This is a genomic window from Aminobacter anthyllidis (genome assembly GCF_018555685.1).
GTDB classification, from domain to species: Bacteria; Pseudomonadota; Alphaproteobacteria; order Rhizobiales; family Rhizobiaceae; genus Aminobacter; species Aminobacter anthyllidis.
Map to the genome: position 1 here is coordinate 280804 of NZ_JAFLWW010000003.1, position 225932 is coordinate 506735.

Consider the following 225932-nt stretch of genomic DNA (forward strand, 5'->3'; position numbering starts at 1 on the left):
AGTCCTGCAGCAGCAGCGATTTGGCGGCTTGTGCGAGAGCGGACATTAGGCGGCTCCGGTAAGCTTGAGGACGGCGGCGGTGATCACGACCATTGCCAGCGAGATCGGCAGGAACACCTTCCAGCCCAGGCGCATCAGCTGATCGTAGCGGTAGCGCGGCACGAAGGACTTCACCATGGCGAACATGAAGAACACCATGCAGACCTTGAGCACGAACCAGATCACGCCGGGAACCCAGGTGAAGGGTGCGAAGTCGAACGGCGGCAGCCATCCGCCGAGGAACAGGATCGTCGTCAGCGCGCACATCAAAACGATCGCGACATACTCGCCGAGGAAGAACAGCAGGAACGGCGTCGACGAATATTCGATCATGTGACCGGCGACGAGTTCCGACTCGGCTTCGACCAGATCGAAGGGCGGACGGTTGGTCTCGGCAAGCGCCGAGATGAAGAAGATCACGAACATCGGGAACAGGACGAGCCAGTTCCAGTCGAGGAAGGTGTTCGGCAGGCCGAGGCGCGTGCCGATGCCGTCGCCCTGCGACAGCACGATGTCGGTGAGGTTGAGCGAGCCGACGGTGAGCAGCACGCAGACGATGACGAAGCCGATCGAGACCTCATAAGACACCATCTGGGCCGCCGAACGCAGCGCGCCGAGGAACGGATATTTCGAGTTCGAGGCCCAGCCGCCCATGATCACGCCATAGACCTCGAGCGAGGAGATGGCGAATACGTAGAGAATGCCGACATTGACGTTGGCGATCGCCCAGCCTTCGCTGACCGGGATCACCGCCCAGGCCGAGATCGCCAGTACCGCCGAGACGACAGGAGCGAGCAGGAACACGCCCTTGTTGGAGCCGGACGGGATGATCGGTTCCTTGAAGACGAACTTCAACAGATCGGCGAATGCCTGCAGCAGGCCCCAGGGGCCCACGACGTTCGGGCCGCGGCGCAGCTGCACCGCCGCCCAGATCTTGCGGTCGGCGTAGAGGATATAGGCGACGAAGATCAGCAGGACGACGATCAGGACGACCGACTTCAAGAGGATGATCAACGCCGGCAGGACGTAGAAGGAGAAAAAGGTATCCATGACAGCCCTTACTCCGCCGCCTGCTTGAAGCCGTTCTTGGCCAAGGCCGAACATTCGGCCATCACCGCCGACGCGCGCGCGATCGGGTTGGTGAGATAGAAGTCCTTCACGGCAGAGGTGAAGGCACCCTTGTTCAGCCGGCCGCCGAGCTTGGCGACCTTGGCGATGTCGTCATTGTCGCCGGCGTCGATCTCGTCGATGCGGCGCAGATGCGGGAATTCCGCATAGAGCTTGGCGCGCAGCTGCGGCAGCGAATCGAAGGGCAGCTTGTGGCCGAGCACGTCGGACAGCGCCCTGAGGATCGCCCAGTCTTCCTTGGCCTCGCCCGGCGCGAAGCCGGCGCGGCCGGTCTGCTGCACCCGGCCCTCGGTGTTCACATAGGTGCCCGACTTTTCGGTGTAGGCGGCAGCCGGCAGGATGACGTCTGCGCGGTGCGCACCTGTATCACCATGCGTACCGATGTAGACGACGAACGCGCTTGCGGCCTTGGCCATGTCGAGCTCATCGGCGCCGAGCAGGAACAGCACGTCGGTCTCGCCGAGCATGCCGGCAACATTCTTGCCACCCTCGCCCGGCACGAAGCCGACGTCGAGGCCACCAACGCGGGCAGCCGCGGTGTGCAGCACGGCAAAGCCGTTCCAGTCGGGGCGGCTGGCCTTGACTGCAGTCGCGAGCTTGGCGGCCTGGCCGAGCACGGCAGCACCATCAGAGCGCGCGATGGCGCCCTGGCCGACGATGATCAGCGGGTGCGAGGCCTTCTTGAGCACCGAGAAGAACTTGCCATTGCCTTCGGCCAGATCCTTGAGCGTATCCGGGCCCGAGCCGAGCTGCTCGTAGTCGTAGCGCGTGTCGCCGATCTCGCCGATGACGGCAACCGGCACATTGGCTGCGCGCCAGTGCTTGCGGATGCGGGCGTTGAGCACCGAAGCCTCGAAGCGCGGGTTGGCGCCGATGATCAGGATGGCGTCGGCCTGCTCGATGCCTTCGATGGTCGGGTTGAAGATATAGCTGGCGCGGCCGAGCGAAGGATCGAGCGCTGCGCCGTCCTGGCGGCAATCGATGTTCTTCGAGCCGAGCGAGGAGATCAGCTGCTTGAGCGCGTACATCTCCTCTACGGTCGCCAGATCGCCGGCAATGGCGCCGATGCGGTCAGCCGAAGTCTTGGCGACGGCGTCCTTGATCGCCGAAAACGCCTCGGGCCACGTCGCCGGAGCGAGCTTGCCATCCTTGCGGACGTAAGGCCGGTCGAGCCGCTGCGTGCGCAGGCCGTCCCAGATGAAGCGGGTCTTGTCGGAGATCCACTCCTCGTTCACCTGCTCGTTGATGCGCGGCATGATGCGCATCACTTCGCGGCCACGCGTGTCGACGCGGATCGCCGAACCGACGGCGTCCATCACGTCGATGGATTCGGTCTTGGTCAGCTCCCACGGACGCGCCTGGAAGGCATAGGGCTTCGAGGTCAGCGCACCGACCGGGCACAGGTCGATGACGTTGCCCTGCAGCTCGGAGGTCATTGCCTGCTCGAGATAGGTGGTGATCTCGGCGTCCTCGCCGCGGCCGATCAGGCCAAGCTCGGAGATGCCGGCCACTTCGGTGGTGAAACGGACGCAGCGCGTGCAGTGGATGCAGCGCGTCATGATCGTCTTGACCAGCGGGCCGATGTACTTGTCTTCGACCGCGCGCTTGTTTTCATTGTAGCGCGAACCGTCGAGGCCGAAGGCCATCGCCTGGTCCTGCAGGTCGCATTCGCCGCCCTGGTCGCAGATCGGGCAGTCGAGCGGATGGTTGATGAGCAGGAACTCCATCACGCCTTCGCGGGCCTTCTTGACCATCGGCGTGTTGGTGAAGATCTCCGGCGTCTCGCCGTTCGGGCCGGGACGCAGGTCGCGCACGCCCATGGCGCAGGACGCCGCCGGCTTGGGCGGTCCGCCCTTCACCTCGACAAGGCACATGCGGCAGTTGCCGGCGATTGACAGCCGCTCATGGAAGCAGAAGCGCGGCACTTCCGCGCCTGCCTCTTCCGCAGCCTGCAGCAGCGTATAGTGGTCGGGTACCGAAATCTCTTTCCCGTCGACCTTAAGCTTTGCCATAGCGCCTCAAATCCCGCGGATGATCCGCATTCCGTCCTGCAAGGGGCGCGGCCTGCGCTGCGCCCCGAATTCCACAATTCAAGCGGCTGACTTGCCGCCGCCGGCAAGTGTCGCCGCCTGCCCTATCCAGTCGTCACGACCGATCCGGCCCTTGAAGCCGAGATAGTCGTCGGCCCATGCCACCTCTTCCGCCGTCCAGCCGGCGATCTGGCCAAAGGTCCAGATGCCGAGACCGTTCAGCACCTGCTCCAGCTTCGGACCGATGCCCGAAATGGCCTTGAGATCGTCATGCGTTTCCGGCCTTTCGATCGATGCAGGCTGCCTGAAATCCTCAGGCTGAAGCCCCACCGGGGCTTCATCAACGACAGCGGCCTCGACAACCACCGCATCGGTCGCCGCAGCAACCACCGGCTTCGCCTCGGCCTGCTCCAGCTTGCGCGCCAGGGTTTTCACCTCGGCGATCAGCGAGGCGGTCTCTGCCTCCGCCCGCTTGGCCGCCACACCGGCCGACTTGATATGCGTCGCGCCGGTAAAATCGCCGAAGTCAGGCGAAAACAGGCGCTGCGCGGCTTCGGATGCGCCTGACACGGCACCGATCCAGACACCAAGAGCGTGACTGGCGATACCGACACCGAGCGCCGAAGCAGCAGCGAAGCCCGCGGCGGGATGCACCATGAGGTTCGCCCCGCCGGCAAACTCCTTGGGCAGCATGGCCGCGAAGTCCCTGTTCATCTGCTCCAAACGTTCCATCTCAGGCACTGCACTTTCGGGAATGGGAAATGTCGACATTGGTAGCTCCTTGTCGCCTTCGCCGTTCGCCTCTGCCTCGTCGTTTCCTATTTCGGACCTTTGGCCCGCACTTTCTGACTTAAACCCTTATTCAGCCGCCACCAGCACCGGCTCGGCGCGGTGCGAATTGCGCGAGAACTCGTCGATGCGCCGTTCGATCTCCGGACGGAAATTGCGGATCAGGCCCTGGATCGGCCATGCGGCCGCATCGCCAAGCGCGCAGATCGTGTGGCCTTCCACCTGCTTGGTGACGTCGAGCAGCATGTCGATCTCGCGCTTGTGCGCCTCGCCCCGCACCAGGCGCTCCATGACGCGCCACATCCAGCCCGTGCCTTCGCGGCACGGCGTGCACTGGCCGCAGCTCTCGTGCTTGAAGAAGTAGCTGAGCCGCGCGATCGCCTTCACGATGTCGGTCGACTTGTCCATGACGATCACGGCAGCCGTGCCGAAGGACGACTTGCGCTCGCGCAGGCCGTCGAAATCCATCGGGCAGTCGATGATGTCCTCGGCCTTGACCAACGGGCACGACGCACCGCCGGGGATGACCGCCAGAAGATTGTCCCAGCCGCCGCGAATACCGCCGCCGTGCTTTTCGACCAGCTCGCGGAAGCTGATGCCCATGGCCTCTTCGACCGTGCAGGGCGTGTTGACGTGGCCGACAAGCATGAACAGCTTGGTGCCAACGTTGTTCGGGCGGCCGATGCCGGAGAACCAGGCAGCGCCACGGCGCAGGATGGTTGGCGCGACAGCGATCGACTCGACGTTGTTGACCGTCGTCGGGCAGCCATAGAGGCCGACATTGGCCGGAAACGGCGGCTTGAGACGCGGCTGGCCCTTCTTGCCTTCGAGGCTTTCGAGCAGCGCGGTTTCTTCGCCGCAGATATAGGCGCCGGCGCCGTGATGGACGTAGATTTCGAAGTCGTAGCCGTTCTTGTTGTTCTTGCCGATCAGCTTGGCGTCATAGGCTTCGTCGATGGCGCGCTGCAGCGCTTCGCGCTCGCGGATGAACTCGCCACGCACATAGATGTAGGCGGCAACGGCACCCATGGCGAAACCGGCGAGCAGGCAGCCTTCGACCAGCGTATGCGGGTCATGGCGCAGGATGTCGCGGTCCTTGCAGGTGCCCGGCTCGGATTCGTCGGCATTGATGACGAGATAGGACGGACGCCCGTCGGGGTTGCTCTTGGGCATGAACGACCACTTGAGACCCGTCGGGAAACCGGCGCCGCCGCGGCCGCGCAGTCCCGACGCCTTCATCTCGTTGATGATCCACTCACGGCCCTTCTCGATGATGCCGGCGGTGCCATCCCAATGGCCACGCGACATCGCGCCGGCCAGCGACTGGTCGAAGCGGCCGTAGATGTTGGTGAAGATGCGATCCTTGTCTTCAAGCATGTTCTTGCCCCTCAGACCGGCTTCTTGCCGAAGACGCGGATGTATTCGGCCACGCCACCCTTGGCGAGCGCCTTGGCCTGCTTGACCCAGTCGTCACGCTCGATGCGGCCCTTGAAATTCAGGTAACCGTCGACCCACTCGCGCTCGGCCTTCTTCCAGGACGCGACCTGGCCGAAGGTGAAGATGCCGAGCTCGTGCAGCGTGCCCTCGATCTTCGGACCGACGCCCGAGATCAGCTTGAGGTCGTCGACGGCAGCCGGCTTGGCGATGCCCGCCGGGCGGTTCTTGTCTTCGAGCGACGGCTTGGCCACCGCTGCGGCCTTGGGCGCTGCAACACTTGCGGCCTTCTCGGCTGCGGGTGCTGCCTTGACCTTTGACGGCGACTTCACGGCCGGGCTGGTCTCGATCGCGTCGGTCTTCGGCTTGGCCGCATTGGACGGCGGCACGACGGCCTCGACGGAAGCTGCCTTGGCAGCCTTGGAAGCGGCCTTGGCCTCCTTGTCGCGGGTCGTCTTGAGAACGCCTTTCTCTTCCTTGAGCGAGGTAAAACCGGTCAGCGGCGCGGAGAACACGCGGCCAGTCTGTGGACCGGTCTTGACCTGCTTGCCCTTGCCCGCCTCGAACTGGTCGATGATATCGGCCAGCCGTTCCGGCGTCAGGTCCTCGTAGGTGTCCTTGAAGATCATGACCATCGGCGCATTCACGCAGGCGCCAAGGCACTCGACCTCTTCCCACGACAGCGTACCCGCTTCGTTGGTGTGGAACTGGTCGTGATGGATCTTCGAGCGGCACACGTCCATCAGCTCTTCCGAGCCGCGCAGCATGCACGGCGTGGTGCCGCAAACCTGGATATGGGCGCGCGTGCCCACCGGCTTGAGCTGGAACTGGGTGTAGAACGTCGCGACTTCAAGCGCGCGGATGTAGGGCATGGCAAGCATGTCGGCGACATGCTCGATGGCGGCTTTCGTCACCCAGCCGTCTTGTTCCTGCGCCAGCATTAGCAGCGGGATGACGGCCGACTGTTCGCGGCCCTTGGGGTACTTCTTGATCCAGGTTTTCGCCTGCGCGGTCATCGCCTTGTTGAAGGCGAATGACGCTGGCTGGACGCTGGCTTCTGCGAGACGGCGGACTGACATTTAGCGGTCGACCTCACCAAACACGATGTCGAGGGAGCCGAGAACGGCTGAGATATCCGCAAGCATGTGACCGCGGCACAGAAAATCCATCGCCTGGAGATGGGCGAAACCTGGCGCGCGCAGCTTGCAGCGGTAGGGCTTGTTGGTGCCGTCGGAGACGAGGAAGACGCCGAATTCGCCCTTGGGCGCTTCGACGGCTGCGTAAACCTCGCCGGCCGGCACGCGGTAGCCTTCGGTGTAGAGCTTGAAGTGATGGATCAGCGATTCCATCGAACGCTTCATCGCCTGGCGCTTCGGTGGAACCACCTTGCCATCCATGTTCGACACAGGACCGGTGCTCTCCTTGCCAAGCAGCAGGTCGACGCACTGGCGCATGATGCTCGCCGACTGGCGCATTTCTTCCATGCGGATCAGGTAGCGGTCGTAGCAGTCGCCGTTCTTGCCGATCGGAATGTCGAATTCCATCTCGGAATAGCACTCGTAGGGCTGGCTCTTGCGCAGGTCCCAGGCAGCGCCCGAACCGCGCACCATCACGCCCGAAAAGCCCCAGGCCCAGGCGTCGTCAAGCGACACCACGCCGATGTCGACGTTGCGCTGCTTGAAGATGCGGTTGGGGGTGAGCAGGTCGTCGAGGTTCTTCACCGTCTGCAGGAACGGATCGATCCACTTGCCAATGTCTTCGACCAGCTTCTGCGGCAGGTCCTGGTGGACGCCGCCCGGGCGGAAATAGGCCGCGTGCATGCGCGCGCCGCAGGCACGCTCATAAAACACCATCAGCTTTTCGCGCTCTTCAAAACCCCATAGCGGCGGGGTCAGCGCGCCGACGTCCATCGCCTGCGTGGTGACATTGAGCAGGTGCGACAGGATGCGGCCGATTTCGGAGAACAGCACGCGGATGATCTGGCCGCGCTTCGGCACGTCGATGCCGAGCAGACGCTCGACAGCCAGCGAAAACGCATGTTCCTGGTTCATCGGCGCGACATAGTCGAGCCGGTCGAAATAGGGGATCGCCTGCAGGTAGGTCTTCTGCTCGATCAGCTTTTCAGTGCCGCGGTGCAGCAGACCGATATGCGGATCGACACGGTCGACGACTTCGCCATCGAGCTCGAGTACCAGGCGCAAAACGCCGTGCGCCGCCGGATGCTGCGGGCCGAAGTTGATGTTGAAATTGCGGACGGAGGTTTCAGCCATTTCGGCGCCTCAATTCGTCTTGGCTTTTTCGTCGCCCGGAAGCACGTAGTCGGTGCCTTCCCAGGGAGACAAAAAGTCGAAATTGCGGAATTCCTGCTTGAGCTCGACCGGCTCGTAGACGACGCGCTTCTGCTCGTCATCGTAGCGAACCTCGACGAAGCCGGTGAGCGGGAAGTCCTTGCGCAGCGGGTGGCCTTCGAAGCCGTAGTCGGTCAACAGACGACGCAGGTCCGGATGGCCGGAGAACAGGATGCCGTACATGTCGTAGGCTTCGCGCTCGAACCAGTCGGCGCCCGGATACACCGAGGTGACCGACGGCACCGGCGTGTCTTCGTCGGTACTGATCTTGACGCGGATGCGCAGGTTCTGGCGTGGCGACAGCAGGTGATAGACAACGTCGAAGCGCTTGCGGCGCTGCGGATAGTCGACACCGGCCGCATCGATGAACGATATGAACTGGCACTGCACGTCGCTGCGCAGGAAAGTCAGCACATCGACGATGTCGGCGGCCTTCACCGTCAGCGTCAGTTCGCCATAGGCGACGGCGCTTTCTTCGATGTCCGCATCGAGCTTTTCCGCAATGTAAGCGGCAAGGTCGTTCAGGGCTTCACTCATCTGGGATCACCGCTCGATCGTGCCGGTGCGGCGGATCTTCTTCTGGAGAAGAAGGATGCCGTAGAGAAGTGCTTCGGCGGTCGGAGGACAGCCGGGCACGTAGATGTCGACAGGCACGACGCGATCGCAGCCGCGCACCACCGAGTACGAATAGTGATAGTAGCCGCCGCCATTGGCGCACGAGCCCATCGAGATGACGTAGCGCGGCTCCGGCATCTGGTCATAGACCTTGCGCAAAGCGGGCGCCATCTTGTTGGTCAGCGTGCCGGCGACGATCATCACGTCCGACTGGCGCGGCGAAGCGCGCGGCGCGATGCCGAAGCGCTCGGCGTCATAGCGCGGCATCGAGATGTGCATCATCTCGACGGCGCAGCAGGCCAGACCGAAGGTCATCCACATCAGCGAACCGGTGCGCGCCCAGGTGATCAGCGCTTCGGACGAGGTGACGAGGAACCCCTTGTCGGAAAGCTCGCTGTTGAGGTCGCCGAAGAAGGCGTCGTCAGAACCGATGAGCTTACCGGTGTTCGGATCGATGATGCCTTTCGGCTTCGGTGCGACCAGGGTGCCGGAGGCGTCGTTCAATCCCATTCCAGCGCTCCCTTTTTCCACTCATAGATAAAGCCGATGGTCAGCACGCCCAGGAAGATCATCATCGACCAGAAGCCGAGCATTCCGATCTCGCCAAAGGACACTGCCCAGGGGAACAGGAACGCCACTTCGAGGTCGAAGATGATGAACAGGATGGAGACCAGATAGAAGCGGATGTCGAACTTCATGCGGGCGTCGTCAAACGAGTTGAAGCCGCACTCGTAGGCTGAAAGCTTTTCCGGATCCGGATTGCGGTAGGCGACAAGGAAAGGCGCCACGATAAGCGCAATGCCGACGATAAGCGCCACACCGATAAAAATGACGATGGGCAGATACGAACTCAGGAGAGCGTTCATGCTGCGAATTCCGTTGGTGGCCTATCCACCCAGATTTACAGCACGGGGTCCGTTTCCGGAAGCGCGACAGATTCTCGCCGAGCCGGACGAAACGGTCGTGCTGCAATGCGGCGACGGTTAGCGCAGCCGGTCGGTCGAAGCAAGTCCAACCTTGGCCAAAACGTGGCAAAGCCCACTGCTGGACCAAAATCCTGCGCGTGTGGCTCGTGTTTGATTTCCTTCGTCTTTTACTCAAGTTTACGCTCCTGACAAGACCGGAACCGCGCTTCTGCTAGCATTTGCAGCAAAGACCGATTCTCGTGCCCTTGCGTCACCCCTCCGGAGACTGCGATAGCTTGCCGCAATGAAGGAAAAACTCTCGCTCGCCACCGCCCGCCGCGTCGCATTGGCGGCCCAGGGATTTGCCGACCCGCGGCCTGCGGGCGCTATAACGCGACGTCACTTGCAGCGTGTGCTCGGCCGCATCGGCCTGCTGCAGATCGACTCGGTCAGCGCGGTCGTGCGCGCCCACTACATGCCGCTCTATTCGCGACTCGGCCCCTACCCCATGGCGCTGCTCGACGATGCCATGCAGTCGAAGAAGCGGATGCTTTTCGAGTACTGGGCGCACGAGGCCTCGCTGTTGCCGCTGGAGACCTTTCCGCTGATGCGCTGGCGCATGGCACGAGCCGAGGACGGGATGTATGGCGGGCTTGCCAAGTTCGGCCGTGCGAACAGACCCTATATAGAAGAGATATTCCGCCAGGTTGTCGACCGTGGCCCGATCGCCGCTTCCGACATCGAGGGCGCCAAGGGCTCCGGTGGCTGGTGGGGCTGGAGCCAGGAGAAGCACGCCTTCGAATGGCTGTTCTGGGCTGGCCGCATCACCACCCATTCGCGCCGCGGCTTCGAGCGTCTTTATGATCTGCCCGAACGCGTGCTCCCGGCCGACATTTACGCCCGCCCTGCCCTGCAAGCCGAGGATGCGCATCGCGATCTGTTGCGAATCTCCGCCCGCGCCCATGGCGTGGCCACCGGCAATTGCCTGCGCGACTATTTCCGCCTGTCTCCGGCCGACATGAAGGGCCGGCTCGAAGAGCTGGTCGAGATGGGCGAACTGATTCCCGTGCGCGTCGAGGGCTGGGACCGGCCGGCCTATCTTCATGCCGAGGCCCGCATCCCGCGCAAGATCCACGCACGCGCCCTGCTCGCGCCCTTCGACCCGCTTGTATTCGAGCGCACCCGCGCCGAGCAGCTGTTCGACTTCCGCTACCGCATCGAGATCTACACCCCGGCGGAGAAGCGCCAGTACGGCTATTACGTCCTGCCGTTCCTGCTCGGCGAGCGTATCGTCGCCCGCATCGACCTGAAAGCCGACCGGCCCGCGGGTGTTTTGCGTGTCCACGCCGCCTATTCCGAGCCCTGCGCCCCGCCCGACACTGCAGCCGAACTTTATGAAGAGTTGAAGCAGATGCGCGACTGGCTTGGCCTCGAACGCATCGAGGTCACACCCGCCGGCGACCTCGGGCCGGCGCTGAGCGACATTGCGGGTCGCTCCATCACGTTGACTCCACCCCTCGCGAAAGCCTAAATCGCCCACAGACGGTCCTTCGCCCGCAACGGCGGAGGCTAAGAGGGAATGCGGTGCGCGCCGTTGGCGTCAAATCCGCGGCTGTCCCCGCAACTGTAAGCGACGAGCTTAGGCCGAAGACCACTGGGAAGTCCTCCCGGGAAGGCGGCACGAAGGCGACGACTCGCGAGCCAGGAGACCTGCCGTCTGCAACATTGATCCGATCGCCTGGCGGGTGTCCCAGGCAAGGAGCCTGGTATTTTGGAACTCGACGACAATCTCTCTGTCGAAATTTTGGACGCATCCAGCGATAGCGCCGACGCGCGCCTCGCCGCGGAGGTGACAATTCTCGTCTGCTCGTCCTGCCGCGACGAGACCGGATCGGACGCCCCCCCCCGCGCAGGCGCCAAACTCGCCGAATCTGCGCGTCTCGCCGCGGCCAGCGAAGGCATCACTGTCCGCAGCGTCGAATGCCTCGGCAACTGCAAGCGCCGCCTGAGCGCTGCGATCCTGCGCGACGGCTCGTGGAGCTACGTCTTCGGCGATCTCAATATTGCCTCCGGCGACGATCTCGTCACCGGCGCGAAGCTTTTCGCCACCTCGACCGACGGCCTGATCCCCTGGCGTGGCCGTCCCGACAGTCTCAAGCGCGGCCTCGTCGCGCGCATCCCACCACTTGCTCTCATCAAGGAAGACAAATGACCGCCTCCGTCGAACGCGTTCCCTGCACCGTCGTCACCGGGTTTCTCGGCGCCGGCAAGACCACCTTGCTGCGCAACATCCTCGAAAACTCCAAGGGCAAGCGCCTCGCCATCATCGTCAACGAGTTCGGCGATGTCGGCATTGACGGCGAGATCCTCAAGGGCTGTGGCGTCGAAGCCTGTCCCGAAGAAAACATCGTCGAATTGGCCAATGGCTGCATCTGCTGCACCGTTGCCGACGACTTCGTGCCGGCCCTGGACAAGATCCTGTCGCTCACGCCGAAGGTCGACCACATCCTGATCGAAACCTCGGGCCTGGCGCTGCCCAAGCCGCTGGTTCAGGCCTTCCAGTGGCCGAGCGTGAAAAGCCGCGTCACCGTCGACGGCGTCATTGCGGTGGTCGATGGTCCAGCGCTGGCCGCAGGCAAGGTCGCGTCCGACATGCAAGCGCTCGCCGCCCAGCGGCTGGCCGATGATTCGCTCGACCATGACGATCCGGTCGAAGAGGTGTTCGAGGATCAGGTCGCCTGTGCCGACCTCATCATCCTGTCCAAGAGCGACCTGCTCGACGAAGCCGGTCACGCCCGCGCCACCGCCATCGTGCGAGAGCACCTGGCACGCGCGGTCAAGATCGTGCCGTCGGCGCACGGCAAGGTCGACCCGTCGGTGCTGCTCGGCCTCGGCCTCGCCGTCGAGGACGACATCGAAAACCGCAAGACCCACCACGACGGCGCTTTCGACCACGAGCACGACGATTTCGACACCTTCGTCATCGAGATCCCCTCGATCACGAGCCCTGACGAACTGGCCAAGCGCGTCGCCACCGCCGCCGAGGAAGAAAACGTGCTGCGCGTGAAGGGTTTCGTCGACGTCGGCGGCAAGCCGATGCGCCTGCTCGTCCAGGCCGTCGGCCCGCGCGTCAACCACTATTACGACCGCGCCTGGACGCCCCAGGACGACCGCCGCTCGCGCCTCGTCGTCATCGGCCTCAAGGGCCTCGACCGCCCGGCCATCGAGCGCATCCTGGTCGGCTGAACCGGACACCGGGATGCACATCCTCACCACCACATCCGCCTCGCTCGACGACCTGATCGAGCCGGTCGACCTCGGGCAGAAGCCTGCGGATGTGGTGGCGCTGTCCTTCACCGACAGCGACCTCGCCGGCCTCGCCAATGCCTGGAAGGCCGATGCTGCCAACCTGCCCTCGATGCGGCTCGCCAACCTGCGCGACCTCCGGCACCCGATGTCGGTCGATCTTTGGATCGACAGGGTCGCCGCCCACGCCAGGGTCATCCTCGTCCGCATCCTCGGCGGCCACGATTGGTGGCGCTATGGCTGCGATCGGCTCGCGTCGCTGGCTCGCGAAAAAGGCATCGCGCTGGCGCTGTTGCCGGGCGAAAGCCACGATGAGGATTTGCGGCTGATCGAAGCCTCGACGCTGCCGCGCGCCGAACTCGATGCGCTGCTCGGCTATTTCCGCGAGGGCGGCCCCGAGAATATGAAGGCGCTGGTGGCGCGGCTGGCCGGACTGGCGGGGGCCAAAAGCACAACCGTCGCGCCTGTTACTGTGCCGAAGGCGGGATTCTATGACCCGGCACGGGGCGTGATGACAGCCCCCTTCTCCCCGTTCACGGGGAGAAGGTCCCGGCAGGGGGATGAGGGGCAGGAGCCCACTCTTGATCCCCTCGCGCAGCCTCTCGAACGCCCCTTCGGGGCACCTTCTCCCCGTGAACGGGGAGAAGGAAGTGTCATCCCCATCCTCTTCTACCGGTCGATGCTGCTCGCTGCCGATGTCGCCCCCATCGACGCGCTGGTCGAGGCACTGCGCGCACAAGGCCTCCACCCTGCCCCGATCTTCGTCTCAAGCCTGAAAGACAAGGACTCCCTCGCCTTCGTCGAGACGGCGCTGGCACAACTAGACCCCGCTGCTATCGTAACGGCGACCGCCTTTGCCGCCGGCGCCGAACCGGGCACCGAAACCTTGTTCGACCGCGCCGGCGTGCCGGTGTTCCAGGTCATCGTCGCCACCACCCGCCGCGAAGCATGGGAAGGCAGCCCGCGTGGCCTGGCGCCCGCCGACCTTGCCATGCATGTGGTGATGCCTGAGCTCGACGGTCGCATCCTCGCCGGCGCCATTTCCTTCAAGGCGGAGAGCGACGTCGACCCGGCCCTCGGCTTCCGAGCCTTCGCCAACCGGCCCGAGCCCGACCGCGTCGAGCAGGTCGCCCGCCGCATCGCCGCCCATCTCAGGCTGCGCGAGACGCCGCCCGAAAAGCGCAAGCTGGTGATCCTGCTCCCCGACTACCCCAGTGCCCCCGGCCGCACCGGTTATGCCGTCGGCCTCGACGTGCCATCAAGCGTGCTCGCCATGCTTCACGACCTGAAGGACGCTGGCTACGAGGTTGAATCGATTCCCGAATCGCCACGTGAATTGCTCGAGCTGATCGAGACAGGCGGGCATGGGCTGGCGCTTGAGGACTACGTGGCGATGGCTGCGGACTTGCCGGGGGAAGCCAGGGATGCGGTCGAGGCTGCCTGGGGTGGACCTGCGGAAGAAGCTGAATTCAGTAGTCGGCGCTCGACGTTGCCCCCCTCTGTCCTGCCGGACATCTCCCCCACAAGGGGGGAGATCATGCCTTCATTGCTGACTTCGCCTTTCGCCGACGTTGCAGGAAGTGCGACGTCGCCGAAGCTGCCAATCTCCCCCCTTGTGGGGGAGATGTCCGGCAGGACAGAGGGGGGCAACGTCGAGCACGAGTCTTCATCTCCTGCAGGCACCTTCCCTTTCCGCGCCGCAACCTTCGGCAACATCACCGTCGCCCTTGCCCCCGATCGCGGCCGCTCGGCCGATCGCCGCGCCGACTATCACGACCCGACGCTGCCGCCGCGCCACACGCTGCTTGCGTTCGGGCTTTGGCTGCAGAAATCCCTCGGCATCCACGCCATCGTCCATGTCGGCGCCCATGGCACGCTCGAATGGCTGCCCGGCAAGGCGGTGGCACTGAGTTCGACCTGCTTCCCGGAGATCGTCACCGGCTCGCTGCCGGTGGTCTATCCCTTCATCGTCTCCAATCCAGGCGAGGCCGCCCAGGCCAAGCGTCGCATCGCAGCGATCACGCTTGGCCACCTGCCGCCGCCGCTCGCTGCTGCCGGCCTGGACGAGCACCAGCAGAAGCTCGAGCGCCTGGTTGACGAATATGCCCAGGCCGACGGCCTCGACCGCCGCCGCCGCGACCGCCTGGCCAAGCTGATCGTCGAGACGGCTGCCCAGACCGGCCTGGCGAGCGAAGCCGGCGTTGCCAACACCGACGCCCCCGATGAAGCGCTGCGCCGCATCGACGCCTGGCTCTGCGACCTCAAGGATTTCGCCATCAAGGACGGCCTGCATGTCTATGGCCGCATCGAAGCCGATGAGCCTGACGCAGCCCGCCGCGCCAGCGCCATCAGCGAGCGGAAAAACCTGATCGCCGCGCTCGACGGCCGTCACGTCAAGGCCGGCCCTTCGGGCGCGCCGGCGCGTGGCCGCACCGATGTCCTGCCTACCGGGCGCAACCTGTTCACCTCAGATCCGCGCACCATGCCGACGCCGACGGCCTTCGACCTAGGCAAGGCAGCCAGCGACGAGATCATGCGCAGCTACCTGCAAGGCCACGGCGAATGGCCGCGCGCGCTGGTCATCGACCTTTGGGGAAGTGCTTCGCTGCGCACCGGCGGCGAGGAGATCGCCCAAGGGCTTGCGCTGATGGGCTGCCGGCCGCAATGGGACGCCGCCACCGGCCGCGTCACCGGCATCGAGGTGCTGCCGCCGGCGGCGCTCGGCCGCCCGCGTGTCGATGTCACCTGGCGCATATCGGGCCTGTTTCGCGACATGTTCCCGACCCAGATCGCGCTGATCGACGCCGCCGCACGCGCCGTCGCCACCCGCGACGAGGACGATTCGGAGAACCCGCTCGCCGCCAGCACCCGCGCCTCGGGCAAGGTCGAGCCGCGCATCTTCGGCTCGTCGCCGGGTACCTATGGCGCGGGCCTTGAAGACCTTCTTTCCAGCGGCGACTGGCAGGCGCGCGAGGAACTCGGCCGCGCTTATCTTGACGCCGCCTCGCACGCCTATGGCGGCAGCGATGGCGAAGGAATTTCCGCGCCCGGCGCCTTTGCCGATCGCATCGCCGACGCCGACCTTCTGGTCCACACCGGCGACGATCCCGGCCGCGACATCCTCGAGGGCTCCGCCGACGTCGCCTTCATCGGCGGCTTCACCGCAGCACTCGCGGCACTGGGCAGGAATGCCGACGTCATCGTGCTCGACACGTCGGACCCGCATAAGCCACGTCCACGCTCGGTCACCGAAGCCGTCGGCCGCGTCGTCCGGGCGCGCGCCACCAACGCCCGCTTCATCGCCGGCCAGATGCGCCATGGTCCGCGCGGCGCCTCGGAATTCGCCGAAACCGTCGACCGGCTGATCGGCTTCGCCGAGACCACCAACGCCATTCCGGGTGCGCTCATCGAGGCCGTGCACGATGCCTATGTCGGCAATGACGACGTGCGCGCCTTCATGCTGCGCGAAAACCCGGCGGCAGCGAAATTCATCGCCGAACGCTTCGCGACCGCCCGCCGGCGCGGCCTCTGGCATCCCTTGCGCAACTCCATCGACGACGACCTCGCCGCCCTCATCGCCGAGGCACAGGCGCGCGAGGTTGCGGCATGACCGGCTTCTCCCGCCGCGGCGCCTGCCCGGCACTGTCGGCACCGATGCAGACGGGCGACGGCATGCTCGTGCGGCTCAACCCGGTTGCTGGAGAAATCACGCCCAAAACCTTGATCGGACTCTGCGAATCCGCAGCTGGACATGGCAACGGCATCGTCGAGGTCACCGCGCGCGGCAGCATCCAGATCAGGGGCCTGACAGCGGAAAGCGCTTGCTTGCTGGCCGGGGAAGTCGACGCGCTCGGTATCGCAGTGCGAACTGGCGTACCCGTCGACACGAGCCCGCTCGCCGGCATCGACCCGACTGAGATTGCCGACCCTGCACCGCTCGCCGCAGCCATCCGCGCCGGCATCGAAGTTGCCGGCCTCGCATCGCGGCTTGGGCCGAAGGTCTCGGTCGTCGTCGATGGTCGCGGGCGGATCGGGCTGGGTTCGATCATGGGCGATATCAGGCTGGTGGCGTTCAGTGTCTCGCGCTGGCGTTTGTCGGTTGGTGGCGACGAGTCGGCGGCAAGGTTTGTCGGCGAGTTCGAGACGGATGAGGCGTGTGCAGCGACGCTGGGCATTGTTCACGCTGTCGCCGCGCTGGGTCGCGGCGGCCGAGGTCGCGATCTTGATCTGGAGGCAGTGTCCGCCGCTATCGAAGGGTCAGAGAGGTCGCGATCCTTCGCACCCCCCTCTGTCCTGCCGGACATCTCCCCCCCAAGGGGGGAGATTGGCAGCTTGGCCATCTCCGCTTGTCTCGCGACATTAGCGATGGGCGAAGGCACCGATGAAGTCGTGATCTCCCCCCTTGCGGGGGAGATGTCCGGCAGGACAGAGGGGGGTGCGAAGGATCGCGATTTGCCCGCAGCGTCTTTCACTGCCCCTGCCCAAGCACCTGACTCATATTCTGAACCAACCGCGCCAACCGATTCATCGCCCATCGGAATCCTCCCCCTCACAGGCTCCCGAATCGCTCTCGGCATAGCCCTTCCCTTCGGCAGCATCGACGCCTCAACGCTCATCCAGTTCTGCCACGACGCAGCAACCGCCGGTGCCACCGGCATTCGCCCGGCTCCCGGCCGAACCCTTCTCGTCATGGGGCTCGACCCCGCCTCCGCCGACACCCTGGCCGCCAACGCCAAGTCCCTCGGTCTCGTCACCTCGCCTGCCGATCCTCGCATCCGCATCGCGGCCTGCCCCGGCGCGCCGGCTTGCGCTTCGGGCATGATCGCCGCGCGGGACGTCGCCACCGACATTGCGACAGGCCTCGGCGAAAGCCTCGACCCGACGCTGACGCTCCACGTCTCCGGCTGCGCCAAGGGCTGCGCCCATCCCGGCCCGGCGACGCTGACCATCGTCGGTGACGAAAAAGGCGCGGCATTTGTCGTCGGCGGAACGGCGACGGGCCTTCCGGCCGCCTACACCGCAGGATATGAAGCCGCGCGCGGCATGGGCCGCCTCACGAAATTGCTCGCCCAGGAGCGCAAGCCGGACGAGAATGCCGCCGCTTGCCTCGCAAGGTTGGGCGCAAAGCGTCTCGCGCAAGCTCTGGCACAGGAATGAACATGGCCGCCTACGACTACATCCATGATGGCACGGCCATCTACGAGCGCTCCTTCGCCATCATCCGCTCGGAGGCCGACCTCACGCGCTTCTCCGAGGCCGAAGCCGACGTCGCCGTGCGCATGATCCATGCCTGCGGCCTCGTCGAAGCGGCCGAACACTTCGTCTTCTCCGAAGGATTCGTCTCTGCCGCGCGCGGTGCGCTGCAGGCCGGCGCGCCGATCTTCTGTGACGCCGAGATGGTCGCGCGCGGCGTCACCCGCGCCCGCCTGCCAGCCGACAACGAAGTGATCTGTACGTTGCGCGACCCGCGCACGTCGGAAATCGCCAAGAAAATCGGCAACACCCGCTCGGCGGCCGCGATCGACCTGTGGGTGGATAGGTTGGCCGGCTCGGTCGTCGCCATCGGCAATGCGCCGACCGCCCTGTTTTACCTGCTCGAAAAGCTGCGCGACGGCGCGCCCAAGCCTGCGGCCATCATCGGCATGCCGGTCGGCTTCGTCGGCGCTGCCGAATCCAAGGACGCGCTGGCCGAGAATTCCTATGGCGTGCCCTATGCCATCGTGCGCGGCCGCCTCGGCGGCAGCGCCATGACGGCGGCCGCCCTCAATTCGCTGGCGAGGCCGGGCGTATGAGCACTGCTGCAGCACAGGGCCGCCTCATCGGCGTCGGCACTGGCCCGGGCGACCCCGAGCTGCTGACCGTCAAGGCGGTGCGCGCGCTGGCCGAGGCCGACGTGATCGCGCATTTCTCCAAGCGTGGCGCCAACGGCAACGCCCGCACCATCACAGACGCGCATTTCCGCGACGGCGTGATCGAGCTGCCGCTCGTCTATCCGGTCACGATAGAGATCGACAAGGATCACGACGACTACCGTTCGGCCATCACAGGCTTCTACGAAGAGTCGGCGCAAGCGGTGGCCGCCCATCTCGACCAGGGCCGCACCGTCGCCATCCTGTCTGAAGGCGACCCGCTGTTCTACGGCTCCTACATGCACCTGCATGTGCGCCTGTCGCATCTCTACCCGACCGAGGTCATCCCCGGCGTCACAGCCATGTCCGGCTGCTGGTCGCAGACGGGCGTACCGATCGTCCAGGGCGACGACGTGCTGTCGGTGCTGCCCGGCACCATGAGCGAGTTCGAGCTCACGCGCCGCCTCGCCGACACCGACGCCGCCGTCATCATGAAGGTCGGGCGCAACCTGCCGAAAATCCGCAAGGCGCTTGAAGTGACCGGCAAGCTCGGCCGCGCCATCTATGTCGAGCGCGGCACCATGCCGACGACACAGCATATGCGGCTCGTCGACAAGGCAGACGACAAGGCGCCCTATTTCGCCATCGTGCTGGTGCCCGGCTGGGCCGGCAAGCCGGGAGCCGACAAGTGAGCGGCCGCCTCGTCGTCATCGGCCTTGGCCCCGGCAATCCGGACCAGATCACGCCGGAAGCAAGCCGTGCAGTCGCCGAGGCGAGCCACTTCTACGGCTACAAGCCCTATCTCGACCGGCTGGAACTGCGCCCCGACCAGACCCGCGTCGCCTCCGACAACCGCGAGGAAATCTCGCGCTCCAACGCGGCACTCGAAATGGCGGCAAGCGGCCACAATGTTGCCGTCGTCTCCGGCGGCGATCCCGGCGTCTTCGCCATGGCCGCAGCCGTCTGCGAGGCCATCGAGGCCGGCCCCAGGGAATGGCGCGACATCGATCTCGCGGTCGTGCCCGGCGTCACTGCCATGCTGGCCGTCGCCGCCCGCACCGGCGCCCCGCTTGGCCACGACTTCTGCGCCATCAACCTGTCGGACAATCTCAAGCCCTGGGATCTGGTCGAGCGCCGTCTCGTCGCCGTCGCCCAGGCAGGCTTCGTCATCTCGCTCTACAATCCGATCAGCAAGGCCCGCCCCTGGCAACTCGGTAGCGCGCTTGAGACGCTGCGCGCCCATTTGCCCGCATCGACGCCCGTCATCTTCGGCCGCGCCGCCGGCCGGCCCGATGAGCGCATCGAGATATTCACGCTCGCCGAGGCCGACGCGCAAAAGGCGGACATGGCCACCTGTGTCGTCATCGGCTCGCCGGAAACGCGCCTGATCGAGCGCGACGGCAAGCGCCCGCTGGTCTACACGCCGCGCTTTTCAGCCGGAGCGGCGAAATGATCGACCATCTCGGCAAGGGCAGCGACGCTTGGAGCCGACGGCACGTCGGGAAGCTGCGGCCGGCGCAACAGGATCACCTCGATGCCGAGCTCCCGCGCCGCCGCGATCTTGCCGTAGGTCGCCTGCCCGCCGCTGTTCTTGGCGACGATGACTTCGATTCTCTCCGCCTCGAGCAGCGCCCGCTCGTCCGCTTCGGCGAACGGGCCGCGCGCCAGAATGTAGGTGGCGTCCGGCACGCCGAGCGGCGGGGCGATCGGGTCGACGCTGCGGATGACGTAGGCATGCTGGAGTGCTGCCTCGAACGCCGCCACCTCCTGCCGGCCGAGTGCCAGGAACACACGGCGCGGCTTGTCGCCCAGCGCGGCGACGGCCTCTTCGCTATCGTCAACCAGCGTCCAGCAATCGCCTTCGACCGGCTCCCAGCCGGGTCGGCGCAAGGCGAAGATCGCCACGCCGGCAATCCGCGCCGCCTCCGCGGCATTGGCCGAGATGCGTGCGGCGTAAGGATGCGTGGCGTCGATCAGAAGATCGCTCTTGTGCTCGACCAGCCAGTCGGCCAGCCCCTGCGCGCCGCCAAAGCCGCCTGTCCGCACCGGCACAGGCTGCTCGACCGGGTTTTCGGTCCGGCCGGCCAGCGACAGCGTGATATCGAGATCGCCGCGCGTGGCCAGCCTAGCCGCAAGTTGGCGCGCTTCGGTGGTGCCGCCCAGGATCAAAACCGTCTTCATGATCATCCGCGTTCGAAGGAAACTGCCCCTCACCCTTACCCTCTCCCCGTAAGAACGGGGAGAGGGGTTCGTCAACGTAGCCGCTTGTCCTTGTCTCTAGTCGGAAACGCCGTCGTGAATTTCGCGCCTATCGCCGGGAGTTCCCTGACGCTTGTCGGGAGGTTCCTTTCTCCTGTGTGGAAGAAGGAAGCACCGGCGACGACGCTTCTCCCTTCTCCCCGCCTGCGGGGAGAAGGTGCCGGCAGGCGGATGAGGGGCAGCGCGAGATGACAAAATCATCCAATCCAGAGCAAAATTGGCTGACAGTCGTCGGCATCGGTGAGGATGGCATCGCCGGTCTCGGCGACGAGGCCAAGCGCGTGATTTCAACCGCAAGCCACGTCTTCGGTGGCAAGCGTCATCTGGCGCTGGCCGCCGAATTGATCCGTGGCGAAGCCCGCCCTTGGCCGACCCCCTTCGACAGCGAGATGCGCGACGTGGTCGCCTTGCGCGGCAAAAATGTCTGCGTGCTGGCTTCGGGCGACCCGTTCCTGCACGGCGTCGGCGTCACCCTCGCCCGTGTCGTGCCATCATCCGAAATGCGCGTCCTGCCTGCTCCTTCCGCCTTTTCGCTGGCAGCATCCCGGCTCGGCTGGGCGCTGCAGGACGTCGAGACGATCTCGCTGCACGGCCACGCCATCGACATGATCCGCCCGCTGCTGCAGCCGGGCGCCCGCATCATCGCGCTCACCTCCGACGGCGAAGCGCCCGCAGCCATCGCAAGGCTGGTTGCCGCCAGCGGTTTTGGTGCCTCGCGCCTGACCGTGCTCGAAGCGCTCGGCGGCGAGAACGAGCAGATCAAGCGTGCCCAGGCTGACGGCTTCAACCTCGAAAACATCAATCCGCTCAACGTCCTGGCACTCGAGATTGAATCAAGCCCTCAGGCCCGCATCCTGCCTCTGGCCTCCGGTTTAGCCGACGAGCTCTTCGAGCATGACGGCCAGATCACCAAGCGCGAGATCCGCGCCGTTACGCTGTCGACCCTCGCGCCCCGTCGCGGTGAGCTGCTGTGGGACATCGGCGCAGGTTCCGGCTCGATCTCCATCGAATGGATGCTTTGCCACCCTTCGCTGCGCGCCATCGCTATCGAGCACAATGCCGACCGCGCCGAGCGCATCGAACGCAATGCCAGCGCCTGCGGCGTGCCGGGCCTCACGATTGTCAGGGGCGCAGCGCCTGAAGCACTTGCCGGCCTGCCTGTGCCAGACGTCATCTTCATCGGCGGCGGCGGTTCGGAAACCGGCGTCTTCGACGCGGCCATCGCAGCGCTACGATCTGGCGGTCGCCTCGTCGCCAACGCCGTCACGCTCGAAATGGAAACGCTGCTGCTGTCGCGCCATGCCGCGCATGGCGGCGAACTGCTGCGCCTTCAAGTTTCCCGCGCCGCCCCAGTTGGCTCGATGACCGGCTGGCGGCCGGCAATGCCGGTCACGCGGTGGAGCTGGGTCAAGCCATGATGATCGCAGGCATTGGCTGCCGCAAAGGCGCAGCGCACGAAGACATTCTGTCCGCAATCGAAACCGCGCTCGAGGCGCATGGCCTCGCGGTCACCGCACTTTCAGCGCTCGCAACCGCAAACCTGAAGCGCGACGAGCCAGGCATCGTCGCAGCCGCCCGCCGCCTCGACCTGCCGCTGCTCGTCGTCGACGACACGGCGCTGGCCGCTGTTGCATCCCGTACACTGAGCCACTCGCGGGCCTCGCAGGAAGCCGCCAACACGCCCTCGGTGTCCGAGGCGTCAGCGCTCGCCGCCGCCGGCACCGACGCCGCCCTGCTCGGTCCGCGCACTGTCGTCGGCCCCGCCACCTGCGCCATCGCCACCTCTGGAGCCACAGCTTGACCGTTCATTTCATCGGCGCCGGCCCGGGCGCGGCAGACCTCATCACCGTGCGCGGCAGCCGCCTGCTCGGCTCCTGCCCGGTCTGCCTCTATGCCGGCTCCATCGTCTCGCCGGAGCTTTTGACCTACTGCCCGGCGGATGCGCGACTGGTCGACACGGCACCGATGTCGCTCGACGAGATCGAGGCGGAATATGTCGCCGCCAATGCAGCTGGCTACGACGTCGCGCGCCTGCATTCGGGCGATCTCTCGGTGTGGAGCGCGGTTGCCGAGCAGATGCGCCGGCTGGACAAGCACGGCATCCCCTACACGCTGACCCCCGGGGTGCCATCCTTTGCAGCAGCCGCAGCAGCATTGAAGCGCGAACTGACGATTCCCGAGGTCGCTCAGAGCCTGGTGCTGACCCGCACCTCCGGCCGTGCCTCGAAGATGCCGCCGGGCGAAACGCTGGCAGCCTTTGGCCGCACCGGCGCCACGCTTGCCGTCCACCTGTCGATCCACGCCATCGATCAGGTCGTCACCGAACTGACACCGCATTACGGTCCGGATTGCCCCGTGGCGGTGGTCTTCCGCGCCTCCTGGCCGGACGAGCGCATAGTCAGGGCCACGCTGTCGACTATTGCCACTGAATTGGCCAAGGATCCGATCGAGCGCACCGCCATCATCTTTGTCGGGCAGTCGCTGGCGGCAGAGGATTTCCGCGAAAGCTCGCTCTACGACGCCTATTATCAGCGCCGCTTCAGGGGCCGCGACGGGTTATGAGAGGCGGCGAAGGGCGCATGCCCCATCAGCTCTCCGTCGCGGTTGAAGACCAGAATCTCGACCGCCAAGTCGGGGTTATCGAACACATCTGCCGCCGTGCGCCAGGCCGCAGCGGCAACCGCGTCGCCAATGGCGATGCCGGCCTTGTTGGCCTCGATGAAGGCCTCGGCCACCGTGTTGGCGCCCTTGATGCGGCCCTCGAGTTCGGTATCCGCCCCGGCCTCGACAGCAACCGCGGCCAATCCGTCGAGGTCGGCCGAACCGCGGCTCGAATGCAGGTCGAGCAACCCTTGCGCCAGCTTGGTCATCTTGGCGACGCCGCCTGCGATCGTTACCTTCGCCACCGGATGGGCGCGGATGTATTTCAGCATGCCGCCGACGAAGTCGCCCATGTCGATCAGCTGCACCTCGTGCAAACCGTGGAATTTCTGGACCGCCAGTTCGGAAGCGTTGCCGGTGGAGCCTGCGACATGGTCGAAGCCCATGGCGCGCGCCACGTCGACACCGCGATGGATGGAGTGGATCCAGGCCGAGCAGGAATAGGGAATGACGATGCCCGTCGTCCCCAGGATCGAGATGCCGCCCAAAATGCCGAGGCGCGGGTTGAGCGTCTTGAGTGCCATCTCCTCGCCGCCGGCGACGGAAATCTCGACCTCTACATCGGCGCCCTCGCCCAGCACCTCGGCCACGACGCCGGCGATCATCTTGCGCGGCACCGGGTTGATCGAGGCTTCACCCGGCGGGATCGGCAGGCCCGGCCGAGTCACCGTTCCGACACCCTTGCCCGCCTTGTAAACAAGACCGCTGCCGGCAGCGCCCGGCCGCACCGTGCTCATCACCAGCGCGCCATGCGTGACGTCAGGGTCGTCGCCGGCGTCCTTGACGATGCCGGCCATCGCCCAGCCGTCGCCGCGTTCGTTTCTCGCCAGCACAAAGGCCACGTTCTGCCCACCTGGCAGCACTATCTCCACCGGATCGGGAAACTGCCCCGCCTTCAATGCCACGCACGCCGCCTTGGTGGCGGCGGTGGCGCAGGCACCCGTGGTCCAGCCGCGCTTGAGCGGACGATCTTCTTCATTCATGACGCGATCTATAGGCTGGCCAGCCCGGCGCGTCATCGGCGAAAGCGACACGCATGAGTCTCGAAAAAGCCATCTCGCGCCTGAACCACAGGCAGCACCAGCTTCAGCCCGGCCATGTCTGGCTCGCAGGTGCCGGTCCCGGCGATCCCGGCCTGCTGACGCTCGACGTCCTGTCTGCGCTCGATCAGGCCGACGCCCTTGTCCATGACGCGCTGGTATCGCCGGAAATCATCGCCGTTGCCGAGCAGGCGGAAAAATTCTTCGTCGGCAAGCGCGGCGGCAGGCTGTCGATCCCGCAAGGCGACATCAACGCTCTTCTGGTCAAGCTGGCGCGCGACGGCCGCAAGGTCGTGCGGCTCAAGGGCGGGCATCCCTTCGTCTTCGGACGCGGTGCCGAGGAAGCGCTGGTGCTCACCCGCGAAAACATTCCCTGGCGCGTGCTGTCGGGCGTAACCTCCGCCTTCGGAGGCCTCTCCTCCGCAGGCATTCCGGCCACCATGCGCGGCGTCAACGGCGCCATCATCCTCGCTACGGGCTTTGCGGCTGTCAGTGACGACCGCCCCGACTGGGCAGCGCTGGCCCGCACCGGCCAGCCCATCGTCATCTATATGGGCCTGACCCACATGGCCGAGACGGTGGCCGAACTTCTGCGCGGCGGCCTGTCAGTCGACACACCCGCCGCCTTCGTCGAGAACGCATCGACGCCCGAGGAGCGCACGGTCACTGCCACGCTCGGTACCCTGGTTGCCACCGCCGAGCGCGAAAAGGTCGTCTCGCCGTCGCTCATCGTCGTCGGCGGCATCGTTTCCCTGCGCGCCGAACTTTTGGGGCAAAAATGACGGCGCGCGGGCTCATCATCGGCGCTCCGCGCTCCGGCTCGGGCAAGACCAGCGTCACCATCGGCCTGCTGCGCGCGCTTGCCCGACGCGGCCTGCGGGTGCGCGGCGCCAAATCCGGCCCGGATTACATCGATCCCGGCTTCCACAAGGCCGCCACCGGGCTCCCCGGCGTCAATCTCGACAGCTGGGCGATGCCGCCCTCGCTGCTCAACGCACTGGCCGCCAATGCAGCTTCAGATACCGATTTCGTCATCGTCGAAAGCGCCATGGGCCTGTTCGACGGCATCCCGGCTCCCGATGGCCGCTCCGGTGCCGCGGCCGATCTTGCCCGGCTCTATGGCCTGCCCGTGCTGTTGGTGCTCGACGTTTCCGGCCAATCGCAAACCGCTGCCGCCATCGCCAAAGGGTTTGCCACCTACGACCCGGATGTCCGTATCGCGGGCGTCGTGCTCAACCGCCTGGGCAGCGAGCGCCATCGCAAGCTCGCCGGCGACGCCATCGAAGCGCTCGGCCTGCCCGTCGTCGGCGCCATCCTGCGCGACCCCACCCTGTCCATCCCCGAACGCCATCTCGGCCTCGTCCAGGCCGAGGAACACGCCGACCTGATCGCCCATATCGACAGGCTCGCCGACATGGTCGAGCGCTCGCTCGACCTCGACGCCATCATCGAGCTGGCGACGCCGCTGGCACCGGCCCCCGGCGACCAATCCTTCGCCTTGCCGCCGCCCGGCCAGCGCATCGCGCTCGCCCAGGACGCTGCCTTCACCTTCCTCTACCCGCATGTCGCCGGCCACTGGCGCACCATGGGGGCGGAACTCCTGCCGTTCTCGCCGCTCGCCGACCAGGCGCCGGACGCCTCCTGCGACGTCTGCTGGCTGCCGGGCGGTTATCCCGAATTGCATCCCGGCCGCCTTGCCGCCGCTTCCAACTTCTTGTCGGGCACCCGCCGTTTCGCCGAAACCAGGCCAGTCCATGGCGAGTGCGGCGGCTTCATGGTGCTGGGCGAGACCATCGAAGACGCCAATGGCGTGACGCACCCGATGCTCGGGCTGCTCGGCCACGCCACCAGCTTCGCCAAGCGCAAGATGAACCTCGGCTACCGCCAGGCGCGCCTTGGGGCGGCCTGCCCGCTGGGCGAAGCCGGCGGCGCCATCCGCGGCCACGAATTCCACTATGCCCAGACGGTCAAGAAGGGCGAGGATATCCCGCTCGGCGAGATCGCCGACGGCCAAGGCAATCCGCTCGGCGGCTTTGGCGGCCGGCGCGGCCACGTTACCGGCACCTTCTTCCACGCAATAGCGAAGGCTTGAGATGATCTCGCTGGCAACCACCTTCGACGACCTGCGCATCGGTCTGGTGTTTTTCACCCGCCTGCCGCTGCCGCATTTCGAGGCCAAGGACCGCTCGCTCGCCGACGCCATCTGGACCGCGCCGCTGATCGGCCTCCTCATCGCCGTCATCGCCTGGCTTACCTATGCCGTGGCCACTCTGCTCGGCCTCGTGCCCAGCCTCGCCGCTGCCCTCGCCTTGACCGCTGGCATGCTTGTGTCGGGCTGCCTTCATGAAGACGGCCTGTCAGACACGGCGGACGGCTTCGGCGGTGGCCGTACGCGCGAACGCAAGCTCGAGATCATGCGCGACAGCCGCATCGGCACCTACGGTGCCTGCGCACTGGGACTGTCAATCCTCGCGCGTTGGAGCGCCATTGGCGAACTGGCCACACCCGGCCATGTCTTTATCGGCCTCGTCGTCGCCCATGCAGCCTCGCGCGCACTGATCCCCATATTCATGCAGATGTTGCCCCAGGCGCGCCTCGACGGGCTGTCGGCTGGCGTCGGCACCTTGTCCGACAGCGTTGTCCTGACAGCGCTTGCCATCGGCGTGCTAGCCCTGTTGCTGCTCGGCCTCAAGGGCGCCGTGGTCGCCGCCATCTGTCTTGCGCTGCTGTTTGTCGCTTTCCGAAAACTCTGCCTCGCCCAGATCGGCGGCCAGAGCGGCGACACCATCGGCGCTCTGCAGCAGTTCGCCGAGATCGCTTTGCTTTTCACCGCTTCCGCCATCCTGGCTTGATTCAATCTTGGAGTTTTCGCAGCCATGGCCTTCAAATCATCAAATGAATTGCGCGCCGCCTGCCTCGACCTGCCGGCCGGCAGCGACGCCGCGGCGGACGCCGTCGCCCGCCGCCAGGACACGTTGACCAAGCCGCGCGGCAGCCTCGGCAAGCTCGAATCCATCGCCGCCTGGCTGGCGCGCTGGCAGGGCCGCGACATGCCCCGGCTCGACAAGGTCAAGGTCATCGTCTTTGCCGGCAACCATGGCGTCACAGCCCAGGGCGTATCGGCCTACCCGTCCGAAGTGACGGTGCAGATGGTCGCCAACTTCGCCGGTGGCGGTGCCGCCATCAACCAGCTCGCCCGCCTTGCCGGTGCTGAGCTTTCGGTGATCCCGCTCGACCTCAACCACCCCACCGGCGACTTCACGCAAGACGTTGCGATGAACGAGGCGGAATTCCTCGCCGCCGTCTCCACCGGCTACGAAGCGGTCGACGAGGACCTCGACCTGATCTGCTTCGGCGAAATGGGCATCGGCAACACGACGCCCGCAGCAGCCATCGCCGCCGGCCTGTTCGGCGGCACGGGGCGGCAATGGGCCGGTCGCGGCACCGGCGTTGACGATTCCGGCCTGGCCCGCAAGTTCGCGGCAATCGATGCCGGCCTCGCCCGTCACGCCGCCACCCTCGCCGACCCGCTGGCCGTCGCCGCCAAGCTCGGCGGCCGCGAACTCGCCGCCATCCTCGGCGCCACGCTCGCCGCGCGCCACCGCAACGTACCCGTCCTGCTCGACGGCTTCGTCGTCACGGCCGCAGCCGCCCCGCTGGCCAAGCTCCATCCCGAGGGCCTTGCGCATACGCTGTCGGCTCACGTCTCCGCCGAGGCCGGCCATCGCCAGCTTCTCGAAGCTTTGCAGCTTGCACCACTGCTCGACATGGGCATGCGCCTTGGCGAGGGCTCGGGCGCCTGCCTTGCCATCAACATCGTGCGTTCGGCGCTCGAATGCCACGCCCGCATGGCAAGCTTCGCCGAGGCCGGGGTCACCGACAAATAGTCGTACATTCCTCTAGTGGGGATCCAAAAACTTCACTTCGGAAAACGATTTCTTCGATCAAGGAAAAGATAGAAGAAAATTCTTCATACATGTGCAGAGGCAACCTGCCTCTGCCTCCACCTGACGGAGCCTCCCGATTATCTTGCGGTAAAGTTTAGCCATTTGCCGCTTGTCTCAGGAGAATGCCCCCATGAAACGTTTCCTTCTCGTTGGCGTAGCCCTCGCCGCGATCCTCGCCGGTCCGCTGCAGGCATCCGCCGCCGACAAGCTGCTCAACGCCTCCTACGACGTCGCCCGCGAGCTGTTCGCCGCCGAGAACGCTGCCTTCATCGCCAAGAACCCGGGCGTATCAGTCGACCAGTCGCATGCCGGCACCTCCAAGCAGGCACGCGCCATCGTCGAGGGCCTCGAGGCCGACGTCGTCACCTTCAACCAGGTCACCGACATCGAATTCCTGGTCAAGAACGGCTTCGTATCCGACGACTGGAAGAAGGATTTCGCCAACCAGGCCTCGCCCTTCTATTCGCTGCCGTCCTTCCTCGTCCGCGCCGGCAACCCCAAGGGCATCAAGGACTGGTCCGATCTCGTCCGCGACGACGTCAAGGTGATCTTCCCCAACCCCAAGACCTCGGGCAATGCGCGCTACACCTATCTCGCGGCCACCGCCTACGCCAAGGAAGCCTTCAAGGGCGACGATGCCAAGGTGAAGGAGTTCGTGACCAAGCTGTTCAACAACGTGCCGGTGTTCGACACCGGCGGCCGCGCCGCCACCACCACCTTCGTCGAGCGCAATATCGGTGACGTCCTCATCACCTTCGAGGCCGAGACCCGCTCGATCGCCAAGGAATACGGTTCCGACAAGGTCGAGAGCGTCATCCCATCGGTCAGCCTGCTCGCCGAATTCCCTGTTGCCATCGTCGACAAGGTCGTCGACAAGCACGGCTCGCGCGATCTGGCAAAGTCCTACCTCGACTTCCTCTACACGCCTGAAGGCCAGCGCATCGCCGCCCAGCACGGCAACCGCGTCCACGAGCCTGCGGTCGCAGCCGAATTCAAGGACCAGTTCCCCGAGGTTCGCCTGGTCACCGTGGAAGATGTCTTCGGCGGCTGGGACAAGGTCCAGAAGGAACATTTCGGTTCCGGCGGCCTGCTTGAAGAGATTTACGGCGAGCGTTGACCTCAGTGCATGACCCGAAAATCGGTATCGATTTTCGGAAAAGGATCATGCACAACTCAAAGTGCTACAGCGCCGCGCGTCCGAAAAGGACGCGCGGCGCTGTAGCCAATACTGGTGAGAATTGGAAAGCCGGCCATGCCGGCTTTCCGCATTGATGTATCCAGGAAGGCATTTCAGTGGCGCGCCGCATTCTGCCGGGGTTTCCCCTGGCACTGGGGATAACCCTCGTCTACGTCTCGATCATCGTCGTGCTGCCGCTCGGCGCACTGGTGTTCAAGGCGGCCAGCCTCGGCTTCGAGGATTACTGGCGCATCGTTTCCTCGCCGCGCGCCGTTGCCAGCTACCGCGTCACCGCGCTTTCCGCACTTGCCGCCACCGCCTTCAATCTCGTCTTCGGCATGGCGCTCGCCTGGGTACTGGTGCGCTATCGTTTTCCCGGCCGTCGCTTCATCGACGCGCTTGTCGACCTGCCCTTCGCCCTGCCGACGGCGGTCGCCGGCATAGCGCTGACGACATTGTTCGCCGAAAACGGCTGGTTCGGCTCGGTGCCGGCGCATGCCGGCATCAAGGTTGCCTACACCCCGCTCGGCATCATGGTCGCCATGGCCTTCACCAGCCTGCCCTTCATCGTGCGCACGGTGCAGCCGGTGCTCGAAGACCTCGACCCGGCACTTGAGGAAGCCGCCCAGACGCTCGGTGGCAGCGACCGTTCGATCTTCCTGCGCGTGATCCTGCCGCTGCTCACGCCTGCCCTTCTTGCCGGCCTGTCGCTTTCCTTCGCCCGCAGCCTCGGCGAGTTCGGTGCCATCATCTTCATCGCCGGCAACCAGCCGATGTCGACCGAAATCACAGCATTGCTCGCCTTCATCCGGCTCGAGGAATACGACTACCAGGCCGCCGCGGCGATCGCCTCCGTGCTGCTCATCACCGCCTTCCTGATGCTTGCCATCACCAACATCCTGCAGGCCCGAGCCCTGCGCTACATGGCGAGGGGCTGAGATGAGCAATCCCGTCAAGGGCCGCCCGCCCCGCGTCGGCGACGCTCCCGCCTTCCGCCGCACCCTGATCGGCATCGTGCTGGCCCTGGTCGCCATCGTCATCATTGCGCCATTGGCCGTCATCGGCTACCAGGCATTTTCGCAAGGCCTCCAGGTCTATGCGGCGGCGATCGCCCATCCCGACACGCTGCACGCCATCGGCCTGACCGTCGTCACCGCGCTGATCGCCGTTCCGATCAACACCGCCTTCGGTGTTGCCGCCGCCTGGGCGATCACAAAATTCGACTTCTGGGGCCGTCGCTTCCTGCTGGTCGTCATCGAAATCCCCTTCTCGATCTCGCCCATCGTCGCCGGCGTCGCCTACCTCTTCGTCTACGGCCTGCAGGGCCTGTTCGGGCCGGCTCTTGACTCGGCCGACATCAAGATCCTGTTCGCCCTGCCCGGTATCGTGCTGGCCTCGATGTTCGTCACCGCTCCCTTCGTCGCCCGCGAGCTGATCCCGCTGATGCAGGCACAAGGGCGCGACCTGGAGGAAGCCGCGACATCGCTCGGCGCCTCGGGCTGGCGCACCTTCTTCTCGGTCACGCTGCCCAACATCCGCTGGGCGCTGCTCTATGGCGTGGTGCTGTGCAACGCGCGTGTCATGGGCGAGTTCGGCGCGGTGTCTGTGGTGTCAGGCAACATTCGCGGCCAGACCAACACGCTGCCGCTCCATATCGAACTGCTCTACCACGACTACCAGACCGCAGGCGCCTTCGCCGCGGCCTCGATCCTGGCGCTGCTTGCCGTCGTCACGCTGATCGCAAAGGTGCTGCTCGAGCGCCAGGGTGCGGGGCGTGCCCGCCGCCGCCCTGGTCTCGCCGCACCGGCCGTCGCTCCAAAAACCGCTTCCGCAGAGGTTTCGTCATGAAAATCCGCCTCGACAACGTCGTGAAGACCTTCGAGACCTTCCGCGCCGTGCGCGACGTCTCGCTCGAAATCGAAAGCGGCGAACTGGTAGCGCTGCTTGGGCCCTCCGGCTCGGGCAAGACCACCATCCTGCGCATGGTCGCCGGCCTCGAATATGCCGATGCCGGCCACATCTATTTCGGCACGGAAGACGCCACCGACATTCCGGTGCGCGACCGTGGCGTCGGCTTCGTGTTCCAGCATTATGCGCTGTTCCCGCACATGACGGTCACCGAAAACATCGCCTTCGGCATGAAGGTTTCAAAGGTGCGCCGCGACAAGGCAGCCATCGATGCGCGCGTCACCGAGCTTCTGCGTCTGGTCCAGCTCGACGGCCTCGGCGAACGTTTCCCCGGCCAGATATCGGGTGGCCAGCGCCAGCGTGTCGCCCTTGCCCGCGCGCTTGCCGTCGACCCCAAGGTGCTGCTGCTCGACGAACCCTTCGGCGCGCTCGACGCCAATGTGCGGCGCGATCTGCGCCGCTGGCTGCGCGAGATCCACCAGGAGCTCGGCATCACCACCTTGTTCGTCACCCACGACCAGGAAGAGGCCCTCGACCTCGCCGACCGCGTCGTCATCCTCGACAAGGGCCAGATCGTCCAGCAAGGCACGCCCGAAGACGTCTGCCGCAACCCGGCCTCCGCCTTCGTCATGAATTTTTTGGGCGACACCAACCGCTTCACGGCGGCAGTATCCGGCGGTGTGGCGCGGCTCGGCAACGCCACGATTCCCGCCCCCGGCTTCTCCGACGGCCCGGTCGAAATCTTCCTGCGCCCCAGCGATCTCGGCTGGAATGTTTCAGGCGAAGGTATCCCCGCGACGGTGGCGCGGGTCATCGATCGGCCGGCCGGCCGGCGCATTCTGGCGGTCACCGCGTCGGGCGAAGCGGTCGAGCTCGACGTCGCCCCCGAGACCCAGGTCAGCGCCCAAGACAAGGGCATCATCATCATCGAACGTGCCAGGGTCTACGCCGCGGCCTGATTCTGGCCAAAAACCCGCAAAACTTACGGAAAATCAACGCGTTTCAGCTTGTATATCAAGTCTGTGGAATTTATCTCTGGTGAAGGCCGGAATGCGATGGGGACGAATCGTTATCCTCGGCAAGCAACCTCACGCTGCGACAAGCAGCCGAAGCCGATGACACGCGTTCACCATGCTGACTAAAAAAGGCAAATACGGCCTCAAGGCCCTCGTCCACCTATCCCAGCTTCCCGCCGGCCAGCTCGCCTTCGTCGGCGACATCGCGACCGCCAACAAGATTCCGAAGAAGTTCCTCGACGCGATCCTTGGCGAGCTGCGCAATGCCGGCTTTGTCCAGAGCCGCAAGGGCAAGGATGGCGGCTATCGCCTCGCCAAGCCGGCGACCGAGATCAAGATAGGCCATGTCGTGCGCGTGCTCGACGGGCCGCTGGCGCCGATTCCTTGCGCCAGCCGCACCCAGTATCAGCCATGCGACGACTGCGACGAGGCCACCTGCCAGATCAGGCACATGATGCTCGAGGTCCGCCAGGCGATTGCCGGCGTGCTCGACAATCGCAGCCTCGCCCAGGTCCGCGACGCCGCCAATGACGACATCCTGAGCGACGCGCTGCATCACGCCTGAAGCGGATCAGTCAGACGACCCGGCGCAGCACCACCGGCCGCTTGCGCTGCTGCGTCGGCGTCGGCTCATGTCGGCGAAACGCCTTGCGCAGCGACGGTATGACCTGACGTCCGAATGCCTCGACCGCCTCGGCACCGTCGAGGCCGTGAACGATGAAATCGCTCACCCCGAGTTCGACGAAGCCTGCAAGGGCCGAAACCATGTGCTCTGGCGCGCCGGCCAGCTGCCAGGCCTGCTGACCGCCTTGGCCGACATGTACCGGCAACGAGAAGCGAATGCGCCCCGCCCGGCCGAACGGCTCAGCCGCAACCCTCACCCGCCCGATCAGCCGCAGCGTGTCGTCAAAGTCGCCCACTGGCAGCTCGAACCGGTCGGCGTGGCGGCCTGCGATCTTGAGTGCCGTGCCCGACAATCCGCCGAGCTGCAGCGGGATGGCGGCGCCGTCGACCGCCTTCATCGGCACGAAGCCGCCATGGATGCGGTAGAACAGGCCTTCATGGTCGAAGGGCTGCGCATTGCTCCACAGCCGCTTGAGCAGCATCAGATACTCGTCCGTGCGCCCCAGCGTGGCGACGAGGCCGCTGTCGTCATTGGTTTCGCGCAGGTCGCGGCTTGGCGGCACCCGCAACGCCAGCCGGCCGGAACCGATCTGGTCGAAGGCCGCAAACTGCCGGGCCGCCACCACTGGCGCAACAACACCCGGCCAATGAGAGACCAGCACACCGATCGACTGCGTGCTGCGCAGCGCAAGCGATGCGAGGTCCATATTGGCAAGCAGGCCGCCCATGTCGTCGATAAGGACGCGGCTGAAACCTGCCCTTTCGAGTTGGCGCAGCCTCTGCACGGCAACCGCCGTGTCGGAAAAGAAGGAAGAGTGAAGTTCGTCCTTGTCGGCAACGCCGCCCGGGCAATGGGTGAAGTCGATCTGCATCGCAAACTCCTTCATCTTGTCAGGAACAGTTATTGGCGCCGCCCGCGCCAGTTCACGCGCTACTGGGTAAAACCTTCTTCAGTTGGGTTGGGAAAACTCTGGGCGCCCGCCTCCGGGCACCGGTGGTCCTAGTGGACCAGGCCGACAACGACGGCCGCGGTGAAGCCGAACGACACCGTGAAGAACAGGTAGGATGCAAGCTGCGCAATGCTGGCAGGCTTGCCCGCCACAGCTGCCGTCTCGGCGACGCGGCTGTTTGTGAGATACTGGGTCTGTGCCATCGCAATCTCCATCATGCCCTTAGTCTATAAAACTAATAGACTTTGTCGATTGCTAATTTTGGCGAGATTGTGGAACGGCTTTGCCCGAGCCTGCCCGGTGGGAGCAATTTTTCCCTTGCGAGGACTATCTGCCGACGACGGAGCGAGCACTCCAGCGTCGCCGCGCCAGGGCGCACGAACTCATGAAAACCATTGTAGAACAAATAGATAAGCGAAAGCCAACCTCCAAAGGACCACCAGTTTAGGCAGGCATCCGCGAGATACGAAGGCAAAAAAATGTCCCGAAGGCACTGGTGGCGCCTTCGGGACTGCATGAAATACGGCTAGCCGGCTCAGTAGTAACCGCGCGGGCATTCTGCCAGATAGGTGCGGCCATAGCGGTCGCGATAACGGCAGCGGTTCGGCTCGTTGGCCCGGCCGATCAGTGCGCCGGCAACGGCACCGACCGCACCGCCAACGAGCGCGCCTTCGGCGCGGTTTCCAGGGGCAGCAACGGCGCTGCCGATCGCCGCGCCACCGAGACCGCCAATGGCCGCACCTTGTTCGGTCTGCGAGCAGGCTGCCAGCGGCACCAGTAGTGCAAGACTCAAGACGAGTTTCATCATCACCAATAACTCCCGAAAATGTGTCCCCACCGCCCTACAATGCGTGGCGGCGAAAAACGATCCATCGCGCCAATCCAGCGCGTGGACCATAAGGTCCCTTCAACCCAAGGGATGCCTCGGCAATCAGGCAGCATTCAGGCAACGCATGGCTGCAGTGCTCTACGACTCAAGGTGACGCAACCGCACCTCGAAACAAACAGCTGATCTCCAGCGGCGCAGGAACCTCGCTTGCCCCTGCCCGGCTGTCTCGCGTGTTCGAGCGGACGTTTGCGCATTGGAAATGCCGGTTTTGCTGCGCTAGGCAAGGGTGCAGTCCGATTCGCAATCACGGGATCCGCCATGAACAAGGCCGCCGCTTCATTTGCCCTCGTCGCCGTGTTGACGGCGTTGCTGATGGCGATCAGCCTCGCCGTCGCCCGGCATGGCTATCCGTTCGGCGTCATCGGCGTGAAGCGCCTCGACGGCATCGCCAGCGCCGATAACTTCATGCCTCTGGCCGCAATCTACTTCTTCGCCGCGATGCTGATGATGATCCTGCCGCTCAAGGCCGCAAGTATCGTCTTGCTCAACGCCGCAGACACGATCCACTGGGTGGTCATCGCACTGCTTGCCACCATTGTCGGCTGTCTCGCGGCGCGCTGGGCCTTCGGCCAGACGAGTGCGCCCTGGGCCCTGCTCGACTGGCGCTTCCTGTTCGTCGCCGCGATCGTCGGCTGCCACCTCACCATGAACGAACTCCGCCGCAACGTCCTCCTGCGCAGCCTGTTCTTCGCCCTCTTCGGCCTGGCCACCCTCGCCTGCCTGTTCTGGTCGTTTAGGATCTGACGGGCTGAGCAGTCTGCCGGACATGAAGATGGCGGCCCAAGGAGCGCCTCATTGTCACCGCACCCAGCAAACCAAAATGCCTCAACCAAGTTGAAGCAGCGGCACGGCGAATTGCAATTCAAGGGAAAGAATGGTGGGTGCGACAGGGATCGAACCTGTGACCCGCTGATTAAGAGTCAGCTGCTCTACCAACTGAGCTACGCACCCACGCGACCGGTAAACCGACCGTGGCCGCATATAGCCATACCATCTGACGCTGTCCACCCCATGATCGGGAAGAAAGAGCCGGCAAGCGAAACAGACATGCGAAAGCCTGTGTAAACAGCCGCTCCAGCCGCAAGTCCGGAAGAGGAACCGCGGGCATCCGCGCGGAGCACGATATACAAGGCCAAGGATATTGAACAAGGACAAGGGAAGAAATGGTGGGTGCGACAGGGATCGAACCTGTGACCCGCTGATTAAGAGTCAGCTGCTCTACCAACTGAGCTACGCACCCACACCGACCGGCGAACCGACCGTGGCCGGCATATAGCCAAGCCATTTTGCGCTGTCCACCCCACCGGCCGCTTTTTCTTTCAGTCGGCAAAAATAGCTGGCTTCAAACCAGCAGAACGCCTTCGGCCACCCTCACCGCATGTCCGCCGATACGCGCCGAAACCAGGCTGCCACCCGAAACCTCGAGCTCCAGCCTGATTCTGGATGGCCGGCCCATCTCAATGCCCTGTTCGATCCAGAATCGCTGCGCTCCATCCATCGGCCTGTCGAACTCCATGATCGCGCCCGCAAAGGCGGCTGCCGCCGAACCTGTCGCCGGATCTTCGTAGGACGGGCTGCCGGGAACGATCATGCGGGCATGGAAGGCATTGTCGTGCCCCACCGTCTCGCGGCAATAGACATAGGCGCTGGCGACCGCCGAGTCGTTCTTGCGCGGCGAGAATGTGAACCACGCCTCGTTGTCGAAGCGGATCCTGGCCGCAGCCTTGGTGTCGGCCACCGGCACTGTGATGTAGGGCACGCCGGCCGACCACAGCGACACACGATGGTTTTCAAAGCCGATCTCGTGTGGTGCAAGCCCAAGGGCCGCGGCAACCGCATCGGTGCTGGCGGCCAGCGGCATCGGTTCCGGCAGCTTCGGCAGGTCGAATTCGGCAAACAGGCTGTCGCCGACCTTGTTCACCGCGCAGCGCACAAGGCCGATATTCTCCTCCAGCACGAAGATGCCGGCGAGATCGTCACCTTGCGCCATCTCGGTCAGCGCGATCGCCGTGCCAACTGTCGGATGCCCGGCGAATGGCATCTCGTAGTCAGGCGTGAAAATACGCACCCGTGCCTTGTGCTTGGGGTTTTCCGGCGGCAGCACGAAGGACGTTTCAGACAGGTTGAATTCGCGTGCGATGGCCTGCATCGCGGCTGAACTCAGCCCCTGGGCATCGACAACCACGGCGAGTGGATTGCCGGCTAGCCTCTTTTCGGTGAAGACGTCATAGATAAAATACTTGCGTCCGCTCGTCATGTTTGCTCCTTCTGCGGCCGGCAACATGAGCGAAATTTAATTTGAATTTCGGGACCACTCAGCCGATCTGTGATTTTAAAGCATGATCGTCAAACTGGCATCCCGGTTTCAGACAAGATCGTGCTTGATCAAACCAGCTTAGAGCAGGCTCTGAGCGGATTGTGGGACCATTGAAAGGGTCTGGCTTGGACCAGCTAACAAATCGCCAGCAGCAGGCGAGCACACCCTCGATAGAGGTGGCACTCGGCCTCGACGGCAAAGGCCGCGCCACGCGCCGGCGCAAGGGCTGGCTCTGGCTGTTGGCGGCGCTGGTCGCCGCGGCTGGCGCCTATGCCGCCTATTTCTGGTTCGCAACGCCCTCCGAGAAACTGATCTACACCACGCAAGCCGCCGAGATCGGCGACCTGACCGTCGAGGTGTCGGCGACAGGCAATTTGCAGCCCCTCACCCAGGTCGACATTTCGAGCGAGCTTTCGGGCGTCGTCCGTTCGGTCGCGGTGGTCGAAAACCAGCAGGTCAAGAAAGGCGACGTGCTCGCCGCTCTCGACACCACTCGGCTTTCGGCCCAGATCGAGCGCGCCCAGGCTTCCGCCAAGGCCGCCGCCGCCAAGGTCGAGGATACGCGCACCACGCTGTCCCAGAATGCCCAAGCGCTGACCCGCGCCCAGGAGCTGACGAAACGCGGCATGGCCACCACCCAGGCGCTCGAAGCCGCCACCGCCGAGCGCGACCGGGCCCAGAGCGCCCTCGACATGGCCGAGGCCAACCTGGCGATCGCCGAGGCGGACCTCAAGCTGCAGCAGGCCGACCTTGCCAAGAGCACGATCTACGCCCCGATCGACGGCGTTGTGCTGACGCGTTCGGTCAATCCGGGCCAGACGGTTGCGTCGTCCATGCAGGCGCCGGTCCTGTTCGTGCTCGCCGCCGATTTGTCCCAGATGGAGCTCAAGGCGGCCGTCGATGAAGCCGACATCGGCTCGGTGGCGAAAGGCCAGGACGCCCGCTTCACCGTCGATGCCTTTCCCGACCGCAGCTTCAAGGCAACCATCCGCGACATTGCCTATGCCGCGGTCACGACCGACGGCGTGGTCACCTACAATGCCTGGCTCGACGTCGCCAATGACGAGCTTCTGCTGCGCCCGGGCATGACGGCGACGGTGTCGATCGTCACCCGCGAAGCCAAGGGCGTGCTGACAGTGCCGGCCACCGCCTTCCGCTACCGTCCGGTACCTGTCGCCCGCGGCGGTGGCTTCAGCCTGCAGAACCTGTTCCTCGGTCGCCCCAACCGCGGCCCGACCGACCGCAGTCGCCCGGCCTCGACGCCGACCGACGGCTTGCGCACGCTCTATGTGCTCAAGAACGGCGCGCCGGTCGCGGTCAGGGTCAAGACCGGCTCTACCGACGGCGACCGCACCGAGATCGTCTCCGGCCTTGCGGCCGGCGATGCGGTCATCACCGCCTCGTCCTCCGCCAGGGCCAATTGAGCACGGTCATGGACACCGCGCCGCTCATCGTCTTCGACAAGGTCTGGAAGACCTATGGCCAGGGTGAGGCCGAGGTGCGGGCGCTCGCCGGCATCGATCTTGCGATCGGCCAGGGCGAGTTCGTCGCCATCATGGGTCCGTCGGGTTCGGGCAAGTCGACGGCAATGAACATTGTCGGTTGCCTCGATACGCCGACGTCTGGCCGATACGGCTTCATGGGCACCGACGCCGGCCGGCTCGACCGCAACCGTCGCGCGGTCCTGCGCAATCTCTACATCGGCTTCGTTTTCCAGGGCTACAACCTGCTGCCGCGCACCACGGCGGCGGAGAATGTCGAGCTGCCGCTGATTTATCGCGGCGTCGCCGCCCATGAAAGGCGCGCGCTTGCCATGAAGGCGCTCGCCGAAGTCGGCCTCGAAGGCCGCGAGCACCACACGCCGGCCGAACTGTCCGGCGGCCAGCAGCAGCGCGTGGCGATCGCACGCGCCATCGTCACCCGCCCCACCCTTCTTGTCGCCGACGAACCGACCGGTAATCTCGATACCGCCCGCAGCCACGAAATCATGCAATTGCTGACCAGCCTCAATCAGGATGCTGGCCTCACCATCGTCATGGTCACCCACGAAGCCGACATCGCCGCCTATGCCGGCCGCACCATCGCCTTCCGCGACGGCCACATCGCTTCCGACACCAAGAAGCGCGAGGCGGCATAGCGATGATCTGGGAAACCGTCCGCCTCGCCCTTCGATCGGTCCGCCGCAACGCGCTGCGCTCGTTCCTGACGCTTCTCGGCATCGTCATCGGCGTTGCCGCCGTCATCGCCATGCTGACGATCGGCAGCGGCACCACCGAGAAGGTCAAGGCCGACATTTCGCAGCTCGGCAGCAACCTGCTGATTGTCCGCGCCGGCCGCCCCGCCGCGCCCGGCTCGGGCCCGCAGCAGACCATCCGCCAGTTCGGCGACAAGGAGGTCGCGGCCCTGACCGCCCATCTCGAAGGCGTGCGCGCTGTTTCGCCGGCCTCGCAGAAGCAGGTGCGCGTGGTCTTTGGCACCGAGAGCCTGACCTCGTCCATCACCGGCACCGACAACGCCTATCTCGATGCCCGCGACTGGAAGGTCGCTTCAGGAAGGTCGTTCAGCGAGTCCGAGGTGCGCGGCGGCGTCAATGTCTGCCTGATCGGCGAAACCGTGCGCCAGCAGTTCTTTGGCTCAGGCGACCCCGACGGTGCCGCGATCCGCATCGGCCGCGTCAGCTGCAAGGTCATCGGCCTGCTTGAGCCAAAGGGTTATTCCGGCTTCGGCCAGGACCAGGACAATGTCGTGCTGATGCCGCTTCAGGCGTTCCAGCGCCGCATCGCCGGCAACCGCGACATCGACAACATCTATGTCGCCGCCGACGATGCCACGCCCACGCAGGTCGTCCAGACACGCATCGAAGACATCATGCGCGACGTCAGGCGCGTCACCGCCGACCGCGAGGACGATTTTGCGGTCCGCGACATGACCCAGATCGCCGACGCCATGGCCAGCGCCACGGCCACCATGACCGGCATGTTGGGTGCGGTCGCCGGCGTCAGCCTGCTCGTCGGCGGCATCGGCATCATGAACATCATGCTGGTGTCGGTTACCGAGCGCACGCGCGAGATCGGCATTCGCCTTGCCATCGGCGCGCATGAAAAGCACATCCTGATCCAGTTCCTGGTCGAGGCGACGGTGCTGTCGCTGCTCGGCGGGTTGATCGGTATCGCCATCGGCCTGGCGTTGGCGGGAGCCGCCTCGCTCGCGCTATCGATCCCGTTCGCGCCAAGCCTCGCCGTGGTGCTGCTTGCCGTCGGCTTTTCGGCGCTGATCGGCATGGTGTTCGGCTTCTTCCCCGCCCTGCGCGGCGCGCGCCTCGACCCGATCGAAGCGCTCAGGCACGAATAGCCTATTTCTTCAGCAGCGTGTTTGCCGTGCCTTCCTCGACCTGGTCGATGACCAGCAGCTTGACCGGCTCGGCACCGACATTGGCGCCCTGGTGCCACGCGCCGATCATCTCGACGATGAAGTCGCCCTTCTTGTAGCTGGTGCTCTTGCCGGTTTCGGCGTTGGTCACCTGCAGCTGGCCTTCGAGCACATAGGCGTAGCGCGCCGACGGGTGCATATGCACCGGCAGCGACGCCCCGGGCGGAATCTCGAAGGAAGAAACCAGCACCTGCACGTTCTTCTGCGGCAGTGTGATCGGCTGTCCGTTCGCGGTCACCGTCGTCGACGCCAGCGGCGTCACCACAACCTTGGCGGCAGGCGTGCTGTCGAGGGCACCGGCAGCGCTGCTCTGGAACAGGGCCAGTGCTATGGCACCGGACAGAATACTCGCACGTCTAAGAAACATGGCCATCGAATCCCCCCGAGATGCCGCAAGAAACTACGGCAACTTGTGACGCAGCGGCATCGGGCAAGCAAGGACTTCCAGCAATACTTCCCGGGCGCCAGACAGCGACCTCAGCCTTTGGAAAAATGCCATTCCACCAGCGGGCGCATATGCGGCATCAGGTTATCGGGCAGATCGCCCATGCCGCGAATGATCACCGGCCCTTCGATCTCCGGGTCCGGATCGCCCGCCACGAAGCGCTCGATGCGAGCCGCCACCTCGTCGGCAGTCTCGGCCAGATGGTAGCAGCGCACGATCGCCGTGCCGGTGTCCCCCGACAACGCATAACAGCGCTCTTCGCCGCGGGCCTCGCCAAGCTCGAGCCCGGTCTCCTCGCGCACCTCGCGCGCCATGTTGTAGTCGAGGTCGACGAGCCCATCGCGAAAGTCTTCCGGCTCGAATGAGCCGGCGGCGAAGTAGACCTTGCCGGCATTGACCGTATGCGCGCCCATGCGGATCGCCACCAGCGCGTTGTCGCTGGAGATCAGCATGGCATGCGCGAAGGAATGTTCGGCGCTGCTGATGGGCTTCAACTTGCGCCAGAGCATGAAGGTCGAGAAGCGGACGGCGTGGCAGTGTCCGGTCAGCCGGTTCTCGGCATAGGCAAGCTCCGACAGCAGCACCACCGTGCCGTCGAACATCGCCGGCTTCAGTGCCTTCTCAGCTGCCCAGTTGGCGGCGATCGCCTCGGCATTGTCGCGCTCGAACGGATGCGGCTCGGGGTCGAGGCGCACGTCGACGACGTCGACCGGCAGGATCTGGTTGCGCGGAATGTCGAATGCCAATGAAATCTCTCAGGTGATGCCAAGCGTCACGGCCACCGGGCAGTGATCGGAGGCCTTCGGCCTGTCCCAGCCAGCGCGCGGATAACGTTCTACTTCTTGCCCGGGCGGGAAGATGGTGCGCCAGGGCTGGCCGCGACGCACGATGTCAGGCACCGCCTGCGCATTTGTCCGCGCCAGTGCCGGCGACAACAGGATGTAGTCGAGCTGGCACAAGTGCCGCTCCAGCGGCCCGCGTGTGTGATAAAGCGTCCAGCGCTCCATCTCGGGGCTTCTTTCGACGATGTTTTCGGCAAAGCCGTCGCCCAGGAAGACATCGAGACAAGAGGCGGTCTCGTTGACGACTGTGAAATTGTAGCCCTGGTAGGCGTCGCCGCCGATCACCAGCCGCTGGCGATAGTCGTTCATGTCGCCGCAGATGACCCAGCGCTTCTCGCCGGTATGGTCCTTGCCGAAGCGGTCCTCGATGATCCGCCTGACAGCCTTGGCCTCGGCGACGCGGACCGGCATCGTCGCGTCGCGTCCGTTCAGCCCGTTGCGCGGCGAGCCCATCGACTTGAAGTGCACCGAATAGATGGTCAACGGCTTGCCGCCGATCTTGACGTCGATCTCCAGGCAGTCGCGCCGGAAAATACGTTCGAACGGCTCCTGGCCGAGGCCGGCGAGTTCGGGCGTGTGCAGCCCGAATTGCTCGAAGGTGACATGCGCGTGGCTGGTCATGCGCAGGAACTCGATCGGCTCGCCGTGCGAAGTTTCCGCCCGCATCATCACCGCGACGTCGATGCCGCGCGAATCATTGCCGGAGGTCGTATATTTGTGCTGGTAGCCCTGCCCCACCATCTTGAACAGATAGCCGTATTCGAAGGCTTTCAGCGCCTCGATGTTGTCGACCTCCTGCAGGCAGATGATGTCGGCGCGGGTCTCGGCGATCGCCAGTGCCGTCAGCTGGCGCATGTCGTCGGCATGCGCGATCGCGCGCGCCTGCTCGAGCAACCGGTACTCGGCCTCGCTGTGGATCTCGAACAGAGCGAGCGTTCGATCCTCGTTGAGCTGATTGCGGTAGCCGGAATAATCGAACCTGTTCATCAGGTTCTCGACATTGAAGGTGGCAAGGCGCAGCGACATGTCGCGAGCATTGCCTTCATGTCGGGTCAAACACAAGAGCCCAAACACAAGTCCGCAGGGAAGCGCGTGCGTTCATTCTCCGTTCAGGCTGAAAGGCGGAATATGCCCTATCTCCATCGAAATTTGGGGGCATGGAGCCTTTGGGATTCGGACATCAGGAGACGATCATGAACCTCTCATCCCTTGCACGTTCCGGGCTCGTCGCGCTCGGTCTTGTCACCGGCCTGCCGCTGGCTGCATCGGCTTCGCCAGCCGGCATCGGCCAGATGCCGTCGCATGTTCCACAGGCAGCGCAGAACGTCATTCCCGCCCAGAGCCATTTCTGCCCTCCGGGCAGCCGTTGCTCCGTTCGCCGCGACGGCTGGCGGGGGGACGGTTGGCGCCATAACAACTGGCGTGGCGACCGCTGGCGTGACGACTGGCGCTGGCGCCATCGCCCGCACCGGCGCCATTTCAGGAGCGGCATCTATCTGAATTTCGGCATTCCGGCCTACCGCTACTACGAGCCGCGCTACTACCAGCCGCGCTATGTCCAGCCGCGCCGCATCTATCGCGGCGGCGGGTCGGCGCACGTCCAGTGGTGCTACGACCGCTATCGCTCGTACCGGGCCTGGGACAACACCTTCCAGCCCTACAACGGTCCGCGCCGGCAGTGCTGGTCGCCCTATAGCTGAGACGGATCGAAAATAACGGAAACGGCGTCGCGCGAGCGGCGCCGTTTTTCTGTCAAATGTGATGAACAGCTAAACAACGGCTTTCCGCTGCAACAAGCTGTTGTTTACACATGATGTGTAGAACGAAGAATACCGGGAGGATTTTCTATTCTGGGTTGAGAACTTATGACGGTCGACAACGCCGAGATCGCCGAAAACGAACTGCGCCGCGAGCGTCGTAACCGCGTCCTCAAGGGCGCGGCGATCCTGACTGGGATCACCAATTCGGAGATCCGTTGCACCATTCGCAACATGCATCTGAACGGCGCTGAGATCAAAATCCCGCTCGAAAGCCGCGTTCCCGATCAATTCCTGCTCTATGTGCCTGTCGATGGCATCGCCTATCGATGCATCGTGCGCTGGCGCAAGACCGACCGCATCGGCGTCCAGTTCGAAGGCACCGAGCCCAAGCCGCACTGGCATTACGGCTGACCAGCCACCTCCATTTTCAGTCACGAAGAAGGCCGGCGGATTGCTCCGCCGGCCTTCTTGATTCTGACGCTTAGTGCCAATTTCCCCTGCCGAACCAAGCCGGTCGGCAGGGCAGAATGGAGGCGGAGCCTTAGTTCTTGGTCTTGTCGACCAGCTGGTCCCTGGCGATCTCCCGCGCGCCCGCAGGGCAAAGCCCGAGGACGCGCAAAAGAAGAACTGTGGATCGCTCTTAGTTCTTGGTCTTGTCGACCAGCTGGTTCTTGGCGATCCACGGCATCATCGCGCGCAGCTTGGCGCCGACTTCTTCGATCTGGTGGGCGTCGTTCATGCGGCGGATGCCCTTGAAGCGCGCAGCTCCCGAACGATACTCCTGCATCCAGTCGGAGGTGAACTTGCCGGTCTGGATGTCCTTCAGCACGCGCTTCATCTCGGCCTTGGTCTCGGCGGTGATGATGCGCGGACCCGAGACGTATTCGCCCCACTCGGCGGTGTTCGAGATCGAGTAGTTCATGTTGGCGATGCCGCCTTCATAGATCAGGTCGACGATCAGCTTCACCTCGTGCAGGCATTCGAAATAGGCCATCTCAGGGGCATAGCCGCCTTCGACCAGCGTCTCGAAGCCGGCGCGGATCAGCTCGACCAGACCGCCGCAGAGAACGACCTGCTCGCCGAACAGATCGGTTTCGCACTCTTCCTTGAAGTTGGTCTCGATGATGCCCGAGCGGCCGCCGCCGACGCCGCATGCATAGGACAGGCCGAGGTCGAGCGCGTTGCCCGAAGCGTCCTGGTGAACGGCGACCAGGCACGGCACGCCGCCGCCCTTCTGGTACTCGCCGCGCACGGTGTGGCCCGGGCCCTTCGGCGCGACCATCAGCACGTCGACGGTTGCCTTCGGCTCGATCAGGCCGAAATGCACGTTGAGACCGTGCGCAAACGCGATCGCTGCGCCGTCGCGGATGTGCGGAGCGATCTCGTCGCGATAGATGTCGGCCTGCAGTTCGTCCGGCGTCGCCATCATCATCAGGTCGGCCCACTTGGCGGCTTCGGCCACGGTCATGACCTTGAGGCCGTCGGCCTCGACCTTCTTGGCGGTCGCCGAGCCGGCCTTGAGGCCGATCACCAGTTCCTTGGCGCCCGAATCCTTGAGGTTCAGCGCATGCGCGCGGCCCTGGCTGCCGTAGCCGATGATGGCGACCTTCTTGCCCTTGATCAGGTTGAGATCGGCATCACGATCGTAATAGACACGCATTGGTGGGTTCCTTCCCGGTTTGTGATTCAGAGGGCCTTGGGCCCGGTTTTCGCTCCATGAAGAGCAAGAAACTGCTGCGTTGCGCGCACGGCATCGCCGTCGATCCCCGCCTCAGTCAATTCCAGCCGGTCGCCGAGCAGCAGACGGATCTGCACGTCCCGGGCAACCAGCCCGAAAAAGGTCCGGAACGCCGTTTCGGCGTCGTCGAATTCGAGTAGTCCCGCCTCGCGGCCGGCTTCCAGCACCGGCTTCAGCCGCCGTCCCAGCGCGAAGCGGCCGCGCTCGAGCACAATGGCGCCGAGATCGCGCTTGTCGGAACCGGCATGCACCACGCCAACCCGGTTGAGCGCGATCGAGGTGTCGCTCGAAATCACCCGCAGCCAGTCGGATGCAAAGCGTTCGAGGCTGGAGGTCAACGACGCCAGGTTCAGGCCCTTGCGGTCGACCGGCGGCACCCGCACCTTCGATGCCTGCCACTGCACGGTTGCGGTCAAAAGCCCGTCGCGGTCGCCGAACCACTTGTACAGCGTTTCCTTGGAGCAGCTGGCGCGGCGCGCAACGGCCGTCATCGTCAGCCTGTCGCCTTCCTCGACGAGCAGGCGCAGTACGGCGTCGAGCACGTCCTGCTGACGCGCCGTCGGCCCCTCGCCTTCCATCATCTCGGTGGTTGTCTGCAACATCGTTCCCGGCCTGCCACGTCACCGGCTCGCCTCAAATGAGACCGTACCGTACGTTACGGTTCGGCTTATGCCGCAAAATTATTGACCTCGCAATGGGTAACTTCGCTGCATCCGACGATTGTCCTCCAGTCGCGCAACTTGGCGCGAATGGACGTGGTGCGTGTCCGTCAAGCTGCCGTGCGCGGACCGACGTGCAGCAGTGCGCTCAGCCTTGTCCGGAACCAGCGAGATCAACTGTCTCCACCAGGAAATCGAGCAGGGCCCTCACCCGCGCCGGCACTGGGCCGCCGCTGCCCAGAAAGACCGCGTGGACATCTTCGAGGTCGCCGGGATTGGCCTCTTCGAGCACCGTGACCAATCTGCCGGCCACAAGATCGTCGCGCACCTGGAACGCTGCCATCCGGGCAAGTCCGAGCCCGGCCAGCGCCAGCGCGCGCAAGGCCTCGCCGTCGCTGGCCTGGGCATTGCCGGTTGGCATGACCTCGACAACGATGCCGTCCTGCAGGAGCGGCCATCCCGGCATGCTGCGGACATAGGACGGCCCGAGCAGATTGTGCCCCTTCAACTCGTCGGCGTTGCGCGGCATTGACCGCGTCGCAAAATGGGCTGGCGCGCCGACGATCGTCATGCGGGTTGCGCCGAGTTTGCGCGCGACGAGGCTGGAGCTCCTCATCGGCCCCGCGCGGATCGCCACGTCGGCGCGTGCATCCAGCAGGTCGACAACTGTGTCGGACAAGGCGACATCCACCGAGATATCGGGGTACCGGGCCAGGAACTGCGGCAGCAGCGGCAGCAGGAAATGCGTGCCGAACGGCACATTGGTATTGACGCGCAGGCGCCCGCGTGGCGCCTCGCCGGCTGCCGCGCATTGCTCCGCTTCCCTGAGGTCGGCGAGGATGACGACGCTGCGCTCATAAAAGGCGCAGCCTTCCGGCGTCAGCTGCAGGCGGCGGGTCGAACGGTTGACCAGCCGCGTGCCGAGCCGGTTCTCCAGCCGCGAAACCAGCTTGCTGACAGCCGAAGGCGACATCGCCAGGGCGCGTGCCGCAGCCGAAAACCCGCCGCTCTCCACGGCCCGGACAAACACTTCCATTTCGCCGAAGCGGTTGACGTCCACGCGCATCATTGTGAATTCACGTCATAAATCCTTCGCCAGCTCGACGCCTACTTCATCCTGCTCGCCGCGTCCATATCAACGGTTCACGGAGATATGGATGATGAAACAGAACACTGCACTGATCGTCGGCGCCCATGGTGTCATCGGCAGCAATCTCGCCAGCCATCTGGCAGCACTCGGCGACTGGAACATTGTCGGGCTATCCAGGCGCGGCGGCCCAAGCCAGGGACAAATCCGCCACATCGCGGTGGATTTGCTTGATTTCAGGGACACCAGGGAAAAACTCGGTGGCCTCAAGGAGGTCACCCACATCTTCTATGCCGCCTACCAGGACCGGCCAAGCTGGGCGGAACTCGTCGAGCCCAATGTCGCCATGCTGCGGAACGTCGTCGACACCGTCGAGCTGATCGCCAGCAACCTGCGCCACATCAGCCTGATGCAGGGCTACAAGGTCTATGGCGCGCATCTCGGGCCGTTCAAGACGCCGGCGCGCGAGACCGACGCCAACCACATGCCGCCGGAATTCAACATCGACCAGCAGGACCTGCTGCAAGATCGGCAGAAAGGCAAGAACTGGAGCTGGTCGGCGCTGCGTCCTTCAGTGGTCATCGGCCAGGCACTGGGCAATCCGATGAACCTCGCCATCGCCATCGCCGTCTATGCCTCGATGTCCAGGGAGCTTGGCCTGCCGCTGCGTTTTCCCGGCAAAGCAGGCGCCTATGACAAGATCATCGAGATGACCGATGCCGGATTGCTGGCGCGGGCGACCGTCTGGGCCGCGACCGACGAACGCTGCGCCAACCAGGCCTTCAACATCACCAATGGCGACCTGTTCCGCTGGAACGAGATGTGGCCGAAGATCGCCGCGAGCTTCGGCCTCGACACGGCACCGCCTTTGCCGATGTCGCTCGACACCATCATGGCCGACAAGCAGCCGCTGTGGGACAAGATGAAAGCCCGGCACGGCCTCGCCGACACGCCCTACGCCGACGTGTCTTCATGGCGTTTCGCCGACTTCGTCTTCGGCTGGGACTATGATTTCTTCGCCGACGGCACCAAGGCGCGCCGCTTCGGCTTTCACGAATTCGTCGACACCGAAGAGATGTTCATGCGCACTTTCCGCGAGCTGCGCCAGCGCCGGATCATTCCCTGATCCAGCTGGCCTGCCTCGGCCAGATCGGAACATCGGGCGCGGGAAACGTGCGTGGAAACACGCTGCCCCGCCCGCAGGATCAGTTCAGCTTGACCAGTGCCACGCGGCGGTTCTTGGCCCTGCCCTCGTCATTGTCGTTGCTGGCGACCGGCGCCATCATGCCGGCACCCGCTGCGGTCAACCGCCCGCCATCGATGCCGAACTGCGAAACGAGAACCGCTTTCACCGCAGTCGCGCGGCGATTGGACAGGTCGATGTTGTAGTCAAACTTGCCCTGGTTGTCGGTGTGCCCCACCACCGCCACCGCAAGCCCCGGATTGTCGCCCAACAGCTTGGCGATCTCCTTCAGCGTCGGCTCCGATTCAGGCTTGATGTCGGCGTTGTCGGTGTCGAAAAAGATGCCGTAGAGCGCAATTCCGCCGCTGGTCGACAATGAGTCCGCCATCTTGGCCGCCTCCACCAGCACCATCTTCTTGTCGCGCGCCTTGGGCTCCAGCACGTGCACGATGGCGATGGTGCGCGCATTCAGCTCCTTGCAGTAGAGGTCGTCGAGCAACTGGAAGGTCTGCACCGTGACATAGGCGTCGCCGCCGTCGCGTGGAACCTTGGCGGTGAAATAGCGCTGGTCGGCCACGCCAGACGACGCCACGCAGGCAGCGTTGGAGAACGCCTCGACGCCGAGGTCGCTGTCGTAGAAGAAGTTCATCATCAGGCTCATGTCGCCGCCGCCGCTTGAAGCCGAGCGCGAGGCGTCGCCGCCGCATTCCTCCTTCTTGCATTCGAACACCACCTCGCCGCCGGCCGCCTGCACCACGTCCTGGTAGTTGCGCAGCACCTCGAGCGGCGAACGCCCGTCCGGCAGCACATAGAACAGGCGGGTGAGCGAACCTTCGACCTCTTCCGCCTTCTCCGGCTTGAACACCCGGTTGTTGTTCTTGTCGCGCTTTTCCGGATCGGGATCAGCCTTCAGCGGCGCCAGCGGCACGCTGAAATCGGTGTAGTCGAGCTTCTGGTGGTAGACGATGAACGAGCCTTCGTAGCGCTTGGCAAGCGCATTGTCGGCGCCACCTTCGATATCGGCGGTGGGAACCGTCGCATCCGCCAGCGCCGGCATGCAGCTGAGCGCAAGCAGGGCCATCGCCGCAACCGCCTTTCGAATTCCACGCAGCATAAGTCCCCGCATCGCACGCTCCTCGGTTGAATGTGACGCAACGTAGCCACAACCGCAGCATGGCTCAAGCAGGGATCCGGGCAGACCTTTCTTCGCCGCGCTCGGTCCAATCGGCCTCCTTGAGGCCGGCCGGCGCGAACGGATCGATCAGAGTTCCCGCAACGATCGCTGCAAGAAGCTGCGGCGCCGGCGGCAGTTTGGCGACCGTCGCGACCAGCCGGTCGCGCAGGAACGGCAGCAGCACCGAATCCGATTGGTAAAACGGCGTGAAGGCCAGCGACAGCGCCTGGAACAGCCTGATGTGCCAGCGCCGCGCGCGGACATAAGCCACAAGCGCCGCATCCACGTCACTCGACTGCCGCAAGGCATGGGCGAGCGCTGCAGCATCGAGCAAGGCCATGTTGGCGCCCTGCCCCAGCTGCGGGCTGGTCGAATGCGCGGCGTCGCCGATGACGGCAAAGCCCCTTGCTGCCGGTTGCGCCAGTGTGTGGTGGCCATAACGGGCCAGCGTCAGCTGCTCGAAATCGTCGATCTGGTCGAGATAAGGCTGGCATTCGGGCCAAAGCCCTGCCACCTGGGCCTTCCAGCCAGCCAGCCCCTCCGCCTGCACGCGCGCTGCATCGGCCGGCTTCAGGCTCCAGAAGAAGGCCGCCATCTTGCGCCCGTCCGCTTCGGCGCGGCCAATCGGCAGCACCCCGATCATCACGCTGGCGCGGCGATAGCGCTGCGTCAGCGCGCGCTCGTCGAATCCGGCCCCACGCCAGTCGAGCGAGGCCCAGAACGCGCCATAGGCAAGCGGCTTTGATTCCGTGGGGAAACCCGCGCTGCGGCGCAGCTTCGAGCGCGCCCCGCTGGCATCGATGACGAGATCGAACGACCCAAGGCTACGTCCCGTGGCATCGACCAGCCGTGCTTGCTCACCAAGCTCGACCACGTCAAGTTGGGCTCCGGTGACGATTTCGATGCCTTCGCGCTGAGCCGCCCGATAGAGCACGCCGAACAGTGCCGCACGATGCACAGCGATACCGAAGCGTCCGCCCGGCCGCGCATCGTAACGCACGTCGAGCACCGTGCGCCCGCTTTCGGCGTCAATGCCGTGCAGCCGGTCGATCCGACTTCCAAGCTTTGAGATTTCGCCTAACAGGCCGAGATCGGCGAGCACCGAAAGTCCGGTTGGCTGCAGGATCAGCCCTGAGCCCAGCGGCTTCGGCTCGGCGAAGCGCTCATAGACGGTGACCCGGTGCCCGTCGCGCTTGAGATACAGCGCCGCTGCCAGCCCGGCCGGTCCGGCACCGGCGATGGCGATATGAAGTTTTCGACCGGTCATCTGCCCATCCATCAGCGACACAGGTTCACGGATGGGCAGCGCATTGGCAATGCTTCACTTCGTCCCTGAAACCGTCGCAGGCTTCAGATCGACACCTGCGTGCCGACCTCGACGACGCGTCCGGTCGGGATCTGGAAGTACTCGGTCGCATCCGCCGCGGTGCGCGCCAGGCCGATGAACAGCCTGTCCTGCCACACCGGCATGCCGGAATTGGGCGACGCCTTGAGCGAGCGCCGCGACAGGAAGAACGACGTCGTCATGATGTCGAACTTCCAGCCCTGCTTGCGGCATATGGCCAGCGCCTTGGGGATGTTGGGCTGTTCCATGTAGCCGAACTTCAGCTTCACCCGCATGAACAGCTCATTGACCTGCTCCATCTTCACCCGCTCGCTGTCGGGCACGATCGGCTGCTGCGCCGTCACAACCGACAGGATGACGTTCTGCTCGTGCAGCACCTTGTAGTGCTTGAGGCTGTGCATCAGCGCGGTTGGTGCGCTGTCGGGGTCGCTGGTCAGGAACACCGCCGTGCCGGGCACCAGATGCGGCTTTTTCTTGATCAGGTTGCCAGCCAGGAAGTCGAGCGGGATCTCGTTCTTGCGTGTCTTGTCGAACAGGTAGCGGCTGCCGCGCACCCAGGTCCACATGATCAGTATGATCGCAAAGGCAACCGCCAGCGATGCCCAACCGCCATCGAACACCTTGACGATGTTGGAGGCGAAGAAGCCGATGTCGATCAGGCCAAAGACCAGGGTCGCCACCACAACGGCGGCAACCCGCCAGCGCCAGATGCGCAGCATCACGACCGAAAGCAGCAGCGTCGTCACCAGCATGTTGCCGGTGACCGAGATGCCATAGGCGGCGGCCAGGCTGCTCGACTCGCCGAAACCGACGACCAGAAGCATCACCACCAGGGCGAGCAGCATGTTGACGCGCGGCATGTAGATCTGGCCCAGCGTCGTCTCCGAGGTGTGCTGGATGACCAGCCGCGGCAGCATGTTGAGCTGCACGGCCTGGCGCGTCAGCGAATAGGCCCCGGTGATCACCGCCTGGCTGGCGATGACGGTCGCTGCGGTCGCCAGCACCACCATGGGCACCAGCATCCAGCCCTCGTTCATCTCGAAGAACGGGTGGCCGACGACGCCGCCATGGGCGAGCACGAACGCGCCCTGGCCGACATAATTGAGCAGCAGGCACGGAAATACGATGCACAGCCAGGCAAGCACGATCGGCCGGCGGCCGAAATGGCCGAGATCGGCATAAAGCGCCTCGGCACCGGTTACCGCGAGGAAGATGGCACCGATGGTGACGAACGACACTTCCGGCTGGTTGACGAGGAACTCGACGATGTAGATCGGATTGACCGCCAGAAGGATTTCCGGATCGTCGGCGATGTGCAGGATGCCGGAGTAGCCGATGGCCAGGAACCAGATCAGCGTAATCGGTCCAAACACGATTGCCACGCCGCCCGTCCCGAAGCGCTGCACCGAAAACAGCGCTGCCAGGATCACCAGCGTCAACGGCACGACATAAGGTTCGAAGGCTGGCGTCACCACTTTCATGCCTTCGACCGCCGACAGCACCGAGATCGCCGGCGTGATCACCGCGTCGCCGTAAAACAGCGCCGCGCCAACCATGCCGAGCGCCAGGATGATGCCCGAGCGCTTGGGCAAGCTGCGCCGCGCCAGCGCCATCAGCGACAGCGTGCCGCCCTCGCCGCGATTGTGCGCCCTGAGTACGAACATGACGTATTTGATGGTGACGATGATCGTCAGCGCCCAGATGATGAGCGACAGAACGCCGAGAATGTCCTCGCGCGATGCGACCTCACCACCGGCCGACGCCACCAGCGCCTCGCGGAACGCGTAGATCGGACTCGTGCCGATGTCGCCGAAGACGACTCCGAGCGCTCCCAGAACGAGTATCCTGATGTCGTGGGAATGGCCGTCCGTCTGGACCGCCTGCCCACTTGTTCCCGCCTTGTCGGCGCCGGCATCGGTCATGAACGACTCTCCGTGAAGCCGCGGGGCTCTACGCTTGCCCTGCCGCAAAAGCAACAGCTGTTTTGCGGCAGCTAATGTTCAGCCCATGCTTGAGACGCATGGCTTGCCGATGTTACCACCCGCAAGCCTTGATATAGCGCCTAATTGTGCCGGCCATGCCATGCTCGAGCGCGTCGGCCGTCAGCCCATGGCCGATCGAAACTTCCGCCAGTTTCGGAATGCGCTTCATCAACAGCGGCAGGTTATCTACGACGAGGTCATGCCCGGCATTGACGGCAAGGCCTGCGGCCAGTGCCGCCTCGGCGGTTTTTGCCAGCTTTTCCAGTTCCTTGGCAGCCTTTGCCGAATCATCGAAGCAAGCACCGTAGGGCCCTGTGAACAGCTCGATCCGGTCAGCGCCGGTATCGCGCGCGGCACTCATTGCCGCGGGATCGGCATCGGAAAACAGCGAAACGCGGAAGCCGCCCTTCTTCAGCCGTGCCACCACCGGCTTGAGCAGGCTCGCCTGCCCGGCGAAGTCCCAACCATGGTCGGAGGTTGCCTGCGACGGATCGTCCGGCACCAGCGTCACCTGCTCCGGCTGGTGCTTTTCCACCAGCTGGAGGAAATCCTCGCTCGGATAACCCTCGATGTTGAATTCGGCCTTGGGAAACTCATCGTCGATCAGTGCCCGTATCTCGGGCACGTCCGAGAAGCGAATATGCCGTTGGTCGGGGCGCGGATGCACGGTCAAGCCGTGCGCGCCGGCGGCAAGCGCGATGCGCCCCAGGCCGGTGACGCTCGGCCACGGCAGATCGCGCCGGTTGCGCAGCATGGCGATGGCATTGACGTTCACGGACAGCTTGGCAGGCATCGGCAACTCTCAGCAAAAGCGACACCCACGCCACCTATCACGGCTTGGGCGGGAACACAGAGCGCTTTTATGTGTTCCAGTGTCGACGTCGCGACTTGCCGCAACCAACGAGGACACGCCAATGACATCCATGGATGCCCTGCCGCCGTTCCGGCGCATCGACACCGACAACGACGAGGTCTTTGCCTTCGAGATCGTCGGCCATTTCACCCAGGCCGACATCGAAAATGCCTATGGCCTGCTCGACGCCGCCTATGAAGGCCACGACAAGATCGACGTCCTGCTGCGCGCCAGCGGTTATGACGGATTCGACTGGTCGGCTTTGTTCGATCCCTTGACCTTCAAGGGCAAATGGAAGGCATTGCATCATATCAGGCGCTACGCACTCGTTGGCGGCCCGGCCTGGATGGGACCTGTGGTCGGCCTGTTTGCGCCGCTCACCTCGATCGAAACAAAACACTTTGCCGACGCCGACGAGGCCAAGGCCTGGGAATGGCTTGGCGCAAGGCAGGTCGAGTAGTCTGCGGTCACACTCCGGTCACCGGCGCCCGCCAGACAGCTGTCATCATGCCCAGTATCCGCATCATCGATTCGATCACCGCCCCCGGCTCCGCCTCGCGCCCGAATGAAGACAGCGCCGGCGGCAACGCAACTTGCGCCTTCGTCATCGACGGCGCCACCGGCCTCGGCGGCACCAGTATCGTTGGCCTGCATGGCTCGGACGCCGCCTGGCTCGCACGTTTTGCCCAAAGCACCTTCGAAGAGCTGGTCCGCAACGGCCGCTCCGTCGCCGATGTCGTGCGCGAACTCAACCAGCGTGCCGCCAATGTCGTGCACGAGGCCGCCAGCGCCTTGCCGATCGAAGCATGGAACCTGCCCATCGCCAGCTTCCAGATGGTTCGGATCGAAGGCGACGCGCTCGTCACGCATGGTCTGGGCGACTGCCGGCTGTTCCTTGTCGATGCGGACGGTGCTGTGATCGAGACCAGCGCTATCAAGGCCGCCTACGCCAACGAGCGCGACGGCGCCCGCAAGGCCATCGCCCTTTCAGGCGGCTTCGCCACGCATCAGGCACTCGCCGACGCGCCTGTGGTGCGCGAAGAGCTGCGCCGGCGCCGCGCCGCCTATAATCAGGCAGGCGGTTCCGTCTGGACGCTCGGCACCGAGCCCGCCGCCGCCGATCATCTCGCCACCGAGCAACTCACCGCAACCCTGCCCGCAAGGGGCCTGCTATGCTCCGACGGCTTCGCCGCTCTTGTCGACCAGTATCGTCGCTATGGAATTGCGGACCTCGTCCGCGCGGCTGGCGACACGGGCCTTGCCCCGCTTCTCCAGGAACTGCGGCACATCGAGCGGATCGAAGACCCCGATGGCCAGCAATTTCCGCGCTTCAAGGTTTCGGATGACGCGACAGCGGTGCTTTTCGAGATCGTTGCCTGACTTACTTCAGGTCAGGCCGAGCCAACAATGCAGGCCGGTCTCGCCTGGATTTCCCTAGCGCACGATGGTCAGCCGCTCGGCAGCACGCGTGATCGCCGTGTAGAGCCAGCGCTGGCGCGTCTCCTTGAACGCCCAGCTCTCGTCGAACAGCACGACATTGTTCCACTGCGAGCCCTGCGCCTTGTGCACCGTCAGCGCGTAGCCATAGTCGAAATCGTCGTAGCGCTTCTTGGTGCCCCACGGGATTTCTTCGTCGGGGTTCTCGAACACTTGCTTCAACAGCTTGATCTTGGCGACGCCGCGATCTGGGTCGTCCTCCTCCGGCGCGACCAGAAGGTTGATGCCGGGCTTCACCGTCTCGCGCGACGAGGTCATCACCTTCCACAACGAGCCGTTGAGCAGCCCCTTGGCCGGATCGTTGCGCAGGCAGACAAGCTTGTCGCCGGCCTGCGGATAGCCCGCCGTGAACCCCTTGAGTTCGCGCAGCCGCTGGTTGTAGCGCTTGCGTGTCCTGTTGGTGCCGACGAGCACCTGGTCGGCATCGAGCACCAGGTCCTGGGTCACGTCTTCCTTGCCGATCACCTGGGCGGTGCCATAGTCGCCGCGCATGAATTCGCGGCCCTCGCGCACGTCGAGCGCAAGCCTCAGGATCGGGTTGTCGCGCGCCTGGCGGTGGATTTCGGTCAACAGGAAGTCCGGCTCGTGCTCGGTGAAGAAGCCGCCACCCGAAATCGGCGGCAACTGCGCCGGATCGCCCAGCACCAGCACCGGCGTTCCAAATGTCAGCAGGTCGCGTCCAAGCTGCTCGTCGACCATCGAGCATTCGTCGATGACCACCAGCTTGGCCTTGGAGATCGGGCTCTGGCGGTTGAGCGAAAAGGTCGGCGACATCGAAGTCTTGCCGGTCTGCTCGTCGGCGATCGCCTCCTCGCCCTTCGGCCGGTAGATCAGCGAATGGATGGTGCGCGCATTGGTGGCGCCCTTCGAGCGCAGCACCTGCGCAGCCTTGCCGGTAAAGGCGGCGAACTGCACCTGCCCGTCGACATGCTCGGCGAAATAGCGCGCAAGCGTCGTCTTGCCGGTGCCAGCATAACCGAACAACCGGAATATCTGCGGCCTTCCAGTCTTGAGCCAGCGCGCCACGGCCTGCAGCGCATCGTCTTGCTGAGGTGAAAAATCCATTGTTTTGACTGACAGGATTCGTGCTGCGAGGGCAAGGGATTGCGTCTCGAAGCCCCACATAAGCTGACAAGCTGGCCTAACATCGAACCAGTTGCCGTCTTCCTCGGAAGGAAACCCTTGTTCATCAGCCGACTGCGAGGAAGCGGAAGAAGTATGGTATCTTGGCGAGAATGTATCTGGGAAGGCGACTGCATTGACCAGAAGCCTGCAAGACGAAGAAGCCGGAACCTGGCCCGCCCTGCTGGTGGCGGCAGAGAGTGGCGACGTGGACGCGGCCAAAGCGGAGCTTGCGGCAGGCGCGGATGTCAATCAGTCGGACGACGACGGCTGGTCGGCACTTCACCTGTCAGCCCTCAATGCCCATGCCTCGATGGTCGACGTCCTCGTCGGGCACCCGGGAATCGATGTGAATTGCAGGAACAGATGGAAGAGCACGCCGCTGAGCCTGGCTTCCGCCAAGGGCCACCACGCATGTATTCTCGCCATCGTCGGGCACCCGCAAACGGACATCAATGCAAGGGCGGAATATTACGGCAGGACGGCCCTCATCGAAGCCGCGAAGAACGGCCATCTTGATGTCGTCAGCTTGCTCGTGGAGCACGGCGCAGATGTCAACGCCACCGACAAGAGCGGGCGAAACAACGCCCTCATCGAGGCGATCAAGGGCCGTCACTACGCGATCGCGGAATATCTGCTGGCCACAGGCAAACTGAACTTCCTCAACAAGGACATCAGGCTGAACGCCCTGATCTGGGCAGGCAACAGCCACGATCAGCCGTTCATAGAACGGCTGGAAACGGCGATCCGCAAGTTCTTCGACGGCAATTGAGCGCTGTCAGCGACACCTGCTCGCCTCGCGCCAGCCAGGCGCATCAACGACACCCAAATGAGCTTCCCCCTGAGATGGCTCGTATTGAGCCACCCCTGTCAGTTTGCTCGGTCTTGCCATTGAGTTTGCATCAGGCTGCCAGTACGCCGTTCAGGATCGAAGAAAGCACCCGCATTGACGACGAATCCTGAAACCCTTCGAATCCGACCGCTGATCCCAGCCGACACTTCAGCCGTCCGCGACCTCTACGATCGCGCCGCCGATTTCGTCATGCTGGAATCCGGCACCGCGCCTTCGGACACGATGGTGGCGGAGTTCCTCACCGACTGCCCGCCAGGCAGCGATCTCGCCGCGTCCTGCAAGCTCGGCATGTTCACGCCCGGCGGAGCGCTTGTCGCGATCGCTGACATGGCCTTTGGCTACCCTGAAACCGACGACGCCTATATCGGGCTGCTGCTGATCGACGAAAACTGCCGCGGCATGGGCCTCGGCCGCACTTTCCTCGACCACTTGATCGCCACGGCACGGGCCCGCAACGCGGCACGGCTGCTGATCGCCGCGCTCGACGAAAACAGCCGGGGCCGCGCCTTCTGGGAGCGCGAGGGCTTTCGCCTGCTCCAAAGCATCGCGGGTTTCAAAGCCGGCCTGAAAACCCACATCGTGCACCGTATGTGGCGACCGCTCTAAGCAAAGCGGCACTCAGAGGATGCCTGGCTAAAGCACACTTTCCGGATCATTCTCCAGCAGGATCGGCCGGCCGTGCGGCGTGGCATGCGCGGCTCGCTCCCACGCGGCGGCGACCGCATCTACCTCGTCATGGCCGGCAAACCCTTTCTCCGCCATCAGCCGTTCGAGCGCCGCAAGCCAGCACCCGTAATAGTCGCTGCCGTCGCTTGCAGCATCGGGCTTCTTCACCTCGGCCGACAGCCGCTCGGCCCATTCCGCCCAGGTGAACAGCCCACGTTCGTGCAGGGCCACCACCATGGCGAAGGCCTCGGCCTGCCACGGCTCGGAAAACACCGGCTCCTCCATTCCGGCAGGCAACTCATGCCGGCTCAAGATAGCTCTCCCAGGCATCGATGCTGACTTCCAGGCTGGGGTCGGCGCCCTCGCCCCACAATTCGCCGGCGGTGAACACCACCGTGTAGACCCGTTGCGGGTCTTCACCCTGGCCGGGTGCGTTGCTGTCGGGGAATACAAAACCTTCGCGCACCGCGTCGATCACGCCTTGCTTGCCGCGAGCATAGCGCGGCAGCCGGGTGTGGCCGGTCGGATGGAAATTCCTCGTGCGCACCCGCTGGCCCAAGGCAAACAGTGGAACGCCCTCAACTGGCCGGTCGCACGGCCCGCCCTTGGCCAGCACTGCCGGCACGTTCTCCGCCTTCAGCACCCGCTTGGGCGTTGCTGCCGGATCGACGGCATCGCCCGCCGCCAGATCATTCGCTGTCACGAAATCGTGCCGCTTGAGCAGCGTCTCCAGCGCCTTGATCCAGATTTCGTAATAGCTCGACGCATAGTAGTCGGCCGGGTGCAGGCACTCCCGCGCATGCCGGCTTTCGTCGATGTTCCAGGCGCCCATGGCGCCCGCCGTCAGCGTCACGCCAAGCGCCCGCTTTTCCCATTCGGCGTGGAAATAGGGTTCGTCCTTTTCGGGTGCGACCGGGCCGAATCCCATCTGCCCGCCGAGATCGTGGGGCCCGTTCATGCGGCCTCCCGCGCCAGGCCCGTGCCGATCATGGAGTCGCGCGTCACCAGATCGGCGAGCTTTTCCGCGCTCCAGCCGTCAGTGCCTCCGGGGCGCTGCGGCACAACGAGATAGCGCAGCTCGGCGGTCGAATCCCAGACCCGGATCTTCTTGTCCTTGGGCAGCGTGACCCCAAACTCTTCCAGCACGCCGCGCGGATCGATCACCGCCCTGCTGCGATAAGGCGGTGCCTTGTACCACACCGGCGGCAGCCCCAACACCGACCACGGGTAACAGGAGCACAAGGTGCAGACGACGAGATTGTGGGTTTCGTCGGTGTTGAACACCGCCTGCATGTGCTCGCCCTGCCGCCCCGTGTAGCCGAGCGAGGCGATCGCGGCGGTGGCGTCGCGTTTCAGCCAGTCGGCGAAGCCGGGATCGCTCCATGCCCTGGCGACGACGCGGGCGCCGTTGCGCGGGCCGATCTTGGTCTCGTAGGTGTCGACGATGACGTCAATCGCCGCCGGGTCGATCAGGCCCTTGCGGGTCAGGATCGTCTCCAGCGCCCGCACCCGGGCAGCCATCGGGTCCAGTTCGTTGTCGTGATCGTGGTGATGATGGTCGTGCGACATGGGCAAAGGCTAAGCCCGGCCGTGCGTACGCGCAAGCGTCGGCCTTGGTCCAGCATCGCCCGGCCCAAGAGCCCACGCCTTGCGAAAATTCTCGGCGCACCCCCACTGCCCGCCTCCCAATGCGCTACGGCGCTGTATCGTGTGGGCATGCGTATACTGATTCTCGGGGCAAACGGCTTCATCGGCGCGGCGGTGGCGAGACGTCTCGTTGCCCGCGGCCATCAGGTGATCGGTCTCGCACGCAGCATCGGGGCCGTATCGCGCCGCCTTCCCGAAGTCGAGTGGCGACAGGCGGACATCGCCACACTGTCCAAGCCCGAAGACTGGCATCCGCTGTTGTCGGGCATCGACGCCGTGATCAACTGCGCCGGAGCGCTTCAGGACGGCGCGCGTGACGACGTCGTGGCGGTGCAGCATGTCGCCATGGTCGCGCTCTATCAGGCGGCGAGCCCCTCATTGCGCCTGCTCGTCCAGATATCGGCGCGCACCGAAGGTGCTGCCACCCAAAATCCGTTCCTCGCCACCAAGCGCCAGGCAGACGACGCGCTCAGATCGTCGGGCCTGCCTTTCGTCATCCTGCGGCCTGCCATTGTCATCGGTGCGGCCGCGCATGGCGGCTCAGCACTGCTGCGGGCGCTCGCGGCATTCCCTGTTGTCACGCCATTGGTCCATGGCCAGAGCCGCATGCAGTTCGTCGCGCTCGACGATGTTGCCGCTGCAGTGTCCGACGCACTGGACGGAAACATCCCTGCCGGCAGCGATCTCGACCTTGCCGCGCCGGAAACACTGACCCTCACCGAGGCCGTGGCGATCCATCGCCGCTGGCTCGGCCTGCCTCCATCGAGGGCGCTCCATTTGCCCGGCGTCTGCGCTCGGCTCACGTCCAAGGCAGCCGATCTGCTCGGCCATCTCGGCTGGCGCTCGCCGTTGCGTTCCACGGCACTCGAAGTCGCCGCAGGCGGTGTTTCAGGGCATTCAAGCGGCAGCGCTCCGAAGCCCCTGCGGAACATCCTGTCCAGCCATCCCGCCGGCGTGCAGGAATTGTGGTTTGCCCGGCTCTATCTGCTAAAGCCACTGATATTCGCGAGCTTGAGCCTGTTCTGGCTGCTGTCCGGCATCCTCGCTCTGCTGCGCTTCGACGCTTCAACGGCGCATCTGGAGCAAGCCGGCGCGACCACTGCCGTCGCCGCGGGGATGTCACCAGCCTCGCCGACATTGCACTCGGCATCGGCGTCGCTGTCCGTCGCCATGCGGCTGCGGCGCTCAAAGGCATGGTCGCTCTGTCTCTGGCCTATCTCGCATCGGCCACGGTGCTAGCGCCCGGCCTCTGGGTCGATCCGCTTGGCCCGCTGGTCAAGGTGCTGCCGTCGATTGTGCTGACGCTGGTGGCGCTTGCCATACTGGACGAGCGTTGAATGATGGAAGAGCTTCTCCGCCTCGCCCATGTCCTTGGCGCCGCCGTGCTGTTCGGCACGGGCGCCGGCATCGCCTTCTTCATGGTCATGGCCCATCGCACCCGCGACCCGGCGACAATCGCCCATGTCGCCGGCACGGTGGTGATCGCCGACACCGTCTTCACCGCCACCGCGGTCATCCTGCAGCCGATATCAGGCGCCTGGCTGGCATACGAGGTCGGTTGGCCGCTCACCGAGCGCTGGATCGTTTTGTCGCTCGCGCTCTACGTGCTGACAGGCCTGTTCTGGCTGCCGGTCGTGTTCATCCAGGTCGAATTGCGCAATCTCGCCCGTTCCGCCGCGGCCACAGGCAAGGCCCTGCCGGCACGATATTTCAGGCTCTACCGCATCTGGTTCATCTGCGGTTTCCCGGCTTTCTTCAGCGTCGTTGCCATCTTCTGGCTGATGCTGACAAGGCCGGCGATCGAGCTGTTCTGACTATTTCAGCATCGGCCACAGCGTCGCCGCCAGCAGCACGCCCATGGCGATGTTGAACCATTTCAGCCGCACCGGATCAGCGAGGAAACCGCGCAGCGCCATGCCGAAGCCGGCCCAGCACGACACGCTCGGCACGTTCACCACGGCAAAGGCGCCCGAGATGATCAGCACCGACAGGAACGGCGCTTCGGTGCTGGTGTAGAGCGCCATCGCGGTGACGGCCATCACCCAGGCCTTCGGATTGATCCACTGGAAGGCGGACGCTTCGAGGAAGGTCATTGGCTGGCCCTTGCTCTCGCCGTCCTTGCCGAGCGAGCGCGACATCGCGATGCGCCAGGCGAGGTAGAGCAGATAGGCACCGCCCGCGATCTTGAGCACCAGATGCAGCGCCGGAAACGCCGTCAGCACGGCGCCGAGCCCGAAGCCGACGCCGAGCAGCAGCGACAGGAAGCCGAAGCCGATGCCGAGCATGTGCGGGATGGTTTTGACGAAGCCGAAGTTCACGCCCGAAGCCAGCAGCATGAAGTTGTTCGGCCCCGGCGTGATCGAGGTCACGAAGGCATAGACCAGCAGTGCGAGGAATGCGTCGTATGACATGTGTCCCTCCCTTGGGTAATTTTATGTCAGTATTACTGACCTTATTTGAAAGATTCGACAACGATCCAGCGACGCTCAAGCGCTAAGCCAGATATGCGCTGAACCCCTCGATGGCAGTAGCTCAATCACCTCCGCCGCAGCCGCCACCGTCGCCGCTATCGCCGCTGCTGCCACCACCGCAGCCGCTGCCGTCGCCAGCCCTGGATCTGCGCCGGCGCCTGATCGGCAGAAGGGACATCGCGGCGATGAGGCAGGCCACGCACAGGCCCACCCCCATCACTTTTCCGATCACTCCGCGGCTCCAGAGCAAAGAAACCCCGATGACGATCAGGACCAAGGCGATCCCGAAGGTGATTTCTGCCGCATACAGGACGATGGATCTTTGGCCGAACATACCGGCCTCAAGGTGTCGCCCCTTGGCGTCCTCACCCGGCCACACGGCGGCCGGCGGCTGCTCGCCAAACTCCTCGGACAACAGTTCAAGGGTCCTGGCGTAGGCATCGCGCAGAGCCCCCTGGCTCTCGCTCGCCCCACGGCTCGGATAATGATGGACCTCCTGCCCCAACGTCTCGTCGCAGAAGCGCTTCCAGTAGTCCTTCGTGTAGGTCAGATGCAGGTGCCAGACCTTGTCGACGTCGGGCGACGGGCTGAGCATGTCATCCGAAACACAGACCAGGTAGATGAAGCGCCTGTATTGATCGATCGCCGCCTTCGCACGTCCCGGCGTCCAGCCATTCCCCCGGGACAGCCGCACTGAGAACGGAGCTTCGGCTTGCGGATCGTCGAAGTCGTAACTGGCGATCTTGTTCCAGAGGTCCGGGTCGGTCAGGTCATTCATCTTGAGGCCGGGGAATTGAGCTTGAACGCCCGGAAACTACATCGCCCGGACGTTCTTGCAATGACCTCCAGGCAATCTCAGGCTGCCGACGACTGCTCCGCCACAACGACGACGAGGTCGCGCGCGCGACCTCACATCCCCTGCGGGCCGCGGTTCATCGCCGCCACGCCGGTGCGGCAGACTTCGACCAGGCCGAGCGGCTTCATGATCGCGATGAACTGCTCGATCTTCGACACCTTGCCGGTCAGCTCGAAGATGAAGTGTTCGGTGTTGGCGTCGATCACCTTGGCGCGGAACGCGTCGGCGAGGCGCAGCGCCTCGACGCGGGCGTCGCCCGTACCCGAAACCTTGACCAGCGCCAGTTCGCGCTCCAGCGCGCCACCAGTACCCAGTTCCTGCGCCATGACGGTCAGGTCGACGACGCGGTGCACCGGCACGATGCGCTCGAGCTGGTGCTTGATCTGCTCGAGCACATGCGGTGTGCCGCGCGTCACGATGGTGATGCGCGACAGATGCTTTTCATGCTCGGTTTCCGAGACGGTCAGGCTTTCAATGTTGTAGCCGCGGCCGGAAAACAGGCCGATGACACGGGCAAGCACGCCCGGTTCGTTGTCGACAAGCACCGATAGCGTGTGGTTTTCCGGCTTCTCGGTTTCCTTGGCGATAAAATAGGCCGAACCGGTGGGTTGTAGCTGTGCGTTCATAAGATGATTCTCGATCTCAGGCGGTTGCGCCAACTCGTTGATTGTGCGGCCTTGCATGAAGGCCGCACGCGATCCGTCACACCAGTTCGCGGCCCCTGGCGTCGATGGCGTTGGCCACCGCCTCGTCGGTCGCCTCGTCCGGCAGCAGCATCTCGTTATGCGCCTTGCCCGAGGGGATCATCGGGAAGCAGTTGGCGAGCGTTGCCACGCGGCAATCGAAGATCACCGGCTTCTTCACCGAGATCATCTCCTTGATCGCATCGTCGAGCTCGTCGGGCTTGTCGCAGCGGATGCCATGGCCGCCATAGGCCTCCGCCAGCTTGACGAAGTCGGGCATCGCCTCGGTGTAGGAATGCGACAGCCGGTTGCCGTGCAGCAGCTGCTGCCACTGGCGCACCATGCCCATGTACTGGTTGTTCAGGATGAAGACCTTGATCGGCGCATCATATTGCACGGCACAGCTCATCTCCTGGATGCACATCTGCACCGAGGCGTCGCCGGCAATGTCGATGACCAGAGATTCAGGATGCGCGATCTGCACGCCGAGTGCTGCCGGCAGCCCGTAGCCCATGGTGCCGAGGCCACCCGAGGTCATCCAGCGGTTCGGCTTTTCGAAGCCGTAATGCTGTGCCGCCCACATCTGGTGCTGGCCGACCTCGGTCGTGATGTAGGTGTCGAGGTGCCTGGTCAGTTCATAGAGACGCTGCACCGCATATTGCGGCATGATCACGTCGCTGTTGTGCTTGTAGGCGAAGCTGTCGCGGGCACGCCACTTGGCGATCTGCTCCCACCACGGATACAGCGTCTTCTTGTCGGCCTTGGCGGTCGCCCGCCACAGCCGCACCATGTCCTCGAGCACGCGGCCGACATCGCCCAGGATCGGCACGTCGGCACGCACGTTCTTGTTGATCGACGACGGATCGATGTCGATGTGGATCTTCTTCGAGTTCGGCGAGAACGCGTTCAGGCGGCCGGTGATGCGGTCGTCGAAGCGCGCGCCGATGCAGACCATGACGTCACAGTCATGCATCGCCATGTTGGCTTCGTAGCTGCCGTGCATGCCCAGCATGCCGAGCCAGTTCTTGCCCGACTTGGGATAGGCACCCAGGCCCATCAGCGTCGAAGTGATCGGAAAGCCGGTCAGGTCGACGAGTTCGCGCAGCAGCTGGCTCGCCTCTGGACCGGAATTCACCACGCCACCGCCGGAATAGAGGACAGGGCGCTTGGCGCTCGCCATCAGCGCCACCGCTTCCTTGATCTTGTCCAGGTCGCCCTGGATCTTCGGCTGGTAGGAGGTGCGCGGCGCGGTCTGCGGCGGCGTGTAGGTGCCCCTGGCGAACTGCACGTCCTTGGGAATGTCGACGACCACGGGACCGGGACGGCCGGTGGTCGCGACATGGAACGCCTCATGCAGGATGCGGGAGAGATCGTTGACGTCCTTCACCAGCCAGTTGTGCTTGGTGCATGGCCGGGTGATGCCAATGGTGTCGCATTCCTGGAAGGCGTCGGAGCCGATCAGCGAGGTCGGAACCTGGCCGGTGATGCACACCAGCGGGATCGAATCCATCAGCGCGTCCTGCAGCGGCGTCACCGCATTGGTGGCACCGGGACCCGAGGTCACCAGCATCACGCCGGGCTTGCCAGTCGAGCGCGCATAACCTTCGGCGGCATGACCCGCGCCCTGCTCGTGGCGCACCAGTATGTGCTGGACGTCGTCCTGCTGGAACAGCTCGTCATAGATCGGAAGGACGGCGCCGCCGGGATAGCCGAAGAGATGCTTGACGCCATTGTCCTTCAGCGCCTGCACCACCATCTCGGCGCCGGTCATTTCGCGTCGTCCGCTATCACTATGTCCGCTCATCGGTCCGTCCCGTCTTTCCTTCGCCGTTCTCGGCGGTTGCTGCTCGTTTAGTCCTGTTTCGGGCAATAAAAAAGGCCCCCGAGGGAGCCTTCACATTTGCGCATGGGGGATTTCGCCCGACGGTTACACCGCCTTGCCCATGCGCAATCCTACTACGAGAATGAGTGTCGTGTTCATGGGCGCGGACGTTAGTGCGCGAGACGGCGCGCTGTCAACCGGGCCGCCGCAAATTTTCCGCAGCGTCAGGCGGCGGGTCAAAAAGCTCCAATTCGAGCGTTGCGCTTAACCAACGCTACACCATCCGCCATCACCCGACCTTAACGGCATCGCGCTATTTTGTTGGTCGGAACTGGGGGATTACTGCGATGTACTCGGAACGTCAGGCTCAGGGCGGTGAAACCACCTCGCAGGAGCGGCGCGACCCCAAGCAGGACGATGCCCGCATCCTGGGCCACGTCGTGCAGTGCGATGGCGCTCGCGCGGTCATCAGCGCCTATGCCGAAAGTGGCATCGCGGAAGCGAGCGGCCTGTGGACCGTAGGCCGCATGATCTGCATCAATCTCGGCGAAACCCGCACCATTGGCCTCGTTTATTCCATCGCCAAGTCGGACCGCTCATGGAGCAGCGAAGGCGACAACCCCATCGAGGTCAATGTCGAGCTGATCGGCGAGGTCCGTGACGTCGGCGCCGACAAGCACCCTGTCTTCGACCGTGGCATCACCGCCTATCCCTATATCGGCGCCATCGCCCACCGTATCCGCAGCCGCGACCTCCAGGCGGTCTACGACCTTGCCGGCCGCCGCACCGTCACCATCGGCCAGCTGTCGCAGGACGACACCATCGACGCCTGCATCGCCATCGACGAAACCCTTGCCCGCCACTTCGCCGTCGTCGGCACCACCGGCGTCGGCAAGTCGACCGCCGTATCGCTTCTGCTGCGCAAGGCGATCGCCGCGCGGCCCGACCTGCGCGTGCTGATCATGGATCCGCACAACGAGTTCGCGGCATCGCTGCCGGAACATTGCGTCAAGGTCGACAGCAATTCGCTCGACCTGCCGTTCTGGCTGTTCCGCCTTGAGGAATTCTCCGAAGTGCTGTTTCGCGGCCGCGAGACCGATGCCGACGAGATCGACGTGCTGCGCGATCTCATCCCGGCCGCCAAGAACCTCTACCGCAGCCCGCAAGGTGGCACCTTCCTGCGCCGCGGTGTCGACGCGCTGACCGCGGATACGCCTGTGCCCTACCGCATGGCCGACCTGATCAAGCAGATCGACGAACGCATGGGCCTGCTCGAATCGAAGAACGAGCGGCCGATCCTGAAATCGCTGCGCACCCGCATCGAGTCCGCGCTGGCCGATCCGCGCTACCGCTTCATGTTCCATTCGCGCCTGATCGAGGACACCATCCACGAAACCATCGGCAACATCTTCCGCGTGCCGACGCATGGCCGCCCGGTCACCTGTTTCGAGATGGCCGGCATGCCCTCGGAGGTCGTCAATTCGGTCTGCTCGGTGCTCGCCCGCCTTGCCTTTGATCTGGCGCTGTGGAGCGAAGGCCGCCTCAAGCTGCTTCTGCTGTGCGAGGAAGCGCACCGCTACATGCCCGCCGACCACCGCCTCGGCTTCGCGCCGACCCGCCACGCGCTGTCGCGCATCGCCAAGGAAGGCCGCAAATATGGCTGCTACCTCGGCGTCGTCACCCAGCGCCCGGGTGAGCTCGACCCGACAATCCTGTCGCAATGCTCGACGGTCTTCGCCATGCGCCTCGCCAACGAGCAGGACCAGGCGATCATCCGCTCGGCCATCGCCGATTCCTCCGCTTCGACCTTGTCGTTCCTGTCATCCATGGGCCAGCGTGAAGCAATCGCCTTCGGCGAGGGCGTCGCCACCACCATGCGGCTGAAGTTCGAAAAGCTCTCGGACGAGCTCATCCCCGGCACCGGCAAGCGCGCCGCGGAGGCACCGACAGGCAGTGGCGACGACGTCGATCTGGTCGCCATCGTCGAGCGCCTGCGCAACGTTCCCAAGCCGCAGGCCGCAGCCCTCGGCTTTGCCGAAGTCGTCGATGTCCAGCGCCAGGCCGGCGACACCGACTATCGCAAGCCGGCGACAGCTCCAAGGCCGCAGCCCGACGACGATTTCGACACCCGCTTCGGCCTGCGCCCCTCGACCTTCGGTGGCCGCCCGCCGCAGGGCTGAACAGGCCAGCGGCAAGAGCTGTTCACGTCAGATCGAGCCGAAGACGCGAGTTGCCAGGCGTAAAGATCAGGACCGGCATGCGGACGCGCAATCGGCGCACCGCCTGCACGCAGTGTCTTCAGATGCCGGATCCGTCCAGCTGTTCTTCGTCCTCGCCTTCCCAGGGTGTCGGCATCTCGGGCGAGTTCTTGCTCAGATTGGCTTTCGGCAGCGGCATCCAGCACTTCAGCTCCGGGTCGGCATAACCGATGATGCAACCCGGATAGGAATCCCCGGCGCGCCAGCCTTCGATGCCGAACGCGTCTGGCCGGGCCCAATAAGCCACGTCGACCTCCGCCGGCCCCTGTTCGGACGGCCGCACGGTGACCAGGATCCGGCTTCCGTCCCTTGGCGCACTCGCCATGTTTCGCCACCGGTCTGCATCGTCCATTCGTCATCCTCCTCTGCACTGATCTGGCCGCCGCCACAGCCGGCAGCAGCCAGATCAGTGTTGCTTCGTTCGAAGGGGACGTCCAGCGGCAAGTTCGGGTGTTGGGCCGCGTGCCGCTTCTAGACAATTCCTGTCGGGGAATTCGTCAAGCCGCGTCAGGCGGCCGGCATCACGAACTCAGCGACGGGAATTCACGCGCAGACGCGGTTGCGGCCCTGGCGTTTGGCTTCGTACAGCTGCTTGTCGGCGCGGCGATAAAACTCTTCGGCGGTTTCTTCGCGGTCCCACAAGGCAAGGCCGAAGCTCGAGGTGACGTTGAGCTGGGCTCCGCCCGTCTCGATCGCCATGCCGGCAATCGCCTTGCGCATGCGTTCGGCAAAGCGCTGCAAAAGCTCGATGTCCATGTTGGGCGCAACGATGGCGAATTCCTCGCCGCCGAGCCGCGCCACCACGTCGTGATAGCGGGTCATGCTCTTCAGGCATCTGGCAACCGAGCGCAAAACCTCGTCGCCGGCGTCATGGCCGTAGGTGTCGTTGACCTGCTTGAAATGATCGAGGTCGAGGATCATCAGCCCGACCGGCCTGTCGATGCGGCGGAATTCGCCGAGATATTCCCTGAGCGCATCGTCGAAATAGCGCCGGTTCTGCATTCCGGTCAGGCCGTCGGTGAGTGCCGCCTGCTCGAGGCTGCGCGACCGCTCGCTCAGCGACGCCGTCATCTCGCGCAGTTCGCCGCCTTCCTTCACCTGGGTGCGGATCTGGGGGAAAATGAAGAATGCGCCGTAGACAAGCGTTCCGCTCAAAAGCAGCGCGATCATGAACAGCAGCCGCTCCACCGCCTCGACGCTCTGGAGCCAGCCGGGCGTGTAAAGGGCCTCGGCCGCCCCCTGAATCTGGCTCCAGGCATAGAAAATCCCCAGCGCCGCCGACATGATCAGCGCACTGAAGATGAAAAACGCCGCTTCAGCCCGGTGAAAGCGCATGGCAATCCTAGTGGAACCCCAATCGCACTTATGCCATGCCGCGCCTTACGGAGGGTTAATCCTTAACGGCACTTCCTATGCATCGGCTGCGCCCGGCTGGCGTCCGGCCTCGCCGCCGATCCGTTGCCATTCCGGCCCGAATTGGTTGCGGAACCACGTCGATTGCCGTTTGGAATATTGCCGTGTCGCGATCTTGGCGCGCTCGATCGCCTCCTCGAAGCTCATTTCGCCGGCCATCGCCGCCGCCAGTTCGCGCACGCCGATCGCCTTCATCGCCGGCAGTTCCGCCCCGATGCGCATCGCCGTGATCTCCTTGACCTCGTCCAGCGCGCCGGCCTCGATCATCCTGTCGAAGCGCTGGTCGATGCGCTTTATCAGCAGTTCGCGCTCCGGCTCGATGACGATGAAACGGGCTGTGGCCAGGTCGATCATCGGATGACCCTTGTCGGCCTGCCATTTCAGGATCGAGCGGCCCGATGCCTCCAGCACCTCCAGCGCGCGCACGATGCGCTGCCCGTCACTGGCCTTGAGCCGCATCGCAACCGCGCTGTCGACGCTCATCAGCACGCGATGCAGCCTGGGCGCTCCCTCCTCGTTGAGGCGCCAGCGCCAGCGCTCGCGGATTTCAGTCGGAATTTCGGGCATTTCCGAAATGCCCTCAGCCAGCGCCCGGAAATAGAGCCCGGTGCCACCGACGAAGATCGGCGGCTTTTCGGTAAACAGCCCGCTATCGGCCAGCACCGCGACGTCGCGCAGCCAGCTGCCGGTCGAATAGGCCATCGCCGGCGAGACATGGCCGTAGAGGAAGTGGCGCACGCGCGTCAGCTCATCAGCGCTTGGCCGCGCCGTCAGCACGTCGAGCACGCCATAGACCTGCATCGAATCGGCGTTGACGATGACGCCGCCGTCGCGCTCGGCGAGCTTGAGCGCCAGCGCCGACTTGCCGCTGGCGGTCGGCCCGGCTATCAGGGTCGCGTTCTTGATGCGCCCCTCGCTAGTTCCGGAATTTTCGATGCCGCTGATCGCCACGCTGATTTCCCATCCGGACCGCGCTCTGCTGGCTCCGTCCCTTGCCGATAAGGCCTCTCGCGCCCTCGGCGCAAGCGCCATTGTTTGGCTGGCGGAGGCCGTTGCCTGCGACATCGCCCTGCCGTCAGGACTTTCGGCCGAGGACGCGCATGTGGCACTCGCCGCCGTCCTTGCCGGCGAAGCCATCGATTTCGCCATCCAGGACAACGCGACACGTAGGAAAAAGATCCTCATCGCCGACATGGATTCGACCATGATCGATCAGGAATGCATCGACGAACTCGCCGACGAGATCGGCGTCAAGGACCGCGTCGCCGACATCACCGCGCGCTCGATGAATGGCGAGATCGCCTTCGAGCCGGCCCTGCGCGAGCGCGTCGCCCTGCTCGCCGGCCTCGACGCTTCGGTCATCGACAGCATCATCGACAGCCGTTTGACGCTCGCCTCCGGCGGCAAGAGGCTGGTCGCCACCATGAAGGCGCACGGCGCATACACCGCACTTGTCTCCGGCGGCTTCGACGTCTTCACCTCGCGCATCGCCGCCAAGCTCGGCTTCGACGAAAACCGCGCCAACCATCTGGTCGAAGTCGATGGCCGCCTCACCGGCAAGGTTTCCGAGCCGATCCTCGGCCGCGCCGCCAAGGCGGATGCGCTCAACGAGATTGCCGCCCGCCTCGGCCTCACCGCGGCTGACGCCATCGCCGTCGGCGACGGCGCCAACGATCTCGACATGATCCGCCTCGCCGGCTCGGGCGTCGCCCTTCACGCCAAGCCGTCGGTGGCTGCCCAGGCCAGGATTCGCATCGACAATTCCGACCTCACCGCCCTGCTCTACCTCCAGGGCTACAGCAGCGCCGACTTGACAAGATGAAACCGATCCGCACCGAACGTTTGATCCTGCGCAATTGGCAAGAGCGCGACCGCGACCTCTTCCACCGCATCAATTCGGACGAGCAGGTGATGGAATTCTTCGGCATGCGGCGCAGCCGCGCGGAGAGTGATGAGTTGTTCGATCGCCTGGCCGCCGGCGTCGAGCGCGACGGCTTCGGCTTCGCTGCCGCCGAGATTGCCGTGTCAGGCGAATGCATCGGCTTCGTCGGCATCCTGCGCACGGACCTCGCGCCCTTCATCCCCAAAGGCACAATGGAAATCGGCTGGCGTCTCGCGCCCGAATTCTGGGGCAAGGGTTTTGTCACTGAAGCGGCCGAGGCCTGGCTCGCTCATGCCTTCGAGGTGATCGGCGACGACGAAGTCGTTTCCTTTGCCGTGTCGAACAACAACCGCTCGACGGCGGTCATGCAGCGGCTCGGCATGCAGCCCGATCCGTCGCGTGATTTCGACCACCCGCGCGTTCCCGACACCCATCCGGAACTCAAGCGCCACGTTTTCTACAGCCTCACCAAAGACCAGTGGCAAGAACGGAAAAAGGCGGCAATCTAGCCGCCTTTTTCTTTTCTTTCAGGGACTTGGCCGGATTTCCGGACTCAATCCATGCGGATCGTCACGAACCGCAACTCGCCAGTCTTCGACGCGAGCATCAAAAGCGCATTCTTGCGGCCCTGTTCCTTGAGCGCGGCGATGCGGTCCATCACCTCTTTCGGCGTAGACACCGATTCCTGGGCGATCTCGGTGATCACCTCACCGGCGACGATGCCGCGCTCGGCGGCGGCCGAATCCTTGGCAACGGCGGTCACGACCGCACCTGACACCTCGGCTGCGATGCCAAACTTGGCGCGGGTGTCGGCATTGAGTTCGCCGATGGTCATGCCGAGCACGCTTGCGGCGGCAACCTCGGCACCCTTGTCGGCGTCTTCTTCCGGCTTGGCGGCTTCGCCTTCAGCCAGCTTCTCGCCGTCTTCGAGCCGCCCGAGCGTCACCTTGACGGTCTGCTCGACGCCCTTGCGCACGATCACCACGTCGACAGCCTTGCCCACCGGGCTTTCGGCGACGACCCGCGGCAGGTCACGCATCTCGACGACGTCCCTGCCGTCGAACTTGATCACCACGTCGCCGGGCAGGATCTGGCCCTTGTCGACCGGTCCGCCCTTGATGATGCCGGCGATCAGCGCGCCCTTGGCGGTGGCCATGCCTAAGCTCTCGGCGATGTCATCGGTCACCGGCTGGATGCGCACGCCGAGCCAGCCGCGGCGGGTTTCGCCGAACTCGGCCAGCTGGTTGACCACGCCAACCGCGATCTCCGCGGGGATCGAGAAGCCGATGCCGATCGAGCCGCCCGACGGCGAAATGATCGCCGTGTTGATGCCGATGACCTGGCCTTCCATGTTGAACAGCGGCCCGCCCGAATTGCCGCGGTTGATCGCGGCGTCGGTCTGGATGAAGTCGTCATAGGGGCCGGAATTGATGTCGCGGTTGCGCGCCGAGATGATGCCGACGGTCACCGTGCCGCCGAGGCCGAACGGGTTGCCGATCGCCATCACCCAGTCGCCGATGCGCATCTTGTCGGAATCGCCGAACTTCACCGCAGTCAGCTTCTTGGCCTTGGGGTCGACCTTCAAAACGGCAATGTCGGTCTTGGTGTCGGTGCCGACCAGTTCGGCCTTCAGCTTCGAGCCGTCGGAGAAATTCACCTCGATCTCGTCGGCGTCGGCAATGACATGGTTGTTGGTGACGACGATGCCCTTTTCGGCATCGACGACGAAGCCGGAGCCGAGCGACTGCACCTTCTGCGAGCCGCCATTGTCCTGGCCTTCGCGGTTCTTTTTGAAGAACTCGTCGAAGAAATCCTGGAACGGCGATCCCTCTGGAAGCTGCGGCATCGGGACAGCGTTCTCGTCCTCTCCGCCCCCACTGCCTTTGACGGTCTGCGATGTCGAGATATTGACGACGGCGCCGAGCAGGCCCTCGGCGAGGTTGGCGACCGACTCCGGTCCCTGCGCCAGGGCAGGCGTGACGAAGGACGGTGCGACCGCAGCGCCGATCATCAGCGCGGTGGTAGCGGCCAGAGAGGCCTTTCGCATGGCGCGCAAAAGGGGCGTGGAAATCATCAGGGAAGCCTCCCGGGGCTGTCATGGCATTGATCGCGCCGGGCCGTCCGAACGCGAAGCGTCATGATGGAAACAAATAAGGCCTGTTTGCGACCATTGCTACCGGCACGGAATAAATCGTCCGTTATCCCCGGATGAGCCAAACGATGCCGACACCGACGACGATGGCGGCGAGACCGACGGTCCGGAGCAGCGCCTCGGGCATTTCGGCCGCCTGCGCAGCCATCTTCTTGGCCGCGGAAGGAAAGCCGCCATAGACCAGGCCCTCGATGACGAGGACCAGGCCCATGGCGACGATGAAGTCCCGCACTGCTTAGTTGCTGGCGGCGGGAGCAGCAGCGCCGGCGGCAGGCGCCGGCGTTGCCTTGTTGGCGTCGGGGCTGCGGAAGTAGCGGAAGAATTCCGATTCCGGCGACAGCACCATTGTCGTGCCGTCGGCATTCAGCGCGGTGCCGTAGGCGCTCATCGACCGATAGAAGTCGAAGAACTCGGGATCGCGGTTGAACGCGTCGGCAAACACCGCGGAGCGCTGGGCTTCGCCTTCACCGCGCAGAATTTCCGATTCCTTCTGCGCCTCGGCGACGGTCTCGACCACTTCGCGATCGGCACGGGCGCGGATGCGCTGTGCCGCTTCGCGGCCGCGTGCCCTTAGCCTTTCGGCCTCGGCCAGACGTTCGGCCTTCATGCGGTCGAAGGTCTGCTGCGAAACCTCCTGGGTGAGATCCGTACGGCGGATGCGGACATCCTGGATCTCGAGGCCAAGCGATGTCGCGTCAGGCTGCAGCTGGTCGCGAACCTCGCGCATCATCGCCGCACGCTCTTCCGAGAGCGCCGATTCGAAGCCACGCACGCCGTAGACCCGGCGCAGGGCCGCGTCGAAGCGGGTGCGCAGGCGCTGTTCGGCCAGTTCCACGCTACCCGACACCGTCGAGCGGAACTTGCGCGCATCGTTGATGCGATAGGCGATGAAGGCGTCGACGTCGTAGAACTTGCCGCCCGAGACCTGGACGCGGATGTCGTCGAGGTCGAGCCGCATGACGCGGTCCTCGATGACCTGCACGTTGTCGGCCTCGAACATCGAGAACGGCGCCTTGAAGTAGATGCCGGGATCGGTCTTGACGTCGACGATCTCGCCGAAGCGCAGCACGATGGCCTGCTGGCGCTCGTTGACCACGAAGATCGACGACCAGATCAGAAACAGAATGATAGCGGCGAAGACGCCGATGATGGGAAGACGATTCGACATCAGTTGCCTCCCGCCGCCGGAGCGCGCTTCTGCAATTCAGGCAGCGGCAGATAGGGCACCACGCCCTGGCCGTTGCCCTGCTCGACGATCACCTTGCCGGAGCCCTGAAGCACCTTTTCCATCGTTTCGAGATAGAGGCGCTTGCGGGTCACTTCGGGCGCCTTGGCATACTCGTCGTAGACCGAAATGAAGCGCTGGGCCTCACCTTCGGCTTCCTGGACGACGCGGTTCTTGTAGGCTGCCGCGTCTTCGCGGACCTGGGCCGCTTCACCGCGCGCCTGGCCGAGCTTCTGGTTGGAATACTGGTTGGATTCCTCCACGAAGCGGTCTTCGTCCTGTTCGGCACGCTGCACTTCGTCGAACGCGTCGGCCACTTCACGTGGCGGGGCCGCGTCCTCGATCGAAATCGCGTTGACCGAAAGGCCCGCGCCATATTCGTCGAGCGTCACCTGGATGATATCGCGCACGCCGGCGGCAATGCCCTGGCGGTCATCGCGGAAGATGTCCTGCGCCGGCCGGCGTCCGACCACTTCGCGCATCGCGCTTTCGGCGATCTGGCGAACCATGATGTCGGGTTCGGAGACGTTGAACAGATAGGCCTGCGGGTTCGAGACCTGGTAGGCGACGGAGAATTTCACGTCGACGATGTTCTGGTCGCCCGAAAGCATCAGGCCCGACGACGTGTTGCCGCGCACTTCGCCGATGTCGACGAGCTTTTCAGCCGTGTTGACCTTCTCGACGGTTTCGATCGGCCACCAATGGAAATGCAGGCCCGGCTGCGACAATTCCTGCTTCGGCTTGCCGAAACGCAGTTCGACAGCGAGTTCGTCAGGCTGCACGGTATAGATCGCCTGGAACGCCCAGAATGCGATCAGGCCGGCACCGATAAGGCCGAACAGCATGGCACTCGAGCCGCCACCACCCGGAAGCGCGCGCTTGAGCTTGTCCTGGCCCCGGCGAATGATGTCCTCGAGATCGGGAGGCGAACCCTGCGGCCCGCTTGGACGCGGTCCCTGCCCCCAGGGGCCACCGCCGCCGCCATTGCCGCCGCCGCCGCCCCATGGGCCACCGCCGCCGCCTCCACTTTGATTGTTCCAGGGCATGAATGTCCTTTCAACTACGAAACTATGGCGGCCGCGCCTGAGACGGCCGCGCAATTACTGACACCATCTATAGGGATGCGAGCAAGCGCTTTCAACGCGATGGCCCGTAAGTGCCTCGGAATTCACTACATATGTATGAAAACCACACCCTCAAAGCACGGCGCGGCGCTTCTCGTAAACCACATAGCGTGTCGCATGGCTGTCTTTTTCGCCCGCGGGGAATTCGTCTGAGCGTGCGACGGCCCAGATATCCGGATCGATCGCGGGAAAGCGCGTGTCACCTTCGGGCGATGTCAGCACATGGGTGACATGCAGTCGGTCGGCCAGCGGCAGCGCCTGACGATAGATCTCGCCACCGCCGATCACGCAGATTTCACTGACGCCGGGCATGCAGCGGCCCTTGGCGGTGGCCAGAATGATGGCGTCTTCGACCGATTGCACCGTCTCGGCACCATCGATCCGGTAGTTTGGATCGCGGCTTACGACGATGTTGAGCCGGCCTGGCAGAGGTTTGCCAATGCTTTCATAGGTCTTGCGCCCCATGATGATCGGCTTGCCCATGGTGTCAGCCTTGAAGCGCTTGAGATCGCTCGACAGCTTCCATGGCAAGCCGTTGTCGCGCCCGATGACGCCGTTTTCGGCAATCGCCACGTAGATCGAAACATCCATCAGCCGCCGCTTCCTTTTCCCTCAACCTTCACCGTGGACGGTCCGGCCGCGTCACGTCCCTTCCGCGCTCCTCACACCGCGATCGGTGCGCGGATCGTGGCTTCGGCGACGTAGTTCTCAAGCCGGAAATCCTCGAAGCGGAAGGCAAACAGGTCCTTCACATCAGGATTGATCCACATCGTCGGCAGCGTCTTGGGCGTGCGCGTCAGCTGCTCGCCCGCCTGGTCGAAATGGTTGTGGTAGATATGCGCATCGCCGAGCGTATGAATGAAGTCGCCGGGCTTGAGGCCTGTCACCTGCGCCACCATCATCGTCAGCAACGCGTAGGAGGCGATGTTGAACGGCACGCCCAGGAAGATGTCAGCCGAGCGCTGGTAGAGCTGGCACGACAGTCTGCCGTCCGAGACATAAAACTGGAACAGGCAGTGGCATGGCGGCAGCGCCATGGCGTCCACTTCCTCGGGGTTCCATGCCGAGACGATCAGCCGGCGCGAATTCGGGTTCTTGCGGATCTGGTTCAACAGAATCGCGATCTGGTCGATCTCGCCGCCGTCGCGCGTCGGCCACGAGCGCCACTGCTTGCCATAGACCGGGCCAAGATCGCCGTTCTCGTCAGCCCACTCGTCCCATATCGTCACCCCATTGTCGTTGAGGTACTTGATGTTGGTGTCGCCGGCGAGAAACCACAAAAGCTCGTAGATGATCGACTTGAGGTGCAGCTTCTTGGTGGTGACAACAGGAAAGCCGTGCGCCAGGTCGAAGCGCAGCTGATGGCCAAACACCGAGCGCGTACCCGTGCCGGTGCGGTCGCCGCGATCGGTACCGTTTTCGAGGACGTGGCTGAGAAGGTCGAGATACTGGCGCATCGGTCGGGCTCGATTCGGGAGTTGCCCGATCATAGCTGACCAGTGCCGCCCGAGGCAACGAAGGCGCCCGTGCGTATCCAGTTCGGCGGACAAAAGACCCTCGCCAAACGGTCAACGCCGGGCTTTGAGGCCCGGCGCCGGCAAAATTGACAGCTATGAGGGCGCTGCTTAGAGCGCGCCCAGCTTTCCAAGCTCCTTGGCCACCAGATAATAGAAGGTGACGCGGTTCTTGGTATTGTCGGCCGACATCGCCTTGCAGACCTTCTCAATCGCACCGTCCGCCTTCTTCGCATCCTCGACGCCGAGCTTCTTGGCAATCCAGCCGGCTTTGACGCGGTCGAGTTCCTTGGGGTCGGTGCAAGAGACCAGTGAAGAATCGCGGTTCCTGAGCGCAATGCCCAGGTGCTTGACGATCTTGGTCACCACCTCTTCCTTGGCGCCGGCATCGTACTTCTTCACGTCTGCAAGATAGTCGGTCATGTGAAATTCCCCTCGTCGACGAATTGATCTCATCCCGTGGGGATTGCCGGCCTTGACCGGTTCTCGCGCAATGCAGGCACCCCAGCGGCCGAAGCTTCGGTTCGCGCAACGCGCGAGTCAACCCTGCGAGTTCGCGTGGTCTCATAAATCTGTTGCGAATGGCGGCTAAGACTTGCTGTTCCGACCTTTCCTTTTGCTCCCGGCCTCCTTATATCTGGAGCGTCAGCTTGTCTGACTATGGCGATAAACTGCCGATGAAATAAGCCATTCGGACCCGGGGGCGGTACCCGGCGCCTCCACCAAAAGCTGCCGTGCAGTCGAGCGACGGTTTTTGCTGGGGGCGAAATAGGATCGACGAGGGTGTAAAGATCGGACTTTTGCCCGGCATAGTACCACCGTTATCGGGCTAAACTTGTAGTTGCAAACGACAACTATGCGGAAGCACGTCTCGCAGCGTAAGCTGTGCGATAGCTTCAAATTAAGCCCTAGGGGTTCGCACTTCTAGGCGGGGTTCGGAGGTACCTGGCAACAGAAACCTCCACTTCTCTCCCAAATCCCCTTCACATTGTCATTGCCGGCCAACGCCGGTTTGCCGTTGCCAGGCTTCATCCCGGCACCGTCGGCTTGCCCATGGCCGGTCCCGTTCATTCGGAGACTTTCATGTCCAGAGATTCCAACCGCTTCTTCGTGCTCACCGGTGGTCCCGGTTCGGGCAAGACCACATTGATCGATAGGCTCGCCGCGGCCGGCTTCGCCACCTCCGTCGAGGCAGGCCGCGGCATCATCAGGGACCAGGTGGCGATTTCGGGCACCGCCCTGCCCTGGCACGACCGCGCGCTGTTCGCCGAATTGATGCTGGCATGGGAGATGCGCTCGCACGCGATCGCCGCGACAACGCCCGGCCCCGTATTCTTCGACCGGGGTGTTCCAGACGTCATCGGCTATCTCAGGCTCGTCGGCCTGCAGGTAGCAGCGCATGCAGAAAAGGCCGCCGAGGAATTCCGCTACAACTCCAAGGTGTTCGTGCTGCCGCATTGGCCCGAAATCTTCGCACGGGACAGCGAGCGCAAGCAGGACGATGACGAAGCGCGGCGCACCCATGCCAGCATGGTCGAAACCTACGCCGCCTGCGGCTATGAGCTTGTGGAGGTCCCCAAGGCCCCAGTCGAGGAACGGCTGGCCTTCGTGCTCGACAACGCCACCAGCGCCTGACCCGGCGAATCAGGCCGCGTTCGGCAGTTGCACCCCTTCGGCAAAGGTGCGGTTGCGGCCGGCGCGCTTGGCGGCATAGAGGATCTTGTCGGCGCGGCCGATGGCATCCCAAAGCCCTTCGCCGTCATGGAGTTCGGCAATGCCGAAGCTGCAGGTGACAGCGAAATCCGCCGGCAGCCCGTCAAAGCGCACGTCGACGATCGCGCGGCGCAGTCGTTCGGCCAACAAGAAGGCATCGCCCACCGGCGCGTCCTTCATCACGATGACGAATTCTTCGCCGCCGGTGCGTGCCACAATGTCACCCGCCCGCAGCTTTGACTTGATGATGCCGGCAAAGGTCTGAAGCACGGCATCGCCGGCAGCGTGGCCGAAGCGGTCGTTGATGCCCTTGAAGCGGTCGATGTCGCAGGCAACGATGGCGATCGGCTTGCGCTTGACCAGGGCAAGCAGGCGCGGCACCCGCATCTGCAGGCCACGACGGTTGAGCAGGCCCGTCAGCGGATCGCTGTCGCGTTCCGCCTTCAGCGCCAGGATCACGTCGGCGCTTGCCACCACCACCAGCGCAAGCCCCATCGCCACGCCCACAACCGACATGGTGAACTGTGCCCAGACCCAGAATTGGGATTCGAAGAACGCTTCGATATTGTCGGTGGGAACCGAACCGCCCGTGAGCATGGTCCGGGCAAAGAAGGTCAGCGCCAGACCAGACAGCAACCATAGCATCGCCCGGTCGATGACGCTGCCGCGCACCAGATGCCTGATCTTCCAGACGCCGCTCAGGAAGATGCAGCCCATGCCGAAATTAAGCACATAGACACGGACCTGCAGGTCGTTTTGAACGTAGTAGAAGGAGGCCAGCACCCCAACGATGCCGGCAAACCAGGCGGCATGCTCGACCAGCGGCATCGACTTGCCGGAGCGCGCAAGCACGCCCTCGACGAGAAGCAGCGGCCCGGCCGAATAGAGCGATGCCGTCACGATGGTGTTGTAGCCGATATCGGCCGGCCATAGCGTCAGCTGTGCGACGGTCGCCACACTGATCGTCAGGAAGGCCAGCGAAAACAGCAGCAAATGCTGACGCTGGCGCTCGAGCAGCCAGATGCAGAAAAACGTCGCTGCAAACAAAAGCAGCAAGGCAGAAGGGATGAACTGCAATTTCTTCGTTGGCCTCGGGCGTTGTCGCTCTACTTCAGGTGGTCCTGGGGAGACTTACCGGCCCATAGGTAAATAAGCCGATATCAAGACTATGCGAAAGCAGGCGAGGCATTGCACGCGAGGGGCACGATGGGGTGAACGCCTTATGAAACGGGGCCGGATAAAATGCCCGGCCCCGCCAGATTTCATTCCGCCGGCGCTTCGACGGCCACTTCACGCCTGCGGCCGAGCGTCACCTGCGCCAGCACGAAGGCGATGACGGCGGAAATGGTGATGCCGAAGACCATCGGCATCGGGGTGCCGTCGAAGAACAGGCCAGCCACCGCCATGGCTACAGCTCCGGTGGCGAAGTGCAGCGTGCCCATCAGCGCGGACGCAGTGCCAGCAATCTCGCCATGTTCTTCCATCGCCAGCACCGAGGTCGTCGGGATGACCAGGCCAAGGAAGCCGTAGCCGATGAACAGCAGCACCGCGAGCACGTCGAGCCTGTCGACGCCCGTGGCGAACACCGCCAGCAGAATGACCATCATCGTGGCGTAACCGACAACGGCGACCCGCACCACGCGCTGCAGCCCGAAGCGCTCGGTCAAAAGCCCCGTCAGCTGCGACATGCCGATGAAGGCCACCGCATTGATCGAGAAGAACACGCTGTAGACCGACGGCGACAAGCCGTAATGGTCGATCAGGATGAAGGACGAGTTGGCGAGGTAGACGAAGAAGCTGGCGATGCCGAAGCCGCCGATGAAGGTAAGGCCAAGGAAGTTGCGATCGCCGAGCAGGAAACGATAGCCGCTGAGCGCACTGCGCACCGAGCTTTCGGCGCGATGTTCGACGGGGCGGGTTTCCTTCAGCGACGTCGACAACAGCACTAGCGCAAGCACCGCGGCAGCGGTGACGACCCAGAACACGGCGCGCCAGCCAAAGCCCTCGATGACAAGCGAGCCGGTCAGCGGCGCCAGGATCGGAGAAACCGAAAACACCAGCATCAACAGCGACATCAGGCGCGCGGCCTCGGTGCCCGTATGCAGGTCACGCACGATGGCGCGCGGCACGACCATGCCCGCCGAAGCACCCAGGCCCTGGACGACGCGGAAGAAGATGAGCCATTCGATGTTGGGCGCGAGTGCCGCCCCCACGCCGCCGATGGCAAACAGCACAAGGCCGATATAGAGCGGCGCCTTGCGGCCGATCATGTCGGAGATCGGGCCGACGACGATCTGCGCCAGGCCCATGGCCAGGAAGAAGACGAGCAGGCTCATCTGCACGGCGGCAGTGCTGGCATTGAGGTCGGCACCGATCGTCGGCAGCGCGGGAAGATACATGTCGATCGCAAACGGGCCGATGGCCGACAAAAGGCCGAGCACGACCGCTACGCGGAGAAATTGGGGTGTCATGGCGTGATTCTTTCGGATCTGGTTTCCGCCGCGAAAACACGGCGACGTGTAATCCAAGGACGTTCGGCAAACCGAGATTCCGACTCCTCCCGAACCGGCTTCTCAGTGCAACGTCCATATTTTTAGACATACTTGTCCAAATCGTCAATCACCTGTATATAAAAATTCCATGACACCTGCCATCGCTCCTGACATCGCGGTTACCCGCAGCCACACTGCCAAGCGCCACTCGATCCTCGACGCCGCGGCTGGCGTTTTCTGTCGTGAAGGCTTCGCCGGCGCCAACATCGACCTCATCGCCGCGGAAGCCGGCGTGTCGCGCCAGACCGTCTACAATCATCACGGCGATAAGGAGAATCTGCTCGTCGCAGTGGTCCGGGAAATCACCGAACGCATCAACGCGGGCGTTTTCGAGACCCTTGCCACCTTCCCCGACAAGCCGGTCGACCTCGAGGCGGAGCTGGTCGAATTCGCCGTGCGGCTCAACCAGAACTGCATGTGCAACCGCGACGGCAAGTTCCTGCGCAAGCTGCTGCAGACCGAAGGCGAGCGCTATCCCGATTTGTTTGCCGGCTGGCGCGAACATGGCCCGGCCAAGACCTGGGCAGCCCTTGCCGCGCGTTTTGCCCGCCTCGCCCTTTCAGGCTGGCTCGACCTCGACGATCCCGACGTCGCCGCGCGCCAGTTCCTGGCACTCGTCAATGCCGACCTGCAGATGGCGATGATCTTCGGCGACACCGTCTCGGAAGAGCAGTTGCGTGCTGCCGCAACAAACGCCGTCCGCTGCTTCCTGCGCGCCTACGGCAAGCCCCGCCCGGCATAATTTCGCGCTGCATCGACATAGGTTTCCGCCTGCGACTGAAAGGCGAGTGTCGGTTGGAATCCCAATCCTCAAATACGGCATTATATCCGGTTTACGCCGGCCTCAAGCTTGATTACAGGTAGGAGGACGATTCAATCGGACCCGCATCTACATATGGCCGAAGACCAGATCCGCTACGACATTCTCGCCCAGGAGGCACTGCGTGGCGTCATGCGCAAGGTCCTGGCGGAAGTCGCGCGCACAGGCCTGCCGGGCAACCACCATTTCTTCATCACCTTCATGACCGGCGCGCCGGGCGTGCGTATCTCGTCGCGCCTGCATGAGCGTTATCCCGAGCAGATGACGATCGTCATCCAGTTCCAGTATTGGGACCTCAAGGTCACCGACACCGGCTTCGAGGTTGGCCTGTCCTTCTCGGACGTTCCCGAAAAGCTCGAAATCCCCTTCTCCGCCGTGCGCGGCTTCTATGACCCTTCGGTCAACTTCGAACTCGAATTCGAGGTCAAGGCCGAGGCCGTCGCCGCCCCCGAGGAGGTCTCCGCCAAGCCTGAGCCCATCGCGGTCGTCAAGCCTGCCGAGCGCAAGCCCGCACCGAAGAAAAAGGCCGGCACGACCGAGAAGGAAACCGTCGAAGAGCCCGCTCACGGCAAGGGCGCCGACGTCGTCTCGCTCGACGCTTTCCGCAAGAAGTAGCTCCGGGCGAGGTCGCATGGCCGACATCGTCAATCTCCGCCAGTTCAAGAAGCAGAAGGCGCGGACCGAGCGCGAAACGCTTGCCGATAGCAATCGCGCTTTACACGGCCGCACCAAGGCCGAGAAGCAGCGCGACCAGCTGACATCGGAGCGCGCCGACAAATTCGTCGATGGCCATCGCCTCGAGCGCGATCCCGAGAAATCCGACCGGTGAGCCTCGTCGAAAAGCGCTCGGTGACCATTCGCGGCCACCGCACCAGCTATTCGCTTGAAAAACCGTTCTACGACGACCTCGTCGCCATATCGGCTGCGCGTAACATCCCCCTTGCCGCTCTCGTCGCCGAAGTCGACGCGCAGCGCCCGCGCGAGGCAAACCTCTCCTCGGCGCTCAGGCTGTTCGTGCTGGAGCAGGCCAAGCGCGGCGCTTCAGCCAGCCCTCTCTGACGCCAACTCACACCCGTTGCCGGCAACGTTCCCGGCGTTGCAGCCTGCATTTTTCGTAATACACTTGTCGTTGACCGGGGTCATTAAACGTAATACATTTAATGAAGATCGTCTGGGACGAACCAAAGCGGCTGGCCAATCTTGCAAAGCACGGCTTCGACTTTGCCTTGCTTGATGACGATTTCTTCATGAGTGCAGTCGTGCAACCGGCAAAATCCAATCGGTTCAAGGCCATAGGCCGTTTTGCCGACGGTTCGATCGCCGTGATTTTTGCCAGGCTGGGAAACGAAGGCGTGTCGGTCATATCGATGCGCACAGCCAGCCCTGAGGAAAGGAAATCGCTCAAATGACTGGAAAGACGTTGCAGAAGAAATTTGAGCCCGGCCATGGCTACACCAAGAAAGATTGGGACGAAGTGTCCGACAATCCGGAATGGACGGCGGAAGAACTCCAGAGCGCAAAGCCATTCGCCGAGGTGTTTCCCGAGCTGGCCGAAAGCATTCGCCGTGCCCGCGGCCGCCCTGCGGTCGAAGCCCCGAAGCAGGTCGTCTCCATCCGCCTCGATCCCGATGTCATCGCCAAGTTCAAGGCCACCGGCAAAGGCTGGCAGAGCCGCATCAACGACATTCTGAAAAACGCCAAGGTCGGCTGAAACGACGAAGGCAGGCGTCGCGGCCCGAGGCCGCCCGCCTATTGGCTCTGCAGCGACTTGAAGAAATCGTCGAGGCTGAGCGGCTCCAGCTTCTTCTTCACCGGAGCGGCGGCAGGCGGCGGCGCGGGTGATGCCGGCACGGCTTCGACAGGCGCATCCATAGGCCGGACCTCCGGCAACGGCGCCCGCTCGACCTCCGCCGCAGGCTTGGCGGCTTCAGCCTCCAGCTTGGCTTTCCGTTCGGCTTCGAGCCGCACCTTCTCTTCCGTGGCCCGGCGTGCCTTCTCGGCTTGCAGCCGCGCTTTTTCTCTGTCCGCTTCGGCTTTGGCCTTTTCGGCAGCCTCGGCGCCGCGCCGCTCTTCTTCTGCACGCAACCGTTCAGCTTCCGCCTTTGCCTTGGCCTCCAGCTCGGCTTTCAGCCTCTCCGCCTCTGCTTTCGCCTTGGCCTCTTCCTCGGCCCTTATCCGCGCTTCCTCAGCCAGTCGCGCCTCTTCGGCGATGCGCTCGCGTTCCGCCTTGAGGGCCACGAAATAACGCGTCTCGCGCCGCAGCCGCTGCTTTTCCAGCAGCACCGCCTGCATCGCCTCGACGCGCGCCTGTTCCTTTTCCAGCGCGCGCTGGGTCAGGAACTGCGCCATAGGCGCGCTGTCGAACAGCTGGACCGTCGCTCCCGGCTCGCCTTCGAGCTCGAAGTTCATCATCGGCTCCGATCCGACCAGCTGTTCCTTGCCGGGCGCATAGGTGATCGAGCCGCTGGCAGCGACGACACCGGCATTGAGGTCGGCGCGAAGATCAGCACTCAGCGTCGCCGCCGGGTTTTTCAGCGTCAGCGGCGGCGCGCGCAGGATGCCGCCGGCAATGGTGAAGGCGACGTCGGCCTTGTCGGCGACGAAGCTGCCCTCGCCCGCGATCCCGGGGGCGAACTCGGCGACGCGTGCCGCATTGATGTCGCGGCCCAGCGCGTCCGCCTTGGCGATCAGCGGCGCGAAGGCATCGGGGTTGAAGCCGGGCAAGGATAGTCCAGCGACATCGGCCGTGCCCGAACCGGACAGCGACGCGACGAGGCCCTCGACCGATTTGCCGCTGCCCGACAGCGTCGCCGAGAAATTGCCCTTGCCGCTGGCCTCGCCTGCCCAAGGCATCGCGGCGACATCGATGCCGTCGAGCTTCAGCTGGCCAGAAATGAACGCCGTGCCATCATTGTTCTTGAGTTCGACGAGGCCGCCAAGATCGCCGCCAAACAGCTTGGCCTTGATGTTGGAAAGCCTGAGCGCCTGGCTGTCGATCTGCAGCGCCAGCACCGCATCATTGGCGGTTGCCAGCGGTTCGGCCAGAAGCGTGCCTGCGACGATTTCGAGGTCGGCGCTGAACGGCGCGACCGGCTTCGGCGCAAAGGCAGCCGTCGGCCAAGCCCCATCGCCGCTTTCCAGTGCCGTAGCACCCAGCGTCATTTCGGCAAACGGCCTGAGGTCCAGTTCGTCGAGGGTGAGCGAACCACTGAGATGCGGCAGGCCCTTGTTCAGCTCGGCCTTGAGATGGCCGACCACCGCCCCTTCATTGACGGTGCCGTCGAGCCTGTCGAGCGCCAGAACCCCGCCGCCAAGGCTGGCATCGGTGGCAAGTTCCACCTGCATGCCCGTTCCCATGCCCGGCAGCGTGACCGTCGAGGTCATCAGCCATGGCTCGAGGTCGGCGGCCTGCAGCGTCGCCCGTCCCTTCAGGCTCGGAATGCCGTCGCGCAGCGCCACAGTGCCGGCAAAGCCTGCCGAGGCATCGTCGCCCTTGAGGCTCGCAACCACTTCAAGGCCATTTTGCACGGCACCTTTCGCGCTAAGCGCAAGCTCCCCAGGCCCGGTGACGCCGAGCGGCAGCACCGGCAAGCCCGCCAGCGCCAGCAGGCTGGTGGCGTCTTCGTTGCGGGCGGAAAATTCGAGCTTCAGCTGCGAGCTTGCAAGCGCGCCCGGAATCGCCTGCGCCGACAGTGTAGCAAGCAGATCCGACCCGCCGGCCTCGCCCTGCCCGCTGAGCGCGATCCCCGTCGTCTTGTCGCCATTGTCGACGGCACTTGCGACGAAGTCGATCCGCGCGTCGGCCAGCAGGCCGGGATAGGCTGCGGCGCGGGCAGCCAACCCGTTCAGCAATTTGTTGTCGGGCGCCTGCTTGGCGGCAAGGGCGACCAATGGCGCGAGATCGACGGCCACCACCGATGCATCCAGGTTGCCTGTCGGTGCCTCGGGGAAATCCTTGATCCGCCCGGTGGCGCTCAGCGACGCCCCGGCCAGTCCGCCAACGGAGAGCTTGTCGATCTCCAGCACGCCCTCGCGCAGCCTGAGCGCGGTGTCGACTGTGTCGGCGCTGAGACCGGCAAAATTCAGCGGCCCCGCCTTCACCGCAAGGTCGAGATCGGCGTCACTGAAGCGGTTGGCGCCCTGGTCGGTGACGAACAACGAGGCAAAGGCACGCAATCCGTCGAGATCGAGTTCGCCGCCATCGAGTTTCATCATCACCGACGCCCTGGAATCATCGGGCAGCATGCTGTCCAGTTCGCCGGTGAACCTGGCCTTGCCGAGGATCAATTCGATGCCGTCGAACGTCTGCTGCTCGCGCGTCAGCCTGACCTTGGCCTTGAAGCCCGCTGCCGGAAGCTTGCGCACCGCCTCGTCGACGTCCTTGGCCACCCAGGCGGCAAAACCCGAGGGCTGGCCGACGGCCAGCAGCATCTGCCCGTCGAAACCCAGATTGTCTTCGGTGCGCAGGAAACCATCGGCCTCCAGGCGCGTGCGCCCGGGCAGCGTCGCGGCCATCGACTTCAGCTTCCAGCCGCCCTCGCCCGGTTCCGCCGAAAGCTTAACGTCGCGCACGGTGGTGTCGCCGGCGACAACCGCCGGCAGGTCGACTTCGACGGTGCCCGGGATCGAAGGCCGCGGCAGCTCGACCAGTACCTTTTCGAGTGCCGTCAGGCGTTGCGGGATCGAAAAGCCTGGGCCGCCCGCCTTTTCGCCGCCCACGGCCTCATCGAAACGCACCTGCGCGCCGTTGGCGGTAATCGCAAAATGCGGCTCGGTGCCGAGATCGACCTCGGCCGTGCCGTCGGCGGTATAGGGATCATCCAGCGGACCGCTTTCGAAGCGGAACTCCTCGACGCCGAGCTTGGCGTGGTCGAGCGCGAACTTGCCTTTCAGCCGAAAGCCCGGCTCGACTGGCTTCGCCGGCGGTTTGGGCTTTTCGCCATCGGCGGCTGCCGCGGGCTCCGGCTGGGCCTCGACGACACTGAACCCGCCCGAATAGAGCGCCCTGCCCTTGTCCATCGAGGCGTTGCCGTCGCTTTCGACCACGAAGCCGTAGCGTTCCGGCGCGGCCCGCACCCTGAGCCGCATCTGGCCTGTCGGATCGACCGAGCCGGTCGAAGCCGACAGCTGGGTCTTCATACCGTCGATGCGCAGCGAGCCGTCGACCCGCCACGGACCGGACAGAGCCCTTGCCGACACCGAGGTGTTGATCTCCGACAGCAGGTGCTCGCGCCCGCTCGCCGCGTGGCGCAGCCGCACCTGTCCTTCGGTGATGGTCAGCTTCTCGATCGAGATCTGCTTGGCGTCGAACGGCGCCGACGGACGAATCGCCCAGTCGACAACCCCGTCGGCGGCAAGGTCGATGATCGCCTTCGGCCGCACCAGCCGCATGTCGTAGATCAGGAACTCGCCACTCAAAAGCGGCGCAAGCTCCGCATCCATCGAAAATGTCTCGACGGTCATCGCATTGTTGCCGCCTGTGCCGCCACCGACGATCACATCGGAGAACGTGACCGAGGGAAACGGCAGGATCCGCGCCGTCACCTCGCCCTGCACCACAACCTTGCGGCCGAGTATGGCGCTGGCCTCGCGCTCGAATTCGGCCTTGTAGCCCGACCAGTCGATAAAGTACGGCCCCACCAGCCCCGCACACAGCGCCAGTACGAACAGTCCTCCGAATATGACAAACAGGCGAGCGAGCATTACCTCGGGGCAAATCTTTCATGCGTCCCAGGCGACTAAGCGCAGGAGCGTGGTCATTTGGTGGCATGTTGGGCTGTGCGCTGCAGCACGTCAACGCCGCGCGACGCCCTGTCCCGCGAAAAGCGGTCACGTCGCATCAGGCCGACCATCGTGGCCGGACCCTGCAAGCGGCCCAAATGGATGCGCCGCGATTCAGATCAGCTGAATTTCTCTATTTTGCGTCGCGCTTGGCTTGTGAAACCGCCGCCGCCTTGCGCAGGCGCCCGCGCTCCATCGGCCTGGCAAGGCTTTTGGCCTTGGCGTTTTCGACAGCCCGCATGCCGAGATGGGCTTGCCGCGTGTTGAAATCGGCGGCACGGGCCGGCTTCTTTTCCTTGCTCAGCGCCAAGGCGTGGCGCGCGTTCTCGACGAGATCGATGCGCGCGGCGAGCTGGCGCCGTCGCTCATGTTCGCCATTGAGCCTGCGCATGCTCATCGCCAGCACGCCGAGCTTTGCCTTGGTGCCGTGGTCCTTGGTCGCCGGCTGCGCACCCTTGGCCGCTGCCTTGCCACGCATTTCGCGGCGTTTGCGATTGGCCTCGCCCTGCGCCCGGTCACGCCGCTCGCGCACCGCCTTCAACAGGTCGCGCAGCTCGGCATCCGACAGCTCCTGCACCACCGGATGGTGCGAATTCTGCACCAGCTTCCACTCGTCTTCGCTGAGGGCTCGTTCTTCCTGCTTCCTGGAAACCGCCATGTTCTGGTCCTCGCCTTTCACAGTCCGGTTGCCCCAAAAAGCGCGGGGCAACCGGACTGTCCGCCCGAACCAGGGCGGGGTCAAGCCGACCTTAGCGGCGGCGCATCCGGATCACCTTGAGCGGCCGCCCCTCGTCGTCCTGGTCGTGCCTGAGCGTTTCCGCAAAGCCGATGCGGTTGTAGAAGGCCACCGCCGCTTCGTTGTCGGCATAGACCTCGACGTCGAGCGAACCCTTCAGTTTCGCCGCATGCAGCACCAACGCCTTGCCGAGGCCGTGGCCATGGGTTGCCGGGTCGACGAACAGCCCGCCGATGAAGCTGTCGATCAGGCCGATGAAGCCGGCCGGCCGGCCGTCGATCTCGGCCACCCAGTTCTCCGCCTGCGGCAGGTAGATGTCCCGCACCTTGGCCAGTTGTCCGGTCAGATCCGTCTCTGTCAGGAATGGATGACCGATCCGCGAAGCCTCAAGCCAGATGTCGGCCAGGCAGTCGCGATCGGCCGTGTCGGAATAGGCGCGTATCGTCGCGCCGTGAGCGTGTGTCATGGAATTATCCTAGGAATTTGCGTATCAGAGAAAGGCGCGCAAGCGCCCGCTTTGGCCTCTCGGCCCATCAGCACTTGGCCGACGCTTCAGCGATGGAAGTCTCTGCGCATAAAATCCCTTGTTGGACGGCGCCGAACTAGCAGCACCGCCTCAGCCAGTCAACGCCTACTCTGCCGCAGGCAAGACCTTGCCCGGGTTGAGAATATTCAGCGGATCGAGTGCGGCCTTGATCGCCCGCATCACCGAAACGCCATGGCCGTGCTCGCGCTGCATAAGCCCCATCTTGCCCTGGCCGATGCCATGCTCGCCGGTCGAGGTGCCATCCATCGATATCGCCCGTTCGGCCAGCCGCTTCACGAACTCCTCGGCACGGCCGATGTCTGCCGGATCGTTCGGATCCATAAGCACCAGCGTGTGGAAATTGCCGTCGCCGACATGTCCGACGATCGGCGCGACCAGCCCCAGCCGAGCGATGTCGGCCTCGGTCTCGGCGATGCACTCGGCGAGCCTGGAGATCGGCACGCAGGCGTCCGTCGACAGCGCGCGTGAGCCCGGCCTCAGCGTCTGCGACGCCCAATAGGCGTCGTGGCGTGCCTTCCACAGCTTCGCCCGTTCCTCGGCGACAGTGGTCCAAAGGAACGGCCCGCCGCCATATTCGGCCGCGATCTCGCCAAAGCTCTCCGCCTGTTCGGCAACGCTGGCGTCGGAACCGTGGAATTCGAGGAACAGGCACGGGCTTTCAGGGTAATCGAGCTTCGAATAGTTCTTCATCGCCCGCATCTGCAGCGCGTTGACCAGTTCGATCCGCGCCACCGGAATGCCCATCTGGATCGTGGTGATGACCGCCTGGCACGCCGCCTCCACGGTCGGGAACGGGCAGACACCGCCCGAAATCGCCTGCGGAATGCCCTGCAGCTTGAGCGTCACCTCGGTGATGATGCCAAGCGTGCCTTCCGAACCGACCAGAAGCCTGGTCAAATCGTAGCCGGCAGAACTTTTGCGCGCGCGGTGCGAAGTAACCACCTCGCTGCCGTCGGCCATCACCGCCCGAAGCGACAGCACGTTCTCGCGCATCGTGCCGTAGCGCACCGCATTGGTGCCCGAGGCCCGCGTCGCCGCCATGCCGCCGAGGCTGGCATTGGCGCCGGGATCGATCGGGAAAAACAGGCCGGTGTCGCGCAGATAGCTGTTCAGCGCCTCGCGCGTCACGCCCGCCTGAACCGTGCAGTCAAGGTCGTCGGCATTGACCGAAATCACCTTGTCCATGCGCGAGGTGTCGACCGAAATGCCGCCCGCCGGCGCGTTGACATGGCCTTCGAGCGAGGTGCCGGTGCCGAAGGCGATGACCGGCACGCGGTGTTCGGCGCAAACCCGCACCACCTCCTGCACGTCGGCCGTGCTTTCGGCGAACACCACGCCATCGGGCGCCTGGTTGGGCAGATAGGTCGTGGTGTGGCCATGCTGCTCGCGGATCGACTGGCCGGTCTGGAAGCGCTCGCCGAACTGCTGCTTGAGGATGCCCAGCGCAGCCGCGATGCCCTCCTCGTTCCGCGCCATCGCCTTCAGGTCGCTCAGAGCCATCTTTTCCTCCGCGTTTGGAACAGCCTGGCGCCTTGCCGGCACCTTATGCTGCGGTAATCTGCCAGCCCCGGCAGTTTGTCCAGCGCCGCCGTGCATGACCCCGAAAATCGGGATTTTCGGAAAGGATCATGCACAAACTTAAAGTGTGACAGCGTCCTTTGCACGTCCTGCCGGACGCGCGGCGCTGCCAAGTCGAAGAGGATCGTCCATGCCAGTCCCGTTCGTCTCGAGCCTCATGGAGGTCGACCAAGCCTGGCTCGACTACAACGGCCACATGAACATGGCCTATTACAACGTGCTGTTCGACCGCGGCGGCGAGGAGGCGCTCGACCTGCTCGGCATGGGCGCGGCCTACGCCCGCGACCGCAAGCTCACCACCTACACCGCCGAGATCCATGTCTGCTACGTCAGGGAACTGCACCTTGGCGACAAGGTCACCGCCACTTTCCACCTGCTCGACCACGACGAGAAGCGTTTCCGGGTCTACCAGGAACTGCATCATGTCGACGGCTGGCTGTCGGCGACGTCGGAGACCCTGTCGCTCCATGTCGACATGAACGGCCCGAAGGTCGCGCCTTTCCCTCAAGACATCATGGCCGCCCTCGATGCCATGCGCGCGGCGCACGCCGCATTGCCGATGCCCGAGCGCGCCGGCCGCTCGATCGGCATCAGGCGCAAGCCCGCATAGTGGCTTCCGGGCGGGCGGAAGCCCGCATAGTGGCCCCAGAGCCACAGGCGGTTAACCTTACCTGTTCATAACCTGCGCCACAGCCTGAGGTTCGTTGATCGCCCCTCGCTGCCCTCCGACAATCCCACGCAAGCGAAGTTGAGTCGCGGCGGCGGGCACCGGACGGCTTGAGGCAAGGCATGCACACTGACATCGAAGCAACGGCCAACAAGCTCGCCTGCGACCCCCGCATCAGCGACTACGACTTCTGGCGTTCGCTTCGCAACATCAACAACGAGCTGTTCGAGATCGCCAACAACAACCGGCCGATCCCGATCGAGATGCTGCGCTGGCGCGTCATCCTGCGCCAGGCCCGCTCCAAGCGCGGCGTGGCCTGAAGCGGCCGAAAGGCGCGCCAGCCGCGCCTTCGCCGCTTGCCTGATCAGGCAAGCTTTTCCTTGAAGAACGCCACGGTACGCCCCCAGGCCAGCTCAGCCGCTTCCTTGTTGTAGCGGGCCTCCGAGGTGTCGTTGTTGAAGGCGTGCTGGGCGCCGTCATAGACGAATACCTGGAAGTCCTTGCCTGCCTTTTCCAGCGCCGCCTTGTAGGCGTCGATGCCGGCATTGATGCGATCGTCCTTGCCGGCATAGTGCAGCAAAAGTGCCGCTTTGATGTTGGCGATCGCTGCCTCGTCCTTGGGCTGCGCACCATAATAGGCGACGCCGGCGCCGAGGTCCGGCGCGTTGACGGCGAGCAGGTTGACCGTGCCGCCGCCCCAGCAGAAGCCGACAGCGCCGACCTTGCCGTTGCCGCGCTCATGGCCTTTCAGAAAGGCCACCGTCGCCACGCCGTTGGCCACCGTCTGAGCGGCATCCAGCTGGCCGAACATTTCGCGCGCCTTCTCCTCGTCCGGCGGCGTGCCGCCCAGCGGCGACAGGTAGTCTGGCGCCAGTGCGACGAAGCCTTCGAGCGCGATGCGCCGCGCCACGTCGCGGATATGCGGGTTGAGGCCCCTGTTCTCGTGGATGACGATGACGGCCGGCAGCTTGCCGGCGTTCTCGGCCGGCTGGACGAGATAGCCCTTCATCTCGCCCGAGCCGCCGGGATAGGCGATGTCCTCGGCCTTGAGCCGCTTGTCGTCGTCGGCAACGATCGCGGCACGTGCCTGGCTGGCCGAGAGCAGCGGCGCGATCGCCGCCGCGGCGGCGCCCGAGCCGGCAAGCTTGGTCAGCTTCTCCATGAAGCCGCGCCGGTCGAGCGTCAGGTGGGTGTATTCGTCATAGGCATCGATCATCGCCTGGGTGATGGCGGGTCTTGTCATGGCTCGCTCCCATTTTTGCCTGTCATTCCAGCGAGCTTAACGTATGCAGATGTAGTTGGGTTCACGGTTGCTGTAGTTGTCTTCACGCTTGCGTGAAGAGCGCCTGACAATGGCAAATCAGAAGCATCCCCGCGCCGTGCGGCGCAAGGATGCCCTCGAAAGCCGTCGTTGGCTCAGTCCTGGCTTTCCATGAAGCGGATGCGATTGCCGAACGGGTCGATCACCTCGCACTCCAGCCCCCAGTCCTGATGCTGCAGGCCCGGGCGGTTGTATTTGTAGTTCTTGGCGATCAGCCCCTTCTGGAACGCTTCCACGCCCTTCATGTAGCAGACCGCTGTCGCGCCCGGGCTGGCGTCGCCGGAATGCTCCGACAGATGCAGCTTCAGGCCACCGCGCGACACCTGGCAGTACAGCGGCGCGCCGGGATGGAAGCGATGCTCCCAGTCGACGGCGCAGTCGAGGAAGCCTGCGTAGAAGCCCCTCGCCTTGTCCTCGTCGAAGATGCGGAAGATCGGCACCGGCTGGGTGAAGCTGACCCCGCCAGCGGCAACATCCTCCGGTTTTTCCAGCTTGCTCGCCAAGATGTTCCAGGTCTCGACGCCGAATTGCCTGGCGACGATCTCCAGTGCCTCGCTATGGCTGACATCGAGGTTTTTTAGGGCAAGCGCTTCGCGCATGGCTTTCGCCATCGCCTTGGCGTCACGATAGGTTCGCATGATCTTCCGACCCTCGGGTTGTGGCGAGAAATACCATCAGTGCCCGCATTGCCGATGCTCTCACCATCCCTATGGATCAGGTGACGGAAGCGTCCGATGTGTTCGCCATACCCCTTGTCGGGGCGCGGGCTGCAGGCCGCATCAAGCCGTCAGCCACGCTAGCAAAGCGGCGGCGGCAGGGTCAAGACCGTCACTTTCCCCGCCACAAACCAGAACAAAACGGAGACGCTTCTGGCCTTTCCGCCCCGAATCACTACATTCGGGACAAATGTCAGACTTTCCGGACGACATGCCCTTTTTCGACGAGCCCGGCGCAATGCCGTCCCGGCCCGCCAGCACGCCTGCGCCCAGCGGTATCGCCGCGCGCGCCATGGCCGCGCGCCAGGCGCCTGTCGCGCCCGACTATCTCAAGGGCCTGAACCCCGAGCAGCGCCTCGCCGTCGAGACCACCGAGGGCCCTGTCCTGGTGCTCGCAGGTGCCGGCACCGGCAAGACGCGCGTGCTCACCACCCGCATCGCCCATATCCTCAGCCAGGGCCGCGCCTACCCCAGCCAGATCCTCGCCGTCACCTTCACCAACAAGGCCGCGCGCGAGATGAAGCAGCGCATCGGCCTGCTGGTCGGCGAAGCCGTCGAGGGCATGCCCTGGCTCGGCACCTTCCACTCCATCGGCGTCAAGATGCTGCGCCGCCATGCCGAACTGGCCAACCTGCGCTCCGATTTCACCATTTTGGACACCGACGACGTCATCCGCCTGATCAAGCAGCTGATCCAGGCCGAGGGCCTCGACGACAAGCGCTGGCCGGCGCGCCAGTTCGCCATGATGATCGACGGCTGGAAGAACAAGGGCCTCGGCCCGGCGGAAATCCCCGAGGGCGACGCCCGCGCCTTCGCCAACGGCAAGGGCCGCGAGCTCTACAAGGCCTATCAGGACCGGCTGCAGACGCTGAACGCCTGCGACTTCGGCGATCTGTTGTGCCATCCGATCCGCATCTTCCGCGCCTATCCTGACGTGCTGAAGGAATACCAGAAGCGCTTCAAATACATACTCGTCGACGAGTACCAGGACACCAACACCGCGCAGTACATGTGGCTGCGGCTGCTCGCCCAGGAAACCGGCGCGCCAGGCCAGAAAAATGTCTGCTGCGTCGGCGACGACGACCAGTCGATCTATGGCTGGCGTGGTGCCGAGGTCGACAACATCCTGCGCTTCGACAAGGATTTTCCGGGCGCCGTCGTCATAAGGCTCGAGCGTAACTATCGCTCCACCGCCCATATCCTCGGTGCCGCATCCCATCTCATCGCCCACAATGAGGGCCGCTTCGGCAAGACGCTGTTCACCGATCGCAACGACCCCGAAGACGGCAAGGTCAATGTCCACGCCGCCTGGGATTCCGAGGAGGAAGCCCGCGCCGTCGGCGAGACCATCGAGCAGCTGCAGCGCCAGAAGCACAACCTCAACGACATGGCGATCCTCGTCCGCGCCTCGTTCCAGATGCGCGAGTTCGAAGACCGCTTCGTCACCCTTGGCGTCAACTACCGCGTCGTCGGCGGCCCGCGCTTTTACGAGCGCCAGGAAATCCGCGACGCCATGGCCTATTTCCGCGTCGTCGCCCAGGGTGCCGACGACCTCGCCTTCGAGCGCATCGTCAACATACCCAAGCGCGGCCTCGGCGAGGCAGCCATCCGCCAGATCCACGACACCGCGCGCGCCCTTGGCGTGCCGATGCTCGAAGCCGCCCGCAACCTCGCCGAAAGCGACGAACTCAAGCCCAAGCCGCGTGCCGCGCTTCGCGAGGTCGCCGCCAATTTCGAACGCTGGCAAAAGGCGCTCGACAATACGCCCCACAACGAACTCGCCGAGACCATTCTCGAAGAGAGCGGCTACACCGACATGTGGAAGAACGACCGCTCGGCCGAAGCGCCGGGCCGGCTCGAAAACCTCAAGGAACTCATCCGCTCGATGGAGGAATACGAGTCCTTGCGCTCGTTCCTCGAGCATGTCGCGCTCGTCATGGACGCCGACAAGAACGAGGAGCTCGACGCCGTCAACATCATGACGCTGCACTCGGCCAAGGGCCTGGAATTCGAAACCGTGTTCCTGCCCGGCTGGGAGGAAGGCCTGTTCCCGCACCAGCGCGCGCTCGACGAAGGCGGCCGCTCGGGCCTGGAGGAAGAGCGCCGCCTCGCTTATGTCGGCCTGACCCGCGCCAAGAAGAACCTGCATCTGTGGTTCGTCTCCAACCGCCGCATCCACGGCCTGTGGCAGACGACAATCCCCTCGCGCTTCCTCGACGAGCTGCCAGAGGCGCATGTCGAGGTGGCGGATGCCGGCAATTCCTATGGCGGTTATGGTGGTGGCCGGCAGAATCCCTACGGAGCTTCGCGTTTCGACAGCGTCGGCGAAAAGTCCTTCTCCAACACTTATGCGACGCCGGGCTGGCAGCGCGCGCAGGCAAACCGCACCGAAGCCACCGACCGCAACTGGGGCTCGCGCTCCGGCCATTCGGTCGAGCGCATCGGCTATGGCGAGACCGATTCCGGCTTTGGCGCCGGCCGCGGCTCGGTCAAGGGCCGCATGATCGAGGGCGAGCTGGTGGCAAAATCGGTCGCCACGGAGCCTTCGCGTTTCAATGTCGGTGACCGGGTGTTCCACCAGAAATTCGGCAACGGCAACGTTTCGGTCGTCGACGGCAACAAGCTGACAATCGACTTCGACAAGGCCGGCCAGAAGAAGGTGCTGGATGGGTTTGTGAACCCGGTGTGAGGTTTCACATCTCCGATCCGAGTGCCCCCGCGCCCGCCAAGCTTTCCAACCAACCCGCCCTCTGCACGAAATCTGCAAGAAACTGCCGAGCATCTCCTCGTTCACGCTGCGCACGCGATGCCAGGACACAGCAGTCGCATGAAAACGACAACTAGCGCTGCTGTCCCACACGCCCGCCAACTGCCCTGAAGGTTGCTCACCGGGTGGCTGACCGCCCCGCCCAAACGCCAGCTCCGGTCCTGCCTTTTGCAGCTTGCCGGCATGAACGTCGGCAAGGGGCATGCTGGCGCGCGCCACTTGCTGCCTCGCATGTGCAGGAATAACATTAGGTTGCGCTAATTCAAAATCGCAGGGAGGCGAAGACGATGCGCAGATATATCGATTGCCGAGAATTCCCGAGCGAAATGAAATGCACGGTCGCGATCGCGGCCGACAGCGAGGACGAACTTATCAACGCAGCCGTCCAGCATGCGGTTGCCGTGCATGGCGAGCACGACACGCCCGATTTCCGCGCCGAGGTCAGGAAAGCCATTCACGTCGGCTCGCCACCGGCCTGATTTTGCTGGCGCTTTGGCACGGTGCCGGGGCTCTGCAACGCAAAGTCCCGGGGTGGCTGCTGCTTCGCGGCCACCCCGGCCAGCTTTTGAGGGTTTCGCGCGCGGCAGAGCCGACGTGGCCAAACGCTGTGCCGCTTGGGCCCTTTGCGCTTGTCGTTTGAGATACGCATTACCGCTTGGGCCCATCCCGCCTGTCGTTTGAGAGTGGTGAGGCGGGTGTCCCTACTATTGCCGGTGCGCCGGCCCGTCGGCGCGGCGCATCGCCTTCAGCCGTTCGGCTGCCGATGCTGCGAGTTCAGCATAACGATCCTCTAGCTTTTCGGCCGCCACCAGCACCTCGGGCTCGAAGTCATTGGCCTCGAGCACCCGCCGCAATTTCTCGACGAACTCGGCCTGCTGCTCGAGCGCTGCAAACAGCTTCTTCACCTGGTCGCGGCTGATGTCGGGATTGGCGAGCGTCGCCGGAACCTCTCGCGCCATCTCGGCGCCGGTCTCGGCCTGCTCTCTGAGGATGTCCAGCCAATCAGTCACGCTACTCGATACCCAACCCGCCACAATCTTGTTCCCGACAGGGGAAATCGTCAACCGGTCAGGACAGCCGAAAGCTCCTGCGTGGAAAGTGCATCCACACCTGGAGCAGGAATGGTTCCGCGCATGGTTTGTTCCCAAACCTCGCGCCGCCAACGAATGCGGTTGCGGACGCGAAGGCGGGCGTGGCGGTGAAGAAACTTGGCTCCCCCTCATCCTGAGCCTGTCGAAGGATGGGAAGACGAACTCGGCAGCGATAGTCGCCATCACCAACGCCGTCATCCCGGGTCTCGCTGCGCTCGCCCGGGATGACGCCCGCGACCTGCCTCGGAAGCGCTCACGCCTTCGCTCGTTTGTCCTGCCTCTTCGCCGCGTCTTCGCATTTGCGCCGGATTTCCTCGACCTCGGTCTCGGTCAGGTGCTCGATGCCGATGAAATGATTGTGGCCGGTGCTGACCCTGATCAACTCGTCGAGCTTGGCCTGGATCGCGGCACCATCGCGGTTCTGCGTGTTCTGGATCAGGAACACCATCAGGAAGGTGACGATGGTCGTGCCGGTGTTGATGACCAGCTGCCAGGTATCGGAGAAGCCGAACAGCGGGCCGGACACCGCCCAGACGACAACGATGAGGCAACAAGCGGCGAAGGTCGGTGGCAAGCCGGCCGCATAGGCCACCTTGTTGGCGATCCTGGTGAAAACCTTCTCGAACATCGAAAATTCCTTCAATTGGCGAAGGAAAACAATCGACATCCACTCGCGGTTCCGTGCCGAGTGGCTTGGATTCGTCAAGAAGCGGTATTCTCCCAGCGCTCCAAGAACGCCTCGATCGGCAGGCCCTGCATGTCGGGGATCGCCTCGAACAGCCTTTCGCGCGGCCAGTCCCACCAGGCCAGCGCCTCGATGCGGGCAATGATCTCCTCGGGAAACCGCATCTTCAGCCGCTTGGCCGGCACGCCGGCGAAGATTTCGAACGGCGCGACATCCCTGGTCACCACCGCATTCGCCCCGATCACAGCACCATTGCCGATGGCCACGCCGGGCATGATCACCGCGCCGTGGCCGATCCACACATCGTGGCCGATCGTCACCGGCTTGGCCCTGCGGCGCTCGCGAAACTCGTTGTCGACGCCGAGATAGCGGAAATATTCGTTGGGCCGGTAGCTCACCTTGTGCGTGGTCAGCCGCTCCATCGGGTGTTCGAGGGCATTGATGCGGCTGTTGGCGGCGATCGAGCAGAACTTGCCGATGCTAGTGTAGATCGCCTCGGCGTGGCGCTCGAAATAGGAATAGTCGCCGACCACGACCTCGCGCAGCACGACGCGCTCGCCCACAGACACATGACGGCCGAGCCGGCAGCCCTTCAGCTCGGATGTCGGGTGGATGCGCGGCTCGTCATCCTTGAAGCGCAGGTCGGCGGGAGTGTCCATCAGCGGGATTTACGCCCGCGCCATCGACCTCGCAAGCTATTGCGGCTTGCCCTTGGTCCAGACGACGTTCTGGCCATAGAGCGGCACCGTCGTCATCGACATCTTGGCCGAACCGTCCTGCACCTGGCGCGAATGGGCGAGATAGATCAGCGTCTCGTTCTTCTTGTCGTAGATGCGGTTCACCACCTGCTCTTTCCAGATCAGGCTGATGCCCTGCTTGAACACCTCCTCGCCTTCCTGGCTCAGGTCGATCTCGCCAATGCTGATCGGCCCCGTCTGCTGGCACGAAATGGCGGAATCAGACGGGTTCTCGAACCAGTTGCCCTTTTGCAGCCGGTCGATCACGCCGCGGTCGAAATAAGAGACGTGGCAGGTGACGCCCTCGACCTTCGGGTCCTTGATCGCCTCGACGATGATGTCGTTGCCGAGCCAGTCGACGCCAACCTCGCCGACCTGCTGGGCGATCGCGGGTGAACCCAGCACAACTGTCGTGGCAAGTATGGAAAGGGCACGCCGCATGAAAGCCTCCTGGAATGGTGCAGTCGCCAACACTTGGGTCAGCCGATCGCCCGATGCAAGGCAACAGCCAGGCATCTCACTCGCGAAATGGTGTTTTGTGGACGAATGAGAGCGTCAACATGTCTCTTTTGGCAAATCACGCGCCGCGCTATGTAGGGTAGATGAAACAGCCCTTGCCCAAGTCGCTCAAGACGGTCGCGTGGATCGCGCTCGGCCTGGCGGCGTTCGCGGCATCCAGCGGCCTCGCCTTCGCCTCCTGGCTGGACAAGGACGCCGGAATCTTCATGTCACTGGTCGAAGCAGGCATGTCCTGGTGCTTCTGAGCCGGTCGCCAATCACCCCATGATGGAATCACAAGCGATGATGCGCACCATTCTTGCCGGCATTCTGATCCTGATGGCCGCCGGCGTCGGCTGGCTGACCTTCGACTGGTACAGCTCCAGGAACAGCGCCCAGGCCTTTGGCGCGCCCTTCGTGCTCGTCGACCAGAAGGGCGCCGAGATCACCGACGCTGCCTTCCGCGGCCAGCCGAGCGCCGTGTTCTTCGGCTTCACCCATTGCCCCGAGGTCTGCCCGACGACTCTGTTCGAGCTCGACGGCCTGCTCAAGCAGATGGGCGACGAAGGCAAGAACCTGCGCGCCTATTTCGTTTCGGTCGATCCCGAACGCGACACGCCCGAGGTGATGAACAGCTACGTCAGCAACGTCTCCGACCGCATCACCGGCATCACCGGCGACCCGGCCAAGATCGCCGCCATGGCCAAGGCCTTCGGCATCTACTCCAAGAAGGTCCCGACCGAGGGCGGCGACTACACCATGGACCACACCGCATCTGTGCTGCTGCTCGACAGCAAGGGTGATTTCTTCGGCACGATCGCCTATGAGGAGAACCCTGAGACCGCGCTTGCCAAGCTGAAACGGCTTGCAAACGAAGGCTGACCTTCTCCACCGGACCTGACATGACCCAGACACGGCTGCACATCACCACTGGCCGCGAAGCTGCAAATCGCATCTTCGCTGCCCTCGAAACCGCATTCGAGGACGACGGCTGGCCGATCGCCATCATCGAGATCGACGAGGACCGCGACATCCACGAAGTGTCGCTTTATGCCGATGGCGAGGTCGTGGACATCGAACGCCGCATGGCCGAGGTCCTGGCTTCGGAAGGCCATGCCGGCGGCATCGAACGGGAAATCCTGCCCGACATCGACTGGGTGGCAAAGTCGCTCGAAGGTCTGAAGCCGGTCGAAGCGGGCCGCTTCATCGTCCACGGCGGCCATGACCGCAAGGATGTGCGCCCCGGCCAGATCGCCATCGAGATCGAAGCCGGCCTCGCCTTCGGCACCGGCCACCACGGCACGACGGCAGGCTGCCTGGAGATGATCGAAAAGGTCGTCGCCGAGGAAAAGCCCACCAACGCGCTCGACCTCGGCACCGGCAGCGCCGTGCTCGCCATTGCCGTTGCCAAGCTGGCGCCGATCCCGGTGCTCGCCACCGACATCGACCCGGTCGCAACCGAAGTCGCCGCCGCCAATGTCCGTCTCAACGGCGCTTCCAACCACGTCGAGACGGCGACGGCGGAAGGCTTCGACGACCCGATCTTCGCCGCGCGTGGCCCGTTCGACCTGATCGTCGCCAACATCCTGGCACAGCCGCTGATGCAGCTCGCGCCCGAGATGGCAGCACATCTGGCCGCCGATGGCTCGCTCGTGCTCTCGGGTATCCTCGACCGCCAGCACGACGCCGTGGTCGAAGCCTATGTCGCGGCCAAATTCCGCCACGTCGAAACCTTCCATAGGGAAGGCTGGGTGACGATCCACCTCAAGAACTGACGTTGTGGCACATACCGGCGGCGTTGCCAGCAAGGACGCGCGACGGTAGGTTCGCCGGAAATCCAGTTTCCGGGAAAACACCATGTTTCAGTCCTTCGATTCAGCCGGCGACCCCACCGTCGGCAAGCCGCGCGTGGCGCTGCTCCGGCAATGGCTCAAGGAGAACGGGCTCGACGGCTTCGTGGTGCCCCGGGCAGACGAGCACCAGGGCGAATACGTCCCGCCACGCTCGAATCGCCTGAGATGGCTGACCGGCTTCAGCGGCTCCGCCGGCGTGGCGATCGTGCTCGCCAGGAGCGCCTACATCTTCGTCGACGGCCGCTACACGCTGCAGGTGCGCGACGAGGTCGATCTCGACATCTTCACTGTCGAAAGCCTGATCGACAATCCCCCGGCAAGCTGGATCAGGGAAAACCTGCCCAAGGGCGCGCGGCTTGGCATCGACCCGTGGCTGCACACCATGGGCGAGGTCAAGGCGCTGACCGCGGCAGCCGAGAAGGTTGGCGCCGTGCTCGTCCCCCTCGCCCGCAACCCCATCGACGCGATCTGGGAGGACCAGCCCGACGCGCCACTGGCTCCGGTCGAGATCCACCCCGAGGCCTTTGCCGGCGAGCTGGCCAAGGACAAGCTCAAGCGGCTTGCTGCGGCGATCGAGAATGACGGCGCCACCCATGCGATCCTGACCGACCCGTCGTCGCTCGCTTGGGCGTTCAACATCCGCGGCGGCGACGTGCCCCACACGCCCCTCGCGCTTGGCTTCGCCATCCTGGCCGCCGACGGCAGCCATGCCGTGTTCATGGACAAGCGCAAGCTTGGCCGCACGGAGGAGGCCTATCTCACGCAGCTCGCCGACATCAAGGCGCCAGGCAAGCTCGATGACGCGGTCGCCGCCCTTGCCAAATCAGGCGCGAAGATCGCGCTCGACCCGGTGCTTGCCGCCGACAGGCTGCGCGCCCTGATCGAGGACAATGGCGGCACGGTGGTGCAGGCGCCGGACCCGGCGCGCCTGCCACGCGCGACCAAGAATGCTGCCGAGATCGCTGGAACGCGCGCCGCCCATCGCCGCGACGGCGCTGCGGTCGCCAAGCTGCTCTGTTGGCTGGATCGGCAGGAGCCCGGCAAGCTCGACGAGATCGCGGTGGTAACGAAGCTGGAGGAATGCCGCCGCCAGACCGGCGAGGAAACGCAGATGCCGCTGCGCGACGTCTCGTTCGACACCATCTCGGGTGCCGGCCCCAACGGCGCGATCATGCACTACCGCGTGTCGAAGGCGACGAGCCGCGTGCTCGCCACCGGCGAGCTGTTCCTGCTCGATTCGGGCGCGCAGTATCAGGACGGCACCACCGACATCACCCGCACCATGCCGGTCGGCAAGCCGACCGAGGAAATGCGCGAGCGCTTCACGCTGGTGCTCAAGGGCATGATCGCGATTTCGCTCGCGCGCTTCCCGGCCGGCACGCGCGGCGCCGACATCGATGCCCTTGCCCGCATCGCCTTGTGGAAGCACGGACTCGACTACGCCCATGGCACCGGCCACGGCGTCGGCTCCTACCTCGCCGTGCATGAGGGTCCGCAGCGCATCGCCAAGACGGGTATGGAAAAGCTGCTTGCCGGCATGATCCTGTCCAACGAGCCCGGCTACTACAAGGAAGGCCATTACGGCATCCGGCTGGAAAACCTGATCCTGGTGACACAGGCTGGCGAGCTGCCCGGCGGCGACATCGCCATGCATGGCTTCGAGACGTTGACTCTGGCGCCCTTCGACCAGCGCCTGCTGCGCGCCGACCTGCTGACCCGCGAGGAACTGGATTGGCTCAACGCCTACCACGCCCGCGTTCTGGCCGAGATCGGTCCGATGCTCGACGGCGAAACGCTGGCCTGGCTGGAAAAGGCGACCGCACAGATCGCCTGAGGATCTTGCGACACAGTTCCCTCAGGAGCTGGATATTGCCGCTAGTGGTGGCTCGGTCGTGCGTCCTTCGACAAGCTCAGGATGAGGAACGTCAGCGTTAGCGCGCCTAGATAGCGTTGGCGCTGGTATCGATCATAAGCTGGAGCAATGGCGTCAGTGGTCCTCATCCTGAGCCTGTCGAAGGACGCACGACGCACCGACAGCGGGACCACCACTGCCGCCGCCCTACTCAGCCGATGAAATGCCGGAGCGCGATCAGCACGGCAGCACCGGCCAAAAACATCGTCATCAACCCGCCGCGCAGCGAAACGATCGCCGCGACCGCAAGGGCGGCCAGTTCAGCAGGGCCCGCCGACAGCGCGGCGGGCGCCACCAGCGTGGTCAGGACCGCCGCCGGCACGGCGTTCAGGCCCGCCTCGACGCGCGGATGGATGCGCTCGAAGCGCGAGATGACAAGATGCCCGCCGATGCGCGTCAGATAGGTGGCGACCGCGCCGGCGAGGATGATCCAAAGCGTCGTGCTCACGAAACCACCTCCACCGTTTCATCTGATGCAGCCGTTTCTTCGGGGCGAACCGGCATCGCCGCGGCAAACAGCACCCCGGCCAGTGCACCGATCGAGACGTGCCAGGGCGAGCCGACAGTCTTGTAGGCGATCATCGAGGCAACGGCGCTGGCAACGACGATCGGCAGCCAGCGCGGGCGCTTGCGGAAGCTCATCACCAGTCCGAGGAAATAGATCGGCAGCAGGAAATCGAGGCCGATGGCATGCGGATTGGGGATCAGCCGCCCGAACATTGCCCCCAGCGCGCTTTCGGCGACCCAGAAGACGTAGATCGGCAAAGCCATGCCCATGTACCAGGCAAAGGTCACCTCCTCGCCGTTCTCGCCCTTGCGCTCGGCCTCGGCATATTGCGGGTCAACGAGGAAAAAGTAGCCGATAGCCTGCTTCAGAAACGGCCAGTGGTCGATGCGCTTGCCGACCGCCGCTGAATAGAGCACGTGGCGGAAGTTGACGGCGAAGATCGACAGCACCACCAGCCACGGCGCGACATGCTGGCCGAACAGCTCGATACCGACAAGCTGGCTGGCGCCGCCATAGATGCTGGCGCTCATCAGCGTCGCCTCGGCGACGGAGAAGCCATTGTCTATGGCCAGCGCCCCGAACAGGATGGCAAAGGGCGCCGAGGCGACCACCACCGGTACGCTCAAGCGCACGCCTTGCCAGAATTCACCTCGACGATCAGACATTTGGCCTCCGTGGCGCATCGGCCCCAGATCGAACTTTGAGTGTTGGAATGCACGATGCAGGTCGAAATTGAAAACGCAGAGCGGCTCGACCAATGCTCCCATAGCCTGCGCGGAGGTCTGAATAAGTCAGCCGGCTTGGCGTGTCACATCAATTCGGTTGAGCCAACGATCAGCGGTTCTCAGTTTTTGCCGGCCGCTTGACCGAGCATGGCGAATAGCCGCCCGGATGGAGGCGGCCCATCGTCATGTCGAGCTTGATCGGCAGGTCACGCAGCGCATTGACGTTCAGCTTGCGCGCAGCCGCCAGCGCCACCTCGCCGCAGGCATGCGCGTCCTCGGCCGCGTTGTGATGCTTGAACGAGAAGTCGATGTGGCGCGACACCTCGTTGAGCCGGTGCGAGGCGAGCTCCTGCCACACCATCTTCGCCATCTTGAGCGTGCAGATGTAATCGATATCAGGACAGGCGATGCCGTACAGCTGATAGCTCGCCCGCATCACGCTCATGTCGAACGAAGCGTTGTGGGCGATGACCAGCGTATCGCCGAGATCGTCTTCGAATTCCTCCATCACCTCGGGGAATTCGGCAGCATCCTCGACATCAGCCGGGCGGATGCCGTGGACGGCAATGTTGAAACGGGAAAAGCGCATGTCCTTGGGGCGGATGAGCCGCTCCTCGACTCGGATGACCGCGCCGTCCTCGATCCAGGCGAGGCCCACGGAGCATGGGCTGCTGCGCTGCTCGTTGGCAGTTTCAAAGTCGATGGCAATTGCACGCATGAAGTCTGTCAGCCCGCCTTGACCAGTGCGAACCAGCCGTCTTCGTCGATCACCTCGATGCCGAGTTCGCTGGCGAGCTTGAGCTTGGAACCGGCTCCCGGCCCGGCCACCACGAGGTCGGTCTTCTTGGAAACCGACCCCGCCACCTTGGCGCCGAGCTTTTCGGCCATCGCCTTGGCCTCGTCGCGCGACATTTTTTCAAGCGAACCGGTGAAGACGACTGTCTTGCCCGACACCGGCGAGGACACGTCGCCGATGCGTTCCTCGTCGAGCGGCGTAACTTCAGCCAAAAGCGCGTCGAGCACCTGGCGGTTGTGCTCCTCGGCGAAGAACTCGACAACCGCTTCGGCGACGATGCCGCCGATGCCGTTGACGCCGGTCAGTTCCTGCCAGGCAGCGTTGCCCTTGTCGCCCTTGCCCTCGGGCATCACGGCAGCAGTTCCGGCGGCGCGGAACGCGTCGAAATTGATGTAATGGCGGGCCAGCCGCTTGGCATTGGTCTCACCGATGTGGCGGATGCCAAGCGCAAACAGGAAACGCGAGAACTCGACCTGACGGCGATCGTCGATGGCGGCGAACAGCTTGCGCGCCGAAGTGGCACCGAAGCCGTCGATGTTCTCGAGCTTGGTGAGCGATGCCTCCTGCCGCCGCTTCAGCGTGAAGATGTCGGCGGGCGAGCCGACATGCAGCGCAGGATCCTGCGACTGGAAGAAGAACTCGATCTGCTTTTCGCCAAGCCCCTCGATGTCGAAGGCGTTGCGCGAGACGAAATGGCGAAGCCGCTCGACAGCCTGCGCCGGGCAGATCAGGCCGCCGGTGCAGCGCCGCACAACCTCGCCCTCCTCGCGCACCGCATGGCTGTCGCAAGCCGGGCAGCGCGTCGGGAACAGATAAGGTTGGGCATCCGCCGGGCGCTTTTCCATGATGACGTCGAGGATCTGCGGGATGACATCGCCGGCGCGCTGGACGATGACGGTGTCGCCCACTCGAATGTCACGGCCTTCGCGGATCGGCTGACCGCTGTTGCCGATGCCCTTGATGTAATCCTCGTTGTGCAGTGTGGCGTTTGTCACCACCACGCCGCCTACGGTCACCGGCTGCAGACGTGCCACCGGCGTCAGCGAGCCGGTGCGTCCGACCTGGATGTCGATGCCGGTGAGGAGTGTCGTCGCCTTTTCGGCGGGAAATTTGTGGGCGATCGCCCAGCGCGGGCTGCGCGAGACGAAGCCCAGCCGCTGCTGCAGGTCGAGCCGGTCGACCTTGTAGACGACGCCATCAATGTCGTAGCCGAGCGTCGCGCGATTTGCCTCGATCATCCGGTACTGGGAAAGAAGCCCTTCGACGCTGTCGAAAACCTTCATCAGCGGATTGGTCTTGAAGCCATAGCTGCGGAACGCGTCGACCATGCCCATCTGGGTGTCGGCTGGCATCTCGCTCACCTCGCCCCAGGCATAGGCAAAGAAGCGAAGCGGCCGGCTGGCGGTGATCGAGGTATCGAGCTGGCGCAGCGAGCCTGCCGCCGCATTGCGCGGATTGGCGAAGATCGGCTTGCCCGCCTTCTCGTTGCGGCGATTGAGCTCGGCAAAGTCGGCGTGGCTCATATAGACCTCGCCACGCACCTCGACCACGTCAGGGAAATCGCCCTTCAGCACGTTCGGAATGTCGGCGATGGTGCGGGCATTGGCGGTGACGTTCTCGCCGACCTGGCCGTCGCCGCGCGTCGCCGCCGTCACCAGACGGCCATTCTCGTAGCGGATCGACAGCGACAGCCCGTCGATCTTCGGTTCGGCCGTGATCACCACCGGCTCGTTCGCGCCAAGGCGCAGAAAGCGCCTGATGCGGCCGACGAACTCGCTGACGTCCTCGTCGGCGAAAGCGTTGTCGAGCGACAGCATCGGCACGACATGGGTGACCTTGCCGAACTTTTCCGAGACGGCGGCACCCACCGATCTAGATGGCGAATCCTCGCGCACCAGTTGGGGAAAGCGCTGTTCGATGGCGAGGTTGCGCCGGCGCAATGCGTCATAGTCGGCATCCGAGATCGTCGGCGCGTCTTCGGCGTGATAGCGCAGGTCATGGCCCGCGATTTCTTCGGCCAGCCGCGCCAATTCGGACGCGGCTTCGGCCTCGCTCAGCGAATCGACTGGTTTCTCGGACATTGTGCGACTCCGGCTGACGTGCGGCGCCACCATAAATCAGGATGCGGTCCGGCGGGAGCCGCCCGGCTCGAATTCCACGTCAAATCAGCAGGATCGCGCAAGCTCCTGACATGTCGCCGTCAATGCTGCCGCTCAGGATGCCGTAACATTCTCGCGCAGCAGCCGCTCGGCCGCGGCACGCGCCTCCTCGGTAATCGTCGCACCCGAGAGCATGCGTGCAATCTCCTCCTGGCGCGCCGGACGGTCCATTTCGTGGATGCCGGTCGCCACCTTGTCTGTGTTGCCCTTCTTGGAGATCAGGAAATGTGTCGCGGCGCGCGCGGCAACTTGCGGCGCATGGGTTACCGACAGTACCTGGACACGGTTGGCAAGCCGCGCCAGGCGCTGGCCGATGGCGTCGGCCACGGCCCCGCCGACTCCGGTGTCGATTTCGTCGAAGACGAGCGTCGGCGCCGAGCCGCGGTCGGCAAGCGCGACCTTGAGCGCCAGCAGGAAGCGCGACAGCTCGCCGCCCGACGCCACCTTCATCATCGGCCCCGGCCGGGTGCCCGGATTGGTGCGGACCCAGAACTCGACCTGATCGATGCCTTCGAGCATGCGGTTGTCGGTTTCGCTCGATAGCTCGACCAGGAACTCGGCGCGCTCGAGCTTGAGCGCCGGCAACTCGGCCATGACGGTCTTGCGCAGGCCTTCGGCAGCCGTCTTGCGCAGCTCGGACAGGCTGGATGCAATGCGATCATAGGCCTCGCGCGTCAGCTTCGCCTGCTGTTCGAGCGATTGCAGCCGCTCTTCGCCCGCATCGAGGTCGGCCAGATCGGCGACCATCGTGTCGCGCAGCTTGGCAAGGTCGTCGACAGCGACATTGTGCTTGCGCGCGGCGGCACGCAGCGCAAACAGCCGCTCTTCGGCCTTCTCCAACCGCTGGGGATCGTATTCGGTGGCCCGAAGCGCCGCGTCCACGCCTGATTGCGCCGCATCAAGCGAAATCATCGCCTCGTCGAGCGATTTCACCACCTCGTCGAGCAAGCCCGGCACTTCGGACGCCTTGCGCTGCAGACGGCGCAACAGGCTGGCGAGTTGAGGCAGCGGCGACGACGAGCCTGAGAGCACGTCCTGCGCATCCTGGATTTCCGAGGCGATCTTTTCGACACGCATCATCGCGGCGCGCAGTTCGGCAAGCTCGCTCTCCTCGCCCGGTTGCGGGTCGAGCTTGGTCAGTTCCGTCACCGCGGCGCGCAGATATTCGGCCTCGCGGGCAGCCGCATCGACACGGGCGCGATGGCGCGACAGCTCCTGCTCGGCGGCACGCCACAGCTTCCAGGCCTCGGCCGTCGCCCTCGCCTCGCCGACATGGCCGCCAAACGAATCGAGCACCTCGCGATGCGCCCCGCCGTCGACAAGCGCGCGGTCGTCATGCTGGCCGTGGATTTCAACGAGCGCGCGGCCGACGTCGCGCATCAATGTCACGCTCGAAGGCTGGTCATTGACGAAAACACGGGTGCGGCCATCGGCTGTCTGCACGCGCCTGAGGATGATGTCGCCATCGTCGTCGATGGCATTGTCGGCCAGCAGTGTGCGTGCAGGATGGTTGCGCGGCACGTCGAAGACGGCCGTCACCTGCCCCTGGCTCGCACCATGGCGGACAAGCGAAGCATCGCCGCGCGCGCCAAGCGCGAGCGACAATGCGTCGAGAAGGATGGATTTGCCCGCGCCGGTCTCACCTGTCAGCACGGAAAGGCCGGGCGTGAAATCGATGTCCAGCCGTTCGATCAGGACGATATCGCGGATCGACAGGCGCGAGAGCATCTAATGTTGATCAGGCGCCGGAGAACATCTTTCCGGCCTTGGAAATCCATGAGCCGGCATTTTCGCGAGGCTCAAGGCCGCCGGACTGCAGCAGCTTGTACGAATCCTTGTACCACTGGCTGTCGGGATAGTTCTGGCCGAGCACGGCTGCCGCCGTCTGGGCTTCCGAGGTCAGGCCCATCGCGTAGTAGGTCTCGACCAGGCGCGCGAGCGCTTCTTCGATGTGGCGCGTGTTCGAGTAATTCTCGACCACGTTGCGGAAGCGCTTGGCGGAAGCGATGAACTCGCGGCGCTCGAGATAATAGCGGCCGATCTGCATCTCCTTGCCGGCGAGCTGGTCGCGGGCAAAGCGGATCTTGGCATTGGCGTCGTCGACATATTCCGACGCAGGCCAGCGCTGGACCACTTCGGTCATCGCCTCGATGGTGCGGCGAGCTTCCTTCTGATCCTGCGTCACGTCGCGAATCTGGCGGAAGTAGCTCAGGCCGATGATGTACTGGGCGTAGGCAGCGTCGTCGGTCGAAGGATAGAGCGCGAGATAGCGCTTGGCCGAGTTGATGGCCTCTTCATAAGCGCCCTGGCGGTAGCTGGCGAAGGCGCCCATCACCATCGACTTGCGGGCGAACTCCGAATAGGGGTGCTGGCGGTCGACAGCCTCGAACTTGCGGCTGGCCTCCTTGAGGCGGCCGGCATTGAGGTTGGCGAGGCCCTGATTGTATAGAACGTCGGCCGGTTCGGTCTGCTCGACATAGGTCGCGAGATCGACATCGGCTTCGCCGGACATGCAACCAGACAGTGCAAGCGCCGGAGCGATGAGCGAAAGCGCCACAACCAGAGGCTTCACGCGCAATTTCGATCGATCGGCTCGTATCAATGACATCACAGAGTTCCGCCCCTTTGGCGCTGTTTCGCTTTTAGGCAATGGCCATAGATCACAACTGGCTTTGCCCGGCAACGCTATCAGCCGCCAATCGCGCAATTTTGTGGCACGCGATGACGCATGCCATTTCGCCGGCCAAGTGGTGCAACAAGGTCACACCACCTTTCCGGCGATTGCCAGCCGTCAGAGAGTCCAGGGCGCGTGGACTGCGGCGCTGACAGCAATAAGTTCGGCCGAACGCCCACGCTCGCGGCGCGACGTCTCGACGACCTCGAAGGCCGAACGGTCCGAAAGCAGGCGGCGCAGGGCGGCGGCATTCAACCTGTGGCCGCCGCGATAGGAGCGGAAGCAGCCGATGAAGCGGGCGCCGGCAAGGGCCAGATCCCCCATCGCGTCGAGCGTCTTGTGGCGCACGAACTCGTTGGAAAAGCGCAGGCCTTCCATGTTGATGATGTGGTTGTCGTCGCCGATGACCACGGAATTCTCCAGCGACGAGCCGAGCGCGTAGCCGGCTGCCCACAGGCGTTCGACATCCTTCATGAAGCCGAAAGTGCGAGCGCGCGCGATCTCGCGGCGGAAAATATCGTCGTTGATGTCGGAGGCGAAGGACTGGCGGCCGATCGCCGGGCTTTCGAAATCGATCTCGACCTCGAATCGCGTGCCGCCATAGGGGCGGAACTCGGCCCACGAGGCGCCGCTTTCGATTCGCACGGGCTTGATGACGCGGATGTAGCGGCGCTTGACGCCCTGCACTTCGATGCCGGCCTGGTCGATGGCTTCGACGAACTGCCCGGCACTGCCGTCGAGAATCGGCACTTCGGCGCCTTCGACCTCAATCAGCAGATTGTCGATACCGAGGCCGAACAGTGCGGCCATCAGGTGTTCGATCGTGGCGACGTGGAGACCGGCGGGGTCCCCCAACAAGGTGCAAAGGTCGGTTGCACCCACTTCCGACACAATTCCACGAAACTCTCGGTCAGCAACCTGAAACACCACGCCCGTATCCGCGTCTGCCGGCGCGAAATGGATAGCCACAGGCTTGCCGCTGTGAACGCCAATGCCCGACAGCGTGACACGCGATTTGAGTGTTGTCTGATAGTCCTGCAAGTCGATCCCCATATGCCCGTACTCACTAGGTCCGCTTCGCCACAATGGAGCGCACGGCTCTTATGCTCGTTGGACGGGACCTCATCCCCACAATACCCGCCCAAGCGACCTTAGTTGGCGCGAAGATAGTCTTCCGGATGATAGACTCCAAATCACGGTTTCTTACTCTGTGTAACTGCCGAGACGCTTCGACTCGTCCCGTCAAGCCAATGATTTGACTGATCTTTTCAGATCAAAAGGCGGGCGTCGAGACGCCCGCCTTTCAAACAGTGTTACTGGCCGTTCACAGATCAGTTGGCTTGCCGGCGAAGGAACGCCGGAATCTCCAGCTGGTCGTCTTCCTGAGTCCGTGCCTGCGGTGCCAGGCGGCCGTGCTCGTCGAGCTGTCCGCGGCGCGGCGCGTAGAGCTGCGATTCCTGGCTGGCCATGCGGCGCTGCTCGGGTGCCGGCTGGCGCAGCTTGGGCTCGCGCGGCTGCGCGGGCTGCAGGCGTGCCGGCTCTTCCTCACGGCGGGTCAGGCCGCTGGTCAGGCGCTTGAGCAGGCCCATCGGACCGCGGTCCTCATGATGCTCGGCCGGCTGTGCCTTGGCTTCCACCTCGGCCTTCACCATCGGCGGAAAGTCCTCGACGCGCGGCATGCGCGGCTGAACCTGCGCCGGCTGCATCATCTCGCGCTGGGGTGCCACCTGCGGCTGGGCCACCGGCTGCGGGGTGGGCTGCTGGAACTGCTGCGGCTGGTACTGCTGTGCCTGCGGCTGGGCAGGCGGAGCCGAAAACAGCTTGCTCTGCGGACGGAACTCTTCGCCCTGCGGAGCGGCGGCACGCGGCTGAGCCATGGCTGCAGCATTGGTTTCGGCAAGGCGGATCGCCTCGGCGACCGGGTCGTTGGTGCGCACTTCCATGCGCGGCTGTTCGACCGGAGCAGCCTGCACGGCAGGACGGGCCTCGACGGCGCGCGGCGCCGGCTTCGGCGCCTGACGGATGGTCAGCGGTGCCGCAGCCATGTCGGCTGCCGACTTGTCGATGCCAGTGGCAACCACCGACACGCGAATGACGCCTTCGAGATCTTCGTCGAAGGTGGCGCCCAGGATGATGTTGGCGTCCTGGTCGACTTCTTCGCGGATGCGGGTCGCGGCTTCGTCAACTTCGAACAGCGTCAGGTCGCGACCGCCAGTGATGGAGATCAGCAGGCCCTTGGCACCCTTCATCGAGGTCTCGTCGAGCAGCGGGTTGGCGATCGCTGCTTCGGCAGCAGCCATCGCACGGCCCTCGCCCGAAGCTTCGCCGGTGCCCATCATGGCCTTGCCCATCTCGCGCATCACCGAACGGACGTCGGCGAAGTCGAGGTTGATCAGGCCTTCCTTGACCATCAGGTCGGTGATGCAGGCGACGCCCGAATAGAGCACCTGGTCGGCCATGGCGAAGGCGTCCGCGAAGGTCGTCTTGTCATTGGCCAGACGGAACAGGTTCTGGTTGGGGATGACGATCAGCGTGTCGACGCACTTCTGCAGCTCTTCGATGCCGTAGTCGGCCGTCTTCATGCGGCGCTGGCCTTCGAAGTGGAACGGCTTGGTGACGACACCAACGGTCAGGATGCCCTTTTCGCGTGCCGCGCGAGCAACGACGGGAGCAGCACCGGTGCCGGTGCCGCCGCCCATGCCGGCGGTGACGAAGCACATGTGGGTGTTCGACAGGTGGTCGATGATCTCATCGATGCACTCTTCGGCAGCGGCGCGGCCGACTTCCGGCTGCGAACCAGCGCCAAGGCCCTCGGTGACATGCGCGCCGAGCTGGATGAGACGCTCGGCCTTCGACATGGTGAGTGCCTGGGCATCGGTGTTGGCCACGACGAACTCGACGCCGCGCAGACCAGCAGTGATCATGTTGTTGACGGCATTGCCGCCACCACCGCCAACACCGAACACGGTGATGCGGGGCTTGAGCTCGGTGATGTCCGGCTTCTGCAGATTGATCGTCATAGTCCTCGTCCTTTTTGCCTTTCGAACCGCTTCGCCGTGCGGCCGTTTATGGGGCTGCCCCCGTCAATTCCTAAAAACTGTCTCTCAACCACTGACTCATGCGATGCAGTTTTCCGCCAGTTCCCGTTGCCCTGTAACGGGAAATCCCTTTCGCAGACTGGCTCTCGATGCCAGCCATCTGCGGGTAGATGAGAAGCCCGACGGCGGTCGCGAAAGCCGGCCCCTTGGCCGCCTCCGGCAGACCTGCCACGCCGAGCGGGCGGCCGATGCGCACATTGCGGCCGAGAATGCGACGTGCTGCCTCGGGCAGCCCGACGAGCTGGCTGGCGCCGCCGGTCAGAACGACGCGCTTGCCAACGGCGTTGCCATAACCCGACTTGTTGAGCCGGTCGCGCAGCAGTTCCAGCGTCTCGTCGATGCGGGCTCGGATGATGCGGGTCATCACCGAGCGCGGGATCTGCAGCGGCACTTCATTGTCGTCGACGCCGATCGGCTGGATGCTGATCAGGTCGCGGTCGTCGGTGCTGCCTGGCAGCGCCGAACCGTGCATGACCTTGAGCCGCTCGGCATCGTCGAGACACGTCGACAGGCCCTTGGCCATGTCCATGGTGACGTGGTTGCCGCCAACGGGAATCGCGTCGGCGTGAACGAAGCGGCCCTCGGAGAAGACCGAAAGCGTCGTGGTGCCGCCGCCCATGTCGATGCAGGCAGCCCCCATTTCGAGCTCGTCGTCGACGAGCGCGGCGAGGCCACTGGCGTACGGCGTTGCAACCATGTGCTCGACCGACAAATGCGAGCGGTTGATGCAGAGCTCGAGATTGCGCATCGGCGCCGAATCGCCGGTCAGCACATGCATGTCGACGCCAAGCGTGTCGCCGACCATGCGGCGCGGATCGCGCACGCCACGCTCGGCGTCGAGCGAAAAGGCAACTGGCAGCGAGTGGATGACGTCGCGTTCGGCCCTGAGCGCCTGCTTGGCGCCGGCGGCCAGAACGCGTTGGACATCTGCTTCCTCGACCTCATGGCCGCCGAGATTGATCGTCGCCGAGAACGACTCGCTCTTGATGCGCCCAGCAGACAGGTTGACGATCAGTGAGTCTGCGGTCAGTCCGGCCATGCGCTCAGCCGCATCGACGGCGAGCCGGATGGCGTGCTCGGCGCGGTCGAGATCGACAACCACGCCCGACTTCACACCCTGAGATTTCTGATGGCCGATGCCGATGACCTGCGCCTGATGGGTGCGGCCCTTGAGCAGCTGGCTGCCTTCGGCCGGCTTCATCTTGGCGACGACGCAGCAGACCTTGTTCGAACCGACATCGAGCACCGTGAGGATGCCCGAGCGACGCGAGACCGGATCTTTTTGACCGCCAAGCCAGCTCATATTCTCTTCTCCACCTTCGCCTTGACGGCCTTCGGCTTGGTGTTCAGCGCAGCCGCGCGACGCTCGACCGCTTCCGGCGTGAGCTGCACCACCAGCCGGTCGCCGAAGCGCATGTCCACGGCGGAGATGTCGCGCGTCAAAAGCGCATTCTCGCGGTCGAGATCAGCAAGGTCGGCAAGCGCTGCATCGACCTGATTCTCGGGCAGCTTGACGGTGATTCCATTGTCGAGGCGCAGATCCCAGCGCCGCTCACCGACGCGGATATAGCCTTTCACGCGCGACGCCAGCTCGGGGAACGCCTGGACCCTGGCGACGAAGTCGGCAGCGCGGTCGGCGGCACCAAAACCGATGACCAGCGGCAACCCGACCTGGCGCCCGCCAGTGTAAGGCGCAATGATCTTGCCATCCTTTTCAACGACGCTGAGCTGGCTGCCATGCTGCCAGATGGCGAATGCATCGCGCTCGTCGACGCGAACCTCGATCGTGTCGGGATAGACCTTGCGCACGGCTGCATCGCGAACCCAGGGCAGGCTGACGATGCGCTCGCGCGCTTCTTCCGGATTGAAGCCGACAAGCGAAGTCCAGCCGTCGAGTTCGAGCTTGTCGAGAATGTCGATCTCGGAGGTTTCGCGGTTGCCCGAGACCTTGATCTGGTCGACGGCAAAACCGCTGCGGGCAGTCACGCCCTGGACAAGCGCCGGGAAATGACCACCGAGATAAGCGCCATAGAGCGAGCTTGCGGCAAGGAACGACGCCGTCAGCATCGACGCAGCATAGGGCGGAGGAGTGAACTCCCCACGCCCGAAGCGCGACAACATGCGAACCGGCTTGCGCAGCAGCCGCGGCAGCACGAAATGCTCCGCGGACAAGGACAGCCCGAAGACGCGCGGCGCAGCGCCACCCATCCTTCTGTTCTGTCCCGATCTCAACGCAAACACGAAGCGTCCTCCACCATCCAACTCAACAACTCACCAAACGAATGCCCGGCTTGGGCAGCAATCTCAGGCACCAGCGACGTCGGCGTCATGCCGGGTTGCGTGTTGACCTCCAGCCAGACGACCTCTCCATTTTCGGAATGGCGGTCGTCGTACCGGAAGTCAGACCGGGAGACGCCCCGGCACCCGATCGCTTGGTGAGCCTTAAGCGCCAGTGTTTGTATTTTTTGGTAAATATTCGGTGAAACTTTCGCGGGGCATTCGTGCTTTGATCCGCCAGCGACATATTTTGAATCATAATCGTAGAAGGCATGCCCGGTCGGGATGATCTCGCAGACTCCAAGCGCGACATCGCCCATGACGGCGCAGGTCAGTTCGCGTCCGTGAATGAAGCGCTCGACCATCACTGTGTTGCCGTAGCGCCACTCCGACGAGGAGATGACCTGCGGCGGATGGGACTGGTCTTCCTTGACGATGACCACACCGAAGCTCGAACCTTCAGACACCGGCTTGACCACGTAAGGCGGCTTCATCGGGTGCTGGTTGCCGATCGCGAAACGGTCGAGAACGCGCGATTCCGCAATCGGGATACCGGCGGCCTTCGCCACCTTCTTCGACTGCTCCTTGTTCATCGCCAGCGCCGAAGCCAGCACACCCGAATGCGTGTAGGGGATGCCGAGATATTCGAGGATGCCCTGGATGGTGCCGTCTTCGCCAAAGGGGCCATGAAGCGCATTGAATGCGACATCCGGCTTGAGCGCCGAAAGCACAGCGCCGACATCGCGATCGACATCGACGCGGGTGACCTGGTAGCCGACCTGCTCGAGCGCCTCGGCGCAGGCATTGCCAGACGACAGGGACACAGGCCGCTCGGACGAAAACCCGCCCAACAGTACAGCGACGTGCTTTGACTTCATCCCCTGCTATCCCCTCTCGACTCGGACACAACGCCTTGTTTCCAAAGACTAAATAAGATCGCCCCGGAAGTTGGACCTCCGGTTGGAAACGCGGGCTACGCGTCACGCGACTCAAATCAGGAAACGCTTTAGGTCAGAGAATCAGAGACTTGATTCCGTGGCAAGAGCCGATTGGAATTCGTTGCGATTTCATGACCAATGCGGCTTCCGATGACCTGCAGGATGACCACAGGAAACGGCGGAATTCAGGTCGCAAAAAGGCCCCGGCGAGGATGCGCCGAGGCCTTGATAAGATCGCCGCAAACATGGTTTTGATACGTCGCGGCTGGTCTGCTGGAACCGCCAGTTCTAGAGCAATTGCCCAAGGAACTCCTGCACTTCGTGGCCGGGCTTGAAGTGTCCGATGCGCTTGATTTCCCAGTGCAGGCGGATGCCGGAATTTTCCAGCACGCGGCTGCGCACCGTCTCGCCGAGATACTCCAGGTCGTAGCCGGTGGCATTGCCGGTGTTGATCATGAAGTTGCAATGCAGCGGCGACATCTGAGCACCGCCGATCATCAGCCCGCGGCAGCCGGCATTGTCGATTTCCTTCCAGGCCGAAGTGCCTTCGGGATTCTTGAAGGTCGAGCCGCCAGTTTTTTCGCGGATCGGCTGCACCGTTTCGCGATGATGCTGGACCGCATCCATCGCCGCCTTGATGGCATCCTTGTCCTCGGCATACCCCTCGAAGGTCGCCGAGGTGAAGATCAGGTCCGCATCGGCGGATGAGTGGCGATAGGCATAGCCCATGTCGGCGTTGGACAGCACATGCAGGTTGCCCTGGCGGTCGAGGGCACGAACCTCGACGACCCGCTCCCGCGTCTCGACGCCGTTGGCGCCCGCATTCATGCGCAGCGCCCCGCCGATTGCACCGGGAATGCCGTGATAGAAATGGAAGCCGCCAATGCCACAGTCATGGGCAAGCGCTGCCACACGCTTGTCTGGCGTTGCCGCACCCGCCTTGATTCCGGTTGGCGAGATGGCCTCGGCCTCGCCGAAGCCTTTTGCCGACAGCCGCACGACAAAGCCAGGAATACCGCCCTCGCGCACCAGAAGATTGGAGCCGATACCGACGACCATCACCGGGATTTCTTCCGGCACGGCCTTCAGGAAAGCAGCAAGATCTTCCTCGTCGGCCGGCTGGAACAGCGCCTGGGCCAGGCCACCGGCGCGGAACCAGGTGATCTTTTCCATCTCGGCACTGGGCGTGATCCGCCCGCGCAGGCCGGAAAGGCGATCGCCGAGCTTTGCTATGAGCGCCTCGCCTCCGATCACGATCCGCCCCCGGCAAGTTCTCCCGGCAATGCGTAAGCCCATTGGGTGATGTTGCCGGCGCCAAGGAAGACGACGAAGTCGCCCGGCTTGGCGAGTTCGCGCACGATCGGCGCGATCGCTGCCGGTCCTTCGATATGGCGAGCATCGCGATGGCCGCCGGCGCGGATGCGCGCGGTCAGAGCCTCGGAATTGACACCCTCGATCTGATCTTCGCCGGCCGTATAGACCGGTGCGACCATAACCGTATCGGCGTCGTTGAAGCAGGCCGAGAAATCGTCGAACAGGTCGCGCAGGCGGGTGAAGCGGTGCGGCTGGGCAATGGCGATGACGCGGCCCTTGGTGGCCTCGCGCGCGGCACTGAGCACCGCCTTGATCTCGACCGGATGGTGGCCGTAGTCGTCGAACACCTCGACGCCGTTCCACGAACCGGTGTGGGTGAAGCGGCGCTTGACGCCGCCGAAGGCCGACAGGCCGCGCTTGACCGCTTCGGGCGTAATACCGAGTTCGGTGGCGACTGCGATGGCCGCGGTGGCATTCGAGACGTTGTGGCGGCCTGGCATCGGCAGGCGCAGGCCCTCAATGGTGGTCGACGATGCCGACTTGCGGTTGCGGATGACCACGTCGAAGACCGACACGGCCCCGTCCATGTGGTGGTTGGTGAAGCGCACGTCGGCCTGGGCGTTTTCGCCATAGGTGATGACGCGGCGGTCCTCGATGTGGCTGACCAGCGCCTGCACTTCGGGATGGTCGGTGCACATCACGCCGAAGCCGTAGAACGGCACGTTCTCGACAAACTGGCGGAACGCCTCGCGCACCTTGTCGAAGGTGCCGTAGTGGTCGAGGTGTTCGGGATCGATGTTGGTGACGACAGCGACATCGGCCGGCAGCTTGAGGAAGGTGCCGTCGCTCTCGTCGGCTTCGACCACCATCCACTCGCCCTCGCCCATGCGCGCGTTGGTGCCGTAGGCATTGATGATGCCGCCATTGATGACGGTCGGGTCGAGCCCGCCGGCGTCGAGCAGCGTCGCCACCATCGAGGTGGTCGTCGTCTTGCCGTGCGTGCCGCCGATCGCGACCGCATTGCGGAAGCGCATGAGCTCGGCCAGCATCTCTGCGCGGCGCACGACCGGCAGCAATTTTTCGCGCGCGGCCATGAGCTCGGGATTGGTTTTCTTGATCGCGGTCGAAACGACGATGACTTCGGCATCGCCCAGGTTCTCGGCCTTGTGGCCGACGAAGCACTCGATGCCCTTGTCGCGCAGGCGCTGCACATTGGCGCTCTCGGCCTGGTCGGAGCCCTGCACCTTGTAGCCGAGATTGTGCAGCACCTCGGCGATGCCGCTCATGCCGATGCCGCCAATGCCGATGAAATGCACGAGGCCGATGGTATGCGGCATCTTCATGAGCGCATTCCTTTCTTGAAATCCGAAACTGGTATTTTGGACGCAATAGCCTCTGCGAGGTCGGCGAGCAACCGTGTGGCATCCGCTTTGCCGACTGACCTGGCGGCAGCCGCCATCGTCTCAAGCCGCCCCGGATCGTTCATCGCACCGCCGACGAGCTCGGCAATGCGCTCTGGTGAAAGCGTCGCCTGCGGATGCACTTCGCCCCCGCCCGCGGCCGCCAGACGAGCGGCATTGGCAGCCTGGTCGTGGTCAAGCGCATATGGATACGGCACCAGCAAAGCCGGGCGGCCGATGACGGCGATCTCGGAGACTGTCGAAGCGCCCGAGCGCGAAATCACCAGATGCGCGGCCGCCATGCGCTGCGCCATGTCGGTGAAAAACGGCGAAACGTCGGCCGCGATGCCGAGTTTCGTATAAGCCGCCTTGACCTTGTCGGCATCCTCGGCGCGTGCCTGCTGGGTGATGCGCAGGCGCTTGCGCTGCGTTTCGCTCAACAGCGCGATAGCGCCGGGAACCGCATCGGAAAAGAACTGCGCGCCCTGGCTGCCGCCGAAGACGAGAAGGTTGAACAGATCCGAACCAGTCGACGCCACATAAGGCGTTTTCGACGCTTCGATGACCGCCGGCCGCACCGGATTGCCCGTGACAACCACCTTGGCGCTGTTGGCGCCCGAATTCTCCGGCAGAAAGCCGCCGGCGATCGCATCCACCCTTGAACCCAGCGCCTTGTTGGCGCGGCCCATGACGGCGTTCTGCTCATGCACCATCGACGGTACGCCACGGCGCGTCGCGGCATAGAGCGGCGGCAGCGTCGGGTAGCCGCCGAAGCCGATGACAACCGATGGCTTGATCCTGGCGATCACCTGCGAGGCCTGGCGGACGCCGCGCCAGATGCTCCAGAATGCACGCAACAGCGCAATCGGGTTTTTCGAGCCGATGGTGGACGACGAAATCGGATGAATGGCGACCGCTGGGAACTTGCCGGCGAAACGTTCGGCGCGGTCGTCGGTGGCGAGATGCACCTGCCAGCCGCGCGCGGTCAGTTCATGCGCCAGCGCCTCGGCCGGAAAAAGATGGCCGCCGGTCCCGCCGGCGGCAAGCATGACAGTTCCCTTGGCCATGTTATTCCGCCGGGACTGCGTGCCGCTGCATGGCGGAGAAACCTGTCGGCCTGAGCTTCTCGGGCTTCTTGCGGGTCAGCGCCAGCACCATGCCCATCGAAATCGCGATCGCGATCAGCGACGAGCCGCCATAGGAGATGAACGGCAGCGTCATGCCCTTGGCGGGCATCAGCTGCAGGTTCACGCCCATGTTGATGACCGACTGGAAGCCGAACACGACGACAAGGCCGGCCACTGCGTAGCGGGTGAAATCGTCATGCTCCTTGAGTGCGGTGCGCAGGCCGCGCAGCACGATGAAGGCAAAGATCGCCATGATGGCCAGGCACAGGATGATGCCGAACTCTTCGCCCGCGACCGAGAAGATGAAGTCGGCGTGGCTGTCGGGAATGATCCGCTTTACGACCCCCTCGCCCGGTCCGACGCCGAACCAGCCGCCGTTGATGATGGCGTCTCGGCCCATGTCGACCTGGAAGGTGTCGCCTTCGCCGGTCAGGAAACGGTCGATGCGGCCGGCGACGTGCGGGAAGATGGTGTAGGCGGCAAACAGGCCGCCCACAGCGGTACAACCGAGCGCGATGATCCAGAACCACGACATGCCGGCCATGAAGAACATCACGCCCCAGGTGCCCAGCACCAGCATCGTCTGGCCGAGGTCGGGCTGCGCCACGAGCAACGCAACGACGAGGCCGAGCAGGATCATGGCAAACAGGTTGCCCGGAATTTCGGGCTGGCGATCATGTTCGGCAAACAGCCAGGCGCAGATGACGACGAAGGCTGGCTTGAGGAATTCCGACGGCTGGATCGAGACCCCGGCCAGCGACAGCCAGCGCCGCGCGCCCTTGACCTCGACGCCAATGAACAGCACCGCCACCATCATCACCAGCATGACGCACAGCATCACCAGCGCCATGCGCCTGATCTGGCGGACTTCAAGGAATGACACGGCGATCATCACCACCAGCGCCGGGATGGTGAAGATGATCTGGCGTGTCGCGAAATGGAAACTGCCGAGACCGATGCGCTCGGCAACCGCCGGGCTTGCGGCGAATGAAAGCACGATGCCCAGTCCCATCAGCGACAGGAATGCCGCGAGGAACCAGCGATCGACCGTCCACCACCACAGGGCGACGGGACTTCTGTCGAGACGGCTGGCCATTATCTTGCCCCTCCGATAGCGCTGACGCCATCAATAGCATTCACAGCTTGCCTGAAGGCTTCGCCGCGAATCTCGAAATTCTTGAACTGGTCGAAGCTGGCGCAGGCCGGCGACAGCAGCACCACCGCCTCGCTCGAGTCGTCCTTGGCTGCATCCTCGGCGGCATGCTCGACCGCGGCTGCAAGCGTGCCCGAAATCTCGTAAGGAACAGCCTCGCCCAGCGTGGCGGAGAACGCAGGAGCGGCCTCGCCGATCAGATAGGCGCGGGCGATGCGCGGAAACAGGCTGCGCAGCGGCTCGATGCCGCCTTCCTTGGGCAGGCCGCCGGCGATCCAGTAGATGCGCGGGAAGCTCGACAAAGCTGGGGCCGCGGCGTCGGCGTTGGTTGCCTTGGAATCGTTGATGAACAGCACATGCCCCTTGCGGCCGACCTGCTCCATGCGATGTTCGAGGCCGGGGAAGCTTTCGAGCCCGGCCTGGATCTCGCCGAGGTCGAGCCCGACCTTGAGACAGGCAGCGACCGCCGCAAGCGCGTTCTGGGCGTTATGCTGGCCGCGCAGCGAACCGATGCCTTCAAGGAAGGCGATGCGGCTGTAGCGGCCGTCGATGGCTTCCATCAGGTCGGAGCCGTCGGCGAAATAGCCGTCTGTCAGGGGCAGCCGCTTCGATATGCGCACGACCTGCTTGCCGACCCGCTCAAGCCGATCGGCGATCTGGGCGCAATAGATGTCGTCGACGCCGATGATGGCGGTGTCGCTGCCGGCGACCAGGCGCTCCTTGATCGTCGCGTAATGCTGCATGGTGCCGTGGCGATCGAGATGGTCGGGCGTCAGGTTGAGCAGCACGCCGGCCGTCGGGTTGATCGAGGGCGCGAGGTCGATCTGGTAGGACGAGCACTCGACGACATAGTGGCGGTCGGCTTCAGGCGGATCGAGCGTCATGACGGCGCGGCCGATGTTGCCGCCCATCTGCGTGTCGCGGCCCGCCGAATTCAGGATATGGGCCGTCAGCGCCGTGGTCGTCGACTTGCCGTTGGTGCCGGTAATGGCGATGAACGGTGCCGTCGGCGCAGTTGCAATGCGCTCGCGTGCGAACAGCTCGATGTCGCCGATGATCTCGACGCCGGCACCGCGTGCCAGCTCCACCGTCCAGTGCGGCTTGGGATGCGTCAGCGGCACGCCAGGCGACAGCACGAAGGACGAAATGCCGGCCCAGTCGGCGCCGCGCAGGTCGCCGGTCGCAATCCCCTCGCCGGCGGCCCGGGCGACGCTTTCGGGATTGTCGTCCCAGGCGAGCACGTCCGCCCCGCCCTCCGCGAGCGCGCGCGCAGTGGCTATCCCCGAGCCGCCAAGGCCGAAGAGCGCCACTCGCTTTCCCTGAAATGACGTCGCGGGGATCATAAAGGCCTCAGCGCAGCTTGAGGGTGGAAAGACCGATCAGCGCCAGGATAACGGCGATGATCCAGAAGCGTATGACGACCTGGCTCTCGGTCCAGCCGAGTTTTTCGAAATGGTGATGGATCGGGGCCATCAGGAACACCCGCTTGCCGGTCATCTTGAAGAAGCCGACCTGGATGATGACCGACAGAGCTTCCATGACGAACAGGCCGCCAACGATGGCCATGACGATCTCGTGCTTGGTGGCGACAGCGACAGTGCCGATCAGGCCGCCAAGCGCCAGAGACCCGGTGTCGCCCATGAAGATGGCGGCCGGTGGCGCGTTGAACCAGAGGAAGCCGAGGCCGGCGCCAATGACAGCGCCCAGGATGACGGCGAGTTCGCCGGTGCCGGGCACGAAGTGGATTTGCAGGTATTCAGCGAAGACAGCGTTACCCGACAGGTAGGCGATGACGCCGAACGAGGCCGCGGCGATCATGATCGGCACGATGGCGAGGCCGTCGAGCCCGTCGGTCAGGTTCACCGCGTTGCCGGCGCCGACGATGACGAAGCAGGCGAACGGGATGAAGAACCAGCCGAGATTGAGCAGGAAGTCCTTGATGAAGGGGAATGTCAGCGACGACGAGAACGGCGCCTGGCCATTTTGCATGATGATCCATGCTGCGATGCCGGCGATCACGAACTCGATGCCAAGGCGCGCCTTGCCGGACAGGCCGAGATGCGACTGCTTGGTGACCTTGAGATAGTCGTCATAAAAGCCGATGGCGCCGAAACCGAGCGTCACGAACAGCACCACCCAGACATAGACCGAGGTGATGTTGGCCCACAACAGCGTCGAACCGACGATCCCGCACAGGATCATCAGCCCGCCCATCGTCGGCGTGCCGGCCTTCTTGAAATGGGTCTGCGGCCCGTCGGCGCGGATCGGCTGGCCCTTGCCTTGCCTCAGGCGCAGGGCGTTTATGATCGCCGGCCCGAAGATGAAGACGATCAACGCCGAGGTGATCAGCGCGCCGCCGGTGCGGAAGGTGATGTAGCGGAAGACGTTGAAGAACGACACCTTGTCCGCAAAGTCGACAAGCAAAGTTAGCATGCGTATCGGTCCCCCGAGACCTCGTCAGGTCGGTGTGATGTTGCCGGCCTGAGCCGGGAATGTCTTGATGAGCGCTTCGACCAGCCGATTGAAGCCAATGCCCTTCGACGACTTGATCATGACGGCGTCGCCGGGCTGAAGCGTATTGAACAGGACGGATTTCAGCTCTTCGACACCGCTGCGATATTCGGCCCTGAACCCCTCGGGCAGCGTATCGGCAAGTGCCTTCATTTCCGGTCCGGCCATCAGGACCATGTCGGTCCTTGTCGAACCGATCAGCTCGGCAAGCGCCTGATGCAGCTTGGCCGAATGGCTGCCGAGCTCCAGCATGTCGCCGAGCACGGCGATGCGCCGGCCGGCACCCTGGATCGGCGTCGCGTCGAGCAGCTCGATCGCCGCCTTCATCGACGCCGGATTGGCGTTGTAGCTCTCGTCGATCAGCGTGATCGGCCCGTTCGGCAGTTGCAGGATATGGCGCTGGCCACGCCCGCTCTCCGCCGTCATCGAGGCAAGTGCCGTGGCGACAGTTGGCACGTCGGCGCCGCAAAGATGTGCGGCACCCAGAACGGCGAGCGCATTCTGCACGATATGGCGCCCGGGTGCACCGATACGGGCCGGCACATCGCGGCCACCGATGCGCGCGACGATCATCGAGTGATCGGCTTCGAGCGTGCATTTCAGCAGCCGGAAATTGGCGCGGGCGTTTTCGCCATAGCTCATGACATTGTCGACGCCGGCGGCGCGGGCGAATTTTTCCAAGAGCTTGAAGCGGCCGTCATCGCGGTTGAGCAACACGGCGCCGCCGGGTTCGACACCTTCGAAGATCTCGGCCTTGGCCTTGGCGATCTCGTCGAGATTGCGGAAGAAGCCGAGATGGGCAGCGGCGATCAGCGTGACAACGGCGATGTGCGGACGGACCATGCGCACCAGCGGGCTGATCTCGCCGGGATGGTTCATGCCGATCTCAAAGACGGCGTAGTCGCAATCCTCGGGCATGCGGGCCAGCGTCAGCGGTACGCCCCAGTGGTTGTTGAACGACGCGGCCGACGCATGCACCTTGCCGACGGACGAGAGCGAATGGCGCAGCGCTTCCTTGGTCGAGGTCTTGCCGACCGAGCCGGTGACCGCGATGATACGAGCCCGCGAACGGGCGCGCGCCGCGATGCCGACTTTTTCGAGTGCCGCCAGCACGTCAGGCACGACGATCATCGGCGCGCCCAGACGCCCAAGCGCCGGCAATTTGCCCTCTGCGACGACAAGCAGGCCAGCACCGGCCTTGATGGCGGCGGTGGCGAAGTCATGGCCATCCATCGCGTCGCCCTTGATGGCGAAGAAGGCTTCGCCCGGCTTCAGGCTGCGGCTGTCGATGGAAATGCCTGTTATGCCTTCCGGCATCTGGCCAAGCGGGCGGCCACCTGTTGCCTCAACGAGCGCGTCGGAGGTCCACAAAAGGCTCATGCCGCAGCTCCGGCAAGTGCCTTGCGGACTTCCTCATGGTCGGAGAAATGCAGCGTCTCGGAGCCAATTGTCTGGCCTTCCTCGTGCCCCTTGCCGGCCACGATCAGCGTGTCGCCGGCATGCAGCATGCCGATGGCCTCGTGGATAGCCTGGCGGCGGTCCGCGATCTCGATGGCGCCAGGTGCGGCCTCCATGATCGCCGCGCGGATGCTGGCCGGCACCTCCGAACGCGGATTGTCGTCGGTGACGATGGTGACGTCGGCGAGCCGCGTGGCGATTTCGCCCATGATCTGGCGCTTGCCGCGGTCACGATCGCCGCCACAACCGAACACGACGACGACGCGGCCCGTGGTGAACGGTCGCACAGCGGCGAGCACGTTTTCGAGCGCATCGGGCTTGTGGGCGTAATCGACATAAACAGGTGCGCCATTCGCCGTGGTGCCGACCAGATCGAGGCGGCCCGGCGCGCCTTCGAGATGTTCGAGCGCAGCCAGGGCCTTGGCAACGTCGGTGCCGGTGGCAATGGCAAGGCCGGCAGCAACGAGCGAGTTGGAGACCTGGAAGTCGCCAGCCAGCGGCAGGTCGATCTCGTAGATGGTGCCGCCGCATTCGATTTCGGCCCGCTGCCTGTGGCGCTCGTGCTCGACGCGCTTGAGCGCCAGGAACTGGCCGTTGCGGCCGACGGTCAGCACGTCGAGGCCGGCGGCACCTGCCGCCTTGATGGTCGGCTCGGACCATGGATCGTCGGCGAAGACGACAGCCGGCGCGCCCTTGGGCAAAAGCGTGTCGAACAGGCGCAGCTTGGCGCGGTGGTAGTCCTCGACCGTCGGGTGGTAATCCATATGGTCGCGGCCGAGATTGGTGAAGCCGCCGGCAGCCAGCCGCACGCCGTCGAGGCGACGCTGGTCGAGGCCGTGGCTCGACGCCTCCATCGAGGCATGCGTCACGCCGCTATCTGCGAGTTCGGCGAGAAGCTTGTGCAGTGCCACCGGGTCCGGCGTTGTCAGCTGGCCATATTCGTTGCGTCCGGGAGCTACGACACCCGTCGTGCCGATGCTGGCCGCGGCATAGCCGGCATGCTTCCATATCTGCCGGGTGAAGGCCGCGACCGAGGTCTTGCCGCTGGTGCCGGTGACGGCGACCATCGTCTCGGGTTGGCGGGCGTAGAGCTTGGCGGCAGAAAGCGCCAATGCCTGGCGCGGATCATCGACCGCAATGACCGGAATGCCGGCCGACGCCAGATCGGCACCCTTGGCCGCGACGACAGCGACCGCGCCGCGCTTGGCCGCGTCGCCGGCGTAGGCCGCGCCATCGGCCTTGCTTCCTGAGACGGCGAAGAACAGCGTTCCTGGCGTCACCTGACGCGAATCCGACGAAACTCCACTCACCTCGACATCTATGGGAACAACCCCATCGACGGGCAGGATACCGGCAAGGTCAATCAGTTTCATCGAGTTCCGTTCGCTACATACAAAGCGGCGCGCCGCCGGCGCGCCTGCAGAATCAGGGATAAGAAGCCAGAGTTGCACCACCTTCTTGGCCGAATTCTGGCTTCACGCCAAGCAGAGAGGCCGAACGGCGGATAATGTTGGCAACCATGGGTGCCGCATTGAAGCCGGCCGTTGCACCCACGCCCGGATGTTCACGCTTGGGTTCGTCGACGATGGTCAGCACGACGTACTTCGGATTGTCCATCGGAAATGCCGCAAGAAAGGCGTTGAAACGAACGTCGGAAGAATAGCGGCCGTTGACGACCTTCTCGGCGGTGCCGGTCTTGCCACCGACGCGGTAGCCCTCGACCTGTGCCCGCGCGCCCGAACCGCCCGACCCCTTGGTCGCGTTGAGCTTGTAAAGATACTTCATCTCCTCGCTGGTCTGCGGCTTGATGACCTGCGTCGCAACCGCATTGGCCTCGGCTTCTGTACGCGTCAGGAAAGTCGGCGGTATCAGCTTGCCGCCATTCATCAGGGCGGCGGCACCAACCGCTGTCTGCAGCGGCGTCGTCGACATGCCGTGGCCGAAGGAGATCGTGATCGAGTGCACCTTCTTCCAGACCTTCGGCTCGGTCGGACGGGCAACCTCCGGCAGTTCCGTCTGCATGCGGTCGAGCAGGCCCAGGCGCTTCAGGAACTCACGGTGGCCTTCGATGCCGACGACATCAGCTTCACGCGCCGAACCGATGTTGGACGAATAGATGAACACCTCGGGCACGGTCAGCACCCTGCCCTTGCCGTGGAAGTCACGGATCGTCTGGCGTCCGATGGTGATCGGCCGCCGGGCGTCGAAAGTGCTGTCCATCGTCACCTTGCCAGAATCGAGCGCCATGGCCGTGGTAAAGCTCTTGATCGTCGAACCCATCTCGAAAAGGCCGGCCGACATGCGGTTCAACCGGTCCTTGTCCTGGGCATTGAAAGGGTTGTTGGGGTCGAAGTCGGGCACCGAGCCCATGGCCAGCACTTCACCCGTCTTGACGTCGAGCACGACGGCACCGGCCGCGATTGCCTTGTACTTCTCCAGTGCGGAGACAAGTTCGTCGCGCACGATGTGCTGGACGCGCAGGTCGATGGAAAGCTTGACCGGCTTGAGGTCCTTGGCAATCGCCAGGCCCGAGGCCTGCAAGTCGGCGAGGCCCTGGTCGTCGATGTATTTCTCGAGGCCTGATATGCCCTTGTTGTCGATATTGGTCAGGCCGACGATGTGCGAGGCCGTCTCGCCGCCGGGATAGAAGCGGCGCTTTTCAGTGCGGAAGCCGATGCCCGGAATGCCGAGCTGCATGATCTCGGCCTGCTGCTTGGGCGTCAGCTGGCGCTTGAGCCAGACGAACCCGGTGCCGCTCTTGAGCTTGAGGTAGGTCTGCTCGACCTCGAGGTCCGGAAGCACTGTCGACAGCTTCTCGATCGCCTCGTCGGCGTCGACGATACGGCGTGGCTCGGCAAACAGCGACGCCGTCTTGATGTCGGTCGCGAGCACTTCACCGTTGCGGTCGACAATGTCGGGGCGCGAGGCAGTGACGCGGGATTCGGGCCCGGTCGAGGTTTCCGGGTCCTGCATGCCGAGATAGACCAGCCGTCCGGCAATCGTCGCATAGATACCGAAGAACACTGCCATGGTCATGACGACGCGATTGCGCGTGCGTCCGCCCGTCGCCTTGCGCGCGCTGTCGACGACGATCGAGGCCTTGCCTTCGCCCTTGCCGCGCTTCCTGCCAAGCAAGCCGATCATCGGGCAATCCCTCCGGTCACGGTCTGATCAGGTGCGGCTTCGGCAACGCCGCCGAAACGCTCCGCTGTGATGTCTTCAATGGTCAGGGGGCGGACAGGCAGGTCGTTGAGACCGACGATCTGGCGCGCATCCACCGGCTGAAGCTTGAGCTCGGTCTCGTAGACCTGCGACAGCTTCTGCAGGCGCGAAGGCTGGGTAAGCAGGCTCCAGTCGGCCTTCAAAAGGTCGATCGTGTCTTCCTCGAAGCGAATCTGCGCCTCGATCTTGTTGACGGCCTTGAGCTGGTTCTCGGCCTCGTCCTTGGTCTTGTAGGTGAAGGCCGCGGCGCCAACCATGACGGCGATCAGCACGATGTCACTGGTGCGGAACATGGCTCACCTTTCCCCCGACTGACTGACGTCGGGAAGCTTCGGAAGTCCGAAAATGGAGAAGTCCTCGGCGCGCGGCGCGGCCGTGGTACGAACCGCTGCCCTGAGCTTGGCCGAGCGCGAACGCGGATTGATTGCCGTCTCGGCGTCGCTCGGACCGACAGCACCGCCGGCCTTGTCGAAGGTCGTGACGATGGTTTCGAGCTCCGGCATGTAGCGCGAACGCGACGGGCTGGACGAACGATCGGTGATGAAGCGCTTGACGATGCGGTCTTCGAGCGAATGGAAGGTGACGACGACCAGCCGCCCGCCCGGCTTGAGCGCGCGTTCGGCGGCGAAAAGCGCACGCGCCAACTCGCCAAGCTCGTCGTTGACATAGATGCGCAGCGCCTGGAACACACGCGTCGCCGGATGGATCTTGTCCTTGGGCGCACGGCCGATATGGGTTTCGATGGCGTCGGCCAGATCGAGCGTGCGCTCGAACGGCTTCCTCTCGCGGCGGCTTTCGATCATGCGGGCAATACGCCCGGCATGCCGCTCCTCGCCAAGGAAGCCAAAGATGCGGGCGAGATCGCCGGTCTTGAAGCGATTCACCACGTCGGCGGCACTGGCGCCGGCCTGGGCCATGCGCATGTCGAGCGGACCGTCGGCGCGGAACGAAAAGCCGCGCTGCGCCTGGTCGAGCTGCATCGAAGACACGCCAATGTCGAGCACGACGCCGTCGACAAGCCCGACATGCTCGTCGAGGCTGGAGAATGGCGCCTGGACCAGCCGAAGCTTGCCGCTCGACTGCGCTTCGAGTTCGCGCCCGGCGGTTATGGCGTCGGGATCGCGGTCGATCGCCACAACCGACGCGCCCGTCGCCAGGATGGCCTTGGTGTAGCCGCCGGCCCCGAACGTGCCGTCGACAACCACGTCGTCCGGCTGTGGGTGCAGCGCCTTCAGGACTTCGGCGAGGAGGACCGGAATGTGGCGGGCCGGTCCGCCGACAGCAAGATGGTCATCGCCGTGGCCAGCCGTCATTCCGGTCGCTCCCCAGGCTTCGTCCCCTGCCGAAGCTTCAGCAGCCGGGCACGCACGTCCGCGCCATGGCTGCGCAGCCGCTCCGGCTCCCACATCTGAAAAAACTGTCCGCGCCCGACAAAGGCCACGTCGCTGGTGATCCCCGTATGCTCGCGCAGGAAATCCGAAACAGAAATGCGCCCGTCCTGATCGAGCTTCAGGAAGGTGCTGTCGCCATGGATGAAAAAGGACATGTCGTCCGCCGTCTGCAGGAACGGATCTTCTTGGGCGATGCGCTGCTCGTAGCGGTCGAGCAGGTCGAGCCCGCCGACATCCAGCGCCGGAACGTCGAGCGCCCGCAGCGCATAGAGCTCGGCATAGCCGCGCTTCTGCAATACGGCACGGAAATGCGCCGGAACGGAGACCCGTCCCTTCGCATCGATCCTGTTCACCGCATTTGACAGAAACCGATCCATCGACTGATCCGGCCACCTTCGTGGCCGTGCCCCTCTTCGTCATGCCGTCCGAACCCCGATGGCCCGGATCAATCCCAAAATGCCTCCGCCGCAGGGCCAATGCGTTCCGACCTGCAGCCGCCGCGGCTGCCGGATCGGCGAACGCCTTACCCTTTACTGGAACGAAATCATGGTTACCGATTTGGGATAACATGGGGTGATATGGGCGTCAACGGGAACTGGATACACTTGGCCATCGCCAGCGCCCTTTCGGACCCTTTCGCGGCTTCCCGATTTTTATGATCCCTTAAGGCTAACGAAGTCTTACGTGGCCCAACGCCGCGGCCCGCTTTCCGTCTTGCCGCGCAAGGACCTAGCACCTAGCGTTGAGGTGTCGTCTGCATTGCCGGGGAGAGACCTGAGATCATGTCCGAGACCATGAAGGCCCGCGCCGCCACGCTCGCCCATCTGCGCCGCTCGAAGCTTGGCGTCGGCGACCCGATCCCAGTGCCGCTGACCATGGCTTCGATCTATCACGCACCTGGCGACGCCACGGGCTTCAACCAGTATGGCCGCTTGAGCAACGCCAACTGGTCGGCCACCGAAGACATGCTCGGCCACCTCGAAGGCGCAGCATGCGTGGCATTTCCTTCAGGCATGGGCGCCATTTCGGCCGCCTTCTTTGCCTTGCTCAAGACCGGCGATCGCATTCTCGTCGCCTCGGACGGCTATCACACGACGCGCATCCTGGCCGACCGCTTCCTTGGCGCCTTCGGCGTGAAGACGGACGTGCGGCCGACGGCAAGCTTCCTCGATGGCGGCTTCAACGGCTATCGCCTCGTCTTCGTCGAAAGTCCGTCCAACCCGACGCTCGACATCTGCGACATCGCAGCCGTGGCGGAAGCCGTGCACAAGGCCGGCGGCCTGCTCATCGTCGACAACACCACGATGACGCCCTTCGGCCAGCGGCCGCTCGACCTTGGTGCCGACATCGTCGTCGCCGCCGACACCAAGGCGCCGAATGGCCATTCCGACGTGCTGTTCGGCCATGTCGCGAGCCGCAACCCTGACATCATCGCCGCCGTCACCGAGTGGCGCCAGAACGCCGGCGGCATCCCCGGCCCATTCGAGGCCTGGCTGGTGCATCGCGGCCTGGAAACGCTGGAACTGCGCTTCGACCGCATGTGCTCGTCGGCGGAAATCATCGCACCGCGCCTCAAGGCCCACCCGTCCGTCAGCGCCTTGCGTTATCCCGGCCTTGAAGGCGACCCGTCGCACAACCTCGCCCGTGTCCAGATGGACCGCTTCGGCTTCCTGATCAGCTTCGACCTCGGCTCAGAGGAACGGGCTGAGAATTTCATCAACTGTTGCGAACTGATGCATGCGGCCACCTCCTTCGGCGGCGTGCACACCGTCGCCGAACGCCGGCTCCGCCGCGGCGATGCGGTCACGCCGGGCTTCGTCAGGCTATCGGTCGGCTGCGAGCCGGTCGAGGAGCTGTGGGCCGCGATGAAAGTTTCGCTGGATCGACTGGAAGGTTGACGGTCGCCAGGACGAAACGTCGTCAGCCGAAACGTGGCGATGGCCATGCAGGACGCGAAGGATAAGGATACCGGCGCCCTCCACCCGATAGAACGTGACGTATTCGCCCAGCACGACATGCCGCAACTCCGGCAACAGATCTGTTCGCTCGGCACCTGAATGAGGCTGCGTGGCCAACAACTCCCAGCGCTCGGCCATCCGGCGGATCAGCTTGGTCGCGGCAGCGGGATTGAATTGGCTGATGTAGTCGCCGATCGCCTCGATATCGGCCATGGCCTGGGGCGTCAGCCGATAGCTCATCGGTTGCCGTCGCCTTTTCCCATCGCCTCATACTTGGCCGTCAGCCTGGCCATGAATTCCGGGCCATCACTGCCCGGCCCGCTGTCGATGCCCTCCTGGATCAGGGCCCGCAGTTCGTCGATGGTGTAGCCGAACAGGTCGCGGCGCTCTTTCCACAGCCGCAACGCATCGCGGATGACTTCGCTCGCCGACGCATATTCGCCCGCATCGACCGCGCCATCGACGGCGGCGGCGAGTTCGGGCGAAAGGGTGATGCTGCGCTTGTCTACATGGCCCATGGCTGCCGCTCCTGTTTGGATGATGGTACGATTAAATCGCACCAGTATCAAGAATACGGCAGCATGCGCAAAGGCAGCCGGCATCCGCGCGCTTGACACGCGAAATCGGCCACAAGGGACTGAAGGCATGTGGCAAAGAGGCAGCGCCAGCTGGCCTGTAAGCCGGGTTCTGTATGGCCCCCGCGTCTTGCGACACGGGAACGTGGCGACCATTCATCTTGGACGCATGTTGCCATGCGCCTCACGCAACCTACCCGGGCGGTGAGCCGGAAACAGCCCTGAGGGTTTCCCCTCGCACCACCCCTATTCGGTTTTGCTCCCGGTGGGGTTTACCTTGCCGCTTCTGTTGCCAGTCGCGCGGTGGGCTCTTACCCCACCCTTTCACCCTTACCGCGGAAACCGCGGCGGTTTGCTTTCTGTGGCACTTTCCCTGGGGTCGCCCCCGCCGGCCATTAACCGGCACCGTGTATCCATGGAGCCCGGACTTTCCTCACCCGCTGCCTTTCGGCAATTGCGGGTGCGGCCGCCCGGCCAGCTGGCAAGGCGTATAGAATGGTTCACACCGCAAAAGGCAAACGAAAACATTCGCCTCCAGAGCGCCGTGCATCCGAATGGACGCACAAAGGACGCTCAAATTCAGTGAATCTGCGCATCGTGCCTTGCGAAAATCGAGTCCGATTTTCGGGCTGATGCAGCTGGGAACCATCGCCTGCGAGATCGTTAGCCGCCGATGCGGGCCTGGACTTTCTTGCAATAGGCGGCGGAAATCGGGTTCATGCGCTTGGCGCCGTGGCCCGCATTGTACCTGAGGATCGTGCCGCAGGTCGTGCCTCCAGCAAGCTCATGCGCCTTGGCGAGGTACTTGAGACCAAACTTGATGTTTGTCTCAGGATTGAACAGGCCCTTGGCCGAACCCGAGTAACCCATCATGCGTGCCGTTGCCGGCTTGATCTGCATCAGGCCGATTTCGCCGGCGCTGCCGCGGGCGTTCGGGCGATAGTTGCTCTCGACGCTGATCACGGCATGGGCGAGCGACACCGGCACCCCATAGGATGAGGCATAACGCGCGACGATCTCGCCATAGGGCGCATTCGCCTTGGCGGCCTTGGCCGTCTTACCTGCCTGCTCCTTCACCGTCTTCGCGCCCTTGGCGCCGATCGAGGCGGTCTTGAAGTTGTCGATCGCAGCTTCCTTCTTTGCGCTGCAGCCGAACAGGTAGGGGCAATCGTCGGTGGTCTTGTTTGACTTGTTTGCGTTGGCTTTTTTGTTGGTCTCAATAATCGCCTTCGAGGCCCTGACAGCGCCGTCCTGGGCGTGAGCGGCAAAAGAGGTCAGGCCGGCGGCAAATGCCACCGCTAAAACGGTCAAATTCTTCATGTTATCCTTGTTCTCGAACAGGCCGAACGATGGCCGAAAGCCATCGCGCAGCATCCCTTCCTAAACGCCGGAGGGCCCTCTTCTGGGGCATGGCAGATTTAGCCGGCGCCTTGCACGGGAATGCATGTGACGGGGGAACTAGCGGGAAAAATGGCCGGACAAGTCACAATGCGTGACAGGTTGTAATCTTGCGAATCACCAACCCAGGGCTAGTCAAGCCCGCCCGGAAGCGCGGCGAGCAATCGCCGCAGCGTCGAAAGTGTCGAGGAATCGACGGCGCCATCGACGCACCTTGTGCGGAAATGTCGTTGAAATGCTTGAACAGTTACCGCTGTCTGGGCATCGAAGCGCCCGGTGATCTCGACGCCGTAGCCATACAGCGCCAGCATCGATTGCAGTTCCTCGACCGCCACGCCGGCGTCGCCCGGTTGCAATATTGCATGCCCGTTGCGCGGTGAAGGTGCGACCCAATGACCTACGCCGGCTTGCGCCAACATCCGCCAGGAAAACTTCTCGCCCGGGTCGACCTTGCGTCCGAGGGCAACGTCGGAGTGCGCCAGAACGCGTTCCGGCGCCACATTGTGGCGCTCGACGATGCCCAGGCACAACTCGATCACAGCCTGCATCTGGCGTTTGGGAAAGGAGCTGTAGCCGAGCGCGTGGCCGGGATTGACGATCTCGATGCCGACCGAGCAGGAGTTGATGTCGGTGTCGCCGCGCCAGGAGCTCTTGCCGGCGTGCCAGGCACGGTCGCTTTCGCGCACCATCTGGACGATGCGCCCATCCTCGTGGACCAGATAATGCGACGACACTTCGCTTGCCGGATTGCACAGCCAGGCCTCGGCCCCGTCACCGGTTTCCATGCCGGTGTAGTGCAACACGATCATGTCGGGCTTCATCTCGTCGCGCCGCTGCCCGAAATTGGGCGAAAGCCGTACCTCGGCATGCGGTTGGTCGGGTTGAAAACCGCTCATGCGTGCCGCAGTCCCCTTTCGATCATCTCGTAGGCCGCATTGATCGCGGCGATGCGTGTCGTGGCGATCCTGATGAACTCTTCGGGCAGGCCGCGCGCAATCAGCTTATCGGGATGATTGCTGGCGACAAGCTTGCGGTAGTGTTTGCGCACATCCTCGAATGGCTTGCCGCGCTCGATGCCGAGCACGCGGTAGGGGTCAGCCTCGCCAAGATCGAGATGCCGCGCCACGATGGTCTGGTAGTGCACCTCGTCGATGCGGAAGATCTCGGAAACGCGATGCAGGAAGCTGCCCTCGCATTGGTGCATCATTCCGTCGGCCTTGGCGATGTGGAACAGGCCGTCGAGTATGTCTTCGAGCATTCTGCAATTGGTGTGGCCTGAGCCACACAGCTTGGCCATGCGTTCGGCGTAGAACTCGAAGCCGGCGACATCCTGCTGGGCAATGTCATAGAGCCGCGCCACGTCGCGCGCATGCTCGGGCGGAACGGCGAATATCTCGTAGAAGGCGCGAACCTCGGCCTGGGAGACAACGCCATCGGCCTTGGCCATCTTGGCCGACAGCGCGATCATCGCCACCGAGAACGCCACGCGGCGACGGGTTTCGGCGTCTCCTGAGAAGACTGTGCGCACAGCCTCCACGACATCAGCGACGCCATTTGCCGCCGACGCAGAGATACGCGCGATGAAGTCGCCGAGACGGTCCCAAATCGACATGGCCGCTTCTTAGGATGAAACATTCGCAAATGCGAGATGCCATTGCGCGCGAGGCGTAACTTTGTCGGCAACAGTCCGGCATCTGGACCAAGATTCTGGACCAATGGAATTTTCACGACGCAAAAGCCAAGTGTCGGTATCGATCTGCGCAATGGACGCGCGCAACACCAACCAACCGGCACACACATTCTCCCGCGAGACGATCGGGCTCGCCCTTGGCACGCTCGGCGTTGTCATCTTCGGCGGCACCTTGCCGGCGACGCGCGTTGCACTCACAACCTTTTCGCCATGGTTCGTCACCCACGGCCGCGCCGCCATCGCCTCGCTTGCCGCGGCCTTGCTGCTGCTCATCCTGCGCAAGCGGTTTCCGAAGAGCGATGCACCGGCCTTGTTCCTCGCCGGCCTGCTCCTGGTCTTCGGCTTCCCGATCTTCTCCTCCATCGCCATGCAGACAGTACCCGCTTCGCATGGCGGGGTGGTGCTCGGCGTCCTGCCGCTGACCACCAGCATCTTTGCCGCCATCATCGGCGGCGAACGGCCATCGGTGTTTTTCTGGATCTGCGGTGTCGCGGGTGCTGCGCTTGTCGTCACCTTCGCCATAAGCGACAGCGGCATGCAGCTTTCGTCAGGCGACCTGTTCCTGTTCCTCGCCGCACTCTCCGCAAGCCTCGGCTATGTCGTGTCAGGCAAGCTTTCGCGCCGCATGCCAGGCTGGGAGGTCATCTGCTGGTCGCTGATCCTGACCGCGCCGATCTCGATCCCCGGAGCGGCGCTGAGCTGGCATCCAGAGTTCGCCGCCGCCTCGTCGGCGCAGACATTTGCCTTTTTCTACCTGTGCTTCGGCTCGATGTTCCTGGGCTTCTTCGCCTGGAATGTCGGCCTCGGCATGGGCGGCATTGCCCGCGTCAGCCAGGTTCAACTGCTGCAGTCCTTTGTCACCCTCGCCATCTCGGCTTTCCTGCTTGGCGAACATGTGGGCGTGAAAACAGTGGCGTTCGCGCTTTGCGTCATCGCGATCGTGGCCCTTGGCCGCCGCGCCCGGGTCACGAGCTAGGCTTTAGCCAAAGAAAAGCTAGGCTTTAGCCAAAGAAAAAGGCCGGAGCGATGCTCCGGCCTTTCCTCCTCCCGCAACCTTACTGCGCGGGCGCAGCCGGCTCTACCGGCTTGGGCTGCATGTCGTTGTTCTGCATGTCGCCGCCAGTTCCGGTCTCAGGTGCCGGCGTGATGCTCTTGGTCGTGGTGTCGTCGGTCGCCGGTGGCGAGGCCTCAGGCGTCGCGGGCGCCGGCGTCATCGGCGCTGGCTGCTCGGTTGCAGGCGGCTTCACGCTTTCGGTCGTCGTGCTGTCGGTGTTGCTGTCACTGCAGGCGGCAACGCCAAACAGGGCCAGGGCGGAAACCGACGCGAGAATGAGTTTTTTCATAACAGTCTCCTTTTCAGGACGGCCCGTCGAACGGGCGTCGGAGATGAAATGCGCAGGACGTCGAGCGGTTTCGTAACGTTCGGAGTCGGCCTGTCACATAAGACCTGTCGTGCCGCCGTCATCGCGCCGTCACCGCGCTGTCACGCCGGTAGTCTACCCGCTGCGCCCAACAACGAAGCGGGGAATCGCATTTCCATGACTGACGTTTCCGGAGAACTTGTCTTTCGTCGCGGCAAGAAAGTTGGAAAGGCGGTCTACCAGAACCGCGCGCTTTCCAAGGAAGGTCTTTCCGAACGGCTCTTTGCGTTGCTGTTTTCAGGGCTCGTCTACCCCCAGATATGGGAAGACCCCGACGTCGACATGGAGGCGATGCAGCTTGGCGAGGGCCACAAGGTCGTCACCATCGCTTCGGGCGGCTGCAACATCCTTGCCTATCTCACCCGTTCGCCGGCCAGGATCGACGCCGTCGACCTCAACGGCGCCCACATCGCGCTGAACAGGATGAAGTTGGCAGCCGTGCGCCACCTGCCGACGCAAGGCGATCTCTTCCGCTTCTTCGGCGAAGCCGATGTCGAGCACAACTCGCATGCCTATGACCGCTTCATCGCGCCGCATCTCGACGCCTCGAGCCGCGCCTATTGGGAGCGCCGCAACTGGCGCGGCAAGCGCCGCATCGCCACCTTCGACGGCAATTTCTACAAGACCGGCCTGCTCGGCCTGTTCATCGCCGCCGGTCACCGCGTCGCCAAGCTTTACGGCGTCGACCCCGCCGCCATCATGGCCACCGGCAGCCAGGCCGAACAGCGCCGCTTCTTCGACGAAAAGATCGCGCCGGTGTTCGAGCGCCGCATGCTGCGCTTCATCACCGCGCGCAAATCCTCGCTGTTCGGCCTCGGCATCCCGCCGGCGCAATACGACTCGCTGCTGACCTCCGGCGACGGCTCGATGGCTGGCGTGCTCAAGGCCCGGCTCGAGAAGCTTGCCTGCGACTTCCCGCTCGAAAACAACTACTTCGCCTGGCAGGCCTTCGCCCGCCGCTACCCGAAGCCCGGCGAAGCCGCCCTGCCCGCCTATCTCGAGCAGGACAACTATGCGACGATCCGCGCCAACATTGATCGCGTCGGCATCCACCACGCCAACTTCACCGAACTGCTGGCCGGCAAGGACGCGGGCTCGGTCGACCGCTACATCCTGCTCGATGCCCAGGACTGGATGAGCGACGACCAGCTCAACGCGCTGTGGACCGAAATCACCCGCACCGCCGCATCGGGCGCCCGCGTCATCTTCCGCACCGCAGCCGAGCCCAGCCTGCTGCCGGGCCGCCTCTCACCCGCACTGCTCGACCAGTGGAGCTACGAAGAGCAGGCCTCGCGCGACTACACCGCCCGCGACCGCTCGGCGATCTATGGCGGCTTCCACCTCTATGTGAAGAAGTCCTGATGAGCGCGCCCGAGCTTTCGGCCGGCCATTCCGGGCTGATGGACAGCGTCTACCGGCATCAGCGCCACATCTACGACCTGACGCGCAAATATTACCTGCTCGGCCGCGACCGCATGATCTCCGAGCTAGCTCCGCCCATGAGCGGCACCGTGCTCGAACTCGGCTGCGGCACCGGGCGCAACCTGATCCTCGCCGCCAGGCGTTTTCCGAATGCCCATTTCTATGGCCTCGACATCTCCGCCGAGATGCTGGTGACGGCAAGGGCGTCGATCGCCCGTGCCGGCCTGTCGGATCGCATCTCATTGGCGCAGGCCGACGCCACTTCGTTCGACGCTGCCGCCCTGTTCGGGCGCGGCGGCTTCGACCGCGTCTTCGTTTCTTACGCCCTGTCGATGATCCCGGGCTGGGAGCGCTCTGTATCGGCGGCACTGACAGCGTCCGCGGGCTCCGTCCACATCGTCGATTTTGGCCAGCAGGAAGGGCTGCCCGGCTGGTTTCGCAAACTGCTGCGCGGCTGGCTGGCGCGTTTCCACGTCACGCCGCGCGAGACCATGGCTGCCGAAATCGCCGCCCAGGCCCGCGCCGCCGGCAAAAGCTGTCGCTTTACCTCGCTGTACCGAGGCTACGCCTGGCTCGTCGTCGTCGGCGGGCCAAAGCCTATTTGAGTGCCGCGGCCACCGCAGACAGCATCGCCTGCGGCTTGTAGCGCAGCTTCGACGGCGTCAGGCCGAGCCTGACGACAACGAGATTGGCTGAGGGCACAATCGCCACCGTCTGGCCGTCATGGCCCTGCATCCAGAAGGTGTCGTCGGGCAGGTCGAAGCCGACATCGGGGTCCTCGCCCTCCGGCGTGCCGCCCTCCGGCCCCTGCAGCCACAGCTGGCCGCGGCCGTACTCGCCAATCGGGGCAGCCGGCGCCTTCTCGCGCATCCAGGCGACATAGCCTTCAGGCAGGATGCGCGCGCCGTTCCACACGCCGTCCTGCAGCAGGAACTGGCCGAAGCGCGCCCAGTCATGCGCCGAGGCGTAAAGATAGGACGAACCGGCGAAGGTGCCGCGCGCATCGGCCTCAAGCACGGCAGTGGTCATGCCGAGCGGCCCGAACAGCTTTTCGCGCGGCCAGGCCAGGGCCTTGGCCGGGTCGCCGACGGCGTCCTGCCACAGCCGCGACAGAAGCAAGGTCGTGCCGCTGGAATAGGAGAATTTCTTGCCGACGTCGGCAGCCAATGGCTTGGCCGCGGCGAAGCTCGCCATGTCGGGCTCGAGATAAAGCATCCGCGTGACGTCGGTGACGTCGCCATAATCCTCGTTGAACTCCAGCCCGCTCGACATCGCCATCAGGTCGGCCAGGCTGATCGCGGCGCGCCCGTCCGCCTTCCACGGCTCGAACAACGCCGTCCTGTCGACCGACATCTTGCCGTCGGCGACGAGCGTGCCGATGATCGCGGCAGTCACCGTCTTTGTCATCGACCAGCCGAGCAGAGGGGTCGCAGCAGCAAAACCCTCGCCATAACGTTCGCCGACGATCCGGCCGTTCTGCACGACGACGATGGCGCGCATGCCGGGTCCGGCCAGCGCTGCATCGTCGAGAACGGCCGCGATCGCCGGGTTCTGCGAGGCATCGACCTTCTCGCCCTCCGGCCACAGCGCCTCGGCATTGGCTGCGGGTGCCCCCGGAACGGCGCCGAGTGCGGCAGCGGCGATGTCGCCGTCCGGCACGTTGCTGCAGCCGGCGCCGTCATGGGCAACCGCCAGCCCCCTGCCGAAGATGCCGAACAGCCCGGCGCGGACCGTGCCGGCACTCTGGTCGACGCTGACCGACATCAGCCTGAGCAGTGGATGGCCCGGCGCCTGGACGTCGTCGGCCAGCACCTGATTGGCATCGCGGCCGGCAATGAAGACGTTGGAACAGACGATCTTGGCGGCATAACCGGAGCCGACGCGGATCAGTGCCGGTGGCGCAAAGTAGAGCCAGGCTGACAACCCGGCGACCGCCAACACGATGAGGGCGACCAGCCATTTCAGTATCTTGCCGATGATGCGCATTGCTTCCCCCGCCCCGACGTCACGCGTCCGCCATGGAATTGCCGTCATTCCTCACGCAAATCTTTCAGGCTGTCGAGCGCGATCAACGGTTTATCAACCATGATCGGCGATCACAGAGGGGGATGTGCGGTGTCTCGGGGAAACCGCTGATCCATCGGAATAGTATCCGGGCCGCAGGGCCTGCCCCATAAACGATGTGCTCTGGCCGGTTCCTGCCGGCCGCAAGGAGAAGTAATGCGCCGCGCTTCGGCTCTTGTGCTGCTCGCCTTCCTCGGCGCCTGCTCGACTTCCGACACGCTGTCGCTTGCCCCGGTCGGCAAGCCGGGCAGCATGGCCTCCGTTTCGGTCAAGAATCCGCGCTTCAGCGACAGCGACCCGCACCAGTGGGAAAGCGGCGCGCCCTGGACCTATGCTGTTCACGGCACCGACGTCTCGAAGTACCAGACGTCCATCGACTGGCAGCAGGCCAAGGGCAGTGGCATTTCCTTCGCCTTCATCAAGGCGACCGAGGGCGGCGACCGCGTCGACGACTATTTCGCCGAGCACTGGCGCGAAACCAAGTCCGCGGGCGTGCCGCGCGGCGCCTATCATTTCTACTATTTCTGCCGCCCCGCAGCCGAACAAGCGCGCTGGTACATCGACAACGTGCCAAGGGAAGGCTCGTCCCTGCCACCGATCCTCGACATGGAGTGGAACCCGCAGTCGCCGAGCTGCAAGCTTCGTCCGCCTGCAGCGACCGTGCGCAGCGAGATGAAGATCTTCCTCGAAATGGTCGAGAAGCATTACGGCAAGAAGCCGATCATCTACACCTCGATCGACTTCTTCGACGACAACAACCTGTCGACCTTCCGTGGCTACCCATACTGGCTGCGCTCGGTCGCCGGCCATCCGACGTCGAGATACGGCAGCCACCCCTTCACCTTCTGGCAGTACACCGGCACCGGTGTTGTGCCCGGCATCAAGGGTGACGCCGACATCAACGTCTTCAATGGCAGCGAAGCGAGCTGGAGGAAGTGGCTCGCCGCCAACACGAGATAGCCCGGACCGCTCCGCCGGGCTGCATATTCGCATGGCAGATGCGACAAGAAGAGGGGGTGCGGCCCTCGCCCCGGTTCTGTAGAAGGCGCGGCAAGACATTGAGTTGGCCGTCCGCCTGCTTTCGCCGTTCCGCGAAAGCCTGAAAGGCCAAGCAGGAGAGCTGCCCATGAAACTGCTGAGCAAGGCGCTGGTCGCCGCCCTTTTCGCCACCGCCGCAATGCCGGCAAACGCGCAGAACACTGCCGCCGTCACCCCGGCCGCGCCGCCGGTGGCGACCTCCGAATGCGGCGACGACTTCGCCACCTGGAAGCAAAACCTCGCCAACGAGGCGCGCACAGCCGGCGTCGGCGAGAAGGGCCTGTCGGCATTGGCCAATGCTGCGCTCGATCCCAAGGTACTCGAGCACGACCGGGCGCAGGGTGTCTTCGCCCAGACCTTCACCCAGTTCTCCGAGCGCATGATCAGCGGCTACCGGCTCAAGCACGGTGCCGCCAACCTGCAGAAATATGGCCAGTATTTCACCATGGCCGAGCAGGAATTCGGCGTTCCCGGTCCGGTGATTGCCGCCTTCTGGGCGCTGGAAACCGACTTCGGCGCGGTGCAGGGCAATTTCAACTCACTCAACGCGCTGGTCACGCTGGCGCATGACTGCCGCCGGCCCGATCTGTTCCGCCCGCAGGTAATCCCGCTGCTGACCCTGATCGACCGCAACGTGCTGCCCGCCGATGTCCAGGGCGCCTGGGCCGGCGAAATCGGCCAGACCCAGATCCTGCCCTCCGACTATCTGGCGCGCGGCGTCGACGGCGACGGCGACGGCATCGTCGACCTGCGCAATACGCCTGCCGACGTCATCCTGACCACCGGCAAGAAGATCCAGTCGCGCGGCTGGAAGCGCGGCGAGCCGTGGATCGAAGAGGTCCGGGTGCCTGCCGAAATGGCCTGGGAAGAAACCGGCCGCACCAACAAGCAGCCGCTTGCACATTGGGCTGCGATGGGCGTCACCATGCGCGATGGCACCCCGCTCAAGGATACCGGCCTCAAGGCAGGCATCGTGCTGCCGATGGGCCGCAAGGGTCCGGCCTTCCTGACCTACGACAATTACGACGTCTATCTCGAATGGAACCAGTCGGCGACCTACACGCTGACCGCAGCACATCTGGCAGCCCGCCTCGCCGGCCAGCCGGCATTCGACCGCGGCAACCCTGACGCCGGCCTGACCGGCGACGCGATGAAGGCCCTGCAGCAGAAGCTCCAAGACAAGGGCTACGACGTCGGCGGCATCGACGGCATCCTGGGCACCAACACCCGCGAAGCCATCCGCCAGGAACAGATGCGCCTCAAGCTGCCTGTCGACGGCTGGCCGACGGACGAGCTGCTGGCGAATCTCTAGTGAGTAGTGAGTAGTGAGTAGTGAGTAGTGAGTAGTGAGCGCGGCAACGTTCGCGCCACTACCACGCAAGACCCTTCTTGCTACTCGCCATTCCCTCTAAAACAACGCCGCCGTGTCACCGTGCACCGGCTTCCAGCCAAGCTCGACGCGTGCTTTGTCGCCGCTCAGGCGCTGGCTGATGGCATAGCCCCGCGCCCATTCGCCCAGGCGTTCCGCTGCAAGATCGGCGCTGACGATACGTCGGTCCGGCCGATCCATACCTTGCAGCCGCGCCACCTCCTGGACGATCTCGCCGACAGTCAGTCCTGAGATGGCGGAGCCATTGTAGACCGAGCCGGCTTCCGCCTTTTCAACGACCCGCAGGTACAGGTCAGCAAGGTCGTCGGCATGGACCAGCGGCCAGACGACATCTTCCGAGCCGATAACCTCGGCCGGCCTGCCCTCGCGCATCGCTTCCATGAAGGAAGAAAACACGCCGCCTTCGGACGAATAGACCATCGCCGGATGCACGACGAAGCTATCGATCTCAGGTGCTTCGAGCAGCCGCGTCATGTTGTCGATGGTGCCGCTGAAGGCCGGCAGCGGGTCGAATGGGCTGTCCTCGGTGGCTACCCTGTCGCCGGTCGCGCCGAACAGCCAGCAGCCGCCGGTGTAGACGAAACGTGGCCGCTTCGGCATCGCGCCCAGCACTGGCAGGAGCGCATCGAGCAACGCCGCGTCGACGGGTCCCATGTCATCGCCAAAGTCTGACGCGGCATGAATGACCGCGTCCACCTCCGGGATCTTGCCGACCCATTCCGTCGGCGCGCGCAGGTCGCCGAGAAGCGGCGTGGCACCTGCGGCCTTGAGCCGATCAGCCGATGCCTCGGAACGCGCGAGACCGATCACCTCATGGCCGACCTCGACCAGGCGCCGCAAGACATGGCGACCGATGAAACCGGTGCCGCCGAGAAGGAAAACATGCATGGAATGTCACTTAGCGAGTAGCGAGTAGCGAGTAGCGAGTAGCGAGTAGCGAGTAGCGAGTAGCGAGTAGATCGGAGTACTCACGCGACAATTCAAGCCGCTTTTTCCCTACTCCCTATTCGCTACTCCCTACTCCCTACTCGCTTCCTTCAATCAGCCATCGTCTCCAGGCTGGCGAAGCCCACAGGCGCTTCGCCCTCATCGAAGGGCGTCGTCACCTCGACGAAGGTGTCGGGGTAGAAGCCGTTGAACCGCGTGCGCAAGGACAGCGAATAGGCGCCGATATGGCCGATCTCGATCCAGTCGCCGGTGTCGATGGTCTCGGGCAGCCAGAACGGCCGCGACAGGATATCGACGGAATCGCAGGTAGCCCCGCACACCTTGAACGGCACGATCTTGCCGACATCGCCGTTGCGTGTGCGGATAGCGGGATCGGGAATGAAGCGCGCCGGCAGCGTGATCTTGCCTGTCCATGAATCCGACAGCGACGCCCAGATGCCGTCATTGATGTAGAGCCGCCTGCCCTTGCGCAGCAGCACCCGCACGATCAGCGAGAGACACCGCGCAACGATCACCCGGCCCGGCTCGGCGACCAGTGGCATCTCGTCGAAATTGTATTCCTTCAGGTCGCCGCGAAAGCGCGACATGATCTGGCCGATCGACGGCATCACCGGCTTCTTGCTGTTGGGATCATGGCCGTACTCGGCCGGGAATCCGCCGCCGACATCGAGGCCGGCAAGATCGAAACTGACGCGATTGCGCACCCAGTCGACCGAGGCAAGCGCCCGCTCGTAAGTATCGGGGTCCTCTATCTGGCTGCCGACATGGAAGCACAGCCCGACCTTGTAGCCGTTGCGGTTGAGCCGCTCGCAGAGTTCGACGGCATTGGCCGGACCTGCGCCAAACTTCTTCGACAGCTCGTAGGCCGCCGATCCCTTGGTCTGCACACGCACGAACACGGTAATCGCCCCGGGGTCGATGTCGAGCGCACGCACGACGCGGGTCAGCTTGTTGATCTCGTCCTCGTGGTCGACCGCGATCACCCGGATGCCATAGGTCTCCAGCGCCAGCCTGATGTCCGACTGCGCCTTGACCGGATGCATGTAGATCATCTCGGCGTCCTGCGAGACCTCGCGCACCGCCGCGAACTCGCCGGGCGAGGCCACGTCGAACATCGTCACGCCGGCCTCGACAAGCGCCTTCAAGACGATCAGTTCGCCATTGGTCTTGACCGCATAGGCGGTCCTGCCGGGGAACATCTCCATGAAGGCTCGGGCATCGGTCTTCAGCACTTCGGGCCTGAAGCAATAGACCGGGGCGTCCGGGCGAAGCGCCAATGCGGCCTCGCGTGCGTTTTCGAATCGCTGCATGGAAGCTCCTCGTTTGCCGGCCGAAATCTAAACCAAGCGGTCCGCGATGCAACCCGACAGGGCTTGGCAGGAGTATTGCGTCAGCCAATGGAATCGGGTGGCCCTACCCGAGAATCGCGCGTAGCTGTCGAATGTGACGAAGCGAAGAAGGAAGCGGACATGAGTGCACGCGATTGGGCCAGGCTGCTGCTCCTTGGCGCCATCTGGGGCGGATCGTTCTTTTGCGTGCACATCGCTGTCGCAGAGATCGCGCCGCTCAAGCTCGTCCTGTTTCGGGTGCTGATCGCCGGTGTGGCACTGCACCTCTTCCTGCTGTTGCGCGGCCCCTCCTTCCGGCTCGCTCTGCCCCATGCCGGCATCCTGTTTGGCCTGGCGGTGCTGAACAACGTCATCCCCTTCACGCTGATCTGCCTTGGCCAGACCGAGATCGGCGCCGGCCTCGCCTCCGTGCTCAACGCCACCACGCCGTTCTGGACACTGATCGTCGCCAACGTCCTCACCAGCGACGAGAAGCTGAACTGGAACAAGCTCGTTGGCATCGCACTCGGCATCGGCGGCACCGCGATCATGGTCGGACCCGGCATCGTTGCCGGGCTGGGCGGCCCGGTCTGGGCGAAATTCGCCCTTGTCGGCGCCTCGCTCTCCTATGCTTTTGCCCTGATGGTCGCGCGCAGGCTCAAGGGCGTGCCGCCGGCAATCATCGCGACCGGCCAGATGACCGCCTCCAGCATCATCATGGTGCCTGTCGTGCTGGCGCTCTACGGCACCTCGGGCCTGTTCGCGGCCAGCGCCAACGCATGGCTCGCCACCTTCGCGCTGGCACTGGTTGCCACTGCCTTCGCCTACATTCTGTTCTTCAAGCTGGTGGCATCGGCCGGCGCCACCAACACCTCGCTGGTGACGCTGATCGTGCCGGCAAGCGCGATGCTGCTCAGCGTCACCTTCCTTGGCGAGCGCCTCGAGCCATTCGAGCTGGGCGGCATGGCACTGATCGCGCTTGGGCTGGTGACCATCGACGGCCGCCTGTTCAGGCGCCGCCAGCCGGCCGGCGCATGACATCGAAGATTGGCACCGATTTTCAGAATGGACCATGTAGCCGCGGCGACTTCGACGCGCCCGACAGGGCCGTGCGGCGCCGGTTTGGCTAATCGATTAGCCACAATTTCTCCACAACCCTTGCCGTTGCATTTACCAAGTGAATCCAACGGCTAAGCGGAAAAAACGTGTCGTATTTCTCATAATTCTGTCGCAATGCAGCACATTTTTTTCTTGTGTGTGACCGAAATACCCCTAGATTCCGGCCTGTGGCTTGCAAAGAGGAGGCTATGCATGGGACTGACTAGGTCAATCAATGCAGTCATGATTTGCGCTGCCTTTGCCTTCATCGGCGCGCTTATTGTCGGAGTTCTTCCATAGGCCGCTCGTCGGCGGAAGACGAAAACACCTCCAAGGTGAAAGCTTTCGAAAAGGCCGGGATCACCCTCCCGGCCTTTTTGATTCCGTCCCTGCCCGGCTGGCAGCCCGCGGATCAGGCCGCGGCCGAGCCCTGGACCAGCGGCTGCGGCCGGATACCGATCATGTGGCACACCGCCACCACCAGGTCGGCGCGGTTCATCGTGTAGAAATGGAAGTCGCTGACGCCGCGTTCGACGAGGTCGAGCACCTGCTCGACCGCCACCGCAGAGGCGACAAGCGCATGCGTCTGCGGATCCTTGTCGAGGCCCTCGAACCGCTCGGCCAGCCAGCCCGGCACATGCGCGCCGCAGCGCGAGGCAAAATTGGCAACCTGGCCAAAACTGTGGATCGGCAGGATACCCGGCACGATCGGAATGTAGATGCCGGCCTTGCGGGCACGCTCGACGTAGCGCTCGTAAAGGTCGTTGTCGAAGAAGAACTGGGTGACGGCCCGCGTCGCGCCCTGGTCGACCTTGCGCTTCAGCATGTCGAAATCGGTTGCGAAATCGGGGCTTTCCGGGTGCTTTTCAGGATAGGCCGACACCGAGATGTCGAAATCGCCCTGCGCCTTGAGCGCGCCGACGAGTTCGGCACCGTTGGCATAGCCGCCGGGATGGGGCTGGTAGGCCGCGCCCACGCCTTCCTTGGGGTCGCCGCGCAGCGCCACGAAGCGCTTCACGCCCATGGCGGCGAACTCTGCGATCACCTGGTCGACCTCCTCGCGGGTCGCATCGACGCAGGTCATGTGCGCGGCGGGCGTCAGCGTCGATTCCTGCAGGATGCGCTTCACCGTGCGAGCCGTGCGCTCGCGCGTCGAGCCGCCGGCACCGTAGGTCACCGAGACGAACTGCGGGCGAAGCGGTTCGAGCCTGGTCACGGTCTCCCAGAGGCGCGCTTCCATGTCGTCGTTCTTGGGCGGGAAGAACTCGAAGGAAACGCGGATCTTGTTGCCGATGTCGGAACGCCTGGAGAGCGGAAATTGGTTCATCAGGCAGTTTCCCTTTGGGCTTGCAATTCAGGATTGGGATCGGCGATCAGCAGGCGCTTGTCACGCGCCAGCCACAGCTTGACCGTCAGGCTCGCCTTGGTCGACGAGCGCGGTTCGAATTCCTGGGTCTCCTCGAGCTCCAGTCCGGCTTCGGACAGCCAGTCCTCGATCTGCCGGTCGGAGAAGCCAAGGCGCGCATGCGCATGCTCGGAGCGCAGGAAGTCGAGCCCGTGCGGGGCGAAGTCGACGATCACCAGCCGTCCCGCTGGACGCAGCAGACGGGCGGCCTCCTGGATGGCGCGGGCCGGATCGTCGAGATAGTGCAGCACCTGGTGGATGGTGACAAGATCGAAGGCGTCGCGCTCGACCGGCGGCGAAAAGATGTCGCCCTGGCGCACCTGGGCATTGGCGACGCCGGCCTTGTCAAGATTGGCGCGGGCGACCGCCAGCATCTCGCGCGACTGATCGATGCCGACGCCGCGGCGATAAAGCGGCGCGAAGATTTCAAGCAGCCGGCCGGTGCCGGTGCCAAGGTCGAGCATCGACTGGAACGGCCGCTTGCCGACGAGCTTGACGAGGGCAGCCTCGACGGCGCGATCGGGTGCATGCAGCGAGCGCAATTCGTCCCAGCTGGCTGCGTTGGCGCTGAAATAGCGGGCGGCGCGCTCCTGGCGCTTGTGCTTGACGTCGTCGAGGCGCTCGAAATCGCGCACCACCTGGCCATCGGAGGTGTCGATGCTTGAAACCAGCCCCTGCACGAAGCCGCGCGCCTGATCGGCATCCGACAGCCTGAAAAAGGCCCACGAGCCTTCCTGGTAGCGGTCGATCAGGCCGGCCTCGAGCAACAGCTTGAGATGGCGCGACACGCGTGGCTGCGACTGGCCAAGGATATCGGTCAGGTCCGATACGGTCAGGTCTCCGCGCGAAAGCAGCGTCAGAATGCGAAGGCGGCTGGATTCGGCTGCCGCCTTCAAGGTATCTACCATGGTGTCGAGCGTCACATGCATCGGCTTTGGTTCTCGCCAAAAGACATAAACATATCTTTATGTGACGACGCTGACGATTGCAACGCCCAATGTCGCATGCGGGCAAGAAAATGGCGCGACCGTGGGAGGGGCCGATGCAGATGTTCGAACAGCGCGAGGGCGAGATAGCGCTGACCGGCGATCCCGCGACGCAGTCGTTCGACGCCAGCCTCGCCTATATCGGCCGCATCGCCTCGCCCTGGAAGCTGCGCGAGGACTGCCCCAAGAACATGAATGCCGCGCGAGAACGTGGCGGCGGCGCGACAGTTGTGGTCGACGCCCCCTACCGGCCTGGCCTCGCCGGTCTCGCTGGCTTCAGCCATGTCGTCGTGCTCTCCTGGTTCGAACAGGCGCCGCGGAATCTGATTGTCCAGAAACCGCGCCATGCCTCTGACGCGAAAGGCGTTTTCGCATTGCGCTCCCCTGCCCGGCCGAACCCTGTCGGCCTGCATGTCGCGCGCATCGTCTCGCTCGACATCGAGACCGGGCGCATCGAACTCGATGCCATCGACGCGCTCGACGGCACGCCGGTCATCGACCTCAAGGCCTATTTCCCCTCGGTCGACGCCTTTCCCGACGCCACTCGGCCGGGCAAGGACAGCTGAGCATGGCTGCCCCCACCGGCCGCCGCCGCGCAGTCGCCAAATCGCTGACGGCACTGCTGCCGCTGGCGCCCTATGCCGACATAGAGGCGATCAGGACGGAGGCGCTGGCCGTGCACATGAAAACGCTGCCGCCGTCGATTGCGGTGTGGCTGGCGACCGTCGCCCATGTCCGCCATGCCCATACCGACTACGACAAGCTCCTGTCCGAAGGTTACGACCGCGACTCCGCCCGCTTCTTCGTCATCGACCAGACCAACGCCACCCTGACCCGCTGGCGCGCCACCCGGCTGCTCGATCCCGACGACGAGGAGGGATGATGGACAAGCCGCGCACCGAGCCGCTCGACGATCTCGACCGCCGCATCCTGGCCGTGATGCAGCAGGACAACCGGCTGTCGTTTGCCGAATTGGCCGAGCGGGTCGCGTCATCCGCGGCCTCCTGCGTGCGCCGGGTCAAGCGGCTGCGCGACGCCGGCGTTATCGTTGCCGACATCGCGATCGTCGACCCCAAGCTCGTCGGCAAATCGCTGACGGCAGTGATCAACATCGAACTGGAAGCCGAGCGGCGCGACCTCGTCGACGCATTCAAGCGGCAGATGCGTGACGCACCCGAAGTGACCCAATGTTACATGGTCACCGGCGACGCCGATTTCGTCGTCGTCGTGACCGTCGAGGACATCACGGCCTTCGAGGCCTTCACGCAGAAATGGCTCTACGCCAATCCCAACCTGCGCAAGTTCCGCTCGATGATCATGTTGGACCGCGTCAAGTTCGAGCCGCGCGTCGCCATCTAGCTCCGAGCCTCACACCCGGCTGTTGCGGCCGGAGAGAAGGCATTTACTTCACCGAAGCCCGAATTTCGATCGGTTCGCCTCATCTGGCCCGGCATTTTGACAGAAATGGCGCATCGCTAGCAGGCAAATTCTCCCCGAAAGTCCGGAAGCGGAGAGGAACCCATGGATTTCGCACCAAAGCAATTGCCCACACTCGAAAGCCGCCACGTCGACCCGCATTCCTACCCCTCCGGCGTCGCCTTCCTCGACGGCCAATACCTGCCGATGTCCGAGGCAAAGATTTCGGTGCTGGATTGGGGCTTCCTGCATTCCGACGCGACCTACGACACCGTCCATGTCTGGAACGGTGCCTTCTTCCGCCTCGACCTGCATCTCGAACGCTTCTTCGGCGGGCTCGAGCGGCTGCGCATGTCGATCCCGTTCGACCGCGATCACGTCACCGAAATCCTGCACAATTGCGTGGCCCTTGCTGGCCATCGCGCGGCCTATGTCGAGATGCTGTGCACCCGCGGCGCGTCCCCGACCTTCAGCCGCGACCCCCGTGATGCCATCAACCGTTTCATGGCCTTCGCCGTGCCGTTCGGTTCGGTCGCCAACCCGGAACAGCTCGCGCGCGGCCTGCATGTTGCGATCAGCCAGCGCATGCGCATCCCCCCGGCCTCGATCGATCCCGCCGTCAAGAACTACCACTGGCTCGATCTCGTGCGCGGCCTCTATGATGCCTATGACAACAACGCCGAAACAGCGCTCCTGCTCGACTTCAACGGCAATGTCGCGGAAGGACCGGGCTTCAACGTCTTTGCGGTGAAGGACGGACGTCTCGCGACGCCAGCCACCGGCGTCCTGCCGGGCATCACCCGGCGCAGCGTCTTCGACCTTTGTGCCGAGGCTGGCCTTGTCGCCGAAGCCCTGGATGTCAGCGTCGAGGCACTACTGGCCGCCGACGAGGTGTTCATCACCTCGACCGCCGGCGGCATCATGCCGGTGACCAGGATCGACGGCACGACCGTGGGCAACGGCCAGGTCGGTCCGATCACAACAAGGCTGAAGGACGCCTACTGGGCCAAGCACGACGACCCCGACTGGTCGACGCCGGTCACCTATTCGTGAGCCGCCAGGACGGCGCTCACGCCCGGTAGATCCACTGCTCGGGCACGCGCACCGAGACCTCCTCGCCTGCTGCGATCATGCCGGGCTTCTCGACCCAGCCGACAAGCCCGCGCAGGCGGCGCGAAACCTTGGGAAACATGAGCGAGCCGGCGTCATGGTCGGCCATCCCGGCATGCTCGGCAATCGAGCGCCCGGCGATACGGCACGGCGCGTTCTGGCCGTCGATCTTGATCGTCACGCCCCCCTTGAAGAACAACATCGTGCCGGCCGGCAGCATCGACAGCATCGGCACGCCGTCGAGCAACAGGTTGGCGCCGATCCATTCCGGCTTGATCTCGGCCAGGCCCATGCGCTCGGCTACGATGGCGAGTTCATCCGGCGCGACGATCGACAGTTGCCGCTCGTTGCGCATTTCGGTGCCGCGCGGGTACCACGGCTCGCGGCCGCCCGAGCGCCTGGTGTGGCCGGAATGGACGTCGCCTATGATGCCCTCGAAAGTCAGCCGCAGCGCGTCGGTCGGTCGCGTAACGAAATGGTCATGCTGCGCGGTGTAGACGCCGGCGACACGCCCGGCGAGCTTGCGGCCCGGCAGGATCTCAGGTTCGCCCTCGCGGTGCATTGTCGGATCGAGCATCTCAGGCCTCCCGGTTTCGGACTGCTGCTTTGGACGGTGTGCCACCACAAATCCAGCCAAAAAGCCTGATCCTTGGGATCATCCGAAATGATGGATGCCGATCACATCATGCGGACCAGCGCGCCGCCGATCGAGTAACCCGCGCCGAAGGCGCAGATGAGCCCGTGGTCGCCTGATTTCATGTCCTCGTGGTTTTCCTTGAGCGCGATGATCGCACCGGCCGCCGCCGTATTGCCGAGGCGCTCCAGCACCATCGGCGCGGTGTCCTGGTCGGCCTCGTGGCCGAGCGCCAGCTTGAGGATCATCGCGTTCATGCGCGCATTGGCCTGGTGCAGCCAGTAGCGCCTGATGTCGGACTGTGTCATGCCGTGGTCGGCGAGGAAGGCGGTGATGAAGCGGTGCGCGGCATGCGTCACTTCCTTGAACACCTTGTTGCCGACCTGCTTGATCATGTTGCCCTCCATCTCGACGACGGAGGTGTTTTCCTGGCCGGCGCGCAGCAGGAAGCCGAAATTGGTACGGATATTGTTGGAGAACTGCGTCCAGTTGCGCGTGTCGAGAATTTCGAAGCGCCCCGGCCGGGTCTCCCTGGGCCCGATCGCCTCGACCACCATCGCCACGGATGCGTCGCCGAAGATGAAATGGGTCTGCCGGTCGCGGAAATTGAGGTGCCCGGTGATGATCTCGGGCGTGACGATCAGCACGCGCTTCTGCCCGCCCGAGCGGACGAGATTGAACGCGACGTGCAGTGCGGCCGCGGCCGACGAGCATCCGAGGCTCATGTCGAAGGCCGCACCCTCGATGCCAAGCTCCTTCTGGATCTCGATCGAGATCGCCGGATAAGGCCGCTGCTGGTGCGAGGCGGCACAGATCACCATGTCGATGTCGGCGCCGGTCAGCCCGGCATGGTCGAGCGCCTTGCGCGCCGAGGCCACACCGAACTCGGCCTCGACCGATAAATCGTCGTCGGCGCGGGGTGCGATGCGCGGGGTCATCCGCTCGGGATCGAGGATGCCGTCCAGCGTATGGACGTGGCGGTTCTTCACGCCGGAGGCATAGACGATGAATTCGCTGTCCGATTTCTTGATCGGCTCCTGCCCTGCCGTCTCGCGCCTGACGTTTTCGACGTCGACCCAGGCATTGAAGCTTGTGACCAGCTCATCGTTGCTGATCGCAGCCTGAGGAATTTCAACGCCGATGCCACTGATGATAACGCGATGCATAAAACCCGTCCGTCGCATGATTCCCGAAGCATGCCCGACAGCAGTTACCACTTTCGGAAAAATCCATACTCCAGCGACCAAATGGTGCCCTAAGGCCCCGGCAAGCCCTGTCCCGTCTCACCGGACTCGCCACCGCGCAGTTTACGTCACATGGAAGCGTTCGAATATGCCCTCATGCGACACTTGCCGTGATATCCAGCCCTATCCTCGCTGGGCCACCACGAACAACCGGGGGAAGCGCAAGAGAACCTTGCCGTCGGCGGTGGGTGGGTATGCGGCGGCAATGCGAGCCGTGTAGGCCGCGAGATAGGCTTGGCGCTCATCGGCGTCGAGCGGATCGACGAACGGCTTCAGGCCCGTGCCCTTGACCCATTCGACGATTGCGGCGGCGTCGGCCAGCGGGTGGTTGTAGACCGTGTGCCAGATGTCGACCCGCGCCGACAGCGGCACAAGCAGGTCGTAATAGGATGCGACCGACGGCAGCTGAGCGCGCGCTGCATTGGCGATCTTAGCGGCAAACGGCATGGCTGCCGCCGTCTCGCGCATCGCCACATGCGACGGCTCGCCGATATTGTCGGGCATCTGCACCGCAAGGCAGCCGCCCGGCGCAAGCAGCCCCATCAGCCGAGCCAGCACCGCCTGATGGTCGGGCAACCACTGGAACACGGCGTTGGCGAAGATCACGTCGACCGGCGCATCAGGCGTCCAGTCGCGCGCATTGGCGAGCTTAAAGTCGACACCGGGAAGCCGCTGGCGGGCTTCTTCGATCATGGCCGGCGAGCTGTCGAAGCCCGAAACCCGGGCATTGGGCCAGCGCTCGACAAGCAGCTCGGTCGAATTGCCGGGTCCGCAGCCGATGTCGACGACATGCCCTGGTTTCTCAAGCGGAATTTGCGCCACAAGGTCCCTTGCCGGCCGCGTTCGCTCATCCTCGAACTTCAGATATTGCGCAGCTGACCAGTCTTTCATGTCGGGAACTCCCAGAGGCGTCATGAAACAAAAACGCCCCGCTTGGGGCGGGGCGTTCTTGAAGTCGGAAATCAGCGCGTCAGGCGCTTGTGGCTCATCCGGTGCGGGTTTGCCGCATCGGCGCCGAGACGGCGGACCTTGTCCTTCTCGTACTCTTCGAAGTTGCCTTCGAACCACTCGACATGCGCGTCGCCTTCATAGGCGAGCATGTGGGTCGCCATGCGATCGAGGAACATACGATCGTGGGAGATGATGACGGCGCAGCCGGCATAGGCTTCGAGTGCGTCTTCGAGCGCGCCCAGCGTTTCAGTGTCGAGATCGTTGGTCGGTTCGTCGAGGAGCAGGACGTTGCCGCCATTCTTCAGCATCTTGGCGAGGTGGACACGGTTGCGCTGGCCACCCGACAAATTGCCGACGCGCTGCTGCTGGTCGCCGCCACGGAAGTTGAACGACGAGCAATAGGCACGGCTGTTCACTTCATGCTTGCCGAGCTTGATGACTTCGGCACCGCCGGAAATCTCTTCCCAGACGGTCTTGGTCGGGTCGAGCGCGTCGCGGCTCTGGTCGACATAACCGAGCTTGACGGTCTCGCCGACACGGATCGTGCCGCTATCGGGCGTTTCCTGGCCGGTGATCATCCTGAACAGCGTGGTCTTGCCCGCGCCGTTGGGGCCGATGACGCCGACGATGCCGCCGGGCGGCAGCTTGAAGTTCAGGTTCTCGATCAGCAGTTCGTCGCCGTAGCCCTTGTTCACGCTATCGACCTCGATCACCACGTTGCCGAGGCGTTCGCCGGCCGGAATGACGATCTGCGTGTCGGTCGGACGACGCTGATCCGCCTTCTCCACCAACTCTTCATAGGCCTTGATACGCGCCTTGGACTTGGTCTGGCGTGCCTTGGGCGAGGATGCGATCCACTCGCGCTCGCGCCAGATCGCCTTCTGGCGCGAATCGTCCTCGCGGCCTTCCTGGATCAGGCGCTTGGCCTTGGCATCGAGATACTTGGTGTAGTTGCCCTCGTAGGGGATGCCACGGCCGCGATCGAGTTCGAGGATCCAGCCGGTCACGTTGTCGAGGAAGTAGCGATCGTGGGTAATGATCAGCACCGAGCCGGGATAGTCGCGCAGGTGCTTTTCCAGCCACGCCGTGGTCTCGGCGTCCAGATGGTTGGTCGGTTCGTCGAGCAGCAGGAGGTCAGGCTGTTCGAGCAGGAGGCGGCAAAGCGCGATACGGCGGCGTTCGCCACCCGACAGCTGGGTCACTTCGGAGTCGGCGGGCGGGCACTGCAGCGCGTCCATCGCCATCTCGACCTGCTGTTCCAGGTCCCACAGGTTGAGACGATCCATCTCGTCCTGCAGCTTGGCGCCCTCGTCGGCGGTCTCGTCCGAGTAGTTCATCATCAGCTCGTTGTAGCGATTGATGATGGCGGTCTTCTTGGAAACGCCGTCCATGACGTTCTCGAACACGGTCTTGGCCGGATCGAGCTGCGGTTCCTGCGCCAGGTAGCCAACGGTCGCGCCGTCGGCCAGCCAGGCTTCGCCCGACCATTCCTTGTCTAGGCCGGCCATGATCTTGAGTACTGTCGACTTGCCGGCGCCGTTGGGGCCGAGGATGCCGATCTTGGCGTCCGGATAGAACGACAGGTTGAGATTATCCAGCACCTTCTTGGTGCCGTAGGACTTGGTCAGTCCCGACATGTGATAGATGAACTGGCGTGCCACGCGCGCGTATCCTGCTTCAGGTGAACGGAGATTTGCGCGCTATGTAGGCCATCCCACCCCAAACGGCAAATGCTTTCGGGCCTCGCCTTCAAGCCTTGGACGGATCCGGCCCACGGGTTCAAAACGGCCGGAAGCAGGCGACGCGCGCAACGATGCAAAACAGCTGTGCAGGCGCAAAGCAAAATTTAACCATATTTGTCCATCCTTTCTCCATCGTTCTGTCGAGTTGGGGACATTCCGGAAATCTCGCACTGCGGTCGCTCGCCGGCCGGAAGACGTTGCGCGACAACTGGTCTGCTACGCGTTTGAGTAAAATCGTTCGTCCACAGTCCTTGCGCCATCTGATGCGCCCACTGCTGATCGCCAGCTTCGGTACGGCTTTTGCCGGCCTGGCGGCTTGGTCGATGGCCGGCATGGTCGCGATGGGCAATGTCAGCGCTTTCGATCCGGCGCACTTCACGATCAAGCCTCATGTTCAGGCGGCCACCGTCAAGCAGCCGCGCCTGTCGGCCTATGTCAGTACCGACAAGGCATCGCGGCTCGTCGCCGCGGCCAAAACAGTCATCGCCATCAAGGACGCGAAGCCCGCCATCGTGGCGAGCTTGACCGGCGGCAGCGGCAAGTCGGCGCGCCACGCCGACGTCGCCGGGACACAGTTTGCCGCGGTGGCGCCCGCAACCGGCCATGCTGCGCGTTTCGACACCATCGCGAGGCAGGCCGATCTCAGCTCGAAGAAGCTCGCCAGCCTGTTCTCGGCCAGCTCCGTCGAACTGCAGCAGCTTGCCTCTGCCACAGCGGACGCCGACCAGCCGGTATTGCCCGCGTCGGTCGCAGAGCGCCCGACCATCCTCGCTTATGCCGATCCGTCGCCAGGCGGCGCTGCCGATATGGCGCTATCGACCTTGCTGACAGGCCCCTCCGAGGAAGAACTCGCGGCGGCGCAGGCCGAAGCTGAAGCAGCTGCCCTGCCCGATTATGTCGAAACCCCGTCCGCAGGCCCCCGTCCAGAACTTCGCCCGGAAGCAGCCGCCGCCAAGCCTGCCGACGCTGGCAAGGCGGATGCCGGCGAACCTGAGGCCGATGAGCCAAAGACAGCCGATAAGCCTGAAACGCGAAAGCCTGCGAAGCTTGCCTATGCGCGCCCGGAAATTCCTGAAGACAAGCCAGGCAGCACGCTCGGCCAGTCGCTGCGCAGCCTGTTCGGCGGCAAGACAAGGGCCGGCAACGGCGTCGCCGTCTACGACATCAGCGCCGCAAAGGTCTACATGCCCGACGGCAGCGTGCTCGAGGCACATTCGGGCATCGGCAACATGGCCGACAACCCGCGCTACGTCCACGTCAAGATGAACGGCCCGACCCCGCCCCACACCTACAATCTCAAGATGCGCGAAAGCCGCTTCCACGGCGTCGAGGCAATCCGCATGCTGCCGGTCGACGGCAAGAACAAATACGGCCGCGACGGCTTCCTGACCCACAGCTACCTGCTGCGCGGCGGACGCGAAGAGTCGCACGGTTGCGTCGCCTTCGCCGACTACAAGCGCTTCCTCACCGCCTTCAAGCAGGGCAAGGTCAAGCAGATGATCGTGGTGCCGAGCGGTGGACGCGAAAGCTTCCGCCTGGCTTCCAACGGCAAGAGCATCTGAGACAAAACGGCCTCAAATCCGCCAACGGTGGACATCGGCAAGCGGCTATTTCATAGCTGAGGCATGAAAACCGAAACCAATCTGCTTCGGATGTCGATCGCCGTGACGTTTGTTGTCGCGCTGTTCGGCATCGTCTTCGGTGTCCTCAGCGGCTCGTTTTCGATCGCTTTCGACGGCGCCTACTCGCTCGCCGATGCGACGATGACCATCCTGGCGCTGATCGTCGCCCGCCTGATCACCAGCAACGCCAATCACAATCGTCGTTTGCACAAGCGCTTCTCGTTTGGTTTCTGGCACCTTGAGCCCATCGTGCTCGGCCTCAACGGCATCGTCCTGATCAGTGTGTCCTGCTATGCGCTGATCAATGCCATCGCCAATCTGCTTGCTGGCGGACACCACCTCGAATTTGACTACGCCATCATCTATGCGGCGGTCACGCTTGCGGCCTGCCTGACCATGGCCTTCATTGGCAGCCGCGCCAACCGGACGATCCAATCCGACTTCGTGCGCCTCGACGTCACCGCCTGGATGATGTCGGGCGGTATTACCGCAGCGTTGCTGGTTGCCTTCATCGGCGGATGGCTGGTCGAAGGCACCGAGCTTGCCTGGACGGCACCCTATGTCGATCCCGCCGTGCTGGCGCTTGTCTGCCTGGTCATCATCCCGATGCCCATCGGCACAGTCCGCCAGGCTTTCTCCGACATTTTGCTGATCACGCCGGAAACGCTCAAGGCGCATGTCGACGAGGTTGCGCGGGCAACCGTGACAAAGCACGGCTTCGTTTCCTATCGTGCCTATGTCGCCAAGGTCGGTCGCCTGATGCAGGTCGAGCTTTATTTCATCGTGCCGCCCGGCTGGCCCGCCAAGACCATCGAGGAATGGGACGCCTTGCGCAACGAGATCGGCGACGCGCTTGGCGATGAAGGTCCCGACCGCTGGCTGACGATCGCCTTCACCGCCGACAAGGAATGGGCGGAGTAAACCTCCGCCCTTCCGCTACACCTTGATGCGCCAGCCGGTCCGGAAGATCCACCAGACCGCGGCAAGGCAGGCTGCCAGGAACACCAGCGTCATGCCGAGGCTGATGCCGACATTGACGTCCGATATGCCGAAGAAGCTCCAGCGGAAACCGCTGACCAGATAGACCACCGGGTTGAACAGCGACACCGTGCGCCAGAACGGCGGCAGCATGTCTATGGAGTAGAAGCTGCCGCCCAGGAAGGTCAGCGGGGTGACGATCAGCAGCGGCACCAGCTGCAGTTGCTCGAAGCTGCGCGCCCAGATGCCGATGATGAAGCCGAACAGGCTGAAGGTCACCGCCGTCAGCACCAGAAACAGCAACATCCAGACCGGATGCTGGACCTGCAGAGGCACGAACAGGGCCGCAGTGGCCAGGATGATCAGCCCGAGGATGATCGACTTGGACGCCGCCGCCCCGACATAGGCGATGACGATCTCCAGATAGGACACCGGTGCCGACAGGAGCTCGTAGATGGTGCCTACGAATTTCGGGAAATAGATGCCGAACGACGCGTTGGAGATGCTCTGGGTCAACAGCGACAGCATGACCAGGCCCGGCACGATGAAAGCGCCGTAGCTGATGCCGTTGATCTCGCTGATGCGCGAACCGATGGCAGCGCCGAAGACGACGAAATACAGAGAGGTCGAGATGACGGGCGAAACGATGCTTTGCAGCAGCGTGCGCCAGGTGCGCGCCATTTCAAACAGGTAGATTGCGCGGATCGCGTAAAAATTCATCGCCGTTCACTCACCAGATTGACGAAAATCTCTTCGAGCGAGCTCTGCTTGGTCTGCAGGTCGCGGAAGCGGATTCCGGCGTCGTTGAGGTCCTTGAGCAGGGCTGTGATGCCCGTCCGCTCGCCTTGGGTGTCGTAGGTATAGACGAGCTCGTTGCCATCGTCGGACAGTTCGAGCCCATGGCTCGAAAGTGCCGGGGGCACATGTTCGAGCGGGTGCTGCAGCTGCAGTGTCAGCTGCTTGCGGCCAAGCTTGCGCATCAGCTCCGCCTTGTCCTCGACAAGGATGATCTCGCCATGGCTGATGACGCCGACGCGGTCGGCCATCTGCTCGGCTTCCTCGATATAGTGTGTGGTCAAGATGATGGTGACGCCGGTTTCGCGCAGCAGCCGCACGACCTCCCACATGTCACGCCTCAGCTCGACATCGACGCCCGCCGTCGGTTCGTCGAGAAACAGGATTTGCGGCTCGTGCGACAGCGCCTTGGCAATCATCACGCGGCGCTTCATGCCGCCCGACAGCGTGATGATCTTGTTGTCCTTCTTGTCCCACAGCGACAGGTCCTTGAGGATCTTTTCGATGTGGGCGGGGTTCGCCGGCTTGCCGAACAGGCCGCGGCTGAAGCTCACCGTCGCCCAAACCGTCTCGAAGGCATCGGTCGTCAGCTCCTGCGGCACCAGTCCGATGAGCGAGCGCGCCGCGCGGTAGTCGCGAACGATGTCGTGTCCGTCGGCCAGTACAGTGCCCTGAGACGGATTGACGATGCCGCAGATGACGCTGATCAGCGTCGTCTTGCCGGCCCCGTTGGGGCCCAGCAGCGCGAAGATTTCGCCGCGTCGAATGTCCAGATTGATGTTCTTCAGCGCCGAGAAACCCGACGCATAGGTCTTGGAAAGATTGGAAACGGAAATAATCGGCTGCATGACGAGCATCACTTCAGCTGGGAATGAGAAGGAAAGACGCAAAAAATGCCGGCGGGGCCGGCCGGTTCTGGGGTTAGCGGAATATATGGGCTGGCTTCCACCGAACAAGGGTCGTCGTGACACCTCCTGACATTGTCGCTGTGCAACGCCGTCCGCCGGCCTTGACGCGCGCGCCGCACTTCCCCAACAGTCCGGTCAGGGGGAGACTACAAATGCCATTCGATACCAGTTCCACGCTTGCCTCTCCGACCGGGGCAAAGCTCAATCTCTACGTCAGGCGCGCCGAGGCCCCTGCCCGCGCCGTGGTCCAGGTCAATCACGGCCTCGCCGAGCATGCGGCGCGCTACGCCGGTTTCGCCGATTTCCTTGCCGCACGGGGCTACCATGTCTACGCGCATGATCATCGCGGCCATGGTGCGACCACTGCCCCTGACGCGCCCAGGGGCCGTTTCGCCCAAAAGAACGGCATGGAACTTGTGGTCGCTGACGTCGGGGCGGTGCATGACCGCATCGCCGAACAGCATCCCGGCCTGCCGGTCGTCATTTTCGGCCATTCGATGGGCGGGCTGATCGCACTCAACTTCGTCCTGCGCCACTCCGACCGCGTTGCCGCCGCCACGATCTGGAATGCCAATTTCTCCGCCGGCATCCTCGGCCGCCTGGCCCAGGCGATCCTCGCCTTCGAGCGTTTCCGGCTGGGCTCGGACGTGCCCTCCCGCATGCTGCCCAAGCTGACCTTCGGCGACTGGGCGAAGAAGATTCCCAACCGCCGCACCGAGTTCGACTGGCTGTCGCGCGACGAGGCCGAAGTCGACGCCTATGTCGCCGACCCGCTCTGCGGCTGGGATGCATCGGTGTCGATGTGGATCGACGTCTTCGACCTCGTCTTCGCCGGTGCCGACGACCGCAACTTTGCAAGCGTGCGAAGGGACCTGCCGTTCAATCTCGTCGGCGGTCAGCGTGACCCGGCAACCGACGGCGGCAAGGCGGTCGAAGCGCTGGCAGCGCGCATGCGGCGGATGGGTTTTTCGAATCTCGTTTCAAAGGTTTATCCCGAGACCCGCCACGAAAGCCTGAACGAGATCAACCGCGAACCAATCATGGCCGATTTCGCCGGCTGGCTCGACCGCACGTTCTCCCGGTGAACGGCAGGACTGGCCCAGTGCAACGCTGTGGCGGCCAATCGGGACTCCTGCTAGAGCCAATTGTGTACAATCTTCTGAAATGACTTCTGGTGCCTCATGAGCAATCCGCCTCTTCACGGAATCCGCGTCATCGAACTCGCCCGCATCCTCGCCGGCCCCTGGGCCGGGCAATTGCTGGCCGATCTCGGCGCCGACGTCATCAAGGTCGAAAACCCTGATGGCGGCGACGACACGCGCAAATGGGGCCCGCCCTTCGTCACCGGCCATGACGGCGAAAACCTCTCGGCCGCCTACTACCACTCGTGCAACCGCGGCAAACGCTCGATCGCGCTCGACTTCTCGACGCCGGAGGGTGCCGAGATCGTGCGCAAGCTCGTCGCCGACGCCGACGTGCTGATCGAGAATTTCAAGCTCGGCGGCCTCAAGAAATACGGCCTCGACTATGACAGCCTGAAGAAGATCAATCCCAGGCTCGTCTACTGCTCGATCACCGGCTTCGGCCAGGATGGCCCCTACGCGCCGCGCGCCGGCTACGACTTCATCGTCCAGGGCATGTCGGGCCTAATGTCGATCACCGGTCCAGCCGGCGGCGAGCCGCAGAAGGTCGGCGTCGCCGTCACCGACATCTTCACCGGGCTTTATTCCGTCATCGCCATCCAGGCGGCACTACGCCACGCCGAGGCCACCGGCCAGGGCCAGCATGTCGACATGGCCTTGTTCGACGCCCAGATGTCGGTGCTCGCCAACCAGAACCTGAATTACCTGGTCTCGGGCAATTCGCCGGTGCAGATGGGCAATGCCCACCCCAACATCTCGCCTTACGAAGTGCTGCCGGTAAGTGACGGGCACTTTATCCTGGCCGTCGGCAATGACGGCCAGTTCCAGAAGTTCTGCGCCATCGTCGGCCTCGAAGCCATCGCGACCGACCCGCTCTTCGCCACCAATTCGGCGCGCGTCGCCAATCGTGTCGCCTTGCGCGAGAAGATCGTCGCGGCGCTCGCCGGCTTCGGACGCGAGGAGCTGCTTGCCAGGCTCGAAGCGTCAGGCGTGCCGGCGAGCCCGATCAACACCATCGGCCAGGCCTTCGCCGACCCGCAGGCGATCGCGCGCGGCATGCGCATGGACCTCGACGACGGCCACGGCAACAAGCTGCCGTCGGTGCGCGCGCCGATGGTCATGTCGGAGACCCCGCTCGCCTATGACCGCCCGTCGCCGCGCCTCGGGCAACACACCGCTGAGATCCTTGCCGAACTGGAGAAGACTGCGAAATGAAGACCGGCGGACAACTGATCGTCGACGCGCTCGAGGCCAATGGCGTCGACCGCATGTATTGCGTGCCGGGCGAATCCTATCTCGCCGTGCTCGACGCGCTGCATGATTCAAAGATCCGCAGCATCGTCTGCCGCCAGGAGGGAGGTGCTGCGATGATGGCCGATTGCCATGGCCGCCTCACTGGCAAGCCAGGCATCTGCTTCGTCACCCGTGGCCCCGGCGCCACCAACGCATCCGCAGGCGTCCACATCGCCATGCAGGATTCGATCCCGATGATCCTGTTTATCGGCCAGGTGGCGAGCCACGCCAAGGAGCGCGAGGCCTTCCAGGAGGTCAATTACCGCCGCTTCTTCGGCGATATCGCCAAGTGGGTGGTCGAAATCGACGACGCCGCGCGCATTCCCGAATTGGTCACCCGCGCCTTCTCCGTGGCAACGTCCGGCCGTCCCGGCCCAGTGGTCATCTCGCTGCCGGAAGACATGCTGACCAGCGAAGTCGAAGCGCCGGTGGCCCTTCCTGCCGTGGCTGTCGAAACACGGCCGGGCGAAGAGGAACTCTCCAAACTCGAGGAACTGCTCAACGGCGCCAAAAACCCCTTCGTCATCCTCGGCGGCACCCGCTGGAATGCCGAGGCCGTCGAGCGGATCAAGAAGATTTCGGAAACCTGGGCGCTGCCCGTTGGCGTTTCCTTCCGCCGCCAGATGCTGTTCGACCATCTGCACGAAAACTACGCCGGCGACGTCGGCATCGGCGTCAACCCCAAGATCGCCAAGGCGATCAAGGACGCCGATCTGGTGCTTTTGATCGGTGGTCGCTTCGGCGAAATGCCGTCCTCCGACTACACGCTGATCAAGAGCCCCTACCCGGATCAGAAGCTCGTTCACGTCCATGCCGATGCCAATGAGCTCGGCCGCGTCTATCGCCCGACCATCGCCATCAACGCCTCGCCGGCTGCTTTCGTCGAGGCCTTCGCAAAACGCAAGCCTGCCGCCAGGCCGGCCTGGGCCGAGGCCACCAAGGCGCTGCACGCCGCCTATCTCGAATGGTCGACGCCACCGCTCACCGGCCCAGGCGCCGTGCAGATGGGCCCGATCATGAACTGGCTGGAAAAGGTCCTTCCCGAGGACGCCATCCTGACCAACGGTGCCGGCAACTATGCCACCTGGGTGCATCGCTTCCACCGCTTCCGCCGCTTCGCCACCCAGGGCGCGCCGACATCGGGCTCCATGGGCTATGGCACGCCGGCTGCGGTCGCCGCCAAGGGCCTGTTCCCCGATCGCGAGGTCGTCGCCTTTGCCGGCGACGGCTGCTTCATGATGAACGGCCAGGAATTCGCCACCGCCGTGCAATACAACATTCCGATCATCGTGATCGTCGTCAACAACGGCATCTACGGCACCATCCGCATGCACCAGGAGCGTGAGTATCCCGGCCGCGTCGAGGCAACCGACCTCAGGAACCCGGATTTCGCCGCCCTTGCCCGCGCCTATGGCGGCCATGGCGAGACGGTGCGCGAAACCGACGAGTTCGCGCCTGCCTTCGAACGCGCGCGCGCCAGCGGCAAGCCGGCGATCATCGAGATCAAGCTAGATGCCGAGGCGATCACGCCGACGCGCACGCTGAGCGACATCAGGGACAAGCGCTGACGATTGCCCTGGGGACAAACGCGGACCTTGCCCTCAGCGGACAAGTGGGACTTGCCTTGGGGAAAGTGTAACCATCGTGGCAAATGCGTGGCTTTGTGCTATTGAGGCCGCGCATTTCGCCATCCTGACGTAACTTTCCCCAGGCAAACTGATGATTTCAATCGTCATTCCGTGCAAGAACGAAGCCGAGAACCTGCCCATTCTGGTCGGCGAGGTTCATGCCGCGATGGCCGGCCGTGACTACGAGGTGATCGTCGTCGACGACGGCTCGACCGACCGCACGCCTGAGGTTCTCGCCGAGCTTGCCCGCGCCGCAGGTCGCCTGCGTCACGTCAGGCACGACCGCTCGGCCGGTCAAAGTGCCGCCGTGCGCTCTGGCGTCTTCGCCGCGAAAGGCGAAATCGTCGTCACCATGGACGGCGATGGCCAGAACGATCCGGCCTACCTGCCCAAGCTCGCCGACGCACTCGTCGCCGCCGGCCCCTCCGTCGGCATCGCCGCCGGCCAGCGCCTCAAGCGTACCGACACCAAGCTCAAGCAGCTGTCCTCGCGCTTCGCCAACGGCCTGCGCGAAATGATTCTGCGCGACGGCACCCGCGACTCGGGCTGCGGCCTCAAGGCGCTGCACACCGACCTGTTCCGCCAGCTGCCGTTCTTCGACGGCTGGCATCGCTACCTGCCGGCACTCGCCCTGCGCGAAGGCCGTGGCGTGGTCCATGTCGACGTCGTCGACCGCTCGCGCATCCACGGCAAATCCAATTATGGCATCCTCGATCGCGGCCTGCGCGGCATCCTCGATCTCTTCGGCGTGTGGTGGTTGCGCCGCCGCCGCAAGGTCGTGCCATCAGTCACGGAGCTTGGCCAATGAACCTGATCTCGGAACTCGGCACCTGGCTGCACGATGTCTTCATCGCCCAGTTCGACGGCTGGATCCTGCTCGGCTTCGTTGCCCAGGGCTTCTTCACCATGCGCTTCGTGGTGCAGTGGCTCGCCTCCGAGCGCGCCAAGCGCTCGGTCGTGCCGATCGCCTTCTGGTTCTTCTCGCTCGGCGGCGGCGCGCTGCTGCTGATCTACGCGATCAAGCGCCAGGACCCGGTCTTCATCGCCGGCCAGGGGCTCGGCCTGTTTATCTACATCCGCAATCTCTGGCTGATCGCCAATGAGCGGCGCCTGGCCATGTCCAAGACGGACTGACCACGGCATGTCGACGACCGGAATCAAAACCTCCGCAACGCCCCGCAAGACGTTGTCGCCGCTGACTTATCTTCTCCTGGCATTGCTTGCCCTCTTCGCCTTCGTGCCGGGCACCTCGACCTTGCCGCCGACCGACCGCGACGAGTCGCGCTTCGTCCAGGCGACCAAGCAGATGGTTGAGAGCGCAGACTATGTCGACATCCGCTTCCAGGACGTGCCGCGCTACAAGAAGCCTGCCGGCATCTACTGGCTGCAGTCGACGGCAGTGCTGCTGAGCGGCCAGGGCAGCGATGCCCCGATCTGGGTCTACCGGCTGATTTCGGTGCTCGCCGGCACCTTCTCCGTGCTGGCGCTTGCCTTCATCGGCGACCGCATGTTCGGCCGAACCGCTGGCGTCATCGCCGGCCTCGGCATGATGGGCATCCTGATGCTCGGCGTCGAAGCCCGCATCGCCAAGACCGACGCGACGCTGCTTGCCACCGCCCTGCTCGCCCAAGGCGCACTCGCCACGATCTATCTCGGCCACAAGGCCGGCAAGCCGCAGGGACGCGCGCATTGGTGGTTCTGGATAGCCCAGGGCCTGTCGATCCTGATCAAGGGCCCGGTCATCCCGTTCATGAGCGTGCTGACGATTGCGGCCATCGCCATCTTCGACCGCGACCGCTCCTGGCTGCGCAAGCTGAAGCCGCTCCCCGGCATCCTGCTGACATTGCTGGTCGCAGCCCCTTGGCTGATCCTGATCACGCTCAAGACCGGCAGCGCTTTCTGGCAGGAATCGGTCGGCAAGGACCTGTTGAGCAAGGTAGGCTCCGGCCAGGAGTCGCACGGCTTCCCGCCCGGCTACTACTTCCTGACCTACTCGCTGTTCATGTGGCCCTTCGCGCTGGTCGCGCTCGAAGGCGGGCTCAAGGCGCTCAATCGCTTCCGCCAGGACCCGCGCCTGCTGTTCTGCCTCGCCTGGTACCTGCCCTACTGGGTGGCGATCGAGCTAATTCCGACCAAGCTGCCACACTACGCCTTACCGGCCTATCCGGCGATGATCCTGCTGATGGCATGGGTGCTGACCTCCAAGTCGGCGGCCAGCATCGAGCTGTCGCGCTGGCAGTTCTGGCTGCGCCGCGCCTGCGCATTCGGCATGTTCGGCATCAGCATCGGCCTTGCGGCAATCGCCTTTGGCATCACGCCCTACTTCCTCGGCTATGTCTCCTGGTGGGGGCTGCTCGCCGCCGTGCTGGTCCTGATCGCCGCGCGCTACGGCATCGGCGCGCCCGACGGCATGGACCCGGTCAAGCGTGTCGCCTTCGCCTCGGCGGCGGCTGCGGCGGTTTTCGGCGTGCTGACGTGGAAAATCCTGCCGCCGCTCAAGCCGCTATGGCTCAGCCCGCAGATCGCGGAGCGTTTCGAGAAGCTGAAACCATGCCCGGCTTCGGTGCTGGCTTCCGCGGGCTATGGCGAACCGAGCCTTGTCTTCCTCACCGGCACCAACACCCAGCTGACCGACGGCAAGGGAGCAGCGGCAGCGCTGATCGCCGATCCCGCCTGCGCCATCGCTGTCGTCGCCGAAGCCGAGAGCAAGGCCTTCCTTGCCGCCATCCCAGGCGGCGTGGACGCACCCAGGCAGCGCGGCATCATCGAAGGCATGAACTACTCCAAGGGCGAACCGCGCACGCTGACCTTCTACACCTTGGCGAAGTAGGCTTCCGCTTGCCCGTTGGGCGCGCCCTGTCGTGCGTCCTTCGAGGCTCGCTGCGCTCGCACCTCAGGATGAGGACCGTTGCTGCTGCAGCACTTCTCAGAGGAGCATAGCGCCAACTTCCCTCATCCTGAGGTGCTCGCCTGAAAGGCGAGCCTCGAAGGACGCACTTCAACCTCAAAGAAAAAGGGGCGGTTTCCCGCCCCTTTTGCCGATTTCAGATCATCAATACCTTACTTGATCGCCTTGTCGGTGATCGCCGAAGTCCAGGCGCCCGAAGGCTCCTTGGTGATGATCTTCTGCGCCAGCAGCGCTTCAGCCGTGCGCTTGTAGGCCGCTTCGACCAGCTTGCCATCGGCATTGTCGATCAGCTTGGCCACTTCGCCCATCATCCGCTTCTGGTGGTTTTCGTCCTGGCCGCCATTGTCGACGACGATGCCGGCGGCCTCGTCAGGATTGTCGACGGCATATTTCCAGCCCTTCATCGAGGCGCGCACGAAGCGAACCATCTTGTCTTCGAAGGCCGGGTCCTTGAGCTTGTCTTCCATGGCATAGAGACCATCCTCGAGCAGGTCGTTGCCCATGGCGGTGTAGTTGAAGACGGTCAGCTCTTCCGGCTTGAAGCCGGCGTCGATCAGCTGCCAGTACTCGTTGTAGGTCATGACCGAGATGCAGTCGGCCTGCTTCTGGATCAGCGGCTGCACGTCGAAGCTCTGCTTCAGCACCGTCACGCCATCGGCGCCGCCTTCGGTCGACAGGCCAAGCTTGTTCATCCAGGCGAAGAACGGATACTCGTTGCCGAAGAACCAGACGCCCAGCGTCTTGCCCTTGAAATCGGCTTCGGTCTTGACCGGGCCGTCCTTCGGGCAGACCAGCTCCATGCCGGCCTTCTTGTAGGGCTGGGCGATGTTGACCAGGCCGACGCCCTTTTCGCGGGCCGCAAGCGCGCCGCCCATCCAGTCGACGATGACGTCGGCGCCGCCGCCGGCGATCACCTGCTCTGGCGCGATGTCGGGACCGCCCGGCTTGATGTCGACGTCGAGGTTTTCCTCGCTATAGAAACCCTTCTCCTTGGCGACGTAGTAGCCGGCAAACTGCGACTGCGTCACCCATTTGAGCTGCAGCGTCACCTTGTCGGCGGCAAGTGCCGCCTGCGCGGCGGCCAGCGACATCGCTCCCGCCATCAACGATACCATCAGTCTTTTCATCTTCTTTTTTCCCTCTGAAGTTGGACCGCGGCCCCGCCCAAGGAGCTCAGGTCACGCCCGCCCACCACGGACAGACGGATGCCAGAAAGTGGTGGCCCTCTCGATCAGGGCGACCACGCCATAGAAGACGGAACCGGCCAGAGCCGCAACTGCGATCTCCGCCCAGACCATGTCGACATTCATGCGCCCGATCTCGGTCGAGATGCGGAAGCCCATGCCGACGATCGGCGTGCCGAAGAATTCGGCGACGATGGCGCCGATCAGCGCCAGCGTGGAGTTGATCTTCAACGCGTTGAAGATGAAGGGCGCGGTCGCCGGCAGGCGCAGCTTGAACAGCGTCTGCCAGTAGTTGGAGGCGTAGGTGCGCATCAGGTCGCGCTCCATGTGGCCCGATGCGGTGAGGCCGGCGACAGTGTTCACCAGCATCGGGAAGAAGGTCATGATGATGACCACGGCGGCCTTGGACTGCCACTCGAAGCCGAACCAGATCACCATGATCGGGGCGACGCCGATGATCGGCAGCGCCGAAACCATGTTGCCGATCGGCAAAAGCCCCCGGCGCAGGAACGGCACGCGGTCCGCCAGGATCGCCACGATGAACCCCGAGGCGCAACCGACGATGTAGCCGAACAGCACCGCCTTAAAGATCGTCTGGCGCACGTCGGCCAAAAGGATGGGCAGCGAATTGCCGATGCGCGCGGCAATGGCGCTTGGCGGCGGCAACAGGATGAACGGAACCCCCGCACCCCGCGTTACCGCTTCCCATATGATCAGGATCCACGCGCCGAAGATCGCCGGGATCAGCAGGCGCAGGAATGTCCTGACCTGCTTGGACACCGGCCTGATGGCCGACAGCACGGCGACGCAGCGCCAGGCCAGCAGCCAGGCGGCGGCAAGCAGCAGGAAGTACGGCATCCGCGCCGTGCCTTCATTGCCTGATATGCCTGATATCAGCAACCAGGCCGCCCCATGCGCTCCGACGAAGAGCACGGCGGCGCTGGCAAGGCCGGAAAACATGGCGAAGGAGGCCACGCCACTCAAAGCGATCAGCCCGATGACAAGTGTCGTCGTGCCGTTCGACATCGGCGCTGTAGCTTCGCTCGCCAGCATCGGCATGGTGGCCATGGCGATGGTGCACAGCACCAAAGCCAGCAAGACTTGCCAGGACGGCTTGGAATTCATCATGCCGGCCGCCCTCCCATCGAACGTTCGACAACTCTGCCGACGAAGCCGACGAGCACGACCAGCAGTGCCGCCACCACTGAGCCGGCGACGAGTGCCGCCCACATTTCGATGGTCTGGCTGTAGTAGGAGCCGGCGAGCAGCTTGGCGCCGATGCCGGCAACAGCACCTGTCGGCAACTCGCCGACGATGGCGCCGACAAGGCTCGCCGCCACCGCGACCTTCATCGAGGCGAACAGGAATGGCACCGAGGCCGGCACGCGCAGCTTCCAGAAGGTCTGTGATGCGCTGGCATTGTAAGTGTGCATCAGGTCGAGATGCATGAGGTCCGGCGAACGCAGCCCCTTCACCATGCCGACGGCGACGGGGAAGAATGACAGATAGGTCGAGATCAGCGCCTTGGGGATCAGCCCGGTGATGCCGATCGCCGCCAGCACCACGATGATCATCGGTGCCACAGCAAGGATCGGGATCGTCTGCGAGGCGATGATCCACGGCATCAGCGAGCGGTCGAGCGCAATGACATGGACGATGCCGACGGCGATCAGGATGCCGAGGGCGGTACCGAAGGTGAAGCCGAGCAGTGTCGACGACAGCGTCACCCACGAATGGTAGACGAGGCTGCGCGCGCTGGTCACCTTCCGCAAGAAGGTGTTTTCAAAGAAATTCTGCGCCACCTGGTGTGGTGCGGGCATCGTCGGCTTCGGCTGCGACAACGTCTTGCCGATGAATTCCACGGTGCCTGGTGTCAGGCCTGCGCGCCGGTCGAGATCGCGCTGGAACGGCGCGTTCATGTAGACGGCGAACGCATACCATGCCGCGACGATGACCAGCAGGATGGCGATGACGGGAAAAACCCGGTCTCTGAGGCGATCCATCGCGGCTCAATCCTCGTAGGAATGGCCGGCGCGCAGCCCGTCACGGACACGCGCTGCGATCGCCAGGAATTCCGGGCTCTCGCGGATGTCGAGCGGCCGCTCCGTGGGCAGCGTCGACTCGATGACGTCGGTGACCCGGCCCGGGCGCGGCGACATGACGACGATGCGTGTCGACAGGTAGACGGCCTCGGGGATCGAGTGGGTGACGAAGCAGATCGTCTTGTTGGTCTGCCGCCACAGCCTGAGCAACTGCTCGTTGAGATGGTCGCGCACGATCTCGTCGAGCGCGCCGAACGGCTCGTCCATCAGCAGAAGATCGGCGTCGAAGGCGAGCGCGCGCGCGATCGAGGCGCGCTGCTGCATGCCGCCTGAGAGCTGCCAGGGATACTTCTTCTCGAAGCCGGTGAGATTGACCAGATCCATCGTGCGCTTGATGCGCTCCTGCTGCTCGGCCTTGGACAGGCCGATGATCTCGAGCGGCAGCCCGACATTGCTCTCGATGGTCCGCCACGGAAACAGCGCCGCTGCCTGGAAGACATAGCCATAGGCGCGGGCCTGGCGCGCCTGTTCGGGCGTCATGCCATTGATCGAAATCGTGCCTTCGGTCGGCTGCTCGAGATCGGCGATCACCCGCAGGAACGTCGTCTTGCCGCAGCCTGAAGGCCCAATGAAGGAGACGAACTCGCCCTTGTTGATGGTCAGATTGACGTCCGACAACGCCCGCACCGGGCCGTCATTGGTCTGGAAGGTCAGCCCCAGCTTTCTGGCTTCGACGACGGCGCTACCGACGCTTGTCGCCGTGGCTTGATTGACTGTCATGAGCATTGCCCGACTTTACCCCACATCATGCCATCCTCTCCGAAGTTGAGGGAGGCGTCCACTTGATCGGGATGTTTTTCCTGGCCTGTGAAACCGGGCTGGTTCCTGCGCCATCCTTGCGACCGCCAGACGCGGTCGCCATCCCTGTTCGGTACGTTTGGAAATCGCCTGCACGTGTTGCAGGTCGTTACGGCCGCAGCGAGAGCCGACAGCGGCCGCAAGCATGTCCCGGCGGCCCGCGATCGCCGGCCGCCGCAAGTCGCCTAGACCCCGGTCGCCGGAATGCCTGTCCGTTCGACCTTGCGCGGCGCGGTGATCTCTTTCCACTGCGACAGCGCCCGGTTGACCGCGGCGTGCGGCTCGCGGGCAACGAACTCGCCATGACCGGGATGAGCCCTGACCTCGTGCTCCTGGATCGCCAGCTCGCCACGGGTGAAGACGAAGCGCGGCAGGCCGGTCACCTCGATGCCCTCGAAGACGTTGTAGTCGATGACCGACTGCTGGCTCTTCGCCGCGATGGTCTTCTTGCGCTTCGGGTCCCAGACGATGATGTCGGCATCGGCACCTTCAACGATCGCGCCCTTCTTCGGATACATGTTGAGGATCTTGGCGATGTTGGTCGAGGTCACCGCCACGAACTCGTTCATCGTGAGGCGCCCGGTGTTGACGCCCTTGGTCCACAGCACCGGCATGCGGTCCTCGAGACCGCCCGTGCCGTTGGGGATCTTGGTGAAGTTGCCGACACCGGTACGCTTCTGATCAGTGGTGAACGAGCAATGGTCGGTCGCCACCACCTGCAGCGAGCCCGCCTGCAGGCCGGCCCACAAGGAATCCTGGTGCAGCTTGTTGCGGAAGGGCGGGCTCATCACCCGGCGCGCCGCGTGGTCCCAGTCCTTGTTGAAATATTCGGTCTCGTCGAGCACCAGATGCTGGATCAGCGGCTCGCCATAGACGCGCATGCCTTTCTGCCTAGCCCGGCGGATCGCCTCATGCGCCTGTTCGCAGGAGGTGTGCACGACGTAAAGCGGCGAACCCACCATGTCGGCGATCATGATGGCGCGGTTGGTCGCCTCGCCCTCGACTTCCGGCGGGCGCGAATAGGCGTGCGCCTCGGGGCCATTGTTGCCCTCGGCCAGCAGCTTGGCCGACAGCTGGGCGACGACGTCGCCGTTTTCGGCATGCACCAGCGGCAGCGCGCCAAGCTCGGCGCAGCGCTTGAACGACGAGTACATCTCGTCGTCGTCGACCATCAGCGCGCCCTTGTAGGCCATGAAATGCTTGAACGAGGTGATGCCCTTGTCGACGACCTGGGCCATCTCGTTGAACACCTGCTCGCCCCACCAGGTGATCGCCATGTGGAACGAGTAGTCGGAACAGGCCTTCGAGGTCTTGTTGTCCCACATCTGCAGCGCTTCGAGCAGCGACTGGCCGGGCGACGGCAGGCAGAAATCGACAACCATCGTCGTTCCGCCGGAAAGTGCGGCGCGCGTGCCGCTCTCGAAGTCGTCGGCCGAATAGGTGCCCATGAACGGCATTTCGAGATGGGTGTGCGGATCGATGCCGCCGGGCATGATGTAGCAGCCGGTGGCGTCGAACTCGTGGTCGGCATGCAGGTTGTCGCCGATGGCGACGATCTTGCCATGCTGGATCAGCACGTCGGCCTTCCACGTCCGGTCGGCCGTGACGACGGTGCCGTTTCGGATGACTTTGGTCATTCTTCAGTTCCCCAATTGCTGCCGCGCTTCTTTGCGAGCGCTTCGGCAAAGTTTCACATCATGTAAGGGCAGACACTCCACGCAGGCCAAGCGCAAGCCGCCCTTCCCCTTGATGGGAAAGGGCTGCCAGCGCGGCAATGTCGGCCCAAAAACTCACTCCACGATCTCCGCGGTCTCCACCACGGCATGGAACAGCACGTCGCAGCCGGCGGCGGCCCATTCGGGATAGATTTCCTCGTCTTCGTTGTGGCTCAGCCCGTCGACGCAGGGACAAAACACCATTGCCGTCGGCGCCACGCGGTTGATCCAGCAGGCGTCGTGGCCGGCGCCCGAGACGATGTCACGATGGCTGTAGCCGAGCCGGTCGGCGGCGTCGCGCACGGCCTTGACGCAATCCGGGTCGAAGGCGACGGGATCGAAGTGGCCGACCTGCTCGATCTCGAAGGAAATGTCGAGCGCCTCGCAGATCGTCGCCACACCCTCGCGGATGCGGCCGTCCATGGCATCGAGCACTTCCTTCTCCGGCGAGCGGATGTCGATGGTGAAGACGGTACGCCCGGCGATGATGTTTCGCGAGTTGGGATAGACCTCCATGTGACCGACCGCGCCAACGGCGTCGGGCTGGTAGTCCATGGCGATCTCGTGCACGAGTTCGGTCACCCGCGCCATGCCGAGGCCGGCGTTGCGGCGCTTGTACATCGGTGTCGAGCCGGTATGTGCTTCCATGCCGGTCAAGGTCACCTGCAGCCACTTCAGGCCCTGTCCATGGGTGACGACGCCGATTTCAATCTCTTCGTCCTCGAGGATCGGTCCCTGCTCGATATGCAGCTCGAAGAACGCCTTCATCTTGCGGGCGCCGACCTTCTCGGTGCCTTTCCAGCCGATGCGCTCCAGCTCGTCGCCGAAGCTCTTGCCATGCGCGTCCTTGCGGGCATAGGCGAAATCCTGCTCGAGCACGCCGGCAAACACGCCCGATGCCAGCATGGCCGGGGCAAAGCGCGTGCCTTCCTCGTTGGTCCAGTTGGTGACGACGATGGGATGCTTCGTCTTGATGCCGAGATCGTTGAGTGAGCGGATCACCTCAAGCCCGCCGAGCACGCCGAGCACGCCGTCGAACTTGCCGCCCGTCGGCTGGGTGTCGAGATGGCTGCCGACATAGACCGGCAGCGCTTCGGGGTCGGTGCCTTCGCGGCGGGCAAACATCGTGCCCATCTCGTCGATGCCCATTTCAAGGCCGGCTTCGTCGCACCACCGCTTGAACAGATGGCGGCCCTCGCCGTCCTCGTCGGTCAGGGTCTGGCGGTTGTTGCCGCCGGCAATGCCGGGTCCGATCTTCGCCATCTCCATCAGCGAATCCCACAAACGATCTGAATTGATTCGGAGATTCTCGCCAGGTGCGGCCATGGTTCGGACCCTTATGCTTTCAGTTCGACTTCAACGAACGACATCGGCTTGTCGCCGCCATTGACCACATTGTGCTCGACGCCTTCATCCCGCCTGTAGGCCAAGCCGGCAGCCATGTCGACACGCCTGACACCGCCACCCGGCTCCTCCAGCAGAAACGAGCAAGGCGTGATCGTCGTCACGACATAGTCCATGCCATGCCTGTGCCAACGTGTTTCCGCGCCGGGATCGAAATCCCAGCGCGTGACGCGGACCTTGTCATCGTCCACAAGCACTTCGCTCGTGGCCTGCTGCCGCGCCTGATAGGTCAATCCACCATCCTCAGCACTTCACGGACGTGATCGATCAACTCGTTGATCTGGCCGTTGGTGATGATCAGTGGCGGCGACAGCGCGATGATGTCACCGGTGGTCCGGATCAGCGCGCCGCGCTCAAACGCCTTCACGAAGGCCGAGAACGCGCGCTTGCTCGGGCTGCCGGCAATCGGCTGCAGCTCGATCGCGCCGATCAGGCCGATATTGCGGATGTCGATAACGTGCGGTTCGCCCTTCAGCGAATGCAGCGCATCTTCCCAATAAGACGCAAGTTCGGCGCCGCGGGTCAGCAAGCCCTCTTCCTTGTAGGTGTCGAGGGTGGCGAGTGCCGCGGCCGAGGCGATCGGGTTGCCCGAATAGGTGTAGCCGTGGAAGAACTCGATCAGGTGTTCCGGCCCGGTCATGAAGGCGTCGTGGATTTCCTTCTTCACGAACACCGCGCCCATCGGGATGACGCCGTTGGAGACACCCTTGGCGGTGGTGATGATATCAGGAATGACGCCGAAGTAATCGGACGCGAACGGCGTGCCGAGGCGGCCGAAACCGGTGATGACCTCGTCGAAGATCAACAGGATGCCGTGCTTGGTGCAGATTTCGCGCAGTTTCTGCAGATAGCCCTTCGGCGGGATCAGCACGCCAGTGGAGCCGGCGACCGGCTCGACGATGACGGCAGCGATGGTCGAGGCGTCGTGCAGTGTCACGATCCGCTCGAGTTCGTCGGCAAGCTCCGCGCCATACTCAGGCTCACCCTTGGTGAAGGCGTTCTTGGCCGGCAGATGTGTGTGCGGCATGTGGTCGACGCCGCCGAGCAGCGTACCGAACATCTTGCGGTTGGTGACGATGCCGCCGACCGAGATGCCGCCGAAATTGACGCCGTGATAGCCACGCTCGCGGCCAATGAGACGGGTACGTGCGCCCTCGCCCTTCACCCGGTGATAGGCGATCGCCATCTTGAGGGCCGTGTCGACCGACTCCGAACCGGAATTGGTGAAGAATACATGGTCCATGCCCTTGGGCGCGATGTCGACGAGGCGGTTGGCCAGTTCGAAGACGATCGGGTGGCCCATCTGGAACGCCGGGGCATAGTCGAGCTCGGCGGCCTGTTTCTGGATCGCCTCGGTGATCTTGGGCCGGCAGTGGCCGGCATTGACGCACCACAGGCCTGCGGTGCCGTCGAGAATCTTGCGGCCGTCGCTGGCCGTGTAATGCATGTCCTTTGCCGCAACCATCATGCGCGGCGCCTGCTTGAACTGCCTGTTCGAGGTGAACGGCATCCAGAATGCGCTGAGATCGTTGGGCGTAACTTTTAGCCTGTCCGACATGACCAAGCTTTCCTTTCTTCCCCGGGTTCGGTACGGCCAACGCTTGGTCTTCGGTGCGTTTTCATGCTACGCAATTTTTTGACCGATTGGACAAACGTTAGCACCGCCGCATTGGCGGTCAAGGGATTACTACCGGAAATGCGGCTTCTGAGGCGCGCTCCACAGGTCGGCAAGAACTGGTCCAGCCGATTGGTCCAGATGGCGTCGGCACCCACCCTCGCATGCGGGACGTGATGACCATGGAAGGCTCGACACCGCGCGGTCGCACCCGCATCCAGAAAGAAAAGCGCGAGGTCATCCTCGAGGCCGCGCTGGAGGTGTTTTCGACCAACGGCTTCAGGGGCTCGACCATCGACCAGATCGCCGAGGCGGCGGGCATGTCGAAGCCCAATTTGCTCTATTATTTCCGCCGCAAGGAAGACATCCACGAGACGCTGATGCACCGGCTGCTCGACACCTGGCTGGCGCCGCTGAAGGAGCTCGACGATATCGGCGACCCGATGACCGAGCTACGCAGCTACATCAGGCGCAAGCTCGAAATGGCGCGGGACTTCCCCCGGGAAAGCCGGCTCTTCGCCAACGAGATCCTGCAGGGCGCACCGCGCATCATGGCGATGCTCGAAGGCGAACTGAAGACGCTGGTGGACGAGAAGGTCGAGGTCATCAGGGGCTGGATGCGCGCAGGCAAAGTCGCCAAGGCCGACCCATGGCATTTGATCTTCGCGATCTGGGCGACGACCCAGCATTATGCCGATTTCGACGTCCAGGTCCGCGCCGTGCTCGGCCCCGACCGTGGCGGCGATGGCCGCTTCGAGGACGCCGCACGCTTCCTCGAACAGCTTTTCCTCGAAGGACTCAAGCCGAAGGCCAACTGACCGCCGCAAGAAACAGCGGCCAGTTGGGCCCACGCTCCTACCCTCGCGGTGCCATGAATTCCTGGCGCGACAGCCGGCCATCGGCATCGCTGTCAAACGCAGCAATCAGCGCCGGACCATCGCCATCGCCCGCATTGGCCTGGGCAAGCTCGCTGGCCGACAGCAAACCGTCCTTGTTGGCGTCCACTGCGGCAAAGGCCTTGTCGACAAGCGAGCGATGATGCGCTTCGAATTCGGGGAAGCTCAGCCGACCGTCATGGTCGATATCCATCTGCGCGAACTCGCTGGCACGGATCTCCGTCGGACTGCCGAGACCTGCGCCCCTGCCAGGAACGCGCACGGCGAGGATGACCGGTTTGCTACCTGCTGCGCCGGGCGCGGCGCGCATGACAAACATCATCCCCGGGGGAGGCGTATCAGGCGGCAATCGAGCCTCTGGCTCCGGGGCGTCGGCGGCTCCTGTCTTGAACTTGCGGATCAGCGTACCGCTGCCGAACTCGCTCGAACTGATGACGCCGTTGCCGTCGGCATCGAGCTCCTTGAATGCGGCCTGCAGGTCAGGCAGCGCGGTCGCCGGCGATACCGCCAGACTGACGCCGCCAACCGCGACGAAGGCCGCTAGCAATGCCATTGCGGGTCGAGAATAGGTGCGAAACTTGGCCATGCTTCTTTCCCATGCTGTCTGGGGTGGAGAACATGCCGCCTCGGCCAGATAGGCGTCGATGAAACTGCGCACGACCTCGCTCGCCGGTCTGCCCTCGGCACGGCTGCGGGCCATCAGGGCCTGCTTGGTCTCGTGCGGGATCCTGATTTCCAGCGTTTCGCTTTTCTTGGGAGCTCGGGTCATGGCGGGTCTCATCTTCGCCGTCGGCTTGGCGGCCCGCCAATCACGACAGGCCGCAGCGTTCATTGAAACATGAGAGCCGTCCCGATGCAGGCGTTTTCGTGTCCGGACACAGCAAAAAGCACCACTTGCAGCGACGAAAAGAGGCAGATCGAAGATGCCTCGCGCATCCTCGGCCTGCTTTTGCATGAATGGCTTAGATCAAAGAGCTGAATCAGTTTCTCGACAGCGATCGGCTCTATTGGCCAGCCGCGATCACCAGCAGGAAACTGCCGGCCAGAGCCACGTTGCTGACCACCCCGTTGATCCGGGAGGCGCGATCCGGACCCTGGTGGTCCCAGAAATTGTGGAACATCAGCGTCCCTGCAACCAGGAACACGATGAGCGCCGCTGCCGCATAGGCTGCGTGGAAGCCGACCATCAGCATCAAGCCGGCAACGATCTGCAGTACGATCCCGCCCCAAAGGACCACCCCTGCCTGCGGCACGCCGCGAGTGGTCATCATGCCGGTGAGCAGTTTGGTATTGGCGATGTTGCGCAAGCCGGCAAAAACGAAAGCGCCGCCAAGCAGCAGCCGGCCGACAAAGGCCAGAGTCGAAATGTCGAACATAAGTCCCCCATGGCGACCGCCTTCCGGCGATCGCTGCAAAACGTCTTTTGGTTTGTGAATCAGGCGGCCTTGGCTTCGGCGACCGGATGAACGGCGTGGAACGTCACGCAAAGCCGGTTCCATGTGTTGATCATGCCGACCGCCATGGTCAGCTTGACCAGCTCTTCTCCCGAGAAGTGCTTTTGCGCTTCGGCATAGAGTTCCCCCGGAACACCCGCATCGGCAATGTTGGTGACGGCTTCGGTCCAGGCAAAGGCCATGCGCTCGCGCTCGCTGAACAGCGGCGATTCCTTCCAGGCAGCTACCAGCCAGAGGCGCTGCTCGGTCTCGCCGTCGTGCTTGGCTTCGCGGCTGTGCATGTCGACACAGTAGGAACAGCCATTGATCTGCGACGCGCGCAGCTTGATCAGGTGCAGCAAGCCGACTTCGAGCCCACATTCGTTGATGGCGGTGTTGAGCGAGACCAGAAGCTTCGTCAGCTCGGGTGCGGCAGTATAGAAATTCAATCTGGGTTTCATGGCATCTTCCTTTCGTTGATAAGTCTTTGCTTGGAGTTCTGCGGCCGCTGGTTCAGTGCCACGAAGGCGCAACTGGCGGCGACGATGCGTTGATCCGCGGTGGCATTGAAATCGGCGACGATGTCGGAGAGCCTGGTTTCAGCAAGTGCCGCGCGATAGGCCCGCTCGGCCTTGAGCATGGCGACATTGATGCCGCAGGGCTTCACATAGGCCGACGGGTCAAGCGCATAGCTGCCCTTCTGCCTGATCTCGCCGCAGCGAAACGCCGGTTCCCTGCCCTCGATCGCCAGCACGATGTCGAGCAGCGTGATTTTTTCCGCCGCCCGCGCCAGGCGGTAGCCGCCGTTCGGGCCGGGCACAGATTCCAGGATCCTTGCCCCCGTCAGCGCCTTGAGGTGCTTGAGCAGGTAGCTCGGCGACAGGCCGAAGGCCACGGCCATGACATTGCCGGGCAGCGTGCCGTCGCCGTCGACTCCGGCCAGCATCGCCGCGCAATGGATCGCCGCCTCCACGCCATCACCAAGCTTCATCGCCATCTCCTTTATCGTCGATAATTAATATCTTGGATAAATTTTATCCGCAATAGCTACGACGAAAAATTTCATTGATGACGATGCCTAAATGTTGAGCTCTGCTCCGGATCCGTCTTGCCTGCTCGCCGGCGTCACGTGGCTGAGCACGCACTTCCAGCCGGTTCCGTGACGGGCGAAGACATCGCTGGTCCATTCGTCGGCCGTAAAACGCTGACCGCGAAAATGGCCGCTGTTGACGACGCGCGCGGTGTAGACCGCGGTCGCGCCGTAGAGTTCGACGCGTGGTTCGCTGGCAGTTCGCATCATATCGTGGGTGAGGTCGCCCGAGGCGACCAAGGCGAGAAAATCTGTTTTGGATGTCGCACCGTCGGGGCCGACGATGACCCAATCGTCGGTCATGAAGTGGCCAATGGCAGCGGCGTCATTGGCAACGATCGCCTCCGCCCAGGCAAGAGCGAGTTCGACGATCTCGCTCCTGTCGTCCATGGCTCCCTACTCCGCCGCCACCTTGGCCATCGGGTTGTTGGGATGCGTCGTCCAGTTGGCATAATGCGGCGACACCGGCTTGCCGGTGCGCTTGTCCATGGCGCCGACGGCCAGGGGCTCCATGGTGATGCAGTTCTCGACCGGGCAGACGTTGACGCAGAGATTGCAGCCAACGCACTCCTCGTCGATCACCTCGAAGTGCCTGACACCGTCGACCATGCTGGTGATCGCCTGGTGCGAAGTGTCCTCGCAGGCGATGTGGCAGCGGCCGCACTTGATGCAGGCGTCCTGGTCGATATGCGCCTTGGCGACGTAGTTGAGGTTGAGATACTGCCAGTCGGTGACATTGGGCGTGGCGCGGCCGACAATGTCGTCGAGCGAGCGGTGGCCCTTCTCGTCCATCCAGTTTTCGAGACCGGCGATCATTTCCTGCACGATCTTGAAGCCGTAGGTCATCGCCGCTGTGCAAACCTGAACGTTGCCGGCACCGAGCGCCATGAACTCAGCCGCATCGCGCCAGGTGGTGATGCCGCCGATGCCCGAAATCGGCAGTCCGGCCGTCTCAGGGTCGCGCGCGATCTCGGCCACCATGTTCATGGCGATCGGCTTGACCGCCGGGCCGCAATAGCCGCCATGCGAACCCTTGCCGTCGATTGTCGGCTCCGGCGCGAAGCTGTCGAGGTTGACGCCGGTGATCGAGTTGATGGTGTTGATCAGCGACACCGCGTCGGTGCCGCCGGCATGCGCCGCGCGCGCCGGCTTGCGCACGTCGGTGATGTTGGGCGTCAGCTTGGTGATGACGGGCATGCGCGTGTTTTGCTTGCACCAGCGCACGACCATTTCGATATATTCGGGCACCTGGCCGACGGCCGCACCCATGCCGCGTTCCGACATGCCATGCGGGCAGCCGAAATTGAGCTCGATGCCATCGGCGCCGGTCTCCTCGACGACCGGCAGGATCGCCTTCCAGGCTTCCTCGACGCACGGCACCATCAGCGACACGACGATGGCCCTGTCGGGCCAGTCCATCTTGACCTGCTTGATCTCGCGCAGATTGGTCTGCAGGTCGCGATCGGTGATCAGCTCGATGTTGTTGAGGCCGAGCAGGCGGCGGTCGGCACCCCAGATCGCGCCATAGCGCGGGCCGTTGACGTTGACGACAGGCGGGCCTTCCTCGCCCAGCGTCTTCCACACGACACCGCCCCAACCCGCCTTGAAGGCGCGGACGACGTTGTAGGCCTTGTCGGTGGGTGGCGCGGAGGCCAGCCAGAACGGGTTGGGCGACTTGATGCCGACGAAATTGTTGCGGATGTCTGCCATCTTGTCCTCCCTCAGCCGATCAGGGCGCGGTTGATCGATTCAGCCGCGTCGCGTCCTTGCGCCACAGCCGAGACGGTCAGATCGTCGCCGCCTGCGATGCAGTCGCCACCGGCCCAGACCTTGGCGAGCGATGTACGCCCTTCGCCATCGACCTTGATGCGGCCGCCTTCCATGGCGATCGAAACGCCGCTGCCGTTGAGTGCTGCCGGCTCGAAGCTCTGGCCGATCGCCTTGAACACCTGGTCGGCGGCGAGCCTGACGATCTCGCCGGTGCCGGCGAGCTTGTCGCCCTTCATGGCGGTGTATTCGAGCTCGATGGCGACCACCTTGCCGCCGTCGGCGATGACCTGCTTGGGCTGCAGCCAGTGGCGGATGACGACGCCGTTGGCAGCGGCCAGATCCTGCTCGAAGCCCGAAGCGTTCATGTGCTCCTGGCCGCGGCGGTAGCAGATCGTCACCTCCTCGGCGCCGAGCAGCTTGGACTGCACGGCGGCGTCGACGGCCGTCATGCCGCCGCCGATGACGACGACGCGGCGCCCGACCGGCAGGCCGGCGAGATCGCTCGACTGGCGCAAGGTGGAGATGAAGTCGACCGCATTGGAGACGCCTGAAGCGTCTTCGCCCTCGGCGCGCAGCGCGTTGACGCCGGCAAGGCCGAGGCCGAGGAACACGGCGTCGTAAGAGGCGGCCAGATCGGCGAGATGATAGTCGCGGCCGAGCGCCTTGCCGTTTTCGGTCGTAATGCCACCGATTGCTGTGACGTAGTCGACTTCGGCCTGGGCGAAATCGTCGGTGCTCTTATAGGCGGCGATGCCATATTCGTTGAGGCCGCCGGCCTTTGGCCGGGCTTCGAGGATGGTCACCTCATGGCCATGGCGCGCGAGCCTGTGCGCGGCCGCAAGACCAGCCGGGCCTGCACCGACGACGGCGATCTTCTTGCCGGTCGGCTCGGCGCGCTGGTAAAACTGCTTGCCCTGCGCCATCGCCACATCGGTGGCGTAGCGTTGCAGGCGGCCGATCTGCACCGGCTTGCCCTCGGCGACCTCGCGGACGCAGACTTCCTCGCACAATGTCTCGGTCGGGCAGACACGGGCGCACATGCCGCCGAGAATGTTCTGGTCGAAGATGGTCTTGGCCGAACCGATCGGATTGCCAGTCGAAATCTGGCGGATGAACATCGGGATGTCGATCGATGTCGGGCATGCCTGCATGCACGGCGCGTCGTAGCAGAAATAGCAACGATCGGACTCCACCAGCGCCTCGTGGTGGTCCAGCGCCGGGTGCAGGTCGGAGAAATTCTCGGCGTATTGAGTGGGCGCAAGGCGGCCGCCGACGATGCCTTCCTTGAAAAGACCTTCTGCCATTCCAGTTCCCCAGTTTATTCTCGTTTTGAGGAAGCGTAGCACGTTCTAATTTTTTATCAATTGGTCAATTTTTTGCGCAAGTGTTTGATTTTATTCAAAAATAAGATGATTATTTTGGTCAGGATTTGAGAGGTCTGAGTGACGCAATTCCGCTGGGGCAGGATGAAGGAAAAATGCCCCAACACCACGCGTCATCCCCGCTCTCGCTCCGCTCGGCCGGGATGACCGCGTCGGCGTTGCCGCCGATCGCTGCCGAGATCGGCTTCCCATCCTTCGACAGGCTCAGGATGAGGGGAGCCAAGTTTCTTCACTGCCACGCCCCGTTTCCGGTCTGGCCATTGTCAAAGAACACTCCCGTGTCGGGAGAAAAGTTCGGGAAGCGGGGCGCGAGGCCGTGCCTTCCGATTAGTGATATGTGGCGCGAACCTCGCGCTCCGCCGGCGATTTCTGTTCCCGCCTGTTCCGCTTCCGCAGGCCACCTTTAGCATTTGCGCTCTTCGGTGGTCTCACTAGCGCTCGTCCAGCGCACCCCGGGCGTAGTCCCGGGAGGGGAACCTTTCGGCGGAACCTCCCCGGGCGATGAGCTACGTTGGCCCGTCGCCGGAGGCGCCGGCTCCTCCCCACTGATCACCGTCGCGACCGGCGTTCCCGTGGGAGGAACTGGAGTGGATTGTACGGGAGGTTCGGAGGGCGTGGAAAATCGGGCGCGGCTATCCACGCGTGATGGTGACAGATGGTGACATCCAATCATCCATGTAGCGATCCTTCGCACCCCCCTCTGCCCTGCCGGGCATCTCCCCCACAAGGAGGGAGATCAGTCGCGTCCTCGACGACACCCATCCTGCGACGTTGCAAGGATCAGGCTTGCAAGGCTGCCGATTGGCTGCGAGGGCGATGGTGGCCTGATCTCCCCCCTTGAGGGGGAGATGCCCGGCAGGGCAGAGGGGGGCGCGAAGAAATGAGGCGTCTCTGGAAAGCCGGAACCGCTTCAATCGCGACAGCAAGAAAAGGCAAAGGCGTGGAGAACCTCTCCACGCCCGCACCTGATCAAGCCTCCGGCATCACCTCATCGTCTTCGTGGACTAGAACCTGATTGCCCCAATATCGGAGGACGGCAGCGGAGCTGAGGATAAGTTCGAACCAGTCCCCTCCATCCTGGTAAGGATCGCCGATCCCCCCGGTCATGCCTTGCAAGCTGAACACGCCATCCTGCACGCTTTTGACGAAAACATGCCATTTCAACTGCTGTCCGTCGAACAGGACAAAAATCTCGTCCTGATTGGACTCGTCTATCTCTACGGAGTAGAGGCCATTAGAGGACTGAAATGCGATGGACCGCCGTCCGAAATTGGCAGTCTCATGGTCCCCGATCCTTGTCCCTTCTCCCATTGCTCCCCCCGAACTGAACACAGGCGCACCATACCTGCGACTTGTTGCTCAGCCGAGAAGATAGACACTCCCGTAACCCGTCAACAGAGGTTGGCGAAAGCGTAGAGGAACGACCTCGCCACCCCACCCTTCACGCCTCCGGCGTGATGTCGTGCGCGCCCGATACCGCGCCCTTGCCCATGCTGATGACCGGCTCCATGGCATCGAAGGCGCTGGGCGGCAGGTGGCACTTGATCTGGTGGCCACCTCCCATCTCGCGCACCGGCGGCACCTGGGTTTCGCAGAGATTGCCCGGCACCTGGGACTTGTAGCGGCAGCGCGTCTGGAACGGGCAGCCCGACGGCGGGTTCATCGCCGAGGGAATGTCGCCCTCCAGCACGATGTGTTTCTTCACCACCGACGTATCGGCGATCGGAATCGCCGAGAGCAGTGCTTCCGTATACGGGTGATAGGGAGGGGAAAAAATCTGGTCGGTGGTGCCCTGCTCGACGATGTGGCCAAGATACATGACCACCACGCGGTCGGCGATGTAGCGCACCACGGAGAGGTCGTGGCTGATGAACAGCATCGTCGTCTTCGACTTGCGCTGGATGTCCATCAAAAGCTCGGTCACCGCCGCCTGGACGGAGACGTCGAGCGCCGAAACCGGCTCGTCGGCGACGACGACACGGGCCTCACCGGCAAAGGCACGGGCAACGCCGATGCGCTGCTTCTGCCCGCCCGAGAGCTGGCGCGGCATGCGTTCGGCGAAAGCGCGTGGCAGCTTGACCAGATCAAGCAGTTCCAGCATGCGCTGCTTTCGATCAGCGGCGGTCTTGCCGATCTTGAATTTTTCCAGCGTGCGGACGATCTGCGACCCGACCGAATGGCTCGGGTTGAGCGTGTCGAACGGGTTCTGGAATACCATCTGGATCGCCGACACTGTCGCGACGTCACGGTCCTCGATGCCGGTCGACTGGATCTCCTTGTTGCCGAGCAGCACCTTGCCGGAGCTTGCCGTCTCGAGGCCGAGCAGCACCTTGGCCAAAGTCGACTTTCCGCAGCCGGATTCACCGACGATGGCGACGGTCTCGGATTCGCGCGCCTGGAAGCTGATCGTCTCGTTGGCCTTGACGACCCTGCCCTCGCCGCTCGAGCCGAACACCTCGTTGCCGCCGACGCGGTAGTATTTTTTCAGGTCCTCGATCCTCAGCACGGGCGCCCCGGGCTTGACCGGCTCGTGCTTCTTTTCGGCACCGGGCGGAAAGGCCGTCCAGTCGATCTCGTTGAAGCGCACGCAGCGGCTGAAATGGCCGTCGTGACCAGTGACCGGGATCATCGGGATCTCGTCGGCGTTGCACAGGCCTTCAACGAAATGGTGGCAGCGCGGGCCGAAATTGCAGCCCTTGGGGCGCTGGTGCGGCAGCGGCAGCTGGCCGGGAATGGCGACAAGCGGGCGCGAATTCTTGTCCGCTCCCGGCAACGGGATCGAGCGGAACAGCCCTTGCGTATAGGGATGGCGCATCCGGTCGAAGACGTCCTTGATCGAGCCGGTCTCGACCGCCTCGCCTGAATACATCACCGTGATGCGGTCGCAGGTCTCGAGGATCAGGCCGAGATTGTGCGACACGAAGATCATCGAGGTGCCGAACTGCTTCCCCAGCCCCTTGACCAGTTGCACAATGCCGGCCTCGACGGTGACATCGAGCGCGGTGGTCGGCTCGTCGAGCAACAGCAGCGCCGGATTGGACAACAGCGCCATGGCGATGACAATGCGCTGCTGCTGGCCGCCGGAAAGCTGATGCGGGAACGAGCGCATCATGCGCTCGGGATCGGGCAGCTTGACGGAGCGCACCATTTCGAGGGCGCGTTTGTAGGCCTCGTCCTTCGACACCTTGTCGTGGATCATCGGCACTTCCATCAGCTGCTGGCCGACCTTCATCGCCGGGTTCAGGCTGGCCATCGGCTCCTGGTAGATCATGGCGATCTTGTTGCCGCGGATGGAGCGCAGCTCCTCGTCGGACATGTCGCCCATGTCCTTGCCCTGGAACCTGATGCGGCCGCCGACGATCTTTCCGATGTTGGAGAGGTCGCGCATGATGCCGAGCGAAACCGTCGACTTGCCGCAACCGCTCTCGCCGACGATACCCATCGCCTCGCCCGGCATGACGGTGCAGGAGAAGTCCATCACCGCGGGGATTTCACCGCGCCGGGTGAAGAAGGAGATCGACAGGTTCTCGATCTCGAGGATTGGTTCGGCGGTGGCGTTTCTGACGGCTTCGTTCATGACGCTCTCCTTCAATCCTTCATCGATTGTTCGCGCAGCGCATCGGCAAGAAGGTTGAGGCCGAGCACGAAGGACATCAGCGCGATTGTCGGCGGCAGTGCCGGGTGGATGAACGAGCGCAGCAACCGGCTGGCGTCCTTGATCGCGGTGCCCCAGTCGGGGCTTTCGGGCGCGAGGCCAAGGCCGAAATAGCCGAGCGTGCCGAGCAGGATGGTGGTGTAGCCGATGCGCAGGCAGGCATCGACGATGAGGGGGCCACGGGCGTTGGGCAGGATCTCCCACAGCATGATGTACCAAGGCGTCTCGCCGCGTGTCTGGGCGGCGGCAACGTAGTCGCGCGTCTTGATGTCCATGGTCAGGCCACGCACGATGCGGAACACACCGGGGCTGGAGGCGAAGACGACGGCGACGAAGATGTTGAGCTGGTTGGGCTCGATCGAGACGATGCCGAACGGGTCGGCATTGAAGACGAGGCCGGCATAGATCCAGCCGCCGAACACAAGCGTTATGCCGAGCAACAGATAGATGCGGTCCGGCCGGTCCTTGAAGCGGGTGTAAAACAGCACCGAGAAGAAGATGATCGGGAACAGGAAGAACAACCCCGCCAGCGCATAGGGTATGGGCGTGTCCATGATCCCCGGCGTGACCAGCAGGTAAAACAGCAGGATGACGGGGAAGGCCAGCACGAGGTTGGCGAGGAACGACAGGACGGAGTCGATACGTCCGCCATAATAGCCCGCCGGCAGCCCGAGCGTGATGCCGACCATCAGCGCGAACATGGTGGCGGCAGGCGCGATGATCAGCACGATCTGGCTGCCATGGACCATGCGCGAGAACACGTCGCGCGCAAGCTTGTCGCCGCCGAAGAGGTAGGTCAGTCCGGATGCCGGCTCGATGGCACCGGGCAGCGCATCCTTCATGACGGGAATCTGCGCTAGCGGGTCGAATGGCGCGACCTCGGCGGCGAAGATCGCCGTGAACAGCCAGAAAAAGCAGATCGACACGCCGGCGATGCCGACGCCTGAATCGAAGAGCTGGCCGTAGAGACCGAGATGCTTGCGGAAGTTGAAGCTGGCGACCAGCACGATGGCCATCGCCAGCCACACCGGCCAGAAGCGGGCCAGCACGCCGAGGAAGACCTGGAAACCGCCGATATATTCGATCTGCATGCGGCCGTCTCCTACTGAACCCGGATGCGGGGATTGAGATAGGCGTAGCCGACATCGGAGATCAGCTGCGTCACCAGGACCACGAAGACCGAGACCAGCGAGCAGCCGAGCAGAAGGTCGATGTCGTTGTTGCCGGCGGCTTCAACAAGCGTGAAGCCGAAACCCTGGTAGCGGAACATCGTCTCGACGATGACAACACCGGTGAGCAGCCATGGAAACTGCAGCATGATGACGGTGAACGGCGCAATCAGCGCGTTGCGCAAAGCGTGCTTGACCACCACGTTGCCAAAGGAAAGCCCCTTGAGCCGGGCGGTGCGGATGTATTGCTGGGTCATGACCTCGACCATCGAGGCGCGGGTCATGCGCGCGATGTAGCCGATGCCATAGATCGCCATGGTCATCACAGGCAGGGTGAAATTGTAGAAGGTGATGCCCTGCGATGTGGCGCTTGCCGCCGAGCCGTTGAACCAGCCCAGCCATGAGGCGAAGATGACGGTGAAGATGACGCCGGAGACATATTCCGGGGTCGCCGTGGTGGCGATCGAGGCCACCGACAGCGTTCGGTCGGTGCGCGATCCCTCGCGCATGCCGGCGAAGATGCCGATCAACAGCGCGATCGGCACCATCGTCACCATGACCCAGAACATCAGGATGCCAGTGGCACCGAGTGCGGGGAACAGCTTTGACGCGACGGTGGTCTTGAACTTGGTCGAGCAGCCGAAATCGCCTTGCAGCACGCCGGAGAATTGCGGCACCGACGGCTCGTTGCAGAAGGAGAAGCGCGGCACGGCCTGTCCGGTGGCCGGGTCGATGTTCGGCTGCTTCGGCATCACCCCGAGCCATTGGCCATAGCGGACGAAGAAGTTCTGCCGATAGCCGTTGCGCTGCAGCCAGCTTTCAAGCTGCTCGGAGGTGGCGCGCATCTCGGTCTGGCTGATCGCCAGCTTCTTCAGGTTGGGATCGAGGTTGATCAGGAAAAAGACGACAAGCGTCAGGCAGAGCATCGTCAGCCCGATGACCCCGAGGCGCCTGAGGATGAATGAAAGCACTGTCGCCCCCTGCCTGTTGGGTTGGGCTCCGTATCAGGCGGCCCGGCATGACCGGGACTGCCTGGCGAACAGCGGGAGGGACGCCAACGTCCCTCCCCTCAACAGTGGACGGCTTATGCCTGCTTGTCGAGCCAGACCTTATGGAAGTCGTGCTCGTTGGTCGGATGCATGCCGTGGTTCATCACATATTTGGCGGAGTGGTTGAACAGCGACCGCCAGTAGGACTGGATCAGGATGCCGGAGTCCTGAAGAATCTGCTCGAGATCCTTCATCAGCAGCTTGCGCTTCTCGACATCGGGCTGCGCCGTGGCTTCGGTCAGCTTCTTGTCGAAGTCCGGATTGGCGAATGCGCTTTCGTTCCAGGCTTCGCCGGACTTGTAGCCGAGCACCAGGATCTGCACGCCGAGCGGGCGCATGTTCCAGGTGGTCATCGAGAACGGATACTTGGTCCAGTCGTTCCAGAAGGTCGAGCCCGGAAGCACGGTGCGCTTGACCTTGATGCCGGCCTCGCGGATCTGCGCGGCAATGGCGTCGCCGGTGTTCTTGTGCCAGTCCTCGTCGGTGGTGATGAGGTCGTGCTCGAAGTCCGCGTGACCCGACTCCTCCATCAGCTTCTTGGCGCCGGCGGCGTCGCGGGTCTTCTTCGGCAGCTCGACATACTCCGGGTGGATCGGCGCGACATGGTGGTTTTCCGCCACCGTGCCACGGCCGCCATAACCGAGCTGCAGCACGGTCGCGTTGTCGACCGCCATCTGCATGGCGTTGCGAACCTTCTGGTTCTCGTAAGGCTTGTTGTTGACGTTGAAGCGCGCAACGATCGTCGCGGCGGTCACGACCTCAGACTTCACCAGGCCAAGACCGTCGAGGATATCGACATAGTCGGCGACGGTTTCGTAGTTGGTGTCGACTTCGCCCGCCTCGAAGGCGTTGACGGCTGCGGACGGATCGGGACCGTAGTCGATGAACTCGACGCCATCGAGATAGGCTTCGCCGCCCCACCACTTGCCGTTCTCACGCCGCTTGAGCACGGCCTTGGAGCCGACATCGTAGGAGACCAGCTCGAAAGGCCCGGTGCCGATGGGATGGCTGACAAGGTTGGAGCCGTTCTTTTCGAAGTCGCGGTGGACGATGATACCAGGATAGTCCGACACGCCGGGAATGAAGGTGATGTCGGGCGCCGGGAACTTGATCGCGATGGTGTAGTCGTCGACCTTGGTGATGGCGCCTTCCTTGGCCTTCTTCGTCGCCGGATCGACAAGCGCGCCCATGCGGGCGGCCATCGAGTTGCCTTCAGCCGCACTGTCGCACCAGCGCAGCAGGTTGAACATGACGTCGTCGGCGTTGAACTCGTCGCCGTTGTTCCAGGTCACGCCCTTGCGCACGTTGAGCTTGTATTCGGTGGCGTCGTCGTTGATTTCCCAGCTTTCGAGCAGGGCCGGCTCGAAGGTGAAGGTGCGGGTGTATTTGACCAGCGGCTCGAGGAACTGGCGCGTGACGTTGGCCATCTCCGGCCAGTCATAGCTGCGCGGATCCTTCTGATCCTTCACGAACATCGAAACGCGGATGACGCCACCCTTCTTGGGCTCCTGGGCCAGGGCCTCGGTCGGCGCCGCCAACCCCAGCATGCCGTAGGCCATTGCCGTCGTGGCACCGAAAGCGCTCGCCAGGGCCAGAAACTCGCGACGGTCCATCTCGCCGGACCCGGCGCTTTTCGCCAGCTCACGGATGTGGCCGGGAACAAGATCAGAGTTGCTCTTGTAGAATGTCATTTCCGTCTCCCATTGAAGCTGTAACGTTACCATTTCGCATCCGATTGCCGTTGTCAAAACGGTCGGATGTCATCGTTCCCATGGGTAAGTTTGCAATTTTGGGAGGTGGGCAGTTCGCGTGATAGCGACAGAGTTGGCGCAAAAATGGTAGTGCGCAGCGGATTCGTCGGAATCTTCGCCCCAAGCTAATATGCCGGGTCCCGACAACCTACGGCAGTACCACGACAGATCGCCTGATATGTCAGTGCGGGGGTTACTGCAGCGGCAGTCCGCTCAGTATTCCTTCTCGTAGAAGATGCCGCCCTTGGCCTCGCCGGCGTCGGTGGCCTGGCCGCGCAGCTTGACGCCACGGCCGACATTGAGATCGATCGTCGCCTTGCCGGACCCGGGCTGGTCGCCAGCCTCGATCGACAGATAGGTGCGGTCGTTCAGATACTTGCCGACGGCAACCGAGGTGTCGCCCTGCTCGTTGGTCTTGATGTCGAGGTCGTCGACGCCGAGCGTCGCGCGCAGGCTCGACAAGAGCGATGTGGAGCCGCCGATACCGGCCATCTGGGCGGCGGCGTCGGCGAGCTGGGCGATCTGCAGCGGCGAGAGGTTCGACATCGAACGGCCGAAGATCAGCCGCGCCAGCACTTCGTCTTCAGGCAATGCCGGCACCGAGGAGAAGGCGAATTTCGGATTGTTGGCCTCGCCCGTAATGCCGATCGTGACGGTGGCATCGCCGGCGGTCGTCTCGGCGGCAAAGTTGATCGTCGGCACCAGCGAGCCGGAGAAGCCGACGGAGCCCCGGGTGAAGTTGAGCCGCTTGCCGAGAATGGACAGGCGCCCCCGGCGCAGCGTGAATTCGCCAACGGCCTGCGGCGACGCGGACGATCCCGACAGGCGCAGCGTGCCGCCGAGTTCGGCGTCGAGGCCCCGGCCCTGGACGAAGATCTGGTTGGGTGCATTGACGGTGACATCGAGCATCAGCGCGCCGCTGCCGCCGCTCGCCTTGGCCGGCGGGCGCATCGCCTCCTGCTGGGCGACGACCGCCTTGGGCGCGTTCTTGTGCTTGACGTCGACGGCGGTCAAAGCGCCCGGGAATTTTTCCGGGATGCTGATGACGGTGCGGGCAAGGTTGATCGTTCCCGACAGCACCGGCGCCGAAACCAGCGGGCCCTTGATGGCGATGTCGCCGCCGAGATTGGCGGTGACGACCCGACCATCGGTATAGCGGCCGTCGGTCAGCTTGATGGCGATATCAGCCGGGAAGCCCTGCGCGGCATTGGTGCCGACCGTGCCACTGGCAGTCAGCGAACCGCCGGTCGACAGAGCGCCTGTCAGCCGGTTGATGCGGGCAACGCCGGCGGCGATGCCGACATCAAGATTGATGTCGTTGATGGCGATGCCCGACTGGGCGATCAAAAGCCGTGCGCCGGAAGCGCGAATGCTGCCGCCGATGACCGGCGACGTGGCGGGGCCGCGCACCTGGACATTGACGTCAGCCGACCCACTCAGCGCCATGCCCTGTGCGGCGAGCGTGCGGCCGAGGAAGGAGAATGGCACGGGACCCGCGAAATTGAGGTCGAGCGCGACCGGCTTGGCGTCGGTGACGACGGTGCCGCCGCCCTTCAGCGCCAGGCCCGCCCCCTCGCTGATCGTCGACTGGAAGGTGAGCTTGCCGCCGGCAAAGGTGCCGGTAGAACCGATGTTCATGGCGCCGAAGCCAGCGCCCGTGGTCTGCGAGGTTGCCGCCCCCGCGACCTTGAGGTCGTAGCCGACGGTCGGGTTGGCGGCGGCGCCCGACACCTTGACCGTACCCGAAATGGAACCAGCGGCACCGAGGCCGGGCGAGAAGGAGTTGGCAAGCGAAGCCGGCACGTTAGCCAGCGTGGCGTTGAGATTGAGCGCAGAGCCGGCGGTGCCGGAGACGGTCGCCGTGCCGCCGCCGAGATTGAGCGTAAGCTTCTCGAGCGTCGTCGTGCCGCCAGCAATTGAGACCGTCGTCGGGCGCGCGATGGCAGCCTTGATGCCGCGCATGACGGCTTCGCCCGAGGCGAGTTCGATGGTCGTGGTGCCGCCTGCCAGCTTGACGCGGCCTGCCGCCTTGGCCGGGATATCGGCGACGGTGGCGCCGCCGGAGAAACCGGTCCATTCGCCATCGCGCTTGAGATCGACTGATATGCCCGAGATGACCGTCTTGCCCGAGGTCACCGACTTGGCCTTGATCGTGCCCGAGATCGCCGGCGCCTTGAGATAGTTGAGGATGTCGGCGTTGATGGAAACGTCGCTGGCTGAGAGATCGCCGCGCTTGAGCGAAGCCGTGCCCACCTCGACGGTCGCCTGCGGGACATCGCCGGAACGGGTGAAGTTAATCGTGCCGCGCAGATCACCTTCAGCTTTCTCAAGCGCGAGTGCTGCGAGCGGACCGATGTCGGGCATGTCGATGTTGACGGTGCCGAGCGGGGCGAAATCCTGGTCGAGGACAAGGTCGCCGGATAGTTTGTTTTCGCCCAGCGACAGGGACAGGCCCTTGATCTGGCGCTTGCCGTCGGCAGTGGCGAGCACGGCACTGCCCTGAAGCGGCTGGCCGGCGACGTTGCCAGTGAGCGCGACATTGGCGGCCGGGTTGGCCTGGTCGATCTTGCCGGTCGCCTTCAGGCTGAGGCCGGTGATCTCTCGGGCCGCCGCCTCGATGCGATCGCTGGTGACGGTGAGCGAAATGTCGGGCGCGGTGCGCGCGCCCTTGGCGGTCAGCGCGAAGTCGACCGAGCCCTTGGCATCCTTGGACAGCAACGAGATGTCGGCGAAGGACCCCTTGAGGTCGGCGTCGACATCGGTGCCCTTGATCCGCGCCGTGCCGCTGGCGGTCAGCGCGCCGGAGGTGAACTCGATGGCATTGGCGGCGAAGCTGCCTTCGGCGTCGCGGCTGGCGGTGGCGGAAAACTGGGTACGCTCGGCGAGCGCGAGGCGGACGGCGGCGGGCAGTGCTGTGGAGGCGACATCGGCCTTGACGCCGAGTTCAAGCGACAGGTCGGCCAGGTTGAGCTTGGCGTTGAGCGAGCCGTTGAGCGTATCGCTGCGGATCGTGCCTTCATCGACGACGACCTGATCCTTGCCGATGGAGCCTATCATGTCGACCGCGACACGGCCGGCGACAAGCGGCGCGAGCGTCGCGACATCGGTCTTGAGTTCGGCAACACCGAGCTTGATCGACAGCGGGCCGCTGCGGTTGGCGATGTCGAAGCTGTCGGAATGAGCGGAGGCAGCAATGTCGCGCAGCTCGGTGTTGCCGGCGATGACCGACAGCAGCGAGGCGCTGAAATCGACGGCCGGCACCTTGCCGTCGCCGAAGGCGCGCAGGCTTGCAGCATTGATGGCAACGGTGACCGGCTGGGCATCGCTGCCCAAGCTCAGCACGATCGGGCCCTCATTGGCCTTGACGTCGAGCGACAGGTCGGCGGCACCTTCCGGATTGAGCGAGCCGGCGGCATTGGCGGTCAGCGCGCTGCTGGCGACGGTCGCGCGCTCGATGTCGACGCCACCGGTCACAGTCCTTGTTCCTGCGATGTCGAAAGTGGTGTTGCCGGCGAGCAGCGGCTTCAGCGCGGCGGGCAGGAAATCCTCGAACGCGCCGTCGCCCTTGGCCGAAATGACATTGCCGTTGTCGGTCAGCTGGTGGGTGCCGGAAATGCGGGTGACGACCTTGCCGTCGACGGCGAAGGTGCCGTTGCCGCTCCAGTTGGCGGCAGGCCCCTCGCCCGAAACGACGAGTTCGACCGCCGGCTGGTTGGGCAGATTGAGCAGATTGGCGATGATGCCACCGGCGGGCTCTGAGGCGCGGATGTTCAGCGCGATGCGGTTGTCGGCAGGCGCGAACGCGATGTCGGCATCGACGACGCCCTGCTTGCCGTCACTGCGCGAGACGTTGAGCCTGGTCTCGATGCCGAGCGGCGAACGGTCGGCGTGAACCATGCCCTTGGCGGCAAGCTCGGCGATGCCGGTGCCGGCCAGCGCTTCGCCAAGCGCGATCTCGGGCAGCTCGATCTGCTTGATGTCAATCGAAACCGGCAGCGAAAAGCCGCCCGTGTTCTCTTTCTTTGTGCCACCCTGCGGCAGGCGGGCGACCTCGATGCGGTCGGCGGCAACCCTGTCGGCACGGAAAGTGCGCGACAAAAGCGCCAGTGGCGACCAGTCGACGGCAACGCCACGCAAGGCGAGCCAGGCGCCCTGGCTGTCTTCGATCACCACGTTGTCGAGCCTGAGATTGCCCGACCAGATGCCGCCCAGCCCGCTCAGCCGGATCTTCTGGTCCGGCGTCGAGGCAACGCTGGAAATCAGCCCGGCTAGGTTTTCGCGGCCCTTCGCGGTCAGCGTGAAGACGGCGGTGGCGCCGATGACGAAGGCCAGAACGACCAGCACCGCGATACGGAGGATGCGCAGGATTTTCTTCAGCATAACCATCGCAATCAGAACGCCTGGCCGACGCCGGCGTAGAAGCCGTAGCTCGGATCGCCGGGGCCGGGATTGAGCGGCACGGCGACGTCGACGCGCAGCGGGCCGAACGGCGTAAGATAGCGGACGCCAATGCCGGCGCCGACCTTCACGGCGCCGAAATCGGGGAACTGCTTGGCGGAGACGGTGCCGGCGTCGATGAAGGGCACGATGCCGATCTTGTCATTGAAGGCGTAGCGGATCTCGACCGAGGTCTCGGCATAGGACAGACCGCCCGTCGGCTTGCCGCCGATCTCGGGGCCGATGCCCTGATAGGCATAGCCGCGTACCGAGCCGCCGCCGCCGGAGTAGAAGCGCCTGTCGGCCGGCACGTCGTCGAGGCCCGCGCCGAGGATCGAGCCCATGGCGACGCGGCCGGCGAGCACGAAGCGGTTCTGGTCGCCGAGGCCGTAATAGGCCGAGCCCTCGCCCTTGAGCTTGACGAAGGCGTTGCCATTCAGCGCGTCATAGGTCGGCTCGATATAGGCAAGGGCCCGGAAGCCGCGTGTCGGGTTGAGCTTGTCGTCGCGGTTGTCGAAGGCATATTGCAGCGGCGTCGAGACCAGCAGGTAGCGCTTGCCCTCAGGGTTGAGCGCGTCCTCGATGTCGGAATAGTCGACGGCGAGCGCGGCCGAGACGGTCTGCCGCCTGTCCAGCTCGTAGGAAATGCCGGTGTTGCCCTTGACCGAGAAGATGTCATAGGCGTCGGGGTGCTCGAACGACACCTTGGCGTTGGCAAAGAACTTCGAGGCCGGCCCGATGACGCCGGGCTTTTCGAACATGATGCCGGCGTTGTAGTTGAGCTTGCTCAGTTCAGTGGTGTCGCTGATGCGGCCGATCGAGCCGCTGATGCGCAGCTTTTCGGCACGCCCGAACAGGTTGCGGTGGCCCCAGTAGCCTTCGAAGCCGGCGCCTTCCGTATTGGAGAAAGTGGCGCCGGCGCCGAAATAGCGCATCTTGCGCTCGCTGACGCGGACATCGATGGGGATCTCGCCGGCCGGGTTGAGGGCAAGCGCCTCGTTGATCGACACCGAGCTGAACACTTCGAGCGCAAGCAGACGGTTGCGCGCCTCGTCGATTTCCTTGGGCGAATATTGCCGGCCGCGTTCGAGGCCGGTCATGTAGACGGTGAAGTCGCGGTCGACGGCCTCGGTGCCTTCGACCGTCGTTTCGCCATAACCGGCGATCGGGCCGGCGGCGACGTCGAGGGTGACGTCGAGCGTGGTGGTGGCGTGGTCGGCGACGATGGTGCGGCTGGTCACCTTGGCGAGCGGCCTGCCCTCTTCCTTGAGCGCGCGCACGATGCCGGCCTCGGCCTTCAAGATGGCGTCCGAGGCGGCATTGCCGCCGGCGATCAGGCCGAAATCGGCGCCCCGGATGTTGGCGGCGTCGCCCTTGAGCACGACGTCGCCGAGCGTGAACATCGAGCCGGGCTGGACCGTGACGCTGACGGGGATTGGCTGCGGCCCGTCGAACACGGCGTCGGGCGCGAGATCGTCGAGGTTCTTGCCGGCAATGGAAATGTTGACGACGCCGTCATAGTGCGCCTTGGAAAACAGCGCCGCGACGAGGCGCTCGCGGTCGTTGCGCGCCTTGGCGAGCAGGCCGAGCGAGCCCGACACCGGCCGCTCCTCCTCGCCCTTGAGCAGCGAGGCGTTTTCGATCGCCTTGCGCAGGTCGTCGTCAGTGGTGTCGACTTCGAAGGTGACGGCATAGTCGAGCGGGTCGACGACGTCGGCGTCGTCTTCCTTCGACGAGCCCCACAGCCTGATTCCGAAGATTTCAAAGGCGGCCGCCTTGTGCGTTTCAACGGCAAGGATGGTAGAAGACAAAGCAAGCGCAACCGCCGCGCGCGGAAGCGCACGGGCGAACGTTGGTCTGTCGAATCCACGCAAACGCCGCACAAACATCAAGCCAAGGTAACTCCCAATCCTAAAATTGGAATGAAGTTTCTGGCATTTCGTAAAGCAGCCACATTCGATATGTCAGAATTCATTGGGCAAATGAGCGACAGCCGGGCCAGGGATTCGGGTGTTGTCATCGGAGCGATCCGCATGGTCGGGCAATATCATGCACAGCGTCCAAGACAAGTATTAACGTAGCAGGCCAGGCCTGCGCGGCTGCAGTATTGACTGGACTGTGGCAAGCTTAGCATGTCGTCTTGAGCGACGATCAGGGTGGTGGAGGGATTTGACGATGCGTGCGGTGCGGGCTTTTCCGGTATTCGTTCTTCTCGTTCTGGCCGCGGCATTCGGGCTGGCCAACACATTCGAGGCGGCGGCGGTCGAAGCCCGGCGCGTCGTGACGACCGAAAACTCGGATTATTTCGGTTTTGACCTGCGCTCGGAGCAGAATGTCAGCCTCGACCAGTGCCAGACCTCGTGCCTGGGCGACCAGTCGTGCCGCGCCTTCACCTACAACACCAAGGCGAAATGGTGCTTCCTCAAATCCGATTTCGCCGTCATCAAGCCGTTCACCGGCGCGGTTGCCGGCAAGGTCGTGCCGGTCAGCGGTGAAGCAGACATCGGCGCGCCGGCCGAACTCACGTTCTTTCCGGCCTCAATGGTCGAGGAAGCCCGCCAGTTCCGCAGCGGACTGACCACCAACACTGTCGTCGATCCGGCGCTCGGCCTCGCCGCGCTGATTGATGCCGGCGAACAGGCACTCTTGGGCGGCGACAGCCGAACGGCGATGCAGAAATTCCGCGCCGCAGCGATCATCCTGCCCGACGACGCCGCGATCTGGACGCGCCTCGCCCGCGCCACGCCGACAGTTTCGCCGATCAATGGCGAAGAAACCGCCTCCCTGCAGCGCGACACGACGTCGACAGCCTACAACGCTTATCTTTTGTCGCGCTCGGCCAGCGGCCGCGCAGAAACCCTGGCACTTCTGGCGCGCGGTCTCGACAAGCGCGACATGTTCCGCCCCTCGCTGCAGGCCTATGAGGCGAGCCTGGCACTCGACAATTCGGCCTCCGTCCGCGCCGAATACGAGGACCTGAAAGCGCGAAAGGGCTTCCGCGTCGTCGAGCACACCATCGACGCCGACACCACCTCGCCGCGCGTCTGCGCCCAGTTCTCCGAGGCGCTGGTCAAGACGGGCGTCGACTACGCGCCGTTCGTCACCATCGACGACGCGGCGCCGAAGAGTGTCGAGGCCAAGGACCAGCAGATCTGCGTCGAAGGCCTGCAGCATGGCCAGCATTACCGCGTCACCTTCCGCTCCGGCCTGCCGGCAGCACTCGGCGAGGTGCTGGAAGCCCCTGTCGTGCTCTCGGTCTATGTCCAGGATCGTGGCCAGTCGGCGCGTTTCACCGGCGACAGCTTCGTTTTGCCGTCGACCGCCCGCCGCGGCATCCCTGTTGTCACAGTCAACATGGAAGCCGCCAATATGAAGCTTTACCGCATCGGCGACCGTTCGCTGGCGCAGCTGCTCTCCGGCTACCAGTTCCTGCGCCAGCTCGACGGCTATGATCTCTCCAGCATCTCCGACCAGATGGGCGAGCCGGTCTGGGAAGGCCAGCTGGCGATCACCAACGAGCTCAACAAGGAAGTGACGACCTCCTTCCCGGTCGACGAAGCGCTGCCGAGCCGCAAGCCCGGCGTCTATGTGCTGACCGCCCAGCCGGTCGACGACAAGAGCGACACCTGGGCGACCAAGGCGACACAGTGGTTCGTCGTCTCCGACATCGGGCTGTCGACCTACACCGGCCAGGACGGGCTCAACGTGTTCGCCCGCTCGCTCGGCTCGGCCAAGCCGATCGCCGACGCGGAGCTGACGCTGCTTGCCCGCAACAACGAGATCCTGGGCACCGGCAAGACCGATGCCGAAGGCCGCGCCACCTTCAATCCCGGCCTGACCCGTGGCGAAGGCGGCCTGGCACCAGCCGTGCTGATGGCCAAGCAGGGCGACGCCGATTTCGTCTTCCTCGACATGACAAGGGCCGGCTTCGACCTCTCCGACCGTGGCGTCACCGGCCGTGCCGCACCCGGCGCCCTCGACGTCTATGCCTGGACCGAGCGCGGCATCTACCGCGTCGGCGAGACAGTTCACGCAGCGGCATTGGCGCGCGATGACACCGCCAAGGGCGTCGACAATTTGCCGCTGACCTTCATCTTCACCCGCCCCGATGGTGTCGAGGATCGACGCGTCGTCAGCCAGGGCGGCAATGCAGGCGGCCATGCCGTCGACCTGTCGCTGTCCTCCGCCGCCATGCGCGGCACCTGGACGCTGGCCATCCACACCGACCCCAAGCAGCCGGCGGTGTCGAGCCAGATGTTTTTGGTCGAGGATTTCGTGCCCGACCGCATCGAATTCACGCTGACCTCCGACCGCAACGAGATCGCGGCGGGCGAGACCACAGAGGCCACCGTCGACGGCCGCTTCCTCTATGGCGCACCGGCCGCGGGCCTGGCGCTCGAAGGCGAGCTGACGCTGTCGACCAAGCGCCAGTGGGACAGCTTCAAGGGCTATTATTTCGGTCTCGCCGACGAACAGGAAGGCGAAGCCACGCGCATTCCGCTGACCGACATGCCGGTGGTCGGCGATGACGGCAAGGCAACCTTCCCCGTTTCTGTCGACCAGCTGCCGTCGACGACGCGGCTGGTCAACGCCGCGCTGACTGTGCGCATGCGCGAGACTGGCGGCCGCGCCGTCGAGGAAAAGCTCGACATCGGCATCCGTCCGCAGGCGACGATGATCGGCATCCGCCCCGACTTTTCGGGCGAGGAAGTGCCGCAGGGCGGCACCGCCAAGTTCAGCCTGATCGCGGCTGAACCCGGTGGCCAGCGCGCCGAGCTCAAGGGCGCGCAATGGTCGCTGGTCAAGGTCGAGCGGAACTACCAGTGGTACCGCTCCGGCAATAGCTGGAATTACGAGCCGGTGACCTTCACCAAGTCGGTCGCGACCGGCCAGGTCGATCTCACCGCCGATGCCGAAGCGACAGTTTCGCTGCCCGTCGACTGGGGTCGCTACCGCCTTGAAGTCGAGACAGCCGATCCGACTGGGCCGGCAACCAGCTACGAGTTCGACGCCGGCTGGTACGTCTCGGCAACCTCGACCGAAACGCCCGACGGCCTCGAAGTGGCGCTCGACAAGGAAGCCTACAAGGCAGGCGAAGTGGCCAAGCTCCAGGTTTCGCCGCGCTTTGCCGGTGAGCTGCTGGTCACCGTTGGCGCCGAAAAACTGCTCAAGACCATCACGGCGAGCATCCCCGAGGGCGGCGCAACCGTCGACATCCCGGTCGGCGAGGACTGGGGCGCTGGCGCCTATGTGACCGCCACGCTCTACCGCCCCGGCGAAGCGCAGGAATCGCGCATGCCGGCCCGCGCCATCGGCCTGAAATGGCTCTCGGTCAATCCCGCCGACAAGAAGCTGGCCGTCGCGCTGGCGCTTCCGGAGAAGACCGAGCCGCGCAAGGCGCTGTCGATCCCGGTCTCGGTGACCGGGGCAGCCGCAGGCGAAAAGGCCTATGTCACTGTCGCCGCCGTCGATGTCGGCATCCTCAACCTGACCAGCTACAAGGTGCCGGATCCCGAAGGCTGGTATTTCGGCCAGCGCATGCTGGGGCTTGAACTGCGCGACCTCTATGGCCGCCTGATAGACGGCTCGCTGGGTGCGATGGGCAAGCTGCGCACTGGTGGCGATGGCGCAGCACTGACCTCTCAGGGCAGTCCGCCCAAGGAAAAGCTCGTCGCCTTCTTCTCCGGCATCGTCGAGCTCGACGCCGACGGCAAGGCGACTGTCGACTTCGACATTCCGCAGTTCAACGGCACCGTGCGCGTGATGAGCGTGGCATGGACGAAGAACGCCGTCGGCCACGCCACCGGCGACGTGATCGTGCGTGATCCGATCGTGCTGACGGCCGGCATGCCGCGCTTCATGGCGCCGGGCGATTTCGCCCAGATGACGCTCGACATCACCAACACCGACGCCCCGGCCGGCGACTACAGCTTTGCCGTGGAGACGACGGGCGACCTGTCGACCGGCAGTGCCGCCCTGCCCGAAAAGGTGACGCTGGAGCCAGGCAAGCGCCAGACGCTCTCAATCCCGCTGATGCCCCTGACGGCAGGAACCGTCGGGCTGAAGATCCGGCTTGCCAATGCCGACGGCCTCGAAGTCGAGCAGGAACTGTCCATGCCGGTGCGGCCCGGGCAGTTGCCTGTCACCACGCGCATGGTGGTGGACCTCAAGCCCAACGCCTCGCTGCGCATCGACAAGGAACTGCTGGCGGCAAGCCTGCTCGACGACGCCCATGTCAGCGTCGGCGTGTCTCTGGCCTCCGCCTTCGACGTGCCGTCGCTTTTGATGACGCTCGACCGCTACCCCTATGGCTGCGCCGAGCAGACGACCAGCCGGGCACTTCCGCTGCTCTATGTCAGCGAGCTCAGCGCCGAGAACGGCATGGCCGAAGACCCCGAGCTGCGCGAGCGCATCCAGGGCGCGATCTATCGCGTGCTCAACTACCAGTCCTCGTCGGGCAGCTTCGGCCTGTGGGGCCCGGGCTCGGGCGACCTGTGGCTCGACGCCTATGTCACCGACTTCCTGACAAGGGCGCGCGAGAAGAACTTCGACGTACCGCAGCAGGCGATGATGCAGGCGCTGAACAACCTGCAGAACGCCATCGGCTACGATGTCGATGTCGAGGACCGCGGCTCGGAGATCGCCTATGCGCTCTATGTGCTGGCGCGCAACAAGAAGGCCTCGGTCGGCGACCTGCGTTACTTCGCCGACACCAAGCTGGAAGCCTTCTCCAGCGCGATGGCGGTCGCCCAGCTCGGCGCGAGCCTCGCGCTTTACGGCGATGCCCAGCGTTCGGAAAGCCTCTTCGGCGCTGCCCTGCAGATCGCCAGGACGACGACCGAGCATGACTGGTACCGCTCCGACTATGGCTCGCGCCTGCGCGATGGCGCGGCCATGCTGGCGCTAGCTGCCGAAAGCAAGCCGTTGCCTTCGGTGGTGCCGGAACTGGTCAAGATGGTGGCGGCCGACCGCGCCAAGGCACGCTGGACCAGCACCCAGGACGACGCCTGGATGCTGCTAGCGGCACGCGCGCTGAAAGCCGGCAACGAGGCGATTGCGCTCGACGTCAACGGTGCCGCTCACAAGGGCGCCTATTCCGAACGCGTCGACGGTGCTGACCTTTTGACCAACCCGATCGTCATCGCCAACACCGGCAAGGACGCCTTGCAGGCGGTGGTGACGACAGTCGCCGCCCCTGCCCAGCCGCTGCCCGCCGGCGGCGACGGCTTCACCATCGAGCGCACCTACTACCGCCTCGATGGCTCGGAAGCCAATGTGACGGAGGTCAAGCAGAACGAGCGTTTCGTCGTCGTGCTCAAGATCAGCGAGCTCAACGACTGGCCCTCGCGCGTGGTGGTGGCCGACATGTTGCCGGCCGGCTTCGAGATCGACAATCCGGGGCTGGTCAACAGCGCCAACCTGTCGAACTTCTCCTGGCTGGAACAGACGGAAGCCGCCCATCTCGAGTTCCGCAACGACCGCTTCATCGCCGCCATGAACAGCGGCGAAGGTGCCGACCAGGAGTTCACGCTCGCTTATGTCGTGCGCGCGGTGACGCCAGGCACCTACGCGCATCCCGCTGCCAATGTCGAGGACATGTACCGCCCGCAATATTCGGCGCGGACGGCCACCGGCATGATGGAGGTGAAGGCGGAGTGATCCGCCTTCAAATGCCTATGTCTCGCGAAAACGGTTGCCCGAAGCGCCGCCCCTCACCCTTACCCTCTCCCCGTGAACGGGGAGAGGGGGGCGTCGGTGTTGCGGCCGGCCTCCTTCTCCCCGTCCTGACGGGGAGAAGGTCCGGCAGGGGATGAGAGGCAGCGGATGCGCCCGACTGGAAAGACACTGCGTAGATTGCTGCAGGCCGGTGCGGTGACTACCGGCCTGGCCGCCCTCGCCTTTGGCGGCCTGTTCGCGCTCGACCGCGCCTTTCCGCCACCCCTGCCCGAAAAGCTGACCGTCTCCGCCGAGGTGCTCGACCGCGATGGGCAGTTGCTGCGCGCCTACGCGACGCCGTCGGGCCATTGGCGGCTTGGAGTCAGCCTCGATCAGGTCGACCCGCAGCTGGTGAAGATGCTGGTCGCCTATGAGGACAAGCGCTTCTGGGACCATGAGGGCGTCGATGTGCTGGCGCTGGGGCGTGCCGCCCAGCAATTCGTCACCAATGGCCGCATCGTCTCGGGCGGCTCGACGCTGTCGATGCAGCTGGCGCGCCTGATCGAGCCGCGCACTGAGCGCAGCTTGACGTCCAAGCTTCGGCAGCTGGCCCGCGCCATCCAGATCGAGCGGCGGCTGTCAAAGGAAGAAATCCTCGAGCGCTACCTGACGCTCGCGCCTTATGGCGGCAATCTCGAAGGCGTGCGCGCGGCAGCCCTTGCCTATTTCGGCAAGGAGCCGAAGCGGCTGACGGTGTCGGAAGCAGCCCTTCTGGTCGCCCTGCCGCAGCTGCCGGAGCGGCGCCGGCCCGACCGCAACCTTGCCAACGCGCAGGCCGCGCGCGACCGCGTGCTCGGCCGCATGGTGACATCAGGCCTGCTGAGCGAAACGGAGGCCGCGCGCGCCGCACTTGAGGATGTGGCCGCCATGCGACTGGCGCTCCCGACACTTGCGCCGCACGCATCCGACAACGCGCTGCGCAATCAGCCCGGCACCGTCACGCACCAGCTCACCTTGCGCAAGAGCGTGCAAGAGGGGCTTGAGGCGGTGGCGCGCGAGGCCGCCACCCGGCTCGGCCCGAAAATTTCGGTCGCCATGGTGCTGGCTGATGCGATGACCGGCGAAATCCTCGGCGAAGTCGGATCGGCCAGCTACCTCGACGCCTCGCGCTCGGGCTGGATCGACATGACAAGGACGATACGCTCGCCCGGCTCGACGCTGAAACCGTTCATCTACGGCCTCGCCTTCGAACAGGGGCTGGTGGCGCAGGAGACGATGATCGAGGACCGGCCGACCGATTTCGGCGGCTACCGGCCCAAGAATTTCGACATGAGCTACCAAGGCGACGTGTCGGTGCGCCAGGCGCTGCAGCTGTCGCTCAACGTGCCCGCGATCCGCCTGCTCGACGCGGTCGGACCGCAGCGGCTGACGGCGCGCTTCCGCCAGGGCGGCGTCACCCCGCAACTGCCTGCGAATGAAGTGCCCGGCCTCGCCATCGGCCTGGGCGGCGTCGGCGTGACCCTGCGCGACCTCGTCCAGCTCTACACCGGGCTTGCCAATGGCGGCCGCGCCAAGATTTTACGCGACGGATCGGAGCCAAGCACGCCTGCCCCGCTCGCCAACGGCACCATCCTGGAGGAACAGGCCGCCTGGCAGATCGCCGACATCCTGTCCGGCGTCAAGCCGCCCGAGGGCGCGGCCAAACGCGCCATCGCCTACAAGACCGGCACCTCCTACGGCTACCGCGACGCCTGGTCGATCGGCTATGACGGCCGCTACGTGCTCGGCGTCTGGGCCGGCCGGCCCGACGCTGGCGCGGTGCCCGGCTTGTCGGGTTACGTCTCGGCGGCACCCATCCTGTTCGAGGGCTTTGCCCGCTCCGGCCTGCCGTCAATGCCGCTGCCCCGCCCGCCGGCGGGAACGCTGCGCACCGCCCGCGCCGACCTGCCGGTGACACTGGGACGCTTTTCGACCGCAAGCGAACTGCCGACGGTCGCAGCCGCCATCACCGAACCGGCGCCGCAGATCGTCTTCCCGCCTGACGGCGCCCGTGTCGAACTCGGTGCATCCTCAGCCGACGCCTCGCCGCTGGTGCTCAAGCTGCAGGGCGGCCGCGCCCCATTCCGCTGGCTCGCCAACGGCAAGCCGCTCGCGGCCCTTGCCCGCCGCCGCGAGGCAACCTGGCAGCCCGACGGCACCGGCTTCTCGACACTGACCGTCATCGACGCGGCGGGACGCGCGGCAAGCGTGCGGGTGTTCGTGGAGTAGATGATTTGATATCGCGACTGAACATGTTCGACGTGCTTCTGGAGGTAGACCCGACATTCCAGCCCGTCTGGGAGGCGTTTGTGGACAAATGGCGCGACCAGATCGAACTGCCGCTTTACCTGGCCTTGGGAGACCTCGCTCGACACGTGGTCGGCAAGATCGAGGGCGGCCAGACCAGTGAACTTCAGCAAATCTTCGCAGTCGTCGAGCGTTGGCTCGCCGATGGTGACGAACTGGTGCGGGAAGCTGCGACGATTGGGCTGCTGGAGGACCTGCACAACCCGAACCTTCACAAAATCACATCGCCTGATCAGGTGAAGCAGTGGTTGGGTCCTCTCAGCGCACTGCAATGGACAGACGTCGAGAGATTCTGGTCGGGGCAAATCGCCAAGGCCTGAGCCCCCTTGCCTCCCCTTCCATCTCCCCTAGCTGTCATCGTTCGTGTCGAACGTTTCGATCGCTCAGGCGGTGCAGGACTTTTTAAGCGAGCAAAAAAATTTCCGGCGGCCCGGCAGTTCGCACGAAATTTGCCCATGCGGCGTGAAATTCGGAACATTCGCCGCATCTAATTTCTACCAGTTCGATAGAGTAGAACCATATTCGAACGGAGGCGGAAATGACGACTTCACGCAGAACCATCCTGCTCTCGGCGCTGCTGGCCGGCGCGGTTCAACTCGGTGGCCTGGGCTTCGCCCATGCCGACACCACGCTCCTCAACGTCTCCTATGACCCGACGCGCGAGCTCTACAAGGACTACAACGAGGCCTTCGCCAAGCACTGGAAGGCGGAGAGCGGCGAGACGGTGACGATCCAGCAGTCGCATGGCGGCTCGGGCAAGCAGGCGCGTGCGGTGATCGACGGCCTCGACGCCGACGTGGTGACGCTGGCGCTCGAGAGCGACATCAACGCGATCGTCGAGAAGTCGAAGAAAATCAATCCCGACTGGCGCTCGAAGCTGCCCAACAATGCCTCGCCCTACACCTCGACGATCATCTTTTTGGTGCGCAAGGGCAATCCCAAGGGCATCAACGACTGGGGCGACCTGATCAAGGACGGCGTCCAGGTGATCACGCCGAACCCGAAGACCTCGGGCGGCGCGCGCTGGAACTACCTCGCGGCCTGGGCCTGGGCCAACGGCCAATTCGCAGGCGACGAAGCCAAGATCAAGGAATTCGTCGGCAACCTCTACGCCCATGTGCCGATCCTCGACACCGGCGCCCGCGGCTCGACGGTGACCTTCGCCGAGCGTGAACAGGGCGACGTCCTGCTCGCCTGGGAAAACGAAGCGTATCTCGCGCTCGACGAGTTCGGCGCCGAAAAATTCGACATCGTCTTCCCGCCGCAGTCGATCCTGGCCGAGCCGCCGGTCGCCGTGGTCGACGCCAATGTCGACGCCAAGGGCACCCGCAAGGTCGCCGAGGCCTACCTCAACTACCTCTATTCGGCGGAAGGCCAGACCCTTGCCGCCAAGCATCACTACAGGCCGTCCAAGCCCGAGCTGGTGCCTGCCAGCGACCTGCAGAAGCAGCACGAACTGAAACTGGTTTCCATCGACGATCCGATTTTCGGCGGATGGAAGAAAGCACAACCCTATCACTTCGGAGATGGTGGTATATTCGACCAGATCTACAAGCCGGCCCAGTAAGCCAAGGTAAGACCAGGACGATATGACCACAGCACCCGCCAAGGCGGGGTGGCGGTTCAGACAGCCGAGCGTCATTCCGGGATTCGGATTGACGCTCGGCTTCTCGCTTGCCTACCTCACGCTCATCATCCTCATCCCGCTCTCAGGGCTCGTCTGGCGTTCGGCATCGCTTGGCTGGACCGATTTCTGGGCCATCGCCACCGACCGCCGCACCGTCAAGGCGCTGGAAATCAGCTTCGGCACGGCCTTCATCGCCGCCGCCATCAACGTCGTGTTCGGCACCATCGTCGCCTGGGTACTGGTGCGCTACCGCTTTCCCGGCCGCCGCGTCATCGACGCGATGGTCGATTTGCCCTTTGCGCTGCCGACGGCGGTCGCGGGCATCGCGCTGACGACGCTGTACTCGCCGAAGGGCTGGATGGGCGCGCTGTTGGCGCCGCTCGGCATCAAGGTCGCCTACACCCCGCTCGGCATCGTCATAGCACTCGTCTTCATCGGCCTGCCCTTCGTCGTGCGCACGGTGCAGCCGATCATCGAGGAGATCGACAAGGAGGTCGAGGAAGCCGCCGCCACGCTTGGCGCCAACCGCTTCCAGACGATCTTCCTCGTGCTGTTTCCGGGACTGGCGCCCGCCGTGGTGACCGGCTTCGCGCTCGCCTTCGCGCGCGGCGTCGGCGAATACGGCTCGGTCATCTTCATCGCCGGCAACCTGCCCTACATCTCGGAAATCGCGCCGCTGCTGATCGTCATCCGGCTCGAGGAGTACGATTACGCCGCGGCGACCGCGATCGCCACGATCATGCTGGCGCTGTCGTTTGCGATGCTGCTCGTCATCAACCTCATCCAGTCATGGACCCGCAAACGCTATGGCTGATCCAGAGCTTTATCCCGCCGACGTCCATCACGAGCACGCCTCGCTTGCGGTGACCGAACGGCCCTGGGCGCGCGCGGCTTTGATGCTTGTCGCCTTCGGCTTCCTCGCCATCTTCCTGCTGTTGCCGCTGGTGGTGGTGTTCGAGCAGGCGTTTTCACGCGGCATCGGCGCGTTTGTCGAAGCCATCAACGAACACGACACGATTGCCGCGATCAAGCTGACGCTTCTGGTCGCCGTCATCTCGGTGCCGCTCAACCTGGTGTTCGGCGTCGCCGCCGCCTGGGCCATCGCCAAGTTCGAGTTCAAGGGCAAGGCCTTCCTGATCACGCTGATCGACCTGCCGTTCTCGGTCTCGCCGGTCATCTCGGGCCTGGTCTATGTGCTGTTGTTCGGCGCATCGAGCCTGCTTGGGCCCTGGCTCAAGCTGCACGGCATCGTCATCCTGTTCGCCGTGCCGGGCATCGTGCTGGCGACTGTCTTCGTCACCTTCCCCTTCGTTGCCCGCGAGCTGATCCCGCTGATGCAGGAACAGGGCACCGGCGACGAGGAGGCAGCCCTTTCGCTCGGCGCCAATGGCTGGCAGACTATCTGGCATGTCACCTTGCCCAACATCAAATGGGGCCTGCTCTATGGCGTCTTGCTGTGCAACGCGCGCGCCATGGGCGAGTTCGGCGCGGTGTCGGTGGTCTCGGGCCACATCAGGGGCATGACCAACACCATGCCGCTGCATGTCGAGATCCTGTACAACGAATACAATGCCGTCGGCGCCTTTGCCGTGGCGTCCGTGCTCGCCGGCCTCGCGCTTGTGACGCTTGTGCTCAAAACCCTTCTCGAGCTCCGCTACGGCGCCGAGATCGCCGCCACGCGCGGACACTGACAGAGGTCGACTGATGGAAGTTCGCGTTTCAAATGTGCGCAAGGAATTCGACCGGTTTCCGGCGCTGCGCGACGTCTCGCTCGACATCAAGTCGGGCGAGCTGATCGCGCTGCTTGGCCCCTCGGGCTCGGGCAAGACAACGCTTCTGCGCCTCATCGCCGGGCTTGAGCGGCCGACGCGCGGCACGATCTTCTTCGGCGACGAGGATGCGTCCAACCGGACCATCCAGGAGCGCAATGTCGGCTTCGTGTTCCAGCATTACGCCCTGTTCCGCCACATGACGGTGGCCGACAATATCGGCTTCGGCCTCAAGGTGCGGCCTTCGGCCAAGCGCCCGACCAGGGCAGAGATCCGCCGTCGCGCCTCCGAACTGCTCGACCTGGTGCAGCTGTCGGGGCTGGAAAAGCGCTATCCGGCGCAGCTTTCCGGCGGCCAGCGCCAGCGCGTGGCGCTTGCCCGCGCCATGGCGATCGAGCCCAAGGTGCTGCTGCTCGACGAACCCTTTGGCGCGCTCGACGCCCAGGTGCGCCGCGAGCTTCGCCGCTGGCTGCGTGAAATCCACGACGCCACCGGCCACACCACCATCTTCGTCACCCACGACCAGGAAGAGGCGCTCGAACTCGCCGACCGCGTGGTGGTGATGAGCCAGGGCCGCATCGAGCAGATCGGCACCGCCGACGAGGTCTACGACACGCCGAACTCGCCCTTCGTCTACGGCTTCATCGGCGAGTCGAGCTCGTTGCCGGTCAAGATCGAGGACGGACAGATATGGATCGCCGATCGGCCGATCGGACTGGCAACGCCTGATCTGCCAAATGGCGAGGCGACGCTCTACTTCCGCCCGCACGACATCGAACTGCTCGACGAATGCAATGGCTGCATTGCCGGCACGGTGGCGGCGAGCCGCCGCGTTGCCGGCACCCGTCGCGTCGAACTGGAGATCGGCGGCGGCCGCGAGCGCATCGAGATCGAGCTCCCCGTCGGGCATCCAGCCGCGCAGAAGAGCCGCGTGGCGTTCAGGCCGAAGCGGTGGAAAGTGTTTCCGAAGGTGGACCAAGCTTAAGGGCACAGTTGCGCGGTCACCGCAACGTCTGCTGCGTCCCCTAAAGTGCATAAATCTTCATTCGCGCCCAGGTATCTGAGCAGAGGTAATGCGGCAATTGTCCACGGTGTCCAATATCTTTCGCCGAAAGGGTGATCTAGTTGGAAGAAAGCTTGCCGCGCGCTCAAGGCACAGAAGTGCCTCTTCGTGGAGATGCGAACATGCTGCGATGTGGTCTATGCGAACTTTCAGGGAGGCGGCAGGATCGAACGAAGCTTGATGTTGCTCCAGTTTGTTGACCGCCTGTTCAAAACACATCCAGGAATCGCGGTCGATTTTGACCACGGCCTCCCGCCATTTGCCAGGTAGATCTAATATTGAAGCCCGGTCAGAGTAAGGGCGCATGCGGTCAACCTTGTGGCCAATCAGAGCATCCATACATTGCATCGGCCGACAGGCTGTAGCACCTCGTCGTGGGCGACCACTTGTTCCTCGGGTGTCACGACCGCGGCTTGGTTAGCGGCAAAATACGGTGACAATACGCTCATCCAATCTGAGCACTATTTTGCTTTCCCCACGTGCTCGGCTGCCTTGATGCCACGTTCAATCCGTGCGGTTAGCACGAAGAGAAACGTACCAAGTCCCTCTGCGAAGTCGACAGCCTGCTGAGCTTCCTCCCATGAGGTATGGGGCTTATTTTCATCGGCATGGCGAGGTCTATTTGAGCCAAGTCGGACAGAGTGCGCCCAATCCGCCATCCCCTTGGTCAGGATGTTGTCCGCCAAGGCTTTGTCAATTCGCTGATACAGCGATCCGTCCGAGTATCCCTTTGCTTTTAGCATCGAATCGACCGCGCTTCCTGCCATTACTGCGGCAGCATCAGGCGCGTGCAATGTCTCATAGGCCTGTTGCAAGAACCGACGCGCTATCGGTGGGATGTCTTCGTGTGCATGCTTCTCATCTGGAAAGATTTCGTAGGCGGCCCCCTTCCAGTCCTGTCCATACGATTGGGCTGTTACGAGAGAGCCGCACGTGCGGCAGGCAAATACTGACCAGCCCTTTCTGTTTTGACCGTCAGTTCGTTGCAAGCCGTTTTCATCGCTGTGCCACACCAGGGACAATAGTGGATCGGCGATGGAGCAATGAGGGCATCGGCGGACGTTGATTAGACTTTGTCCTGCTGTTGCCATTCATCAATACCTTTGAAACCATCAATCTCCAAAGCAGCAAATCAAACATGTCTCCCGGCAGCAATACACCGAATGCCGGTAGCAAGCGTGATGCACCGAATAATGCGTCAAGGCCAACAGGGGTAGCCTAAAGCGGCCGATGCTATGGCATCAGCTATGTCGGGTTGTTTCCTGTTGAGCGCTTCCCCTACCGATACGACGTGTTGAAATGTCGCTCCAGAAACCGGCTGTATGCCCCCATCAGTGCGCTGAACACGAAGTACACGGCGGCCGCGAAGACATAACCTTCCAGCACGGCGATGCCTTGCCAGTCGGGGTCGCGGAGCGCGGTGCGGACGGTGTCGAGGAAGTCGAGCAGGCCGATGATCGTCACCAGCGTGGTGTCCTGGAAAAAGGCAATGAACAGGCTGACGAGTGCCGGGATGACCTTCTTCAGCGCCTGCGGCAAAACGATCTTGAACATCACCTGCCAGTAATGCAGGCCAAGCGCGCGGCCGGCCTCGTATTGGCCCGTGGGCACGTCCTGCAGGCCGCCGCGCACGATCTCGGCGATGTAGGCGGCGGCAAACAGGATGATCGCCACCTGGGCGCGCAAAAGCTTGTCGATGGTGACGCCGTCGGGCATGAACAGCGGCAGCATGACGGCGGCCATGAACAGGATGCTGATCAGCGGCACGCCGCGCACCAGCTCGATGAAGCCGACACCGAGCACGCGGATGGCCGGCAGATGCGAGGCGCGCGCCAGCGCGAGGCCAATGCCGAGCGGCAGGGCGAAGGCGAGGCCGACGAAGGACAGCATGAAGGACAGCGGCAGGCCGCCCCATTTCGACGTCGGCACCGCCGTCAGGCCGAAGATGCCGCCGGCCATCAGCACGTAGAGCACAGGCAGGATGACGAGCGCCCAGGCAAGCAAAAGGCCCCTGCCCCAGACACGCGGCACCATCGACACGCAACAGGCGCCGAGGAACAGGCAAAGGGCAACGAGGGGGCGCCACTGCTCCTCGAACGGGTAGAAGCCGAACAGCATGTAGCGCAGCTTGTCGGCAAGGAACGGCCAGCAGGCGCCGGAGCTTTGCTTGCAGGCGTCGGCGCCGCCGTCGAACACGGCATCGAGGAACAGCCAGCCGAAGGCGAGCTTGGCAATGAGCAGGATGACAGCGCCACAGACGAGCGTGGTCAGCGCATTGCCCGGCGTGCCGAAATAGGCTGCGCGCCACTCGGAGCGCCGCGCCGGGCGGGCGACTGGATCGATGGCTGCGGGAAGGACCTGGGTGTCGCTCATCTCAGCGCGCCTTCAGCGCGACACGCGCATTGTACCAGTTCATGAACAGCGAGATCGCCACCGACAGGCCGAGATAGATGCCCATGAAGATGGCGATGGTCTCCATCGCCTGGCCGGTCTGGTTCATGATGGTGTTGGAGACCATGACCAGGTCGGGATAGCCGATGGCGATGGCCAGCGAGCTGTTCTTGAACACGGTGAGATAGGTGTTGGTCAAAGGCGGGATGATGACCCTGAGCGCCTGCGGCAGCACGACGAGCCGGAGCGTGCGCGAGCGCGGCAGGCCGAGCGCCTGGGCGGCTTCCCACTGGCCCCGGCTTACCGCCTGGATGCCGGCGCGGACGATCTCGGCGACGCTGGCCGACAAATTGAGCATCAGGCCGACAAGCAGCGCCACGAACTCCGGACGGATCTGCAGCCCGCCGGTGAGGCGGAAACGCCCGGCCTCCGGCGCGCTCCAGCTCAGCGAGATCGCGCCGCTTGCCCAGACGGCGAGCACGGGCAGCACCAGCAGGACGAGCGCAAAAATCCAGCCGGCATTGGCCTTGCCGCTTTGGATGCGCCGGCGCTGGCTGACACCACGCACGACGAGTGCCGAGGCGATGCCGAACGCGAGGGCTGCGAAGGTCAGCCCGAAACCGCTCTGCCATTCGAGCGCTGGCATGGCCAAGCCGCTGTTGGAGAGGAAGAAGCCGGGAAACAGCTGGATAGCCTGGCGAACGGGGGGAAACACCAGGATGATCAGGAAGTACCACAGGAACAGATAGAGCAGCAGCGGCACGTTGCGCAGCAGCTCGACATAAGCAAGCATCAGCCGGCTGAGCAGCGGGTTTGTCGACATGCGGCCGATGCCAACCAGCACGCCAATGATGGTGCCGAACAGGGCCGCGAGGAACGACACCTTGATGGTGTTGATCAGCCCGACGAGGATGGCGCGGGCAACCGTGTCGGTCGGCCCGTAGGCGATCGAGCTTTCGCTGATGGCGATGCCGGCCTGCCGCGACAGGAAGTCGAAGCCGGTGGCGATGTCCTGCTTGGCAAGGTTCGCGCTCGCGGTCGCGTACATCGCCCAGGCGGCGAGCAGCACCAGCGAAATGGCGACGAATTGGTAGAAGACCGCGCGAAATCGCGCGTCGTTCAAAAACAGCATGGGCGCGCCGCCGTCAGATAGCCGGGATCAGGGGACAAGAAAAAGGTCCGCGCCAGGTTTCGGCGCGGACCTTGGTTCTTCTTAGCGGACCGGCGGCGCGTAGAGCAGGCCCCCGGCATTCCACTGCGTGTTGGGTCCGCGCGTCATGCCGAGTTTGGTCTTTTCGCCGAGATTGCGGTCGAACACCTCGGCGTAGTTGCCGACTCCCTTGACGATGTTGTAGCCCCACTTGTTGTCGAGGCCGAGCATCTTGCCGAGCTCGTCGGCGCCGCCCAGCATGCGCTGGATCTCGGGATCCTCGCTCTTCGCCATCTCGTCGACATTGGCCTGGATGATGCCCTTCTCCTCGGCCGCCATCAGCATGTAGACCGACCACGAAACGATATCGCGCCAGTTGGAATCGTTCTGGCGCACGGCGGGCGCCAGCGGCTCCTTGGAGATGGTCTCGGGCAGCAGCACGTAGTCGTCGGGATTGTTGGCGACAGCGCGGATCGAGGCGAGGTCCGAACGGTCGGACGAGATCGCCTCGCAGCGGCCGGAATAGAAGGCAGCGCGGTTCTCGTCGGGGCTCTCGAAGACCACCAGCTCGAATTTGCCGCCGACGGTGCGGAAGAAGTCGGTCAGGTTCTGCGAGGTGGTGGTGCCAGGCAGCGTGCAGATCGCAGCATCCGTCAGCTCCTTGGCGGAGGCGACGCCGAGCGACTTGGGTACCAGGAGGCCCTGGCCGTCATAAAACACGGTCGGGCCGAAATCGATGCCAAGCGAGGCTTCGCGCGAGAAGGTCGCGGTCGTCTGGCGCGACAAAACGTCGATCTCGCCCGACTGCAGCGCCTGGAAGCGGGTGTTGATGTTGGTCAGCACGAAGTCGACCTTGTCGGGATCGCCGAACACGGCAGCCGCGATCGAGCGGCAGATGTCGGCGTCAAAGCCCTGCATGCGGCCCTTGTCGTCGGCCGCGGCGAAGCCGGGCGTGCTGAGCGAGACGCCGCAGATCAGCTTGCCGCGCGCCTTGACGGTTTCGAGCGTGGTGGCGGACTGCGCGGCGGTCGCACCGACCATGAGTGCTGCCGTTGCGGCGCAGAGCGCCAGGAATTTACGTTTCATGCTTCCCTCCCTTGATGTGACCGCGGGCCGCCATGCCATGTCTCCCCCGGCATGAGCGCCGCCCCGGTCAGTCGCGGGGCTATGTATGCATAGATTGTGTACGATTTGGAAGATAAATGTTGGTCAATATGTATACAATTATTCAACGGTGTGAATAAAGCTCGCGAGGCCGTTGCGGCGCCGGAAGCGCACCCCTTACGGCGTGTTTCCAGTGATGATGGTGTCGCCTGCCGTTGTCAGAACGCCGCTGTTGCCTCGCCCGACGAGGCGATTGTCGCGTACGGCCACGCCGGAGGACCAGACATAAACGCCATGCGGACCAGCTGAAGTCACGGTGTTGTTTTCCACCACCCCATTGTGGCTGTTGAAGCCTATGGATACGCCATGCGAATTGTTCGGGTTCGTGGTCGTCAGGGTGTTGCCGCTGACAGTGTTGGAGGCTGACCCCACCAAGGCGACGGCCGTTGCGTTCTCGCCGTTGGTCGTCACTGTGTTTCCGGAAATGGTGCTGTTGGCGCTATAGCGCAGAAGGATGCCGGCAGCGCCGCGCGCGCGCGTCGTCACAGAATTGCCGCTCACCGTCAGGTTGTCGCTTCCTTCGGTCATGATGCCGAAGGCCGCCGTGTAGAGCGACAGGGAGGTGTCGTTCGTTGTGTTGGTGGCCACGGTGTTGCCGGAAATGGTGGCGCCGTCGCTGTCGATAAGGCGTATCCCGCGGCTCATGTAGTTGTTGGTGGTCACCTTGTTGCCGGAAATTGCGATGCCGGCGCTGCCGGTGACGTGGATGCCGTTGGCCAGCTCGCCATTGGTGGTGATGACGTTGTTGGCGATGGTCAGGCCGCCGCTGTTGTTGATCGACAGGCCATGGGCCGGGCGTGCCGATGTATGGGTATCGTTGTAGCCGCTGCCATTGCCATTGGTGGTGATGGTGTTGCCCTCGATACGGCCCGCGACATTGTCGGCGACGATACCGATGCCGCTGGCGCCGTTCTGGACGATGGTGGCGCCGCTGATGCTGACCCCGGTGCTGTCCTTGATGGCGACGACGCTGCCCTTGGCCGCGGTGATGTTGCCGCCTTGGAGAGTGAAGTTTGTGGTGTTGTCCACCTTCACCCCGTTGGCGGCCGAAATGACTGACACGTCGCGCAGGCTGGCGCCGCTGGCACCTGAGACGGCCCAGGAATTGGCGCTCGACGAGGTGTTTTCCACTGAAATCCCGCGCATGCTGCTGTCCGCGGCCATCCTGACCAGGGTGTCGCTGGCCGCACCGGAAATGCGGCCCGCGCTGCCCGCTGCAGCATAGTCGACGGCAACGCCGCTGGTCGCGCCCTTGAGCTTGAGAACGGTGCCGCCGCCGACAAGCAATTGCTTGTCGTTGAGGGAGATTGCGCCCGTCGCCACAAGGTTGCCATTCAACAGCACGATGCCTTGGGCACCGACGCTGTCGAGCGCGGCCTGGAGGGCCGCCTGGTCCTGGGTCGTGCCGTCGATCCGCACGACCGAGGTGATGGTCTTGCCGTTCCACGCGTTGACCGCATCTTCGGATGAGGTGAGCGTATCGTACGTCGACCTGGTTCCGTTGCGGGTGTTCGAGACGATATCGACGTCGCGCACCACCGTGTCGGCCATGCGCCGTTCCATGTAGGACAGCGGCTCGCGCCCGGCGGATGAGGCTGCCTGCAGGGGAATGCGCAGCCGCGCCTGGGTGATCCATTGGTCGCCGCGGACGTCGTCGTGCTGGAAGGTCAGTCCCGCAGTCACCTTGACGCCGGGCAGGTCGGCGAAGTCGTCGGCGCTGAATTCGAGCCGCGCGCGTGGACCGGCGATAGCCTCCACGCCGGAGCCGCCGAAATAGTAGCCGCCGACGAAGGCGCGCATGTCGAATCCCGAATCCGGTTCGAACACCGGCAGCCGGATGCCAAGCTCGGCGTCGGCGCCCGCCAGCGCCTTTTCGACCCTGTAGCTGGTCGTCGTCGTCTGCACCGCCTGGTGATGGATCGCCAGCGACGTGCCGGTAAGGATCGCCTGGCTGCTCCAGGGACCAACTGTCGCGGTCGCGCCGAGGTCCATTCGCCGCTCGGTCTCGCCTATCGGCAGGTAGGCGTTGGCGCGCAGGTCGAAGACCTCGCTCAGCGCTTCAGCGCCGAGCGTCAACTGATGGAACGTGTTGCCATAGGGCGAACGGCGGACGTCGTAATAGCCGTAGGCTCCCAGGTTCCAGCCGGAGGGCAGCATGTGCCTGATCCCGAGGCCGAAATTGCCTTCGACGGAGTCGTTGTTGTCGAACTTGCCGCGCAGATCGGTGAAGACAAGCGTGTCGCCGTTCTGGAACAGCGGCACGAACAGGTTCAGCTCGCCGAGCGAACGGCCCTTGCCGAGCTGCCCGCCGGTTTCGACCCATGGCCCCCATCGCTTGGCCAGGGCATCTTCCGCATGGGCCGATGAAACGGAACAGATCGCCAATAGGGACGCGGAAAGAGCCCATCTCGAATGCATGAATACATGTCCAGCAGATACAAGGGACTGCTGGTTGCCACGAGCCGCAGAGCGCGGCTAGCCGGCTAGAACGATGATACCAAAGTTGGTTCTGGAGCATTGCCAGCCAGCTGAGTTGGCAAAGTCACAGAACAGGCAATGCCAAAGCCTGCCCTTATAGCTTCGTCCACGCCGCGTTCTTTTTCGACGAGCGCACGCAAGCTTCGACGAAGGCAACGCCCTCGACGCCGTCCTGAACGGTCGGGTAGATCACGTCCTTGCCCGGCTTGCCGCCCTTCTTGCGTGCAGCTCGGATGGCGCGGGCGGCTTCCTGGTAGATGTTGGCGAAACCTTCGAGATAGCCTTCGGGGTGGCCGGACGGCACGCGGGTGACGCGCGCCGCGGCCGGACCGGCGCCGACGCCACCACGGGTGATCAGCTGTTTGGGCTGGCCGAAGGGCGTGTACCAGAGGTAGTTCGGGTCGGCCTGCACCCATTCGATGCCGCCCTTGGAACCATAGACGCGCAGCTTGAGGCCGTTCTCGTGGCCCGGCGCCACCTGGCTCGCCCAGATCATGCCCTTGGCCCCGCCCTTGAAGCGCAGCATGACGTTGACGTTGTCGTCGAGCAGCCGGCCCGGCACGAAGGCGTCGAGATCGGCCGACAGGCTGTCGAGCTCGAGTCCGGTAACGAAGCGGGCGAGATTGTAGGCGTGCGTGCCGATGTCGCCGGTGGCGCCGCCGACGCCAGACTGCTTGGGGTCGGCGCGCCACGACGCCTGCTTCTGGCCGGTGGCGGCGAGATCCTCGGTCAGCCAGTCCTGCGGGTATTCGGCCTGGACGACCCTGATGTCGCCGAGCTGGCCCTTGGCGACCATCTCGCGCGCCTGCCGGATCATCGGATAGCCGGTGTAGTTGTGGGTCAGCACGAAGACCTTGCCGGTTTTCTCGACGAGCGCGGCGAGCTTCTTCGCCTCGGCAAGCGTTGCCGTCAGCGGTTTGTCGCAGATGACGTGGATGCCGGCCTCGAGGAAGGCCTTGGCGGCGGGGAAGTGGACGTTGTTGGGCGTAACGATCGCCACCGCCTCGATGCCGTCGGGGCGTTTAGCCTCGGCCTTGGCCATCTCGGCATAGGAGGTATAGCTGCGCTCGGGATCGAGGCCGATCTCGGCGGCGGAGGCTTTCGCCCGCTCCGGGTTGGACGACAGCGCGCCGGCGACCAGCTGGAAGTCGCCGTCCATGCGGGCGGCAATGCGATGCACGCCGCCGATGAAGGCGCCCTGCCCGCCGCCGACCATGCCGTAGCGGATCGGACCGCTGCCATTTCCGGATTTCGATGCGCCGACCATGCTTGTGTCCTCCCTTGATAATGTTCGTGCTGCCCCTCATCCCCTGCCGGGACTTTCTTCCCGTAAACGGGGAGAAGTGGCTACTCGATCCCCATCATCTTCCGCAGCATCGCCCGGTCGCTCGTCCCGCCAGCAAAATCGTCGAAGGCCTTGTCGGTGACACGGATGATGTGGCTTTCGATGAACGGCGCGCCTTCGGCGGCACCGTCCTCCGGATGCTTGAGGCAGCATTCCCATTCGAGCACCGCCCAGCTGTCGTAGCCATGCTGGGCGAGCCTGGAGAAGATGCCGGAAAAGTCGACCTGGCCGTCGCCGAGCGAGCGGAAGCGGCCGGCGCGGCCGAGCCAGCCCTGGTAGCCGGAGTAAACGCCCTGGCGTCCATCAGGATTGAACTCGGCATCCTTGACGTGAAACGCCTTGATGCGCTCGTGGTAGATGTCGATGAAGGCGAGATAGTCGAGCTGCTGCAGCAGGAAATGTGACGGATCGTAGTTGATGTTGCAGCGCCTGTGGCCGCCGACAGCGTCGAGGAACATCTCGAAAGTGGCGCCATCGAAGGCGTCCTCGCCCGGGTGCAGCTCGAAGCAGAGGTCGACGCCGGCCTCGTCATAGGCATCGAGGATAGGCGTCCAGCGCTTGCCAAGCTCAGTGAAAGCCTCCTCGATCAGCCCGGCCGGCCGCTGCGGCCAGGGGTAGAGATAGGGGAACGCCAGCGCCCCGGTGAACGACACGCAAGCCATGAGGCCGAGATTCTGCGATGCCTTGGCGCCGAGCTTCATCTGCTCGACCGCCCATTGCTGCCGCGCCTTGGGATTGCCGTGGACAGCGGCCGGCGCAAATCCATCGAACTGGGCGTCATAGGCGGGGTGCACCGCGACGAGTTGCCCCTGCAAATGGGTGGACAATTCGGTGATCTCGACGCCCGCATCGGCGCAGATGCCCCTGACCTCGTCGCAATAGGTTTTCGACGTCGCCGCCTTTTGCAGATCAAACAGCCTGGCGTCCGGCGTCGGGATCTGCACGCCCTTGTACCCGAGATCCCCAGCCCACGATGTAATCGATTTCAGTGTATTGAACGGCGCGGCATCGCCGGCGAACTGGGCGAGGAAAATCGCGGGACCTTTCATTGTCGATGGCATGGCAAACTCCTCGTCCGATTCCGGCCTGCAACGTTGTAGGCCCAGATGACCACTATTTGAGCCGGCTCCGCAAGAGGCTAGAAGGCGTGCGAAACCGCCGGTGGCAGCCAGTAGAGGCCGGCAACGGCGTCACGCCGGAACCGGCCGGTTTCGACCAGTTCGCGCCGCAACAGCGCCCAGTCGCCGAAGCTGTGGTGGCGTTTCAGGATGTCGTTGACCTCACGCTCGGCATAGTCGAGGCCCCGTTCGAACCTGGCGGCGAGGAAATCGAGCACCACAACGCGGTCAGCCGCCTTGGCCGGCCAGCGCGTGACGATGCCGTCATCGGTGATCAAGGCGGTCATCCACGCTCCTCGGCCAGCAGTGCCTCGACCGCGAGACCTGCCGCAAGCAGGCGCCGGTCGTGGCCATGGCGCGCCATCAGCATCAGGCCGGCCGGCCTGCCTGTGCGCGGCATCGGCAGCGTCAATGCGGTGAGGTCGAACTGGTTGGCAACCTGGGTGTTGCGCAATAGCAGCCCTTCGATGCGGTCGGCGTGCGCGCCATCGGCCAGCAACTCGGCGATCGGCTGGGCCGAAACGGGCGTTGTCGGCAAGACGACGAGATCATAGGCCGACAGCCGTGCATCCATGGCGGCAACGAGCTCAGCGCGCCGGTTGATGGTCCTGATGTAGCTGACCGCCGGAACCTGCATCGCCCGGCCAAGCGCGCCGCTGACATTGGCGTCGACCGGCGTCGACGCGCCATTGGCGAGCCAGTCGGCGTGGATTGCCGCGCCCTCGATCGCCGCGATCGTCCCTGTACGGGTTGCGGCGCGGAGATCGGCCAGCAGGTTGTCGACGAGGCATTCGGTGATTGTCGCTCCGGCCCGCGCCAGCTGATGCAGCGCGCGCTCGAAGCTTGCCGCGACGCCCGCTTCGATTCCCTCGAACAGCCGGCCGCGCGGCACGGCGATACGCAGGCCCGACAGCGGCAGCGGCGAAAGCGCAACATGCTCCTTGCCGGCCATGACGACATCGGTGGCGATACATTGCGCCACTGACTTGGCCAGCGGGCCGATGGAATCGAGCGTTGGCGACAAGGGAAACGCGCCGTCGAGCGGGATGCGGCGTGCCGTCGGCTTGAAGCCGACGACGCCATTGAGCGCGGCGGGCACGCGCACCGACCCGCCGGTATCTGAGCCGATCGATATGTCCGAGGTGCCTTCGGCGGCCGAGACGCCGGCACCCGACGACGAGCCGCCGGGAATCAGTGCCGGGTCGACGGCATTGGGTGGCGTGCCGTAATGCGGATTGAGGCCGAGCGCGGTAAAGGCGAATTCGGTCATGTGGGTCTTGCCGATGATGACGGCACCGGCGCGGCGCAGCCGCGTGACCACCAGCGCGTCGTCCTGGGCCGGCTCAGCGGCGCGGCGCATCAGCGAACCGGCCAGCGTCGGCTCGCCAGCGACGTCGAACAGGTCCTTGATCGAGACGATGCTGCCATCGAGCGGCCCGAGCGACAGCCCTGCCCTGCGGCGCGCATCGGCGGCATCGGCCGCGGCGCGGGCAGCGTCGACATAGATTTTTGCGAACACCCGTTCGTCGCCGGCGCGCGCCGCAAGCCGCGAAAGGATCGCCTCCAGCCTGTCTCTTGCCGCCGTCATGCACGCTCCCGGATTCCGCCGCGCCACAAACCTGCGGCGCCCGTTGCGCCGACTGTTAACACGCCGTGGCACGATGCAACACGGTTGCCCGCCCCGACAAACATCTTACAGTCGCCTTTCCCAGCCCAGGAGCCGCTCATGACCGCCCATCTGTTTTCGCCAATCACGCTCGGCAAGCTCGAGCTCCCCAACCGCATCGCCGTTGCCCCGATGTGCCAGTACTCGGCCGATGATGGCTCGGCAACCGACTGGCACCTGCAGCACTGGATGAACCTGGCGATGTCCGGCGCCGGCATGGTCACCGTCGAGATGACCGACGTCGAGCGGCGCGGCAGAATCAGCCATGGCTGCATGGGGCTCTATTCCGACGCCAACGAGGCGGCGGCGAAACGGGCGCTCGACGCGGCAAGGCGTGTCGCGACGCCGGGCGCGAAATTTGGCGTGCAGCTCGCCCATGCCGGCCGCAAGGCCTCCAATCACCGGCCCTGGGACGGCTCGGGCCCGCTCAAGCCGGAAGAGGACGCATGGCCGGTGGTGTCGTGCTCCGCCATTGCCTATGCCGATGGCTGGCAGGTGCCGCATGCGCTGAGCGAGGACGAGATCGAGCAGACGATCGGCCATTTCGTCCAGGCGGCGAAGCGGGCCGAACGCGCCGGCTTCGACTTCATCGAGCTGCATTCGGCGCATGGCTACCTGCTGCATCAGTTCCTGTCGCCGCTGTCTAACCACCGCACCGACCGCTGGGGCGGATCGCTGGACAACCGCATGCGCTTTCCCCTGGAGATCGCCCGCCGCGTCGCTGAAGCAGTGCCAGGCCTGATGCTCGGCGCCCGCATGTCGCTGACCGACTGGGTCGACGGCGGCTTCAGCCTCGAAGAGGCAATCGAGGTCGCCAAGGCCTACAGCAAGGCGGGCGTCGTCTATATCTGCTGCTCGAGCGGCGGCAACTCACCACACCAGAGCCTGCGCACCGGCCCGGGCTACCAGGTCCATCTGGCCGAGGCGGTGAAAAAGGCGACCGGCATTCCTGTCCGCGCCGTTGGCATGATCGACCAGCCGGAGCAGGCCGACGCCATCATCCGCGAGGGCCAGGCCGACATGGTGGCGCTCGGCCGCGCGCTGCTCGCGGATCCGCGCTGGCCGTGGCGGGCCGCAGCCAGGCTCGGCCACGAGTTCCACGCGACACCCCAGCTTGCCCGCTCGGCGGCGCTGATGAAGCAATGGGGCGCGGCCAGCTGAGTTTCGCCTTAGGGCTGGCGCGCTTGCTTGATCGCGCTGGATCACGACACGGTGCTGCCACTCTGGTGAATCACCTGCCGAGCGGCTAGGTCTGTCGCGGAAGCATAAAGGGAAACCAGATGAAGAAGACCGTCGAGACGATCCGGGGCGACAGCGAAGGCCTCGCCTACGAACTCCCGGTCTACCATATCTCGGGCACCGCGCCCGATGCCCCTGCGGCCTACATCCAGGCCGCGCTGCATGGCGACGAGCTGCCCGGCGTCGTCGCCATCGACGCGCTGATGCCGAAGCTGCGCAAGGCCGAAAACGAGGGACGCGTGCGCGGCAACCTGACAATCGTTCCGCGCGCCAATCCGATCGGCGCCAACCAGCTGCTGTTCGGCGCCTCGCAGGGCCGCTTCGATCTAGGTACGCGCGTCAACTACAACCGCGATTTTCCGCTGCTCGACAGGCCAGATGTTGCACTCCTGCCCGGGGAAGAGGTGCCGATGTCGTCCGACCGGCGGCTGAAGGCGCGCCTGCTCAAGCTGTCGCTCGGCCACGACATCGTACTCGACCTGCATTGCGACGACGAGGGTGTCGCCTATCTCTACGTGCCCGAGGAGCTGTGGCCGGCTATGGCCGACTGCGCCGCCAATATGGGCGTCGACGCCGTCATCCTGTGGGGCGGCAAGTCGGGTTCGTCCTTCGACGAAGCCTCGCTTCACCCTTATCTCAGGATGCCGCGCAAGGAGGCGAGGCTCGAAAGCCGCGTCATCACGACCGTGGAGTATCGCGGCGTCTCCGACGTCTACGCCACCGTTGCCGAAGCCGACGCCCAGGGCCTCTACCGCCTTCTGGTCGCGCGTGGCGTGATCGAGGACACCTGGATAGAAACCCAAGAGGCGTTCGCCGGTGTGGTGGCGCCGATCGACCATATCGAGATGGTGCCCGCGCCTTGCGCCGGCGCGATCCTCTATCACGTCAATCCGGGCGACACGGTCAAGGCCGGCGCCCATATCGCGACAATCCTGCGCGCGCCCGGCGAGGACGGCGGCAGGGTCGAGGTGCTGGCGCCGCAGGACGGTTTTATCCTGACCCGCCGCTCGCACCGCGCCACGCGCGCCGGCGACGACCTGGTCAAGCTGGTCGGCGTGGGGCCCAGCAGCGATGCACGGTCAGGCGCGCTGGAGGCGTAGCGGCCAGGACGTTCTCACGGAGCTATCGGCACGCATGTTCAATTGCGCAGGTGAAGTGCTGATCCTGACCGGGCCGCCGGGTTCCGGGAAGACAACGACGGCGCGGGCGCTCGCCAACGAGCCCGGATCCGCGAAGGTCCACCTGCATTCCGACGACTTCTGGCATTTCATCAAGCATGGCGCGATCGGACCCTATCGGCCCGAAGCCCATGAGCAGAACGCGGTCGTCGTGGACGTACTGGCAAATGCCGCCGAACGTTACGCCCGCGGCCGCTTTTTCGTCATCGTGGACGGCATTGTCGGGCCGTGGTTCCTGGAACCGTTCAGGAAGATCGCGGCACCGCTGCACTACGTCGTCCTGCGCCCTCCCGTCGATGTCGCCATCCAACGCTGCCAGGAACGCGGCGGCGACACGTTGACCGATGCCGACACGATCGCAGCGCTCCATCGGCAGCTGTCATCGCTGGGACCTCTCGAACGGAATGTCGTTACGACGGGGGCCCAGAGCCGCGAGGAAACGCTGGGCATGGTCAGCGAGGCGGTCCGGAGTGGAGCATTTCGCCTGGCGCCGTGACCGACGCGAATGCTCAGGCGCGCTTCGGCCGCTTCTGCGCGCGCGCCGCGACAACCGACATGTTGAGCGCCACGGCGGCGCCGATGAGCGCTTTCAACGCGTCCTCGTTGATCTTTTCGCCCTCGTGAATGTCGATGGCGCGCCTGGTGTTGCCGTCGAGGCTGGAGTTGAACAGGCCTGACGGGTCGTCGAGCGAAGCACCCTTGGCGAAGGTCAGCTTGACCACGCTCTTGTAGGTCTCTCCAGTGCAGATGATGCCGGCGTGTTCCCAGACGGGAACGCCGCGCCACTTCCACTCCTCGACCACCTCGGGGGCGGCCTGCTTGATCAGGGCGCGGACCTGAGCGAGTGTCTCGCCGCGCCAGTCGCCCAGTTCCTTGATCCGCGCATCGATCAGTTGCGATGGCGTCGCGCCTTCGCCTGAGCTGCTCTTGCTGTCCATGGTCATCTCCTCATTTCCATGATCGTTTTGGGCGAGCCGAGCGTCCGCCAACGCCCGCGTCCCGCAACTCAGCTTCACTCGCCCGTCGGCGAGCTTGTTGTCCTATGCCTCCGCTCCATACACCAGCCGGTCCTGTCGTGCTCTCAGTTCTGCGATCTTGGAGCCCGCGGCGACGGCGGCATTGGCGGTGGTGATGAGTTCGCCCTTCCTGATCGGCGCGGTGACGACACCGCCTTGCAGCAGGCCACATGGGATGGCTTTCGCCGCACGTGCCTCGCCCACGGTCATGATCCAGGCGCGGTAGCAATATTCGCCGATGGCATCGAGCGTCTCGCCCGGCTGCATGTCCTTCTTGGCCACCGCGCAGACGTCGGCCACAGGCTTGGCCAGCGGCACCATGTCGGCCTTGCCGTAGAGCACGACACGCGCGCAGGTCAGCGGCACCTCGAGCGAGGTCAGATGATAGGGCCGGTGGAAGGTGAAATACGGGCCATGGCCCATCTTCAGGTCTTCCATGCGCTCGCGGATGCGCGGATGCGACATGTCGGCGATGACGAAGACGCCCGGCGCCACCCCCTTGCCGATCGAATAGTCGACGACGCCGACCTTGGTCAGCACGCCGCCGTCCTTTTCGGGAACGAGAACCTTGTTGAGCTCGGGCAAGGTCGCGGCCGGGCCGTGCATGCCGGCCTTGTCGGGCACGAGCCCGGTGGCGTTGGCGATCGCCGCCATCTCGACCATGGTCTTGGAGCCGTCGACGAACTCGACGAGCATGCGCACGTTCATGTTGCGGCGCTGAGCTTCCTCGGCATAGTCGTGCGGCACCGCATCGATGTTGAGCGGGTTGTTCTTGCCCTTGCCGGCGGCGACGATGGTGTGGCCCATCGCCGAGACGAACTCGATCAGCTCCATGCATGACGACGGCTCGTCGCCGGCGCCGAGCGAATAGGTGACGCCGAGCCGGTCGGCCTCGGACTTCAAGTAGGCACCGATGGTGACGTCCGCCTCGACATTCATCATCACCAGGTGCTTGCCATGCTCCATGGCGCGCAGGCCGATCTCGGCACCGACAGCGGGCACGCCGGTCGCGTCGATGACGACGTCGATCAGGCCGCTGTTGAGGATCAGGTCGGCATCGTTGGTGACGGCGACCTTGCCGGCCTCGATGGCCTCGCTCAGCGCCGAACCGCTCGACACCTCACGGGCATGGCCCTTTTCCTGGTAGGCGATGTCGACGGCGCGATGGGCATTGGGCAGGTTGAGCTCGGAGATCGCGCCGACCTCGATGCCGGGCATGTGCGCCACCCGCGCCACGATATCGGTGCCCATCTCGCCCGAGCCGATCAGCCCGATGCGGATCGGCTTGCCCGACTTCTGCCGCTCCACGAGGTCCCGCGCCAAGCCGACTGGTGCGACGTTGATGGTCATCCGATGGTTCCTCCCGAATACGCGAACGTAACTAGCCTAGAGCGCGACGGGTATTGAATTATGGCGCCCTGTCAACTCGAATGTCGGCCAGTGCCGCAGGCCGTTTTGTCAGTAGATCACGGACATTGGCTGTTCGGTATCTGGCTTTGCCGATAACATGCGCCGCAACAATGCCCGACAGTGCTGCACAGGCAGCCGAGACGCCAAAACAACGCGCGGCGGGCACGGGAACGCGAGCTGTTTGAAAAACTTGGCCGCCGATCCAGATTTAGTTTCTGAAGATCGGGCAGCGTGGGAGGAACACCATGGCTGAGAAAGTCCTTGTCCTGCTGGGCACCAAGAAAGGCGCCTTCATCGCCGAGAGCGACGCGGCACGAAAGAGCTGGAAGCTGCGCGGCCCATTCTGCGAGACATGGCCGATGAACCATGTCGTCGCCGACCCCAAGACAGGCACGATCTGGGGTGCCGGCGGCAACGAATGGTTCGGCCCGGCGGTGTGGAAATCGACAGACCTTGGCGAGACCTGGACCCATTCGTCGGAAGGGCTCGCTTATGCCGAGGGCGAGGAGCCTATCAAGGCGGTGTGGAGCCTGGCCAAGGGCAATGGCAGCCTTTATGCCGGCGTCCAGCCGGCGGGCCTGTTCCGCAGCGACGACGCCGGCCAGAGCTGGCAGCACATAAACGGGCTGCAGCAGCACCCGTCCCGGCCGCACTGGAATCCCGGCGGCGCCGGCCTGATCCTGCATTCGCTGGTGCTCGATCCCGATGACCACGACCGCATCTGGATCGGCATTTCGGCGGCAGGGGTGTTCTACACCTCCGATGGCGGCGCGACCTGGGAGCCGCGCAATCTCGGCACCCGCGCCGATTTCATGCCCGAGGGCGAGAATTATCCCGAATTCGGCCAGTGCGTGCACAATCTGGTCATGGCGCCCGGCATGCCCGACCGGCTCTACCAGCAGAACCATTGCGGCATGTATCGTTCCGACGACGGCGGCAAGCGCTGGGTCAGCATTGAAAAGGGCCTGCCCTCCACGTTCGGCTTCCCGGCGGCGGCCCATCCGCGCGATCCCGAGACGCTGTATCTGGTGCCGCTCAACGGCGACTCGGCCGGCCGCTACGTGCCCGACGCCAAGGCGGCTGTCTGGCGAACCCGCAGCGGCGGCCGCGAGTGGCAGGCGATGCGCAACGGCCTG

Annotated in this window: 211 protein-coding genes, 2 tRNA genes, 2 other RNA genes, 1 pseudogene and 1 riboswitch (2 of these 217 only partly in view); of the genes and pseudogenes, 84 read left to right on the forward strand and 132 right to left on the reverse strand. The window is 64.2% G+C overall.

Features of this window, described 5'->3' with window-relative positions:
* The 10 genes from nuoI to J1C56_RS11030 form a co-directional block, all read right to left on the reverse strand.
* A protein-coding gene (nuoI, locus tag J1C56_RS10985) for an NADH-quinone oxidoreductase subunit NuoI (protein WP_055970601.1) crosses the window boundary here: on the reverse strand, positions 1-46 show its start. It extends 446 nt beyond the left edge of the window; 46 of the gene's 492 nt are visible here — the first part of the coding sequence; the start codon lies at positions 44-46; the stop codon falls past the left edge of the window.
* The gene (nuoH, locus tag J1C56_RS10990; RefSeq protein ID WP_067960748.1) at positions 46-1089 is read right to left on the reverse strand and encodes an NADH-quinone oxidoreductase subunit NuoH; all 1044 of its coding nucleotides are present in this window, start codon (positions 1087-1089) and stop codon (positions 46-48) included. Before nuoH ends, nuoI begins: the two co-directional genes overlap by 1 nt.
* 8 nt (positions 1090-1097) lie before the next feature.
* Entirely contained in the window at positions 1098-3179 is a 2082-nt protein-coding gene (nuoG, locus tag J1C56_RS10995) for an NADH-quinone oxidoreductase subunit NuoG (protein WP_214388938.1), read from the reverse strand.
* A gap of 78 nt (positions 3180-3257) precedes the next feature.
* On the reverse strand, positions 3258-3968 hold the full coding sequence (locus J1C56_RS11000) for an NADH-ubiquinone dehydrogenase (protein WP_246591310.1): 711 nt from the start codon (positions 3966-3968) through the stop codon (positions 3258-3260).
* A gap of 87 nt (positions 3969-4055) precedes the next feature.
* Positions 4056-5363: an NADH-quinone oxidoreductase subunit NuoF gene (gene nuoF, locus J1C56_RS11005; protein WP_214388946.1), complete on the reverse strand. Its 1308-nt coding sequence runs from the start codon at positions 5361-5363 to the stop codon at positions 4056-4058.
* A gap of 11 nt (positions 5364-5374) precedes the next feature.
* The gene (locus J1C56_RS11010) at positions 5375-6499 is read right to left on the reverse strand and encodes an NADH-quinone oxidoreductase subunit E (protein ID WP_214388948.1); all 1125 of its coding nucleotides are present in this window, start codon (positions 6497-6499) and stop codon (positions 5375-5377) included.
* Entirely contained in the window at positions 6500-7690 is a 1191-nt protein-coding gene (locus tag J1C56_RS11015) for an NADH-quinone oxidoreductase subunit D (RefSeq protein WP_214388950.1), read from the reverse strand.
* Positions 7691-7699: 9 nt separating this feature from the next.
* Positions 7700-8305 (reverse strand): NADH-quinone oxidoreductase subunit C, encoded by a 606-nt coding sequence (locus J1C56_RS11020; protein ID WP_214388952.1) that lies wholly within the window; start codon positions 8303-8305, stop codon positions 7700-7702.
* 6 nt (positions 8306-8311) lie between these two features.
* On the reverse strand, positions 8312-8893 hold the full coding sequence (locus J1C56_RS11025) for a NuoB/complex I 20 kDa subunit family protein (RefSeq protein WP_192567869.1): 582 nt from the start codon (positions 8891-8893) through the stop codon (positions 8312-8314).
* Positions 8884-9249 (reverse strand): NADH-quinone oxidoreductase subunit A, encoded by a 366-nt coding sequence (locus J1C56_RS11030; protein WP_214388954.1) that lies wholly within the window; start codon positions 9247-9249, stop codon positions 8884-8886. The genes J1C56_RS11025 and J1C56_RS11030 overlap by 10 nt, the downstream gene beginning before the upstream one ends.
* Positions 9250-9592: 343 nt before the next feature.
* Here J1C56_RS11030 and J1C56_RS11035 point away from each other — a divergent pair, with 343 nt between their 5' ends.
* From J1C56_RS11035 to J1C56_RS11070, 8 genes are all read left to right on the forward strand, one after another.
* Positions 9593-10819 carry a winged helix-turn-helix domain-containing protein gene (locus J1C56_RS11035; RefSeq protein ID WP_214388956.1) on the forward strand — a complete coding sequence of 409 codons (1227 nt, stop codon included), beginning with the start codon at positions 9593-9595 and terminating at the stop codon, positions 10817-10819.
* Positions 10815-11020, forward strand: a riboswitch (cobalamin riboswitch). (Overlaps the previous gene by 5 nt.)
* A gap of 39 nt (positions 11021-11059) precedes the next feature.
* Positions 11060-11500 carry a DUF1636 family protein gene (locus J1C56_RS11040; protein ID WP_214388958.1) on the forward strand — a complete coding sequence of 147 codons (441 nt, stop codon included), beginning with the start codon at positions 11060-11062 and terminating at the stop codon, positions 11498-11500.
* A complete protein-coding gene (cobW, locus tag J1C56_RS11045) occupies positions 11497-12534 on the forward strand; it encodes a cobalamin biosynthesis protein CobW (RefSeq protein ID WP_214388960.1) in 1038 nt (345 codons plus the stop codon). Before J1C56_RS11040 ends, cobW begins: the two co-directional genes overlap by 4 nt.
* Positions 12535-12547: 13 nt before the next feature.
* Positions 12548-16204, forward strand: a complete 3657-nt coding sequence (locus J1C56_RS11050; RefSeq protein WP_214388962.1) for a cobaltochelatase subunit CobN — start codon at positions 12548-12550, stop codon at positions 16202-16204.
* Positions 16201-17751 carry a precorrin-3B synthase gene (gene cobG, locus J1C56_RS11055; RefSeq protein WP_214388964.1) on the forward strand — a complete coding sequence of 517 codons (1551 nt, stop codon included), beginning with the start codon at positions 16201-16203 and terminating at the stop codon, positions 17749-17751. The genes J1C56_RS11050 and cobG overlap by 4 nt, the downstream gene beginning before the upstream one ends.
* Positions 17752-17753: 2 nt before the next feature.
* Entirely contained in the window at positions 17754-18386 is a 633-nt protein-coding gene (locus J1C56_RS11060; protein ID WP_214388966.1) for a precorrin-8X methylmutase, read from the forward strand.
* Complete coding sequence (locus J1C56_RS11065; protein ID WP_214388968.1) at positions 18383-19135, forward strand: precorrin-2 C(20)-methyltransferase; 753 nt, start codon at positions 18383-18385, stop codon at positions 19133-19135. Before J1C56_RS11060 ends, J1C56_RS11065 begins: the two co-directional genes overlap by 4 nt.
* On the forward strand, positions 19132-19896 hold the full coding sequence (locus J1C56_RS11070; RefSeq protein ID WP_214388970.1) for a precorrin-3B C(17)-methyltransferase: 765 nt from the start codon (positions 19132-19134) through the stop codon (positions 19894-19896). Before J1C56_RS11065 ends, J1C56_RS11070 begins: the two co-directional genes overlap by 4 nt.
* On the opposite strand, the gene J1C56_RS11075 is transcribed toward J1C56_RS11070, so the two are convergent.
* A complete protein-coding gene (locus tag J1C56_RS11075; protein ID WP_420797381.1) occupies positions 19860-20624 on the reverse strand; it encodes a cobalt-precorrin-6A reductase in 765 nt (254 codons plus the stop codon). The two genes, J1C56_RS11070 and J1C56_RS11075, sit on opposite strands and share 37 nt — an antisense overlap.
* Before the next feature lie 266 nt (positions 20625-20890).
* Between J1C56_RS11075 and cbiE the strand changes: the two genes are divergently transcribed.
* The 3 genes from cbiE to cobM are packed head-to-tail and all read left to right on the forward strand — an operon-like array spanning position 20891 to position 23264.
* Positions 20891-22120 carry a precorrin-6y C5,15-methyltransferase (decarboxylating) subunit CbiE gene (cbiE, locus tag J1C56_RS11080; protein ID WP_214388974.1) on the forward strand — a complete coding sequence of 410 codons (1230 nt, stop codon included), beginning with the start codon at positions 20891-20893 and terminating at the stop codon, positions 22118-22120.
* On the forward strand, positions 22117-22503 hold the full coding sequence (locus J1C56_RS11085; protein ID WP_214388976.1) for a cobalamin biosynthesis protein: 387 nt from the start codon (positions 22117-22119) through the stop codon (positions 22501-22503). Before cbiE ends, J1C56_RS11085 begins: the two co-directional genes overlap by 4 nt.
* On the forward strand, positions 22500-23264 hold the full coding sequence (cobM, locus tag J1C56_RS11090; RefSeq protein ID WP_214388978.1) for a precorrin-4 C(11)-methyltransferase: 765 nt from the start codon (positions 22500-22502) through the stop codon (positions 23262-23264). Before J1C56_RS11085 ends, cobM begins: the two co-directional genes overlap by 4 nt.
* Here cobM and J1C56_RS11095 read toward each other — a convergent pair.
* Positions 23231-24346, reverse strand: coding sequence for a cobalt-precorrin-5B (C(1))-methyltransferase (locus J1C56_RS11095; protein WP_246591311.1), 1116 nt, complete (start codon positions 24344-24346; stop codon positions 23231-23233). The two genes, cobM and J1C56_RS11095, sit on opposite strands and share 34 nt — an antisense overlap.
* Positions 24347-24399: 53 nt before the next feature.
* Between J1C56_RS11095 and cobA the strand changes: the two genes are divergently transcribed.
* From cobA to J1C56_RS11140, 9 genes are all read left to right on the forward strand, one after another.
* The gene (cobA, locus tag J1C56_RS11100; RefSeq protein ID WP_214388980.1) at positions 24400-25185 is read left to right on the forward strand and encodes a uroporphyrinogen-III C-methyltransferase; all 786 of its coding nucleotides are present in this window, start codon (positions 24400-24402) and stop codon (positions 25183-25185) included.
* Complete coding sequence (locus J1C56_RS11105; RefSeq protein WP_214388982.1) at positions 25182-26495, forward strand: cobyrinic acid a,c-diamide synthase CobB; 1314 nt, start codon at positions 25182-25184, stop codon at positions 26493-26495. Before cobA ends, J1C56_RS11105 begins: the two co-directional genes overlap by 4 nt.
* Position 26496: 1 nt before the next feature.
* Complete coding sequence (gene cobS / locus J1C56_RS11110; RefSeq protein ID WP_214388984.1) at positions 26497-27255, forward strand: adenosylcobinamide-GDP ribazoletransferase; 759 nt, start codon at positions 26497-26499, stop codon at positions 27253-27255.
* A 24-nt stretch (positions 27256-27279) separates the two neighbouring features.
* Positions 27280-28290 (forward strand): nicotinate-nucleotide--dimethylbenzimidazole phosphoribosyltransferase, encoded by a 1011-nt coding sequence (cobT, locus tag J1C56_RS11115; RefSeq protein ID WP_214388986.1) that lies wholly within the window; start codon positions 27280-27282, stop codon positions 28288-28290.
* Positions 28291-28480: 190 nt separating this feature from the next.
* Positions 28481-29467 (forward strand): thiosulfate ABC transporter substrate-binding protein CysP, encoded by a 987-nt coding sequence (cysP, locus tag J1C56_RS11120; protein ID WP_214388988.1) that lies wholly within the window; start codon positions 28481-28483, stop codon positions 29465-29467.
* A 176-nt stretch (positions 29468-29643) separates the two neighbouring features.
* Complete coding sequence (gene cysT, locus J1C56_RS11125) at positions 29644-30465, forward strand: sulfate ABC transporter permease subunit CysT (RefSeq protein WP_214388990.1); 822 nt, start codon at positions 29644-29646, stop codon at positions 30463-30465.
* Between the two features lies 1 nt (position 30466).
* The gene (gene cysW, locus J1C56_RS11130) at positions 30467-31375 is read left to right on the forward strand and encodes a sulfate ABC transporter permease subunit CysW (protein ID WP_214388992.1); all 909 of its coding nucleotides are present in this window, start codon (positions 30467-30469) and stop codon (positions 31373-31375) included.
* Positions 31372-32394 (forward strand): sulfate/molybdate ABC transporter ATP-binding protein, encoded by a 1023-nt coding sequence (locus J1C56_RS11135; RefSeq protein ID WP_214388994.1) that lies wholly within the window; start codon positions 31372-31374, stop codon positions 32392-32394. Before cysW (J1C56_RS11130) ends, J1C56_RS11135 begins: the two co-directional genes overlap by 4 nt.
* A 172-nt stretch (positions 32395-32566) precedes the next feature.
* Complete coding sequence (locus J1C56_RS11140; protein ID WP_214388996.1) at positions 32567-33016, forward strand: RrF2 family transcriptional regulator; 450 nt, start codon at positions 32567-32569, stop codon at positions 33014-33016.
* A gap of 10 nt (positions 33017-33026) precedes the next feature.
* Here the strand turns inward: J1C56_RS11140 and J1C56_RS11145 are convergent, their stop codons facing one another.
* The 3 genes from J1C56_RS11145 to J1C56_RS11155 all read right to left on the reverse strand — a co-directional run bounded on the left by J1C56_RS11145 (position 33027) and on the right by J1C56_RS11155 (position 34833).
* Complete coding sequence (locus tag J1C56_RS11145) at positions 33027-33947, reverse strand: LLM class flavin-dependent oxidoreductase (protein WP_214388997.1); 921 nt, start codon at positions 33945-33947, stop codon at positions 33027-33029.
* Positions 33948-34075: 128 nt separating this feature from the next.
* Entirely contained in the window at positions 34076-34228 is a 153-nt protein-coding gene (locus J1C56_RS11150; RefSeq protein WP_214388999.1) for a hypothetical protein, read from the reverse strand.
* 332 nt (positions 34229-34560) lie between these two features.
* Positions 34561-34833, reverse strand: a complete 273-nt coding sequence (locus J1C56_RS11155) for a glycine zipper domain-containing protein (RefSeq protein WP_067960641.1) — start codon at positions 34831-34833, stop codon at positions 34561-34563.
* A 339-nt stretch (positions 34834-35172) separates the two neighbouring features.
* Between J1C56_RS11155 and J1C56_RS11160 the strand changes: the two genes are divergently transcribed.
* Positions 35173-35658, forward strand: coding sequence for a hypothetical protein (locus J1C56_RS11160; RefSeq protein ID WP_214389001.1), 486 nt, complete (start codon positions 35173-35175; stop codon positions 35656-35658).
* Positions 35659-35789: 131 nt separating this feature from the next.
* Here J1C56_RS11160 and J1C56_RS11165 read toward each other — a convergent pair.
* The 3 genes from J1C56_RS11165 to J1C56_RS11175 all read right to left on the reverse strand — a co-directional run bounded on the left by J1C56_RS11165 (position 35790) and on the right by J1C56_RS11175 (position 37171).
* A tRNA-Lys gene (locus J1C56_RS11165) sits at positions 35790-35865 on the reverse strand.
* 213 nt (positions 35866-36078) lie between these two features.
* A tRNA-Lys gene (locus J1C56_RS11170) sits at positions 36079-36154 on the reverse strand.
* Between the two features lie 102 nt (positions 36155-36256).
* Complete coding sequence (locus J1C56_RS11175) at positions 36257-37171, reverse strand: PhzF family phenazine biosynthesis protein (protein ID WP_214389003.1); 915 nt, start codon at positions 37169-37171, stop codon at positions 36257-36259.
* A 185-nt stretch (positions 37172-37356) separates the two neighbouring features.
* Here J1C56_RS11175 and J1C56_RS11180 point away from each other — a divergent pair, with 185 nt between their 5' ends.
* The 3 genes from J1C56_RS11180 to J1C56_RS11190 are packed head-to-tail and all read left to right on the forward strand — an operon-like array spanning position 37357 to position 40582.
* Positions 37357-38655, forward strand: a complete 1299-nt coding sequence (locus J1C56_RS11180; RefSeq protein WP_214389011.1) for an efflux RND transporter periplasmic adaptor subunit — start codon at positions 37357-37359, stop codon at positions 38653-38655.
* An 8-nt stretch (positions 38656-38663) separates the two neighbouring features.
* Complete coding sequence (locus tag J1C56_RS11185; RefSeq protein WP_214389013.1) at positions 38664-39368, forward strand: ABC transporter ATP-binding protein; 705 nt, start codon at positions 38664-38666, stop codon at positions 39366-39368.
* A gap of 2 nt (positions 39369-39370) precedes the next feature.
* Positions 39371-40582 carry an ABC transporter permease gene (locus J1C56_RS11190; protein WP_214389015.1) on the forward strand — a complete coding sequence of 404 codons (1212 nt, stop codon included), beginning with the start codon at positions 39371-39373 and terminating at the stop codon, positions 40580-40582.
* A gap of 1 nt (position 40583) precedes the next feature.
* On the opposite strand, the gene J1C56_RS11195 is transcribed toward J1C56_RS11190, so the two are convergent.
* From J1C56_RS11195 to J1C56_RS11205, 3 genes are all read right to left on the reverse strand, one after another.
* The gene (locus tag J1C56_RS11195) at positions 40584-41027 is read right to left on the reverse strand and encodes a cupin domain-containing protein (protein ID WP_214389017.1); all 444 of its coding nucleotides are present in this window, start codon (positions 41025-41027) and stop codon (positions 40584-40586) included.
* A 110-nt stretch (positions 41028-41137) separates the two neighbouring features.
* A complete protein-coding gene (locus J1C56_RS11200; RefSeq protein ID WP_214389024.1) occupies positions 41138-41851 on the reverse strand; it encodes an NUDIX hydrolase in 714 nt (237 codons plus the stop codon).
* Positions 41852-41860: 9 nt separating this feature from the next.
* Positions 41861-42973, reverse strand: coding sequence for an endonuclease/exonuclease/phosphatase family protein (locus tag J1C56_RS11205; protein ID WP_214390231.1), 1113 nt, complete (start codon positions 42971-42973; stop codon positions 41861-41863).
* Between the two features lie 167 nt (positions 42974-43140).
* On the opposite strand from J1C56_RS11205, the gene J1C56_RS11210 reads away from it, so the two are divergent.
* On the forward strand, positions 43141-43647 hold the full coding sequence (locus tag J1C56_RS11210; RefSeq protein WP_214389026.1) for a BA14K family protein: 507 nt from the start codon (positions 43141-43143) through the stop codon (positions 43645-43647).
* Between the two features lie 165 nt (positions 43648-43812).
* A complete protein-coding gene (locus J1C56_RS11215; protein WP_214389034.1) occupies positions 43813-44118 on the forward strand; it encodes a PilZ domain-containing protein in 306 nt (101 codons plus the stop codon).
* 229 nt (positions 44119-44347) lie between these two features.
* Here the strand turns inward: J1C56_RS11215 and ilvC are convergent, their stop codons facing one another.
* From ilvC to J1C56_RS11230, 3 genes are all read right to left on the reverse strand, one after another.
* Positions 44348-45367 carry a ketol-acid reductoisomerase gene (gene ilvC, locus J1C56_RS11220; protein WP_184767204.1) on the reverse strand — a complete coding sequence of 340 codons (1020 nt, stop codon included), beginning with the start codon at positions 45365-45367 and terminating at the stop codon, positions 44348-44350.
* 26 nt (positions 45368-45393) lie between these two features.
* Positions 45394-46047: a TetR/AcrR family transcriptional regulator gene (locus J1C56_RS11225; RefSeq protein WP_214389036.1), complete on the reverse strand. Its 654-nt coding sequence runs from the start codon at positions 46045-46047 to the stop codon at positions 45394-45396.
* A gap of 205 nt (positions 46048-46252) precedes the next feature.
* Positions 46253-47173, reverse strand: coding sequence for a LysR family transcriptional regulator (locus tag J1C56_RS11230; RefSeq protein ID WP_214389038.1), 921 nt, complete (start codon positions 47171-47173; stop codon positions 46253-46255).
* An 88-nt stretch (positions 47174-47261) separates the two neighbouring features.
* On the opposite strand from J1C56_RS11230, the gene J1C56_RS11235 reads away from it, so the two are divergent.
* Positions 47262-48317 (forward strand): SDR family oxidoreductase, encoded by a 1056-nt coding sequence (locus tag J1C56_RS11235; RefSeq protein WP_214389041.1) that lies wholly within the window; start codon positions 47262-47264, stop codon positions 48315-48317.
* Positions 48318-48396: 79 nt separating this feature from the next.
* Here J1C56_RS11235 and J1C56_RS11240 read toward each other — a convergent pair whose 3' ends face one another.
* The 4 genes from J1C56_RS11240 to J1C56_RS11255 form a co-directional block, all read right to left on the reverse strand.
* Positions 48397-49500: an OmpA family protein gene (locus J1C56_RS11240; protein ID WP_246591312.1), complete on the reverse strand. Its 1104-nt coding sequence runs from the start codon at positions 49498-49500 to the stop codon at positions 48397-48399.
* A gap of 52 nt (positions 49501-49552) precedes the next feature.
* Entirely contained in the window at positions 49553-50815 is a 1263-nt protein-coding gene (locus tag J1C56_RS11245; RefSeq protein ID WP_214389043.1) for an FAD-dependent oxidoreductase, read from the reverse strand.
* An 83-nt stretch (positions 50816-50898) separates the two neighbouring features.
* A complete protein-coding gene (locus J1C56_RS11250) occupies positions 50899-52815 on the reverse strand; it encodes a potassium transporter Kup (RefSeq protein ID WP_214389045.1) in 1917 nt (638 codons plus the stop codon).
* Positions 52816-52927: 112 nt separating this feature from the next.
* Positions 52928-53668 (reverse strand): pyridoxine 5'-phosphate synthase, encoded by a 741-nt coding sequence (locus tag J1C56_RS11255; RefSeq protein ID WP_214389046.1) that lies wholly within the window; start codon positions 53666-53668, stop codon positions 52928-52930.
* Between the two features lie 121 nt (positions 53669-53789).
* Here J1C56_RS11255 and J1C56_RS11260 point away from each other — a divergent pair, with 121 nt between their 5' ends.
* Together J1C56_RS11260 and J1C56_RS11265 are read left to right on the forward strand one after the other, a co-directional pair.
* Positions 53790-54188, forward strand: coding sequence for a SpoIIAA family protein (locus J1C56_RS11260; protein WP_214389048.1), 399 nt, complete (start codon positions 53790-53792; stop codon positions 54186-54188).
* A 47-nt stretch (positions 54189-54235) separates the two neighbouring features.
* A complete protein-coding gene (locus J1C56_RS11265) occupies positions 54236-55108 on the forward strand; it encodes a hypothetical protein (RefSeq protein ID WP_214389050.1) in 873 nt (290 codons plus the stop codon).
* Positions 55109-55162: 54 nt separating this feature from the next.
* Here the strand turns inward: J1C56_RS11265 and J1C56_RS11270 are convergent, their stop codons facing one another.
* Entirely contained in the window at positions 55163-56290 is a 1128-nt protein-coding gene (locus J1C56_RS11270) for an ATP-dependent DNA helicase (RefSeq protein ID WP_214389052.1), read from the reverse strand.
* 193 nt (positions 56291-56483) lie between these two features.
* On the opposite strand from J1C56_RS11270, the gene J1C56_RS11275 reads away from it, so the two are divergent.
* On the forward strand, positions 56484-57119 hold the full coding sequence (locus J1C56_RS11275) for an ankyrin repeat domain-containing protein (RefSeq protein ID WP_214389054.1): 636 nt from the start codon (positions 56484-56486) through the stop codon (positions 57117-57119).
* A gap of 270 nt (positions 57120-57389) precedes the next feature.
* Positions 57390-57806, forward strand: a complete 417-nt coding sequence (locus J1C56_RS11280) for a GNAT family N-acetyltransferase (protein WP_214389056.1) — start codon at positions 57390-57392, stop codon at positions 57804-57806.
* A gap of 27 nt (positions 57807-57833) precedes the next feature.
* On the opposite strand, the gene J1C56_RS11285 is transcribed toward J1C56_RS11280, so the two are convergent.
* From J1C56_RS11285 to nthA, 3 genes are read right to left on the reverse strand one after another with little or no spacing between them, the layout of a single operon-like run.
* A complete protein-coding gene (locus tag J1C56_RS11285) occupies positions 57834-58196 on the reverse strand; it encodes a nitrile hydratase accessory protein (protein ID WP_214389058.1) in 363 nt (120 codons plus the stop codon).
* The gene (gene nthB / locus J1C56_RS11290) at positions 58165-58824 is read right to left on the reverse strand and encodes a nitrile hydratase subunit beta (RefSeq protein WP_214389060.1); all 660 of its coding nucleotides are present in this window, start codon (positions 58822-58824) and stop codon (positions 58165-58167) included. The genes J1C56_RS11285 and nthB overlap by 32 nt, the downstream gene beginning before the upstream one ends.
* A complete protein-coding gene (gene nthA, locus J1C56_RS11295) occupies positions 58821-59435 on the reverse strand; it encodes a nitrile hydratase subunit alpha (RefSeq protein ID WP_214389062.1) in 615 nt (204 codons plus the stop codon). Before nthA ends, nthB begins: the two co-directional genes overlap by 4 nt.
* 147 nt (positions 59436-59582) lie before the next feature.
* Here nthA and J1C56_RS11300 point away from each other — a divergent pair.
* Positions 59583-60850 (forward strand): annotated as a pseudogene (locus J1C56_RS11300) (SDR family oxidoreductase).
* On the forward strand, positions 60851-61327 hold the full coding sequence (locus tag J1C56_RS11305) for a DUF2269 family protein (RefSeq protein ID WP_214389064.1): 477 nt from the start codon (positions 60851-60853) through the stop codon (positions 61325-61327). It abuts the pseudogene before it with no gap.
* On the opposite strand, the gene J1C56_RS11310 is transcribed toward J1C56_RS11305, so the two are convergent.
* The 4 genes from J1C56_RS11310 to J1C56_RS11325 all read right to left on the reverse strand — a co-directional run bounded on the left by J1C56_RS11310 (position 61328) and on the right by J1C56_RS11325 (position 65327).
* The gene (locus J1C56_RS11310) at positions 61328-61924 is read right to left on the reverse strand and encodes a LysE family translocator (RefSeq protein ID WP_214389066.1); all 597 of its coding nucleotides are present in this window, start codon (positions 61922-61924) and stop codon (positions 61328-61330) included.
* Between the two features lie 121 nt (positions 61925-62045).
* Positions 62046-62762, reverse strand: a complete 717-nt coding sequence (locus J1C56_RS11315; RefSeq protein ID WP_214389068.1) for a glycine-rich domain-containing protein — start codon at positions 62760-62762, stop codon at positions 62046-62048.
* Between the two features lie 131 nt (positions 62763-62893).
* Positions 62894-63466: an acetolactate synthase small subunit gene (gene ilvN, locus J1C56_RS11320; RefSeq protein WP_214389070.1), complete on the reverse strand. Its 573-nt coding sequence runs from the start codon at positions 63464-63466 to the stop codon at positions 62894-62896.
* Between the two features lie 76 nt (positions 63467-63542).
* Positions 63543-65327: an acetolactate synthase 3 large subunit gene (locus J1C56_RS11325; RefSeq protein WP_275945148.1), complete on the reverse strand. Its 1785-nt coding sequence runs from the start codon at positions 65325-65327 to the stop codon at positions 63543-63545.
* Between the two features lie 365 nt (positions 65328-65692).
* On the opposite strand from J1C56_RS11325, the gene J1C56_RS11330 reads away from it, so the two are divergent.
* A complete protein-coding gene (locus tag J1C56_RS11330; RefSeq protein ID WP_214389072.1) occupies positions 65693-67525 on the forward strand; it encodes an ATP-binding protein in 1833 nt (610 codons plus the stop codon).
* Between the two features lie 118 nt (positions 67526-67643).
* Here the strand turns inward: J1C56_RS11330 and J1C56_RS11335 are convergent, their stop codons facing one another.
* The 3 genes from J1C56_RS11335 to miaA all read right to left on the reverse strand — a co-directional run bounded on the left by J1C56_RS11335 (position 67644) and on the right by miaA (position 69961).
* Positions 67644-67955, reverse strand: coding sequence for a hypothetical protein (locus J1C56_RS11335; RefSeq protein ID WP_184767183.1), 312 nt, complete (start codon positions 67953-67955; stop codon positions 67644-67646).
* A 191-nt stretch (positions 67956-68146) separates the two neighbouring features.
* On the reverse strand, positions 68147-68938 hold the full coding sequence (locus J1C56_RS11340) for a GGDEF domain-containing protein (protein ID WP_214389074.1): 792 nt from the start codon (positions 68936-68938) through the stop codon (positions 68147-68149).
* Between the two features lie 75 nt (positions 68939-69013).
* Positions 69014-69961 carry a tRNA (adenosine(37)-N6)-dimethylallyltransferase MiaA gene (gene miaA, locus J1C56_RS11345; RefSeq protein ID WP_214390237.1) on the reverse strand — a complete coding sequence of 316 codons (948 nt, stop codon included), beginning with the start codon at positions 69959-69961 and terminating at the stop codon, positions 69014-69016.
* On the opposite strand from miaA, the gene serB reads away from it, so the two are divergent.
* Together serB and J1C56_RS11355 are read left to right on the forward strand one after the other, a co-directional pair.
* Positions 69951-70838: a phosphoserine phosphatase SerB gene (gene serB / locus J1C56_RS11350; protein WP_214389076.1), complete on the forward strand. Its 888-nt coding sequence runs from the start codon at positions 69951-69953 to the stop codon at positions 70836-70838. The genes miaA and serB overlap by 11 nt on opposite strands.
* Positions 70835-71407 carry a GNAT family N-acetyltransferase gene (locus J1C56_RS11355; protein WP_214389078.1) on the forward strand — a complete coding sequence of 191 codons (573 nt, stop codon included), beginning with the start codon at positions 70835-70837 and terminating at the stop codon, positions 71405-71407. Before serB ends, J1C56_RS11355 begins: the two co-directional genes overlap by 4 nt.
* 44 nt (positions 71408-71451) lie before the next feature.
* Here J1C56_RS11355 and J1C56_RS11360 read toward each other — a convergent pair whose 3' ends face one another.
* The 7 genes from J1C56_RS11360 to J1C56_RS11390 form a co-directional block, all read right to left on the reverse strand.
* Positions 71452-72972 carry a DegQ family serine endoprotease gene (locus J1C56_RS11360; RefSeq protein ID WP_214389080.1) on the reverse strand — a complete coding sequence of 507 codons (1521 nt, stop codon included), beginning with the start codon at positions 72970-72972 and terminating at the stop codon, positions 71452-71454.
* Between the two features lie 124 nt (positions 72973-73096).
* Complete coding sequence (locus tag J1C56_RS11365) at positions 73097-73282, reverse strand: DUF2065 domain-containing protein (protein WP_214389082.1); 186 nt, start codon at positions 73280-73282, stop codon at positions 73097-73099.
* 3 nt (positions 73283-73285) lie between these two features.
* A complete protein-coding gene (gene hflC, locus J1C56_RS11370) occupies positions 73286-74218 on the reverse strand; it encodes a protease modulator HflC (RefSeq protein WP_214389084.1) in 933 nt (310 codons plus the stop codon).
* On the reverse strand, positions 74218-75321 hold the full coding sequence (gene hflK, locus J1C56_RS11375; RefSeq protein ID WP_214389086.1) for an FtsH protease activity modulator HflK: 1104 nt from the start codon (positions 75319-75321) through the stop codon (positions 74218-74220). Before hflK ends, hflC begins: the two co-directional genes overlap by 1 nt.
* A gap of 150 nt (positions 75322-75471) precedes the next feature.
* Positions 75472-75990: a dihydrofolate reductase gene (locus J1C56_RS11380; protein WP_214389088.1), complete on the reverse strand. Its 519-nt coding sequence runs from the start codon at positions 75988-75990 to the stop codon at positions 75472-75474.
* Between the two features lie 71 nt (positions 75991-76061).
* Positions 76062-76856, reverse strand: a complete 795-nt coding sequence (locus J1C56_RS11385) for a thymidylate synthase (protein WP_214389090.1) — start codon at positions 76854-76856, stop codon at positions 76062-76064.
* A gap of 168 nt (positions 76857-77024) precedes the next feature.
* Entirely contained in the window at positions 77025-77336 is a 312-nt protein-coding gene (locus J1C56_RS11390; protein WP_214389092.1) for a DUF2853 family protein, read from the reverse strand.
* A 182-nt stretch (positions 77337-77518) separates the two neighbouring features.
* Here J1C56_RS11390 and ssrA point away from each other — a divergent pair.
* Positions 77519-77879: a transfer-messenger RNA gene (gene ssrA / locus J1C56_RS11395) on the forward strand.
* 117 nt (positions 77880-77996) lie between these two features.
* Positions 77997-78548, forward strand: coding sequence for an AAA family ATPase (locus J1C56_RS11400; RefSeq protein ID WP_214389094.1), 552 nt, complete (start codon positions 77997-77999; stop codon positions 78546-78548).
* Between the two features lie 9 nt (positions 78549-78557).
* On the opposite strand, the gene J1C56_RS11405 is transcribed toward J1C56_RS11400, so the two are convergent.
* The gene (locus J1C56_RS11405; RefSeq protein ID WP_214389096.1) at positions 78558-79703 is read right to left on the reverse strand and encodes a GGDEF domain-containing protein; all 1146 of its coding nucleotides are present in this window, start codon (positions 79701-79703) and stop codon (positions 78558-78560) included.
* A 185-nt stretch (positions 79704-79888) separates the two neighbouring features.
* Complete coding sequence (locus tag J1C56_RS11410; RefSeq protein WP_214389098.1) at positions 79889-81097, reverse strand: multidrug effflux MFS transporter; 1209 nt, start codon at positions 81095-81097, stop codon at positions 79889-79891.
* Positions 81098-81266: 169 nt separating this feature from the next.
* On the opposite strand from J1C56_RS11410, the gene J1C56_RS11415 reads away from it, so the two are divergent.
* The 6 genes from J1C56_RS11415 to J1C56_RS11440 all read left to right on the forward strand — a co-directional run bounded on the left by J1C56_RS11415 (position 81267) and on the right by J1C56_RS11440 (position 83709).
* Positions 81267-81920, forward strand: coding sequence for a TetR/AcrR family transcriptional regulator (locus tag J1C56_RS11415; protein ID WP_214389100.1), 654 nt, complete (start codon positions 81267-81269; stop codon positions 81918-81920).
* A gap of 153 nt (positions 81921-82073) precedes the next feature.
* Entirely contained in the window at positions 82074-82613 is a 540-nt protein-coding gene (locus J1C56_RS11420; protein WP_214389102.1) for an SspB family protein, read from the forward strand.
* A 16-nt stretch (positions 82614-82629) separates the two neighbouring features.
* Positions 82630-82827, forward strand: a complete 198-nt coding sequence (locus J1C56_RS11425) for a DUF4169 family protein (protein ID WP_214389104.1) — start codon at positions 82630-82632, stop codon at positions 82825-82827.
* The gene (locus tag J1C56_RS11430; RefSeq protein WP_214389106.1) at positions 82824-83057 is read left to right on the forward strand and encodes a ribbon-helix-helix domain-containing protein; all 234 of its coding nucleotides are present in this window, start codon (positions 82824-82826) and stop codon (positions 83055-83057) included. Before J1C56_RS11425 ends, J1C56_RS11430 begins: the two co-directional genes overlap by 4 nt.
* Before the next feature lie 101 nt (positions 83058-83158).
* Positions 83159-83407 (forward strand): BrnT family toxin, encoded by a 249-nt coding sequence (locus J1C56_RS11435; RefSeq protein ID WP_214389108.1) that lies wholly within the window; start codon positions 83159-83161, stop codon positions 83405-83407.
* Positions 83404-83709: a BrnA antitoxin family protein gene (locus tag J1C56_RS11440; RefSeq protein ID WP_214389117.1), complete on the forward strand. Its 306-nt coding sequence runs from the start codon at positions 83404-83406 to the stop codon at positions 83707-83709. Before J1C56_RS11435 ends, J1C56_RS11440 begins: the two co-directional genes overlap by 4 nt.
* A gap of 38 nt (positions 83710-83747) precedes the next feature.
* Here the strand turns inward: J1C56_RS11440 and J1C56_RS11445 are convergent, their stop codons facing one another.
* The 4 genes from J1C56_RS11445 to J1C56_RS11460 form a co-directional block, all read right to left on the reverse strand.
* Positions 83748-87701, reverse strand: coding sequence for an AsmA family protein (locus J1C56_RS11445; RefSeq protein WP_214389119.1), 3954 nt, complete (start codon positions 87699-87701; stop codon positions 83748-83750).
* 211 nt (positions 87702-87912) lie between these two features.
* Positions 87913-88437, reverse strand: coding sequence for a hypothetical protein (locus tag J1C56_RS11450; RefSeq protein WP_214389121.1), 525 nt, complete (start codon positions 88435-88437; stop codon positions 87913-87915).
* 91 nt (positions 88438-88528) lie between these two features.
* On the reverse strand, positions 88529-88981 hold the full coding sequence (locus J1C56_RS11455) for a GNAT family N-acetyltransferase (RefSeq protein ID WP_214389123.1): 453 nt from the start codon (positions 88979-88981) through the stop codon (positions 88529-88531).
* A gap of 165 nt (positions 88982-89146) precedes the next feature.
* Entirely contained in the window at positions 89147-90562 is a 1416-nt protein-coding gene (locus J1C56_RS11460; RefSeq protein ID WP_214389125.1) for an FAD-binding oxidoreductase, read from the reverse strand.
* 208 nt (positions 90563-90770) lie between these two features.
* Here J1C56_RS11460 and J1C56_RS11465 point away from each other — a divergent pair, with 208 nt between their 5' ends.
* Complete coding sequence (locus tag J1C56_RS11465) at positions 90771-91250, forward strand: thioesterase family protein (RefSeq protein WP_246591313.1); 480 nt, start codon at positions 90771-90773, stop codon at positions 91248-91250.
* 179 nt (positions 91251-91429) lie between these two features.
* Positions 91430-91627, forward strand: coding sequence for a hypothetical protein (locus J1C56_RS11470; protein WP_067960475.1), 198 nt, complete (start codon positions 91430-91432; stop codon positions 91625-91627).
* A gap of 44 nt (positions 91628-91671) precedes the next feature.
* On the opposite strand, the gene J1C56_RS11475 is transcribed toward J1C56_RS11470, so the two are convergent.
* Positions 91672-92550 (reverse strand): dienelactone hydrolase family protein, encoded by an 879-nt coding sequence (locus J1C56_RS11475; protein ID WP_246591314.1) that lies wholly within the window; start codon positions 92548-92550, stop codon positions 91672-91674.
* Between the two features lie 173 nt (positions 92551-92723).
* Complete coding sequence (locus tag J1C56_RS11480; protein WP_214389127.1) at positions 92724-93266, reverse strand: glyoxalase superfamily protein; 543 nt, start codon at positions 93264-93266, stop codon at positions 92724-92726.
* 268 nt (positions 93267-93534) lie between these two features.
* Here J1C56_RS11480 and J1C56_RS11485 point away from each other — a divergent pair, with 268 nt between their 5' ends.
* Positions 93535-96033 carry an ATP-dependent helicase gene (locus tag J1C56_RS11485; RefSeq protein ID WP_214389129.1) on the forward strand — a complete coding sequence of 833 codons (2499 nt, stop codon included), beginning with the start codon at positions 93535-93537 and terminating at the stop codon, positions 96031-96033.
* A 365-nt stretch (positions 96034-96398) separates the two neighbouring features.
* The gene (locus J1C56_RS11490; RefSeq protein WP_214389132.1) at positions 96399-96590 is read left to right on the forward strand and encodes a DUF1059 domain-containing protein; all 192 of its coding nucleotides are present in this window, start codon (positions 96399-96401) and stop codon (positions 96588-96590) included.
* Between the two features lie 225 nt (positions 96591-96815).
* Here J1C56_RS11490 and J1C56_RS11495 read toward each other — a convergent pair whose 3' ends face one another.
* From J1C56_RS11495 to J1C56_RS11510, 4 genes are all read right to left on the reverse strand, one after another.
* Positions 96816-97121, reverse strand: coding sequence for a hypothetical protein (locus J1C56_RS11495; RefSeq protein WP_214389133.1), 306 nt, complete (start codon positions 97119-97121; stop codon positions 96816-96818).
* Positions 97122-97455: 334 nt separating this feature from the next.
* On the reverse strand, positions 97456-97830 hold the full coding sequence (locus J1C56_RS11500; RefSeq protein WP_214389135.1) for a low affinity iron permease family protein: 375 nt from the start codon (positions 97828-97830) through the stop codon (positions 97456-97458).
* A 74-nt stretch (positions 97831-97904) separates the two neighbouring features.
* Positions 97905-98546 carry a DapH/DapD/GlmU-related protein gene (locus J1C56_RS11505; RefSeq protein ID WP_214389137.1) on the reverse strand — a complete coding sequence of 214 codons (642 nt, stop codon included), beginning with the start codon at positions 98544-98546 and terminating at the stop codon, positions 97905-97907.
* 36 nt (positions 98547-98582) lie between these two features.
* Positions 98583-99065, reverse strand: coding sequence for a CreA family protein (locus tag J1C56_RS11510; RefSeq protein WP_214389139.1), 483 nt, complete (start codon positions 99063-99065; stop codon positions 98583-98585).
* Positions 99066-99226: 161 nt separating this feature from the next.
* On the opposite strand from J1C56_RS11510, the gene J1C56_RS11515 reads away from it, so the two are divergent.
* From J1C56_RS11515 to J1C56_RS11530, 4 genes are all read left to right on the forward strand, one after another.
* Entirely contained in the window at positions 99227-99388 is a 162-nt protein-coding gene (locus J1C56_RS11515; protein ID WP_214389141.1) for a hypothetical protein, read from the forward strand.
* Between the two features lie 37 nt (positions 99389-99425).
* Complete coding sequence (locus tag J1C56_RS11520; protein WP_214389142.1) at positions 99426-100004, forward strand: SCO family protein; 579 nt, start codon at positions 99426-99428, stop codon at positions 100002-100004.
* Positions 100005-100024: 20 nt separating this feature from the next.
* Positions 100025-100897: a 50S ribosomal protein L11 methyltransferase gene (locus J1C56_RS11525; RefSeq protein ID WP_214389144.1), complete on the forward strand. Its 873-nt coding sequence runs from the start codon at positions 100025-100027 to the stop codon at positions 100895-100897.
* A gap of 82 nt (positions 100898-100979) precedes the next feature.
* On the forward strand, positions 100980-102809 hold the full coding sequence (locus tag J1C56_RS11530) for an aminopeptidase P family protein (RefSeq protein WP_214389147.1): 1830 nt from the start codon (positions 100980-100982) through the stop codon (positions 102807-102809).
* Positions 102810-103038: 229 nt separating this feature from the next.
* On the opposite strand, the gene J1C56_RS11535 is transcribed toward J1C56_RS11530, so the two are convergent.
* The 23 genes from J1C56_RS11535 to mraZ all read right to left on the reverse strand — a co-directional run bounded on the left by J1C56_RS11535 (position 103039) and on the right by mraZ (position 130015).
* Positions 103039-103335, reverse strand: a complete 297-nt coding sequence (locus tag J1C56_RS11535; RefSeq protein ID WP_214389149.1) for an AzlD family protein — start codon at positions 103333-103335, stop codon at positions 103039-103041.
* A complete protein-coding gene (locus J1C56_RS11540; protein ID WP_246591315.1) occupies positions 103332-104060 on the reverse strand; it encodes an AzlC family ABC transporter permease in 729 nt (242 codons plus the stop codon). The genes J1C56_RS11535 and J1C56_RS11540 overlap by 4 nt, the downstream gene beginning before the upstream one ends.
* Positions 104061-104229: 169 nt before the next feature.
* Positions 104230-104838: a 3'-5' exonuclease gene (locus tag J1C56_RS11545; protein WP_214389153.1), complete on the reverse strand. Its 609-nt coding sequence runs from the start codon at positions 104836-104838 to the stop codon at positions 104230-104232.
* Positions 104839-104846: 8 nt separating this feature from the next.
* Positions 104847-106997, reverse strand: a complete 2151-nt coding sequence (gene ligA / locus J1C56_RS11550) for an NAD-dependent DNA ligase LigA (protein WP_214389155.1) — start codon at positions 106995-106997, stop codon at positions 104847-104849.
* A 132-nt stretch (positions 106998-107129) separates the two neighbouring features.
* The gene (recN, locus tag J1C56_RS11555) at positions 107130-108803 is read right to left on the reverse strand and encodes a DNA repair protein RecN (protein ID WP_214389156.1); all 1674 of its coding nucleotides are present in this window, start codon (positions 108801-108803) and stop codon (positions 107130-107132) included.
* Between the two features lie 10 nt (positions 108804-108813).
* The gene (locus J1C56_RS11560; RefSeq protein ID WP_214389158.1) at positions 108814-109683 is read right to left on the reverse strand and encodes an outer membrane protein assembly factor BamD; all 870 of its coding nucleotides are present in this window, start codon (positions 109681-109683) and stop codon (positions 108814-108816) included.
* A gap of 183 nt (positions 109684-109866) precedes the next feature.
* Complete coding sequence (lpxC, locus tag J1C56_RS11565) at positions 109867-110802, reverse strand: UDP-3-O-acyl-N-acetylglucosamine deacetylase (protein WP_214389159.1); 936 nt, start codon at positions 110800-110802, stop codon at positions 109867-109869.
* A 278-nt stretch (positions 110803-111080) separates the two neighbouring features.
* Entirely contained in the window at positions 111081-112769 is a 1689-nt protein-coding gene (ftsZ, locus tag J1C56_RS11570; protein WP_214389162.1) for a cell division protein FtsZ, read from the reverse strand.
* 70 nt (positions 112770-112839) lie between these two features.
* The gene (ftsA, locus tag J1C56_RS11575; protein ID WP_214389163.1) at positions 112840-114150 is read right to left on the reverse strand and encodes a cell division protein FtsA; all 1311 of its coding nucleotides are present in this window, start codon (positions 114148-114150) and stop codon (positions 112840-112842) included.
* On the reverse strand, positions 114147-115088 hold the full coding sequence (locus tag J1C56_RS11580; RefSeq protein ID WP_338001427.1) for a cell division protein FtsQ/DivIB: 942 nt from the start codon (positions 115086-115088) through the stop codon (positions 114147-114149). Before J1C56_RS11580 ends, ftsA begins: the two co-directional genes overlap by 4 nt.
* Positions 115076-116002 carry a D-alanine--D-alanine ligase gene (locus J1C56_RS11585; protein ID WP_214389165.1) on the reverse strand — a complete coding sequence of 309 codons (927 nt, stop codon included), beginning with the start codon at positions 116000-116002 and terminating at the stop codon, positions 115076-115078. Before J1C56_RS11585 ends, J1C56_RS11580 begins: the two co-directional genes overlap by 13 nt.
* Before the next feature lie 348 nt (positions 116003-116350).
* On the reverse strand, positions 116351-117316 hold the full coding sequence (gene murB / locus J1C56_RS11590; protein ID WP_214389167.1) for a UDP-N-acetylmuramate dehydrogenase: 966 nt from the start codon (positions 117314-117316) through the stop codon (positions 116351-116353).
* The gene (gene murC, locus J1C56_RS11595; protein ID WP_214389169.1) at positions 117313-118719 is read right to left on the reverse strand and encodes a UDP-N-acetylmuramate--L-alanine ligase; all 1407 of its coding nucleotides are present in this window, start codon (positions 118717-118719) and stop codon (positions 117313-117315) included. Before murC ends, murB begins: the two co-directional genes overlap by 4 nt.
* On the reverse strand, positions 118716-119843 hold the full coding sequence (gene murG, locus J1C56_RS11600) for an undecaprenyldiphospho-muramoylpentapeptide beta-N-acetylglucosaminyltransferase (protein ID WP_214389171.1): 1128 nt from the start codon (positions 119841-119843) through the stop codon (positions 118716-118718). The genes murC and murG overlap by 4 nt, the downstream gene beginning before the upstream one ends.
* 1 nt (position 119844) lies before the next feature.
* Positions 119845-120999 (reverse strand): putative lipid II flippase FtsW, encoded by a 1155-nt coding sequence (ftsW, locus tag J1C56_RS11605; protein ID WP_214389173.1) that lies wholly within the window; start codon positions 120997-120999, stop codon positions 119845-119847.
* Positions 120999-122399, reverse strand: coding sequence for a UDP-N-acetylmuramoyl-L-alanine--D-glutamate ligase (gene murD, locus J1C56_RS11610; RefSeq protein WP_214389175.1), 1401 nt, complete (start codon positions 122397-122399; stop codon positions 120999-121001). Before murD ends, ftsW begins: the two co-directional genes overlap by 1 nt.
* Before the next feature lie 7 nt (positions 122400-122406).
* Positions 122407-123489 (reverse strand): phospho-N-acetylmuramoyl-pentapeptide-transferase, encoded by a 1083-nt coding sequence (mraY, locus tag J1C56_RS11615; RefSeq protein WP_214389177.1) that lies wholly within the window; start codon positions 123487-123489, stop codon positions 122407-122409.
* Between the two features lie 24 nt (positions 123490-123513).
* Complete coding sequence (locus tag J1C56_RS11620) at positions 123514-124947, reverse strand: UDP-N-acetylmuramoylalanyl-D-glutamyl-2,6-diaminopimelate--D-alanyl-D-alanine ligase (RefSeq protein ID WP_214389179.1); 1434 nt, start codon at positions 124945-124947, stop codon at positions 123514-123516.
* Positions 124944-126398: a UDP-N-acetylmuramoyl-L-alanyl-D-glutamate--2,6-diaminopimelate ligase gene (locus J1C56_RS11625; protein ID WP_214389181.1), complete on the reverse strand. Its 1455-nt coding sequence runs from the start codon at positions 126396-126398 to the stop codon at positions 124944-124946. The genes J1C56_RS11620 and J1C56_RS11625 overlap by 4 nt, the downstream gene beginning before the upstream one ends.
* Before the next feature lie 52 nt (positions 126399-126450).
* The gene (locus tag J1C56_RS11630) at positions 126451-128169 is read right to left on the reverse strand and encodes a peptidoglycan D,D-transpeptidase FtsI family protein (RefSeq protein WP_214389183.1); all 1719 of its coding nucleotides are present in this window, start codon (positions 128167-128169) and stop codon (positions 126451-126453) included.
* On the reverse strand, positions 128166-128540 hold the full coding sequence (gene ftsL / locus J1C56_RS11635) for a cell division protein FtsL (RefSeq protein ID WP_214389185.1): 375 nt from the start codon (positions 128538-128540) through the stop codon (positions 128166-128168). The genes J1C56_RS11630 and ftsL overlap by 4 nt, the downstream gene beginning before the upstream one ends.
* 3 nt (positions 128541-128543) lie before the next feature.
* Positions 128544-129560: a 16S rRNA (cytosine(1402)-N(4))-methyltransferase RsmH gene (gene rsmH, locus J1C56_RS11640; protein WP_214389188.1), complete on the reverse strand. Its 1017-nt coding sequence runs from the start codon at positions 129558-129560 to the stop codon at positions 128544-128546.
* The gene (gene mraZ / locus J1C56_RS11645; protein WP_214389196.1) at positions 129557-130015 is read right to left on the reverse strand and encodes a division/cell wall cluster transcriptional repressor MraZ; all 459 of its coding nucleotides are present in this window, start codon (positions 130013-130015) and stop codon (positions 129557-129559) included. The genes rsmH and mraZ overlap by 4 nt, the downstream gene beginning before the upstream one ends.
* 405 nt (positions 130016-130420) lie before the next feature.
* On the opposite strand from mraZ, the gene J1C56_RS11650 reads away from it, so the two are divergent.
* Positions 130421-131536 (forward strand): cystathionine gamma-lyase, encoded by a 1116-nt coding sequence (locus J1C56_RS11650; protein ID WP_214389198.1) that lies wholly within the window; start codon positions 130421-130423, stop codon positions 131534-131536.
* On the opposite strand, the gene J1C56_RS11655 is transcribed toward J1C56_RS11650, so the two are convergent.
* The 6 genes from J1C56_RS11655 to J1C56_RS11680 form a co-directional block, all read right to left on the reverse strand.
* On the reverse strand, positions 131462-131836 hold the full coding sequence (locus J1C56_RS11655; protein WP_214389200.1) for a type II toxin-antitoxin system RelE/ParE family toxin: 375 nt from the start codon (positions 131834-131836) through the stop codon (positions 131462-131464). The two genes, J1C56_RS11650 and J1C56_RS11655, sit on opposite strands and share 75 nt — an antisense overlap.
* Entirely contained in the window at positions 131833-132114 is a 282-nt protein-coding gene (locus J1C56_RS11660; protein WP_214389208.1) for a type II toxin-antitoxin system ParD family antitoxin, read from the reverse strand. Before J1C56_RS11660 ends, J1C56_RS11655 begins: the two co-directional genes overlap by 4 nt.
* Before the next feature lie 142 nt (positions 132115-132256).
* Positions 132257-132653: RNase P RNA component class A (rnpB, locus tag J1C56_RS11665), an RNA gene on the reverse strand.
* A 181-nt stretch (positions 132654-132834) separates the two neighbouring features.
* Positions 132835-133491, reverse strand: coding sequence for a lytic transglycosylase domain-containing protein (locus J1C56_RS11670; RefSeq protein ID WP_214389210.1), 657 nt, complete (start codon positions 133489-133491; stop codon positions 132835-132837).
* 209 nt (positions 133492-133700) lie between these two features.
* Positions 133701-134465: a peptidoglycan recognition protein family protein gene (locus J1C56_RS11675; protein ID WP_214389222.1), complete on the reverse strand. Its 765-nt coding sequence runs from the start codon at positions 134463-134465 to the stop codon at positions 133701-133703.
* Positions 134462-135181, reverse strand: a complete 720-nt coding sequence (locus J1C56_RS11680; protein WP_214389224.1) for a J domain-containing protein — start codon at positions 135179-135181, stop codon at positions 134462-134464. Before J1C56_RS11680 ends, J1C56_RS11675 begins: the two co-directional genes overlap by 4 nt.
* Before the next feature lie 151 nt (positions 135182-135332).
* Here J1C56_RS11680 and J1C56_RS11685 point away from each other — a divergent pair, with 151 nt between their 5' ends.
* Positions 135333-136235 carry a DMT family transporter gene (locus J1C56_RS11685; protein ID WP_214389231.1) on the forward strand — a complete coding sequence of 301 codons (903 nt, stop codon included), beginning with the start codon at positions 135333-135335 and terminating at the stop codon, positions 136233-136235.
* A 79-nt stretch (positions 136236-136314) separates the two neighbouring features.
* On the opposite strand, the gene J1C56_RS11690 is transcribed toward J1C56_RS11685, so the two are convergent.
* On the reverse strand, positions 136315-136602 hold the full coding sequence (locus J1C56_RS11690; RefSeq protein ID WP_214390311.1) for a hypothetical protein: 288 nt from the start codon (positions 136600-136602) through the stop codon (positions 136315-136317).
* Positions 136603-136797: 195 nt separating this feature from the next.
* Here J1C56_RS11690 and J1C56_RS11695 point away from each other — a divergent pair, with 195 nt between their 5' ends.
* The gene (locus tag J1C56_RS11695) at positions 136798-138042 is read left to right on the forward strand and encodes a BtaA family protein (RefSeq protein WP_214389233.1); all 1245 of its coding nucleotides are present in this window, start codon (positions 136798-136800) and stop codon (positions 138040-138042) included.
* Positions 138042-138707 carry a class I SAM-dependent methyltransferase gene (locus J1C56_RS11700; protein ID WP_214389235.1) on the forward strand — a complete coding sequence of 222 codons (666 nt, stop codon included), beginning with the start codon at positions 138042-138044 and terminating at the stop codon, positions 138705-138707. The genes J1C56_RS11695 and J1C56_RS11700 overlap by 1 nt, the downstream gene beginning before the upstream one ends.
* On the opposite strand, the gene J1C56_RS11705 is transcribed toward J1C56_RS11700, so the two are convergent.
* Positions 138700-140088, reverse strand: a complete 1389-nt coding sequence (locus J1C56_RS11705; RefSeq protein WP_214389237.1) for a serine hydrolase domain-containing protein — start codon at positions 140086-140088, stop codon at positions 138700-138702. The genes J1C56_RS11700 and J1C56_RS11705 overlap by 8 nt on opposite strands.
* A 234-nt stretch (positions 140089-140322) precedes the next feature.
* Between J1C56_RS11705 and J1C56_RS11710 the strand changes: the two genes are divergently transcribed.
* Positions 140323-141126, forward strand: coding sequence for a glycoside hydrolase family 25 protein (locus J1C56_RS11710; protein ID WP_214389239.1), 804 nt, complete (start codon positions 140323-140325; stop codon positions 141124-141126).
* Positions 141127-141292: 166 nt separating this feature from the next.
* The gene (locus tag J1C56_RS11715) at positions 141293-142516 is read left to right on the forward strand and encodes a lytic murein transglycosylase (protein WP_214389241.1); all 1224 of its coding nucleotides are present in this window, start codon (positions 141293-141295) and stop codon (positions 142514-142516) included.
* 96 nt (positions 142517-142612) lie between these two features.
* Here J1C56_RS11715 and J1C56_RS11720 read toward each other — a convergent pair whose 3' ends face one another.
* Both J1C56_RS11720 and J1C56_RS11725 read right to left on the reverse strand, forming a co-directional pair.
* The gene (locus J1C56_RS11720; protein ID WP_214389243.1) at positions 142613-143482 is read right to left on the reverse strand and encodes an NAD-dependent epimerase/dehydratase family protein; all 870 of its coding nucleotides are present in this window, start codon (positions 143480-143482) and stop codon (positions 142613-142615) included.
* A gap of 149 nt (positions 143483-143631) precedes the next feature.
* The gene (locus J1C56_RS11725; protein WP_214389245.1) at positions 143632-144852 is read right to left on the reverse strand and encodes an alanine racemase; all 1221 of its coding nucleotides are present in this window, start codon (positions 144850-144852) and stop codon (positions 143632-143634) included.
* A gap of 159 nt (positions 144853-145011) precedes the next feature.
* Between J1C56_RS11725 and J1C56_RS11730 the strand changes: the two genes are divergently transcribed.
* Positions 145012-145908 carry a DMT family transporter gene (locus J1C56_RS11730; RefSeq protein ID WP_214389247.1) on the forward strand — a complete coding sequence of 299 codons (897 nt, stop codon included), beginning with the start codon at positions 145012-145014 and terminating at the stop codon, positions 145906-145908.
* 472 nt (positions 145909-146380) lie between these two features.
* Here the strand turns inward: J1C56_RS11730 and metF are convergent, their stop codons facing one another.
* A complete protein-coding gene (gene metF, locus J1C56_RS11735) occupies positions 146381-147295 on the reverse strand; it encodes a methylenetetrahydrofolate reductase [NAD(P)H] (protein ID WP_214389248.1) in 915 nt (304 codons plus the stop codon).
* On the reverse strand, positions 147295-148302 hold the full coding sequence (locus tag J1C56_RS11740) for an ArsR/SmtB family transcription factor (RefSeq protein ID WP_214389250.1): 1008 nt from the start codon (positions 148300-148302) through the stop codon (positions 147295-147297). Before J1C56_RS11740 ends, metF begins: the two co-directional genes overlap by 1 nt.
* Positions 148303-148421: 119 nt before the next feature.
* Between J1C56_RS11740 and tsaA the strand changes: the two genes are divergently transcribed.
* The 4 genes from tsaA to J1C56_RS11760 all read left to right on the forward strand — a co-directional run bounded on the left by tsaA (position 148422) and on the right by J1C56_RS11760 (position 150828).
* On the forward strand, positions 148422-148925 hold the full coding sequence (tsaA, locus tag J1C56_RS11745; RefSeq protein ID WP_214390245.1) for a tRNA (N6-threonylcarbamoyladenosine(37)-N6)-methyltransferase TrmO: 504 nt from the start codon (positions 148422-148424) through the stop codon (positions 148923-148925).
* A 2-nt stretch (positions 148926-148927) separates the two neighbouring features.
* On the forward strand, positions 148928-149242 hold the full coding sequence (locus tag J1C56_RS11750; RefSeq protein ID WP_214389252.1) for a DUF2293 domain-containing protein: 315 nt from the start codon (positions 148928-148930) through the stop codon (positions 149240-149242).
* Positions 149242-149718, forward strand: coding sequence for an Lrp/AsnC family transcriptional regulator (locus tag J1C56_RS11755; RefSeq protein WP_214389254.1), 477 nt, complete (start codon positions 149242-149244; stop codon positions 149716-149718). The genes J1C56_RS11750 and J1C56_RS11755 overlap by 1 nt, the downstream gene beginning before the upstream one ends.
* 162 nt (positions 149719-149880) lie before the next feature.
* Positions 149881-150828: an aminotransferase class IV gene (locus J1C56_RS11760; protein ID WP_214389256.1), complete on the forward strand. Its 948-nt coding sequence runs from the start codon at positions 149881-149883 to the stop codon at positions 150826-150828.
* A 16-nt stretch (positions 150829-150844) separates the two neighbouring features.
* On the opposite strand, the gene J1C56_RS11765 is transcribed toward J1C56_RS11760, so the two are convergent.
* From J1C56_RS11765 to ettA, 4 genes are all read right to left on the reverse strand, one after another.
* Complete coding sequence (locus J1C56_RS11765) at positions 150845-151462, reverse strand: MOSC domain-containing protein (RefSeq protein WP_214389258.1); 618 nt, start codon at positions 151460-151462, stop codon at positions 150845-150847.
* 101 nt (positions 151463-151563) lie between these two features.
* Positions 151564-152685, reverse strand: coding sequence for a beta-ketoacyl-ACP synthase III (locus J1C56_RS11770; protein ID WP_214389260.1), 1122 nt, complete (start codon positions 152683-152685; stop codon positions 151564-151566).
* A gap of 201 nt (positions 152686-152886) precedes the next feature.
* Entirely contained in the window at positions 152887-153654 is a 768-nt protein-coding gene (tam, locus tag J1C56_RS11775; RefSeq protein ID WP_214389262.1) for a trans-aconitate 2-methyltransferase, read from the reverse strand.
* Between the two features lie 71 nt (positions 153655-153725).
* Positions 153726-155375, reverse strand: coding sequence for an energy-dependent translational throttle protein EttA (gene ettA, locus J1C56_RS11780; RefSeq protein ID WP_214389264.1), 1650 nt, complete (start codon positions 155373-155375; stop codon positions 153726-153728).
* A gap of 344 nt (positions 155376-155719) precedes the next feature.
* Between ettA and J1C56_RS11785 the strand changes: the two genes are divergently transcribed.
* Complete coding sequence (locus J1C56_RS11785) at positions 155720-157018, forward strand: DUF2778 domain-containing protein (protein ID WP_214389266.1); 1299 nt, start codon at positions 155720-155722, stop codon at positions 157016-157018.
* Positions 157019-157081: 63 nt separating this feature from the next.
* Positions 157082-157999 carry a cation diffusion facilitator family transporter gene (locus J1C56_RS11790; protein WP_214389267.1) on the forward strand — a complete coding sequence of 306 codons (918 nt, stop codon included), beginning with the start codon at positions 157082-157084 and terminating at the stop codon, positions 157997-157999.
* Between the two features lie 15 nt (positions 158000-158014).
* Here the strand turns inward: J1C56_RS11790 and J1C56_RS11795 are convergent, their stop codons facing one another.
* Together J1C56_RS11795 and J1C56_RS11800 are read right to left on the reverse strand one after the other, a co-directional pair.
* Positions 158015-158776: an ABC transporter permease gene (locus J1C56_RS11795; protein ID WP_214389269.1), complete on the reverse strand. Its 762-nt coding sequence runs from the start codon at positions 158774-158776 to the stop codon at positions 158015-158017.
* Entirely contained in the window at positions 158773-159699 is a 927-nt protein-coding gene (locus J1C56_RS11800; protein WP_214389271.1) for an ABC transporter ATP-binding protein, read from the reverse strand. The genes J1C56_RS11795 and J1C56_RS11800 overlap by 4 nt, the downstream gene beginning before the upstream one ends.
* 212 nt (positions 159700-159911) lie before the next feature.
* Between J1C56_RS11800 and J1C56_RS11805 the strand changes: the two genes are divergently transcribed.
* From J1C56_RS11805 to J1C56_RS11830, 6 genes are all read left to right on the forward strand, one after another.
* On the forward strand, positions 159912-160844 hold the full coding sequence (locus J1C56_RS11805) for an alpha/beta fold hydrolase (RefSeq protein ID WP_214389273.1): 933 nt from the start codon (positions 159912-159914) through the stop codon (positions 160842-160844).
* Between the two features lie 96 nt (positions 160845-160940).
* Positions 160941-162116 carry a CaiB/BaiF CoA transferase family protein gene (locus J1C56_RS11810; protein ID WP_214389275.1) on the forward strand — a complete coding sequence of 392 codons (1176 nt, stop codon included), beginning with the start codon at positions 160941-160943 and terminating at the stop codon, positions 162114-162116.
* Positions 162113-163762, forward strand: a complete 1650-nt coding sequence (locus tag J1C56_RS11815) for a thiamine pyrophosphate-binding protein (RefSeq protein ID WP_214389277.1) — start codon at positions 162113-162115, stop codon at positions 163760-163762. Before J1C56_RS11810 ends, J1C56_RS11815 begins: the two co-directional genes overlap by 4 nt.
* A gap of 151 nt (positions 163763-163913) precedes the next feature.
* Positions 163914-164630 carry a glycosyltransferase family 2 protein gene (locus tag J1C56_RS11820; protein ID WP_214389279.1) on the forward strand — a complete coding sequence of 239 codons (717 nt, stop codon included), beginning with the start codon at positions 163914-163916 and terminating at the stop codon, positions 164628-164630.
* Positions 164627-164956 carry a lipid-A-disaccharide synthase N-terminal domain-containing protein gene (locus tag J1C56_RS11825; protein WP_067960293.1) on the forward strand — a complete coding sequence of 110 codons (330 nt, stop codon included), beginning with the start codon at positions 164627-164629 and terminating at the stop codon, positions 164954-164956. Before J1C56_RS11820 ends, J1C56_RS11825 begins: the two co-directional genes overlap by 4 nt.
* 7 nt (positions 164957-164963) lie before the next feature.
* Positions 164964-166652 (forward strand): ArnT family glycosyltransferase, encoded by a 1689-nt coding sequence (locus J1C56_RS11830; protein WP_214389281.1) that lies wholly within the window; start codon positions 164964-164966, stop codon positions 166650-166652.
* Positions 166653-166882: 230 nt separating this feature from the next.
* Here J1C56_RS11830 and J1C56_RS11835 read toward each other — a convergent pair whose 3' ends face one another.
* From J1C56_RS11835 to aptA, 8 genes are all read right to left on the reverse strand, one after another.
* On the reverse strand, positions 166883-167857 hold the full coding sequence (locus J1C56_RS11835; protein ID WP_214389283.1) for an ABC transporter substrate-binding protein: 975 nt from the start codon (positions 167855-167857) through the stop codon (positions 166883-166885).
* A gap of 51 nt (positions 167858-167908) precedes the next feature.
* A complete protein-coding gene (locus J1C56_RS11840; RefSeq protein ID WP_214389285.1) occupies positions 167909-169042 on the reverse strand; it encodes an ABC transporter permease in 1134 nt (377 codons plus the stop codon).
* Positions 169039-169917 carry an ABC transporter permease gene (locus J1C56_RS11845; RefSeq protein ID WP_214389287.1) on the reverse strand — a complete coding sequence of 293 codons (879 nt, stop codon included), beginning with the start codon at positions 169915-169917 and terminating at the stop codon, positions 169039-169041. Before J1C56_RS11845 ends, J1C56_RS11840 begins: the two co-directional genes overlap by 4 nt.
* A 6-nt stretch (positions 169918-169923) precedes the next feature.
* Entirely contained in the window at positions 169924-170742 is an 819-nt protein-coding gene (locus J1C56_RS11850) for an ABC transporter ATP-binding protein (RefSeq protein ID WP_214389289.1), read from the reverse strand.
* Between the two features lie 257 nt (positions 170743-170999).
* Entirely contained in the window at positions 171000-172451 is a 1452-nt protein-coding gene (gene hydA / locus J1C56_RS11855; protein WP_214389291.1) for a dihydropyrimidinase, read from the reverse strand.
* Positions 172452-172604: 153 nt separating this feature from the next.
* A complete protein-coding gene (locus J1C56_RS11860) occupies positions 172605-173855 on the reverse strand; it encodes a Zn-dependent hydrolase (RefSeq protein WP_214389293.1) in 1251 nt (416 codons plus the stop codon).
* A gap of 11 nt (positions 173856-173866) precedes the next feature.
* Positions 173867-174166: a cupin domain-containing protein gene (locus J1C56_RS11865; protein ID WP_214389295.1), complete on the reverse strand. Its 300-nt coding sequence runs from the start codon at positions 174164-174166 to the stop codon at positions 173867-173869.
* The gene (gene aptA / locus J1C56_RS11870) at positions 174163-175491 is read right to left on the reverse strand and encodes an omega-aminotransferase AptA (protein WP_214389297.1); all 1329 of its coding nucleotides are present in this window, start codon (positions 175489-175491) and stop codon (positions 174163-174165) included. The genes J1C56_RS11865 and aptA overlap by 4 nt, the downstream gene beginning before the upstream one ends.
* A 239-nt stretch (positions 175492-175730) precedes the next feature.
* Here aptA and J1C56_RS11875 point away from each other — a divergent pair, with 239 nt between their 5' ends.
* Positions 175731-176366 carry a TetR family transcriptional regulator C-terminal domain-containing protein gene (locus J1C56_RS11875; RefSeq protein ID WP_214390247.1) on the forward strand — a complete coding sequence of 212 codons (636 nt, stop codon included), beginning with the start codon at positions 175731-175733 and terminating at the stop codon, positions 176364-176366.
* 37 nt (positions 176367-176403) lie between these two features.
* On the opposite strand, the gene J1C56_RS11880 is transcribed toward J1C56_RS11875, so the two are convergent.
* From J1C56_RS11880 to J1C56_RS11945, 14 genes are all read right to left on the reverse strand, one after another.
* Positions 176404-177399 (reverse strand): EF-hand domain-containing protein, encoded by a 996-nt coding sequence (locus tag J1C56_RS11880; protein ID WP_214389299.1) that lies wholly within the window; start codon positions 177397-177399, stop codon positions 176404-176406.
* 49 nt (positions 177400-177448) lie between these two features.
* Complete coding sequence (locus J1C56_RS11885; protein ID WP_214389302.1) at positions 177449-177820, reverse strand: DoxX family protein; 372 nt, start codon at positions 177818-177820, stop codon at positions 177449-177451.
* 59 nt (positions 177821-177879) lie between these two features.
* A complete protein-coding gene (locus J1C56_RS11890) occupies positions 177880-178338 on the reverse strand; it encodes a carboxymuconolactone decarboxylase family protein (protein WP_214389304.1) in 459 nt (152 codons plus the stop codon).
* Complete coding sequence (locus J1C56_RS11895; RefSeq protein WP_214389306.1) at positions 178335-178868, reverse strand: RrF2 family transcriptional regulator; 534 nt, start codon at positions 178866-178868, stop codon at positions 178335-178337. Before J1C56_RS11895 ends, J1C56_RS11890 begins: the two co-directional genes overlap by 4 nt.
* A gap of 87 nt (positions 178869-178955) precedes the next feature.
* Positions 178956-179357, reverse strand: a complete 402-nt coding sequence (locus J1C56_RS11900) for a nuclear transport factor 2 family protein (protein ID WP_214389308.1) — start codon at positions 179355-179357, stop codon at positions 178956-178958.
* 6 nt (positions 179358-179363) lie between these two features.
* Positions 179364-180677 carry an NAD-dependent dihydropyrimidine dehydrogenase subunit PreA gene (gene preA / locus J1C56_RS11905; RefSeq protein WP_214389310.1) on the reverse strand — a complete coding sequence of 438 codons (1314 nt, stop codon included), beginning with the start codon at positions 180675-180677 and terminating at the stop codon, positions 179364-179366.
* Between the two features lie 11 nt (positions 180678-180688).
* Entirely contained in the window at positions 180689-182041 is a 1353-nt protein-coding gene (locus J1C56_RS11910) for an NAD(P)-dependent oxidoreductase (protein WP_214389313.1), read from the reverse strand.
* A gap of 1047 nt (positions 182042-183088) precedes the next feature.
* A complete protein-coding gene (locus tag J1C56_RS11915; protein WP_214389315.1) occupies positions 183089-183430 on the reverse strand; it encodes a hypothetical protein in 342 nt (113 codons plus the stop codon).
* 130 nt (positions 183431-183560) lie between these two features.
* Positions 183561-185696 carry a dipeptide ABC transporter ATP-binding protein gene (locus J1C56_RS11920; RefSeq protein WP_214389317.1) on the reverse strand — a complete coding sequence of 712 codons (2136 nt, stop codon included), beginning with the start codon at positions 185694-185696 and terminating at the stop codon, positions 183561-183563.
* An 11-nt stretch (positions 185697-185707) separates the two neighbouring features.
* Entirely contained in the window at positions 185708-186865 is a 1158-nt protein-coding gene (locus J1C56_RS11925; RefSeq protein ID WP_214389319.1) for an ABC transporter permease, read from the reverse strand.
* Between the two features lie 11 nt (positions 186866-186876).
* Positions 186877-187914: an ABC transporter permease gene (locus tag J1C56_RS11930; protein WP_214389321.1), complete on the reverse strand. Its 1038-nt coding sequence runs from the start codon at positions 187912-187914 to the stop codon at positions 186877-186879.
* A gap of 113 nt (positions 187915-188027) precedes the next feature.
* Positions 188028-189683, reverse strand: coding sequence for an ABC transporter substrate-binding protein (locus J1C56_RS11935; RefSeq protein ID WP_214389323.1), 1656 nt, complete (start codon positions 189681-189683; stop codon positions 188028-188030).
* Between the two features lie 273 nt (positions 189684-189956).
* Positions 189957-194123, reverse strand: a complete 4167-nt coding sequence (locus tag J1C56_RS11940; RefSeq protein WP_338001428.1) for a translocation/assembly module TamB domain-containing protein — start codon at positions 194121-194123, stop codon at positions 189957-189959.
* 11 nt (positions 194124-194134) lie between these two features.
* On the reverse strand, positions 194135-196069 hold the full coding sequence (locus J1C56_RS11945) for an autotransporter assembly complex protein TamA (protein WP_214389327.1): 1935 nt from the start codon (positions 196067-196069) through the stop codon (positions 194135-194137).
* On the opposite strand from J1C56_RS11945, the gene J1C56_RS11950 reads away from it, so the two are divergent.
* The 8 genes from J1C56_RS11950 (at position 195959) to J1C56_RS11985 (ending at position 208563) form a co-directional block, all read left to right on the forward strand.
* Positions 195959-196261 (forward strand): hypothetical protein, encoded by a 303-nt coding sequence (locus J1C56_RS11950; protein WP_214390313.1) that lies wholly within the window; start codon positions 195959-195961, stop codon positions 196259-196261. The two genes, J1C56_RS11945 and J1C56_RS11950, sit on opposite strands and share 111 nt — an antisense overlap.
* Before the next feature lie 88 nt (positions 196262-196349).
* Positions 196350-201839 (forward strand): alpha-2-macroglobulin family protein, encoded by a 5490-nt coding sequence (locus J1C56_RS11955; protein ID WP_214389328.1) that lies wholly within the window; start codon positions 196350-196352, stop codon positions 201837-201839.
* 165 nt (positions 201840-202004) lie between these two features.
* Positions 202005-204104 carry a penicillin-binding protein 1C gene (gene pbpC / locus J1C56_RS11960; protein WP_214389330.1) on the forward strand — a complete coding sequence of 700 codons (2100 nt, stop codon included), beginning with the start codon at positions 202005-202007 and terminating at the stop codon, positions 204102-204104.
* A 23-nt stretch (positions 204105-204127) separates the two neighbouring features.
* Entirely contained in the window at positions 204128-204502 is a 375-nt protein-coding gene (locus J1C56_RS11965) for a DUF7674 family protein (protein ID WP_246591317.1), read from the forward strand.
* A gap of 218 nt (positions 204503-204720) precedes the next feature.
* Complete coding sequence (locus tag J1C56_RS11970) at positions 204721-205749, forward strand: sulfate ABC transporter substrate-binding protein (RefSeq protein WP_214389340.1); 1029 nt, start codon at positions 204721-204723, stop codon at positions 205747-205749.
* Positions 205750-205771: 22 nt separating this feature from the next.
* Complete coding sequence (cysT, locus tag J1C56_RS11975) at positions 205772-206623, forward strand: sulfate ABC transporter permease subunit CysT (protein WP_214389342.1); 852 nt, start codon at positions 205772-205774, stop codon at positions 206621-206623.
* The gene (gene cysW, locus J1C56_RS11980; protein ID WP_214389349.1) at positions 206616-207500 is read left to right on the forward strand and encodes a sulfate ABC transporter permease subunit CysW; all 885 of its coding nucleotides are present in this window, start codon (positions 206616-206618) and stop codon (positions 207498-207500) included. The genes cysT (J1C56_RS11975) and cysW (J1C56_RS11980) overlap by 8 nt, the downstream gene beginning before the upstream one ends.
* A 13-nt stretch (positions 207501-207513) precedes the next feature.
* Positions 207514-208563, forward strand: coding sequence for a sulfate/molybdate ABC transporter ATP-binding protein (locus J1C56_RS11985; RefSeq protein WP_214389350.1), 1050 nt, complete (start codon positions 207514-207516; stop codon positions 208561-208563).
* A gap of 539 nt (positions 208564-209102) precedes the next feature.
* On the opposite strand, the gene J1C56_RS11990 is transcribed toward J1C56_RS11985, so the two are convergent.
* The 9 genes from J1C56_RS11990 to J1C56_RS12030 all read right to left on the reverse strand — a co-directional run bounded on the left by J1C56_RS11990 (position 209103) and on the right by J1C56_RS12030 (position 219875).
* A complete protein-coding gene (locus J1C56_RS11990) occupies positions 209103-209732 on the reverse strand; it encodes a DUF4145 domain-containing protein (RefSeq protein WP_214389351.1) in 630 nt (209 codons plus the stop codon).
* A gap of 187 nt (positions 209733-209919) precedes the next feature.
* Positions 209920-211014: an amino acid ABC transporter permease gene (locus J1C56_RS11995; RefSeq protein ID WP_214389352.1), complete on the reverse strand. Its 1095-nt coding sequence runs from the start codon at positions 211012-211014 to the stop codon at positions 209920-209922.
* Between the two features lies 1 nt (position 211015).
* Complete coding sequence (locus J1C56_RS12000) at positions 211016-212164, reverse strand: amino acid ABC transporter permease (RefSeq protein WP_214389353.1); 1149 nt, start codon at positions 212162-212164, stop codon at positions 211016-211018.
* 81 nt (positions 212165-212245) lie between these two features.
* Positions 212246-213268, reverse strand: a complete 1023-nt coding sequence (locus J1C56_RS12005) for an amino acid ABC transporter substrate-binding protein (protein WP_214389354.1) — start codon at positions 213266-213268, stop codon at positions 212246-212248.
* Between the two features lie 195 nt (positions 213269-213463).
* Entirely contained in the window at positions 213464-215731 is a 2268-nt protein-coding gene (locus J1C56_RS12010) for a right-handed parallel beta-helix repeat-containing protein (RefSeq protein ID WP_214389355.1), read from the reverse strand.
* 187 nt (positions 215732-215918) lie between these two features.
* The gene (locus tag J1C56_RS12015) at positions 215919-217091 is read right to left on the reverse strand and encodes a Gfo/Idh/MocA family protein (protein WP_214389356.1); all 1173 of its coding nucleotides are present in this window, start codon (positions 217089-217091) and stop codon (positions 215919-215921) included.
* 80 nt (positions 217092-217171) lie between these two features.
* Positions 217172-218230, reverse strand: coding sequence for a sugar phosphate isomerase/epimerase family protein (locus tag J1C56_RS12020; RefSeq protein WP_214389357.1), 1059 nt, complete (start codon positions 218228-218230; stop codon positions 217172-217174).
* A gap of 77 nt (positions 218231-218307) precedes the next feature.
* Entirely contained in the window at positions 218308-218574 is a 267-nt protein-coding gene (locus tag J1C56_RS12025; RefSeq protein WP_214389358.1) for a DUF2087 domain-containing protein, read from the reverse strand.
* The gene (locus J1C56_RS12030; RefSeq protein ID WP_214389359.1) at positions 218571-219875 is read right to left on the reverse strand and encodes an amidase; all 1305 of its coding nucleotides are present in this window, start codon (positions 219873-219875) and stop codon (positions 218571-218573) included. Before J1C56_RS12030 ends, J1C56_RS12025 begins: the two co-directional genes overlap by 4 nt.
* 138 nt (positions 219876-220013) lie before the next feature.
* Between J1C56_RS12030 and J1C56_RS12035 the strand changes: the two genes are divergently transcribed.
* From J1C56_RS12035 to J1C56_RS12045, 3 genes are all read left to right on the forward strand, one after another.
* The gene (locus tag J1C56_RS12035) at positions 220014-221114 is read left to right on the forward strand and encodes an NADH:flavin oxidoreductase/NADH oxidase (RefSeq protein ID WP_214389360.1); all 1101 of its coding nucleotides are present in this window, start codon (positions 220014-220016) and stop codon (positions 221112-221114) included.
* A 119-nt stretch (positions 221115-221233) separates the two neighbouring features.
* A complete protein-coding gene (locus J1C56_RS12040) occupies positions 221234-222292 on the forward strand; it encodes a M14 family metallopeptidase (protein WP_214389361.1) in 1059 nt (352 codons plus the stop codon).
* Between the two features lie 34 nt (positions 222293-222326).
* A complete protein-coding gene (locus tag J1C56_RS12045; protein ID WP_214389362.1) occupies positions 222327-222866 on the forward strand; it encodes an ATP-binding protein in 540 nt (179 codons plus the stop codon).
* Positions 222867-222879: 13 nt separating this feature from the next.
* On the opposite strand, the gene J1C56_RS12050 is transcribed toward J1C56_RS12045, so the two are convergent.
* Positions 222880-223314, reverse strand: a complete 435-nt coding sequence (locus J1C56_RS12050) for a DUF1801 domain-containing protein (protein ID WP_214389363.1) — start codon at positions 223312-223314, stop codon at positions 222880-222882.
* 96 nt (positions 223315-223410) lie between these two features.
* Entirely contained in the window at positions 223411-224736 is a 1326-nt protein-coding gene (locus J1C56_RS12055; RefSeq protein WP_214389364.1) for an NAD(P)H-dependent oxidoreductase, read from the reverse strand.
* Between the two features lie 305 nt (positions 224737-225041).
* On the opposite strand from J1C56_RS12055, the gene J1C56_RS12060 reads away from it, so the two are divergent.
* On the forward strand, positions 225042-225932 hold the 5' portion of the coding sequence (locus J1C56_RS12060; RefSeq protein ID WP_214389365.1) for a WD40/YVTN/BNR-like repeat-containing protein. It continues 189 nt past the right edge of the window; 891 of the gene's 1080 nt are visible here — the first part of the coding sequence; its start codon is at positions 225042-225044; its stop codon lies off the right edge, out of view.

What these genes read in the sequence shown, in the direction of transcription:
- J1C56_RS11990 (WP_214389351.1), bottom strand. Translation starts at nt 209,732, where the DNA reads ATGGCAACAGCAGGACAAAGTCTAATCAACGTCCGCCGATGCCCTCAT.
- J1C56_RS11400 (WP_214389094.1), top strand. Translation starts at nt 77,997, where the DNA reads ATGTCCAGAGATTCCAACCGCTTCTTCGTGCTCACCGGTGGTCCCGGT.
- J1C56_RS11710 (WP_214389239.1), top strand. Translation starts at nt 140,323, where the DNA reads ATGCGCCGCGCTTCGGCTCTTGTGCTGCTCGCCTTCCTCGGCGCCTGC.
- J1C56_RS12025 (WP_214389358.1), bottom strand. Translation starts at nt 218,574, where the DNA reads ATGACCGCCTTGATCACCGATGACGGCATCGTCACGCGCTGGCCGGCC.
- J1C56_RS11510 (WP_214389139.1), bottom strand. Translation starts at nt 99,065, where the DNA reads ATGCGGCGTGCCCTTTCCATACTTGCCACGACAGTTGTGCTGGGTTCA.
- J1C56_RS12050 (WP_214389363.1), bottom strand. Translation starts at nt 223,314, where the DNA reads ATGACCATGGACAGCAAGAGCAGCTCAGGCGAAGGCGCGACGCCATCG.
- J1C56_RS11660 (WP_214389208.1), bottom strand. Translation starts at nt 132,114, where the DNA reads ATGGGCCATGTAGACAAGCGCAGCATCACCCTTTCGCCCGAACTCGCC.
- J1C56_RS11525 (WP_214389144.1), top strand. Translation starts at nt 100,025, where the DNA reads ATGACCCAGACACGGCTGCACATCACCACTGGCCGCGAAGCTGCAAAT.
- J1C56_RS11500 (WP_214389135.1), bottom strand. Translation starts at nt 97,830, where the DNA reads ATGTTCGAGAAGGTTTTCACCAGGATCGCCAACAAGGTGGCCTATGCG.
- J1C56_RS11810 (WP_214389275.1), top strand. Translation starts at nt 160,941, where the DNA reads ATGAGCAATCCGCCTCTTCACGGAATCCGCGTCATCGAACTCGCCCGC.
- aptA (WP_214389297.1), bottom strand. Translation starts at nt 175,491, where the DNA reads ATGTCGGACAGGCTAAAAGTTACGCCCAACGATCTCAGCGCATTCTGG.
- J1C56_RS11530 (WP_214389147.1), top strand. Translation starts at nt 100,980, where the DNA reads ATGTTTCAGTCCTTCGATTCAGCCGGCGACCCCACCGTCGGCAAGCCG.
- J1C56_RS12020 (WP_214389357.1), bottom strand. Translation starts at nt 218,230, where the DNA reads ATGCCATCGACAATGAAAGGTCCCGCGATTTTCCTCGCCCAGTTCGCC.
- J1C56_RS12000 (WP_214389353.1), bottom strand. Translation starts at nt 212,164, where the DNA reads ATGCTGTTTTTGAACGACGCGCGATTTCGCGCGGTCTTCTACCAATTC.
- J1C56_RS11685 (WP_214389231.1), top strand. Translation starts at nt 135,333, where the DNA reads ATGGACGCGCGCAACACCAACCAACCGGCACACACATTCTCCCGCGAG.
- J1C56_RS11450 (WP_214389121.1), bottom strand. Translation starts at nt 88,437, where the DNA reads ATGGCGGTTTCCAGGAAGCAGGAAGAACGAGCCCTCAGCGAAGACGAG.
- J1C56_RS11335 (WP_184767183.1), bottom strand. Translation starts at nt 67,955, where the DNA reads ATGGACGATGCAGACCGGTGGCGAAACATGGCGAGTGCGCCAAGGGAC.
- J1C56_RS11390 (WP_214389092.1), bottom strand. Translation starts at nt 77,336, where the DNA reads ATGACCGACTATCTTGCAGACGTGAAGAAGTACGATGCCGGCGCCAAG.
- J1C56_RS11260 (WP_214389048.1), top strand. Translation starts at nt 53,790, where the DNA reads ATGACATCCATGGATGCCCTGCCGCCGTTCCGGCGCATCGACACCGAC.
- J1C56_RS11540 (WP_246591315.1), bottom strand. Translation starts at nt 104,060, where the DNA reads ATGTCTGATCGTCGAGGTGAATTCTGGCAAGGCGTGCGCTTGAGCGTA.
- J1C56_RS11545 (WP_214389153.1), bottom strand. Translation starts at nt 104,838, where the DNA reads ATGCGTGCAATTGCCATCGACTTTGAAACTGCCAACGAGCAGCGCAGC.
- J1C56_RS11675 (WP_214389222.1), bottom strand. Translation starts at nt 134,465, where the DNA reads ATGAGCGGTTTTCAACCCGACCAACCGCATGCCGAGGTACGGCTTTCG.
- J1C56_RS11790 (WP_214389267.1), top strand. Translation starts at nt 157,082, where the DNA reads ATGAAAACCGAAACCAATCTGCTTCGGATGTCGATCGCCGTGACGTTT.
- J1C56_RS11435 (WP_214389108.1), top strand. Translation starts at nt 83,159, where the DNA reads ATGAAGATCGTCTGGGACGAACCAAAGCGGCTGGCCAATCTTGCAAAG.
- J1C56_RS11210 (WP_214389026.1), top strand. Translation starts at nt 43,141, where the DNA reads ATGAACCTCTCATCCCTTGCACGTTCCGGGCTCGTCGCGCTCGGTCTT.
- J1C56_RS11940 (WP_338001428.1), bottom strand. Translation starts at nt 194,123, where the DNA reads ATGCTGAAGAAAATCCTGCGCATCCTCCGTATCGCGGTGCTGGTCGTT.
- J1C56_RS11970 (WP_214389340.1), top strand. Translation starts at nt 204,721, where the DNA reads ATGACGACTTCACGCAGAACCATCCTGCTCTCGGCGCTGCTGGCCGGC.
- J1C56_RS11235 (WP_214389041.1), top strand. Translation starts at nt 47,262, where the DNA reads ATGATGAAACAGAACACTGCACTGATCGTCGGCGCCCATGGTGTCATC.
- J1C56_RS11805 (WP_214389273.1), top strand. Translation starts at nt 159,912, where the DNA reads ATGCCATTCGATACCAGTTCCACGCTTGCCTCTCCGACCGGGGCAAAG.
- J1C56_RS12045 (WP_214389362.1), top strand. Translation starts at nt 222,327, where the DNA reads ATGTTCAATTGCGCAGGTGAAGTGCTGATCCTGACCGGGCCGCCGGGT.
- J1C56_RS11230 (WP_214389038.1), bottom strand. Translation starts at nt 47,173, where the DNA reads ATGATGCGCGTGGACGTCAACCGCTTCGGCGAAATGGAAGTGTTTGTC.
- J1C56_RS11255 (WP_214389046.1), bottom strand. Translation starts at nt 53,668, where the DNA reads ATGCCTGCCAAGCTGTCCGTGAACGTCAATGCCATCGCCATGCTGCGC.
- J1C56_RS11965 (WP_246591317.1), top strand. Translation starts at nt 204,128, where the DNA reads ATGTTCGACGTGCTTCTGGAGGTAGACCCGACATTCCAGCCCGTCTGG.
- J1C56_RS11840 (WP_214389285.1), bottom strand. Translation starts at nt 169,042, where the DNA reads ATGATGAATTCCAAGCCGTCCTGGCAAGTCTTGCTGGCTTTGGTGCTG.
- cobW (WP_214388960.1), top strand. Translation starts at nt 11,497, where the DNA reads ATGACCGCCTCCGTCGAACGCGTTCCCTGCACCGTCGTCACCGGGTTT.
- J1C56_RS11270 (WP_214389052.1), bottom strand. Translation starts at nt 56,290, where the DNA reads ATGGATTTTTCACCTCAGCAAGACGATGCGCTGCAGGCCGTGGCGCGC.
- J1C56_RS11330 (WP_214389072.1), top strand. Translation starts at nt 65,693, where the DNA reads ATGTACTCGGAACGTCAGGCTCAGGGCGGTGAAACCACCTCGCAGGAG.
- J1C56_RS11195 (WP_214389017.1), bottom strand. Translation starts at nt 41,027, where the DNA reads ATGTTTCTTAGACGTGCGAGTATTCTGTCCGGTGCCATAGCACTGGCC.
- J1C56_RS11845 (WP_214389287.1), bottom strand. Translation starts at nt 169,917, where the DNA reads ATGGATCGCCTCAGAGACCGGGTTTTTCCCGTCATCGCCATCCTGCTG.
- J1C56_RS11245 (WP_214389043.1), bottom strand. Translation starts at nt 50,815, where the DNA reads ATGACCGGTCGAAAACTTCATATCGCCATCGCCGGTGCCGGACCGGCC.
- J1C56_RS11155 (WP_067960641.1), bottom strand. Translation starts at nt 34,833, where the DNA reads ATGATGAAACTCGTCTTGAGTCTTGCACTACTGGTGCCGCTGGCAGCC.
- mraZ (WP_214389196.1), bottom strand. Translation starts at nt 130,015, where the DNA reads ATGGATCGGTTTCTGTCAAATGCGGTGAACAGGATCGATGCGAAGGGA.
- J1C56_RS11625 (WP_214389181.1), bottom strand. Translation starts at nt 126,398, where the DNA reads ATGAAACTGATTGACCTTGCCGGTATCCTGCCCGTCGATGGGGTTGTT.
- ilvC (WP_184767204.1), bottom strand. Translation starts at nt 45,367, where the DNA reads ATGCGTGTCTATTACGATCGTGATGCCGATCTCAACCTGATCAAGGGC.
- J1C56_RS11030 (WP_214388954.1), bottom strand. Translation starts at nt 9,249, where the DNA reads ATGAACGCTCTCCTGAGTTCGTATCTGCCCATCGTCATTTTTATCGGT.
- J1C56_RS11945 (WP_214389327.1), bottom strand. Translation starts at nt 196,069, where the DNA reads ATGTTTGTGCGGCGTTTGCGTGGATTCGACAGACCAACGTTCGCCCGT.
- J1C56_RS11910 (WP_214389313.1), bottom strand. Translation starts at nt 182,041, where the DNA reads ATGGCAGAAGGTCTTTTCAAGGAAGGCATCGTCGGCGGCCGCCTTGCG.
- J1C56_RS11025 (WP_192567869.1), bottom strand. Translation starts at nt 8,893, where the DNA reads ATGGGATTGAACGACGCCTCCGGCACCCTGGTCGCACCGAAGCCGAAA.
- J1C56_RS11505 (WP_214389137.1), bottom strand. Translation starts at nt 98,546, where the DNA reads ATGGACACTCCCGCCGACCTGCGCTTCAAGGATGACGAGCCGCGCATC.
- J1C56_RS11135 (WP_214388994.1), top strand. Translation starts at nt 31,372, where the DNA reads ATGAAAATCCGCCTCGACAACGTCGTGAAGACCTTCGAGACCTTCCGC.
- nthB (WP_214389060.1), bottom strand. Translation starts at nt 58,824, where the DNA reads ATGAACGGGCCCCACGATCTCGGCGGGCAGATGGGATTCGGCCCGGTC.
- J1C56_RS11315 (WP_214389068.1), bottom strand. Translation starts at nt 62,762, where the DNA reads ATGAATGACCTGACCGACCCGGACCTCTGGAACAAGATCGCCAGTTAC.
- J1C56_RS11475 (WP_246591314.1), bottom strand. Translation starts at nt 92,550, where the DNA reads ATGACAAGACCCGCCATCACCCAGGCGATGATCGATGCCTATGACGAA.
- cysP (WP_214388988.1), top strand. Translation starts at nt 28,481, where the DNA reads ATGAAACGTTTCCTTCTCGTTGGCGTAGCCCTCGCCGCGATCCTCGCC.
- J1C56_RS12030 (WP_214389359.1), bottom strand. Translation starts at nt 219,875, where the DNA reads ATGACGGCGGCAAGAGACAGGCTGGAGGCGATCCTTTCGCGGCTTGCG.
- J1C56_RS11075 (WP_420797381.1), bottom strand. Translation starts at nt 20,624, where the DNA reads ATGAAGACGGTTTTGATCCTGGGCGGCACCACCGAAGCGCGCCAACTT.
- J1C56_RS11650 (WP_214389198.1), top strand. Translation starts at nt 130,421, where the DNA reads ATGTCCGAGACCATGAAGGCCCGCGCCGCCACGCTCGCCCATCTGCGC.
- J1C56_RS11485 (WP_214389129.1), top strand. Translation starts at nt 93,535, where the DNA reads ATGTCAGACTTTCCGGACGACATGCCCTTTTTCGACGAGCCCGGCGCA.
- J1C56_RS11415 (WP_214389100.1), top strand. Translation starts at nt 81,267, where the DNA reads ATGACACCTGCCATCGCTCCTGACATCGCGGTTACCCGCAGCCACACT.
- cysW (WP_214389349.1), top strand. Translation starts at nt 206,616, where the DNA reads ATGGCTGATCCAGAGCTTTATCCCGCCGACGTCCATCACGAGCACGCC.
- nuoG (WP_214388938.1), bottom strand. Translation starts at nt 3,179, where the DNA reads ATGGCAAAGCTTAAGGTCGACGGGAAAGAGATTTCGGTACCCGACCAC.
- J1C56_RS11425 (WP_214389104.1), top strand. Translation starts at nt 82,630, where the DNA reads ATGGCCGACATCGTCAATCTCCGCCAGTTCAAGAAGCAGAAGGCGCGG.
- J1C56_RS11305 (WP_214389064.1), top strand. Translation starts at nt 60,851, where the DNA reads ATGATGGAAGAGCTTCTCCGCCTCGCCCATGTCCTTGGCGCCGCCGTG.
- J1C56_RS11095 (WP_246591311.1), bottom strand. Translation starts at nt 24,346, where the DNA reads ATGAATGAAGAAGATCGTCCGCTCAAGCGCGGCTGGACCACGGGTGCC.
- J1C56_RS11250 (WP_214389045.1), bottom strand. Translation starts at nt 52,815, where the DNA reads ATGACCGATGCCGGCGCCGACAAGGCGGGAACAAGTGGGCAGGCGGTC.
- mraY (WP_214389177.1), bottom strand. Translation starts at nt 123,489, where the DNA reads ATGCTAACTTTGCTTGTCGACTTTGCGGACAAGGTGTCGTTCTTCAAC.
- J1C56_RS11020 (WP_214388952.1), bottom strand. Translation starts at nt 8,305, where the DNA reads ATGAGTGAAGCCCTGAACGACCTTGCCGCTTACATTGCGGAAAAGCTC.
- J1C56_RS11105 (WP_214388982.1), top strand. Translation starts at nt 25,182, where the DNA reads ATGACGGCGCGCGGGCTCATCATCGGCGCTCCGCGCTCCGGCTCGGGC.
- ligA (WP_214389155.1), bottom strand. Translation starts at nt 106,997, where the DNA reads ATGTCCGAGAAACCAGTCGATTCGCTGAGCGAGGCCGAAGCCGCGTCC.
- J1C56_RS11830 (WP_214389281.1), top strand. Translation starts at nt 164,964, where the DNA reads ATGTCGACGACCGGAATCAAAACCTCCGCAACGCCCCGCAAGACGTTG.
- hydA (WP_214389291.1), bottom strand. Translation starts at nt 172,451, where the DNA reads ATGACCAAAGTCATCCGAAACGGCACCGTCGTCACGGCCGACCGGACG.
- J1C56_RS11670 (WP_214389210.1), bottom strand. Translation starts at nt 133,491, where the DNA reads ATGAAGAATTTGACCGTTTTAGCGGTGGCATTTGCCGCCGGCCTGACC.
- J1C56_RS12035 (WP_214389360.1), top strand. Translation starts at nt 220,014, where the DNA reads ATGACCGCCCATCTGTTTTCGCCAATCACGCTCGGCAAGCTCGAGCTC.
- nuoH (WP_067960748.1), bottom strand. Translation starts at nt 1,089, where the DNA reads ATGGATACCTTTTTCTCCTTCTACGTCCTGCCGGCGTTGATCATCCTC.
- ftsW (WP_214389173.1), bottom strand. Translation starts at nt 120,999, where the DNA reads ATGGCCAGCCGTCTCGACAGAAGTCCCGTCGCCCTGTGGTGGTGGACG.
- nuoF (WP_214388946.1), bottom strand. Translation starts at nt 5,363, where the DNA reads ATGCTTGAAGACAAGGATCGCATCTTCACCAACATCTACGGCCGCTTC.
- J1C56_RS11995 (WP_214389352.1), bottom strand. Translation starts at nt 211,014, where the DNA reads ATGAGCGACACCCAGGTCCTTCCCGCAGCCATCGATCCAGTCGCCCGC.
- cysT (WP_214389342.1), top strand. Translation starts at nt 205,772, where the DNA reads ATGACCACAGCACCCGCCAAGGCGGGGTGGCGGTTCAGACAGCCGAGC.
- J1C56_RS11880 (WP_214389299.1), bottom strand. Translation starts at nt 177,399, where the DNA reads ATGCAAAAGCAGGCCGAGGATGCGCGAGGCATCTTCGATCTGCCTCTT.
- J1C56_RS11850 (WP_214389289.1), bottom strand. Translation starts at nt 170,742, where the DNA reads ATGCTCATGACAGTCAATCAAGCCACGGCGACAAGCGTCGGTAGCGCC.
- J1C56_RS11785 (WP_214389266.1), top strand. Translation starts at nt 155,720, where the DNA reads ATGCGCCCACTGCTGATCGCCAGCTTCGGTACGGCTTTTGCCGGCCTG.
- J1C56_RS11860 (WP_214389293.1), bottom strand. Translation starts at nt 173,855, where the DNA reads ATGGCCGCACCTGGCGAGAATCTCCGAATCAATTCAGATCGTTTGTGG.
- J1C56_RS11755 (WP_214389254.1), top strand. Translation starts at nt 149,242, where the DNA reads ATGGACAAGCCGCGCACCGAGCCGCTCGACGATCTCGACCGCCGCATC.
- J1C56_RS11730 (WP_214389247.1), top strand. Translation starts at nt 145,012, where the DNA reads ATGAGTGCACGCGATTGGGCCAGGCTGCTGCTCCTTGGCGCCATCTGG.
- J1C56_RS11740 (WP_214389250.1), bottom strand. Translation starts at nt 148,302, where the DNA reads ATGCATGTGACGCTCGACACCATGGTAGATACCTTGAAGGCGGCAGCC.
- J1C56_RS11695 (WP_214389233.1), top strand. Translation starts at nt 136,798, where the DNA reads ATGACTGACGTTTCCGGAGAACTTGTCTTTCGTCGCGGCAAGAAAGTT.
- tam (WP_214389262.1), bottom strand. Translation starts at nt 153,654, where the DNA reads ATGAAAGACTGGTCAGCTGCGCAATATCTGAAGTTCGAGGATGAGCGA.
- J1C56_RS11015 (WP_214388950.1), bottom strand. Translation starts at nt 7,690, where the DNA reads ATGGCTGAAACCTCCGTCCGCAATTTCAACATCAACTTCGGCCCGCAG.
- J1C56_RS11820 (WP_214389279.1), top strand. Translation starts at nt 163,914, where the DNA reads ATGATTTCAATCGTCATTCCGTGCAAGAACGAAGCCGAGAACCTGCCC.
- J1C56_RS11440 (WP_214389117.1), top strand. Translation starts at nt 83,404, where the DNA reads ATGACTGGAAAGACGTTGCAGAAGAAATTTGAGCCCGGCCATGGCTAC.
- J1C56_RS11190 (WP_214389015.1), top strand. Translation starts at nt 39,371, where the DNA reads ATGATCTGGGAAACCGTCCGCCTCGCCCTTCGATCGGTCCGCCGCAAC.
- J1C56_RS12015 (WP_214389356.1), bottom strand. Translation starts at nt 217,091, where the DNA reads ATGGTCGGCGCATCGAAATCCGGAAATGGCAGCGGTCCGATCCGCTAC.
- tsaA (WP_214390245.1), top strand. Translation starts at nt 148,422, where the DNA reads ATGTTCGAACAGCGCGAGGGCGAGATAGCGCTGACCGGCGATCCCGCG.
- cobA (WP_214388980.1), top strand. Translation starts at nt 24,400, where the DNA reads ATGAGTCTCGAAAAAGCCATCTCGCGCCTGAACCACAGGCAGCACCAG.
- J1C56_RS11490 (WP_214389132.1), top strand. Translation starts at nt 96,399, where the DNA reads ATGCGCAGATATATCGATTGCCGAGAATTCCCGAGCGAAATGAAATGC.
- murC (WP_214389169.1), bottom strand. Translation starts at nt 118,719, where the DNA reads ATGAAGATGCCGCATACCATCGGCCTCGTGCATTTCATCGGCATTGGC.
- J1C56_RS11010 (WP_214388948.1), bottom strand. Translation starts at nt 6,499, where the DNA reads ATGTCAGTCCGCCGTCTCGCAGAAGCCAGCGTCCAGCCAGCGTCATTC.
- J1C56_RS12005 (WP_214389354.1), bottom strand. Translation starts at nt 213,268, where the DNA reads ATGAAACGTAAATTCCTGGCGCTCTGCGCCGCAACGGCAGCACTCATG.
- lpxC (WP_214389159.1), bottom strand. Translation starts at nt 110,802, where the DNA reads ATGGGGATCGACTTGCAGGACTATCAGACAACACTCAAATCGCGTGTC.
- J1C56_RS11890 (WP_214389304.1), bottom strand. Translation starts at nt 178,338, where the DNA reads ATGAAACCCAGATTGAATTTCTATACTGCCGCACCCGAGCTGACGAAG.
- J1C56_RS11900 (WP_214389308.1), bottom strand. Translation starts at nt 179,357, where the DNA reads ATGGACGACAGGAGCGAGATCGTCGAACTCGCTCTTGCCTGGGCGGAG.
- J1C56_RS11265 (WP_214389050.1), top strand. Translation starts at nt 54,236, where the DNA reads ATGCCCAGTATCCGCATCATCGATTCGATCACCGCCCCCGGCTCCGCC.
- J1C56_RS11815 (WP_214389277.1), top strand. Translation starts at nt 162,113, where the DNA reads ATGAAGACCGGCGGACAACTGATCGTCGACGCGCTCGAGGCCAATGGC.
- J1C56_RS11690 (WP_214390311.1), bottom strand. Translation starts at nt 136,602, where the DNA reads ATGAAAAAACTCATTCTCGCGTCGGTTTCCGCCCTGGCCCTGTTTGGC.
- J1C56_RS11355 (WP_214389078.1), top strand. Translation starts at nt 70,835, where the DNA reads ATGAAACCGATCCGCACCGAACGTTTGATCCTGCGCAATTGGCAAGAG.
- J1C56_RS11620 (WP_214389179.1), bottom strand. Translation starts at nt 124,947, where the DNA reads ATGAGCCTTTTGTGGACCTCCGACGCGCTCGTTGAGGCAACAGGTGGC.
- J1C56_RS11750 (WP_214389252.1), top strand. Translation starts at nt 148,928, where the DNA reads ATGGCTGCCCCCACCGGCCGCCGCCGCGCAGTCGCCAAATCGCTGACG.
- J1C56_RS11420 (WP_214389102.1), top strand. Translation starts at nt 82,074, where the DNA reads ATGGCCGAAGACCAGATCCGCTACGACATTCTCGCCCAGGAGGCACTG.
- J1C56_RS11385 (WP_214389090.1), bottom strand. Translation starts at nt 76,856, where the DNA reads ATGCGCCAGTATCTCGACCTTCTCAGCCACGTCCTCGAAAACGGTACC.
- J1C56_RS11145 (WP_214388997.1), bottom strand. Translation starts at nt 33,947, where the DNA reads ATGCAGATCGACTTCACCCATTGCCCGGGCGGCGTTGCCGACAAGGAC.
- J1C56_RS11185 (WP_214389013.1), top strand. Translation starts at nt 38,664, where the DNA reads ATGGACACCGCGCCGCTCATCGTCTTCGACAAGGTCTGGAAGACCTAT.
- J1C56_RS11160 (WP_214389001.1), top strand. Translation starts at nt 35,173, where the DNA reads ATGAACAAGGCCGCCGCTTCATTTGCCCTCGTCGCCGTGTTGACGGCG.
- J1C56_RS11885 (WP_214389302.1), bottom strand. Translation starts at nt 177,820, where the DNA reads ATGTTCGACATTTCGACTCTGGCCTTTGTCGGCCGGCTGCTGCTTGGC.
- J1C56_RS11460 (WP_214389125.1), bottom strand. Translation starts at nt 90,562, where the DNA reads ATGGCTCTGAGCGACCTGAAGGCGATGGCGCGGAACGAGGAGGGCATC.
- J1C56_RS11705 (WP_214389237.1), bottom strand. Translation starts at nt 140,088, where the DNA reads ATGCGCATCATCGGCAAGATACTGAAATGGCTGGTCGCCCTCATCGTG.
- J1C56_RS12055 (WP_214389364.1), bottom strand. Translation starts at nt 224,736, where the DNA reads ATGACCATCAACGTCGCACCAGTCGGCTTGGCGCGGGACCTCGTGGAG.
- J1C56_RS11560 (WP_214389158.1), bottom strand. Translation starts at nt 109,683, where the DNA reads ATGTCATTGATACGAGCCGATCGATCGAAATTGCGCGTGAAGCCTCTG.
- J1C56_RS11765 (WP_214389258.1), bottom strand. Translation starts at nt 151,462, where the DNA reads ATGCTCGATCCGACAATGCACCGCGAGGGCGAACCTGAGATCCTGCCG.
- J1C56_RS11920 (WP_214389317.1), bottom strand. Translation starts at nt 185,696, where the DNA reads ATGAACGAAGCCGTCAGAAACGCCACCGCCGAACCAATCCTCGAGATC.
- J1C56_RS11720 (WP_214389243.1), bottom strand. Translation starts at nt 143,482, where the DNA reads ATGCATGTTTTCCTTCTCGGCGGCACCGGTTTCATCGGTCGCCATGTC.
- J1C56_RS12040 (WP_214389361.1), top strand. Translation starts at nt 221,234, where the DNA reads ATGAAGAAGACCGTCGAGACGATCCGGGGCGACAGCGAAGGCCTCGCC.
- J1C56_RS11325 (WP_275945148.1), bottom strand. Translation starts at nt 65,327, where the DNA reads ATGAGCGGACATAGTGATAGCGGACGACGCGAAATGACCGGCGCCGAG.
- cbiE (WP_214388974.1), top strand. Translation starts at nt 20,891, where the DNA reads ATGACAAAATCATCCAATCCAGAGCAAAATTGGCTGACAGTCGTCGGC.
- J1C56_RS11380 (WP_214389088.1), bottom strand. Translation starts at nt 75,990, where the DNA reads ATGGATGTTTCGATCTACGTGGCGATTGCCGAAAACGGCGTCATCGGG.
- J1C56_RS11140 (WP_214388996.1), top strand. Translation starts at nt 32,567, where the DNA reads ATGCTGACTAAAAAAGGCAAATACGGCCTCAAGGCCCTCGTCCACCTA.
- J1C56_RS11915 (WP_214389315.1), bottom strand. Translation starts at nt 183,430, where the DNA reads ATGGGAGAAGGGACAAGGATCGGGGACCATGAGACTGCCAATTTCGGA.
- J1C56_RS11280 (WP_214389056.1), top strand. Translation starts at nt 57,390, where the DNA reads ATGCTGGAATCCGGCACCGCGCCTTCGGACACGATGGTGGCGGAGTTC.
- J1C56_RS11760 (WP_214389256.1), top strand. Translation starts at nt 149,881, where the DNA reads ATGGATTTCGCACCAAAGCAATTGCCCACACTCGAAAGCCGCCACGTC.
- J1C56_RS11835 (WP_214389283.1), bottom strand. Translation starts at nt 167,857, where the DNA reads ATGAAAAGACTGATGGTATCGTTGATGGCGGGAGCGATGTCGCTGGCC.
- J1C56_RS11520 (WP_214389142.1), top strand. Translation starts at nt 99,426, where the DNA reads ATGATGCGCACCATTCTTGCCGGCATTCTGATCCTGATGGCCGCCGGC.
- J1C56_RS11340 (WP_214389074.1), bottom strand. Translation starts at nt 68,938, where the DNA reads ATGCGCTTTCACCGGGCTGAAGCGGCGTTTTTCATCTTCAGTGCGCTG.
- J1C56_RS11060 (WP_214388966.1), top strand. Translation starts at nt 17,754, where the DNA reads ATGGCCGCCTACGACTACATCCATGATGGCACGGCCATCTACGAGCGC.
- J1C56_RS11725 (WP_214389245.1), bottom strand. Translation starts at nt 144,852, where the DNA reads ATGCAGCGATTCGAAAACGCACGCGAGGCCGCATTGGCGCTTCGCCCG.
- serB (WP_214389076.1), top strand. Translation starts at nt 69,951, where the DNA reads ATGCCGCTGATCGCCACGCTGATTTCCCATCCGGACCGCGCTCTGCTG.
- cobT (WP_214388986.1), top strand. Translation starts at nt 27,280, where the DNA reads ATGGCCTTCAAATCATCAAATGAATTGCGCGCCGCCTGCCTCGACCTG.
- J1C56_RS11795 (WP_214389269.1), bottom strand. Translation starts at nt 158,776, where the DNA reads ATGAATTTTTACGCGATCCGCGCAATCTACCTGTTTGAAATGGCGCGC.
- cobG (WP_214388964.1), top strand. Translation starts at nt 16,201, where the DNA reads ATGACCGGCTTCTCCCGCCGCGGCGCCTGCCCGGCACTGTCGGCACCG.
- J1C56_RS11515 (WP_214389141.1), top strand. Translation starts at nt 99,227, where the DNA reads ATGAAACAGCCCTTGCCCAAGTCGCTCAAGACGGTCGCGTGGATCGCG.
- J1C56_RS11825 (WP_067960293.1), top strand. Translation starts at nt 164,627, where the DNA reads ATGAACCTGATCTCGGAACTCGGCACCTGGCTGCACGATGTCTTCATC.
- J1C56_RS11585 (WP_214389165.1), bottom strand. Translation starts at nt 116,002, where the DNA reads ATGAAGTCAAAGCACGTCGCTGTACTGTTGGGCGGGTTTTCGTCCGAG.
- hflK (WP_214389086.1), bottom strand. Translation starts at nt 75,321, where the DNA reads ATGCCCTGGAACAATCAAAGTGGAGGCGGCGGCGGTGGCCCATGGGGC.
- J1C56_RS11985 (WP_214389350.1), top strand. Translation starts at nt 207,514, where the DNA reads ATGGAAGTTCGCGTTTCAAATGTGCGCAAGGAATTCGACCGGTTTCCG.
- J1C56_RS11455 (WP_214389123.1), bottom strand. Translation starts at nt 88,981, where the DNA reads ATGACACACGCTCACGGCGCGACGATACGCGCCTATTCCGACACGGCC.
- preA (WP_214389310.1), bottom strand. Translation starts at nt 180,677, where the DNA reads ATGGCAGACATCCGCAACAATTTCGTCGGCATCAAGTCGCCCAACCCG.
- pbpC (WP_214389330.1), top strand. Translation starts at nt 202,005, where the DNA reads ATGCGCCCGACTGGAAAGACACTGCGTAGATTGCTGCAGGCCGGTGCG.
- J1C56_RS11175 (WP_214389003.1), bottom strand. Translation starts at nt 37,171, where the DNA reads ATGACGAGCGGACGCAAGTATTTTATCTATGACGTCTTCACCGAAAAG.
- J1C56_RS11360 (WP_214389080.1), bottom strand. Translation starts at nt 72,972, where the DNA reads ATGATTTCCACGCCCCTTTTGCGCGCCATGCGAAAGGCCTCTCTGGCC.
- J1C56_RS11895 (WP_214389306.1), bottom strand. Translation starts at nt 178,868, where the DNA reads ATGAAGCTTGGTGATGGCGTGGAGGCGGCGATCCATTGCGCGGCGATG.
- J1C56_RS11875 (WP_214390247.1), top strand. Translation starts at nt 175,731, where the DNA reads ATGGAAGGCTCGACACCGCGCGGTCGCACCCGCATCCAGAAAGAAAAG.
- J1C56_RS11770 (WP_214389260.1), bottom strand. Translation starts at nt 152,685, where the DNA reads ATGCATCGCGTTATCATCAGTGGCATCGGCGTTGAAATTCCTCAGGCT.
- J1C56_RS11150 (WP_214388999.1), bottom strand. Translation starts at nt 34,228, where the DNA reads ATGGCACAGACCCAGTATCTCACAAACAGCCGCGTCGCCGAGACGGCA.
- ftsL (WP_214389185.1), bottom strand. Translation starts at nt 128,540, where the DNA reads ATGTTCCGCACCAGTGACATCGTGCTGATCGCCGTCATGGTTGGCGCC.
- hflC (WP_214389084.1), bottom strand. Translation starts at nt 74,218, where the DNA reads ATGTCGAATCGTCTTCCCATCATCGGCGTCTTCGCCGCTATCATTCTG.
- J1C56_RS11205 (WP_214390231.1), bottom strand. Translation starts at nt 42,973, where the DNA reads ATGTCGCTGCGCCTTGCCACCTTCAATGTCGAGAACCTGATGAACAGG.
- J1C56_RS11465 (WP_246591313.1), top strand. Translation starts at nt 90,771, where the DNA reads ATGCCAGTCCCGTTCGTCTCGAGCCTCATGGAGGTCGACCAAGCCTGG.
- ilvN (WP_214389070.1), bottom strand. Translation starts at nt 63,466, where the DNA reads ATGAACGCACAGCTACAACCCACCGGTTCGGCCTATTTTATCGCCAAG.
- J1C56_RS11215 (WP_214389034.1), top strand. Translation starts at nt 43,813, where the DNA reads ATGACGGTCGACAACGCCGAGATCGCCGAAAACGAACTGCGCCGCGAG.
- J1C56_RS11800 (WP_214389271.1), bottom strand. Translation starts at nt 159,699, where the DNA reads ATGCAGCCGATTATTTCCGTTTCCAATCTTTCCAAGACCTATGCGTCG.
- J1C56_RS11225 (WP_214389036.1), bottom strand. Translation starts at nt 46,047, where the DNA reads ATGTTGCAGACAACCACCGAGATGATGGAAGGCGAGGGGCCGACGGCG.
- J1C56_RS11050 (WP_214388962.1), top strand. Translation starts at nt 12,548, where the DNA reads ATGCACATCCTCACCACCACATCCGCCTCGCTCGACGACCTGATCGAG.
- J1C56_RS11445 (WP_214389119.1), bottom strand. Translation starts at nt 87,701, where the DNA reads ATGCTCGCTCGCCTGTTTGTCATATTCGGAGGACTGTTCGTACTGGCG.
- rsmH (WP_214389188.1), bottom strand. Translation starts at nt 129,560, where the DNA reads ATGACGGCTGGCCACGGCGATGACCATCTTGCTGTCGGCGGACCGGCC.
- ftsZ (WP_214389162.1), bottom strand. Translation starts at nt 112,769, where the DNA reads ATGACGATCAATCTGCAGAAGCCGGACATCACCGAGCTCAAGCCCCGC.
- J1C56_RS11925 (WP_214389319.1), bottom strand. Translation starts at nt 186,865, where the DNA reads ATGCAGATCGAATATATCGGCGGTTTCCAGGTCTTCCTCGGCGTGCTG.
- J1C56_RS11285 (WP_214389058.1), bottom strand. Translation starts at nt 58,196, where the DNA reads ATGCCTGGGAGAGCTATCTTGAGCCGGCATGAGTTGCCTGCCGGAATG.
- J1C56_RS11700 (WP_214389235.1), top strand. Translation starts at nt 138,042, where the DNA reads ATGAGCGCGCCCGAGCTTTCGGCCGGCCATTCCGGGCTGATGGACAGC.
- J1C56_RS11085 (WP_214388976.1), top strand. Translation starts at nt 22,117, where the DNA reads ATGATGATCGCAGGCATTGGCTGCCGCAAAGGCGCAGCGCACGAAGAC.
- J1C56_RS11000 (WP_246591310.1), bottom strand. Translation starts at nt 3,968, where the DNA reads ATGTCGACATTTCCCATTCCCGAAAGTGCAGTGCCTGAGATGGAACGT.
- J1C56_RS11035 (WP_214388956.1), top strand. Translation starts at nt 9,593, where the DNA reads ATGAAGGAAAAACTCTCGCTCGCCACCGCCCGCCGCGTCGCATTGGCG.
- J1C56_RS11410 (WP_214389098.1), bottom strand. Translation starts at nt 81,097, where the DNA reads ATGACACCCCAATTTCTCCGCGTAGCGGTCGTGCTCGGCCTTTTGTCG.
- metF (WP_214389248.1), bottom strand. Translation starts at nt 147,295, where the DNA reads ATGAACCAATTTCCGCTCTCCAGGCGTTCCGACATCGGCAACAAGATC.
- J1C56_RS11715 (WP_214389241.1), top strand. Translation starts at nt 141,293, where the DNA reads ATGAAACTGCTGAGCAAGGCGCTGGTCGCCGCCCTTTTCGCCACCGCC.
- cobS (WP_214388984.1), top strand. Translation starts at nt 26,497, where the DNA reads ATGATCTCGCTGGCAACCACCTTCGACGACCTGCGCATCGGTCTGGTG.
- recN (WP_214389156.1), bottom strand. Translation starts at nt 108,803, where the DNA reads ATGCTCTCGCGCCTGTCGATCCGCGATATCGTCCTGATCGAACGGCTG.
- J1C56_RS11630 (WP_214389183.1), bottom strand. Translation starts at nt 128,169, where the DNA reads ATGATCGGCTTGCTTGGCAGGAAGCGCGGCAAGGGCGAAGGCAAGGCC.
- nthA (WP_214389062.1), bottom strand. Translation starts at nt 59,435, where the DNA reads ATGTCGCACGACCATCATCACCACGATCACGACAACGAACTGGACCCG.
- J1C56_RS11310 (WP_214389066.1), bottom strand. Translation starts at nt 61,924, where the DNA reads ATGTCATACGACGCATTCCTCGCACTGCTGGTCTATGCCTTCGTGACC.
- J1C56_RS11935 (WP_214389323.1), bottom strand. Translation starts at nt 189,683, where the DNA reads ATGACATTCTACAAGAGCAACTCTGATCTTGTTCCCGGCCACATCCGT.
- murG (WP_214389171.1), bottom strand. Translation starts at nt 119,843, where the DNA reads ATGGCCAAGGGAACTGTCATGCTTGCCGCCGGCGGGACCGGCGGCCAT.
- J1C56_RS11680 (WP_214389224.1), bottom strand. Translation starts at nt 135,181, where the DNA reads ATGTCGATTTGGGACCGTCTCGGCGACTTCATCGCGCGTATCTCTGCG.
- cysW (WP_214388992.1), top strand. Translation starts at nt 30,467, where the DNA reads ATGAGCAATCCCGTCAAGGGCCGCCCGCCCCGCGTCGGCGACGCTCCC.
- ftsA (WP_214389163.1), bottom strand. Translation starts at nt 114,150, where the DNA reads ATGAGCTGGCTTGGCGGTCAAAAAGATCCGGTCTCGCGTCGCTCGGGC.
- J1C56_RS11470 (WP_067960475.1), top strand. Translation starts at nt 91,430, where the DNA reads ATGCACACTGACATCGAAGCAACGGCCAACAAGCTCGCCTGCGACCCC.
- J1C56_RS11065 (WP_214388968.1), top strand. Translation starts at nt 18,383, where the DNA reads ATGAGCACTGCTGCAGCACAGGGCCGCCTCATCGGCGTCGGCACTGGC.
- J1C56_RS11480 (WP_214389127.1), bottom strand. Translation starts at nt 93,266, where the DNA reads ATGCGAACCTATCGTGACGCCAAGGCGATGGCGAAAGCCATGCGCGAA.
- J1C56_RS11655 (WP_214389200.1), bottom strand. Translation starts at nt 131,836, where the DNA reads ATGAGCTATCGGCTGACGCCCCAGGCCATGGCCGATATCGAGGCGATC.
- murD (WP_214389175.1), bottom strand. Translation starts at nt 122,399, where the DNA reads ATGATCCCCGCGACGTCATTTCAGGGAAAGCGAGTGGCGCTCTTCGGC.
- J1C56_RS11240 (WP_246591312.1), bottom strand. Translation starts at nt 49,500, where the DNA reads ATGCGGGGACTTATGCTGCGTGGAATTCGAAAGGCGGTTGCGGCGATG.